General features: G+C 47.8%; 171 protein-coding genes, 2 tRNA genes, 1 rRNA gene, 4 pseudogenes and 1 other annotated feature (1 of these 179 only partly in view). Of the genes and pseudogenes, 108 read left to right on the plus strand and 70 right to left on the minus strand.

What is annotated here, in order from left to right:
* The first annotated feature begins 42 nt into the window (after window positions 1-42).
* Window positions 43-290, plus strand: a sequence feature (23S ribosomal RNA rRNA prediction is too short).
* 120 nt (window positions 291-410) lie between these two features.
* From rrf to porN, 21 genes are all read left to right on the plus strand, one after another.
* Window positions 411-522: ribosomal RNA gene (gene rrf, locus GCWU000325_RS09080) — 5S ribosomal RNA — on the plus strand.
* 1,082 nt (window positions 523-1,604) lie between these two features.
* Entirely contained in the window at window positions 1,605-2,513 is a 909-nt protein-coding gene (locus tag GCWU000325_RS09085; RefSeq protein WP_006256191.1) for a phosphate acyltransferase, read from the plus strand.
* Between the two features lie 7 nt (window positions 2,514-2,520).
* The gene (buk, locus tag GCWU000325_RS09090; RefSeq protein WP_006256192.1) at window positions 2,521-3,585 is read left to right on the plus strand and encodes a butyrate kinase; all 1,065 of its coding nucleotides are present in this window, start codon (window positions 2,521-2,523) and stop codon (window positions 3,583-3,585) included.
* Window positions 3,586-4,661: 1,076 nt separating this feature from the next.
* Window positions 4,662-5,489, plus strand: a complete 828-nt coding sequence (locus tag GCWU000325_RS09100; RefSeq protein ID WP_006256198.1) for an ankyrin repeat domain-containing protein — start codon at window positions 4,662-4,664, stop codon at window positions 5,487-5,489.
* A gap of 38 nt (window positions 5,490-5,527) precedes the next feature.
* The gene (locus tag GCWU000325_RS09105) at window positions 5,528-6,388 is read left to right on the plus strand and encodes an ankyrin repeat domain-containing protein (RefSeq protein ID WP_006256200.1); all 861 of its coding nucleotides are present in this window, start codon (window positions 5,528-5,530) and stop codon (window positions 6,386-6,388) included.
* Window positions 6,389-6,399: 11 nt separating this feature from the next.
* A complete protein-coding gene (locus GCWU000325_RS09110; protein ID WP_006256201.1) occupies window positions 6,400-7,251 on the plus strand; it encodes an ankyrin repeat domain-containing protein in 852 nt (283 codons plus the stop codon).
* A 70-nt stretch (window positions 7,252-7,321) separates the two neighbouring features.
* Complete coding sequence (locus GCWU000325_RS09115; RefSeq protein ID WP_006256202.1) at window positions 7,322-7,762, plus strand: hypothetical protein; 441 nt, start codon at window positions 7,322-7,324, stop codon at window positions 7,760-7,762.
* A gap of 203 nt (window positions 7,763-7,965) precedes the next feature.
* A complete protein-coding gene (locus GCWU000325_RS09120; protein ID WP_040599780.1) occupies window positions 7,966-9,087 on the plus strand; it encodes a DNA polymerase III subunit in 1,122 nt (373 codons plus the stop codon).
* A 53-nt stretch (window positions 9,088-9,140) separates the two neighbouring features.
* The gene (locus tag GCWU000325_RS09125) at window positions 9,141-10,295 is read left to right on the plus strand and encodes a PSP1 domain-containing protein (protein WP_006256206.1); all 1,155 of its coding nucleotides are present in this window, start codon (window positions 9,141-9,143) and stop codon (window positions 10,293-10,295) included.
* Window positions 10,292-10,753 carry a gliding motility lipoprotein GldH gene (locus tag GCWU000325_RS09130; protein ID WP_006256210.1) on the plus strand — a complete coding sequence of 154 codons (462 nt, stop codon included), beginning with the start codon at window positions 10,292-10,294 and terminating at the stop codon, window positions 10,751-10,753. Before GCWU000325_RS09125 ends, GCWU000325_RS09130 begins: the two co-directional genes overlap by 4 nt.
* Before the next feature lie 1,318 nt (window positions 10,754-12,071).
* Window positions 12,072-14,027, plus strand: a complete 1,956-nt coding sequence (locus tag GCWU000325_RS09135) for an LTA synthase family protein (RefSeq protein ID WP_006256215.1) — start codon at window positions 12,072-12,074, stop codon at window positions 14,025-14,027.
* A 208-nt stretch (window positions 14,028-14,235) separates the two neighbouring features.
* Window positions 14,236-14,727, plus strand: a complete 492-nt coding sequence (locus GCWU000325_RS09140) for a TlpA family protein disulfide reductase (protein ID WP_006256216.1) — start codon at window positions 14,236-14,238, stop codon at window positions 14,725-14,727.
* Window positions 14,728-14,785: 58 nt separating this feature from the next.
* Window positions 14,786-16,522, plus strand: a complete 1,737-nt coding sequence (locus tag GCWU000325_RS09145; RefSeq protein ID WP_006256217.1) for a DUF6029 family protein — start codon at window positions 14,786-14,788, stop codon at window positions 16,520-16,522.
* 3 nt (window positions 16,523-16,525) lie between these two features.
* A complete protein-coding gene (locus tag GCWU000325_RS09150; RefSeq protein ID WP_006256218.1) occupies window positions 16,526-17,311 on the plus strand; it encodes an Omp28 family outer membrane lipoprotein in 786 nt (261 codons plus the stop codon).
* A 16-nt stretch (window positions 17,312-17,327) separates the two neighbouring features.
* Window positions 17,328-17,996: a T9SS type A sorting domain-containing protein gene (locus GCWU000325_RS09155; protein ID WP_006256219.1), complete on the plus strand. Its 669-nt coding sequence runs from the start codon at window positions 17,328-17,330 to the stop codon at window positions 17,994-17,996.
* Window positions 17,997-18,475: 479 nt separating this feature from the next.
* Window positions 18,476-19,081, plus strand: coding sequence for a hypothetical protein (locus tag GCWU000325_RS09160; protein WP_006256221.1), 606 nt, complete (start codon window positions 18,476-18,478; stop codon window positions 19,079-19,081).
* Window positions 19,082-20,211: 1,130 nt separating this feature from the next.
* Entirely contained in the window at window positions 20,212-21,162 is a 951-nt protein-coding gene (locus GCWU000325_RS09165; RefSeq protein WP_006256225.1) for a PorP/SprF family type IX secretion system membrane protein, read from the plus strand.
* 29 nt (window positions 21,163-21,191) lie between these two features.
* Window positions 21,192-22,664 carry a T9SS ring complex lipoprotein PorK/GldK gene (gene porK / locus GCWU000325_RS09170; protein WP_083788014.1) on the plus strand — a complete coding sequence of 491 codons (1,473 nt, stop codon included), beginning with the start codon at window positions 21,192-21,194 and terminating at the stop codon, window positions 22,662-22,664.
* A gap of 67 nt (window positions 22,665-22,731) precedes the next feature.
* Window positions 22,732-23,706, plus strand: a complete 975-nt coding sequence (porL, locus tag GCWU000325_RS09175) for a type IX secretion system motor protein PorL/GldL (protein WP_006256228.1) — start codon at window positions 22,732-22,734, stop codon at window positions 23,704-23,706.
* 40 nt (window positions 23,707-23,746) lie between these two features.
* Window positions 23,747-25,309, plus strand: a complete 1,563-nt coding sequence (gene porM, locus GCWU000325_RS09180) for a type IX secretion system motor protein PorM/GldM (protein WP_040599600.1) — start codon at window positions 23,747-23,749, stop codon at window positions 25,307-25,309.
* A gap of 44 nt (window positions 25,310-25,353) precedes the next feature.
* On the plus strand, window positions 25,354-26,415 hold the full coding sequence (porN, locus tag GCWU000325_RS09185) for a type IX secretion system ring subunit PorN/GldN (RefSeq protein ID WP_006256231.1): 1,062 nt from the start codon (window positions 25,354-25,356) through the stop codon (window positions 26,413-26,415).
* A gap of 1,421 nt (window positions 26,416-27,836) precedes the next feature.
* On the opposite strand, the gene upp is transcribed toward porN, so the two are convergent.
* On the minus strand, window positions 27,837-28,514 hold the full coding sequence (gene upp / locus GCWU000325_RS09190) for a uracil phosphoribosyltransferase (RefSeq protein ID WP_006256238.1): 678 nt from the start codon (window positions 28,512-28,514) through the stop codon (window positions 27,837-27,839).
* 479 nt (window positions 28,515-28,993) lie between these two features.
* Between upp and pckA the strand changes: the two genes are divergently transcribed.
* Window positions 28,994-30,601: a phosphoenolpyruvate carboxykinase (ATP) gene (gene pckA, locus GCWU000325_RS09195; RefSeq protein WP_040599785.1), complete on the plus strand. Its 1,608-nt coding sequence runs from the start codon at window positions 28,994-28,996 to the stop codon at window positions 30,599-30,601.
* 266 nt (window positions 30,602-30,867) lie between these two features.
* Here pckA and GCWU000325_RS09200 read toward each other — a convergent pair whose 3' ends face one another.
* A complete protein-coding gene (locus GCWU000325_RS09200) occupies window positions 30,868-31,089 on the minus strand; it encodes a DUF2795 domain-containing protein (protein WP_006256242.1) in 222 nt (73 codons plus the stop codon).
* A gap of 730 nt (window positions 31,090-31,819) precedes the next feature.
* A complete protein-coding gene (locus GCWU000325_RS09205) occupies window positions 31,820-32,407 on the minus strand; it encodes a hypothetical protein (protein ID WP_006256247.1) in 588 nt (195 codons plus the stop codon).
* Window positions 32,408-32,916: 509 nt separating this feature from the next.
* Between GCWU000325_RS09205 and GCWU000325_RS09210 the strand changes: the two genes are divergently transcribed.
* From GCWU000325_RS09210 to GCWU000325_RS09230, 5 genes are all read left to right on the plus strand, one after another.
* Window positions 32,917-34,953 (plus strand): protein-disulfide reductase DsbD family protein, encoded by a 2,037-nt coding sequence (locus GCWU000325_RS09210; protein WP_040599786.1) that lies wholly within the window; start codon window positions 32,917-32,919, stop codon window positions 34,951-34,953.
* A gap of 978 nt (window positions 34,954-35,931) precedes the next feature.
* Window positions 35,932-37,182 (plus strand): hypothetical protein, encoded by a 1,251-nt coding sequence (locus GCWU000325_RS09215; RefSeq protein ID WP_006256252.1) that lies wholly within the window; start codon window positions 35,932-35,934, stop codon window positions 37,180-37,182.
* Between the two features lie 158 nt (window positions 37,183-37,340).
* The gene (gene priA, locus GCWU000325_RS09220) at window positions 37,341-39,836 is read left to right on the plus strand and encodes a replication restart helicase PriA (RefSeq protein ID WP_006256254.1); all 2,496 of its coding nucleotides are present in this window, start codon (window positions 37,341-37,343) and stop codon (window positions 39,834-39,836) included.
* 110 nt (window positions 39,837-39,946) lie between these two features.
* On the plus strand, window positions 39,947-40,600 hold the full coding sequence (locus GCWU000325_RS09225) for an ABC transporter ATP-binding protein (protein ID WP_006256255.1): 654 nt from the start codon (window positions 39,947-39,949) through the stop codon (window positions 40,598-40,600).
* Complete coding sequence (locus GCWU000325_RS09230) at window positions 40,593-41,432, plus strand: CvfB family protein (protein ID WP_006256256.1); 840 nt, start codon at window positions 40,593-40,595, stop codon at window positions 41,430-41,432. Before GCWU000325_RS09225 ends, GCWU000325_RS09230 begins: the two co-directional genes overlap by 8 nt.
* Before the next feature lie 2,524 nt (window positions 41,433-43,956).
* On the opposite strand, the gene GCWU000325_RS09235 is transcribed toward GCWU000325_RS09230, so the two are convergent.
* The 8 genes from GCWU000325_RS09235 to GCWU000325_RS09270 all read right to left on the minus strand — a co-directional run bounded on the left by GCWU000325_RS09235 (window position 43,957) and on the right by GCWU000325_RS09270 (window position 58,084).
* Window positions 43,957-45,192, minus strand: coding sequence for a C10 family peptidase (locus GCWU000325_RS09235; protein ID WP_006256263.1), 1,236 nt, complete (start codon window positions 45,190-45,192; stop codon window positions 43,957-43,959).
* A gap of 372 nt (window positions 45,193-45,564) precedes the next feature.
* Window positions 45,565-46,572: an NAD-dependent epimerase/dehydratase family protein gene (locus tag GCWU000325_RS09240; protein WP_006256264.1), complete on the minus strand. Its 1,008-nt coding sequence runs from the start codon at window positions 46,570-46,572 to the stop codon at window positions 45,565-45,567.
* Window positions 46,573-46,580: 8 nt separating this feature from the next.
* The gene (locus tag GCWU000325_RS09245; protein ID WP_006256265.1) at window positions 46,581-48,419 is read right to left on the minus strand and encodes an ABC transporter ATP-binding protein; all 1,839 of its coding nucleotides are present in this window, start codon (window positions 48,417-48,419) and stop codon (window positions 46,581-46,583) included.
* A gap of 131 nt (window positions 48,420-48,550) precedes the next feature.
* Complete coding sequence (locus GCWU000325_RS09250; RefSeq protein ID WP_006256266.1) at window positions 48,551-49,246, minus strand: ribonuclease H1 domain-containing protein; 696 nt, start codon at window positions 49,244-49,246, stop codon at window positions 48,551-48,553.
* Between the two features lie 18 nt (window positions 49,247-49,264).
* Entirely contained in the window at window positions 49,265-51,082 is a 1,818-nt protein-coding gene (gene argS, locus GCWU000325_RS09255) for an arginine--tRNA ligase (protein WP_040599788.1), read from the minus strand.
* Window positions 51,083-51,189: 107 nt separating this feature from the next.
* The gene (locus GCWU000325_RS09260) at window positions 51,190-52,002 is read right to left on the minus strand and encodes an acid phosphatase (RefSeq protein WP_006256268.1); all 813 of its coding nucleotides are present in this window, start codon (window positions 52,000-52,002) and stop codon (window positions 51,190-51,192) included.
* Window positions 52,003-52,275: 273 nt separating this feature from the next.
* Window positions 52,276-54,432 (minus strand): SIR2 family protein, encoded by a 2,157-nt coding sequence (locus tag GCWU000325_RS09265; protein WP_006256269.1) that lies wholly within the window; start codon window positions 54,430-54,432, stop codon window positions 52,276-52,278.
* A 961-nt stretch (window positions 54,433-55,393) separates the two neighbouring features.
* Window positions 55,394-58,084 (minus strand): DNA gyrase/topoisomerase IV subunit A, encoded by a 2,691-nt coding sequence (locus GCWU000325_RS09270; protein ID WP_006256274.1) that lies wholly within the window; start codon window positions 58,082-58,084, stop codon window positions 55,394-55,396.
* 203 nt (window positions 58,085-58,287) lie between these two features.
* On the opposite strand from GCWU000325_RS09270, the gene GCWU000325_RS09275 reads away from it, so the two are divergent.
* A tRNA-Leu gene (locus tag GCWU000325_RS09275) sits at window positions 58,288-58,369 on the plus strand.
* 240 nt (window positions 58,370-58,609) lie between these two features.
* Here the strand turns inward: GCWU000325_RS09275 and GCWU000325_RS09280 are convergent.
* The gene (locus tag GCWU000325_RS09280; protein ID WP_244832892.1) at window positions 58,610-60,328 is read right to left on the minus strand and encodes an ABC transporter ATP-binding protein; all 1,719 of its coding nucleotides are present in this window, start codon (window positions 60,326-60,328) and stop codon (window positions 58,610-58,612) included.
* A gap of 50 nt (window positions 60,329-60,378) precedes the next feature.
* Window positions 60,379-61,284, minus strand: a complete 906-nt coding sequence (locus GCWU000325_RS09285; protein ID WP_006256278.1) for an NAD kinase — start codon at window positions 61,282-61,284, stop codon at window positions 60,379-60,381.
* A gap of 80 nt (window positions 61,285-61,364) precedes the next feature.
* On the opposite strand from GCWU000325_RS09285, the gene GCWU000325_RS09290 reads away from it, so the two are divergent.
* The 4 genes and pseudogenes from GCWU000325_RS09290 to GCWU000325_RS12445 all read left to right on the plus strand — a co-directional run.
* Window positions 61,365-62,078, plus strand: a complete 714-nt coding sequence (locus GCWU000325_RS09290) for a pyridoxine 5'-phosphate synthase (protein ID WP_006256279.1) — start codon at window positions 61,365-61,367, stop codon at window positions 62,076-62,078.
* Between the two features lie 4 nt (window positions 62,079-62,082).
* Complete coding sequence (locus tag GCWU000325_RS09295) at window positions 62,083-62,646, plus strand: DJ-1 family glyoxalase III (RefSeq protein WP_006256280.1); 564 nt, start codon at window positions 62,083-62,085, stop codon at window positions 62,644-62,646.
* A gap of 134 nt (window positions 62,647-62,780) precedes the next feature.
* A complete protein-coding gene (gene recG, locus GCWU000325_RS09300; protein ID WP_006256281.1) occupies window positions 62,781-64,889 on the plus strand; it encodes an ATP-dependent DNA helicase RecG in 2,109 nt (702 codons plus the stop codon).
* A 242-nt stretch (window positions 64,890-65,131) separates the two neighbouring features.
* Window positions 65,132-65,284, plus strand: a pseudogene (locus GCWU000325_RS12445) (IS982 family transposase); the annotation flags it as partial.
* A gap of 16 nt (window positions 65,285-65,300) precedes the next feature.
* On the opposite strand, the gene GCWU000325_RS09305 reads toward GCWU000325_RS12445, so the two are convergent.
* Entirely contained in the window at window positions 65,301-66,236 is a 936-nt protein-coding gene (locus tag GCWU000325_RS09305; protein ID WP_006256284.1) for an AraC family transcriptional regulator, read from the minus strand.
* A 99-nt stretch (window positions 66,237-66,335) separates the two neighbouring features.
* On the opposite strand from GCWU000325_RS09305, the gene GCWU000325_RS09310 reads away from it, so the two are divergent.
* The 6 genes and pseudogenes from GCWU000325_RS09310 (at window position 66,336) to GCWU000325_RS09325 (ending at window position 71,371) form a co-directional block, all read left to right on the plus strand.
* Window positions 66,336-66,644, plus strand: a complete 309-nt coding sequence (locus tag GCWU000325_RS09310) for an SDR family oxidoreductase (protein ID WP_006256285.1) — start codon at window positions 66,336-66,338, stop codon at window positions 66,642-66,644.
* A gap of 208 nt (window positions 66,645-66,852) precedes the next feature.
* Window positions 66,853-68,052 (plus strand): MFS transporter, encoded by a 1,200-nt coding sequence (locus tag GCWU000325_RS09315; RefSeq protein WP_006256286.1) that lies wholly within the window; start codon window positions 66,853-66,855, stop codon window positions 68,050-68,052.
* A gap of 436 nt (window positions 68,053-68,488) precedes the next feature.
* The gene (locus tag GCWU000325_RS09320) at window positions 68,489-69,571 is read left to right on the plus strand and encodes an IS5 family transposase (protein WP_006256287.1); all 1,083 of its coding nucleotides are present in this window, start codon (window positions 68,489-68,491) and stop codon (window positions 69,569-69,571) included.
* Window positions 69,572-70,315: 744 nt separating this feature from the next.
* Window positions 70,316-70,470 (plus strand): annotated as a pseudogene (locus GCWU000325_RS12665) (transposase); the annotation flags it as partial.
* Window positions 70,462-70,647, plus strand: a pseudogene (locus GCWU000325_RS12670) (transposase); the annotation flags it as partial. The pseudogenes GCWU000325_RS12665 and GCWU000325_RS12670, both read left to right, overlap by 9 nt.
* 313 nt (window positions 70,648-70,960) lie before the next feature.
* A complete protein-coding gene (locus GCWU000325_RS09325; protein WP_006256293.1) occupies window positions 70,961-71,371 on the plus strand; it encodes an HU family DNA-binding protein in 411 nt (136 codons plus the stop codon).
* A gap of 1,106 nt (window positions 71,372-72,477) precedes the next feature.
* Here GCWU000325_RS09325 and alaS read toward each other — a convergent pair.
* Window positions 72,478-75,102 (minus strand): alanine--tRNA ligase, encoded by a 2,625-nt coding sequence (alaS, locus tag GCWU000325_RS09330; RefSeq protein WP_006256296.1) that lies wholly within the window; start codon window positions 75,100-75,102, stop codon window positions 72,478-72,480.
* Between the two features lie 835 nt (window positions 75,103-75,937).
* On the opposite strand from alaS, the gene GCWU000325_RS09335 reads away from it, so the two are divergent.
* The 4 genes from GCWU000325_RS09335 (at window position 75,938) to GCWU000325_RS09340 (ending at window position 78,284) form a co-directional block, all read left to right on the plus strand.
* Complete coding sequence (locus GCWU000325_RS09335; RefSeq protein ID WP_006256299.1) at window positions 75,938-76,348, plus strand: HU family DNA-binding protein; 411 nt, start codon at window positions 75,938-75,940, stop codon at window positions 76,346-76,348.
* Between the two features lie 151 nt (window positions 76,349-76,499).
* On the plus strand, window positions 76,500-76,811 hold the full coding sequence (locus tag GCWU000325_RS12455) for a hypothetical protein (RefSeq protein ID WP_006256300.1): 312 nt from the start codon (window positions 76,500-76,502) through the stop codon (window positions 76,809-76,811).
* A gap of 322 nt (window positions 76,812-77,133) precedes the next feature.
* Complete coding sequence (locus GCWU000325_RS12525; RefSeq protein ID WP_006256301.1) at window positions 77,134-77,259, plus strand: hypothetical protein; 126 nt, start codon at window positions 77,134-77,136, stop codon at window positions 77,257-77,259.
* A 125-nt stretch (window positions 77,260-77,384) separates the two neighbouring features.
* Complete coding sequence (locus GCWU000325_RS09340; RefSeq protein WP_040599605.1) at window positions 77,385-78,284, plus strand: LysR substrate-binding domain-containing protein; 900 nt, start codon at window positions 77,385-77,387, stop codon at window positions 78,282-78,284.
* Between the two features lie 114 nt (window positions 78,285-78,398).
* Here the strand turns inward: GCWU000325_RS09340 and GCWU000325_RS09345 are convergent, their stop codons facing one another.
* The 5 genes from GCWU000325_RS09345 to GCWU000325_RS09365 form a co-directional block, all read right to left on the minus strand.
* On the minus strand, window positions 78,399-79,403 hold the full coding sequence (locus GCWU000325_RS09345; protein WP_006256303.1) for an acyltransferase family protein: 1,005 nt from the start codon (window positions 79,401-79,403) through the stop codon (window positions 78,399-78,401).
* A 423-nt stretch (window positions 79,404-79,826) separates the two neighbouring features.
* The gene (locus tag GCWU000325_RS09350; protein WP_006256305.1) at window positions 79,827-81,350 is read right to left on the minus strand and encodes a peptide MFS transporter; all 1,524 of its coding nucleotides are present in this window, start codon (window positions 81,348-81,350) and stop codon (window positions 79,827-79,829) included.
* Window positions 81,351-81,405: 55 nt separating this feature from the next.
* On the minus strand, window positions 81,406-81,900 hold the full coding sequence (gene ybaK / locus GCWU000325_RS09355; RefSeq protein ID WP_006256307.1) for a Cys-tRNA(Pro) deacylase: 495 nt from the start codon (window positions 81,898-81,900) through the stop codon (window positions 81,406-81,408).
* Window positions 81,897-84,728 (minus strand): excinuclease ABC subunit UvrA, encoded by a 2,832-nt coding sequence (gene uvrA, locus GCWU000325_RS09360; protein WP_006256308.1) that lies wholly within the window; start codon window positions 84,726-84,728, stop codon window positions 81,897-81,899. The genes ybaK and uvrA overlap by 4 nt, the downstream gene beginning before the upstream one ends.
* Before the next feature lie 7 nt (window positions 84,729-84,735).
* Window positions 84,736-85,440, minus strand: a complete 705-nt coding sequence (locus GCWU000325_RS09365) for a gliding motility-associated C-terminal domain-containing protein (protein WP_006256309.1) — start codon at window positions 85,438-85,440, stop codon at window positions 84,736-84,738.
* Between the two features lie 838 nt (window positions 85,441-86,278).
* Between GCWU000325_RS09365 and GCWU000325_RS09370 the strand changes: the two genes are divergently transcribed.
* A complete protein-coding gene (locus GCWU000325_RS09370) occupies window positions 86,279-87,874 on the plus strand; it encodes a DUF6377 domain-containing protein (RefSeq protein WP_006256312.1) in 1,596 nt (531 codons plus the stop codon).
* A gap of 19 nt (window positions 87,875-87,893) precedes the next feature.
* On the opposite strand, the gene GCWU000325_RS09375 is transcribed toward GCWU000325_RS09370, so the two are convergent.
* From GCWU000325_RS09375 to GCWU000325_RS09410, 7 genes are all read right to left on the minus strand, one after another.
* The gene (locus GCWU000325_RS09375; protein ID WP_006256313.1) at window positions 87,894-89,246 is read right to left on the minus strand and encodes an MATE family efflux transporter; all 1,353 of its coding nucleotides are present in this window, start codon (window positions 89,244-89,246) and stop codon (window positions 87,894-87,896) included.
* 717 nt (window positions 89,247-89,963) lie between these two features.
* Window positions 89,964-92,546 (minus strand): transglutaminase domain-containing protein, encoded by a 2,583-nt coding sequence (locus GCWU000325_RS09385; protein ID WP_040599609.1) that lies wholly within the window; start codon window positions 92,544-92,546, stop codon window positions 89,964-89,966.
* A gap of 126 nt (window positions 92,547-92,672) precedes the next feature.
* A complete protein-coding gene (locus GCWU000325_RS09390) occupies window positions 92,673-93,767 on the minus strand; it encodes an ABC transporter permease (protein ID WP_006256316.1) in 1,095 nt (364 codons plus the stop codon).
* Window positions 93,768-93,789: 22 nt separating this feature from the next.
* Complete coding sequence (locus GCWU000325_RS09395) at window positions 93,790-94,893, minus strand: ABC transporter permease (RefSeq protein WP_006256317.1); 1,104 nt, start codon at window positions 94,891-94,893, stop codon at window positions 93,790-93,792.
* 15 nt (window positions 94,894-94,908) lie between these two features.
* Entirely contained in the window at window positions 94,909-96,354 is a 1,446-nt protein-coding gene (locus GCWU000325_RS09400; protein WP_006256318.1) for an ATP-binding cassette domain-containing protein, read from the minus strand.
* Window positions 96,351-97,244 (minus strand): HlyD family secretion protein, encoded by an 894-nt coding sequence (locus GCWU000325_RS09405; protein WP_006256319.1) that lies wholly within the window; start codon window positions 97,242-97,244, stop codon window positions 96,351-96,353. Before GCWU000325_RS09405 ends, GCWU000325_RS09400 begins: the two co-directional genes overlap by 4 nt.
* A gap of 57 nt (window positions 97,245-97,301) precedes the next feature.
* Entirely contained in the window at window positions 97,302-98,588 is a 1,287-nt protein-coding gene (locus tag GCWU000325_RS09410) for a TolC family protein (RefSeq protein ID WP_006256320.1), read from the minus strand.
* A gap of 159 nt (window positions 98,589-98,747) precedes the next feature.
* Between GCWU000325_RS09410 and GCWU000325_RS09415 the strand changes: the two genes are divergently transcribed.
* Window positions 98,748-99,647 carry a helix-turn-helix domain-containing protein gene (locus tag GCWU000325_RS09415; protein ID WP_040599611.1) on the plus strand — a complete coding sequence of 300 codons (900 nt, stop codon included), beginning with the start codon at window positions 98,748-98,750 and terminating at the stop codon, window positions 99,645-99,647.
* 664 nt (window positions 99,648-100,311) lie between these two features.
* Here GCWU000325_RS09415 and GCWU000325_RS09420 read toward each other — a convergent pair.
* The gene (locus tag GCWU000325_RS09420) at window positions 100,312-101,448 is read right to left on the minus strand and encodes an AI-2E family transporter (RefSeq protein WP_006256325.1); all 1,137 of its coding nucleotides are present in this window, start codon (window positions 101,446-101,448) and stop codon (window positions 100,312-100,314) included.
* 116 nt (window positions 101,449-101,564) lie between these two features.
* Between GCWU000325_RS09420 and rsmI the strand changes: the two genes are divergently transcribed.
* The 5 genes from rsmI (at window position 101,565) to GCWU000325_RS09445 (ending at window position 105,771) form a co-directional block, all read left to right on the plus strand.
* Window positions 101,565-102,272, plus strand: a complete 708-nt coding sequence (gene rsmI, locus GCWU000325_RS09425) for a 16S rRNA (cytidine(1402)-2'-O)-methyltransferase (protein WP_006256326.1) — start codon at window positions 101,565-101,567, stop codon at window positions 102,270-102,272.
* A 13-nt stretch (window positions 102,273-102,285) separates the two neighbouring features.
* Window positions 102,286-103,155 (plus strand): Cbp1 family collagen-binding glycoprotein adhesin, encoded by an 870-nt coding sequence (locus GCWU000325_RS09430; RefSeq protein WP_006256327.1) that lies wholly within the window; start codon window positions 102,286-102,288, stop codon window positions 103,153-103,155.
* 73 nt (window positions 103,156-103,228) lie between these two features.
* On the plus strand, window positions 103,229-103,897 hold the full coding sequence (locus GCWU000325_RS09435) for a glycine zipper domain-containing protein (RefSeq protein WP_006256328.1): 669 nt from the start codon (window positions 103,229-103,231) through the stop codon (window positions 103,895-103,897).
* 390 nt (window positions 103,898-104,287) lie between these two features.
* The gene (locus GCWU000325_RS09440; protein WP_006256330.1) at window positions 104,288-104,818 is read left to right on the plus strand and encodes an Ig-like domain-containing protein; all 531 of its coding nucleotides are present in this window, start codon (window positions 104,288-104,290) and stop codon (window positions 104,816-104,818) included.
* Between the two features lie 77 nt (window positions 104,819-104,895).
* Entirely contained in the window at window positions 104,896-105,771 is an 876-nt protein-coding gene (locus GCWU000325_RS09445) for a formylglycine-generating enzyme family protein (RefSeq protein ID WP_006256331.1), read from the plus strand.
* A 220-nt stretch (window positions 105,772-105,991) separates the two neighbouring features.
* Here the strand turns inward: GCWU000325_RS09445 and GCWU000325_RS09450 are convergent, their stop codons facing one another.
* From GCWU000325_RS09450 to rsmH, 13 genes are all read right to left on the minus strand, one after another.
* The gene (locus GCWU000325_RS09450) at window positions 105,992-106,774 is read right to left on the minus strand and encodes a DUF481 domain-containing protein (RefSeq protein WP_040599613.1); all 783 of its coding nucleotides are present in this window, start codon (window positions 106,772-106,774) and stop codon (window positions 105,992-105,994) included.
* Window positions 106,775-107,010: 236 nt separating this feature from the next.
* Complete coding sequence (locus tag GCWU000325_RS09455; RefSeq protein WP_006256333.1) at window positions 107,011-107,271, minus strand: membrane protein; 261 nt, start codon at window positions 107,269-107,271, stop codon at window positions 107,011-107,013.
* A gap of 967 nt (window positions 107,272-108,238) precedes the next feature.
* Entirely contained in the window at window positions 108,239-108,742 is a 504-nt protein-coding gene (locus tag GCWU000325_RS09460; protein WP_006256336.1) for an outer membrane beta-barrel protein, read from the minus strand.
* A 12-nt stretch (window positions 108,743-108,754) separates the two neighbouring features.
* Complete coding sequence (locus tag GCWU000325_RS09465) at window positions 108,755-110,200, minus strand: hypothetical protein (protein WP_006256337.1); 1,446 nt, start codon at window positions 110,198-110,200, stop codon at window positions 108,755-108,757.
* A 330-nt stretch (window positions 110,201-110,530) separates the two neighbouring features.
* Window positions 110,531-111,298 carry a hypothetical protein gene (locus GCWU000325_RS09470; RefSeq protein ID WP_006256338.1) on the minus strand — a complete coding sequence of 256 codons (768 nt, stop codon included), beginning with the start codon at window positions 111,296-111,298 and terminating at the stop codon, window positions 110,531-110,533.
* A 318-nt stretch (window positions 111,299-111,616) separates the two neighbouring features.
* Complete coding sequence (locus GCWU000325_RS09475) at window positions 111,617-112,330, minus strand: peptidylprolyl isomerase (protein ID WP_006256339.1); 714 nt, start codon at window positions 112,328-112,330, stop codon at window positions 111,617-111,619.
* Between the two features lie 50 nt (window positions 112,331-112,380).
* Window positions 112,381-113,682, minus strand: coding sequence for an FtsW/RodA/SpoVE family cell cycle protein (locus tag GCWU000325_RS09480; protein WP_006256340.1), 1,302 nt, complete (start codon window positions 113,680-113,682; stop codon window positions 112,381-112,383).
* 25 nt (window positions 113,683-113,707) lie between these two features.
* Window positions 113,708-115,048, minus strand: coding sequence for a UDP-N-acetylmuramoyl-L-alanine--D-glutamate ligase (gene murD, locus GCWU000325_RS09485; RefSeq protein WP_006256344.1), 1,341 nt, complete (start codon window positions 115,046-115,048; stop codon window positions 113,708-113,710).
* Between the two features lie 9 nt (window positions 115,049-115,057).
* The gene (gene mraY / locus GCWU000325_RS09490) at window positions 115,058-116,329 is read right to left on the minus strand and encodes a phospho-N-acetylmuramoyl-pentapeptide-transferase (RefSeq protein WP_006256345.1); all 1,272 of its coding nucleotides are present in this window, start codon (window positions 116,327-116,329) and stop codon (window positions 115,058-115,060) included.
* A 23-nt stretch (window positions 116,330-116,352) separates the two neighbouring features.
* Entirely contained in the window at window positions 116,353-117,813 is a 1,461-nt protein-coding gene (locus tag GCWU000325_RS09495) for a UDP-N-acetylmuramoyl-L-alanyl-D-glutamate--2,6-diaminopimelate ligase (protein WP_040599616.1), read from the minus strand.
* 52 nt (window positions 117,814-117,865) lie between these two features.
* Complete coding sequence (locus GCWU000325_RS09500; RefSeq protein WP_006256347.1) at window positions 117,866-120,487, minus strand: penicillin-binding transpeptidase domain-containing protein; 2,622 nt, start codon at window positions 120,485-120,487, stop codon at window positions 117,866-117,868.
* Window positions 120,488-120,534: 47 nt separating this feature from the next.
* Entirely contained in the window at window positions 120,535-121,059 is a 525-nt protein-coding gene (locus tag GCWU000325_RS11045; RefSeq protein ID WP_006256348.1) for an FtsL-like putative cell division protein, read from the minus strand.
* A gap of 5 nt (window positions 121,060-121,064) precedes the next feature.
* The gene (gene rsmH / locus GCWU000325_RS09510) at window positions 121,065-122,003 is read right to left on the minus strand and encodes a 16S rRNA (cytosine(1402)-N(4))-methyltransferase RsmH (protein ID WP_006256349.1); all 939 of its coding nucleotides are present in this window, start codon (window positions 122,001-122,003) and stop codon (window positions 121,065-121,067) included.
* Between the two features lie 763 nt (window positions 122,004-122,766).
* Here rsmH and GCWU000325_RS09515 point away from each other — a divergent pair.
* From GCWU000325_RS09515 to GCWU000325_RS09535, 5 genes are all read left to right on the plus strand, one after another.
* Window positions 122,767-123,603 (plus strand): sulfite exporter TauE/SafE family protein, encoded by an 837-nt coding sequence (locus GCWU000325_RS09515; RefSeq protein WP_006256353.1) that lies wholly within the window; start codon window positions 122,767-122,769, stop codon window positions 123,601-123,603.
* Window positions 123,604-123,668: 65 nt separating this feature from the next.
* Window positions 123,669-124,148, plus strand: coding sequence for a DUF1634 domain-containing protein (locus tag GCWU000325_RS09520; RefSeq protein ID WP_006256354.1), 480 nt, complete (start codon window positions 123,669-123,671; stop codon window positions 124,146-124,148).
* Between the two features lie 477 nt (window positions 124,149-124,625).
* Window positions 124,626-127,556, plus strand: coding sequence for a SusC/RagA family TonB-linked outer membrane protein (locus GCWU000325_RS09525; protein ID WP_006256357.1), 2,931 nt, complete (start codon window positions 124,626-124,628; stop codon window positions 127,554-127,556).
* 20 nt (window positions 127,557-127,576) lie between these two features.
* On the plus strand, window positions 127,577-129,106 hold the full coding sequence (locus GCWU000325_RS09530) for a RagB/SusD family nutrient uptake outer membrane protein (RefSeq protein WP_006256358.1): 1,530 nt from the start codon (window positions 127,577-127,579) through the stop codon (window positions 129,104-129,106).
* 123 nt (window positions 129,107-129,229) lie between these two features.
* Complete coding sequence (locus tag GCWU000325_RS09535) at window positions 129,230-130,408, plus strand: hypothetical protein (RefSeq protein WP_006256360.1); 1,179 nt, start codon at window positions 129,230-129,232, stop codon at window positions 130,406-130,408.
* 323 nt (window positions 130,409-130,731) lie between these two features.
* On the opposite strand, the gene GCWU000325_RS09540 is transcribed toward GCWU000325_RS09535, so the two are convergent.
* Window positions 130,732-131,766 (minus strand): hypothetical protein, encoded by a 1,035-nt coding sequence (locus GCWU000325_RS09540; protein ID WP_050756635.1) that lies wholly within the window; start codon window positions 131,764-131,766, stop codon window positions 130,732-130,734.
* A 1,138-nt stretch (window positions 131,767-132,904) separates the two neighbouring features.
* Between GCWU000325_RS09540 and GCWU000325_RS09545 the strand changes: the two genes are divergently transcribed.
* The 14 genes from GCWU000325_RS09545 to GCWU000325_RS09605 all read left to right on the plus strand — a co-directional run bounded on the left by GCWU000325_RS09545 (window position 132,905) and on the right by GCWU000325_RS09605 (window position 146,097).
* Window positions 132,905-134,215, plus strand: a complete 1,311-nt coding sequence (locus tag GCWU000325_RS09545; protein WP_006256366.1) for an N-acetylmuramoyl-L-alanine amidase — start codon at window positions 132,905-132,907, stop codon at window positions 134,213-134,215.
* Between the two features lie 109 nt (window positions 134,216-134,324).
* Window positions 134,325-135,251, plus strand: coding sequence for an MlaD family protein (locus GCWU000325_RS09550; protein ID WP_006256368.1), 927 nt, complete (start codon window positions 134,325-134,327; stop codon window positions 135,249-135,251).
* A 244-nt stretch (window positions 135,252-135,495) separates the two neighbouring features.
* Window positions 135,496-136,056, plus strand: a complete 561-nt coding sequence (locus GCWU000325_RS09555; RefSeq protein ID WP_006256369.1) for a hypothetical protein — start codon at window positions 135,496-135,498, stop codon at window positions 136,054-136,056.
* A gap of 43 nt (window positions 136,057-136,099) precedes the next feature.
* Entirely contained in the window at window positions 136,100-136,531 is a 432-nt protein-coding gene (locus GCWU000325_RS09560) for a hypothetical protein (RefSeq protein ID WP_006256370.1), read from the plus strand.
* A 504-nt stretch (window positions 136,532-137,035) separates the two neighbouring features.
* Window positions 137,036-137,563 carry a hypothetical protein gene (locus GCWU000325_RS09565; RefSeq protein ID WP_154646638.1) on the plus strand — a complete coding sequence of 176 codons (528 nt, stop codon included), beginning with the start codon at window positions 137,036-137,038 and terminating at the stop codon, window positions 137,561-137,563.
* A 357-nt stretch (window positions 137,564-137,920) separates the two neighbouring features.
* A complete protein-coding gene (locus GCWU000325_RS09570) occupies window positions 137,921-139,246 on the plus strand; it encodes a leucine-rich repeat domain-containing protein (RefSeq protein WP_006256373.1) in 1,326 nt (441 codons plus the stop codon).
* Between the two features lie 315 nt (window positions 139,247-139,561).
* On the plus strand, window positions 139,562-140,080 hold the full coding sequence (locus GCWU000325_RS09575) for a WG repeat-containing protein (protein ID WP_154646667.1): 519 nt from the start codon (window positions 139,562-139,564) through the stop codon (window positions 140,078-140,080).
* A gap of 327 nt (window positions 140,081-140,407) precedes the next feature.
* The gene (locus GCWU000325_RS12575) at window positions 140,408-140,539 is read left to right on the plus strand and encodes a hypothetical protein (protein ID WP_006256376.1); all 132 of its coding nucleotides are present in this window, start codon (window positions 140,408-140,410) and stop codon (window positions 140,537-140,539) included.
* Window positions 140,540-140,815 (plus strand): hypothetical protein, encoded by a 276-nt coding sequence (locus GCWU000325_RS12580; protein ID WP_006256377.1) that lies wholly within the window; start codon window positions 140,540-140,542, stop codon window positions 140,813-140,815.
* Window positions 140,816-141,522: 707 nt separating this feature from the next.
* Window positions 141,523-142,002 (plus strand): hypothetical protein, encoded by a 480-nt coding sequence (locus tag GCWU000325_RS09585; protein WP_006256379.1) that lies wholly within the window; start codon window positions 141,523-141,525, stop codon window positions 142,000-142,002.
* Window positions 141,989-142,387 (plus strand): hypothetical protein, encoded by a 399-nt coding sequence (locus GCWU000325_RS09590; protein ID WP_004346459.1) that lies wholly within the window; start codon window positions 141,989-141,991, stop codon window positions 142,385-142,387. The genes GCWU000325_RS09585 and GCWU000325_RS09590 overlap by 14 nt, the downstream gene beginning before the upstream one ends.
* A complete protein-coding gene (locus GCWU000325_RS09595) occupies window positions 142,384-144,444 on the plus strand; it encodes a bifunctional DNA primase/helicase (protein ID WP_006256380.1) in 2,061 nt (686 codons plus the stop codon). The genes GCWU000325_RS09590 and GCWU000325_RS09595 overlap by 4 nt, the downstream gene beginning before the upstream one ends.
* A complete protein-coding gene (locus tag GCWU000325_RS09600; RefSeq protein WP_006256381.1) occupies window positions 144,432-144,740 on the plus strand; it encodes a helix-turn-helix domain-containing protein in 309 nt (102 codons plus the stop codon). The genes GCWU000325_RS09595 and GCWU000325_RS09600 overlap by 13 nt, the downstream gene beginning before the upstream one ends.
* 403 nt (window positions 144,741-145,143) lie before the next feature.
* Window positions 145,144-146,097 (plus strand): Abi family protein, encoded by a 954-nt coding sequence (locus GCWU000325_RS09605; RefSeq protein ID WP_006256383.1) that lies wholly within the window; start codon window positions 145,144-145,146, stop codon window positions 146,095-146,097.
* A gap of 46 nt (window positions 146,098-146,143) precedes the next feature.
* Here GCWU000325_RS09605 and GCWU000325_RS09610 read toward each other — a convergent pair whose 3' ends face one another.
* The 3 genes and pseudogenes from GCWU000325_RS09610 to GCWU000325_RS09620 all read right to left on the minus strand — a co-directional run bounded on the left by GCWU000325_RS09610 (window position 146,144) and on the right by GCWU000325_RS09620 (window position 156,125).
* Window positions 146,144-152,488, minus strand: coding sequence for a helicase-related protein (locus GCWU000325_RS09610; RefSeq protein ID WP_006256384.1), 6,345 nt, complete (start codon window positions 152,486-152,488; stop codon window positions 146,144-146,146).
* A 93-nt stretch (window positions 152,489-152,581) separates the two neighbouring features.
* Complete coding sequence (locus GCWU000325_RS09615; protein WP_006256385.1) at window positions 152,582-154,699, minus strand: type IA DNA topoisomerase; 2,118 nt, start codon at window positions 154,697-154,699, stop codon at window positions 152,582-152,584.
* Window positions 154,700-154,720: 21 nt separating this feature from the next.
* A pseudogene (locus GCWU000325_RS09620) lies at window positions 154,721-156,125 on the minus strand (DUF4099 domain-containing protein).
* A 199-nt stretch (window positions 156,126-156,324) separates the two neighbouring features.
* Here GCWU000325_RS09620 and GCWU000325_RS09625 point away from each other — a divergent pair.
* The 7 genes from GCWU000325_RS09625 (at window position 156,325) to GCWU000325_RS09655 (ending at window position 166,938) form a co-directional block, all read left to right on the plus strand.
* A complete protein-coding gene (locus tag GCWU000325_RS09625; RefSeq protein ID WP_006256388.1) occupies window positions 156,325-156,936 on the plus strand; it encodes a TetR/AcrR family transcriptional regulator in 612 nt (203 codons plus the stop codon).
* Window positions 156,933-158,069 (plus strand): StlD/DarB family beta-ketosynthase, encoded by a 1,137-nt coding sequence (locus GCWU000325_RS09630; RefSeq protein WP_006256389.1) that lies wholly within the window; start codon window positions 156,933-156,935, stop codon window positions 158,067-158,069. The genes GCWU000325_RS09625 and GCWU000325_RS09630 overlap by 4 nt, the downstream gene beginning before the upstream one ends.
* Before the next feature lie 107 nt (window positions 158,070-158,176).
* Window positions 158,177-160,882, plus strand: a complete 2,706-nt coding sequence (locus GCWU000325_RS09635) for a C13 family peptidase (protein WP_006256390.1) — start codon at window positions 158,177-158,179, stop codon at window positions 160,880-160,882.
* A 75-nt stretch (window positions 160,883-160,957) separates the two neighbouring features.
* The gene (locus tag GCWU000325_RS09640) at window positions 160,958-162,415 is read left to right on the plus strand and encodes a leucine-rich repeat domain-containing protein (protein ID WP_006256391.1); all 1,458 of its coding nucleotides are present in this window, start codon (window positions 160,958-160,960) and stop codon (window positions 162,413-162,415) included.
* Between the two features lie 57 nt (window positions 162,416-162,472).
* Window positions 162,473-163,918: a leucine-rich repeat domain-containing protein gene (locus GCWU000325_RS09645; protein ID WP_006256392.1), complete on the plus strand. Its 1,446-nt coding sequence runs from the start codon at window positions 162,473-162,475 to the stop codon at window positions 163,916-163,918.
* 65 nt (window positions 163,919-163,983) lie between these two features.
* The gene (locus GCWU000325_RS09650; RefSeq protein ID WP_006256393.1) at window positions 163,984-165,444 is read left to right on the plus strand and encodes a leucine-rich repeat domain-containing protein; all 1,461 of its coding nucleotides are present in this window, start codon (window positions 163,984-163,986) and stop codon (window positions 165,442-165,444) included.
* A gap of 57 nt (window positions 165,445-165,501) precedes the next feature.
* A complete protein-coding gene (locus GCWU000325_RS09655; protein ID WP_006256394.1) occupies window positions 165,502-166,938 on the plus strand; it encodes a leucine-rich repeat domain-containing protein in 1,437 nt (478 codons plus the stop codon).
* Between the two features lie 237 nt (window positions 166,939-167,175).
* Here GCWU000325_RS09655 and mobC read toward each other — a convergent pair whose 3' ends face one another.
* From mobC to GCWU000325_RS09670, 3 genes are all read right to left on the minus strand, one after another.
* Window positions 167,176-169,179 carry a conjugal transfer protein MobC gene (mobC, locus tag GCWU000325_RS09660; RefSeq protein ID WP_006256395.1) on the minus strand — a complete coding sequence of 668 codons (2,004 nt, stop codon included), beginning with the start codon at window positions 169,177-169,179 and terminating at the stop codon, window positions 167,176-167,178.
* 84 nt (window positions 169,180-169,263) lie between these two features.
* Complete coding sequence (mobB, locus tag GCWU000325_RS09665; protein ID WP_006256396.1) at window positions 169,264-170,544, minus strand: conjugal transfer protein MobB; 1,281 nt, start codon at window positions 170,542-170,544, stop codon at window positions 169,264-169,266.
* Window positions 170,541-170,954: a plasmid mobilization protein gene (locus GCWU000325_RS09670; RefSeq protein ID WP_006256397.1), complete on the minus strand. Its 414-nt coding sequence runs from the start codon at window positions 170,952-170,954 to the stop codon at window positions 170,541-170,543. Before GCWU000325_RS09670 ends, mobB begins: the two co-directional genes overlap by 4 nt.
* 568 nt (window positions 170,955-171,522) lie before the next feature.
* On the opposite strand from GCWU000325_RS09670, the gene GCWU000325_RS09675 reads away from it, so the two are divergent.
* From GCWU000325_RS09675 to GCWU000325_RS12280, 21 genes are all read left to right on the plus strand, one after another.
* The gene (locus GCWU000325_RS09675) at window positions 171,523-172,314 is read left to right on the plus strand and encodes a ParA family protein (protein ID WP_006256398.1); all 792 of its coding nucleotides are present in this window, start codon (window positions 171,523-171,525) and stop codon (window positions 172,312-172,314) included.
* On the plus strand, window positions 172,311-172,832 hold the full coding sequence (locus GCWU000325_RS09680; RefSeq protein WP_006256399.1) for a DUF3408 domain-containing protein: 522 nt from the start codon (window positions 172,311-172,313) through the stop codon (window positions 172,830-172,832). Before GCWU000325_RS09675 ends, GCWU000325_RS09680 begins: the two co-directional genes overlap by 4 nt.
* The gene (locus tag GCWU000325_RS09685; RefSeq protein WP_006256400.1) at window positions 172,829-173,266 is read left to right on the plus strand and encodes a DUF3408 domain-containing protein; all 438 of its coding nucleotides are present in this window, start codon (window positions 172,829-172,831) and stop codon (window positions 173,264-173,266) included. The genes GCWU000325_RS09680 and GCWU000325_RS09685 overlap by 4 nt, the downstream gene beginning before the upstream one ends.
* A gap of 3 nt (window positions 173,267-173,269) precedes the next feature.
* The gene (locus GCWU000325_RS09690) at window positions 173,270-174,049 is read left to right on the plus strand and encodes a hypothetical protein (RefSeq protein ID WP_006256401.1); all 780 of its coding nucleotides are present in this window, start codon (window positions 173,270-173,272) and stop codon (window positions 174,047-174,049) included.
* A 153-nt stretch (window positions 174,050-174,202) separates the two neighbouring features.
* Entirely contained in the window at window positions 174,203-174,508 is a 306-nt protein-coding gene (locus GCWU000325_RS09695; RefSeq protein WP_006256402.1) for a DUF4134 domain-containing protein, read from the plus strand.
* Between the two features lie 4 nt (window positions 174,509-174,512).
* The gene (locus tag GCWU000325_RS09700; RefSeq protein ID WP_006256403.1) at window positions 174,513-174,848 is read left to right on the plus strand and encodes a DUF4133 domain-containing protein; all 336 of its coding nucleotides are present in this window, start codon (window positions 174,513-174,515) and stop codon (window positions 174,846-174,848) included.
* Entirely contained in the window at window positions 174,845-177,358 is a 2,514-nt protein-coding gene (locus tag GCWU000325_RS09705; protein WP_006256404.1) for a TraG family conjugative transposon ATPase, read from the plus strand. The genes GCWU000325_RS09700 and GCWU000325_RS09705 overlap by 4 nt, the downstream gene beginning before the upstream one ends.
* A gap of 222 nt (window positions 177,359-177,580) precedes the next feature.
* Window positions 177,581-178,213 (plus strand): DUF4141 domain-containing protein, encoded by a 633-nt coding sequence (locus tag GCWU000325_RS09710; protein ID WP_040599621.1) that lies wholly within the window; start codon window positions 177,581-177,583, stop codon window positions 178,211-178,213.
* A gap of 52 nt (window positions 178,214-178,265) precedes the next feature.
* The gene (traJ, locus tag GCWU000325_RS09715) at window positions 178,266-179,303 is read left to right on the plus strand and encodes a conjugative transposon protein TraJ (protein WP_006256406.1); all 1,038 of its coding nucleotides are present in this window, start codon (window positions 178,266-178,268) and stop codon (window positions 179,301-179,303) included.
* A 50-nt stretch (window positions 179,304-179,353) separates the two neighbouring features.
* Window positions 179,354-179,977, plus strand: a complete 624-nt coding sequence (traK, locus tag GCWU000325_RS09720) for a conjugative transposon protein TraK (protein ID WP_006256407.1) — start codon at window positions 179,354-179,356, stop codon at window positions 179,975-179,977.
* A gap of 4 nt (window positions 179,978-179,981) precedes the next feature.
* Window positions 179,982-180,284 (plus strand): hypothetical protein, encoded by a 303-nt coding sequence (locus GCWU000325_RS11695; protein ID WP_006256408.1) that lies wholly within the window; start codon window positions 179,982-179,984, stop codon window positions 180,282-180,284.
* Complete coding sequence (gene traM, locus GCWU000325_RS09725; RefSeq protein ID WP_006256409.1) at window positions 180,277-181,548, plus strand: conjugative transposon protein TraM; 1,272 nt, start codon at window positions 180,277-180,279, stop codon at window positions 181,546-181,548. Before GCWU000325_RS11695 ends, traM begins: the two co-directional genes overlap by 8 nt.
* A 48-nt stretch (window positions 181,549-181,596) precedes the next feature.
* Window positions 181,597-182,547 carry a conjugative transposon protein TraN gene (traN, locus tag GCWU000325_RS09730; protein ID WP_006256410.1) on the plus strand — a complete coding sequence of 317 codons (951 nt, stop codon included), beginning with the start codon at window positions 181,597-181,599 and terminating at the stop codon, window positions 182,545-182,547.
* Window positions 182,541-183,131 carry a conjugal transfer protein TraO gene (locus GCWU000325_RS09735; protein WP_006256411.1) on the plus strand — a complete coding sequence of 197 codons (591 nt, stop codon included), beginning with the start codon at window positions 182,541-182,543 and terminating at the stop codon, window positions 183,129-183,131. The genes traN and GCWU000325_RS09735 overlap by 7 nt, the downstream gene beginning before the upstream one ends.
* Before the next feature lie 12 nt (window positions 183,132-183,143).
* Entirely contained in the window at window positions 183,144-183,599 is a 456-nt protein-coding gene (locus GCWU000325_RS09740; protein WP_006256412.1) for a DUF3872 domain-containing protein, read from the plus strand.
* 11 nt (window positions 183,600-183,610) lie between these two features.
* Window positions 183,611-184,117: a glycoside hydrolase family protein gene (locus GCWU000325_RS09745; RefSeq protein WP_006256413.1), complete on the plus strand. Its 507-nt coding sequence runs from the start codon at window positions 183,611-183,613 to the stop codon at window positions 184,115-184,117.
* Window positions 184,118-184,312: 195 nt separating this feature from the next.
* Window positions 184,313-184,495: a hypothetical protein gene (locus tag GCWU000325_RS12080; RefSeq protein WP_154646640.1), complete on the plus strand. Its 183-nt coding sequence runs from the start codon at window positions 184,313-184,315 to the stop codon at window positions 184,493-184,495.
* Window positions 184,496-184,771: 276 nt separating this feature from the next.
* Entirely contained in the window at window positions 184,772-185,536 is a 765-nt protein-coding gene (locus GCWU000325_RS09755; protein WP_006256415.1) for a hypothetical protein, read from the plus strand.
* Window positions 185,533-186,195 (plus strand): hypothetical protein, encoded by a 663-nt coding sequence (locus tag GCWU000325_RS09760; protein WP_006256416.1) that lies wholly within the window; start codon window positions 185,533-185,535, stop codon window positions 186,193-186,195. Before GCWU000325_RS09755 ends, GCWU000325_RS09760 begins: the two co-directional genes overlap by 4 nt.
* Window positions 186,196-186,521: 326 nt before the next feature.
* Window positions 186,522-187,202, plus strand: a complete 681-nt coding sequence (locus GCWU000325_RS09765) for an NYN domain-containing protein (protein ID WP_040599622.1) — start codon at window positions 186,522-186,524, stop codon at window positions 187,200-187,202.
* On the plus strand, window positions 187,199-187,375 hold the full coding sequence (locus GCWU000325_RS12280; RefSeq protein ID WP_006256419.1) for a hypothetical protein: 177 nt from the start codon (window positions 187,199-187,201) through the stop codon (window positions 187,373-187,375). Before GCWU000325_RS09765 ends, GCWU000325_RS12280 begins: the two co-directional genes overlap by 4 nt.
* On the opposite strand, the gene GCWU000325_RS09770 is transcribed toward GCWU000325_RS12280, so the two are convergent.
* The 12 genes from GCWU000325_RS09770 to GCWU000325_RS09825 all read right to left on the minus strand — a co-directional run bounded on the left by GCWU000325_RS09770 (window position 187,363) and on the right by GCWU000325_RS09825 (window position 196,389).
* Window positions 187,363-187,587: a hypothetical protein gene (locus GCWU000325_RS09770; protein ID WP_004351251.1), complete on the minus strand. Its 225-nt coding sequence runs from the start codon at window positions 187,585-187,587 to the stop codon at window positions 187,363-187,365. The two genes, GCWU000325_RS12280 and GCWU000325_RS09770, sit on opposite strands and share 13 nt — an antisense overlap.
* Before the next feature lie 4 nt (window positions 187,588-187,591).
* Window positions 187,592-187,846, minus strand: a complete 255-nt coding sequence (locus GCWU000325_RS09775; protein WP_004343225.1) for a hypothetical protein — start codon at window positions 187,844-187,846, stop codon at window positions 187,592-187,594.
* A gap of 32 nt (window positions 187,847-187,878) precedes the next feature.
* A complete protein-coding gene (locus tag GCWU000325_RS09780; RefSeq protein ID WP_006256420.1) occupies window positions 187,879-189,153 on the minus strand; it encodes a PcfJ domain-containing protein in 1,275 nt (424 codons plus the stop codon).
* A 4-nt stretch (window positions 189,154-189,157) separates the two neighbouring features.
* Window positions 189,158-189,577 (minus strand): PcfK-like family protein, encoded by a 420-nt coding sequence (locus GCWU000325_RS09785; protein ID WP_006256421.1) that lies wholly within the window; start codon window positions 189,575-189,577, stop codon window positions 189,158-189,160.
* Window positions 189,578-189,582: 5 nt separating this feature from the next.
* Window positions 189,583-190,014: a hypothetical protein gene (locus tag GCWU000325_RS09790; RefSeq protein ID WP_006256422.1), complete on the minus strand. Its 432-nt coding sequence runs from the start codon at window positions 190,012-190,014 to the stop codon at window positions 189,583-189,585.
* 351 nt (window positions 190,015-190,365) lie between these two features.
* On the minus strand, window positions 190,366-190,713 hold the full coding sequence (locus GCWU000325_RS09795) for a hypothetical protein (protein WP_006256424.1): 348 nt from the start codon (window positions 190,711-190,713) through the stop codon (window positions 190,366-190,368).
* Window positions 190,714-190,852: 139 nt separating this feature from the next.
* Window positions 190,853-191,317 (minus strand): DUF1896 domain-containing protein, encoded by a 465-nt coding sequence (locus GCWU000325_RS09800; protein ID WP_006256425.1) that lies wholly within the window; start codon window positions 191,315-191,317, stop codon window positions 190,853-190,855.
* Between the two features lie 35 nt (window positions 191,318-191,352).
* Entirely contained in the window at window positions 191,353-192,576 is a 1,224-nt protein-coding gene (locus tag GCWU000325_RS09805) for a site-specific integrase (RefSeq protein ID WP_025066432.1), read from the minus strand.
* Window positions 192,577-192,946: 370 nt separating this feature from the next.
* Window positions 192,947-193,034: transfer RNA gene (locus GCWU000325_RS09810), tRNA-Ser, on the minus strand.
* A 299-nt stretch (window positions 193,035-193,333) separates the two neighbouring features.
* Window positions 193,334-195,085: a bifunctional metallophosphatase/5'-nucleotidase gene (locus tag GCWU000325_RS09815; protein WP_006256428.1), complete on the minus strand. Its 1,752-nt coding sequence runs from the start codon at window positions 195,083-195,085 to the stop codon at window positions 193,334-193,336.
* A 19-nt stretch (window positions 195,086-195,104) separates the two neighbouring features.
* Window positions 195,105-195,590 (minus strand): dihydrofolate reductase, encoded by a 486-nt coding sequence (locus tag GCWU000325_RS09820; protein ID WP_006256429.1) that lies wholly within the window; start codon window positions 195,588-195,590, stop codon window positions 195,105-195,107.
* A 4-nt stretch (window positions 195,591-195,594) separates the two neighbouring features.
* Entirely contained in the window at window positions 195,595-196,389 is a 795-nt protein-coding gene (locus GCWU000325_RS09825) for a thymidylate synthase (RefSeq protein ID WP_040599800.1), read from the minus strand.
* A 258-nt stretch (window positions 196,390-196,647) separates the two neighbouring features.
* On the opposite strand from GCWU000325_RS09825, the gene GCWU000325_RS09830 reads away from it, so the two are divergent.
* The 5 genes from GCWU000325_RS09830 (at window position 196,648) to GCWU000325_RS09855 (ending at window position 199,902) form a co-directional block, all read left to right on the plus strand.
* Window positions 196,648-197,028 carry an MmcQ/YjbR family DNA-binding protein gene (locus GCWU000325_RS09830; protein WP_006256431.1) on the plus strand — a complete coding sequence of 127 codons (381 nt, stop codon included), beginning with the start codon at window positions 196,648-196,650 and terminating at the stop codon, window positions 197,026-197,028.
* Window positions 197,029-197,545: 517 nt separating this feature from the next.
* A complete protein-coding gene (locus tag GCWU000325_RS09840; RefSeq protein WP_006256433.1) occupies window positions 197,546-198,067 on the plus strand; it encodes an RNA polymerase sigma factor in 522 nt (173 codons plus the stop codon).
* A complete protein-coding gene (locus GCWU000325_RS09845; RefSeq protein WP_006256434.1) occupies window positions 198,045-198,491 on the plus strand; it encodes a hypothetical protein in 447 nt (148 codons plus the stop codon). Before GCWU000325_RS09840 ends, GCWU000325_RS09845 begins: the two co-directional genes overlap by 23 nt.
* Window positions 198,492-198,503: 12 nt before the next feature.
* Window positions 198,504-198,947, plus strand: coding sequence for a DUF6108 family protein (locus GCWU000325_RS09850; protein ID WP_050756637.1), 444 nt, complete (start codon window positions 198,504-198,506; stop codon window positions 198,945-198,947).
* A gap of 67 nt (window positions 198,948-199,014) precedes the next feature.
* Window positions 199,015-199,902: a hypothetical protein gene (locus GCWU000325_RS09855; RefSeq protein ID WP_006256436.1), complete on the plus strand. Its 888-nt coding sequence runs from the start codon at window positions 199,015-199,017 to the stop codon at window positions 199,900-199,902.
* A 479-nt stretch (window positions 199,903-200,381) separates the two neighbouring features.
* Here GCWU000325_RS09855 and GCWU000325_RS09860 read toward each other — a convergent pair whose 3' ends face one another.
* The 3 genes from GCWU000325_RS09860 to GCWU000325_RS09870 form a co-directional block, all read right to left on the minus strand.
* Window positions 200,382-203,567, minus strand: coding sequence for a TonB-dependent receptor (locus GCWU000325_RS09860; RefSeq protein ID WP_006256438.1), 3,186 nt, complete (start codon window positions 203,565-203,567; stop codon window positions 200,382-200,384).
* A gap of 174 nt (window positions 203,568-203,741) precedes the next feature.
* Window positions 203,742-204,182 carry an Hsp20/alpha crystallin family protein gene (locus tag GCWU000325_RS09865; RefSeq protein ID WP_006256439.1) on the minus strand — a complete coding sequence of 147 codons (441 nt, stop codon included), beginning with the start codon at window positions 204,180-204,182 and terminating at the stop codon, window positions 203,742-203,744.
* A gap of 327 nt (window positions 204,183-204,509) precedes the next feature.
* The gene (locus GCWU000325_RS09870) at window positions 204,510-204,962 is read right to left on the minus strand and encodes a hypothetical protein (protein ID WP_040599628.1); all 453 of its coding nucleotides are present in this window, start codon (window positions 204,960-204,962) and stop codon (window positions 204,510-204,512) included.
* A 25-nt stretch (window positions 204,963-204,987) separates the two neighbouring features.
* Between GCWU000325_RS09870 and GCWU000325_RS09875 the strand changes: the two genes are divergently transcribed.
* On the plus strand, window positions 204,988-206,529 hold the full coding sequence (locus GCWU000325_RS09875; RefSeq protein ID WP_006256442.1) for a glycine--tRNA ligase: 1,542 nt from the start codon (window positions 204,988-204,990) through the stop codon (window positions 206,527-206,529).
* A 30-nt stretch (window positions 206,530-206,559) separates the two neighbouring features.
* Window positions 206,560-207,213 carry an FKBP-type peptidyl-prolyl cis-trans isomerase gene (locus tag GCWU000325_RS09880; protein WP_006256443.1) on the plus strand — a complete coding sequence of 218 codons (654 nt, stop codon included), beginning with the start codon at window positions 206,560-206,562 and terminating at the stop codon, window positions 207,211-207,213.
* Window positions 207,214-207,416: 203 nt separating this feature from the next.
* On the opposite strand, the gene tsaE is transcribed toward GCWU000325_RS09880, so the two are convergent.
* From tsaE to GCWU000325_RS09915, 5 genes are all read right to left on the minus strand, one after another.
* A complete protein-coding gene (gene tsaE, locus GCWU000325_RS09885) occupies window positions 207,417-207,836 on the minus strand; it encodes a tRNA (adenosine(37)-N6)-threonylcarbamoyltransferase complex ATPase subunit type 1 TsaE (RefSeq protein ID WP_006256444.1) in 420 nt (139 codons plus the stop codon).
* Window positions 207,837-208,005: 169 nt separating this feature from the next.
* Window positions 208,006-208,281, minus strand: a complete 276-nt coding sequence (rpmA, locus tag GCWU000325_RS09890) for a 50S ribosomal protein L27 (protein WP_006256445.1) — start codon at window positions 208,279-208,281, stop codon at window positions 208,006-208,008.
* Between the two features lie 20 nt (window positions 208,282-208,301).
* Complete coding sequence (rplU, locus tag GCWU000325_RS09895) at window positions 208,302-208,619, minus strand: 50S ribosomal protein L21 (RefSeq protein ID WP_006256446.1); 318 nt, start codon at window positions 208,617-208,619, stop codon at window positions 208,302-208,304.
* Window positions 208,620-209,352: 733 nt separating this feature from the next.
* Entirely contained in the window at window positions 209,353-213,888 is a 4,536-nt protein-coding gene (locus GCWU000325_RS09910; protein ID WP_006256450.1) for a choice-of-anchor J domain-containing protein, read from the minus strand.
* Between the two features lie 1,176 nt (window positions 213,889-215,064).
* Entirely contained in the window at window positions 215,065-219,603 is a 4,539-nt protein-coding gene (locus GCWU000325_RS09915; protein ID WP_154646641.1) for a choice-of-anchor J domain-containing protein, read from the minus strand.
* 870 nt (window positions 219,604-220,473) lie between these two features.
* Here GCWU000325_RS09915 and GCWU000325_RS09925 point away from each other — a divergent pair.
* Together GCWU000325_RS09925 and porT are read left to right on the plus strand one after the other, a co-directional pair.
* A complete protein-coding gene (locus GCWU000325_RS09925; RefSeq protein ID WP_006256462.1) occupies window positions 220,474-220,644 on the plus strand; it encodes a DUF362 domain-containing protein in 171 nt (56 codons plus the stop codon).
* A 195-nt stretch (window positions 220,645-220,839) separates the two neighbouring features.
* Window positions 220,840-221,553 carry a type IX secretion/gliding motility protein PorT/SprT gene (gene porT, locus GCWU000325_RS09930; RefSeq protein WP_006256463.1) on the plus strand — a complete coding sequence of 238 codons (714 nt, stop codon included), beginning with the start codon at window positions 220,840-220,842 and terminating at the stop codon, window positions 221,551-221,553.
* A 204-nt stretch (window positions 221,554-221,757) separates the two neighbouring features.
* Here porT and GCWU000325_RS09935 read toward each other — a convergent pair whose 3' ends face one another.
* Both GCWU000325_RS09935 and GCWU000325_RS09940 read right to left on the minus strand, forming a co-directional pair.
* Window positions 221,758-222,792 (minus strand): YeiH family protein, encoded by a 1,035-nt coding sequence (locus GCWU000325_RS09935; RefSeq protein ID WP_006256466.1) that lies wholly within the window; start codon window positions 222,790-222,792, stop codon window positions 221,758-221,760.
* Window positions 222,793-223,013: 221 nt separating this feature from the next.
* Window positions 223,014-224,447 carry an aspartate ammonia-lyase gene (locus GCWU000325_RS09940; RefSeq protein WP_006256468.1) on the minus strand — a complete coding sequence of 478 codons (1,434 nt, stop codon included), beginning with the start codon at window positions 224,445-224,447 and terminating at the stop codon, window positions 223,014-223,016.
* Window positions 224,448-224,697: 250 nt separating this feature from the next.
* Here GCWU000325_RS09940 and GCWU000325_RS09945 point away from each other — a divergent pair, with 250 nt between their 5' ends.
* The 3 genes from GCWU000325_RS09945 to ileS all read left to right on the plus strand — a co-directional run.
* Window positions 224,698-225,873, plus strand: a complete 1,176-nt coding sequence (locus tag GCWU000325_RS09945) for a porin (RefSeq protein ID WP_006256470.1) — start codon at window positions 224,698-224,700, stop codon at window positions 225,871-225,873.
* A 932-nt stretch (window positions 225,874-226,805) separates the two neighbouring features.
* A complete protein-coding gene (locus GCWU000325_RS09950; RefSeq protein WP_006256474.1) occupies window positions 226,806-227,621 on the plus strand; it encodes a hypothetical protein in 816 nt (271 codons plus the stop codon).
* Between the two features lie 365 nt (window positions 227,622-227,986).
* A protein-coding gene (gene ileS, locus GCWU000325_RS09955) for an isoleucine--tRNA ligase (RefSeq protein WP_006256476.1) crosses the window boundary here: on the plus strand, window positions 227,987-230,686 show its 5' portion. Its footprint extends 714 nt past the window's final position; only the first 2,700 of its 3,414 coding nucleotides appear in the window; its start codon is at window positions 227,987-227,989; the stop codon falls past the right edge of the window.

Below are 230,686 nucleotides of genomic sequence, written 5' to 3' on the forward strand. Positions count from 1 at the left end.
TTCAGAACGTCGTGAGACAGTTCGGTCTCTATCTATCGTGGGCGCAGGAAAACTGCGCGTCTCCGGCACTAGTACGAGAGGACCGTGCCGGACGGACCTCCGGTTTACCGGTTGTGGCGCCAGCCGCATCGCCGGGTATCCGCGTCCGGATCGGATAAGCGCTGAAAGCATCTAAGCGCGAAGCCTGTCGCAAGATAAGTTTTCCTTATAGGGTCGTCAAAGACTATGACGTTGATAGGGTGCAGGTGTAAAGGCGGCGACGCCAAAGCCGAGCACTACTAATTGCCCGAAACTTTTGTCCGATCGGTTGATATAGGAATATGCTTCAGTATTTCTTTGTTTTGATACCTGATCTATCCAAGTAATTAGAATTTTGTTTGTTGTCGTACGCTTGAATATGTCTGAATTATTCAGGTGGCCAAAGCGACGGTGTTCCACCTCTTCCCATCCCGAACAGAGAAGTTAAGCCCGTCTACGCCGATGGTACTGCCGATTAGGTGGGAGAGTAGGTAGCTGCCTATTTTATTAAGATCCGTTTCCAGATCGATATGACTTGGAGACGGATCTTTTTTTGTATACTTACCCGTATGCTTGTTTTATTGTCTTATCCATTCCGCCTGCGTTTGCGCTCCTTTCGGTTGTCGGCTACGCACCCTGTGCCGCAGATTAGCTTTGCTCCCTTTTTATAGTATTAGTTCTAATTGTGCTTCTTCCTTTTTGTACTATCGCCTATAGCGGCTTTGGTTAGCCTCATTCAAGTGAAGTGAATATCAACGGATGCCCATTCGGGAAGATGGTTTTCTTAAACCTTCCGCCTTTATTTTGTACGAAGTCTATTCCACTTAATCAAGCTTATGCCCTGGTTTGCGAGCCATATGAAACGGTTCTTAGCGAATGATAGTTGTATGATGAAATACCATATTGGTCTTCTCTGAATTGGCAGTCCTCATTTTAGATCTTCCGTATTGATTTTCCATTCCTTGTATATGCCACGAGGTGGCGTAAAACACGGCTTTCTTGTTACAAGATGGGACGGAAAGTCTGCAGGGCAAGCTCTTTGGGGGATTTAGGCGGGAAATGAGGGTTTCCTCTTACGATGGTAGATTTTTTCTTTTATGAGCGTTCGGATTTCCTCTCGTGAAGGTAGACGCTTTTCTCACGAGAAAAGATATGCGTGGTAGGAGTTTGTGTGTGCGGAATAGCGTCCGGTCAAGATCTTTTAGGGAAAATGCGAGCGTGTTTTCCCTATTTCCTTTTCTTTTAATGCGTTCTTGCCAGTTTGCGTTGGTCAGTTTGGTTATGTCGTATATATTTAATGTGCTTATTTTGCGTCAGTCGTGCGGATTATTCTATTTTCGTGGCTCTCAACTTGTTTTATAAGATATAAATATGCGTTGTGCTGTTTTCTGTTTGTGTACCAATTGTTAGGTAGGTTAGTTGGTAATCAGAAGAATTGACCAATATTTTTGACGGAAAGAAAAGAAGGCGAGTTGGAAAAGCATCTTTGTTGATAAAAAATAGGGAGCTACTCAATATTTTCCTAAGTGTGCAATGTGGAATCTCACATCTTTTACTTATCTTCGCCCTCAAATTCTAAAACTGTTATGGAAAGCATACATAATTTTGCGGGATTAGTATCTCGTCTCTCTCAACATGGGCAACGCAAACGCGTGGCCGTAGTCTGTGCTTCAGATGAAGCAACGTTAAGTGCCGTAGCGCGTGCGCTCAAAGAAGGCTTTGTAGAAGTAATTTTCGTGGGCTGCCGCGCAGAAGTGGAAGCTTGTGCTGATCTACAGTCGTTAAACGATCATTTCTCCATTATTGATGCGACGGATAAGCAGGACGCAGCGGAAAAGGCTGTGGCTCTGGCGCGCGAAGGTAAGGTAGACTTGCTGATGAAAGGCTTGATCAATACGGATATTTTGCTCCGCGCCGTGTTGAATAAAGAGCACGGTATTCTGCCGAAAGGCCGTGTGCTGACGCACGTGACAGCTACGGAGATTCCGGGTTATCCTAAGTTGGTTTTCTTTACCGATCCGGCTGTGATTCCTTTCCCTTCACAGGAGCAACGCCGCGAGCAGATTCGCTACGTAGTGCGTATGTGCCACGCATTAGGCATCGAGACGCCGCGCGTTTCTTTGATCCACTGCTCTGAAGAGGTGAATGCAAAATATTTCCCCTATACAGTGGCTTACGGCGATTTGATTCGCGAGGCCAAAGACGGCGAGTTTGGCGATTGCGTACTTGACGGCCCGCTCGATGTAAAGACCTCACTCGACGCTTCTTCATTGGAGACGAAAGGCATACAGTCGCCCATCGCAGGGCAGGCAGATGCTTTGATCTTCCCCGACATTGAAGCCGGCAACACGTTCTATAAGACGCTTACGCTTTTCTGCAAAGCGAAGGTGGCTACTGCACTTCAGGGAACGGATGTGCCTGTTGTGGTGACTTCGCGCAGCGACAACGAAGATACAAAATATTATAGCCTCGCTTTGGCTGCTACTACTATCTGATAATATTATGAAGAGAATCTTAGCTATCAACCCCGGGTCTACTTCAACTAAGATCGCGGTTTATAACGACGAGAAAGCGGTTCTTGTAAAGAAGATTATGCACACTCGCGAGGAGTTGGCGCCTTTCAAGGACTTTATGGAGCAGTTTGAGTTTCGCAAGCAAGTTGTATTGAAAACGCTTGAGGAAGAAAACATACCTTTCGAATTTGATGCTATCGTGGGCCGTGGTGGCTTGGGTAAGCCTATCGAAGCCGGTGTTTACGAGGTGAATCAGTTGATGCTCGATGATGTGGCTAAGGCTGTGCGCCGCCACGCGTGCAACTTAGGTTGCTCATTGGCGCTGACTATATCTAAAGAGTTTCCCGGCTGCCGTGCGTTTATCGCTGACCCGGGCGACGTAGATGAACTTGACGACATAGCGCGCATCGGTGGCTTGCCTGAGATGCCGCACGAGCCTATTTGGCACGCTTTGAACCAACGCGCAGTGGCTCGCCGCTTTGCCAAGGAGCACAATACGCGCTACGAAGATTTGGATCTCGTTTGCTGCCATATGGGTGGTGGTATTTCATTGGCCGCACACCGGCACGGACGCGCCGTAGATGCGAATAATGCGCTCGATGGCGATGGACCGTTTACGCCCGAACGTACCGGAACGCTTCCTGCAGGCGACCTTGTGCACCTTTGCTTCAGTGGCAAATATACGCAAAACGAGGTGATGAACATCATTAAGAGTCACGGCGGTTTGGCTGCTCACCTTGGTACGAATGATATGATGGAGGTGGAGCGCCGCATGACTGAAGGCGATGAGAAATTTAAGCTCTACATCGATGCTTTGGCTTACCAGATCTCTAAGGGCATCGGCGGTTTGTCGACTTTCTTCTGCGGAAAGGTGGATGCCATCATTCTTACCGGCGGTATTGCTTATTTCCGTTATTTGGTTGAAGAAATTAAGCGTCGCGTAGGATTTATTGCTCCCGTTTATGTTTATCCCGGTGAGGATGAAATGGAAGCTTTGGCCTTAAATGCCTTGGCCGTATTGACCGGTCGTCGCGAAGTAAAAGAATACGTATAAGCACCTATGGTGCAGAACTCCCTGTGCGACCAACTTATCCTGTTTGGTCAGCAGGAAGATAAGCTAAGCGCCGCGCCCGAAAGGGTGTGGCGCTTTTTTTGTGTTTACGCTTGTGCCGATTCATCTGCGCGTCAGGCGCGCATCGTTTTAAGTTTTGGCTGCCGATCAGTTTTAACAGACTTGAAATTCAGTACGTTTCATAGTTTTGCTTGCCACATTGTTTTCTTGCAACTCCTTTTTCTTGCGCTTTTTTCTATGGTATTTGGTCTCAATCTTGTTCTCTTTTGTCGCCGCGCCTAAGCTAAAGGCGTCAAGATGCTTCAAATACAGACAGAAAAGGCATTGAAGTAGGCCAAAATAACTACTGATTATCAGACATATATAGAGCTTAAAAACTTTCCTATAAGAGACGAAAAATTGTCTTATAAGACAATTTTTTCGATCATAGGAGACAATTTTTCCGATCACCTATGAAAGTTTTTCGAGTCACCTATGAAAGTTTCAGCACTTCCTTAAGCTCTTTTTTCGAGACTGCGCACAGGCGGAATAAAAGGCTGCAAACTGCTTGGCTCAAATAGCTGAAGGTTGTTCCGAAAACCTTCTATGATCGCTATTGCCTGCTTGTCGAAGGGACCTATGCGATAATGAGCCGCCCAAGAAACTTCTTCGACACGCCGCCCATAAGTGCCGTGGATGATCTATGCGCTTTTTTTGCCTCCGGCTATGCAACAGATTATAAACACACGAACACGGCGTTTCGTAACTCGGGGCGATGAGAACCCTCTATTCGCGTCCGGCAAATACTTTATGCTTATAAAAAAGAGACCTATACCCTAAACAGGCGGCAGCTTTATGTATCTTTGCAGAAAAGTGGAAGTAGACGATATGGTGATCAACCGAATTTGGAAAGATCTACAGTTGCCGGATGGCCTTTGCAGCAAAGAAAAGTCAACGATCAAAGCGCGGCGGGCTTTTGGCTCGCCCCTAAAATTCGTAAAGGTAGCGTGCACCGCATACACTTCTTTCACATCAATGATCAAAGACGGGTTTCATTACGCAGAATCACTCTATTCTATATGAAACGGATTATTACTTTTACGCTTATAGCTCTATTATTAGTAAGTTGTGACTTTATAGCTGACCGTTATAAGGTTGTTCCTGATCCTGAGGTGTATTTTCCCGATGGTCAGGAACTGAAGATGGCCACGGCCATCTATGAAGATAAACCTCGCGCCATACGAAGTTTGATTGAGGAAGGAATCGATCTGAACCATATCAGTAAAGGCGGTATGACCTATCTTTATTATGCGATGCTGAATAAGAACTACGAGGTGATGGAACTGCTGTTGAAGCACGGGGCAGATCCTAATATTCATAGTGAGTTCTATACCAATCCTGCGTATCATAAAATAGGATATGGCGATGATAACGGTGCTTGTTTGGCATATTGCGGCCGGCGGGCTTATGATATCAAATATATGAAGCTACTTGTAAAATATGGTGCAAATGTCAATGATACTACTTATATAAGTCCTTTAGCCGGTTCGATAGACGACGAATTGCAAGGGAAAGAGAAAGTAGCGTTTTTGGTACAACATGGTGCTAATATAAACTTACGTGTAGCCGGGGCAACGGTAATAAGTAGTGAGGCTAACCTGTATAATTGGGATAAGGTGCTTATCCTTTTAGACCTCGGCGCAGATCCTATGGCCGGTGATGATCCTAAGTTTAATGTGGCTACATCCGTACAACAATATTATGATGAGGGCTTTGATCCTAACAGTGAGAATGGCAAGATGGCGCAGGAGGTAAAGCGTCGGCTTGAACAGCGCGGGGTGAAGTTTCCTTATCTTCCTAAGAAGCCGGCTGCTTCGACCCCAAGCGAGGGGCAACCGAAGGAATAGTTTTGTGTAAAGAAAATAATTTTTTAATTTTGTAGAAAATGAAGAAGTTAGTTGCTTTAGCGCTTATGTCTCTATGCTTAAGTAGTTGTAATTTGATATTCAATAGATATAAGCATTCTGCTCCCAAGCCGGAGGTTTATTTTCCTGATGGGTTGGAGCTGCAGATGGCTACTGCTATTTATAATGATAAGCCTCGCGCCATACAAAAACTGATTAAGGAAGGAGTCGACTTGAACCACGTCAGTAAAGGGGGTATGACCTACCTTTATTATGCGCTGCTGAATCACAATTACGATGTGATGGAGTTGCTGTTGAAGCACGGTGCAGATCCTAATATTCATAGTAAGTTCTATACCAATCCTGAGTATCACAAAAAAGGGTATAGCGATGATCAGACAGATGCCACTTGTCTTGAGTATGCGAGCCATAAATACTTTGATATCAAATATATGAAGCTGCTCATTAAATATGGTGCAAACGTGAATGATACTACGAGTATAGGTCCTATTTGGGGCGCTCTACGAGATAAAAACCATGGCAGAGAAAAGCTGAAATATTTAGTAGAGCAGGGCTTAAACCTCGATTATAGTCAAACGGGGACGCCTGCAATATGTGGTCAAGCGCTTACTTACGAATGGGATATGGTGCTTTTCCTGATGGACCTTGGCGCTGACCCCTTGGCCGGTGATGATCCTGACTTTCAAGTTGCTGCATCTGTACAAGAATATTTCGATGAGGGCTTTGATATTAATAGTAAGTATGGCAAGATGGCGCTGGAAGTAAAGCATCGGCTTGAACAGCGTGGGGTGAAGTTTCCTTATCGCCCGAAGACAGAGAGCGATTCAATCAAAAGCGAGAAGCAGCCGAAGGAATCGTTCTATGTAAGGAGAAGAAAATAATGACGTAGAAAATGAAGAAGTTAGTTGCTTTAGCGCTTATATCTCTATGCTTAAGTAGTTGTAATTTGATATTCAATAGATATAAGCATTCTGCTCCTGAGCCGGAGGTTTATTTTCCTGATGGGGTGGAGCTGCAGATGGCTACTGCCATTTATAATGATAAGCCTCGCGCCATACGAAAATTGATTAAGGAAGGAATCAACTTGAACCACGTCAGTAAAGGCGGTATGACCTTCCTTTATTATGCGCTGCTGAATCACAATTATGATGTGATGGAGCTGCTGTTGAAGCACGGTGCAGATCCTAATGTTCATAGTGAGTTCTATACCAATCCGGAGTATCATAAAAAAGGGTATAGCGATGATCAGACTGATGCCACTTGTCTTGAGTATGCGAGCCATAAATACTTTGATATCAAATATATGAAGCTACTCATAAAATATGGTGCAAACGTCAATGATACTACGAGTACGAACCCTATTTGGGCTACTCTGCGAGACAAACGGCAGGGTAGAGAGAAAATAAAATATTTAGTAGAGCAGGGCTTAAACCTCAATAATAGTCAAACGGGGACGCCTGCAATATGTGGTCAAGCGCTAATTTACAAATGGGGTATGGTGCTTTTCCTGATGGACCTTGGCGCAGACCCCTTGGCCGGTGATGATCCTAAGTTTCACGTTGCTGCATCCGTACAAAGATATTTCGATAAGGGCTTTGATGTTAATAGTGAGCATGGCAAGATGGCGCTGGAAGTAAAGCGTCGGCTTGAACAGCGTGGGGTGAAGTTTCCTTATCGCCCGAAGACAGAGAGCGATTCAATCAAAAGCGAGAAGCAACAACCGAAGAGTAAAAGGTTTTTATGAAGCCTTGGCGCTCATTTCCTCAAGACAATATTTGTTGCATTCCATAAAAAGACAATTCACGTTCTATCAGATGAAGATTATTGTAAATCGGGGCTTTGAAAATATGCTCACAAGAGTCGTGGTATTCAAGAATGCGCGACCAATAATTATTTGCCCCATACAGAAAGATTTTTGCGAGATGGATGCTAAAGAAGGCGATCGTATAGAGATTAAATTAAAAGCTCTTGGTATGATTTCGCAGACGCTTGCCTCTTTCACGTATCAAGAAGATAAAGATACGATATATATACAGCCCACGTTATTGTGTAAACGGTGGGAGGTGGCAAGCTATCGCGTATTACCTTATTTTAGTTTGTTGTTTGTTGTTCTTCAAGCCGTGATAAAGTCTGTCGCCTACGGATGGTTCTGCGCTGGTATTCTCGTTTTGACCGCTTTGTCCTTGATGGGCCTTGAGGTGTGTAAGTCTATTCCTTCCATGCGGAGCAGATTGTTCACGTTGGCTTATTTGTAGGCCACAGCTTGTCTTTACGTGCTTTATAGATCGGCTTGCTTGCTCGCGCCGAACGCATAAGTAATTGTTTTCAGCGCAAATCCGTCTGCAATTCATTGGCATTCGTTAAATTTGCACTTTCAGAGAGGAAGTCGGCGCAAAGTCAAGATGCAGTAGATCTGCCAACGCCCCTCCTTCCTTCCAAGTGCAGGCGAGAAGAAAGCATGAAATATGACGACGTAATCGGGCAAGCAGCGATTAAAGCGCGTCTTCGGCGGCAAGTCGTCGAAGGTCGCGTGCCGCATGCGCAGTTGTTTTGCGGCCCCACAGGTGTCGGCAAGCTCCCGATGGCTTTGGCTTTAGCTTCGTCTCTGCTCTGCACGAACAGGACGCCCGAGGGCGATCCCTGCGGCTGTTGTGCGGGCTGCAAGATGGTTGCACGCTACGCCCATCCCGACTTGCATTTCATTTTCCCCACGATACGAAAAGGCAGTACAAGTTCGAGCGATACCTATCTCGAAGCGTGGCGCGAGCGCCTCTTGACTTCCCCCTACTTCGACAACCAAGATTGGTTGGCAGCGCTGCAAGTGGAGAATCAGCAACCCACTTTTTACGTAGCCGATAGCAATGCCGTCATAGAAAAGCTGAGTCTTGTGGCCAATCAGGGCGGTTATAAAGTGATGATCGTTTGGCAGGCCGATAAGATGTCGGTAGAAGTGCAAAACAAACTGCTGAAAATCCTCGAAGAACCGCCGCAACTGACGGTCTTTATCTTGCTGACCGACGCGCCCGAGCGCTTGTTGCCGACGATCGCCAGTCGCGTGCAGCGCATCGACTTCCCATTGCTGCCCGAGCGCCTCTTGCAAGAAGAGCTTAGTACGCGTAATCACATTGATCCCACCGCCGCTCGCGACATCGCCCATATCAGCAATGGCAGTTACGTACAAGCTTTGCGCCACATCGGGGTGGATGAAGAGGGCGAAATGTTGCTCGAAAATTTCAAAACCCTAATGCGACTCTGCTATATGCGCAAGGTAAAAGATTTGCGCGATTGGTCAGACGTCGCAGCCGGTTGGGGGCGCGAGCGCCAAAAGCGTTTTCTCGATTATGCGCTCAAGCTGGTGCGGGAAAACTTCATTTATAATTTCCGCCAAGCCTCGCTCAATTATGAGACCGCCGCAGAAGCCGAATTCTCCGTCAACTTTGCCCGCTTCATCAACGAACGTAACATCGAAGACATGTTAACCCTCTTCACCGAAGCCCGCAGAGACATTGCCGCCAACGTCAACGCCAGAATGGTTTTCTTTGATACCGCCTTGCGTTTGATCGTATTACTCATTCGATAGCTAAGGAGCGCGCCCACGCCCTCCCGATACAATATATATATAGACAGAAAATAATGGACGATTTTTACCCCACCGAACCCAGTCTTCGAGGTCTGAGCGCCTCCGGCTGTGGCCGTCAGGACAAGCAACTTAATACATACGACTATCTCTCAGATGTTCCCGGCAATGTTGCCACGACCGACCTCGTCGAAGTGCAATTCAAGAACACGCGAAAGGGTTATTATCATAACGACAACCATTTAGACCTCGTCAAAGGCGATCAAGTGGCCGTCGAGTCTAATCCCGGTCACGACATCGGCGTCGTTACGCTCACCGGGCAATTGGTTTTGGCCCAGTTGAAAAAGGCCGGATTGAAGGCCAACAACGAAATACGCCGCGTCTATCGCAAAGCCCGCCCGAGCGATTTGGAAAAATTTGAAGAAGCCAAAGCCCGTGAGCACCAAACGATGATCCGCTCCCGCCAGATTGCGAAAGAGTTGGAGCTGGATATGAAAATCGGCGACGTGGAGTTTCAAGGCGACGGCAACAAAGCGATTTTCTATTACATCGCCGATGCCCGCGTCGACTTCCGCAAACTAATCCGTGTCTTAGCCGATGAATTTCACGTCCGCATCGAGATGCGCCAGATCGGAGCACGTCAAGAGGCCGGACGCATCGGCGGCATTGGTCCCTGTGGTCGCGAACTCTGCTGCGCAACGTGGATGAAGAGCTTCAATTCCGTTTCAACCGCCGCCGTACGTTGCCAAGATATTTTCCCGAATCCCCAAAAGTTGGCCGGTCAGTGTGCAAAACTGAAGTGCTGTATGAACTATGAGGTCGACACCTACATAGATGCCGGCAAGAAACTCCCACCGCGCGATGTCACGCTGGAGACGGCCGACGCCACGTTCTATTATTATAAAGCCGATATCTTGACGGGGATGATCACGTATAGTACCGATAAGCGCTTGGCGGCCAATCTCGTCGTCATTTCTGCCGAACGCGCGCTCGAAGTGATTAGAATCAACAAAGAAGGCGGTAAGCCCGAGCGCTTAGATAGCGAAGCCGTTGTTGTAGAGACGCGCCCCGCCGACCTTTTGGAGCAAGATAGCCTGACGCGCTTTGATAAAAAACGCAAGAAAGACCATCGCCGCCACAACGGCAACCGCTCCGGCAATCGCCAGCGTCGGTCCGGCAAGGACGAAGCTCGCAAGAAGCCCGAAGCATGAGACCCTTTGCTTTCGCCCTGCTCCTTTCGCTGCTTCTCGTAGCCTGCAATCGCCACCACGTAGCCAAATTTTCTTATCGCTCTACGCCCGTCGACGGGTGGGAGAGTGCCGATACCCTCATCTTCCCCATTGATTCGCTGCCGGCCGATGGCCGATATGCCTTGACCATCGGCGTGCGCACCTCGTCGGCCTACCCGTATCCGTTTCGCACACTGGCCCTGAGCATCGAGGCGCGCTTTCTTTCGCAGGCGCGCTACGCAGATACGATCTACTGCTCACTGACCGATCACGAAGGAGATGTGAGTGGCAAGGGCGTAAGTGTCTACCAATATTCCTTCCCCGTCGATACCTTTCAGCTTCATCGCGGTGCGCGAGGCACGATTACGATTCACCACATCATGCGGCGCAACCTGCTGCCCGGCGTCTCCGATGTCGGCATCCGTTTAGAGCGTCTTTAAGGCGCTCTGTATCGCTTTGGGACGCCGCATTTTGGGTTTTACGCATTTTTGTAGGCAGTTGTGCTTGCGGCCCTTCCCGATTTCTTTTCTTTTCTCGCACTCATCATCGCCGCGGCACCCGTGAAGAGCCTCGGCGGCTTGTTTTTTATTCCTAAGGCCCATTTTGGGGCAACGAATCAGCCTTTGTGTGATTGATAAGAGGTCGCTCCGCCCTCTTTTCGGCTTCATTTTTTTGTGTGATAATAAGATGTTGAAACACGATTGTTTCAATCTCTTTTTATTTGCTCCGTATTTTATTTTTCAAGGGGTGTTTTGTCGCCCTTTTGCATTTACATAAAAGTGGCGAAGTTTCAGGCATATTGTTTTTTATCACGACAATAAAGGTTTGCGCTCGTGATAAAAAAGGTTTGTGCTCGTGATGAAAAAGGTTTACGCTCGTGAGCGCAAACTTCCTGCGTGGGAAATCGTCGGTTCAACTATTTGTGTTTTAGGATGTAATAAGGCGATTCGCAGTCGTCAATTTTGGGGCCTTCCTCGTTGCGTATTCATTTGCGATTGTTTTTGAAAGACCAACCCTAAGGGGTTGTCAGAGGTGAGATGCGTTAGGCAGGATTAAAGCGCTTCGCCCTTTAACCCTGCCCTGCCAAAAGGCTAACCCCGATGGGGTTATTTGCGGCGGGAATCGTTGGCGGGTCAGCTTGTGTGGGATGTTGGGCGTGTTTGATGGGGTTGTTTGGGGACGTGCGGGTGCGGAAATAGGATGGAGGGCTTGATGTTTTAATCTTTGATGTTGTAAGTATGAGGTTTGATAGGGTTATTTTAGGCGGGAAGCGTTCAGAAATCGATTAGTATGGAATATGGTGCAAGTTTGATGGGTGGAGTAGAGGCGGGCGGCATTGATGGTTGGGCTTGTAGGAAAGAGGTCATACGTTTTGACGGGTACATTGATGGATGTTGTGCAATATATTGAGTTCGTCATTATGTAAAAATGAGTCGAGTCGGTCGCCGGTCGGTGAGGGGTTAAATTCGTCCTTTTTGTCCCCTGAAATGAGGAGGCACGTATGAGATAAAAATTGATGATAGTGTCCTTCAAACCCCGATATCAGAATGCGAAAATTTTTTGTAGACTTTTTTATTTCACATATTCTCGCTTCAAATTTTCTTCTTTGCTTGCTAATTGTCAGTTATCCGGGGCTGATTGCTGACAGGACTTCACACATAGGTGGTTAAAGTGTAAAGTCGACAATACAAAGTTTAACATACTTGTGTGCGTGTCATTCAAAATTCTTGCTACTTTTGCCTCCCGAAAGACACATCAATGAAGAAGCACCTGACCTTGTTAACCTACTTAGCGACAGCCCACCTCGGTGGGCTTGTCTGCTTGATGATTTTCCGCCTCTGTTTTTATCTTTCTCTGCAATCGGCTTTGGCTGCTGAGACGACGCCGGCTTGGCCCGCTTTCTTGCGCGGCCTTTGGATGGACAACGTTGTCGGTTCTTACCTCATGCTCCTGCCCTTGTCGGTAGCGCTGGTCGCCCGGCTTTGCGGTTTTTCCGGCAAAGGTCTGCTGCGCTTCCTGAATATCTGGCTGGGCAGTCTCTACGCTTTGGCCTTTGCGGCTGCAGCGGCCAACATTCCCTTTTATAATTACTTTAATCAGTCTCTCAACTCCACGATTTGGCAGTGGGCCGCCTATCCTTCGCAGACGATAGGTATGCTCTTCGGGGAAGCATCTTGGTGGAAATATATCGCTTTATGGGCCGTCGTGACGGCTGCTTACGCTTATGGCCTTTACCGGCTGCGCAGGTATTTCCTGCATTATTTGTCTGCTTTGCCAAAAACTTGGCGGGCGCGCGGCCTTTGTTTGCTGCTGTGGCTGCCTGTCTGCGGACTTTGCGTGCTGGGCGCGCGAGGGCGTTTAGGTTATAACCCGGTTAAGAGTAGCGTAGTCTATTATTGTGATAATGCAGATTTGAACAATTTGGGGCTGAATGCGACTTTTAGTCTGATCAGCAGCACGCTTGACGATGCTCGTAAAGAGAATCGGCCCGTGCAACTGATGGATGAAAACGCTGCGCTCGCTTTTGTGCGCCGGGATTTGGGGCGCAGCGGACTGCCCGGCATCTCTCCGCTGGCACAAGTCGTACGTCCTGAGGGCGAGCCCCGCTATGATAACGTCGTAGTCGTCTTTATGGAGTCGATGAGTACGAAGTTTATGGGCACATTTGGCAACCCTTCGCATCTTACACCAACCCTTGACAGCCTCTTTGCCCAAGGTTTGAGTTTTGAAAATTGCTATTCGGCCGGCAATCATACGAACCAAGGCGTCTATGCTACGCTCTACGGCTTTCCGGCCCAACTCAAACGCAACATGATGCGCGGCTCCGTCGTGCCTCGCTACGCCGGACTGCCCACCGTATTGCGAGAAAAGGGCTACCAAACGCTGTTCTTTATTCCTCATGAGGGACAGTATGATAACATGAACGCCTTCTTGCGGACCAATGGCTTTGCCGAAGTTTATGCGCAAGAAGACTATCCGCGCGATAAGGTTGTCAATCATTTTGGTGTTTCAGATGATTACCTCTTTTCTTATGCGCTACCCATCATCAATCAGCGTGCACGCAGCGGAAAGCCTTTCTTTGCGACGATTTTGACCGTTTCGAATCATCCGCCTTACATCATTCCGCCCGATTTTCACCCCAAAAGTAAGCAGATAGAAGACCAAATCGTAGAATATGCCGATTGGAGCATCGGCAAGTTTATGGCCGAGGCTCGCAAACAACCTTGGTTTGCACATACGTTGTTTGTCTTTGTCGGCGATCACGGCAAACGCATCGAGCATCTGCCTACTGACGGCCTGATTCTGCCGGAAAGTTGCAACCACGTGCCCCTTATTATATATGGTGCGGGATTGCCGCGCGAGCAACGCAAAGATTTTGCGGGGCAAGTGGACATTGCGCCGACCATATTGGGCCTGCTACGCCTGCCTTACGTGCAAAACAACTTTGGCGTGGACTTGACAACGCGCCGCCGCGAAGCTATTTTCTATTCGGCCGATAATGTGGTGGCCGCACGCAATGCCGAGTATCTGTATCTTTATAGTCCGGACGCTGAACGGGCGTATACTTACGCTGTAGATCAAGGAAAGTATCGCCCGATTGCGGAGAACGAGGCCACGCGCAAGTTGCGTATGCTCGTCTTTGCCAACTTGCAGACGGCCGCTAAACTCGTACGTGAAAAGCAGACGATTGATCGGAAAGCGGCGCGGCATTAAGGTGGCAACCGTGTGCGTCCTCAGATCTGTTGCGACCGACTTTCGCTTTCTCGATCACAGCTTGATGCTTTTATAGATACATTGCGCTGCAGCGCCGCTCATACTGCGTAGAACTATAATAAATGAATAAAAAAAGGGGATAAAAGGTTGTTGTTTCCAACTAAATATATACTTTTGCTGTCGTAACCAAAGAAATAAAAATTGAGCTATGAAAAGATTCTTATTAGCCGCTCTCTTGTTCGCAGGCTTTGCTTGCGCAAGCTTTGCACAACTTCCCGCCATTCAGTTGAAAGACATAAATGGCAAAGCAGTCCGCACGGATACGCTTTCGAATGGAGGAAAACCTATCGTGATCAGCTTCTTCGCAACTTGGTGCAAACCTTGTAACCGCGAATTGAAGGCCATCCAAGAGGTATATGAGGACTGGCAACAAGAGACCGGTGTTCGCATTATTGCGATTTCAATTGATGAGGGTCAGAATATTCAGAAAGTGAAGCCGCTCGTAGATGGTTATGGGTGGGAATATCAGATCTTGCTGGATCCTAACTCTGACTTCCGCCGCGCAATGGGCGTGAATCTCATTCCGCACTCCTTCATTATCGATGGCAATGGCAAAGTAGCTTACAGCCACAGTGGATATACGGAGGGCGCAGAGGCAGAACTCTACGAGAAAGTCAAAGAAATAGCCGGCGTAAAATAACTTTAATGAGCGCTTGTCGTAGGGTGAAAACGCTGCGACAAGTGCCTTGTTGTTTATTATGAATAGATTTTACATAAGCCTATTGGCATTGGCTACTGCACTTCCTGCTTTGGCGCAGGAAAATGGCGACGAGGGCGGTAAGTTGAAACTCGTCGGTAGCGTGCAGAGCGATATTCTGATTCCGCAAGAGGATAAAAAGATTGGTACGGGCTCTTATAAAGAATGGGCGCGCACCAATACTTTCGCCGAATTACACTTGATGAGCAAGTATGTAGAGGCCGGCACGCGTTTCGAGTTTACAAAGCATCCGCTGCCGGGCTTTGAGAAAGATTACGGCGGTTGGGGTATTCCTTACTTCTACGTAAAAGGTCATTATAAATGGGCTGAATTGACGCTTGGCGACAACTACGATCAATTTGGTTCGGGCTTTATCTTCCGTACTTACGAAGAACGTAGCCTCGGCATCGACAATTCGCTGCGCGGCGCACGTCTTGTGTTGCGCCCCTTCAAAGGCGTTACGCTGAAAGCCCTCACGGGTAAGCAGCGCCGCTATTGGAATCACAACAAGAGTTGGATTACCGGCGCCGATGTAGAGTTGAATTTAGACCAATGGGTGAAGTCGTTGCGCGAGCACAATACTTATCTTACGCTCGGCTTGTCGGCTGTGACGAAACACGAAGGCGACGAGGATATTCTTGCGCTCCGCCCCACGGGCCAAAAGGATGCGTTTGGTAATGATATAATGGGAAACTACAAGCTTAACCTGCCGAAAAACGTAGGCGGCTTCGACGTGCGCGCCAACTTGCAGAAGGGCGGCTTCAACGTGTTGGCCGAATACGCGCAGAAGAGCCAAGATCCCAGTTTCGACAATGGCTATATTTATCGTCAAGGTCGTGCGGCGATGCTGTCGGCTTCTTATTCGATGAAAGGCATCAGCGCTTTGCTGCAAATCAAACGCAGCGAAGATATGAGTTGGCGCAGTCGTCGCACGATGACGGGTACGTCTTCATTCATCAATCACCTGCCCGCGTTCTCTATGCAGCAAACTTACGCGCTTGCGGCGCTCTATCCGTATGCTACGCAAAACGTACCGGGCGAGTGGGCTTTCCAAGGCGAATTCGGTTACCAATTTAAGCGTCACACGGCGCTGGGTGGCAAATACGGTATGCACGTAAAGGTAAACGCTTCCCACATTCGCGGTATTGAGACGCAGCCGCTCGTTGATGCAGCGGGCAAACCCATCACCGAGCTCAAAGGTACGGACGGCTATACCTCAAAATTCTTTGGTATGGGTAAGCAAACCTATTTCCAAGACATCAATGTCCAGGTTGAGAAGAAGCTTTCGAAGAAGTTTAAGTTGAACTTGATGTACTTGAACCAACGCTACAACAAGACAGTCGTAGAAGGCGAGGGTGGCACCATAAAATCCAACGTCTTTATCGCAGAAGGCAAGTACCAATTCAATCGTAAGTTTACCTTGCGTGGAGAAGCGCAATACCTACATACGAAACAGGATCAAAAAGATTGGGTTTTCGGCTTGTTAGAACTTTCTTTCATGCCCAACTGGATGTTTACAATTTCCGACCAATACAATGCGCACGTTCCTGATGCCTCAAATCCCGGACATGAGAACGCCGTACATTTCTATATGGCCTCCGTTTGCTACACGAACGGCCCGCACCGTTTGCAAGTGAGCTATGGTAAGACCCGTGCAGGCTTCAATTGTTCCGGCGGTGTCTGCCGTTGGGTTCCCGCGCAAAAGGGCGTGCAGATTTCCTACAACTTTGGTTTTTAAGATATGAAGATAAAGAATTTTTTGCTCCTGAGTTTGGCAGCCGTTGCCTTTGCAGCGTGCGACAATATTAGTGAGTCTGAGCGCTACGGTAAAGATCCCGTTGATGTGCAAAAAGCTAAGAACGTCTTGATCGAAGATTTTACCGGACAGAAATGTATTAACTGTCCGAAAGCTACGGATGTTATTCACGAGTTGCAAGGCCTTTACGGCGAAGATCACGTTATCGCCGTTGCCATTCACGGTGGTGCCTTGTCGCTCCCCGAAACGAATCCGAAGGGTTTGGCTACGGAGCAAGGAAAAGCCTATCACGAACATTGGAACGTGACGACGTGGCCGAAAGGAAAGATTGATCGCGGCGAGAACTTGGAGTTCACTTCTTGGAGTGCTGAAGTTGTGAAGCGCTTACAGATGAAGCCGGCCGTAGACTTAGATTTGTCCGGCACGACTTACGACGCAGCATCACGCAAGTTAAACGTTGCCGTGAAGATGACCGGCAATGAAGCCGTCGAAGGCAAGTTGCAGATCTGGCTCATCGAAGATAATATCGTCTTACCTCAACAGATGCCTGACGGAAGTCTGAATAAGAACTACGTGCACAACCACGTGTTCCGCGCCAGCGTCAACGAGCCTTACGGAACGCCCGTTACGGTAGCCAAGGCAGCCAGCGAAACGAAGCAGTTCGACTACACTCTGGCTGATAAATACAAGCCGGAGAATGTGAGTGTCGTAGCTTTCGTCTACAACGATGCCGGTGGCGTCCTGCAAGTCATCAAAAAGAAAATCCAATAATAAATTTGAGTGTAATATGAAAAAGATTCTATCCATTTTAGCCCTGTTTGCTTGCGGCGTATTCGCAGCACAGGCACAAGTCGACAAGACTTTGCAGTTCGTAGATAAGGAAGGCAAGGTCGTTGAAAACGGCGCAGAGCTGACTTTAACTGAAGTTGAGGCGCCTTGGGGCGATGATCAGATCGTTTTGCCCTTGTCAGTGAAGAACACGAAGAATGCAAAGGCGGGCGTGCGTCTTATCTTCAATATTATGCAGATTGATAACGGCGCCATCCAAGTTTGTTTCCCTTCAGAATGTACTTCTAACAGCGAAGCAAAAGAGTATATTACAAAACCTGGTACGATGGATGCCGGCGAAGTGAAGGAGATGGCTACTGAATGGTTGCCCACAGCAAAAGGCAAGTGCGTTGCGACGTTCCAATTGCAATATTACGAGCCGACAGCGGGGGGCGAGCCGACTTATATGAACGGCCCGAAAATTAAAGTAACGTTTGATTATAACCCGACGAGTGTAACCAACGTGAAGGTTGGCAACGTTCTGATGGACGTATACGACACGGCGGGCAAGATGGTCTTGACCAATGCGAAGAAGAGCGATGTAATCGGTCTGACGCGCGGCGTTTACATCTGCAAGACGAAGGTAAACGGCAAGCCCGGTAAGGTTGAAAAGATCTTAGTGCGCTAAATTTAATCATTCCGTCGGCGCTTTTTTCAAGTCATATTGGAGAGTGATTCTGAAAAGCGAAGATTTAGGCGGATGATCGCTTTATAACGGACGCGAAGCAGCATCTTTGGTGCTGTCCGCGCCCGTTTCTTTTTTGGCTGTTCTCCTTATGCAAGGCGCCAATGGCCGTTAGGCCTTAGTAGCGTTGGCCTTGATGAGGCGAAAAGTTGCGATGTGGTAAAGCATCGCGCCCTTTTCCTTTCGGCCTTCCCGTTTTCGTCAGCCTTTCGCAGTAGCCGGGCGGCGTATGCTCCTTGCGTCAGCCGCTTAATTTGATGCCTTGTCCGCTGAAGGCCGCTTTTGACCAAGCCCATCCTACTTTTTACCTGCCCGTAGTCGCCGTCGGAACGCTTCTCGTTGTGGGCGCTCCATATTTATATAGAGGAGCGACGAAAAAGTTTGATTAAAGCCTTATTATTGCACAAAATAACACGATTTAAATGAAGATTACGCCCCGTCCATTCCTTTGCTTTCTCTTCCTCCTTCCCTTATTGTCACTCCGCGCACAAGTTGTGGCGGTCCAAGTTGCCGAAATGAAGCGAACCGACTTCTATGGTAACATACTCAGTTGCCAAGATTCTACGTTTACCTTTGTTACTGACGAGCGAGATACCCTCCGCTTCGCCATTCCCGCCGAACCCGACTATAACCATCGCCGCGTTGGCGCGTTGCGCGCCGGAGATCGCTACTGCCTCCTTGTGCGTACGGGCGACTATCCTTTAGGTGTAAATGCCTACGTCAACCTATCGCAACTCTTGGGTAGGTGGTATGACGACGATGCCTACAAATTTTTGGTCTTCCGCACAGATGGTAGCTTGAATGGTAGTCGGCATTTCGTTGGGCGCAATTATTTTTATTTCGAACGTTTTTCTATGGCGCAATTGGGTTGGTTTTTACGCGCCAAAGTCAGCGCTTTCGAGCCGGTAGATGGCGGCGCTCGAGAAGTAGAAACCGGTCTGTTCGGACTCATCATTGAAGAACTGACCGACACCACGCTTCGTTTTCGTCTGTCGCCCTCTTCCGACGCCACTATCTTCGGCCGCTGAGATTGGAAGCACACCTTTCGTCGCCAGACGCGTGCAGAGCGGCGCGACGAGTTGCGCCGCGATTTTGGCGTGGAATGAATAACGGGCCGCGCAGTCTTGTTTGCCGGTCTACTTGTCGCCTTTTCAACTCCCACTTCCTCCCTTTTTCTTTCTTCCTTGCCCATCAGATTATTGTTTGCTCGGGCCAAACGATGGTTTGCTGCCACCAAACGATAGTATGCTCCCACCAAACTATGGTTTGCTCGGGCCAAACGAAAAGAGCGTCAAGCATCGGGCGACAATAGGCTGCTCGCTCTCTTCGCCTTTTACATCATTTTAAAAGGCTGGCGGCCTGCTTTGCCGACGGCGGCCGTATGCCGTAGGCCTGCTTCCCGCGTGTCGGGATAATTTGTCGACTTGTAGCCTTATAAAAGAAAATATGCTGCCGCACACCCCCGATTAAGCGATGCGCCGTAACCTTGTACGGAAAAAGAAAAGATTCATTTCAGAAGCGTCTCCAAGGATTGGTTGGCCTCGTCAAACTTACGTTTAGACATAAAAAAAGGGATACCTCTGTATCCCAACCTTGTTAACCCTAAATCTAATACTATGAAAAACACGATGCAAAGATACGGTCTCGAAGTCCGTTTTTTTGCGTTTTCCATCAAGAATTGATCGTTTAATCTGCTTTTTTATCAATTCGTAACGCTTATTGAAAAGTCAAATTTTCAATATTGCGCCTTTCTTTATGCCATTCGCCTCGCTGCTTGCCTTGATTTTCGTTTGAAAAACCAAGATTTCCTACACAGCTATCCCTCCTTTGGCTCGGTTTTACCAACTAAATCCTAAAAATATACAAAGTGCATCAGTGCGAAAAGCTCCATAGTTGCTCCGGCATCGCCTTTAGTAGCTCCTTGCAGCGGCGGCGGCCGGCATACGGCGGTTTCCCTTGCCTTTCGAACCGCTGCCCTCGGTCGAGAGGGAAAGAAAGTTTATGCCCCTTCCATACAAGCTATTGCGTGGTTTTTTCTAATTTTGCCGATTGGTGTTGCCGGTCGCTCGCAAGTAGGCACGTCGACAAACAATAAAAGACGCGCCGAAACGTTAGATAGAGATGACGGCGGCAAAAAGCTTCGCCCTATAAAATAGCAATGAGAAACTTGTTGAGATACATACGCTTGGTGGCAGCAGTCCTTTTGGTCGGCCTGCCTTTTCAGGCTTTGGCCCAACAAGATCCCGCTTTCGCCCATTATTGGGAACTCGAACCGCAGTTTAATCCCGCCACGGCCGGACGCTCTGACCAACTTTCGCTCAACATGGCTTATCAAACGCACGCCACAGGCTATACCAACAGCGGCGGAACGATGTATGCCGGAGCTGATATTGCGTTCATGCTCGGCCCAACTCGCCACGGCGTGGGCGCTATTTTTCAGAATGATCAGATCGGACTCTTCTCTCATCAGCGCTTTTCCGTGCAATACGCTTATTATTTCCCGCTCTTTGGTGGCGTAATGAGTTTGGGTGGCGAGGCAGATATGCTCCAAGAAACGTTAGACGGCTCTAAGGCCGATCTGGGCGAAACGAACGACCCCGCTTTTCCGCGGACAAAGCTTACCGGATCGTCGTTTGATGCCTCCGCCGGCGTCTATTATCACCACAAACGTTGGTATGCCGGCTTCGGATTCTTGCATCTCACCTCTCCCGTCGTGCGCTTGGGCGAAACCAATCAGTATCACGTGAAGCCACAGTATAATTTTACGGCCGGATACAATATTAAATTCCGCAATCCGTTAGTTGTTATAGTGCCGTCAGTGTTATTGCGCTACAGCAATGCCGATTTTCGGGCTGATTTGACGGGGCGGATCGTTTATCAACGGGAGAAAAAACGGCTCTATGCCGGCGCTTCTTATGCACCGCAGCACTCCGTGACGCTCTTTGTGGGAGGCACTTTCCACGGAGTCGACTTGAGTTACTCCTATGAAGCCAACACGTCCGGCTTAGGCTTGCAGGCGGGACAACACGAATTGACCGTCTCCTATCGCCTCCCGCTCAATTTGCAAAAACGCAAGCGCAATCTTCACAAGAGTGTGCGCTTCCTATAAAAAATACGACTATTTTGTGCATGAAATATATGAGTTGTAATAAGTATCTTGTCATTGGTTGTTTGTTTTCGCTTTGTCTGATGCTCTCTTCCTGCTTCGGCGGGCGCAGCACGATGCGTAGCGGCGGTGAAGTGACCGGCGTGAAGGGCGCAGCCTATGCTGAGCCGACGCCCTACGGCATGCTTGAAGTAAAAAGAGGCTATCTGAAGACGGGCGTAGAACAAAACGACTCGCTTTGGGGCGCTGACATCCCCTCGCGCGACATCTCAGTCGACGGCTTCTGGATGGATCAGACGGAAGTCACCAACTCGATGTATAAACAGTTTGTCAATTGGGTGCGCGATTCCATTATCCGCGAGCGCTTGGCCGATCCCTCTTACGGCGGCGACGAAACGTATAAGATCACACAGGACCGCAACGGCGACCCTGTGCGTCCGCACCTCAATTGGACCAAACCCATTCCGTGGCGAAAGCCCAGCGAAGACCAAGAAAGAGCGCTCAACAGCGTCTATAAAACGGACCCCATCGAGGGAACGCGTATGCTCGATGCGCACCAGATGAATTATCGCTACGAAATCTACGACTACGAGAAGGCTGCGCTGCGCAAATATCGCTTGAATCCGGCGGAGCGCGACTTGAATACGGACCACGTGGTGGATCCGGACGAGGTGGTGATGATTTCTAAAGATACGGCTTATATAGATGACAACGGAAACATCGTCAGACAAACGATCGAGCGCCCCTTAACTGGTCCTTGGGACTTCCTAAATACATATATAGTAAATGTATATCCGGACACGACGTGCTGGATCAATGACTTTCCCAATGCAAACAACGAACTCTATTCGCGCCTTTACTTTGCTTCGCACGTCTATGACGATTATCCTGTCGTGGGCGTCAGTTGGGAGCAAGCCAATGCCTTTTGCGCTTGGCGCACGGAGTATCTTATGAAAGGTTTAGGGGGACAAGCGCGTTTCATTCAGCGCTATCGCCTCCCGACAGAGATAGAGTGGGAATATGCTGCGCGTGGAAAGGAGGGCAATCCCTTCCCTTGGGAGACCGATCAAGAACAAGACGTGAAGAAAAACGGAAAGGGATGCTTCTATGCCAACTTCAAGCCCGACGAAGGAGACTACACGCAAGACGGCAACTTGATTACGAGCCGCGTGGGTACGTACGGCGCGAACTCTAACGGACTCTTCGATATGGCCGGTAACGTTGCAGAGTGGACAGGTACGGTTTACACGGAAGCAGGCGTGGCTGCGATGGCTGATATTAACCCGCAGCTTAAGTATAATGCGGCCAAGGAAGATCCTTATCTGCTCAAGCGTAAAAGCGTACGTGGCGGCTCGTGGAAAGATCCGCTTTCTTACATCCGTTCAGCGTGGCGTACGTGGGAATATCAGAATCAACCGCGATCATTTATTGGCTTCCGTTGCGTGCGTTCCAAAGCCGGAACGGCAACAGGCAAAGCGAAAGTGAGCGTAAAAAAGAAAAAATAAATAGCAAGAGCGAGGGCGGCATCAGCGCTGCAATCGCTCTGCGCAAGACTAAATAACAGCAGCGTTTATGTCAAGCAAGATAAATCTCATCACGCGCCTACAACACTGGATGGACAGCGTTCCCGGGCAAACATTCCTTAATTATGCCTACAGCTGGGGCGCTTCTATCGTTATTTTGGGCGCTCTCTTTAAGTTGACGCACCTTCCGGGCGGTAATTTAATGCTCTTTGCCGGTATGGGAACGGAGGTTTTCGTTTTCTTCCTTTCCGCTTTCGACCGTCCGTTTGACAAAACGGAGATTGGCAAGGAACTTCCCCACGATTATCAGACTGACGAAGAAATAGCGGCAACCCTCGCCGCACAAGAAAAGGGTTATACGCCGGAAACAGAAGAGAGGGAAACGCCCGATGCAATTCCCTCGACTGCGCAGGCGGTTGTGTTTACAGCGCCGTCCGGCGTAAGCGCTCCTGCTTACGTCGCTCCTGCACCGCAAGCAGCCGCGCCGCAGCCGCAAGCCGCTCCGACAGAGACGGCGCAAACGCCTGCTCCATCGGCGCAAACGCCTGCTCCATCGGCGCAACCTTCCGCGCCGGCCGCACAAGGTTCGCTCGAAATTCCGCGCGACGCCGACGCAGAACAATTGGCTGCCATTATTCGTGCGGCCAACGACGAATTGCTCCATCGCGCTCAGGCCGTGCTTTCACCCGAAATGGAAACGGCGACGAAGACTTATATCGAAAAACTACAAACGCTGACGGATACCTTCCAGAAGGTCGACGAGCAAAGTGCCCGCTTGACGCGCGACAGTGAAGAGATGGAGAATCTCAATCGCACGCTTACCGGCATCAATAAAGTATATGAGCTTCACTTGAAGAGCATCAGTTTGCAAGTAGGTACGATCGACGATATCAACAATCAGACCCACAAACTCGCAGGGCAGATTCAGCGTCTCAACAGCGTATATGCAAGAATGATCGACGCTTTGACCGTGAATATGGTCAACCAGTCGGCAGCTGCACCACGCGAACAAAGCGAATCTTAAAGCGCGCCCTCACTTCTTTCTACGATTTCAGAATAAGCAAATGCCTTCTACAATAAAGAAAAGACCCGTTTCTCCTCGCCAGAAGATGATCAACTTGATGTATATCTTGTTGATGGCGATGTTGGCGCTTAATGTCTCCAACGACGTCTTGAAAGGCTTTCACCTTATTGGCGATAGCTTGGAGCGTACGACGACAAATGCCGCCAAGGAGAACCGCGCTCTCTACGACGATTTTTCCGTCTTGATGAAGAAGAACCCGACGAAGGTGCGCGAGTGGTACGCCAAAGCCAACCAATTGCGCCTCGCGTCCGACTCGCTTTATAATTTTGCCGAACAACTCAAGTGGGCCATCGCTCGCGAAGCAGATGGGAGCAAAGGAAATCCCGATCGGCTCAACAACGAAGAAAACTTAGATGCTGCGGGCCACATAATGCTCGCCCCAATCAGCGGGAAAGGAAAGTTGCTCTTCAATGCCATCAATAGCTATCGCGCCCACGTCCTCCGCTACATCACCGACCCGCGTCAGCGCGCCATTATTGCGTCTGATTTGAGCACAGCCGTGCCGAAGAACGACAACTCCTTGCTCGGAAAGAACTGGCAAGAATATATGTTTGAAGATATGCCGGCTATCGCTGCTATTACGATGCTTTCCAAACTTCAAAGTGACATCCGAAAAGCTGAGAATCAAGTCCTGCATACCTTGCGCGCCAATGTCGATTTGAAGGACATTCGCGTCAACGAACTCAACGCTTACGTACTGCCTGAAGCCACGACGTTGATGCCCGGAGAGGTCTTCCGCTCCAAAATCTTTATGGCAGCAGTCGACACAACGCAACGCCCGCAGATCTTTGTCAATGGGCGGCCGATTAGCGGCTCAGGTGAGTACAACTTTACTGTTGGTGGGCCCGGCGAATATAGTTTTTCAGGCTACATTCTCACGCAAAACGCAGCCGGAGAGGTGCTTCGCCGCAATTTTGTTCAGAAATACAACGTCATAGCGCCGCCAACCGGCGCCACTGTGGCTGCTGATTTGATGAACGTGCTCTATGCCGGCTTCAACAACCCTATCAGCGTGAGCGCTTCGGGCATAGCTCCCGATAAGGTTCATCTATCAATGACCGGCGGATCACTGACCTCGCAGGGCAAGGGCCACTATACGGCGCGCCCCGCCTCCGTTGGTAACAACGTCACCTTCACCGTCACCGGAGAAGTCAACGGAAAGACGCAAAAAATGGGCACTTACACCTTCAAAGTACGCAAATTGCCCGACCCAACGGCCTATATCGCACTGGGCAATGATCGCTTTAAGGGCGGCCGCCTCGCCAAAGGCTCTGTCTTAGGCGCAGCCGGTATCGGCGCCGCCATCGACGACGGCCTGCTCGACATACCTTTCCGCGTCTTGAGTTTCGAATCCGTCTTCTTTGATCGAATGGGCAATGCCCGTCCCGAGAATTCCGACGGTGCCAACTTCACCGAGAACCAACGCAATTTGATGCGCTCGCTCCGACGTGGCCAGCGCTTCTACGTCTCACGCGTTGTCGTGGTGGGACCCGACGGTTTGCGTCGCACGCTGCCGCAACCGGTAGAAATCATCGTCAACTAAGGGCGACAGATCATTTTAGTCTTGAAAATATAAGTCCACACTATATGAAACGATACATTTTGCTGCTCATAGCAACCTTTACGATAGCGACGCTCTCGGCCCAACCGCCGAAACGCCGGGCTGAAGATGCCACGCGCTCTGCCGCAACGCGCAACGCCCCGACGGGAGTTTCTTATCGCGATTTCCCCACGGCCCAGGCCATGCCTCAAGATGTGGCTTGGCGAAGAGACTTATATCGCGTCTTAAATCTGAAAAAGGACGCCAATGCCGTGTTATATTATCCGACGACCCCGCAAGATGGACGCGTCAATCTCTTTACTTACCTCTTCCATCTTCTGCTTCGCCGCCAGATAAAGGCTTACGATTATAAGCTTGATGGCAACGAAGACTTTTCTGCGGCCAATGAAGTGACGGCGCGCACGCTTATGGATCGCTATCATATCTATTATGAGGCGAAGGACGGCCGCTTGCGTGTCAACGATGCCGACCTGCCTTCCGAGGATGTCAAACTTTATTACTTGAAAGAGAGCACGTATTATGATCAGTATACGGCTACTTTCCGCACAAAGGTCGTTGCGATCTGCCCCGTGATTGTGCGCGGCGATAGCGAGTTTGGCGGAACAGATCAAAACTACCCGATGTTTTGGGTACGCTTTGACGAAGTAGCCCCGAAGTTGGGCAAACTCATGCTCATGGAGAGCAATTATAACAATGCGGCCACGCTTTCAGCCGACGACTATTTTACGCTGGGTCGCTATGAAGGAGATATTTATAAGGCCGTCAATCTGCAAGACCGCCTCTTGAGCAATTACTGCCCCTCCGATTCAGATATGCACCGTGAACAGGCGCGTATTGAGAAGCAACTCAAAGATGTGCGCAAGGGTGTTTGGGGAGAAGAGCCCGTCGTGAAGAAGCCTGAAGCCGTCGTGACCGATACCGCCGCAGTAGCTACCGAAGCCGCCGCTCCGAAGCGCCGCATCACGGCTCGTCGTCGTACAACGACGCGTACAAAATCTCCGAAAGTATCTACGCCGAGCACGAAAGAGCCCAAGAGCAGCAAGACGACCAAAGCTGCCGGCTTTAGCGTGCGCCGCCAGCGTCATTAAATTAGTGCAATAAGATTGCATTTAAGGTAAATAAGTAGGTGTGCTGCAAACTGATCTTTCGGTTTGCGGCACACCTTTTTTGCGCGTTTCACCCCATTCCCGCAATTCACCTGTTAAGGCTAAGTCCTTTTTTAGTTAAGGTTGATAAGGTGCACACCATCACTATAATACCACATACTCAATACACATTGATTTGTCTTAAGCGTCATTTTTTTCCTTTCAGGCCGAAAATAACCTCATTATATTCGCCCCGGATTTCACGTAAGCTGAACTAATAACGCTTCCCACTGCAAATAATCCCATTAAATCTGCCTCACACCCCACGTAATACGTATTTTTTAATGTTTCCCGCCTCAAATAACCCCATCGGGGTTAGTCTTTTGGCAGGGCAGGGTTAAGATGCGAAGCGGCTTAACCCTGTCTAACGCACCGCCGCATTGGCAACCCCTTAGGGTTGGTCTTTCAAAAATATCCGCAAGTCGAATCGCAACGGAAACATACCCAATTATAATTCGCACGAGCAACGACTCACGTCGTTAGTGTCCGGGTTGCCGCTCCGCTCCTCAACCCTGCCACGGTGAAAGACCAACCCCTGATGGGGTTGCACTCACTTCCATCCGTTTATCCGGGGTTAAGCCGCTTCGCACCTTAACCCCGGCCTGCCAAAAGACCAACCCTAAGGGGTTGTCGTCGCTTTTTATCGAATCGATGTCAGGTCTCGTGTGCAATCTTTTTCAAAATAGACTCGCCACAACTTGACCTATGATTCCTTCCAATCAATTTCTTAACGCGGCCTTTCTGCAAACGATCTATTGAAACCAACATGCTCTTCGCTTGCAACTTAAACACAACCCCCACCTACCCATTTTTCGCAAACTTCATCCACAAATAACCTCACCTTAACCTAATACTGCATCTACTCGCGCCTAAACACAACCCCCACCAACTTATCTCCGCAACCGCACCGCCGCAAATAACCCCATCGGGGTTAGTCTTTTGGCAGGGCAGGGTTAAAGTGTGCAACGCTTTAACTCTGCATAACGCATCATACCTTTGAGCAACCCCTTAGGGTTGGTCTTTCAAACGACCACGAGTCGGTATGTTGCGAGGGACGATCAAAATAGCACGTTACAAATTGCCATTTTCCACCATACAACTTCGTGGATTAACTGACGACTTCCTACGCCGGAGGTTTACGCTCACGAGCGTAGACCTTTTTTATCACGAACGTAGACCTTTTTCATCACGATGGCAAACCTTTTTTATCGTGATACAAAACGGCTTGGACAAAATGTTTGCACTGAAAAATGCGGAAGGCGTGCGCGGAAAAATGCGTCATCAGATAAAAAGAAAGCGAGGAGCACTCCGTAGAATGCTCCCCGCTTTGTGGGTGTATGGAAATAAAAAATAAGCGTCAGACGTTAGCGAAGAATATGTTTGCGCGCCGCCAGCTTTGGTCCAAACGAGAGGTCGCCGGCATCGCCCAAGCCCGGTACGATATAGGCCTCCTCGTTCAAGTGCGGGTCGATTGCTGCCACCCATAAAGTGACATCGTTAGTAGGGAAGAGTTTCTGCAAATAATTGATACCCTCCTCCGAAGCAATCACGACGCAAATGTGTAGTTTTTTAGGTCGCCCGTTGCGTTGAAAAGCCTCCCACGCCGTCTCTAAGCTGCCTCCCGTGGCCAACATCGGATCAACCATAAGGAAAGTGCAGCCATCGAGGTCCGGCGAAGCCAGATAGTCGAGGTGAATTTTAATGTCCTCGCGTTTGCCCTCTTCGCGGTAGGCCGCTACAAAGGCACTGTCGGCTTGGTCAAAGACGTCGAGAAAGCCTTGGTGAAACGAGAGGCCGGCGCGTAAGACCGTCCCCACCACGATGCGGTCCGTGTAGATGCTTACGTCCTTCTTGCCGAGCGGCGTCTGCACCTCGCGAACATCGTATTGCAAACGGCGACTCAGTTCGTAGGCCATCGCGTGCGCTATGCGCTCCAGATTGTTGCGAAAAAGCGTGCGGTTGCGCTGAATATCAACGTCGCGAAGCTGCATCATATAGCTGTTGATGACGGAGTTGGCCGCCCCTAAATTTATTACCTCCATGGGTCGAGAAAAAGCTGTTATTTGTTACAAATCGGCCAAAAGTACGGCTTTTTTTTCAAACGACCAAGAAAACGCTTTGCGCTTGCCGTCGCGTCAAGCAGCACAGGGATGGGCGAAAAGCGCCGATGAATAGCGCAAAATATCGTTGTAATACATTAAATCATAATGTTTTTCGCTTACCTGCCTTATCGAGTGCGACTACCGCCCAAATGCTTGCCCGCGCATTTCGAAGGTCCGCGTCAGGATCGGCGTGCGGGAAAGTTGGATTTTGTAGTTTTGCAAACTCAATTTTGCAATTTAGCAAGCTTTTTTGGCGATACCTAAAATTTAGGCTAAGAATTAGGGGAAGAAAGCTACAAAAAGGACCATTCCTTGATGTGTCCGGAAAATTTCCGTAATTTTGCTGCTGCTACAAAGGGTAAAATTTGCCGCTTGGAGCCCAACGAAAAGAGATTAATTATCTACAAAAGAATATCACTATGGCAACATTAGATTTGACGAAGTACGGCATCACGGGCACTACCGAAATCGTGCACAATCCGTCTTACGAACAACTCTTCGAAGAGGAAACGAAAGCCGGCCTTGAAGGCTTTGAAGTAGGCTACGTTTCAGAACTCGGCGCTGTAGACGTTTTCACCGGCGTTTATACGGGCCGCTCCCCTAAAGATAAGTTTATTGTAATGGACGACACCAGCAGAGATACTGTATGGTGGAACACGCCCGAATATCCTAATGATAACAAACCGGCGACGCAGGAAACGTGGAGCGTGCTGAAAGATCTGGCAAAGAAAGAGCTTTCCAATAAGCGCCTCTTCGTAGTCGATGGCTATTGCGGTGCAAACCCCGCCACTCGTCTTCGCGTTCGCTTCATTATGGAAGTAGCTTGGCAGGCGCATTTCGTAACGAATATGTTCATTCGCCCGACAAAAGAAGAACTCGAGACGTTTGAGCCTGATTTCACCGTTTATAATGCGTCAAAGGCGAAGGTAGAAAACTACAAAGAACTTGGTCTTAACTCTGAGACGGCTGTTGTCTTTAACTTGACGAGCAGAGAACAAGTGATCATCAACACTTGGTACGGCGGCGAGATGAAGAAGGGTATGTTCTCTATGATGAACTACTTTAATCCGCTCCGCGGCATCGCATCTATGCACTGCTCTGCCAATACGAGCCTTGACGGAAAAAGCACTGCGATTTTCTTCGGCCTTTCCGGTACGGGCAAAACGACGCTTTCAACTGACCCGAAGCGTAGATTGATCGGTGACGATGAGCACGGATGGGACGATGAGGGCGTCTTCAACTATGAAGGTGGCTGCTACGCGAAAGTAATCCGTCTCGATAAGGAAAGCGAACCCGATATTTATGGTGCAATTAAGCGTGATGCGTTGCTCGAAAACGTAACTGTCGACAGCAAAACGGGTAAGCTCGACTTCGACGATAAGAGCGTGACGGAAAATACGCGCGTTTCTTACCCGATTTATCATATTAATAACATCGTTAAGCCCGTTTCCAAGGGTCCGCACGCACAACAAGTGATCTTCTTGTCGGCAGATGCGTTCGGCGTATTGCCTCCTGTTTCTATTTTGAATTCAGAGCAGGCGAAGTATTACTTCCTTTCCGGCTTCACGGCTAAACTTGCCGGTACAGAACGCGGCATTACGGAACCGACGCCGACCTTCTCTGCTTGCTTCGGCCAAGCTTTCTTGTCGCTCCACCCGACGAAATATGCTGAAGAGCTGGTTAAGAAGATGGAACGTGTAGGTGCAAAGGCTTATTTGGTTAACACCGGCTGGAATGGTACAGGCAAGCGTATTTCTATTCGCGATACGCGCGGCATTATCGACGATATCCTGAACGGCGAAATCGACAAAGCGCCTACGAAGACTATTCCTTTCTTTAACTTCGTCGTACCTACGCAATTGCCGGGCGTAGATCCTACAATTCTTGACCCGCGCGACACGTATGCTGACGCAGCTGAGTGGGAGAAGAAGGCGAAAGACCTCGCCGCACGCTTTATCAAGAACTTCGATAAGTTCTCCGGCAACGAAGCCGGCAAGGCGCTCATCGCAGCAGGTCCGAAACTCTAAGCAGAAGTTTGTGTCTTTCGCGACGCAAGTTTGATATAAAAGTCAGCGGCTCGCTTCCTTTGTGGAGGCGGGCCGCTTATGGTTTTGTCTAAATCTTGTGCGCAGTCTTTTTCGTCCTTATATCGGTTTTGCCTTTTAAGCTTTGATGGGCGCACGCTCTAAAGAGGACGCCCCACAATACATATATATATACTAACGACAAGGCGACAAACGATAACGTTTGTCGCCTTGTCGCTTTAAGTTGCTCGTCGGATGTCTACATCAGCTTAATATTCATCCTCATTAAAGAGAAAGTCCTCCTTAGTTGGATAGTCGGGCCAGACATCCTCGATTGTCTCATACAATTCCCCTTCATCCTCCAATTCCTGTAAGTTCTCGACTACTTCCATAGGTGCGCCGGAGCGCATAGCATAGTCAATCAACTCATCCTTACTTGCCGGCCAGGGAGCATCCTCTAATTTTGAGGCCAATTCCAAAGTCCAATACATAACTATATTCGCTTTTTTATTTCTAATTTTCTGTGAGAATCTTTTTCATGCTTCGCACCTTCGTGTCAAGATAAAGCCTCAAGGCGTTTGTGAGCCGCAAAAATAGTGCTTTCCTCCAAACTTTCGCTCTCTAATAGCTATTTTCTTTGCTTCATTTCCTATTTTATTGTTAATTTTTGAGGAGAAGCTGACATCAATTCACTATCTACTTCCTTTAATTTCAATTGTCGGCATACTCCTTTGGGGCCTTTTTGAAACAGTCTTAAGGTAGAAACAGACAAGGCTTATCCTGATACATACCAAAGGCGTAAAAGCTCGGACCGAGCTTAGCTTTCCGAACACAGTCAGGCGGATATTCAGTGTCTCAACGGGTAGAGACGATCGCATCGACGGGTAGAGACGCTGGTCTCAACGAGTAGAGACAGTGGTATCTACACGTAGAGACACCATTTGATAACTTTGAAAATGAATGAGCATTACTGAGATTTCTTATGCTGAAAGGTGAAAAAAACAAATGCAGCGTTTTACGCTTGCGATTCCTTATGGTCGGATAAACGATAACAGTCAGTAAATTTGCTGACAAGTTTCATGAGGATAGTTTTTCCTTAACTTGATTGATTATCAACCATAAATTCATGAAAGATAATCCTCTTTGGGGATTTTGTTGAAACTGTTTTAAGGTGAAAACAGGCGTTGTTTATTCTGAATTGGGGTTTTTAGCGATGGCAGGCTAAAAACAGATGATATAATCTTGCTTGTGCAAATCTTGGCGAAAGCAAGCGACTCCATAATCATAGAGATCGAAACTCACTCGGACGACTTCCTGCTTCGTCAGTCGCTGCCATGCTTTCAGCATACGTGCATTGCGGTGAATACCTCTTACTATGATACAACCTTTATCTCTCATCTTTGCCAGCGCTTTGGTAGCCCATTGCTCCCAATCAGGCATATCGAGATACAACATATCGAGTCCTTCCGCCTCGTCCAAACTTTCGAGCGGCCAAAATCTGCACGATGGTTTTCCCGCGCGAAGGTAGTGCGTCGTGAGTTGCGTTCGCTCGCCTCCGATGAAGCAATCAGCCGGTTGAAACGCATTGATGATCCGCAGCATCAAGCGGTCGCCTCGCTCCGTTGTGTCGTGTGCTATTTGGCGGCGCATCTTACGCAAAGGTGCATAGGCATAGAAAGTCCCTCGCTCGTAAAAAACTTTCGTAACAAGCCCAAAGGCAAACGGCGAATGAATCCCGTAGCCTCGGCGGTGCCGGAAGCGGCACAGCCAAACGTAACAACGCATAAGTGCATACGAAAGCTTATTCATAAAGCGCCCTTTTAGGATAGGTTTACTCCTTTATTTTATATATGTGTAACCGGAGATGAGCTTTTTCTCCATTTGTCGGCAACGAGTACTCCTCAAGCCTCCATTCCATACCTTTAGGAGAGGGATAGACCTCTCTCTATCGAGGAAACATTGCGTAGTAATACGCTTTTAACTTACAAAGTTGCACATTTTGTTCGAATAATCTCAGCTCTTACAGTGCGTAATTTCTCTTTCTTTTATCAATAAACGGTTTGACAATGGTGCTTTTAAAGTTGTTTCTCATAACTAAGCGAAAAAAGGTACAATAAGGCCAATTTTAGGGAGTCTGAATCAACTAAAATATCGCCACAAAGAGAGAATTGCAGCCCTTTGAGCGGCTTTTCAGGTGGGTAAGGCCCATAAATTTGCGAATTTCATCATACGAAAAGAGCTTTTAGGGCTTTGTCGCTCAGAAAAAAAACGTATATTTGCGCCCATATTGTCAACTTAAAAACATGATACAAGCTGCCATGAAGAAGTTCTTCACCCTTCTGACGCTGGTGCTTTTAGTCGCTACGGCGGCGAAGGCGCAAGTTAATTTTTCCGTATCCTACAAGCGGGTCAACCCGACTGAAGTGGATGTCATCTTTAAAGCCACCATTGCAAAGGGTTGGCACGTTTACTCGACGAATATCGGCGAAGGCGGTCCCACGCGCGCCAGTTTCGGCGTCGATAAGGCCGACGGCGCAGAGCCGATAGGCAAATTGAAGCCCGGACCGGGCGTTAAAAACGTACAAGATGAGATCTTCGACATGCCGGTCTCTTATTTTGAGAACACTTGTACGTTTACACAGCGTGTTAAACTCACGAAACAGGATTACCAACTTAAGGCTTACTTGAAGTATGGTGCCTGCAATGATCAAAACTGCCTCCCGCCAATGACTGTTGAGTGCAAGGTAGCGGGTAAGGACGGCCCGACCGGTGCTGCCGCAGACGCAGCACAAGCCGTGGCCGACAAGGAAGGCCAGCCTAAAGATACGGCGGCTGCCGCTCCGGCCGCAACGGAGGAGAACGCTGAAGGTGCTCCGGCCGCTGCTGTCGATGTTCCGCAGGCGGATAGCGCTACCGTGGCGAAATGGTACACGCCCGTCATCGACCAACTTCAGAAGTATGGCAACGCTTCCTCTACGGCAGGTCGCAGTCTCTTTTATATCTTCTTGATGGGTATATTGGGCGGTATTGTTACGCTGTTTACGCCCTGCGTTTGGCCGATTATCCCGATGACTGTATCCTTCTTCCTGCATCGCAGCGACGATCGTCGCAAAGCCGTGCGCGAAGCTATTATATATGGTATCAGCATTGTCGTGATCTATGTCACGTTGGGACTCGTCATATCCGGACTTTTCGGAGCAAGTGCGCTGAATAGTTTGTCGACAAATGCCGTCTTCAACATCATTTTCTGCCTGATGCTTCTCATCTTCGGTGCAAGTTTCTTGGGCGGCTTCGAGATTACCCTCCCCTCCAAGTGGAACAACGCCGTTGATTCTAAGGCTTCCAGCACCGCAGGCCTTTTAGGCATCTTCCTGATGGCCTTCACGCTCACGCTGGTCTCTTTCTCTTGCACCGCACCGATCGTAGGTTTCCTCCTCGTTGAAGCATCTACCTCTACCGGTAGCGCAATGGCGCCGGCCGTAGGTATGGTAGGTTTCGCCTTGGCTTTAGCATTGCCGTTTACGCTCTTTGCTCTCTTCCCCACGATGATGAAGAAAGCGCCGAAGAGCGGAAGCTGGATGAACATGATCAAGGTAGTCTTAGGTTTTGTCGAGATTGCTTTCGCCTTGAAGTTCCTTTCCGTGGCCGATTTGGCTTACGGCTGGCATATTCTGGACCGCGAAGTATTCCTCAGCTTGTGGATCATCCTCTTCGCAGCGCTGGGTTGCTACCTCTTCGGTTGGTTGCGTTTCCCCCACGACGATGTTGAGGACCATACGGGCGTGACGCGCTTCTTTATGGGTGTCATTTCGTTTGCTTTTGCCGTGTATATGGTGCCCGGCCTTTGGGGTGCGCCGTGTAAGGCCGTGAGTGCATTCTCTCCGCCCATATCTACGCAAGATTTCAACCTTGATCCGGTTAAGGTCGAAGCAAAATTCCGCGATTATGATGCCGGTATGGCTTACGCGAAGTCGGTTAACAAACCCGTACTGTTAGACTTCACCGGCCACGGTTGCGTCAACTGCCGTAAGATGGAGCTTGCCGTATGGCACGATCCTAAAGTGCGCGACCTTTTGATGAAAGATTACGTCCTCATCTCTCTCTATGTCGACGAGAAAGCACCGCTTCCGGAGAACGTAGAGGTGCAAGAAGACGGCAAGACTACAACGCTGCGCACCGTTGGCGATAAGTGGAGCTACTTGCAACGACACAAATTCGGTTCCAACCAGCAGCCGCTCTACGTCCCCGTAGATAATGAAGGTAACCCCTTGAATCACACCTTCAGTTATAAGGAAGATATTGACGGCTACGTGAAATTCCTCAAAGAAGGTATAGATCGTTACAAAGCAAAATAAAGTATAGGTGCCGCGAAGCTCAGGTTTCGCGGCACTTTGTTTTGACGTTGATGCCGGCGGGCGCTGAGGCGTTCGTTCCGCTCCTATTGATTGTTCAGCCTCGCTGAAAGGGCTACGACATAAACTTATACCTAACTCAACTGACAGAGATCTTTCATCGATCACAACTTAACTTTCTAAAAACCTAATCTTCCCTTGTTGGCGCCTGCCTCTTGTGCAGCGTCAAGCAAGGGATATTTTTTTGTCTATCTCTTGTTTGCCGCTGCTGCGGGCAGGGTTTCGCCCAAATCAAGGTGGCGTTTGGCGTCAAAATCGGTTGAGCATTTTCGGCTTGCGTTGCTAATCTGTCGCGCAAGGTCTGTCAGTTGGTCATCAACGGCTTATAATCTGCTTATTCTTATTGGTTTATGGTGCGACAGATGTTGATGTTCGGCCGTCCTCATCTGTTTCTCTCATTGTTTGGCGGGGCCAAACGATAGTTTGCCGGTATCAAACGATGGTTTGCCGGTACCAAACAATAGTTTGCTCGGGCCAAACAATAACGACCTTGACTTACGGTATTTGAGAATGGGACTATAAGCTCCCAAATTTCCACCCTTTTCTCTCTAAGTCTTATGTCTGTAATGCATAAGGGTAGAATAATTGCCCACGTTTTATCATTTTTCTACGTTTTAGATTTGAATGTATCATTACTTGTTAGTAGATTTGCCCACAAATAACGTAATATTGTAAGCGTCGAATATGCTGTGGGCGAGAGAACCCTTGACAGACTGATCTTGATGCTTGTTCTTATAGGTTATTATGCAGGCGTTGCGAGATTTGGAAACGTATCTGAGGAGTATAAATACAGCGTCAGCTTTTTAGAAATCAGCGATACGGCATAGCAGGGAGAAACAGGAGGACACATAATCCTGAAGTCTTGCCGCCTTTTCCGTAAAAAGAACAATTAGATTATAAACTCACAAAAACAAACAAAGCATGAAAAAGATTTTACTTGCAGCGACTGTTGCATTTTGCAGCGCCACGGTATCGTTAGCCCAAAACAGCTGGACGATGAAAGTGCTCATGAAATCGGGAGAATTGAAAGAAATTCCCTGTAATGACATTCAAGACGTCACTTTCGCCAACGGCGAGAGCGCTTCTTACTATGCCGATGTAAAAGTGACGCACACTTACAACTTATATTATGGTGCGGTGACGACTCAAGCCGGACTATACACACTTCACCTTTGCGACGGCGAACTCACAACCGGCGGATTGCCTACGCAAATCAATAAGCACGACGTCAGATTAACGGTGATTGCTACGCCTTCGCAGGATGCTGACCACGCGAAATTGCCGGCCGGTACGTATCCTTTGGTAGAATCGGCTAACCAAAGTGGCGTCTGGAAAGCGCAGAGTATATATATCGAAACCAATAGAGTGAACGATGCCGGTCAGGTTGATGGCTTCTTGGATTCGTTGAGCACGTGCGTCTTGAATGTTGAAGAGAAAGGCGATGGCAATTACCACCTTGTGCTCGAAGGAACGCTGAAAACGCACGGCAAAGTGCGCTTTGTGTATGACGGAGCACTCACGTTTGTGAATAAAGATAAGAATGCGGGCTACAAATATGTGACGGAAGATGTCAACTTCGTGCCCGTGAAGTTTAACGGTAAGTATGTTAAGGCTACAAGTAAATATTGCGACTATACGATTGCATTCCTCAACTGCGAAGTAGACGACCAAGGATTTGTGGTGGGCGATGGCGAACTGCTCAACCTTGTACTCTTGACGAAATATCAAGTGCCTATGGATATAAATACTATCGCCGGCACTTACGATGTAGTGATGCCTGTGGCCGGAGCTGAGTATAAAGAAGGTAAGTTTATTGGCGGTACGATGCGCAAGGCCAGTGGCACTTACTACCCCATAGGTTCGTTCTATGAAACCTTGAGCGATGGCTATGCAGATGCTTACGGCTTGCTTAGCGGTGGCACAATCACGGTCAGTGTAGCCAACAATAAGATTACGTTTAAGGGCAACTGGACTACACCGGAAGGGAAGGCTATTAAAATGGACTTCACGGGCGATGCTAGTGCAATTATCGACACGTCAGAATCAGAAAATGGCGCTCCGGCGCAAGGCGATTTTGACCGTCAGAGCATCTATAATTCTAATTTGAACCAGCGCGTTAACCTGCAAAGCGCAGGTATTGGCGGCGGACAAGTCTATATGATGAAGCGATAAAGCCCGAATCTTCAGCAGGGCAGCGGTGAGCATTCAGGAGCAATGGCGAGTTGGTCCTGAATGCTCGCTTTTTATGCCCGGTTTTGATGGTTATCCAGCGCAAGGGAGAGGCCGTCGGCGCTTCTCCATAGCAGAAAAACGTTTAACTTTGCAGGCGGATGAAATATGCTGATGTTATTTTACCCCGAAAGCTGACTGATCCGCTGACTTATCAGATTCCGGAAGCCCTCTCCGCGACCATCGCGCCGGGGAGTAGGGTTGTCGTGCCGCTACAAACGAAGTTGTACACGGGTATCGTGTTGCAAGTGCACGAGCGTCGGCCCGAATTCAAATTAAAGGAGGTGGTCGGCGTGGCCGATAGCGCTCCGGTGGTGACGCAAGGCCAACTCCGACTCTGGCAGTGGATGGCCGGCTATTATATATGTACGCTTGGCGAGGTGATGACCGCCGCACTACCTGCGGGTTTGAAGTTGCAGAGTGAAACGCTTGTATGCCGTGCTGACGGAGGGGATGATACGATGCCCCCGACAGGCGAAAAGGACGCGCAAAGTACACCTTTAGAGAAAAAAATATTAGCGGCGCTTTCGGAAACGAAGCCCATGATGATCAAGCAATTGCAACAAGCGGTGGGCTGCGGGGAGATCCTCATCCACGTGCGCCGTTTGGTCGAACGCGGTTGTGTTGTCGTCGAAGAGCAGTTGGGCCGCCGCTTCGCGCCAAAGACAGAAGTGCGCCTCCGTTTGGCCTCGACTTTCTTCGATGAAGGTCGGCTTAACGAAGCGCTCGACAGCCTGAAGCGAGCGCCCAAACAGCAGCGGGCTCTCTTGGCTTATCTCGATGCGGCGGGCGCTCCGGCAGCGCTCAATTTGCGCAATGCCGCCCTGTTGATGGATGTGAGTCGGGCCGAACTCCGTAAGCGGACGGCTGATGATGGTGCGGCTTTGACTGCTTTGTGTAAAAAGGGAATTTTGGAGCAATATGACGTGGCCATAGGCCGATTGAAAAGTTTCAAAGCCTTGCCCGAACGTTTACAACCTCAGTTGTCCTCGCTTCAAAAACAAGCCCTTACGGAGATCAAAATTGTCTTTTCGCAACGCGATACTTGCTTGCTCCACGGCGTAACCTCAAGCGGAAAGACGGCCGTCTATATCGAATTGATTAAAAATGTGCTCGCCGAGGGTAAACAAGTGCTCTACCTCTTGCCGGAAATAGCCCTGACGACGCAATTGATGCAGCGGCTTGGGCGCGTCTTTGGAGATAAAATGGGCGTGTACCATTCTAAGTTTCCCGACAACGAACGCGTAGAAACGTGGCTGCGTCAGCTTTCTTCAGAACCCTTTCCGTTGATTCTGGGCGTGCGCTCTGCGTTGTTGTTGCCTTTTCAAAATCTTGGACTAATCATCGTTGATGAGGAGCACGAGGCTTCTTACAAACAGCAAGACCCGGCTCCGCGCTACCATGCGAGAGATACGGCGCTCGTCTTGGCACAACGCTGCGGTGCCAAGGTGTTGCTGGGCACGGCGACGCCGGCGGTGGAGACTTATTATAATGTGCAGAAAGGGAAGTTTGGACTTGTCGAGCTGCATCAGCGCTTCGGCGATTTGCAAATGCCGCAGATTCTTGTTGAAGATGTGGGCGAACTGCGCAGAAAGAAGTTGATGAAGACGCCGTTTGCGCCGCGACTGATCGAGGAAATGGCGCGGGCTATCGAAAGGCGGGAGCAGGTCATTCTCTTTCAAAATCGCCGCGGCTATGCGCCGGTGCTGGTCTGCGACACTTGCGGCTGGACGCCGCGCTGCACTTGTTGTGATGTCGCGCTGACTTATCATCAGCGGCAGCAACGGCTTGTTTGTCATTATTGTGGCAAGACTTATGATGTGCCGACGCAGTGCCCCAATTGCGGCAGTAAGAAGTTGCTCGATTTAGGTTTGGGCACGGAGAAGGTTGAAGCGGCCGTAAAGGCTATTTTGCCGGAGGCGCGCACGGCGCGTTTGGACTTGGACACGACGAGTACGCGTTCGGCTTATGAGCGAATCATAGCCGATTTTGCCGCAGGCGGGAAGGATGTACTCATAGGTACGCAGATGGTGACGAAAGGTTTGGACTTCGATCGCGTGCACGTGGTGGGCATTATCAATGCGGACCAACTGCTCAGCACGCCGGACTTCCGAGCGCACGAAAGGGCGTACCAACTGATGACGCAGGTGGCCGGAAGGGCCGGCCGGCGCGAAGAAAGGGGCTTGGTAATCCTACAAACGCGGCAGCCGGAGCTTTCTTTGATGCACCAAGTGGTTACGCACGACTACAAAGCAATGTATCGGGAGCAGTTGGCCGAGCGGGAGGCCTTTGATTATCCGCCCTTCGCGCGCTTGATAATTGTCTGCTTCAAACATCGCCAAGAGGCGGTGGTGGCACATGCGGCCGAGGCGTTTACAAATTCGCTCCGCGCGGCCTTTGGCGAGCATTTGTTGGGGCCGGATCGGCCGCCGGTGGGCCGCGTGCAGTTGCAGTTTATTCGGCGTTTGATGATTAAGGTGCCCGTTTCGTATCCGATCAGCGGTGTACGCCGTACGCTGCTCGCTGCTCGCGATCTGCTGCTTTCGCAAGCCGCTTTTCGGGGTGTGAATGTGTATTTTGATGTCGACCCGTTGTGATTTTATTTTCTGAAAAAACGTTTTCGCCTTCCAAGATGCACAACTACAAGCGCTGCAAGCGGGGCAGCTAACGGAAAAATAAGTAACTTCGCCGCAGAATCTTTTTGTTTATGATCGAATTACAAGGAATCCGCAAATCATTTGGCGATTTGGAGGTGCTGAAAGGCATTGATTTAAGCGTCAATAAGCGAGAAGTAATCAGCATTGTGGGGCCCAGTGGTGCCGGAAAGACAACCCTTTTGCAGGTCTTGGGCACGCTTTATCGCCCCGATGCGGGTTCGATTCTTTTTAATGGAACCGATTTGTCCGCACTTGGCAAAAAGGCGCTGGCGCGTTTTCGCAACGAACATATAGGTTTCATCTTCCAATTTCACCAATTGCTTCCGGAGTTCACGGCTTTGGAGAACGTGTTCATTCCGGCACTCATTGCGCGCAAGTCAGAAAAGAAAGCGCGCGAGCGGGCAGCCGAACTGCTCAACTTTCTTGGTCTTTCCGAGCGCTCACACCATAAGCCGTCGGAGCTTTCGGGCGGTGAGCAACAACGCGTGGCGGTGGCGCGGGCTTTGATGAATGAGCCTGATGTTATTTTAGCCGACGAGCCGTCCGGAAGTTTGGATAGCCGAAACAAGGCGGAGTTGCACAAACTCTTTTTCAACTTGCGCGACCAGTTGGGCCAGACATTTATTATTGTGACGCACGACGAAGAACTTGCCGCAACGACCGATAGAACGATTCATTTAAAAGATGGAAAGATAGATGATTAAGTTAGGAGATTACAATACGCTGCGCATCATACGCTTTACCGACCACGGAGCTTATTTGGACGGCGGAGAAGTTGGGGAGATTCTTCTGCCGAAGACTTATGTGGAGCGAGAAATGCGGCCCAACGATGAAGTGACGGCTTTTATCTGCTTAGATCAGCAAGAGCGTTTGGTTGCCACCTTAGAAACGCCGCTTGCTCGCGTTGGCGATTTTGCCTTTTTGCGTGTAGCTTGGACCAACGAGCACGGCGCTTTTTTAGATTGGGGCTTGATGAAAGACCTCTTTGTGCCTTTCCGCGAGCAACGAATGCGCATGGAGCGCGGGCGTTCCTACATAGTTTATGTACGCATCGATGAGGAAACGCAACGCCTAATTGCCACGGCGAAGGTTGAACGTCACCTAAAGTCGGCCACACCGGAAGACTTTCATCGCGGTCAGGAGGTAGAATTACTCATCTGGCGCAAGACGCCCATTGGCTACAAGGTGATTGTCGACAACAAAGTCGATGGTATGATCTACGACAATCAGATTTTTGAGCCGATCCACATTGGCGACCGATGCAGCGGGACCGTTGTAACGGTGCGCGAAGACGGCAAACTCGATGTTTCGTTGCAACGTATTGGTGCGAATCGCTTTCGAGATTTTTCTGAAACCTTGCTCGAAGAGCTCAAGGCTGCGGGTGGAGAATTGCCCTTTTCAGATCGGAGTTCGGCTGAAGCGATTGCGGAGCGCTTTGGCGTGAGTAAAAAGACTTTTAAGCGCGCTTTGGGCACACTTTATCGTCAAAGATTGATTCGTCTGTCTGACGAAAAAATTGTTCTGATTTATCAATAATTTTTTCTTCTTCGGCAATCTTTTTTTTGAAAAAGTTTGTAACTCTCGAAATCTCGTTTTATCTTTGCAAGCAGAAGGGGCGAAGTCCCTACTTACGAAATAATAGTTTTTTCATCTCTATATAAGTTCTGTGAGACCTCAACTCGTCGAGAGACGGGTTGAGGTCGTTTTTATTTCCAATTTCATCCGAACGCTGCGGAGCGGGCTTTCAAGGGTAAAAGTTTGTCCCCTCTCCCTCACAATCCCTTATGGTGCGGCGAAGTGTCAGATGCTTGGCGTCAGCAGAGGCGTTTGCGCGCAGCGAGCCCCGAAAGCGTCGTAAGCGGGGTGGAAAAACCGTCGGGCTGCCCTTGTGGCGTGCGCCTTGACGTGCGAATTGCGCCGCGAAAAAGGCGGCGGCGATCGCTTAGGGTAAAAACCGGTAAAAGTAGTTCCTTTTCTTTACAGAAACTGTTTACCTTGCGCTGCACGATGATGAATAATCTTTCAAATACAATTGATTTACTGCACTTTCAGTTGGCTTCGCGCGTTTGCCGGAAAAGGAAATTTTGTGCGAAAAATAGGCGTAAAAAATGCTTTGTTTGGTTTTGTTAGCGCGTCGTATCCGTCAATTTTATTCCTCATTTGTTTGGTGAAAACATAGGTGGAAATGCCCGGTGCTTGACGGCAAAAGAAACGAAGTGCAAGCCGGTTAAAACTTGCACATTCGTCGTTTTATATCTTTTGATTTTGTGTTTGGAATGCTTATTGCCTGATAATCAATAGGCACATTAAAAGAAGGAGCAGCTCGCGTCGATTTGTCTGCGCGTGCAGCGGAAATTTCGACGATCGGCCTGCGAGTACAATGGAAAGAGGCGCGTGTCCAATCCGCCCGAGGATGGCGACGGCACTTGCGGGTAGTGCACGTGAAGTCCTGTGTGAGTTCGCCAAAGAACTCGGGGCGGATGGTCACGCCTTTTCCTTTGTGACATAGTTGCGAAGTCGCACCTACGCACTAACCGGTTCATAGATCTGCAAATGAAGCCCCGACAGCTATCTGACGCAAAAAAGTTTTCCCTCACTCACGTTTGGGTAAGGACTTCAAAAGGGAATTAACTTTTTCCTGCATCCGATGGCCGTTTGTCACCGGTTATATGTTCAATAAATCAAGCTTCTTATTAGAAGGCCGCGCGGCCATTGTCGAGCAGCAAAGTCAAGCGGGGGAGAGCCCAATGAGGCCCTGTGGTCTCAAAAGAGCGCAACGATATACTCCTTTATCTTGTGCGCAGCAATGACGCACATCATTTCGCCACAATTCGACTATTTTTCCTTATCATAGTGCTCAAAACAAAAGCCTCAGACCCACATGGCTTCACGTGTTTTTCCTACATAGTTCAAAGAAAAGTCCGGAGCTTCTACGAGTCGGTCTCGATCTCACATTGCTTTCTCCTTTTCGGCCGTGATCAGATTCAGCGCACACATTTCCAAAATCCGTTCGGGCAGAAATCAAGCGAAAAGAGCGTCACAACAACATGCTCCACATACGTAGCGTATCATTCTCTATATCGTCTGTCTCCCTTTCGGAAGAGGGGCTTGCCTGCAAGAGGCGTGCTCCACTTCTGTTTGCACCGGCAAAATTAATAGAAAGAAGAATGAACTACCAAATTTAATATCGGAAAATCTGACCAATCTGCGCAAAATAAGTATTTTTTTGCAACTAAGCAGAAAAGAATTGACAATAGCGTCCTAAAAGAGCGCTTTCCTTGACTTAATACGGCTCATCAAGTTACTAATTGGAAATATTTCGAGCCTTTATGGCGCGCTTTGGCTCGTTCGCTTCGTGCTAAAACATCTATTTTTGGGCGGTTTTGTCAAACAAATTGCCGAAGATAGGGCCAACTTTGTCAACTCAAGATAGGCGCAGTTTTGACCAAGAAAAACGCATTGGATAGTCCGACTTACAGGCGCTTTATCCATTTTAATATATGGCGAAAGCGGGTTGGCCTGTAAGACCGAAAAATGGGTTTTGGATATAGTAGCTACGCAATAATTCGGACCAAGTGCGGTTGCTCATCCACGGACATTCCATAAGCGACCACTGCGCGCCTTGATTCGTAGTTGTTCATATGTAATGTTAGACGCCCAACGATTGGACGATCTCGTTTCCGCTCGTGAGCGTACACCTTTTTTATCGTGAGGTGAAGCTCTTTTTCTCACGAGCGTAGACCTTTTTTATCGTGAGGATAATTCGAGTAAATGAGATTTCAGGACGATGGTCGTTGTCTCAAATTATTAAAAATCAAGATATAAGCTGAATGATACCAGATGCTGTCTTGCCTTTTTCTGAGTATGTTTTTTCATCAATGATAGCAAGACGGCTGATGGTGAGGCCGGACGGCGCATAAGTGGAGTATTTTTTTCTGTGAATGAGAAAAACGGAAAGAGAATGTAGCGTCGAGCCCCGCAACATGCCGAAAGTCCTGCCAAACATGTGTTCGGCGGGACTTCCGGCTTTATTTCGGCGATGCACGCCGCGGCGCAGACATCAAAATTCATCGTAGTCTGTAGTCGTGTACAGGTTGTAGACCTTCATATTCAGGCTATAGGGGCTGCGGGCCACTTCCTGCCAGATTTTATCGTCGTATAAGTAGTAGCCGTTGGCTTTTTCGCCGCAGCCCGAGTTGACATAGAAGAGCGTAGCCCCGTTTTTCTGTTCAAAGCCATCTAACAGGAGGCAAATTTCTGAAGACTTTGGCCGCTCGATTCCCAGTCTCTTCCAAAGCGCATCATTGTTCTGCTCACCGACAGATAAGAGGGTGATGCCGTGGCTGTTGGCCTTCATGTTTCGGCTTACATTGTTCCAGTTCTGATCATAACCTAAGGAGCGTCCGAGATAGTCAGAGAGGAAGTCTAAACCTCGGCGTAGCGTTGCTGTTGCAGATCCGTCTTTGTTATAAACCTGCCCAATGCTTATACCGATGTAGTTTACGATGACTGCTATGTCGTTTTGCTCGTCGCCGGCTGTGAAAGAGGTGTTTGATGTACGGTTTCTCAGCTTCGCCCACGAAGTTTTGAGGTTGTAACCATAGAACACGGAAAAATCTTTCTTGAATACCGTCAGTGTTTGTGCGAGCGCGACTGGCACGCTACCGGCTGCGGCTTTTCCGCGATCCGCATAAGGTCCTTCGGAAGATGGAGAGAGGAGATTCAAAGGATAACCTTGCCCCCAGACAACCGGGCACTTGGTCATTTGCCATCCGGCCATGTTTCTCCCTTTCTCCGTCTGTAGTAAAGCCCAGCGCGGATTAGGGGTCGTTGTAGTCTCTACTGCGCAGAGGGCAGAAGCAGCTGCTGCGCCAATCATAAGGCGGCAGGGGGCTTGGAGTTGGTCTTGTGCAAGCAGTTTTCCCTTGCCAAACTTCAGGTCTGCATCAGGGAGGATTCCGTAAATAGGTTCGGCTCGCTTATCTGCGCCCACCATAACCGTAGGCCCTTTGACCAACTTGACAAAATACAAGAGCGTTTTCCGATAATGCGTCTTTTCTGTGCTTTGTGCCGGACGGTAATCGGCCTGTATTGAATCTATGGCGTCGATTACCGGGACGTCGAAGTTTGGCATTCCGTTGATGGGATTGTCTAATGCGTCGCGGACAGCCTTTTGTATGTCTTGCATACTTACCTTAAAGATCGGATTTTCCTGAATCTCAGGCGCATCGGGCTTGTCGTTGTTACAGGCGGAGAGCAAAAACAAGCAGGCTGAAAACAAAATGAACTTTTTCATATCAGATTATTTGAGTTTGGTTGCAATAAATGGTAATCGACCGAGTTTTTAAGCCGCCAAGAGACGGAAAACAGACAAGGCATCGTGCTCTGCCTCAACTATGTATTCGCAAATATAGGGCTAACCGCTCTATATTCACCGGATTTTCAATGAATATTTTGATTTTGACAGCATTTTCTCCCCTTCGTTAAGTTTTTTTCGTAATATTGCTGCATCGATAAAACAGAAAGTCCGTCAAAATTCGCAGTTTACTGTGTAACGGTTCAATAGGAACTACGGCTTTGCGCATTGGGTGGGTGCAAAGTCGGGTATTGGTTACACAATAATATAATATCGGAGAACTATTTCCACAGGCGGAGAGTCGGCAGTACGTCAGAGCCAGCCGTTTTCCAAGTACCAGCTGACCGTTTCCTTGACCCCCTGCGCCAAAGTATATTGCGGGCGGTAATGGAGTTCGTCCTGCGCGGGTCGAATGTCGCAGCGCCAATTGCGTTGCCGCAAGATGCGATATTTATCGCCGTTGAGCGTGGCCGCCTTTCCTGAAAATCCTGCTACCGTTTCGCTGACGAAGCACGCCGCCTTCAGCACCCAGAGCGGCGCTTTCAGATGGAGGACGCTCTTTGCCCCGATCTCCTTTTGCAGCAGCTCGGAATAGTCGCGACTATTGTAGTCGCAGCCGTCGGAAAGGTTGTAGGCTGCGCCCGTCTGCCCATATTCCAAAGCGGCCAAGGCAGCCGCGGCGAGATCTTTCACGTAGATGAAGGTGATGGTCTGCGGCTTGAAGCCCACGGCGAAGTCGATCCCCATCGCAATGCTTTTCGCCATCTTGTAATAGTCGTGCTCGCGCGGCCCGTAAACGCCCGTTGGGCGCAGGATAATGTAGTCTAAGCCGGCAATAGTGGGCAATAAGGCTTCGGCGTCCAACTTGCTGCGGCCGTAAGCCGTATTGGGGTGCGGCGTATCTTGCGCGGTGTAGGGGCGATTATCGTCTTCGTGGATCGGGCCGAAGACGCTCAGCGAACTAACGTAGACAAAGCGCCCGCGGAGCAGGCCCGTTTCGACCAAAAGGCGCGCGAGGCGCTCCGTATATTCTGTGTTGATGCGTTTGAAATCGGTTAAATGGCGGCATTTCGTGGCCCCGGCGCAATGGATAACGCCATCGAGCGGTCCTTCCGTGCGCAGCAGATCAGAAAAGATTTGCCGCATGCCTTCCTCATTCGCATAATCGAGGTAGAGTAGGTGGATGCGCTCATCCGTAAGGTAGCGCAAGTCAGCGCCACGGCGAACGGCGGCCCAGACTTCATAGCCGTCGGCAAGCGCCTGTTCGACTGCAAAACTGCCGACAAAGCCGTTGGCACCTGTAATGATAATCTTCTTCATAGCCCGATCTATAATTGTTGCATATCATTGAGCCGTTTGTACTGGCCGTTGAGCGCGAGGAGTTCTTCGTGCGAGCCCTGCTCGACGACGCGCCCTTCGTGGAGCACGTAAATTTCATCGGCGTTGCGGATGGTCGAGAGTCGGTGCGCGATAGCGATGGTCGTGCGCGTCTTCATCAAGTGCTCCAAAGCCTCTTGTACGAGTCGCTCGCTCTCCGTGTCGAGGGCAGAGGTCGCTTCGTCAAGGATGAGGATGTCAGGGTTTTTCAAAATGGCCCGCGCAATGGATATGCGCTGCCGCTGACCGCCCGAAAGTCGGCAGCCGCGGTCGCCTACGGGCGTGTCGTAGCCTTGTTCGCTCTCCATAATAAAGTCGTGGGCGTTGGCAATCTTGGCGGCGGCCATCACTTCTTCGCGCGTGGCGTTGGTTACACCAAAGGCAATGTTGTTGAAAAAAGAGTCGTTGAAGAGAATTGCCTCTTGATTGACGTTGCCAATCAAGCCCCGCAGGTCGGCAATCTTGAGGTCGCGAACGTCTTTTCCATCGATCGTGACGCTGCCTGCGCTCACGTCGTGGAAGCGCGGGAGTAAATCGACCAAAGTAGACTTGCCCGAGCCGCTCTGCCCGACGATGGCGATGGTGCGCCCGCGCTTGACGGTCATATTGATATGGTGGAGGACGGTGGCGTGGTCGTTGTAGCCGAAAGATACGTCGTTGAAGCGTATTTCGTCGGTGAGATGCTCAATTGACGCAGGATTTGGGCGCTCGGTAATATGGTCTTCCGCATGCAGTATCTTGTTGACGCGGACGACACTGGCCATTCCCTTGGGGATGTTGTAAGCCGCCTTCGATAAATCTTTGAGGGGCTGAATGATGGAGTAGAGAATGACCATATAAAAGATAAACGTCGGCGCGTCGATGGGCGGATTATTGCCATCCAAAATCAAAGTGCCGCCATACCAAAGTACGGTAACGATGAGTACCGTTCCTAAGAACTCGCTTACCGGATGGGCGGACGATTGGCGAATGTTGACCTTGTTGGACGCCCGCCGAAATTCGTTGGTGCTGCGATCAAAGCGTTCGCACATCTTTTTCTCAGCTGTGAAAGCCTTAATAATACGCATGCCGCCCAAAGTCTCTTCGAGTTGGGCCATCGTATCGCTCCACTTGTTCTGTGCATCGAGCGATTTGTGTTTAAGTTTGCGCCCGATCTTGCCCATTACCCACCCCATAATCGGCAGGACGATGAGCGTAAAAAGCGTGAGCTCCCAACTCGTATAAATCAGGACGCCGAAATAGCAGAAGAGGAGAATGGGGTTCTTGATCAACATATCCAGCGAACCCGTTATAGAGTTTTCGATCTCGTTAACGTCGCCGCTCATGCGCGCCATAATATCTCCTTTGCGCTCATCAGAGAAGAAGGAGAGCGGCAGACTGACAATCTTGTGGTAAACGCTGCTGCGGATGTCGCGAACAATGCCCGTGCGCATCGGAACCATTATGCCGACGGAGGCGAAATAGCAACTCGTCTTTAGCAGCGTGGCCGTGATGAGAAAGAGGCCGATGAAGAGGAGGGCGGTAGAGGCGCCGTAGACGTGAATCAGGTCGGTCGTGTAGTAATATAAGTTGTTGAGAAGAATATCTTTGAAGCTCGTGTCCGGCGTGTCCCACGGTATGAAAGTGTACCGGGTTGTGTCTAATCGAAACAAGATCTTCAGCATCGGCATCAGCGACAAGAAGGAGAAGACATTGAGTACGGCCGAAAGCAAATTAAAAAGCAGCGAGCCGAAAAGATAGCGTTTGTAAGGCGCTACGTAGTGAAGCAGGAGGCGAAAGAAATCTTTCATATCGTGAGTTTGAGCAACGAGAGACGATATTAGCCGCCTTTTGTCCGCCAAACTTCCGCTTGGCGGCGGAGTGTGGGTTGGGGGAGCGGCTTAATGTGTCCTATTATATATAATGTATGGAAGAGGCGGCTTTATTTTCGACCGAAGTCGGCCGGAATCTCGCCCCACTCATCCGTTTTCCATTTCCGAATTTTGTTTGTAAAGGAGTGTGTTTGCAGCCAACGCTCGGCGCGTTCAATATACGTGTAGACGGCCTCTGTTTTTGCGTTGCGCGCTAATTTAGTCTTGCACCGGCGCTGTCGAATCCACAACTGCGCATTGCGACTATCCGAGTAAATGGTCAATGTTTCGCCCCGCTGCTCGAGCAAAGCCAAGGCGTGGACGATGGCCAAGAACTCTCCGATGTTGTTTGTGCCGAAGATCGGGCCGAAATGGAAGACTTCCGCGCCCGTTCGCAAGTCGACGCCGCGATATTCCATCTTCCCGGGATTGCCGGAGCAGGCTGCGTCTACGGCCCACACATTAGCTTCCACCTCCGGCGGGAGGGGAAGAACCGTATCGTGGCGATAGTCGGGCGGATTGAGTGGCTCGTTGGCTTTTCCGCGCATGCCGGGTTTCGTTGTCTTCACACCGTCGCCGGCTTTGGGGCGGCGCGGCGCAATATAAGCCTCCGGACCGGCCGCAAAAGCCGTCTCCGCCTCTTGACGCGTGGCGAAAGCTTTGTAGCGCGCAGCGCCGAAACCGCTTACCTGCGCCTGGCAGTCGGCCCAATTGGTATAAATGCCCGGCACTTTGCCTTGCCAAACGACGTAAAACTTACTCTTCATCCGTTGCGGCGCAGCGAATTACATTCTTTCCGGCACTTCGATGCCGAGCAGCGACATACCGGTGCGAATTACCTTGGCTACGTTAGCGGAAAGCACGAGGCGGAAGCGCTTTTTCTCTTCGTCGGCCTCGCGCAGGATGCTGAAGTCGTGGTAAAACTGATTGTACTCTTTCACCAAATCGTAGCAATAATTGGCTATCGCGTTCGGTGCATATTCTGCGCCGGCTTGGCGAACGATAGCGGGGAACTCCGCCAAGCGCTGCACGATGCTTTCTTCTTTATCCGAAAGTTTCGCGCCCGCAGCGAGCGTTGCGGGGATGCTGATGCCGCCCTCCTCTGCCTTGCGAATGACAGAGCGGATGCGGGCATAGGTATATTGAATAAAGGGTCCGGTGTTGCCGTTAAAGTCAATGCTCTCTTCGGGGTTGAAGACCATATTCTTGCGCGCGTCTACTTTGAGCAAGAAGTATTTGAGGGCGCCGAGTCCTACGATGCGCGCCACTTCTTGCTTCTCTTCCGCGGGACGGTCTTCAAACTTTCCGGCCGCTTCGATGGTTTCTGCGGCTTCGTCCTGCATCGCGGCGATTAAGTCGTCCGCATCTACGACGGTTCCCTCGCGACTCTTCATCTTTCCGTTAGGCAATTCAACCATACCGTAAGAGAAATGCACGAGTTCCTTGCCCCACTTGAAGCCCAGTTTGTCCAATAAAAGACTCAAAACCTTAAAGTGATAATCCTGCTCGTTGCCCACGACGTAGATCATCTTATCAATGTCGTAGTCGTTGAAGCGTTGCGTAGCCGTGCCGATGTCTTGCGTCATATAGACACTCGTCCCATCAGCGCGCAGGAGAAGTTTTTGATCCAAGCCGTCGGCCGCAAGGTCGATCCATACAGAACCGTCGTCCTTGCGGAAGAAGAGTCCTTGCGCCAAGCCTTCCAGTACCTTTGCTTTGCCGTCCAGATAGGTTTTGCTCTCGTAATAAATCTTGTCGAAGCCTACGCCGAGTGCGCGATACGTTTGATCGAAGCCGGCATACACCCAATTATTCATCTTTTCCCAAAGGCCGCGCACCTCAGGGTCGTTTTGCTCCCATTTTACGAGCATTTCGCGCGCCTCTTTCATTAAGGGCGCTTCGCGTTCGGCCTGCTCTTTTGCGGCGTCGGCGGTGAGTCCTTCCTTTTCTAAGCGCGCCTTGAGTTCATTTACCTGTTCGCGATAGTGCTTGTCAAAGGCTACGTAATAATCGCCGATAAGGTGGTCGCCTTTCTTGCCCGAACTCTCGGGCGTCTCGCCGTGGCCATACTTCAGCCAAGCCAGCATAGACTTGCAGATGTGTATGCCGCGATCGTTCACGATGTTCGTCTTTACAACCCGATTGCCGTTTGCTTCCAGAATCTTTGCGAGCGACCAGCCGAGCAGGTTGTTGCGCACGTGGCCGAGGTGGAGCGGTTTGTTCGTGTTGGGCGAAGAAAATTCGATCATTACGAGCGGCGCATCTGCAGTGACGGGTTGCAAACCGTAATTTTCTGCCGTATGTATATCATTGAGCGTATCGATCCACGCGGCCGAGTCAATACATAGATTCAAGAAACCCTTGACTACGTTGAAGTCGGCTACGACATTGCTGTGTTCTTTCAGATATGCGCCAATCTCTTGCGCCGTCTCTTCGGGCTTTTTGCGAGAAATGCGCAAGAAAGGGAAGACGACGAGCGTCAGATGTCCCTCAAATTCGCGTTTCGTCTTTTGTAACTGTATACTTGTCGGCGCTATCGTCTCGCCATACAGCGCTTGGAGCGCTTCGACGACGTCAATCGCCATTTTTTCTTCTATCTTCATCTTAATCTTCGCTTTATTCTGTAAGAATGACGGCGCAAAGTTACGATTTTCCGCGCAATCGGTGCCTTTCGCCGCGGTGCGAAATCGGCCGGAGGCCGCGTCTTCGCTCACCTGTTTATGGGCATTGTCGGCTCGTCGTTATCTGTTTGCTTTTGTGTGCTGCGCGGCGCGGGCGTTTGATGACGTTTGATACGGGCAAACTCACGCTTGGCTTTGGCCAATTGCTTTTGAAATCCTTCGTCTGCGTGCAGGCGTGCTATGGCGGCACTGCCGGCTAAGCGGGCAATGTCTACGTCACTCTGATAATGATAACCGGCAATGACGCGACTTTGTCCTATTTCGTAACCACGCAGCAAGATGGCTTCTTGCCGGTCGGGGTTGATTTCAGCCAGTACGAGCGCTACGCCCCAACCGGTGGCGGAATGGCCGGAAGGGTAAGAGCCTGTGGGGCGATATTTCGCTTCAGAAGCCGGAATGGCCGTCGTTTCGTTAAACTGCACGTAAGGGCGTTTGCGCAAATATTTCTTTTTAACCGTGTACGTCGCATTACCGCAATCGCTGTCTAAGAGTTCAACGAGGCGAAACAGTTCGGGCGTTGCTTCTTTTGTAATAGTTTGTCCGAAAGCCTCAGAGAATTGTGAGGCCAAGGCCGCGGGCGACTGGTCGGCATCGCTTGCAGCTTGCCGGCCGCGGGCCGTAGCGCGGAGCGACTTGCCCCATTGGTGGCGCTCGATGTCATAAAAGAAAGCCATACTTGTCGTATCGGGCGGCGCAGGCAAGTATAGCAGACCGTCGGGCAATTGACTGCGCTGCAAGAACGAAGGGTACACTTTCGCCTGCGCACTACCGATCTGCGCGTAAGCGCTTGTGGCGAAGAGGTTCAAACTGCAGGCGAGCAAAAGGGTAAATAAAGGTCTCATTGGTTGGAAATGGATTTAGTCAGCGGGCAACCTGCGTTGCCTTGTGCTTGAATGTGTGTGACTTGTGCAACAAAGGTACGCAATAAATAGACACGATCCGCTCCCCGCACCGCTTTAATCTGCTTGCGGGTGGGAGATAGACCGTAGCGCCGCGCACTTTTATGCGGGCAAACGAGCGCAGGCCTCGGTCGCTTCTATGCGTAGATGCTCAAAACGTGTTGCTTCATAAACGTTACCGAAAGCGCTATAAAGCCTCTCGATGGCTTCTCATTATTACTTTTTATAGCGAGAGAGCAAATCTTGAAAGTCGGGGTCATTACGAAGATTCTTCCAATCCTCATCTTGCTCCACAAAGTCTACAGTGATTTCATTTCTTGCGAGCGCAAAATCTAAATACTTTAGCGCCTCTGCTTTTTGATTCCTTATGGCGCAGAGGCAAGCTAAATAATAGGCGTCCCCTCCGTGCTTAATCGCTAGTTTAAATTTTTCAACGGCTTCGTTGTATAGTGTTTCCGCTTCGCTGCCTGATTTTGTCTTTGCTAGCTCAACTAAAGCAAGCCCCCAATTGTTATATGCTTGATGTTTGTCCTTCTTATACGTTGTTGCCAGTTTATATTTTTCAAATGCTTCTTTGTATAGTTCTTCCGCTTCGTTGTCTGATTTTGTTTTTGCCAGCTGACACAAGGCATTTCCCCAATTTAAATATGCCTTATGGTCGTTTTGCTTGTGTTGTGTTGCCAGTTTATACTTTTCAAATGCTTCTTTGTATAGCTCTTCCGCTTCGCTGTCAAATTTTACCTGTGCAAGATTTTTTAAAGCATTTCCCCAATTGTTATAAGCCTCATTGTCGTCTGGTTTATATTGTGTTGCCTTTTTAAATTTTTCAAATGCTTCTTTGTATAGTACTTCCGCTTCTTTGCCGGATTTTGTTTTTGCTAGCTTCATTAAAACATTTCCCCAATTGTAATATGCATCATGATCATTTTGCTTATACGTTATTGCCCGATTATACTTTTCAAATGCTTCTTTGTATAGCTTTTCCGCTTCGCTTCCTGATTTTGTCACTGCTAGATCATCTAAAGCACATCCCCAATTGTTATAAACCTCAGGGGAGTCCTTTTTATACGTTGTTGCCAGTTTATATTTTTCAAATGCTTCTGTGTATAGTTCTTCCGCTTTGTTGCCGGACTTTGTCTTTGCTAGATCACCTAAGACATTTCCCCAATTGTTATATGCTTGATATAAGTCCTTCTTATACGTTGTTGCCAGTTTATATTTTTCAAATGCTTCTTTGTATAGTTCTTCCGCTTCGTTGTCTGATTTTGTTTTTGCTAGATCATCTAAAGCATTTCCCCAATTGTAATATGCGTCAGAATATTTAGGTTTTAATTCCGTTGCGGCCTTATACTCTTCTATAGCTTCTAAGTACTCTTTAGCTATATGATGCTTTAGCCCTGTACGGAAACGGTTGTTGGCCTCTCTTTCTAAGAAGAGTGCTTGGCTTTTATTCTTGTCCTTTTCTTTATTGAGTTCTTTTTCAAGAGCTTCTTTTTCTATTTCAGATGCTTCAAGCTGTTCTAAAAGTAGCTTCTTTTCAGAACTTTTCTTGGCGTCTGCATCTTTCTTAATATCTAAAAGTTGATCAATGACGCCAGGGATTTCTTTTTTATCATTGATTTTGATGGGCGTCAGGAAGTTTAGTGATTCTTTTAAAGGTTCGAAAGTAATGATAAAGTGCTCTTGATTGTAGATTCCTTGAGTTCTTTTGATCTCTTCAAAAAAAGAGGTTATTTGAGGGTCGCCCATTCCCGTTCCAATGAAGAGAAAAGTTTTATTGAAGATGAGATTTCTCAAAGCATATAAGGCATGCTCTGCCTCTCGACCTGTGCTTTTATAAAGTTTATCATAGTCCGAAGGAAACAAGACCATAGAATCGATGTGTTCTATACAGCCATGTAATTTGAATAAGAAAATAGGTTCTTTCTTTAGTTTGTTTAGTTCGTAATCTTTAGTCTTATATGCTTTTATCTCTTGGAGTTCTGGAAAAGCTATTTCAAAAGCTCTATCATAGTTGGTAGTAATGATTTTTGTAGATAGACTGTATAGTTTTTCCTGAAGAGAAAAATTGTTTTCCTTTCCCAATTTAAAATAGCCTTTGACAAAGTGTCCTATTACTCTTTTATCTATTTTATTGTTCTCTAATCTCTGAAGCGCTTTTATCGGCCCTAACTCTTCGCAAGATTGTTGCTCTTCAGCTGTGATATATCCCTTATCCTTCAGAAAAACAAGTATAGATGAGACCATTTCTTTCCATCCTCCAAGGGGGTTGCCCTCCGTATTCTTCAAATTCCAAGATAGGCCGGCGCCGATGAATAGTACCAACTCATCTTTTTCGATGGCCTTTTTTAATCCCCGAGGTATATCTCCCATAGCGTTACATTTACATGAAAGGATGATTGTTATATTGAAAAATGTGTGGTGTAAGCTCCAAAGGATAAGGGGGCTTAGATGAACAAATTTTCACAAGTGCAAAGGTATGAAAAAGGTTGTTGTTCGACAATAGTTTTCTATGAATTGTCAGACGGCGCTTGCTTTCTATTTTTTGAGGGCAGGTGGGCGAGAGATTTGGGCCGTATGATTTGCCTTTTTCTTATAGAAAGAAGGTAAAAAAGCCTTGTGTGCGCTAAGCGTGAAAGGCAGAAAGGCGGTTTTGAGCAGTATATCGGCTGGCGTAGATGCCGGAGATTTTTTATAGTGTGCTTATGTTTTTCTTTTTAGTCTGTGATAGCGAAAATTCCAAGCTATGGGAATTAAATTTCCAACCTAAGGGAACAAAAATTCCAACCAGTGGGAATTAAATTTTCAACCTTTGGAAAAAATCTTAATAGGCCATGTGTTGGAATTTGTTGCCTTGTATTGGCTGCCATGTACTAGAATGGACTGCTTTGTACGGATGCTATGTACCGGAATGAGTTGACAACTTTGGCTCTTAACTTCATTCTTCTTTGACACATTTGTGTGTTAAGTTCAGTTAGGCTTGTCGTGGTCTTTTCTTAAGTACGTAGTTAGTTGGCAGTATCGTTTCATGTTTTTGGTTGACTATATTTAGTCCTACTTTGAAACTTGCTTGACGGGGCAAAAACTTCTTTTGATCATCGTTGATCGTATGTCGTTTGTGCTTTGGTGCGGCTGAGGTGAAGAGGATGTGTCGTTGTAGGGCGCGGCGAACCTTTGTCTTTTTGCGCTTGGCTATCCGATGCGGGCGTAGGTGCTTGGTGCGGGGATACAAGAAGGGCCTGCATTTCAGCGAAATGCAGGCCCATAATTTCGTGCTTATGTCGGGTGGCGAAGCAGCAGGAGCGAGTTGGTCGTTTGCCCTTTCCGCCGCGCGTTAATCCGCCTGATTGAAAAGATCTTGCGCTTCTTGTTCGGCCTCGTTCGAGTGCTGGTCGTCAGCGGGGGCCGTTTCAGTTTCCGATGCAGCGGCTTCCGCCTTGTCCGCCTCGGGAACGCGCAGCGGTTCTAACTCCTTGATGCTTTCGACGGCATTGGTCGTCAGTCGTTTGCCCTTGGCCTTAAAGCCCTTGACCGTTACAAATTCATCCGCATCGATGATCATCGGGTCGCGATAAGCATCCGCCCCGCCAAAGACGAGTTCGAAGCGCGGGTAAGCCGTATCCGTCAGCAGCAGTAAGCGGGTGGCCGGATTTTCGTTTAAGAAACAATTGCGGCGCGCTCCGCTTGTGCGCTCCAAGAGGAAGCGCTTCAAATAGGGGAAGCCCTGCTGGTCGCCATCGAAGAGTGCGGCCGTCCAAACCTTTTCCGGATCATACTTTTCGATTCGTAGGATCTCGCCCTCGTAGTGGTTATTGGGGTCGTAAGTCGTCGTATAATAATCGCCGTTGGGATGAATGACGAGTACCGCCTCATCGCCGTGAAACTCGCCGAGGTAAGTGCCGCGCTCATCGTAGTTGAGGCGTTGCACATCGGCATCGAACCAAACCTTTCGCCCGCCAAGGGTGGAAACGCCGTGGGCCTTAAACACAACGCGCTGCACATCGAGCTTCGTCAGCATATTGCCCCGACTCTGACGCCCCTTGACGAGTATTTCGGAGAAGTCGCGATCTAAGAAAGGCTTGCGCAACTTCGGGTTGGGCTTCAAGAGCACCTTGATCGTTTCGGCCTCGCCGTTGGGATTGGCCGTAAAGTATATGATGCGACTGCCCGGCGTCCCTTGCGTGGCGTCATATTCGCGGTCGTGCGTGATGCCGGTTATATTGAAGCGTTTGATGAAGCAAAGGCCGTCTTTGCCGTCGCGATAGACAATATTATATATAGTGCGGCGGTCGTTCTTTTTGAAAACCGCAATGTGGATCAACTCAGGCTTGCGGTGCTCCTTCTCGCTTTTCTCCGTGCGCCCGATGAAGACTTTGTCGGCCACACGCACGACCTTGTAAGTGCCGTCGCGATAGAAAAGGATCACGTCGTCGATGTCGGAACAGTTGTCTACAAATTCGTCTTTCTTGAGCGAAGTGCCCATAAAGCCGTCGGCGCGGTTGACGTAGAGTTTTTGATTGGCCTCAACCACCTTCGATGCGACAATCGTATCGAAAGAACGCAGTTCGGTGCGGCGCGGATGCTCGGCCGCGTATTTGTCGAAAAGCAACTGAAACCAATTGATCGTCACGCCGGTCATATTGTTCAGATCCTTGTTGATGCGCGCTACATCGGCCGTCATACGGGCAATGAGTTCGTCGGCCTTTTCTTTATTGAATTTCAGGATGCGCGCCATTTTGATTTCGAGCAGGCGCAGAATGTCTTCCTTGGTGACCTCGCGATAAAACTGCGGGTAATAAGGCGTCAGGCGCTCATCAATATGGATGCAGGCAGCATCAGTAGAGATGGCCTGCTCAAAGGCCTTATCTTTGTAGATGCGCTCTTCGATGAAGATGCGCTCCAATGAAGCGTAGTGGAGACTTTCGAGTAATTCGTGGCGACGTATTTCCAATTCGCTACGCAAAAGGCTCATCGTGCGATCCACAGACTGCTGCAAGACTTCGTTGACCGAGAGGAAGCGCGGCTTCTTGTCGGTAATGACGACACAGTTGGGCGAGATGGAAACTTCACAATCGGTAAAGGCATAAAGTGCATCGATCGCTTTGTCGGAACTCGTGCCGGGGGCTAAGTGAACGAGAATCTCTACTTCTGCGGCGGTGTTGTCATCGACCTTGCGCACTTTAATCTTGCCTTTTTCATTGGCGCGCAGGATGGAGTCGATGATGCTCTGCGTCGTCGTGCCAAAGGGAATTTCGGTGATGACGAGCGTCTTGTTGTTGTCTAATTTGGAAATCTTCGCCCTTACTTTGACCGAGCCGCCGCGGCGTCCTTCTTTATAATTGGAGACGTCTATGCTGCCGCCCGTTTGAAAGTCGGGGTAGATGGTAAATGCTTCTCCGCGGAGGTATTGAATGGCCGCTTGACACAATTCGCCAAAGTTGTGGGGCAGGATTTTAGCCGATAGTCCGACGGCGATGCCCTCAGCGCCTTGCGCCAAGAGGAGTGGAAACTTCACGGGCAGCGCGATGGGCTCTTTGTTGCGGCCGTCGTAAGAGAGTTTCCACGCCGTTGTTTTCGGATTGAAGACTACGTCCAGCGCAAACTTTGAGAGGCGTGCCTCGATGTAACGCGGGGCCGCCGCGTCGTCGCCCGTTAAGATGTTGCCCCAGTTGCCCTGCGTATCGATCAGCAGATTCTTCTGCCCGAGTTGGACAAGTGCATCGCCGATCGACGCATCGCCGTGGGGGTGAAACTGCATTGTATGCCCCACGACATTGGCTACCTTATTGTAGCGCCCATCATCGAGGCGCTTCATCGCGTGGAGGATGCGGCGCTGCACGGGCTTCAAGCCGTCGTCGGAGTGAGGAACGGCTCTTTCGAGAATCACATAAGAGGCATAATCGAGAAACCAGTTGCGATACATCCCCGTCAGTGGGTGGCGGCCGGTTTCGCTGCTTGCATCTGCGGGTTTATAAGTAGAGTGGGCTTCCGTTAATGTTGCGTCGTTTTCAATCTGCTCTGCCATATTTGTACGTTTACCGTGAAGAGACGCACGCTGCTCTGCTGCGGTGCGAGTCGTTCGGGTTGAAGGTCGGTTTATTCCGACTTTAGGTGGAGAGGTAAGCGCTCAAGCAAGCGCAGTAGGCCTCCTTTTCGGGCAAAATTACGAAAAAAGCCTTTCTTTTCTGCGTAAATTGTAAGAAAATGCCTAACTTTGCGCCCACGAATGCGCCTGTGGCGAAATTGGTAGACGCGCCAGACTTAGGATCTGGTGATTTCGGTCGTGTAGGTTCGAGTCCTATCAGGCGCACACTTATTTAGCAGACAAGACCCCTTATCGGTGGTCTTGTTTATTTTTATACCTACACGCAACTTTATATAGCAAGCGGTGCGATGGCTGTAGCCTTTGTATGTTTGTAAGTGTACCGCAGCTTGCGGTTGTGCTCCTAAATCGGCTTTACTAAAGTTGAGGTGAAAGAGGGTGGCCTCAGAGCTTCTTCAAACACTATTGAGCCTATAAAAAACGGAGCTAAGTAGCTCCGTTGCGTGGTTAATGGTGCTCTAAATCGAGCACTTGTGTGCAATATTGCAGGACTTCCGGACGATGCGTAACGACAATGACCGTGCGCCCTTCGAAAGTGCTAACGATGTTTTGCAAGACGCGGCGCTCTGTCTCTGTGTCGAGAGCCGACGTGGCCTCATCGAGTAAGAGGAAAGGCGCACGCCGGAGCAAGGCTCTGGCAATGGCGATGCGCTGCGCTTGTCCTTCGGAGAGTCCCGTGCCTCCTTCGCCGCAAATGCTCTCGATGCCGTCGGGCAATTCGCTGATGAAGTCGGCCGCGGCCAAGCGCAAAGCCTCGTGGAGTTCTTCGTCGGTAGCATCAGGCCGCCCGAGCAAGAGATTTTCCTTGATCGTGCCGCTCAGCAGCGTGTTGCCTTGCGGAACATAAGCAAAGTTACAGCGCGTATCGGGCGATGCTTCTAAGCGCAAACCTTGCGCGTCGTAAAGATAAAGCGAACCGGCCTGCGCACGAATCAGATTGAGTAGCAGACGGACGAGCGTCGTCTTCCCGCTACCCGTTTCGCCCAAGATTGCCGTAATACTTTGCGGCGGGAAGTCGTAGGAGAAATTGTCGAAAATCTTTTTACTTCCTTTTTCATAAGCAAAGGTGAGGTGCTCCAAGCGCAGTCCGACGCGGCCGGAGAGCAGCCGATCGCCTTTGGTCGCTTCGTGGTGTATGTTCTCAAGTTCCATCAATCGCTCCGTAGCCGTAAAAGCACTGATGAAGAGCGGGACGTAGCGCGCCAATTGGCGGGCCGGCCCTTGAATTTGCCCTACGAGTTGGATAAAAGCAATGAGTGCGCCGTAGGTAATCAAGCCCCGCTGCAGACTGACCGTACCCCACGTGAAGGTAAGCATATAACCGGCGATGAAACCGGCATTGATGACCGTAGAAGAAACCGTGCTGTATTTTGTTTTGCGGAGCGTTTCGCGGTAGAGTAGATTTTGCAGTGAAGACAGACGGTCGAGCATCGTTCGTTGTCGACCGAGCGTTTTAATCACAACGACGTGCTGAAGACTTTCTTGAAGCAACGACTGAATCTTGCTATCGTTGTCGCGGATAACGTGCGTCAGTCGGCGCAGTTTGCGCATATACAGTTTGCTGCAAATAACAAAGAAGGGTACGATAATGACAACGATTAAAGCCAGCGTCTTGTCCATCCAAAAAAGGAAGAGGAAGGCACCCAAGAACTTTACGATGGTCGTGAAGAAAGAGGGGAAATTCTCCGTTAGCAGTGTGATGACGGTATAGACATCTGTCTCTAAGCGGTTCAAGAGGTTGCCCGTATGGTAAGCACGCAACTCCCGCCAGCCGCTGCTTAAGAGTCGGGCGTAGAGGTCGTGCTGTATCTTATTTTGTGCGCGCACACCGAGTACGGCGCTAACCCAGCGCGAGCAGATGCCCAAGCCGACTTGCCCGCAGGCAAAGCATACTAAGAGGAAGATGGCCCATTTCAGGCTAAACTGCGTGTCGACGCCCGTCGCAATGTCTATGGCCAGCTTCGTGGCCCATACGAAGAGCAGATCCAAGGCTACGACCCCAAGACCAATGACTACATTCATCAGGGCTTGCGTGCGATAGCCTTGCCACATTTTCCATAACCATTTCAGAAGAGAAGGATATGAAGAGAGGTGGATGGCGCTATCGCCGGCCGAAGAGGCTGACGAGCGACGGAAGAGACTCATTAAGCGGTTCAAGCTGATCATTGTCTGTGGCTTATTGATAAGGATGAAAGCGCAGGGCGTCGGCGCTCTGCTTAATGGCGGTGATCAGCGCCCCAAAGCATTTTATCGCGCAAGGTGTCGAAAAACTTTAAGTGCTCCACTTTGACGACGCCGACTGTGTGGCGTGCGCGGCGCAGATGTATTTCGATCGTCTCAGACAGGCTTTCGCTGCGACCGTCTATGGAAAGCAGATAGCGATGCGAGCGACTCTTGACTGTTAGGCGAATATCAACATCGTCCTTTACAACGAAGGGGCGCACATTCAGACTGTGCGGCGCAACGGGCGCAATACAGAAAGCGTCGGAGTCGGGCGCAATGATCGGGCCGCCTACGCTCAGAGCATAAGCTGTAGAGCCGGTTGGCGTACTGACAATAAGGCCGTCGGCAATATAGTCGGCCAGCAAATCGCCGTTGATCTCTGTGCGTATGTTGATTAGCGAGGAGTTGTCATGCTTTAGTAAGGCTACCTCATTAAGGGCATAAGGAAAGGTGCGCAGGGGGTGATCGCTGTTGCAATTTACGGCGATTACCGAGTGAGATTCTACGACATTCTGACCATTATTATAGATGGCTTCGAGCGCTTCCGGGATGCGCTCGGGAGAGACATCGGCCAAGAAACCCAGATGTCCCGTATTGATACCAAGAATCGGGATGCCGCGATCGCCAATGGCAGCAGCCGTGCGCAGAAACGTGCCATCTCCCCCCATCGATACGGCTAAGTCGGCCGTAAAAGGACTGTTGCGGTGCAATAGTTCGTAGACGCAAGAGTCGATCAAGCCTCTGCGCCGAAGAAAGCCGGCAAAGTTTTCTTCAATCATTATCCGCGCTCCGCGCGCCTCAAAGCCTGCGAGCACAGCTGCAATGCAGCTGCTCTTCTCGTCTTGATGCTTATTGCCGAAGAGAGCTATGCGGCGCGTTTTTTCTGTTGTAAAATTCAAAGTTCCCGATCTCACGTCTCGTCAAATATGCTTAACTTTGCAAAAGTAAGGATTAATAGACGAAAAAGACTGCATAACGCATGACAAAGTTAAGTGTGAACATCAATAAAATAGCGACACTGCGCAACGCTCGCGGAGGCAATAATCCCGACGTCTTGGCTGTGGCGCTTGATTGTGTACGCTTCGGCGCACAAGGTATAACCGTGCATCCGCGGCCGGACGAGCGCCATATTCGCCGTAGCGATGTGCACTTGCTGCGGCCCGCATTGGACGTGGAATTTAATATTGAAGGTTATCCTTCTGACGACTTTATTGATTTGGTCTGCGAAGTCGGGCCGGCGCAAGTGACGCTGGTGCCTGATAAGCCGGGCCAGTTGACGTCGAACCACGGCTGGGATACGCGGGCAAACCTTTCACAACTGACAGACATCGTTGGGCGCTTTAAGGAGAAAGGCATCCGCACGAGTATCTTTATTTCGGCTGAGAATGAAATGGCAGAATATGCTAAGCGGGCGGGGGCTGATCGTGTAGAGCTTTATACAGAGCCTTACGCGGCCAATTATGCTACCGACAGAGAAGCTGCTATACGCCCCTTTGTGGAGACGGCTGATTATGTACGCCAAATAGGGCTTGGTTTAAATGCGGGCCACGACTTGAGTTTGCAGAATCTTTCGTTCTTTCATCAACAAATACCTTGGGCAGACGAAGTGAGTATCGGGCACGCCCTGATTTCGGATGCGCTTTACCTTGGACTGCACAATACTATTCAACAATATCTTAACTGCTTAAAGTAATCATATGATGGTATATATCTTCTTGGCTGATGGGTTTGAGGAGTCGGAGGCTTTATTGCCGGCTGATATTTTGAAAAGGGCAGGTCTTGATGTGTGCTTAGTAAGCATTACGGCGGACAAACTCGTCGCTTCGAGTCACGGCTTCAAGATTATGGCAGATGCCGTCTTTACTGAGATTGATTTGACGCAGGCCGCGGCGCTTATTATGCCGGGCGGGATGCCGGGCGCTCAAAACTTGTGCGACTTTGCTCCCTTGCGCGAGGCGATCATAAAGCAAAATGAGCGCGGCGGTTTGTTGTGCGCTATCTGTGCCGCACCAATGACGCTTGGCGCTGCCGGCGTCTTGAAAGATAAGCGGGCTACGTGCTATCCGGGCTTTGAAAAATATTTGGATTGTAAAGTCTATACGGAACGACTCGTAGAAGAAGATGGCCATATCATTACCGGGCGCGGCCCCGGCGCAGCGGCCGAATTTGGCTTTACCATTGCCGAGCGCCTTACGTCGGCTGATTGTGTGGCGCAATTGCGTCAAGGTATGATTTATGCGCCGACCACTTATCTGCCATAAGTTCTTCCGCTCTCGTTCGTCTACATATATAATAATGTGTGCCTGCTGCTGATAGGCTTGTTGGGCTTAAGACGCCTTATAATAATGTGTACGCGCCGTCAGTTGATTAGGTTTTTATTCAATAGCATTCTCTTTTGACTTCCACTCCGCTCCTCTCACAAGCTATCAAATATCTGAAAGGTGTAGGCCCGCGCAGGGCTGAACTGCTCAGTAAGGAATTGCATATTGATTCGCTGGGCGACTTGCTTTATACCTTTCCCTTTCGCTACATTGATCGCAGCGAAGTGCACGAGATACAAGCTTTGCAGGAAGGAATGCCTTACGTGCAAATTCGCGGCCGCTTTATTTCTTTTAGTGAGGAAGGAGAAGGGCGTAAGAAGCGTATTTCGGCTGTATTTACAGATGGGACAGGCTATGTGGACGTCGTTTGGTTCGCAGGTTTGAAATATGTGAAGGAAACTTTGCGTTACGATGAAACTTATTTATTGCTCGGAACGCCGAAGCTTTTTGCCCGACGCATTTCATTTGCGCATCCCGAACTGGAAAAGATTGCGCCCGACGCGCCTTTGCAGAATTTAGGTTTGCAGCCGGTTTATCATACGACAGAGCGGATGAAGAAGATGGGCTTTACTTCAAAGTCTATGTCAAAGCTGATGCAAGCAGCTTTTGCCTTGATTGAAAGTACGCCGCTGCCCGAGACTTTGCCGGCGTGGTTTGTGCAAAAGCATCAGTTGATGGAGCTGACAAAGGCTTTGCTTACGGCTCACTTCCCGCCCTCTTCTGCGGCACTCCCTGAAGCTTTGCGCCGCCTAAAGTTTGAAGAACTTTTTTATTTGCAGCTGGATATTCTGCGCTATATGAAGCATCGCCAACTTTCGGTGCAAGGTTTTTGTTTCCCTAAAGTTGGCAACCTCTTTCTACGTTTCTTTCATGAGCGCCTGCCTTTTGAATTAACGGGGGCGCAAAAGCGAGTGATTCGCGAAATACGCAATGACGTCGGTAGCGGGCGGCAAATGAATCGCTTATTGCAAGGCGATGTCGGCAGCGGAAAGACAATGGTAGCTTTGATGGCTTGCTTATTAGCGCTCGACAATGGCTTTCAGGCCTGCATTATGGCGCCGACAGAGATTCTCGCCGAGCAGCATTTGGCAACTATCACGGCGTTTCTTGGCGATTTGCCCTTGCGTGTCGCCCTTCTGACGGGTATTGTGAAAGGTAAGGCGCGCCAAGAAATCTTGGATGGCGTAGCTGATGGCTCCGTTCAATTGCTGATCGGCACGCACACGTTAATAGAGCCGACCGTCCGCTTTCTCAACTTAGGCTTAGCCGTTATCGATGAGCAACACCGATTCGGCGTGAAGCAGCGCTCCCAGCTATGGACGAAAAACATTCGCCCGCCCCATATTTTAGTAATGACTGCGACGCCGATCCCGCGTACCTTGGCTATGACCGTTTACGGCGATTTAGATGTCTCTATTATTGACGAACTCCCACCCGGCAGAAAGCCGATTAAGACCGTACATTATTATCAAGATAACAGTAGCCAACTGTATGATGGCCTGCGCTATCAGCTCAGTTTGGGGCGGCAGGCCTACGTCGTTTATCCCCTGATTAAAGAAAATGCCCAAATGGATCTGAAAGCTTTGGAGCAAGGTTTCGAATCTTTGCGCGAAGTCTTCTCTGATATGGATATTGGCGTGGTGCATGGGCAAATGCGACCGATTGAGAAGGAATCAGAGATGGCCAGGTTTGTTCGGGGAGAAACGAAGATCCTCGTTTCGACAACGGTTATCGAGGTTGGCGTCAACGTTCCCAATGCCAGTGTGATGGTGATAGAAAATGCCGAGCGTTTTGGCTTGGCCCAACTTCATCAATTGCGCGGACGTGTAGGGCGAGGAGCAACTCAAAGCTACTGCATTTTAGTAACCAAACGCGAGTTGAGTAAAGATAGTCGGGCGCGTATCGGTATTATGGTTGATACGAACGATGGCTTTGAAATAGCCGAAGCCGACTTGAAGCTCCGTGGCCCCGGCGACTTGGAAGGAACAGCCCAAAGCGGACTTCCTTTTGATCTAAAGATTGCCAATATTGTGCGCGACGGCAATCTGCTGCAAACGGCTCGCGAAGCTGCCGAAGCTATTATAGAGGCAGATCCGCTTTTCGAGCAGTCGAAAAATGCACTTTTCCGCCAGCGTCTTGATCAGTTGAGGCGTGAGAAAATAAACTTTTCAGAGATCTCTTGAGGGTAAAAGAAATCGGCAGGCACTCCGCTTATCCCACCTAATCTAAGGTGAACTCGATAAGAAAGGTTCAAGGCGAGTAGAACTGATAAAAACAGATTTAAACTTGTCAAGAGCCGCGTTTTCAACCGATGAAAGCGCGGCTGTTTTCGTATGCCTTCAAAACTCCGCCAACTGTTCGTGAAATTAGGCTTAGGATGTTGAGCAAACTTTCTCCTATGATCGAAAAAAGTCGCTTATAAGACAAGAACATTGCACAGGTGGAACACTCCGGACATAGATGCTTTGACAATTTCATCGTCAACTTATTAGGGGTAATTGCTGCCTATTGCCTGTTTCCTAAGAAGCCGTGCATCAATGTACAAAGGATCATTGACACACAGCTTGCATTGTTCTGAATTCGTCTAACTCACGTTATTTACTATGTATTGAGTCTTGCGGCGAACCAATTGTTATATTCATATGGTTGCTGATTTTCTCAGCGTTAATGTGTTGTCTGTATTCATTTGGGGTTAGATGTATCTCTCTTAAGAATTGTTCGTAAAACAGTGTTGGTGTATTGTATCCCGAGTTAAAAGCCACTTCATTGACCGTAAGGTTCGAATGAGTTAGTAATTTACAAGCATATTCAATGCGTATATTGGCAAGTACTTGGAATATACTCTTGTTGGTACATTTCTTAAAATATCGGCAAAGTGACGTCGGATTCTGACTAACAAAGTCAGCAAGTTCCGTGAGAACAATCTTCTTCTGGAAGTTATTATATAAATAGGTGAATACCTTGTCAATGGCAGTATCGGTATTAGGAGCTTTGTAATGGCTGAATGCTATTGGTGATAATAGCTTTGTTTGTGAACAGTTATATAATCTTTCGAGAATCTCATACAAAGCAATCAGACGCCTTGTATAGGACTGTGAATCGAACAATGATAACCTTGAGAGGAGGTCCTCATATAATCCTTCATCATAGAAACGTATGCCATACTGGCTTTTCGATAGCAAATCAGCAATATGTTCATAGTCTGGTAGGTTAAGAATATCGGGTGGAAACATGTCTGGACAGAACTGTATTGTTTCACTTGTACTATGTTCCATAGCTTCTGTCTCTTGGCTATTTCCCATTCTACTTTTGCATAAATGCAGATGGGGAATATTACTTCCGATAAGTGCAACGTCGCCCTTTTTGTAGTCAGCAACCCCCTCTCCAACGAATTCAGTCCCACTTCCGCTGGTAAACAGGATGAGTTCATATTCGGAATGTCTATGAAATGGTAGATTAAACTCAGTGTATGTAATGTGACTGCACCTGGTTTGCACATTATGTACTATCTTTCTATCAAGTATTACCATCTTTTTCTGCAAATGTAAATATACTCTATAACAACGCAAAGATAGTGAATATTCTTGTTAAAAACAAGTTGTACCTTTGCAATATCAAGATAACTATAAATGACAGCTTATAATGCTTCTAAAGCAGCTACTGTTAATATGACACGTTCTATGGCGTTGAGCTATGGTAAGTATGGTATACGTGTGAATTGTGTAGCACTTGGTCCAACAAATACCAGTATGTTCCCGCAAGAACTTAAGAAAGTTTTCTCAAAGAACAGCCCTCTTGAGCGTATTGTTGAACCAGATGAGATTGCTAAAGCAGTGTTCTTTATGGCTACAGACGCATCGAGTGCAATAACTGGAGAGACGATTCCTGTTACAGCAGGCTTTGAAATATCTACAGGGCAGCCTAAGATGATAGATTAAAAGGCGGTCATACATTACCTATTCTACGGCCAATCATGACTTATTATAGGGTGTATACTGTTGCCACCAATTATATATCAAGGTTTATTCAGTCTGTTTTATGCCATCATAAAAGGGACAATGGAAACATAACTTGATAATAAGTGAATCAGAGTTAGCTCATTTTTTTAAACACAACAATTATCTCTTAACTAAAAAAAGTTTATATATGAAAGATAAAAACAACTTCATTATACCAATGCTTTTCCTTGCTTTCATGTTCTTTACTTGTGGCTTTGCATTGGGAATCAATTCCTTATTAGTACCAGTATTGAAGGTTTCGCTAAGCGTTTCGTCCACAGAAGCATATATGCTTATAGGTGCTACGTTCTTACCATTCCTTATCTTTGGTTATCCAGCAGGCTTATTGATAAGTAAAATTGGATATAAGCGTACGATGGCTGCAGCTTTTGCCATGTTTGCTATAGCCTTCGGAGTGTTTATTCTCTCTGCAGCTGAAAGGAGTTTCATTATCTTTTTATTGGCATCTTTCCTTTGTGGAACAGCTAATACGTTCCTACAATCTGCTATAAATCCTTATGTAACAATCCTTGGACCAACGGAGAGTGCAGCAAAAAGAATCTCTATTATGGGCATGATAAACAAGTTAGCATGGCCTGTATCACCTTTGTTTATTGCTCTTTTTGCAAGTAATAGTGGAGGTGTTGGCTTGGAAGATCTTGACAAACCGTTCTTGGTTATAATCTGCTTATTTGTAATCTTAGGTGTCGTAGCACTTATATCACCATTGCCAGAGGTGAAAGCTGCTGGAGAAGATGACGCCGATGCAGATTCAGCAGTATCCGACTACGCAAACAGTAAGCATTCTGTCTTCCAGTTCCCACATCTTGTTCTTGGAGCAATTGCCATATTCTTTTATGTTGGTTCAGAGACCATCGTCTTGGGTACACTTATAGATTATGCAAGTGAATTAGGTCTTCCTCATCCTCATACGTACTCATGGATTACCCCAATCAGCATCAGTATAGGATATATCGCAGGTATTATTCTTATTCCTAAGTATCTTTCACAGACGAAAGCCTTACAGATCTGTTCCTTCGTTGCACTGTTTGGAACGCTACTTGTATTGTTACTCCCGGGTGTTTATAGTATTTATGCTGTAGGTATCATGGCATTAGGCTGCTCATTGATGTGGCCAGCATTCTGGCCTTTGGCTCTTATGGACTTGGGTAAATATACCAAGGAAGGCTCATCACTAATGACAATGGGACTTATCGGTGGTGCTGTTATCACTGTGTTGTTCGGACTTATTAAGGATGTTAGCAACATTCAATATGCGTATGGGATCTGTTTTGTCAGCTTCTCTTATATCCTTTTCTATGCATTCAAGGGCTATAAGTTGAGATAAAAACTTCTTCTATAGCATAAGCATATCGGTAATCTATTTGAGAAGTGATATAAGTTGAATTGAAAACTTCTCCTTCTACAGCTCGTGAAGCTCTTTGTCCTTTTTAAAGGAGGACATAGAGCGTGCGAGCTGAATCTATTAAGTAGTCTCTCAGCTTACAGTATATCCATAATGGTCCATATTATTGGTCATGGTTCTGTCGCTGAAACACAATTAATTCTTTGTAAACTGTCGTTGGAACGTTAAAAAATCACCGACTGAAAGACACATTTTTGATTGCCAATCCCGCCGTTTCTTTCGTCTTCTTCACGTCCGTTTCTCAGTCTGTTCACCCACCTTGAGACCTTTGCACAATAGATCAGTCTATTTTACCACTTGTCCTATTGTTTATTAGCGTTTTATTTCGTATATTAGCACTATAAGATGACACAAAATTATGGCAAGACAAGGAAAATCCACCAACGACGAAGTCTCATTTGCAGACGTCATGTTAGAGAAGAGATGCAGGAAAGCTCAGAATGTATTTTTGAATCAAGTCGACAGGCTTATCGATTGGCGTCCTATTCGCACGCTGATCAACAAGAAGTACACCAAGCGGCAAAATGCGGCAGGAGCTCCGGCCTATGATGTCATCCTGCTTTTCAAAATGCTTCTTTTGCAGACCTGGTATGGATTGAGTGACTGTGCCTTGGAAGAGCGTGTCAACGACTCGGTGACGTTTTCTCGATTTCTAGGGCTGAGTATGGAAGCCGTCTCTCCGGATCACAGTACGATCAGCCGTTTCAGGACTGCCCTGACAGAGTCTGGACTCATGGACAAGTTACTGAAAGCCTTCAATAAACAATTGAGCGCCCATCATATCTCTATCAAGGAAGGAGTTCTGATCGATGCGAGCATTGTCGACAGCCCTCACCGCCCTAATGGGACATTGCGCATCACTGTGGCTGATGATCGTGAAGATACACGCAGTGATGACGAAAAGGATGAAGAGGAGGCTTACCATAAGTTCCTTTTGCAGGAACGCAAGGGGACAGACGGTGAAGCCCGGTGGGTAAAGAAGAAAGTCTATCGATATGGTTATAAGAAACATGTGTTGACAAACAGGGAAGGAATCATTCGGCAAGTCATCACCACCCCGGCCAATCGTAACGATCTGAAGGAGTTGATACCATTGTTGAGAGAAGAGGATCTCCCTGCCGATACACCTGTCTATGCGGATAAGGGCTATGCAACGGAGGAGAACCGAGCCTTTTTAGCCAGGCATCACTTACGGGATTGTATCATGCACAGGGCATATCGCAACCGGCCCTTGAGCCAAGCACAACATCTCTTTAACCGCTCCATAAGTCCTATTCGCAGTGTCATAGAACGTACCTTTGGCAGCATCCGTCGGTGGTTTGATGGTGGACGTTGCCGATATCGAGGCCTTGCTAAGACGCATACACAGAACATCCTCGAAAGCATAGCCTTTAATCTATATCGAACACCAGGGCTTATTATATCCAAATGTGTCAAGTAAGTAAAGATTTCCCCGGTCGGGCCCGAGTTTGAGGCCCAACCGGGGGAAAGGGGGACCTTATCATCCTCGATAGTTACCCTTCTTCAAGCAAAAATGATCCTGAAAAGGAAGATAATTATTGTCCGCCCCATTTTTCAAAGGTCTCACCTTTTGAATCGGTAAAGCCGCTACCCTGATGACAAAGCACACTGACCTTACTTTGAAAAACACAACGGAACGAACAGAAACAAAAATCCTTACACTTCTCACTTCGCTATCTTTCACTTTCCCTACCATATCCCTTCTTTATCACCTTTGTAACATTCAAGATATCAACAGGTTACAAACGGGCTTGTAAAAGGTACCCTTTTACATTGCAAAACATGCCCTTTTACACATCAAAAGATCGTAGATTAAAAAGCAGATGAGAATAATCTTTACATCTGAACAGTCCTTCCCTCCCTCCGTTCTGCTCAAATGCGAGGAGAGAAAGCGCAGAGATTCCCTAAAAAACAGCTGTTATGAGCGTGTAAATCTTTATATTAAGATTAATGTTCTCACTACTGATGGTATCCGCGTAAAGCCTCTTATAGATCGCAGTCTCTCTTGTTTTTGCTTTTATGTTACCGTGATCTCGACGAATTATAAGTGTCTATGGATTTGGTGATTAGTGAAAATCGTTGTAGCATTAAGGAGTTAATATACAAACAGTTATAAATAAAAACCGTAATAATCACCTATGGAGGAGTTACTGAAATATTTTGTATGGTAGTTGATTCCTGCAAGTTTTTTGATGCAATGATAGCAAAATATACGCTAAAACCTACAGGAAAAGGAAATATCATCGAAATTCTACAATGTCAAAGGCAGAAGTTATGCTGGTAATGATTCCTTTCCACGGTTCTGGTTATCGCTGCTTTATTGAAACGGTGAATGATGAACTAAAGAACATTGCGCAGGTGGAACACTCCAGACATAGATGCTTTGACCGCTTCATCATCAACTTATTATAGGCAATTACCACCTATTTCCTATTTCCAAAGAAGCCGTCCATCAATGCACAAAGCATCATTTACACTCCCCTTACATCGTTCTGAATTCGTCGAACTCACGTTAAATAACGAACGCAATGTTATTATAACCTCAACCAACAAAGCCCACACCCGCACCGCAAGCCCTTAGGCTTGGTCTTTTGGCAGGGCAGGCGTTGGAGCGAAGCGACAACCCTGCCATAATCCGTCGCGAAAGTGCAACCCCATAGGGCTGGTCTTTCAAATCGTTCGTATATCAGCTTATAGTCAAGCGATTATCGTGCGTTTTGGCCGGCTCGAAGGATTTGCTTACCTTTGCATACGCAAGGGCGAGGAGCGTCCTTGGTTATATTATTCACCAATTAAATCTATACCCACAATGATTAAATTCGTCATTAGAGCGAAGAAAAATCCGCTCAAGAGAGATCAAGTGAAATTTTATCCGCAGATGGCGCCGGGCGTGCCCGTGATGTTGCGCACGATTGTCGGGCGCATCGAGAAGCGTTCGGGCGTATCTTCTGCCTCCGTCAAGGCGGTATTGGACGCCCTGCAATATGAGATTATCCAAACACTCTCCGATGGTAATTCGGTTCGCTTAGGAGACCTTGGTTCTTTTCGTCTGACAATGCACGGCGAGGGCGTAACGACGGCGAAAGAGGCAAAGGAAAAAGGAGCAAATCTCATTAAGCGCGTGAGCGTGCGGTTCACGAAAAGCAATACGATGCGGATGGTTCTTGACAAGCACAACATAATCTTCGGTGCACAGGACGATATCCGGAATGCGAAGTAGGCGAAGAATCGGCACAGCTTAGTGCCGGCAAAAAATTACATTTAACAAAGGCCGCGTTTTCAACTGATGAAAGCGCGGCTTTTTCGTACTTTGTCGAAAATAAGCCGTTTTTCGGTGGTGCAGGGATAAGGATTGTTGAAACTTTCACCTGTGATCGGAAAAAGTTTCTTAGGTAAAAGTTTGAACTTTCTTATAGGCAAATTAAAATTGTCTTATAGGAGAATTTTTCGATCATAGGTGAAAGTTTGGCGGAGGTGAGCAGTGGGTTGTGGCGGGGTGGTTTATTCGGCATTTTTATAGCCGAATATGCGATGAAACCGCCGTTTTTTTGAATAATTTTATTTTTGTGTTGATGCATTTTCGCGTGTTTTTGAAAGACCAACCCTATGGGGTTGTCATTTTTTTCGGGGCTTCGAGGCAGGGTTGACGCAATGCGTCAACCCTGCCCTACCAAGAGACTAACCCCGATGGGGTTATTGGCGGAATAAATTGGGCGAAAGTTGCGTAAAATTGGACGAGCTATTGACATTTTTATAGTAGAGAGCGTAGAATGGGGGTTATTGGTGGGCAAAGTGAGGTTTTTTGTGAGTGAGAGTGCGCGGGAATTATGCCATTTTTAAGCACTCTCTTCATTTAAGAGACAGGACGCTCCTTACGCCTTTGAAACCTTATAAAAAGCAACTAAGCGAAGCTCACGCCCCGCTTAGTCTGCCTGATCTAATACAATAGATGCTTACCCGAACGCTATCGGATAATTAAGTCTATAGGATGAGGCGACAATACTCTGCCGCAGAGTCCCATTTAATTTGATCATAACCAGTATTCTTTCTTGCGAAAAACGATTTAACTCTTCTATAGACGATGCAAAGTTAACGCTTATTTTAATTCGCTGCTTGTAATCAGCACAATTATTTTGAGTTTTTTTAGTGATATGACCTCGATTTTGCTTATTTCCCCCGTTTTTCTCGGATTTAGATGCGCCGTAAACGCCTTTTCTACCCTTTTATTAAACGACTTCGGCGCCTTTGTAAAAAGAGCGCCGAAGTCGTTAATGATTACAAATCCGATTTTGTGCGGACTATTTTATATAAGATGTGTATGCAGTATTAAATGCCGGCCAACTCTACCACTTTATCTACAGCCGCAGTAAGCCCGTTGAGATCTTTACCGCCGGCCGTGGCGAAGTGAGGCGCTCCGCCGCCACCACCTTTAATCAGTTTTGCAGCTTCGCGCACCAATTGGCCCGCGTTAAGTTGCTTGCTTTCTACTAATTGCTTGCTAATCATAACTGTCAGCAAGGGCTTCCCACCTTGGTGGCTACCGATGACGCAGAACAAGTTCTCCGGCAATTGTGCGGACAACTGGAAGGCCAGATCCTTTATCAGATCGGGCGCCCACTCATCTTTGACTACATATTTCAAGAGCTTAATGTCGCCGCGATTCTCCGCTATCTTCATCAACTCTTTGCCGAGTTCTTTTACGCGTAGCTGCATAAACTTCTCCACCTCTTTCTTCAACTCGTCATTTTCTTCGATGGCATTATGCACAGCAACGGAGATATCTTTCACATTATTGAAGAGCGCGCGCAGATCGTTGAGCGTATCGTGTTGCCGGTAGCACATTTCTTCAGCTGCCTCTGCCGTTACGGCTTCGATACGGCGGATACCTGCTGCAACACTGCTTTCGCTCACAATGCGGAACAAGCCAATGCGGCCCGTGCTGCGGACGTGGCAACCGCCGCAAAACTCTACGCTTTTGTCAAATTGAACTACGCGCACGCGGTCGCCGTACTTTTCACCAAAAAGCGCAATAGCGCCCATCCTCTTTGCCTCTTCTATGGGCACATCACGGTGATCTTGCAGCGGAATATCTTCGCGTATGCGGCGGTTAATGATGCGCTCTACTTGGCGCAACTCTTCCGGTGTGACTTTTTGGTAGTGAGAAAGGTCGAAGCGCAAATAAGTGGGCGTTACGAGCGATCCCTTCTGCTCTACGTGCGCACCCAACACTTCGCGCAGGGCTTGGTCGAGCAAGTGGGTTGCCGAGTGGTTGGCTTCGCACGAGCGGCGAGCCGCCTCGTCTACTTCTGCCATAAACTCTGCCGCAGGATTCTCCGGCAGGCGCTTAGTTAGGTGAATCGACAGATTATTTTCCTGCTTCGTATCGAAGATTTCCACTGTTTCGTTCGCACTGCGCAATACGCCGCTATCACCGACTTGTCCACCCATTTCAGCATAAAACGGTGTCGTGTCGATGACTAATTCATAATACGTTTGTTTCTTTTGCTGCACTTTGCGATAGCGGAGAATGTGACACGCTTGGCGAAGTGTATCCCAACCTACGAAGTGCGATTCGCCTTCGCTCAAGATGACCCAATCGCCCGTTTCTACGCTTGCGGCACTGCGTGCGCGCTCTTTCTGTCGCTGCATTTCTACGTTAAATCCGTCTTCATCTACTTTCAGTCCGTTTTCGGCGCAGATCAGTTCGGTCAAATCGAGCGGGAAACCGTAAGTGTCGAAGAGCGTAAAAGCTTTTTCGCCTTTTACAACACTGCTGCCGCCGTCTTTCGTCTCTTTCATCACGCCTTCAAGCAGCGAGATACCCGTGGCGAGTGTGCGCAGGAAACTGTCTTCCTCTTCTTTCATCACGCGCGTAATCAAATCGCGCTGCGCAGCGAGTTCCGGATAAGCCTCGCCCATCTCCTCTACGAGCGTCGGTACAAGCCGATACATAAAGGCCTCTTTCTGATCTAAGAAGGTATAAGCATAGCGCACGGCACGGCGCAAGATGCGACGAATCACGTAGCCGGCTTTCGCATTGGAGGGCAACTGCCCATCGGCAATGCTGAACGAGATGGCACGCAAGTGGTCGGCGATGACGCGCATTGCGATGTCCGTCTCCGTTGATTCGCCATAGCGGCGGCCCGAGAGTTCTGCAATTTTATTCAGAATAGGGCGGAAGACGTCGGTATCATAATTCGACTGCTTTCCCTGCATCACCATACAGAGACGCTCAAAGCCCATACCCGTATCAATTACGCGCTGCGGCAGAGCATCCAGTGTACCGTCGGCTTTGCGGTTATATTGCATAAAGACGAGATTCCAAATCTCAATCACCTGCGGATGATCTTTATTGATCAATTCGCGTCCTGCTACGGCCGCCTTTTCTTCGGCCGAGCGTATGTCTATATGGATTTCCGAGCAAGGTCCGCAAGGGCCCGTCTCACCCATTTCCCAGAAGTTGTCGTGCTTATTGCCATTGATGATGTGGTCTTCGGGGAAATGACGGCCCCAGATGGCTGCCGCCTCATCATCTCTCGAAAGGCCCTCATCGGGTGAACCTTCAAAGACAGTCACATAAAGGTTGGCGGGGTCTATTTTCAAGACGCCGACTAAATATTCATAAGCAAACTCGATGGCTTCTTCCTTAAAGTAGTCGCCAAAACTCCAGTTGCCCAGCATCTCAAACATCGTATGATGATACGTATCGCGGCCCACCTCTTCGAGGTCGTTGTGCTTGCCGCTAACGCGCAGACACTTTTGCGAGTCCGTCTGTCGGCGACTTTTAGGTTCACGATGGCCGAGGATGATGTCTTTAAACTGATTCATTCCGGCATTGGTAAACATCAGTGTGGGATCATCTTTGATCACCATAGGGGCAGAGGGTACGATCAAATGCCCTTTGCTCTCAAAGAATCTTTTGAAAGATTCGCGTATCTCGTTAGCTGTCATATTCTTTTGTTTTATGGCTCACCCGTCAATGGTCAGCCATTTATTGTGCGCATAAAAGTGCTGTCTATCTTTTGCAAAATTAGTAGAAATATGCTTGAAGCACAAACATTGAGCCGCCTTTTGTAAAATATGTTGCACAAGAAGTCTTTCACTGCCTTTTAGGCTGAGTCCTTCACGGTCTCCGCCGGCGGGCATTCGCTTGTTTTGAAAGACCAACCCTAAGGGGTTGTCAATTTACTTATGCTTTGAGGCAGGGTTGACGTGCAACGTCAACCCTGCCCTACCAAAAGACTAACCCCGATGGGGTTATTGATGGACGAAACTATGCGGAAACGATATAATTTCAAGCGGAAAATCTGACACGCATACGTGTTATTGATCCAAAGCAATTATAAACTCGAATGTAAACGCGCAAAACATCCCCAGCAAGCCCTTAGGCTTGGTCTTTTGGCAGGGCAGGCGTTGGAGCGAAGCGACAACCCTGCCATAGTTCGCCGCAAAAGGGCAACCCCTTAGGGTTGGTCTCTCAAAACCGTCCACATATAGGCGTGTAAATACACAGATAAACCCAAACTACCAAAGCTCACTCCCGTACCACAAGCCCTTAGGCTTGGTCTTTTGGCAGGGCAGGCGTTGGAGCGAAGCGACAACCCTGCCATAGTCCGTCGCAAAAATGCAACCCCTTAGGGTTGGTCTTTATATACGTTCGCAGACTGTCTCACTACCAAGCGATTATGGCGTATTTTGCAGGCTCGCCGGAAATGCTTACCTTTGCATTTGCAAGGGCGGGGAGCGCTCTTGGTTCAATTATTCTTCAATTAAATCTATACCAACAATGATTAAATTTGTTATTAGAGCGAAGAAAAATCCGCTCAAGAGAGATCAAGTGAAATTTTATCCGCAGATGGCGCCGGGCGTGCCCGTAATGCTACCTACGATTGTCGGGCGCATCGAGAAGCGTTCGGGCGTATCTTCTGCCTCCGTTAAGGCGGTATTGGATGCCCTGCAATATGAGATTCTCCAAACACTTGCGGACGGTAATTCGGTTCGCTTAGGTGATCTCGGTTCTTTTCGCCTGACGATGCACGGCGAGGGCGCGTCGACGGCGAAAGAGGCAAAGGAAAAAGGCGCAAATCTCATTAAGCGCGTGAGCGTGAGGTTTACGAAAAGCAGTACGATGCGTATGGCACTCGACAAGCGCAACTTAATCTTCGGGGCGCAGGATGATATCCGGAATGCGAAGTAGTTGAAGATTAAGGCACAGCTTAGTGCCGGAAGAAAATTACATTTAACAAAGGCCGCGTTTTCAACCGATGAAAGCGCGGTTTTTTCGTGCTTTGTCGAAAAAGGACCGTTTTTCGGTGGCGTAGGGATAAGGATTGGTTAAACTTTCACCTATGATCGGAAAAATTGTCTTAGGTGAAAGTTTGAAGAGAGTTATAGGAGAATTAAAATTGTCTTATAGGAGAATTTCAACGATCATAGGTGAAAGTTTGGCGGCGATGCGCAGCGGGTTGCGACGGGGTGGTTGGGATTGGATTTTTATAGCCGAATATGCGATAAAATCACGGTTTTTTGCGCTTTTTTCGTTTTGCATCCATACAAAAACACGCCATTCTTCGCTATGGGGAACTAAAAATAGCTACCCTTTGGGCTTTTTTTCTTACAGAGTATGTCGTGGTTGCGTTGCTACTCTGCGTAAAAGCTGACCGAATATAGAGCATTTTGTGGGTTGCGGGGGTGTGTTTTTCTGCCTGTCGCCGTGAATAATCACCGCACGCCGGCGTAAAAAATGCGTATGAGCGTCAGGCGATAAATGATCAAAGATGTAAATTAAAAATGAAAGTTTAGCGACTGATTTTTAACTATTTCTCAGCTATTTTGCGTGTAAATTTTGGGTTATGGAAGGCTGTATATGTAACTTTGTATTGATTTTTGCGATAGCCACTATCGAAACAATCCGTTGTCAATCCTTGTGGAGCGTTGGGCGTAAGGCTACTTTTGCAGCGTTAACTCAAAACAAATAGAATTATGACTAATCAAACAATTGGAATGATCATTGCGGCAGTCGTCGTACTATTTATTATCTTTGACGCCGTTTATTGCTTCAAATCCGACCAACTTGCAAAAAATGAGGATTACGAAGACGAAGATTGACTATAAACTCAACTCAGACGCATAGGGGCGGGTAGCGTACTCGTTGATGGCTGGCTGTAAGTGTGGCCGGCGGAACGATGCTTAAGTGGCACGCTGTTGCTCCAGCGCTCAGTATAACAGAACGCATGGAACTACGCCAACTTCACTACTTTATAGCTGTAGCCGAACAACTTAATTTTTCGACGGCTGCCAAGTCGCTTTGCATTACACAAAGTACCTTATCACAGCAAATAAAACAACTGGAGGAGGAGTTGGGCGTAAGACTCTTAGAACGCAATAGTCACGAGGTTGTGCTCACAGAACCGGGTGAAGCATTTCTGCCCAATGCGCGGCGTACTATTGATGATGCAGAAACGAGTAAACTGTATATTCGAGATCTACAACATCTTAAGACCGGCGTGCTGAATGTGGGAGTCACGTATTCGTTTCACCCGATTATGACGGAGACGGTGCTGACCTTTATGCGGCGCTTTCCGGCAATTCGCCTGAATATCTTTTATAAGCGTATGGAAGATTTGCTGGAGGATTTGCAAAAACGACAAGTCGACTTTGTGCTTTCTTACAAGCCCTTGCATGCGCTTCCGTCCATTAAAAGTAGGGAACTCTTTCGTACACAACTTGCGGCTATTACGGCTGTGGACCATCCGCTTGCCGAACAGAAAAGCGTCACGTTAAAGGAGTTGGCACAATATGATTTGGCGTTGCCGACGAACGGCTTGCAAGCGCGCAACTTCTTTAATCGTTTTGCCGAAAAATCGGATTTGCATTTTAATGTGCGCTTTCAGCTCAATGTGGTCCATATGCTCCTTGATTTAGTGGGGCGCAGTCGGTTGGTTTCTGTGCTATCGGCCTCGACGGTAAAGGGGCATCAAGAGGTGGTGGCTATTCCGATTGATCTGCCTGAAAATGAAATGATCGGTTGTATACATACACTCGAGGGTGCTTATGAGAAGAATGCGGCCAAAGAGTTTTTGCAACTGCTGCGGCAGCAGAACGACCTGCAAGAAATGGTAAATAGTATGTAGGCCCATTGCCCACGTCGGGCTGTTTATTAGCCCACCCAAAAAGTAAACGATGCGCATTTCCCGCGAGAAATGCGCATCGTTTGTATTCTCAAAAGTGTAGTGATATTTGAAGTTTTAGAAAATAGAAGGAAAAAAGCGTTTGAGTATTTTTGATGCGACTTCTCCAAAAATAAATACCACGATTACCGCACCAATTCCAAATAAGATATTAATGAGGATGCTTGTTCCCTTGTATCCGGCAAATGAAGTGGCAGAATTGACAAAATGGAGTACAAACATTTGCAGAGAAAAGATGGTCAAAGTATGTTTTCCCCTTTTTGCAAGGAAGCTTCCTATTTTTGACGCTTCTAAAAGTTTACCTATCCATACTAAAAAAAGAGTCCCCGTAACGCCTGTTAAGAAACTTAGTAAGATGGAATGCCCGTATATTCGAATGGATAAATTGATGGGTCCGTTTATCTGACAACCTGCAATTAACAATATAAGTATAATGAGGATCTTTAATCCAAGTGCGTCCTTAAATATATTATATCTGAGGCACAATTGTCCTGTATACATAAACAGCGCAAAGAATGGTACCGTATCCAAACTCCAAGGAAGGAGGAATGGAATTTGATTAAGTAAAAGACTGGCTGATAACAAGCAAACGACAATTATGGCATGCACCCTTATGTTGCTGTTTATTAAATCCACCATTTTTGCTAATTTAATAAATAGCGTATCTGCTAAAAACATGGCAGTAAAGAACCATAGAGGTCCATTTAAACTTCGTAGCATTACCGGCAAGGAACTTCCTTCTAAGCCTAGTCTATAACGTGAATATACTACTCCTAACAAATCATAGACCGTAAAATTCCTACAGAGCAAAATAAAAACCACATTAAACAAAAGATATGGTATTAATAATCGCTTTGCGCGTTTGATGAGATGTTGTTTCCAAGGTACATTGTATTTTGACGTGTATCCGGATAAAAGAAAAAAAGCAGCTATAAAGAAACTTCCTAAGTATGTTTGCCCATAGCAATTTGTAGTATGGCTATAAACTATAAGCATTAAAGCAATAGTTTTGGCTATATCAATATATGCTAGACGCTGGGTTGGTTTTTTTGCAAGTTTCATCTTTTTAGTGCATTTCGTTAAATTTGCTTGCAAAGATATGGACTCTAATGCACATATCAAAGTGGAATAATCGGGATATATGCTTACACGAATGTGTGATTACCGATCGTGTTCCTCTTTCAAATAAAACACAACACAACAGAAAGTAACGAAATAGATGAGAACGACAACAGAAGATGATATTAGATTCGTTCTCTTCTCGGTTTCTTGATGCTTTCTTAAAGAAGACTTGGAGAAGCTACTTTCAGGTACATTTTAAAAGTTCAAAATACATCCGGACGGATGTGGCTTTCTCTATCCTTATCAGGCAGCCTTTATTCCGACCACAAGTAAACGATGCGCATTTCCCGCGAGAAATGCGCATCGTTTGTATTCTCAAAAGCGAAAGGCGAAGCCTTGCGCTTTTGAGGTTAAAATGCCTGATTAGCTTACGCGCTCCAAGCGCTTCATGATTGTAAACATGAAGAGGGCAGAGAGGAGACACAAGCCGATGAAGACGGCCCAAACAGACCAGAGCGGCAGGTTGCCCCAGAGGTAACCACCGACGCTGACGAGGAGGTTACCGATAGCCGTAGCTACAAACCAACCACCCATCATCAAACCTTTATATTTAGGCGGCGCTACCTTGCTGACAAAGCTGATACCCATCGGAGAGAGTAGGAGTTCGCCGAAGGTGAGGACGAGGTAAGTACCGATGAGCCAGTTGGGCGATGTATAGGTAGCATTAGCGCCGGCTACTGCCTGCTGAGCAGGCGTATTCAAACCTTGTGAAGCCAAAACCATGAGGATGTAGGCTGCACCTGCCACGAGCATACCGTAAGCAATCTTGCGGGGCGCGCTGGGTTCCTTGCCGGTGCGGCCGAGGTAAGCGAAGATCGCCATACTTACGGGCGTGAGGGCTACGACATAGAAGGGGTTGAACTGCTGGAAGATCGGGGCGCTGACTTCTACCGCGCCTTCGAGGTTCATATACTTATAGCCGATCACAGCTAAAGCGGCGATGATAGCGAGTCCGGAGATGAGTTTGGATTTGCCCGTCTTACCCTGCACGAGAGAGAATGCGGCGTAGACAATGATAATAATCATAAAGAGGTTGATCACGTCGAAGGCCATGCTCTGTACGCCGGTAGCTGTCTTTTGTACGAACTCATTTGCAAAATATGTGAGCGTCAAACCGTTTTGGTGGAAAGCCATCCAGAAGAAGATCACTACGGCAAAGACGAGACAAAGGGCGATGATGCGATCCTTCGTCTCCTTAGCTGAAATCTCCTGCACGGGTGCTTCGGCCTTATCTTCGGCTGACTTCTTTGTGCCTGTCGAACCTTCTACGTGGCGGAAAGAGGAGCGGAAACCGTAGTAGATAGCCATTGAAAGAATCAAAGAGGCGCAAGCTACGGCAAAGGAGAAGTGGTAAGCGTCGTTTTCGTGATAACCGATCGACTCTGCCCACTCTTTAATGCGCACAGCGGCTGTCGGAGCGAAGAGGGCGCCGATGTTGATCGCCATATAGAAGATGGAAAAGGCAGAATCGCGCTTGCCGGCATATTCCGGACTGTCGTAAAGATTGCCGACCATTACCTGCAAGTTGCCTTTGAAGAGACCCGTACCAAGACTGATGAAGATCAGGGCTGCGAGCATAGCAATCATTGCTACGGTGCCGCTACCTAAGGGTACGGAAAGCAGGAGGTAACCACCAAACATGATGAGAATACCGATCGTAACCATCTTGCCGTAGCCGAATTTGTCGGCCATATAGCCGCCGATCAAGGGCAGAAAATAGACTAAGCCTAAGAAACTGCTGTAGATCATGCCGGCCGTGCCGGGTTCAAAACCAAAATTCGCTCGCAAGAAAAGCGCAAATACGGCTATCATCGTGTAGTAGCCGAAGCGTTCGCCGGTGTTGGCAAGCGCAAGGGCGTAAAGCCCTTTGGGTTGTCCTTCGAACATAATTGTGTAATTAAGGAGTTATTAGTAATTGAATTTATGTATATAATTTGCTTGTTTATGAATCGTGCTCATCGGGTGTTAATGGGGCGTAGACGGCAGCGCAGCAGCGCAACAAATCGGCCGGTGCTACTTTGAGTTGCAAGCCGCGCACGCCGGCACTGACATAAATGAAAGGTTGCTCCTCAGCCGACGCATCAAAATAAGTCGGGAAGTGCTTCTTCATACCGATCGGGGAACAACCGCCGCGAATGTAGCCCGTGAGGGGGAGCAATTCTTTGAGTGGAAGGGGGTCGACTTTCTTATTGCCGCTCGCCTTGGCCGCTCGCTTTAGATCTACTTCGCTGTCGCCGGGCACTACGCAAACGAGGCAGCCTTGCTTATCGCCGCGCAAGACGATGGTCTTAAAGACGCTCTTGACGTCTTCGCCTAAAGAGGCGGCTACGTGGGCGGCACTTAGGTCGTGCTCATCGACGAGGTAGGGAATCAGTTCGTAGCTGACGCCTTCGCGGTCGAGCAAGCGGGCAGCGTTGGTTTTCTTCTCTTTGCTCATCGGTGCAATTCTTCTTTTAGGTATCGGGCCGTATAGCCTAAACCCTTGCTTACGACTTGTTCGGGCGTGCCTGCAGCTACTACTTTGCCGCCGCCTCGGCCGCCTTCAGGGCCCATATCGATGAGGTAGTCGGCAGATTTGATCACGTCTAAATTGTGCTCAATGACAATAACGGTATTGCCCTTTTCGACCAGCCGGTTTAAGACGCCGAGCAGGATGCGTATATCCTCGAAGTGCAGGCCCGTAGTCGGCTCATCTAATATATATATTGTGTTGCCCGTATCTCGCTTTGCCAGTTCGGTAGCCAGTTTTACGCGCTGACTCTCACCGCCTGAAAGCGTCGTGCTGCTTTGTCCTAATTTGAGATAGCCCAAGCCCACGTCTTGCAATACTTTGATCTTATGCAGAATAGTGGGGACGTTCTCGAAAAACTCAACGGCGTTGTTGACCGTCATATTAAGTACGTCGGCGATGCTCTTACCCTTAAAGCGCACCTCTAAGGTCTCTCGATTATAACGCTTGCCGTGGCAGGCTTCGCAGGGGACGTAGACGTCGGGCAGGAAGTTCATCTCGATGGTCTTGTAGCCGTTTCCCTTGCATACTTCGCAGCGGCCGCCCTTGACATTGAAAGAAAAGCGTCCGGGCTTATAACCGCGCATCTTGGCTTCGGGCAATTCGACAAAGAGATTGCGGATGTCTGAAAAGACGCCCGTATAGGTGGCCGGATTGGAACGCGGCGTGCGCCCCAAAGGACTTTGATCGACGGCTACGACCTTGTCGACCTGTTCGATTCCTTCGAGTTTGCCGTAAGACAAAGGCGCACGAAGGGAACGATAAAAGTGTTGCGAAAGAATGGGGAGTAGGGTGTCGTTGATCAACGTAGACTTGCCGCTGCCTGAAACGCCCGTCACGCAGACGAATGTGCCGAGTGGGATCGTCACATTTGCGCTTTTAAGGTTATTGCCCTTAGCCCCGATAAGGCGGAGCTTATGCCCGTTGCCTTTGCGGCGTGTCTGAGGAATGGCAATCTCTCGCTCGCCGTTCAGATAGTCGGCCGTCAGTGTACGACAAGAGAGCATCGTGGTCGGCTTTCCTTGAAAAACAACTTCGCCGCCCAAGCGCCCGGCGCGCGGACCCATATCTATAATATAGTCGGCCGCCAGCATCATATCTTTGTCGTGCTCTACGACGATGACCGTGTTGCCTATATCGCGCAAATTCTTGAGCGACTGAATCAGACGGACATTATCGCGCTGGTGCAGGCCTATGCTTGGCTCGTCTAATATATATAGTACGTTGACCAACTGTGAGCCGATTTGCGTGGCCAAGCGTATGCGCTGACTTTCGCCGCCCGAAAGACTCATCGTGGCGCGCGAAAGGGAGAGATAATCCAAACCTACGTCTAACAAAAACTTGAGACGGGTGCGCAATTCTTTCAAAATTTCGTGGGCAATGGCGGCGCGCTGCTTATCGAGTCGCGCTTCAAGATCGGAGAGACAAGCGTAGAGTTCGCTAATGTCCATCTCCGCGAAGTCGGCGATAGAGCGGCCGTCTAAGCGGTAAGAGAGCGCTTCGCGATTTAAGCGTTTGCCGTGACATTCAGGGCAAACCGCCGTGCGTGAGAATTGTTCAGCCCATTTCTGCGAAGCTGCTGTCATCTCGCTATCCGCCATCTGGTTGATATATTTCGCAAGGCCGTCGTAGCTTACGATGAAGTCCTCCGTCGTATGCATTGCTGCGGCGGGAATGTGTAAGCGTTCGGTTGTGCCGTTGAAGATCATATCAACGGCTTCTTCCGGAATATCTTTAAAAGGCGTCTTAAGATCGCAGCCGAATGGGACTAAAATAGCCTCAATCTCCGCAAAGATAAGCGTGCTGCGATAAGCGCCTAAAGGCGCCAGAGCGCCCTTGCGGATGGAAAGCGTGGGGTCAGGAATAACTTTTTCGCGGTCTATCACGCTGACATAGCCCAAGCCCTTGCATTTGGGGCAAGCGCCTTCCGTAGAATTAAAAGAAAAGTTGTTGGGTGCCGGCTCTCTGTACGACAAACCGCCGACAGGGTCCATCAAACGCTTGCTGTAATAACGTGTTTGATCAGCCGCAACATCAAAGAGCATCATCAAGCCGTGGCCTTGCTCTAAGGTCTTGTGCACGCCGTGTGCCAAGCGCTTTTCGTCTTTAGCTTGAACGACTAATTTGTCTACGACTACTTCTATGTCGTGTGTACGATAGCGATCGAGTTTCATTCCGCTCACGGCCTCGCGCAGTTCGCCATCGACGCGAACCGTCAAAAAGCCCTTTCGACGTACATTTTCAAAGAGTTCTTTGTAATGTCCTTTACGCTGCCGTACAAGCGGCGCGAGCAAAAGCACCTTTTTGCCTTCATATTGCTCTAAAATAAGCGAAGTAATCTTCTCTTCGGAATACTTCACCATCAGTTCGCCCGACAAATACGAGTAGGCATCGGCAGCGCGAGCATACAAAAGGCGGAGAAAATCGTAGATTTCCGTCACGGTACCTACGGTTGAGCGCGGATTTTTGTTGGTTGTCTTTTGCTCAATGCTGATCACTGGACTGAGGCCCGTTATCTTGTCGACGTCGGGGCGCTCAAGATTGTCCAAGAAGCCGCGAGCGTAGGCTGAAAACGTCTCGATATAGCGCCGCTGACCTTCGGCATAAAGCGTATCAAAGGCCAATGAACTCTTTCCGCTTCCACTCAAACCGGTAATCACCGTCAGACTGTGGCGCGGCAAGCGTACGTCCACATTCTTCAAGTTGTGTACGCGCGCTCCAAGCACATCGATATATTGTTCAGCGTCTGTAGACATGTTTGGTTTATGGTGCTACCGAAGAACCCTCTTCAAAGCCGCGCAGCAGATTGATCGTTTTCTTTATGTTATAATTGCGTCCGTCTGCTCCTTTGGCTTGCAAATTGAGATAATACGCCCCATCGGGAGCATCGCTACCTCCGGCGCGGCCGTCCCAACCTCCCTTGAGGTCCGTCCATTCATAGAGCTTTTTACCCCAGCGATCAAAGATGACGGCCCGAAAGGAGACGATGCTTTGATAACCGTCCTTTACTTTGAATACGTCGTTAATGCCATCGCCATTGGGCGTAAAGGCATTGGGCACTTCCAGTCGAGATTCGGAGATGGTAATCTTAAACGGCTCATCCATACTATATTCTATGGTGTCCGTGCCTTGCACAAAACTAATCAAAAGACTGACGGTAAACGAACCGCTCTCTCGAAAAACGTAAGTCGTATTCTCTTCGTGGCGCAAGAGGAAAGGCTTTGACTCGCCCACCTTCGTAAAGCGCCATTCATAAAGCGGCGTATAGTCGCCGATTGTCTGCGGATTGGCCGTAAATTCAGCCGTCATCGGCGCATTGCCTATGTATTCTGAAACTTCTTCGCCGATTGTCTCGCCATACGTCACACGCATTTTCGGCATAGCCGAAGGATTGGCGTCATCAGCTTGAGCCGACAGCGCAAAGAGGGCGAAAAAGCAGCCCAAAAGGGCCGACAACAAACGTCTCATATCAGAAGATTTTGCGCGAAGATAGTGAAAACTCATATACAGACAAAAACGAAATACAACAAAATATATTGTCTGTGAGCTTATAGTGAGATGAAAGTGAGCAAGGAGAAAGCAAAAAAAGAAAAAGCGCCGACACTTTGTGCGGCGCTCTCTATCTCAAACTATTCGGACGTTGTATTATAATCTCTTTCTGTGAACCTCCTCGAATGGAGGTGTAAGATCTTCTAAGTCTAGTTTAAACGGTTGTTTTTTGTGTTGATTAATGGTTAATGCACGTCCCTAATCTGTCTGAGAATACTACAAAAGTATAGATTTCCTTGCTTTTGCGCAAATTGAGCGCCTCTTTTTGTCGATTTTAATGTCGAAAATCAACGCTTTTTAGAGCGATTAACAATTACCCTTATGCTTTTGCTTTATCAGCTAAACAAAACTTGCGGTTAATTCGTTCTTTTCGGAAACGCTCTACTTTACGCTTTGTAGCTCTTCGTGTGGAATTTTTTTGTCGTTTTCTTTCGCCTTTTCAGGCGATAGTAGGAAGCTGATGTGTCGCGAGTCTGTTTTTAAATAAACGAGTTGATTGATTTCACCCCTTTTTGCGCTGCGGTGTCGCTGTTTTGTCTAAAAATTTGCCAATGTATAACGAAGGCGTTTTGCCCCGATTTTCCGTTTTTGGCATCTGTTGTAAGGTGGGTGGTGTCCGTCTCATCTTAAATATGCCTCGGCGCAAGTAGCACTACGGGAGGTAATGAGGTGTTTTTTAAGTGTAGATGTTTGGAGAAGAGAGGCAGGCTACTTATTTTTGTAGGCGCAAACTATCGTCCAATCAACACATTACTCCATGATGAAAAGACTGCTCCTGTTCTCCGCGCTCTTTTGCTTGGCTTTCTCTGCCGTAGCCGGCGATGACTTCAGCACGAAAACGCAAACGCTTTTGCAGGAATTAGATAAGGTGGTCGAGCGAAAAGACTACTATTTGCAACAGCGAGAGCAGCGAGCATCGAAGTTGAAGCAAGTATTACGTAAAGTGCCCGACGCGCAACGGGCGCCGATCTACCGCCGGCTTTTCGAAATCTACCTACATACGCAAGCCGATTCGGCCAATTTGTATTTGCAGCGGCTCGAGCAGACGCCGCAGGCACATACCGACCCATCGCTCCGAGCCTATGTCTTGTTGGGGCGTGCCGAACTTTTGGCTTTGATGGGCTTATATCCGGCGGCGCTGGAGACGGCCGATAAAGCTGCAGCCCTGCATCTGACGGGCGACGACCTGCTCCATTATTATCGCATCAAACGAACGGTTTACGGCTGGATGAAAGACTTTGCGGCCGAAACGGCATCCGGCGGATCACCTGCCAAGTTGACGGCCGCTTACAGAGACTCCATCCTTTCGCTTGAGTCGGACGGACACGGGCGCAACATTGTCTTGATCGACAAGCTCCTTAGTGAAGGAAAAGTGAAGGAAGCCTCGCAATTGGCGAAGGCTGAATACCAGCGGAGGAAGGGTAAACTCGATGTTTTCACGGTTTTTAATTTGGCAGAATGTTATCGACTTTCTGACGATTACGACCAAGCGGCTTATTATTTGGCTGAGACGGCTTTGATGGACTTGAAGGCGGGCGTGAAAGAATATGAGGCCCTCCCCTTATTGGCTGAGTTGCTCTTTCAGCGCGGCGACTTGACGCGGGCCTACAATTATTTGATCTGCACCATTCAGGATGCCAGCTATTGCAAGGCGCGCTTGCGCTCTGTCGAAGCCAGCAAAATCTTCCCGCTGATTGATCGTGCTTATAAAGAAAAATCGCAGGAATGGATACGCATCGAGCGCATCTTCTTTGCCGGCGTTTCCTTGTTGGCCTTGCTGCTTTTTATCGCCGTCTTCTACCTGCGGCGGCAGATGAAAAAACTCTCGCAGACGAGAATGGCTTTGGCCAAGACGAATAAGCAACTCTTAGAGACCAATGCGCACCTGCAAATGACCGATAAGATGAAGGAAGCCTACATCGTCCGCTATCTAGATCGCTGTCGTGATTACATAGAAGCCATCGGAGGTTATCGGCGTTCGCTTTTGAAGTTGGCCAAGGCGGGTAATATGCAAGAGGTGGCCAATCGTCTTCGCTCGGATATTTGGGAAGAGAGCGAGCAAGAGCGCTTTTATGCCGATTTTGATGAAGCTTTCTTGAATCTGTTTCCCAATTTTATAGAAGATTTCAACGCTTTACTCTTGCCCGAAGCGCAGATTTATCCGAAAAATGATGAATTGCTCAATACGGAGTTGCGCGTATTTGCACTGATACGTTTAGGTGTCAAAGAGAGCAAACGGATTGCGCATTTCCTCAACTATTCACTGGCTACGATCTACAATTATAGGAGTAAATACAGAAACAAATCCGTCCTCTCGAAGACCGATTTCGAGCAACGCGTGCAGCAACTCTGATTCGTTCCTCCGATTATGCTCAGCTTAAAGACGTTTGCAGGTTACGCTTCATGGCTCTTCTAAAATAATAGAAGAAAAGTCCGGCAGCCGTAAACAAGCCTGCGGGCAGACCGAGGAAGAGTCCGTTAAGCTTCCAATCGAAAACAAATCCCAGCAGATAACCCACGGGGATGCCGATGCAAAGATACGACACCAAAGCTATGGGCGCCATCGGCTTAACGAAGGCCGTCCCGCGCAAAGCGTTGGCGTAGCAGATCTGCATCGCGTCGGCATACTGATAAAAGATCAGTCCCGGAATAAGCATTACGGCCATCTGAATCACGGCGGCGTCTTTCGTGAAGAAGCCGATCAGCGAAGGGCCGAAGAAGTAAAACACGAAACTGGCTACGACCGCAACGGCCAGCAGGATGTCGCGACCGGCGCGCGACGAGCGCTCCAGTTGGGTCCAATCCTGCATACCTTGAAACGTTGCCACTCGAATTGACATAGCCGAGGCCAAGCTATAATAGAACATAAAGCCCAATGTGCTCACCGTCATGATCACTTGGAAGGCCGCCAACTCTACTTTTCCAATCCATCCGGCCATCACGCCGCAGCACGTAAACGCAGCTGTCTCTGCCCCCATCTGGATAGAGACGGGCAAAGATTGCGCATTGATGTGGCGCAGTGCAGACCAATCGTAGCGGACGTTAAAGAAACCTTTGAGGTAAGGCTTGTAGCAGCGCTCTAAGAGTAGGGCTGCTGAGATCCATACTACGATAAAAATACGCGAAAGCAGCGTCGACAAGCCCGCACCTAAAAGTCCCAACTCGGGAAAGGGGCCCACGCCGTAGATCAGCAACCAGTTGCCTAATATGTTGAGCGCATTGCCGGCCCAAAGTGCCCACATGGCGGTCTTCGTATGCATAGTTCCGTCGGATAATTGTCGCAATACGTTGAAGAGCATCACGAAAGGCATCGACGCCAGTATGACTAAATAATAAGGACGTATCAAAGGCAGCAAACTCTCCGGCTGTCCCATCTGATCAACGAAGAAATAACCGACGCCCATAATCAGTATGAGCAGGGCGGCAAACAGACTATTAGCGCGCAGCGCTTGACGCACGGCGGCGCCCACTGACGCCGTCTCACCTTGGCCAAACAAGGCACCCACTTGGGGCGTTAAGCCGAAAGAGTAACCTATAAGGAGAAAAATGACGAGGTTAAAAACACTGTTCACAAACGAAGCAGCAGCCAACGAGGGTGTATCGTAGCGTCCGACCATCATCGTATCGGCAAACGAAAGTACGATTGTACCAATCTGCCCGATGGAGATCGGAATGCCCAACTTTAATGTCTGTTGATAATGAGAGAATAATGTCTTAGAAATCATAAGTTCCCGTTTATTTAGCGTGCTAAAAAGAGGGAGGCGAACGCTGTTTCGTTCGTGTCCCCGCTTATTGGCGAAGGCGCGCGGCCTTCATTGGTGAAAGAAAATCGGGCGCAAAGATACTAAAAAACTACCGGATGGCCAACATGCGTCCCGCAGATACTGCCGCGAGCAAGACTAAACAAGCCTTCGCTCTACGTTTCCCGATTGCGGTCCGGACGTGTGTGCCCTACGTTCCGTTTTTGCCGCTCCGCAACGCGCATTTCGCGTCGCGCGGCCTGCTTTCTTGCTGCTTCGCTTGCCCTTTGTGGGCTTACGCTCACGAGCGTAGACCTTTTTTCTCACGAGCGCAAACCCTTTTCATCGTGAGCGCAAACCTTTTTTCTCGTGATGAAAAACCTCTGCCGCCCAACGTTGTCGCTGCAAAGGGCTATGCTGCGCAACTTTTGGCCGGCGCTTGTCGGCTTTCTTTTGCGAGGGCCTCGATTGGCTGGGCCGCCGTCGTAGTGCTATAAAAAACCTGCTCGAAACGCGGCCGCGCGGGCCGCGTTTCGAGCAGGTTGATTCGTGGTTGACTATCTGCCGTTGGTGAGACTGATAGGCTTTTGGGCGCCTTATTGATGGAGATGGGCCGCAAAAAGAGGAACTCGGTGAAGCTATAAGCCGCTCATCGTGAGTAAATGCTCTTAAACCGGCGAAGAGAAGGGCCGCTTAGGCTGATTAAATCTTGCCAATGACGCGCTTCAGTTGGTCGCCGATACCGATCGTATAGCCTTGACTGAAGAAAACTACGCGGTTGAAGGTGTCGGCAATGATAATGATTGGTAATTCCTGCGTCTTCGTCAGTTGACTATTGAATATGTCTGTACGGCTTTCGCCTTGCGTGTCGACGCCGAAGCGCAGGTTGCGCGGCAGATTGGGAAATTCGCCGCGGCGTTTCATAAATACGTCGTATTCTTCCTGCGTCGGGAAGAGCATAATCAGTTCGCGCCCCCAAGCTTCGAGCGTTTCGCGTTGCGCTTCAATGTCGTGGAGGATGTGGGTGCTGGGCTCGTTGTTGGCTTTTAGCAATCCTAAGATGTAATAGCCGCGGCCGGTCGTTGCAATCAAGCCTTTTTCGGCCTTTTCCTGCGTATCGTAATAGTGGTTTTCGGCATTAAAGTTGCCGATAACGCTCACTTCTTCCGGATCTTCGCGGAGCGAGAGGACGACGGCCGTATCGTGGGTAAGCGAAAAGGCTGATAAGCGCGCCAAAACACTACCGCTGGCCAAGCGTGTGCCGCTCACGAGGAGGTAATCTCCGTTGTCGATGCGCGTTCCCTTTTCAAAGTCGTTTTTCCACGTAGCTTCTTCGTCATAATTCATCAGTACGGGCGCTCCATCTTCGAGTTTGCTAATCGTAAACTGCGAATAATAGCCCGGATTTTCGCGAAATTGCTGCGGAACGTAGTCGATGCTTAAACGCGATTGCGGCTTGTTTGTCTGCTGTTCGGTGCGGCAGAAGGGCGTATCGCGCCAATCGTGGTCAAAATATTGGAACTTCATCGTCACTTCATCGAGGCGTGCGGGTATTCCTAAACTTCGCGCTGCGGCCACGAAGAGCAGACCGCGATTGAAGTCGTTGGCCAGTCGGTAAGCAAAAGCCGTTTCGGGCCGCTGCGTGCTACGTTGCGGATAGTCGGTCTTATCTTCACGAATGTTTTTTCGGATATAGTCGACCAGCAAGGCTGGTTGGCGCCGGAAATCAGCCTGCTGCTTCGGCGTGAAAGCCTTGCGCAGATAAGCGCGCCAAGGGGAGAGTTGCTCGTTCCACACGCGAGGACGGATGATCATCGGATCATAATCTTTTGTGTCCGCAAGCGCTTGAATGTGGGCCAAGATAACGGAGCTGTCAAAGTCGCGCAGATCTTTTTCTGTCAGTGTTTCCAAGACGCGCAAGGTGAGTTCGCGATCGATATTCGGTGTGCGCAGCAGACTGAAGAGTACCTGCCAATTGCCCTTGCTTTTCTCGATGAGCGGGCGCAGGCGCTTAAAGTCGTAATTGTTGGTCCGGCAGAATTCGGCTGACGCTGCAGAGTCGGGGAAAGTATGAACATAGGCCATACGAATACTGTCTTCGCGAGCCAAGCGCTCGTTGCAAAGACGCTGCGCCGCGATGCTCACGGCTGGAAGCGTATCCGTGCCTGCGGGCGGTATAATGTTGAGATCCACAGCATAGCGGTCGCCGGCTTTACGATCCAACTTTATCGTCGCCTTTTCGCCGGCGTGGACTTTGGCAAAGCCATAGCGGCCGTTGTAAGTGGCCCATACGATCAGGTCGCCCAAACCGGAGAGGAGCGAAGCCTTGCCGTCGGCGGCTGTTTGCATAGCTTTGAGGACGTAAAATTCAGCGTAATTGTAAAGTCGGAACTGCACGCTTGCGCCCTTGACGGGGCGTCCTTGCTCGTCGACGATAGTAACGTTTGTTGTAGCCGTAGGTGCGTAATTTTCCGTCACGTTAATGGTTGTCCGATTGGGATGGCGCTCTAAAACTTCTTCAGGCCCGTCGTATTTTCCGAGCACCGTCGTGTTCATAAGTATGCCGCGCGAAGCCGGACGGTTGAACCAGGCTACGTTAAGTCGGGCGGCCGGCTCGCAAGCGCCGAGGAAGTACCACCGGCCATCGGCCCAAGCTTCAACCCACGCGTGGTTGTCGTCCGTATGCGCCCATCGCGGCGTATAAACTTGGCGCGCCGGAATGCCGACTGCGCGCAAAGCGGCTACCGTAAACGTCGACTCCTCGCCGCAACGCCCCGTTGCCGTTCGCATAGAAGCCAGGGGCGAACTGGTGCGGCCGTCGGAGGGCTTGTAGGTGACATATTCGTGGCACCAATGGTTGACGGCTAAGATGGCATCGTACATTGATAAACCGGCAACGCGTGCTTTCAGGGCTTCATAGCAAGTCGTGCGGAAACTATCCAAGGCTTCGTTGTTCACGCGTACGGGCAGGACGAAATGTTGCCACTCGCGCTGCGGTACGCGTTGGCCCCAAGGCATTTCGCGCCGAGCACGCAAAGCGGCTTCCGTTTGCCGGACGAAGAAACTTGGCTCGTAGTCGACCACGTCGGGCCAATACATATAAGTATATAGGAACTTGAGGGCTTGGCGTGCCTCTTCGCTCTTAGCTTGCTGCAAGGCTTGTGCGGGCAATGCACACGGCGTGGCTTTATAGCGCGCTTTGAAGTCTTTATTGATTTGTTCCGTAGTTTGCGCCCCTGCTCCTAAAGTGCATAGGAGCAAGAGAGCTGCGAGAATATTTCTCATAGTGTTTCGATAGAGTTTGTTTAGGTGCGCGAAGGTAAACATTAAGATTTATTTGAGGAAGTATAAGTTCTCTTATTCTTTGTTTTGCTTTCGTATTGCTGCTAACAAACGCTTAAACTGTGCGACTCATTCGTTCTTCTTATAGCTTTTCACGGCCAATGAGGCCAAGATGATGCCCATAGCTGCAAGGATAGAAAATTGAAGAACAACGCCTGAGAAAGCCGAGCCGCGGATAAAGATTGTGCGCGCTGCGTCCATATAGTGGCGAACGGGATTGGCGTAGGTGAGGATCTGTGCCCAATCAGGCATACTGCGCACCGGCGTAAAGAGTCCGCTGAGGAGCATCATACAAACCAGCGCAAACCACATCACAAGCATAGCCTGCTGGAGCGAATCACTGTAATTAGAGATGATCAATCCAATGCTACTAAAGACGATAGCCAACGCGATGGCGAAGACGAACAGCAGCGCGATGCTGCCGACCGGTGTGATGCCATAAAGAAGCCAAGAGAGTAGCAGGCAAATGCTGAAGTCGATGAGTGCAATCACCCAGTAAGGAATGAGTTTGGCAAGGATAAAAAGCCACTTACGGACGGGCGTGACATTGATTTGCTCAATTGTTCCGGCTTCTTTCTCACCTACGATGTTGAGCGCCGGTAGAAAACCGCAAATCATAATCATTATCATTGCCATAAGGGCAGGAATCATATTGACTTTATAACTCTCGTGGCGGTTGTAAAGGCGTTGCACGAAGAGAGGCTTTAGTGTAGGCGTGGGTGATGGGCGTCCGGAGAGGCCGGTTGCAGCGATGATGTTGGAGAGATAAGCGGCGCCGATGCCGCCTTTAGTGCCATTGACCGCATTGGCTGCAATGAGTACGCGGGTGGGCTTGCCGAGCGTGAGGTCATGAGCGTAATGGCGCGGGACAACTATAATAATGTCGGTCTTTCCTTGTTCTAAGGCTTGCAGGGCGTGATTGTAGGAGGGTGCCGTACCGCAAAAATTGAAATAAGTAGAGGCTTCTACGCGCTGAATCAATTGCCGAGAAAGGCTTGACTGGTCGTGATCAACTATAGATACACCGATGTTGCGCACTTCCATACTGGTAATCCACGGAGCAATGCCCATAATCATTATGGGAAACAAGATGATGAGTCGCAGGACGAAGGTATTGCGACGTATTTGTATCCATTCTTTCTGAAGGAGGTAGCGGAACATCATTTGGGAGAAGGTAAAAAGAGAGTTATTCCAGTCGGGTCTTAAACTTTTTCAGTGCAATGCCAAGAATTAACAGACTCATAGCCGTAAGGATTAGGAGTTCGCGCCCCACCATTTGCAAGCCGACACCCATAACCATCAGTTTGCGAATGGCGGCAATGAACCAGCGCGCCGGAATAATGGCCGAGAACCATTGCAAGGGGAGGGGCATACTTTCGATAGGGTAGATCATGCCCGAAAGTAGCAAGTTGGGCATCAGCATCAGCATACCGGAGATAAGCAAAGCTTGTAGCTGAGTCTTTGCCACGACACTGATGAGCAAGCCAAGGCAGAGGGCAAGAAAAATATAAAGCAGGCAGAGCGTGAGGATGGCGAGAAGATTGCCGGCAACGGGAACTTTCAGCACAAAGTTGGAGATACCGAGAATGAAAAGCAAGATGATGATAGATAATAAGAAGTAGGGCACGGCTTTGGCGATAAGGATCAGCAGCGGGCGGATGGGCGAGACGAGCAAAACCTCCATCGTGCCGCGCTCTTTCTCACGAACAATGCTTACAGAAGTCATCATCGCGCAGATGAGCAGCAGCAATAAGCCCATAATACCGGGCACAAAGTTGTAGGCGCTTTTCATTTGCGGGTTGTAAAGTAATCGTGTGATGATTTCTGTGGATTGTGGGACGTGGGCCGCTGACGTTGCTTCCGCCATACCCGCTTGAAGGATCTGCGTAGCGTATGCCCCTTGCATAGACGCTTGATTCGGGTCAGCCCCATCAAGGATTAGTTGTACTTGGCCCTGACCTTTGGGCAAACGATCTGCAAAGCGCGGCGAGAAGACGATGGCTATGTCAGCCTGTCCGTTGCGAATGAGTTGCTCCGCTTCAGCGGTTGTCTGCGCCGTATGCGTCAGGATAAAGTATTCTGAAGCATCGAGTCGAGCGAGCATACGTTGCGTGAGGTGATCGGCAGGCGTTGTCACAGCGACCAAGCGCACGTCTTTTACGTCGGTAGAAATGGCAAAGCCAAAGAGCAGCATCATAATGAGCGGCATACCGAAGAGGATAAGCATCGTGCGTCGATCGCGCAAGATGTGCCGAATCTCTTTTCCCACAAAGGCTATAAACATTTTCATTCTTATTCCTCCGCCTTATGTTTCTTTTCTTTCTGCGCGGCGCGCAAGGAGCGTAAAAACCTCCCCCAGCGTCTCTTTTTCAAATCTGCTTTTCAGTTCGTCGGGCGTGCCCAATGCGCGTATCTTTCCATCTACCATAATCGAAATGCGGTCGCAATATTCCGCCTCGTCCATATAGTGGGTGGTGACAAAGATTGTGATGCCTTTTGCCGCCGCTTGGTAAATGAGTTGCCAAAACTGCCGCCGCGTAGTTCCGTCAACGCCGCCCGTAGGTTCGTCTAAGAAGACCACTTCAGGCGAGTGGAAAATGCTGACGGAGAAAGCCAGTTTCTGCTTAAAGCCTAAGGGCAGCGAGGCCACTAATCGGTCAGCATATTGCGCGATGTCGAGTTTGTCGAGCAATTCATCAGTTTTGCGGCGAATAGCTTGGTCGCGCATACCATAGATGCCGCCGAAGAGACGAATGTTCTCGCGCACGGTCATATCTTCGTAAAGCGAAAACTTCTGACTCATATAACCAATGTGGCGTTTAATCTCTTCATATTGTGTGCGCACATCATAGCCGCCGACGATAGCCGTGCCGGACGTGGGCCGACTCAGCCCTGAAAGAATGCGCATGGCCGTAGTTTTACCGGCTCCGTTAGCGCCCAGGAAACCGAAGATCTCACCGCGTCGGACCGTAAATGAAATGTCGTCGACGGCGCGGAAAGAGCCGAAAGCTTTCACGAGATGATTGACGGAGATTACATTGACGTCCGTCGCCTCTTTTGTTGCAGCCTCTGTTTCCTGTTCCTTTATATAGGTAGAAGTAGTTGTAATAAAGTCGGGCGCAGGTGTTGTTGTGGGGCGCGTTAAGATAATTTCATCGCACTTCTTTATTTCATCTTCGTAGGGCGTTGATACTAACATTGTAATGCCTCGGCGCTTTAAGGTGGCCAGCGTATCCCAAAAGTCGATACGCGAGACGGGGTCAACGCCCGTTGTAGGCTCATCTAATAATAATACGCTTGGGCGATGAATCAGTGCGCAACTTAAAGCCAGTTTCTGCTTCATACCTCCCGACAGCGCGCCTGCACGGCGATCTTTGAAGCGCTCTATCTGTCCGTAAATGTCTTTAATATCGTCGTAACCTTCTTCGATGGTCGTTCCGAAAAGCGTAGCGAAAAAGCGCAGATTTTCTTCTACGGTGAGGTCTTGGTAGAGGCTGAAGCGCCCCGGCATATAACCTAAATGCCGGCGGATGGTTTGCATATCGTTTACCGTATCGTAGCCGTCGATGGTTGCTGTGCCGGAATCGGGTAAAAGTAAGGTGGCCAAGATGCGAAACATCGTGGTTTTTCCCGTTCCGTCAGGACCGATAAGTCCGTAAAGCGCACCTTTTGGTACGTTGAAAGAGCAATCGTCCAAGGCCACAGTTGCTCCGTAGCGTTTCGATATGTGCTTTACCTCAATCGCATTCATAGTTTTACCTCTCCATACATACCCATCTTAAGATAGCCGTCGTTGATCACGGCAATCTTCACGGCATAGACAATGTCTGCCCGCTCATCGTCAGTGAGAATCGACTTGGGCGTAAACTCAGCGTTGGGCGAGATCCACGTCACCGTGCCGGAATAACTGCGGCGCGTGTCGCTGCCATAGTTGCTGAATACTTTTACGCGTTGTCCTAACTTTACTTGCGCCAGTTGACGTGACGTGATGTAGGCTCTTATAAACATATGGCGCGTGTCGGCTACTTTGAAAAGAGGCTTTCCTATCGTGGCAAACTCGCCTTGCTCGGCGTACTTTTCTAATACAGTGCCCGCAATCGGGGATGTGATGTGACACTTCTTTAATTGATCAAGTACTTGGAGTCGTTGTATTTCAGCGCCACTTACCTGACTGTTTAGGCTGCGCGTACTATTTGAAAGTGCTGAGATTTGTGCGTTCAGTTGGCTTTGTAGAACCCGCACGGCATTGCTTGCATCGTCTGTTTGTTTTCGTGTTGCCGCTCCGTCTGCAAAGAGAGCCGCCGTGCGCTTCTGCTCCAATTCTGCTTTTGACAACTGTTGGCGCGTAGCGGCAATTTGTGCGCTGATGTCGGGGCGTTGTTCGGCAAAACTTTCTCGCGTGGCGCCAATCTGCCGTGCTTTAAGTTGGAGTTGAACAGTATCTATAAGCCCCACTTGTTGATGCGCCTCTACAAGTTTGCCTTCGCTTATGTCGAAAGTCATAAGTCGCCCTGTGGCTTCAGCGGAGACGGTTACTTCTGTCGCTTCAAAGATACCCGTAGCGTCAAACTCTTTTTCCTTGTTGCCGCAGGCACTTACCAGCAGGGTGAATGCGGCGATAGCTATTACAGTCTTTTTCATGTCTCGTCGTTTTAAGCGCTTTGTAGGTGCAGCGTTTTCGTTTATTTCACTCTCTTTTCAGAAAGCACCTTTGATGATTTTCAGTTCGTATATACTTTGTAGTAGTTCAAGCTCGTGCACGGCGCGCGTGATGCAAGCTTCGTTTTCTTTCGTGATTTCTTGCAAGAGTTGGTCAGCATCGATTGTGCCGTGTGTTAGTTGTGCTTCCGTGGCTCGTCTTATGGATTGGCGCAGACTGACGATTTCGTCGTCGGCTTGCATTACTTTGCGTCGCCCCGCAATGTGTGCTTGCTGCTGAGCCTCCTCCATTTGATTGTTAAGGAGGAAAAGTTCACGCGCATTTTCCGCCTCTTCGCGCTGCACGCCCAATTGGTGCAAATCGTTGCGGCGCGTGTATAAACTGCTTAGGCTCCACGAGAGGCGCGCACCGGCAAGCGCATTAAACGAGAGTCGGCGGCGCTGCATATCTTCAAAGAGATTGTAGCCGGGGCGCCCGTAATAGCCTTGGGCAAATATGCTCAAGACGGGCAGCAGGCGGCTTTTGAGAAACTGCTGCTGCGCATCTGCTAAACGCAAGCGGCAGTCGATGAGTTGCAATTCGGGCCGCTCGTTGGTCTTAGGATCGGTATCGATTTCCGAAGAGGGCTTCACCAAACTATCGGCCTGCTCTACGCCGCAGAACAGCGCGAGCATACGACTTACGGCGTGCCGCGCTGCAGTGAGTTCGTCGCCTGCTTGTATAGCGCGGAGTCGTTCGGCGCGGAGTCGGTCTACGTCACTTTGCATAGCTACGCCGCGTTGCAGCATTGCTCGGAGTTTTTCTTCGTTGCTTTGCAGCATTGCCTGCAGTTGCGCGTTGAGGCGTATGCGTTCGTCAAGCAGCAGTTGCGAGAAGAATAAGTCGCTCACACGGCGGCGTAAGGCATAGAGATTTATATCAGTTTGCGCCTCTTCCACTTCTGCCTTGCGCTTTTCCACTTCTGCTTGTCGACTGATTCGCCCGCCGTCCCAAAGCGTCTGGCTGATTTCCACTTGCAGGCGATATTGCTCCTTGCCTATCCCCTCGTAAGTTTGACCGCTTTGTGCCAGTATCGATGAGAGTTTGTCGGGAAGTTGCGTCGTTCGGTTCTGCACTGTTGCTTGCGCCGAAGCCTGCACTTGTGGCAACCAAGCTTTCTTTATGTTGCTCACATTATAGGCCGCCGATCGGCGTATCAAATCATAGCGCTTTATCAAAGGATAGTTTTGCTTGGCCATCTGCTGACACGCTTCCAGCGTAAGTTGCGCGCAGCAACTCATCGCCCGGCCCGTTAGCATCATCGCCATCAATAAGAGAGTTTTCATCGTTCGCTCGTTTTTTCTGTTGCAAAGGTAAGGCAGATGTAAGTAGGCCGCATTATCTTTTATGGCTATAAAATGGTCTTACGCTACACAAATGTGGGGAAAAAGCGCGCAAATAGCCTTCTCTTCATTTATCTTTGTGGTCGAAATAATACCCACGCGATGAACGATAAGAAGCCTGAGACGCTTACCATCGAGCAGATAAGAGATCGCCTGAGCGAAACCGTAGACAATAGACAGTTGCCCATCTTGGCCGATGGCGTTGCCTTGTTGAGCCGAGGGCGCAACCTTTTTGGCAAGGCCGTTGAGGTGCAGATTCCTTATCGCCTGCCCGGCGTCCGACTGGGGGTGCTGATGGCTGGGGAGGCCGATGTGATGATCAATTTGATGAGTTACCACGTAGAGGCTCCCGCTGCCGTATTCATCGGCGATAACTCTATTTTTCAACTTCAAAGCATTGCGCCGGATAGCGAAGTGCAGGGCGTCTTTGTCGATCCTGCCTTGTTCAACGAAATCTTTTCCGCTTGTCCGCCGGCAACTTTCAATGGACAGGTGCGCGATTTCATTACCCCCATAAATCAGGCTGCCGGAGAAAAGATAAATGCACTTATTCAAACGCTTACGCTCACGTTTGCTGAGGGGGAATATAACCGCAGCGTGGTGCATCACCTTATAGCGGCATTGGCCCACGTTTTCAGTGAGATCTATGAAAAGCAGGTTGGTAAGCAACAGAGTCGCCGTTCACACACGCGTCAACTCTTTGATCGTTTTATTTTGCTTGTCAATAAGTATGGCAGTTATCAGCACAACCTCGCCTTCTATGCCGCTCAATTGTGCATCACGCAACCTTATCTCAGTCGTGTAGTGCAGCAAGAAAGCGGCGTCTATGCCAAAGAATGGATAGATCGTGCTGTTATAACTGAGGCGAAAGTAATGCTCAAGCACAGTAATCTGCCCATTGCGCACATCGCTGAAAAGCTTAATTTTTCTAACCCGAGTTTTTTCAATAAGTATTTTAAGCGCTTGGCGGGCGTCACACCCAGTGCATTTAGAAACAGTTAAGAGACGGCGGAGGGGCGCCGCGGCCGTCTTCTTCGTTACATATGACCCTTGTCGCACACAGGCCGCACAAAGCAACGACAAGCGTATTTGAACTTAGCAAATAAACTTGTCAAAGAAGAATGAAATTAAGAACCAAAGTTGTCAACTAATTCTAGGACATTACAAGTAGATGCTGCCGCGCGAGCTTGTCTTAAGCCTATTTTGCGCGCGCTGCGTAGCCTTTTGATTGCCCCACTTGTTGAGACAAAATTTCCTACATATAGGAACTTTATTTCCCCTATTCGGAATTTTTTTCCTCCTTATTGGAATTCTTTTCTCCCCTTGTTGGGGCAATAAAACATAAGCACTCCCGCGGCCGACAGAGCTAAAGGGCGGCGCGATACTTAGGGGTGAGTGGTAAAAAGGAAGTAGTTGGGTCTGTTTGGTCTTAACGAAGGGTCAAAATATAAGGACATAACTACAAATGAGAGCTATGGCAAATTAAGGAAGAGGGGAGAACTTGCGCCTCGCTTGCCCGGATCGTGTGGTAGCGTGTGTTAAGACCTGTCGAAGTGCTTTTGGAAAAATGAGGTGTCGAAGTTGTACTACGTAAGATATAAACAAGCACACACGGGAAACCGTTAAAATCAGTTTGCCCCGTGTGTGCTTGTATTTGTCACTCTATTTAAGCCGGATCTTGCACTTCCTCTTCGATCGGCGCTTCGGGTTCATCTTCGACGGCCTCTTCCTCCGGACCGATAACATAGCGGCGGTAGTAGGAGATCATCAATGTCGTGACAGGCAAAGCAATGATCAGGCCGACGATGCCTAAGATGTAGCCCCAGACAGAGAGGGAAAGGAGAATCACGGCCGGAGATAGTCCCATAATCTTGCCCATAACGTGCGGCGTGACAATGGTGTCTTGCAACACTTGCACGACGATGTAAACCAAGCATACCCCTCCGAAGAGCAGCCAAAAACTTTGTCCCGTATCGGCCGCGCGCAGGAGGGCTAAGAACAAAGCGGGAATGAAACCGACGACTTGCAAATAAGGTACAAAACTGATGAGCCCGATAAAGCAGCCTAAGCCGACCGGGATAGGAAAGTCTATAATCCAAAAGCCGACGGAAAACATAATGCAATTGCTCAAAGCAACGAGTGCTTGGCCGCGGAAGTAGCCATCCATTCCTTGTTTAATGTCGCCTACTAACTGTCGGGCTATCTCGCGCCGACTGTGCGGAACGAAGTTGATCCAGCCATAAGCATAGCGTTCATAGTCTTTTAAGAGGAAGAAGAGATAGAGTAGACCGATCAGTGAGGCTAAGATGTTGAGAATAACGCCCGCCGTAGACCAAATGACGTCCCAAGCTTTAGGCAGTATTTTCTGGGCGGCCTCTTGCACGTCCTTTGAGGAAAGCAGCTGCTCTATGCGTGCCGCGCTGATTCGCTCTTGAATGAAATGAAGCACATGAGGGGGGATGACTTTCTCTTGCATCTTCGGATCTTTCAAGAAATTGATGGCAACTTCTTTGATATGGCTGAACTCATCTAAGAAAGGCGGTACGATAATATAAGCTAAGGCTGTCAGTGTGCCCAAGAGTAGTGCGAGGGCAACAAAGATGCTTAGTATTCTATTCTTTAATTTGCATTTATACTGCAAGAAACGCACGATTGGAAACAGCAGATAAGCCACGGCACACGCTACGAAGAAAGGCAGCAAGACGGTGCTTAGATACGAGATGATATAGCCCGCAAGAATCAGTCCGCCTACGACTAAAGCGCCGCGGATAAAGCGGTCGAAAGTAATTTCCTTTTTCATCATAAACTTGTATTGTTTGCTTTTTAGAGCCCTCAAATGTATGAAGAATTTTCAAAAATGTCTAATCGGACGGTTTATTGTTTGCTTTCACCCCGATATTTCTATAAATTTGCCTCCAAATGGGCTGTTTGTATTTAGTGCCTACTCCCGTAGGCAATTTAGAAGACATCACGATGCGCGCGCTACGCGTGTTGAAAGAGGTGGATTTAATCCTGGCCGAGGACACTCGCACGACGGGCATCTTGCTTCAGCATTACGAGATACGCAATTCGCTCTGCGCACATCATAAATTCAATGAACATCAAACGGCTGAAGCTTTTGCCAAGCGAATGGCTGCAGGTGAGGAGATGGCGCTCGTGACAGACGCCGGCACGCCGGGTATCTCTGATCCGGGTTTTATGCTCGTGCGGGCTTGCGCTGCCGAAGGTGTAACCGTGATTTGCTTGCCGGGTGCTACGGCTTTCGTGCCGGCTTTGGTCGATAGCGGATTGCCTTGTGAGCGTTTTACCTTTGAGGGTTTCCTGCCGCAGAAGAAAGGTCGACAGACGCGCATTCACCAACTCTGCGAAGAACCGCGCACGATGATCTTTTACGAATCGCCTTATCGCGTCGTGAAGACTTTAGACGAATTAGCAGAGGCCTTTGGCGGCGATCGACGTGCGTCAGTGTCGAGAGAAATCTCCAAACTGCACGAAGAAACGCTTCGAGGGACGCTTGAAGAGCTTGCGGCGCACTTTAAGACGACAGCTCCCCGCGGCGAATTTGTCATTATCGTTGAGGGATTAAATAGAAAGAAATCAAAGGAGGTGGAGGCTTCCACACATTAAAAAGAATAAGATTATGAAAAAAGCGTTGTTAGTCGTTGCAGCTGCTGCTTTGCTCTTCAGTTGCAATACGAAAAAGCAGAAAGAAGAAGCCGTGGAAGCTACGGCTCAGCAGATTGATTCGCTCAAAAACGCTTTGAAAGAGGCGCAAAACGAATCGAACGATTTAATGGGAACCGTCGAACAGATTCAAGAAGGCTTCCGTCAGATCAATGAGGCAGAAAACATTGTTACGATGCAGGCGCAACACGGAGAAAACTCTAATAGGCAGGCCATAGCAGACAATATGCACCTCATTCAGGACAAGATGAAGTTGAACCGAGCGTTAATAGCCAATTTGCAGGATCAGCTTCGCTCATCTACGGGGGCTAATTCGCGATTGAAGTCTACGCTTTCGCAAATGGTGAAGAAGTTTCAAGCGCAGTTGGAAGAGAAGACGAAGGAGATTGATAAGCTTCGGGCGCAACTGGCTGAAAAGGACATCAAGATAGCCGAGCAAGATGAGCAGATCACTTCCTTGAATAATAGCGTCAACTCGCTTTCAAGCAGCAATGAGCAGAAAGCGCAGACCATTGCCGCGCAGGATCAGCAGCTCTACACGGCTTATTACGTGTTCGGCACGAAGAAAGAACTTCGCGAGCAACGCATTCTGGCGCACGGCGATGTCTTGAAATCGAAAGACTTTAACCGCGACTATTTTACGCGCATAGACTATCGCGTGACGAAGACGATTCGCCTCTATTCCAAGAGTGCACAGCTGAACACTTCGCACCCTGCAGATTCTTATTCGCTCGAGCGCGATGCGCAAGGGCAATATGTCTTGCGTATTACGAATCCGGATCGCTTCTGGAGTGTGAGTAAGTATTTGGTGATTACCGTAAAATAATGAAAGCGTCGCACGCCCTCAGGTAAAAAACCTGTGGCGCGCGATGTTTGTATATATATAGGAGTATATAATTATGAAGCGTGGATTGCCCATTTTCCTTTCTGCCGCCCTACTGTTAAGCGCTTGCTCGGACAGAGGAAGTGCCATGGCCGGCGGTAGTTTGCTGGGTAGCGTGCTTGGCTCTGCAGTCGGCGAAGTTATAGGTGGGCCGCGCGGTTCCGACTTAGGGTCAATTATCGGGGGCATAACGGGCGCCGCTGTCGGTGCATCTACTGTGCAGAAAAAATCACGTGATGGCAATTGCGCCTCAGCAGACCAAGAGGAAGACGGCTATACTTACGACCGCGCAAAAGTAGGCCGTGCCGGTCGTAGTTCCTCTTCGAGACAGGCATATGCCTATTCCGAGTGGACTGCATTAGATGTGAAGAATGTGCAAATAGCCGATTCGACAACGGAAGTAGCGCTCTCACCCGAGCATCCCTTGCCTTTGACGATGGACATATATAATAATGGGAGCGATACGCTGCAAAATGTACTTCCCATCCTTGTCTGCGACAATCCGCAAGTGCGCATTTCCCCTGCGGTTCATATCTCTTCGCTCGCTCCCGGTCAAGGCGTACGCTATAAAGTAATACTCACAACAAAGCACTCGTTGCGGCAGAAGAGAGCCAACTTTGTGGTCTATTTTGGCAAAGGCAATAAGCGCATCAAAGCCCTTTCTTTTACCCGCCGCTTCGATTGAGCAAGCCTCAGTTTGCTTTTACTTATTAGCCATAAGGGCGCACGTGAAGTAGCCCTAAGCCTTGCTGACAACAAGTCCTGCTGCCATGCGGAAGACTTGTTGTTTGTTGTTTCCAAGCCTGCCGACTACTGAAGAAGATGTGCCTCAGCCGCACTCGACCGATGGTGACCAACGATGAGGCAAACAATGAGAAGCGCGCGACTGAAGCTGCGAAAAGCGGCGCAGATCGGTGCTAGCGAGCCTCAATAGGCACTTGTTGAGGCTTGATGACGATAAAATCAATCCGTTTGCTTGTTTCCGTAGCAATTTATATATATATTTGCAAGGCTGCAAATGATTTTGCCGTTTCTCGAAATGAGATTTTTTAAACCATTATAATTCATTCATTACATGAAAGCCAAAAGAAAACTCCTATTTATCTTGGCTGCCGGCCTCTTGAGTGGTGCGTCGAGCGTAGCCAGTGCATCAAGCCTCAAAAATCCTATGCAGGCTGACGCAGACAAGCAGCCTTGCCTCGTTGTTAAAATGCAAGCGGGCGGCGAAAACGTATTCTTCTTAGAGGGAAGTCCTAAGTTGATGTATTTTGCAGATAGCTTAGCGGTCGTTTATGACAAGCAGCAACTCAATTTCTCGCTGAAAGACCTTAAAGACTATCATTTTGAAGAGCGCGACGTAACGGGCATTGGTAAAGTTGTAGATCAAAACAAGTCGCAAGGAGAAACCAACTTCGTGCAAGGTTTAGCCATCTTCACGCAGTATCCTGCCGGCACGAAGATTACCGTCTTCACGAGCAATGGCCGCAAAGTGGCAAAGGTCATCACAGATAAGGAAGGACGTGCACAGCTTGATTTGCGTGACCAGCCGGCCGGCGTTTACGTCATCACCGCAGGGCAGCGCTCCTTTAAGTGGCTGAAGAAATAAAAATCAGACCGCACTGCTCAACCGCCTAAACCCTTGGGCAGCGCAACTGACTTTATATCCTTGTAAATTTCGAATTTATGAAAAAGAGACTTTTACTCTGTGCTACGGTTGCTTTAGTAGCAGCCGCAAATGTTTGCGCACAAAATTGGAAGATGGTCGTGAAGCGTGCAGATGGCACGAAGGACACGATCGCCACAGAAAAGGTGCAGGACATTAAGTTCTTCAAATCCGGTGCCGGCACGGTAGACCCGAAAGATATTGGTATTGAGTTTGTGAAAATTCAGGCCGGCTCTTTCGTAATGGGAAGCCCTACGACCGAGCCGCAGCGAGAAGCGGGCGAAATACAACATAAGGTCACGCTGACGAAGGACTTTTATATGAGCAAATATCCCGTTACATTCGAGCAATTTGATAAGTTTTGCGAAGCAACGGGCCGCCAAAAGCCTGATGATTACGGTTGGGGCCGCGAAAATCGCCCGGTTATCGACGTAAGTTGGGAAGATGCCGTTGCCTTCTGCGAATGGACCGGTTGCCGCTTGCCTACTGAAGCCGAGTGGGAGTATGCTTGCCGTGCCGGCAGCACTACACCGTTCAATACCGGCGACAACTTGACGACGGATGATGCTAATTACGACGGCACTTATCCTTATAACAACCACGAGCAGGGGCTTTATCGCCAGCAAACCGTACCCGTTGGGTCGGTAGGTCAACCTAATGCTTGGGGCTTGTATGATATGCACGGCAATGTGCAGGAATGGTGTGCCGATTGGTACGAAGAATATTCGAAAGCCGAGCAGACCGATCCGAAAGGGCCTGCAAACGGAACGTATCGCATCTTGCGCGGTGGTAGCTGGACAAAGCGTGCTTTGCAATGTCGCAGCGCTTATCGCGGCGGTAGCGAATACAACAGTCGCTTTGACGATGCCGGTTTCCGCGTCGTAAAACTTAATTAAAACATACGTTTAGCGCATAGCAAAAGCGAGAACTTTCATTGTCTCCGGGCTATGCGTTAAAAGCAAAACCAAAAGATGAGAAATCATCAGCAGCTACGAGGCGCTCGTTATCCGTCAGCCTCGTAGCTGTTTTTATGGTATAACATTGAAAAGCGGCAACCTTACATACAGGCCATTATCAAGTTGTATTTTAAGGTTGCCTTCTTTTTTTGATATTTGCTTAAAATGAAATATCAAGACCGACATCAACGGAATCAAAATCTTTCCGTACGGGTACAATCGGAGATGTGTCGTAAATGATACGATAGGCTCCGCGTAAGCCTATTGTCGGTGTGATGTTGTATTTCAGGTCGAGAGCCCCGCCAAAACGAGCTTTTTTCAAATAACTATCCGGTTTTCCTTGGTGAATAGCCGTCGTCGTAATTTCCCAATGATCCCCCAACTGATGCCTGAAACTAAGAGAAAGGTGACTTTTTAGGCTACGGCTGTAAGCATACATCCCTGTTGATGGACCGGGATTAGGATTCTCCCACTTTTCGAATTCGAAAAAGAAGCCTACAGCGGCAAACATCAAGCAATGATCTGTATTGATCAACCGATAACGCGATTGCAAACCCGTAGAAACCTTATATTTCAGACCTTTACTACCGGCCCATTGCGACTCGGCATAAGGATAAACCTCAAAAGCCTTATCCAACAAGTAGCGATATTCGGAGTGTACATATCCTCCGCTTACCGTCACTTTCTTGCCATAGGTAGAAAACTCAAGCTTGTTTATGAAATTGATTACCCGTTTGCGCTTTATCAGCAGGTTCAGGTTAGCCGTATTTTTGAAAGTAAGTATATTCTTCTTTTCGGTTTTGAAATCCAGCACGGGCAATAATGTCCCTTGTATACTTTTGGTGCTGTCTATATTCATGGTAAGATTTTCGGAGAAGAGCATTTGTGAATATGTCGGAAGCGAAGCCGAAAAGATCAATAGGAGATAAAGTATTCGTTTCATTGTTAAGCTTATTTTTGGATTAAAGCAAAAGGACCTTATAAGGTAACTAAACACACGGAAGAGAAAGATGCTGCATTTTGCGAGCAGCCACGCAACCGCTCATTACCTTGCTGATACATAAAAAAGGCCTCAGGAGATGTTTTGCCTTCTCCTGAGGCCTTTTTAGATAACTTATCCTGTCAGGATATTTGTCTATTTGCTTAGTAGTTCGTTCGTTATCAAGCCGATGATGCGCCTTATAAAGCCGTGAAAGAGGCCATGAAGCCACACACCACGCCGGGGAAGTTAGCTATAACGATCGGCCAATCCTTTTTCTTACGAAAGAAACCATACCCCACCCACAGCACGCAGTTGATGCCTGCCACCATAGGTTGGAGCCAATCGCCTTTATGTCCGGAGAGATTAGAGCCAATCTGCGGAATATAAGAAATATACATAGCCATGGCTGTTGCCGTAGCGACCCAGCCGAGAATCGATAAAAATTTTTCTTGCGTCATTTTATACTAAGTTTAGTTGTAACACGCTGCAAAGATACTGCTTGTCGATCATTTATGGTTGATCTTTGGCAAAAAAACAGCTTGAAACATTACTCTTAATTTGATTTGGCCAAGGCCTTACTTCCGTTTCACGAATGTGCACATACCTCTTCTTATGTCATCATATAGGCTGCAAAGGCTTCTTTATTAAGCGGCGTATATCAAAACCGAGCCTCTAATACGCAATTTTTATCAAGCTTTTAGTTTTTGTTTATGGGTCATTACCAATATGCGGAAGAAAGCTAAGCAGCTTAGGCTCTTTATTAAAAGGCTTTTCAGATATAGCCCGAAAAGGCTTATTGCAGTCCGCCCGCAAAAGTAGAAACTTAAGCAAGAATTTAGCCCTTCAAGCAGAGATCGGTAGTTTGTCTTATTTAAAATAAGACAATCATAGTTTCGTCTCTTTGAAAAGTAGGAGATTATGGCATCAGCATGCAGGATTAGGACGGCAATGCGCCTTGTCCGGCAAGCCTCATAGCGCATCATTTTTCGCCTGCACGTAGCCTCGAAAAATGAGCTTAGGAGCGTGCTTAAACTTTCATAGGAGATCGCAAAAATTCTCTTAGGTGATCGGAAAAACTTTCTCCTATGATCGAAAAAATTGTCTTATAAGACAATTTTTCTTCTCTTATAGGAAAGTTTTAGGCTTCCTTAATGGTTTGAAAATCAGGCGCGTTTTGCGCTGTTTCGGCCCTGTTTTTTGCCTGCCGATGCTTCACCTTGACTTTTGGCTTTGGATGTGTCGGTATGTGAAATCAAGAATACGCCTTACGCTTACGCAGCATTGCTTCAAGAAAACTGAAAAAGTCTGCCCCTTTTAAGTAAGGAACAGACTTTTCTTATGATTTATATTCACTAAATGAGCCTTTTGCGTGTGCAGTTTACTTAGGAAAATACACGCCGCAAAGATCAAGTGTGAAGCAAGCGTTTAGAATGTATAGCCAATGCCCACCATTAAGCGGTCGAAGTCGGGGTGCGTAATATAATAGCGGAACGTTACATCCAAGTGCTTGAAGAATTGAATGCCGACTTTCGGCACTAATACCGGATGAACGCGCATCGTGGGGCCAAAAAGACCATTTCCAACACTATCAAAAGAAATTCCGGTACCAAGCCCGACGTAGGGTAGCACTTTTTTCGTCTTCAAAGGAAAAAGATAGTTTGCACCGGGTACGACGGCCAAAGAGTAAGTATCTAAATACCAGACGTCGTGATTCGTCGTATAGTTTTCACTATGCACGCCAAAATCTATGTTAAAACGATCCGTCAGTCGATAACTCGCATTAAGATAAATGCTAACGTGATTATATTCGTTGCCTCCTTTCTCAATAGGAATGGGATAATTTAAGCCTAAGCCAAAGCGAAATTTGTGTTGAGCTTGCGCAGACACAATACAGAGTATGAACAGTAGAAAAAAGATTATTCTTTTCATATTCTTTTATTTCTAATTAGTTTCTTTCTTGATAAACATGCCTCCCCATTTATTATTTAATTTCCCTGCTAATAAGACTTCGCCACCAATAAGTTTCTTTACAGGCATGTTTCTATACCCTCTTATCGTTTCGAGGAAATTTTTCCAGGTACCACCATTAGAAATAGATATATAGAGTAAAACTCCAGAATCAAAGACTTTTCTCATTTTTTCTTTGTTTGTTACAATGTATGTATCATTGGGAATAACAACATAAACGCTTTCAGGAGTTATAATTCTGATTGCAGTACCTCCTTCAGTTTTATCCAAAGCAGATGGGTCTTTTAACCACGAACGTAAAATGTTAAATATTTCCTGAGTTCCTTGCCCTATTAACTTATATAAGTCTTTCTCCTTAACCTCAAGTCCACAAATATCAATAGTTTTATTAAATGTATGGTCAAGGCCATGTACTTTAAAATAGGAATAAGATGTAAATACTTGCTGGAAGTTGTTCTTTGGTAGATTTTGTGTGGGTACCTTTACATTCATTTCAAGAACAAGGCCCTTATACTGCATAAATAATTCTTCTGCTGGTATATCCTTCCACCCGTTGATAAATTTGAATAAACCACCACGCTTTTTACTCATAGAGACAAAACAACCCGTCTCGTGATATACTAAGTAATTATAAGAATAAAGAGAACCATTAACTCGACGCTTTTTCATAAATTCATCATGTTTTACAGATCTATCGCCTAATACCTTTCCGATTATTTTTCCGACGAAAGTCTTGCTTTCTGCAGAGTAATGTTTAAACCTCTCTGTTGGTAGATTCTCTGCAGTTGTTTTAGACTTTGGTGAAGAGTCTTGGGTATAATTATCGTATGGAGTAAATACGACGCCGGGAGCAAGAGAGAATTTAGGTGTTGAATTATCCGTTGATAGAGAGTAGGCTTTGAGAGAAGAATAGGCGTCATCAAGTTTAAGTCTATCCTTCGCGCTTGTTGTCAAAGTTCCAAATTCCGTAATTTTATATATAGAGTCATTTAATTGTATTTCTCTATTAGAATTAAGGAGTCGAGCAAAGTTTAAACTAGGTAAATATTCTTCACAGCCATACATATCATAATAGGTCATACCTTCTTCAAGAATAATCCTTTTTTCTTCTTCTGAGACTTCATTGAGAACCGGGTCATTAGGGAGCACTTTATCTGTTAAAGATATAAAGTGTGAAGATTCAATAGCATTTCCTGTTGCTGCATTCGTTGCTCGTGTTCGTATGGAACTAATATTCGTAGATTTAACTGCTTGCAAAATGGCATCCTTGCTTGGAAAAGCAAGGATAGCTTCACCCTTGTCATTTTCTAATTCATTGTTGCTCTTGTTAATAGCTGACTCATCGTTAGAGCAAGAAAACAAGAATAAAGCACTTAAGCCTAAATAAAAGGCTCCTTTTTTGATTTTTACGTGTTTCATAACATTATTATGTAATTAAGATTCATGCTACATAAAAGAGGACCCGCAACATCAAGACTGACGCTTTCCTTCTTTTAATAGAAATCCCCTTTTTGCGGTGCAAAAGTAACAAGGAAATCGATATAAGCAAAAGTTTTATTTCATAAATAGGAAAAATAAATCTTCCTCATAGCCTTAATAAAGCCCCTCTCTATGTGAAAATGAGAAGTTGTATTCCCGCTGCGTTAGCCCTTGGTAGAGGGCAAAGAACTGTACAAAATAATAGGGGCAGCTTCTTTATATGGAGCTGCCCCTATTCTATATTTTAATTTGCTGTTGTTTTCTCGCTAATTACTTACCGATGTACTTTATGGTCTTCGTTGTGCCGTCAGCAAACTTAATGCTCTTGATAACTATGCCCTTGCCAGCCTCAGAAAGCTTGCGGCCGGAGAGGTCGAAGTATGTTTCACCTACAATTTGCTTGTTGTCAGCTTTTTCAATATTTTCGATACCTGCCGGATCTGTTGAGCATAATGTTTCAACATCGCCGCAGAAGAAGCCATTGTTGTCGCTCCAATAACCACCTAAAATCTTCAATTTTATGTTGTCTTGAGAACTTTCCATATAGGTGCCATCAAGCTTAGCAGTATTGCCTTCAAGCGTGAAAGTTATAGGCTCATTTGAAACCTCAAATTTGTCGTTCTTGTACTCCATATAGCCTACGCGGGCGCCATATTCACCGTCCTCGTATTTGCCATACATAATGTATTGACCTGCAGGAATAGTGATTTTGTTTCCTTCCTTAGTACCTTTCACCCAGCCGCCTGCTTGGTCGTCCTTGATAAATGAGGGGTAAGTAAGCACATACTTCAAATAAACAGTCTTGCCATCATCAGCAGTAACGACTTTCAAATCGCCGGGTTTACCACCGCCCTGTATTAATTTTCCAAGATCAGCCATCTTGATCTCCTTATCTTTAACAAAAAACATTTTACCGCTAACACGTTTGTAAACCGTTTCAGTGCCGGCCGGTTGTTCGGTAATAACTTCAGGCTTGCCTTGTGCCTGTGCATTAATGCCGATGAATGCTACGAGAGCAAGGAGTAGTAATTTTTTCATAATGATAAATGTTTAAAGTGTTACAATTTTTTATGGGTTAACCCCACTGTGATAATCTGTCTAAATAGAGAGAGCTTACACGGCAACTGCGTGTTCGCTTTCTTTTTCAGCTCCAAAAGTAGACAATATTTTCATAGAAACAAACTCTTGCGCTGTTATTTTTTATAATTAACGTCAGATCGCGAGAAAAGTGCTCCAAAAAGGGGGGCGGTCAATGAATTTGTACTAAGAATCGAGGGCTATGCATTTGTTGCATAGCCCTCTTATGTAATGATGCTCTATCAGAGTGCATTTAGCCCTTTTACCGCCCGTCTGTTATCAATGTAGGCCGAGGCGCCTTAAGGCTTTGGGGTTGAGAATATACGTGCGCCGCACTACGACATCGGTGAGGGGACGGTCGTTTTTGTCTGTGGCGACTTGTTGTATTTTCTCAATGACGTCCAAGCCTTTTATAACTTGTCCGAAGACCGTGTAATTGCCGTCTAACCAGGGGGTTCCGCCCAGTTTTTCGTAAGTCATCATCATCTCGGGCGTCATCGGCATTGGTTTGGCGGGGTTACGCAAAGAAGCATTGAATATTTCCATCAGTTTTTCATTGGAGTAGGTCTTGCCCCATACGATATAAAACTGTGAGCCGCTTCCTTCGTGCAGTGGGTTTACGTCGTCGCCTTCGCGAGCGGCAGCCAGTGCACCGCGTTTGTGGAAGTAGCGCGGCAAACAAATCTCTGCGGGTATGGTATAACTTGGCCCTCCTTCGCCCAAGCGTTGGCCGGGCGCAGCATTGCGCGAATCAGGGTCGCCGCCTTGGATCATAAAGTCGCGAATCACACGATGGAAAAGCGTTTGTTTGAAATAGCCATTGCGCACTAAGGAGATAAAGTTGTCGCGGTTCTTCGGCGTTTCGTTATACAGTTCTACTGTAAATTTACCGAGAGAAGTTTCGAAGCGCACGCGTACCCGTGGGTCTTCCTTTGCCAAGAGTTGTAAGGGGCAAAGCAGACAAACGAGGAGTAGCTTTTGGAAGAGATGCATAGTTTTTATAAGTTTATGGCAGCCCCAAAGGACGTCCGAGATTATGAATGTCAGTTTTCTGTTGCGATTTGCATTTCCTCATCGGCTACAATCGCTTCCTCCTCATTGGTAGTTGCATCTTTAGGATCAGCAGCCCTTTCGGTAGCAGTCTTAACCTTAGTACGGCGCACGACCAATCGGCTAATGCTGAGAATGATCCCGATATAGAAACAGTTGATTAAGGTTGATGTGCCGCCTCGACTGATGAGTGGGAGCGGCTGCCCGGTGACGGGGGCAATGCCTACGGCCACGAGCATATTAAATAAGGCTTGGAGTACCAACATCAAGGCTGCGCCCATTACTGTTAAGGCATAAAAGTAGCGTGAATGGGTTGGCGTGCGCTGCATATCTCGACAACGCGACGCTATTCGCCCGGCTCGGAAGAGTAGCCAAATATATAGAATAACAACAATAGCGCCTCCCCAGATGCCTAGCTCTTCTATGATGATGGCATATATAAAGTCGGAATATGCCTGACTGAGGAAGTCGCGCTGAATAGAGTTGCCGGGCAATTTACCTACGACATTGGAGGAGGCGATGGCGATATTGGCGTGGGCCACTTGGGCGTCCTTATCAATATCAAAGTCTTCAGGTGCGAGCTGCTTATCATCACCAAAGTGCTTCGTGATGCGTGCTTTCCACGTGGAGAAGCGGTGGAGCACACCTGAATCATCCGGTGAGGTAGATGAGGGCGAGAGGGCCACGACTAAGAGTATGAGCGCTATAATAATGGCAAAGACGCCGAGCAATGAACCCAGTTGCCGAAAGGGTACGCGCCCAATGTACATCATTAAGAATATGACGGCAAAAAGCAAGGCTGCGGTCGAGAGGTTCTCTGTAAAAATAAAGAGTTCGATGAAGCCCGTGAGTAGCAAAATATATTTGATAGCCTTTGGGTCGGCTCCATCGTCGCGCTGAAGGCGAGATAGAATGAGGGCTGTGGTCAGAACCATCACACATTTAGCCAACTCGGAGGGTTGGAATTGGATGAAACCGACGTCGACCCAGCGCTGGGCATCATTGGTCGAGGCACCGAGGAAAAAGGAAAAGATGAGTAAGATCAACGTTATAGGTAAGCCAATGACGGGTATGACTTGAAAGAAACGCGGCTGGATCATCTGAAAAGCTATGACGATGGCCGTGCCTAAACCTAAGAAAAGGGCTTGCTTGAACATAGGCATCCAAAAGCTGCCGCTTTTGTAAGTCAGCGTGCTGGCTGCGCTAAAGACCTCGACAAGCGAGATAGCGCAAAGGAAGAAGAAGATGGCCCAGATAACGCGGTCGCCCTTGAAGATATTGCTTACTTTTGCCATTGACTTTTATTATTGTTACTCAAGCTTATTCGGTGGTTTGCATTGCGCGAACGAGTGCCTTAAATTGATCGCCGCGATCGCCCATATTTCGGAAGAGATCGAAGCTGGCACAACACGGACTCAACAAAACCGTATCGCCGGGTAGGGCTGCTGCGGCGCAAGCTGCTACGCAATCTTTCATACTATGCGTATCGCTAATCGGGAGATTAAAGTTGGCAAAGAAGTCTTGTAGTTTGCTGTTGTCAGCCCCAAGGAAAACGAGGGCGCGGCATTTCTCTCGCACGAGTGGTGCTATTTCGTTATAGTCGTTGCCCTTGTCCGTACCACCCAAAATGAGTACGACGGGCGTCTGCATACTTTCAAGCGCACAATAGCAAGCGTCGACGTTGGTCGCTTTCGAGTCGTTAACATAATGTACGCCGGCCACATCTGCTACCTTCTCAAGGCGATGAGGCACACCGGGGAAGTCGGCCAAGCCGGCGCGGATCGTTGCCTCATCTACGCCCGCTGATTGGGCTGCTAAGGCTGCGGCCATACTGTTGCGTAGATTGTGGCGGCCGGGCAGTGAGAGTTCGCTCAGAGCCATCGTGAAGGGTGTGGGCTGATCAATCGTCAACAAACCATTTTCCGCATAGGCAGCTGCACCTGCTTCAGGAGCGTCGGCAAAAGCCAATAGGCGGCTTGCGGGAGCAAGTTGTTGGAGTTGGGTCGGGATGTGTTCGTCGCCGGCCCAATATATAAATGTATCTTGCGGGCGCTGGTTTTGCAGGATGCGCATCTTTGATGCCACGTAGTTCTCCATCTTAAAGTCATAGCGATCGAGGTGGTCGGGCGTAATGTTCAGCAGAACGGCAATGTCGGCACGGAAGCGGAACATATCGTCCAGTTGAAAAGAAGAGAGTTCGATCACGTACCAATCTACATCGCCTTCAGCTACTTGCAGCGCGAAACTACGTCCGATGTTGCCGGCGAGGCCTACGTTATAGCCCGCCTTTTGCAGGATATGATAAATGAGTGACGTCGTCGTCGTCTTGCCATTGCTACCCGTGATGCAAATGGTGCGTGCTTGGGTATAGCGACCGGCAAATTCGATTTCGCTGATTACGGGAATGCCCTTTTCGCGCAGTGCACGCACCATCGGTGCGGTTTCCGGAATGCCGGGACTCTTGATGACTTCATCCGCATCGAGTATCGCTTCGGGCGTATGCTTGCCTTCCTCCCAACGCAAGTTGTGGGCTGAGAGTTGGGCCTTGTATTTATCTTGGATGTGTCCCATATCGGACACAAATACTTCATAACCTTTCTGCTGCGCGAGAATGGCGGCGCCTACGCCGCTTTCGCCTGCGCCTAAAATGACTATTTTCATTGTATTTCCTTATCTGATCTTCAATGTGATGATGGCTGCTGCGGCCAGCAAGATGGTTGTAATCCAAAAGCGGACGGTAATTTTCGACTCGTGCCACGTGCCGCGCGGCCAATTTTTTAGCAAATAACGGCACTCCGGATCAAGTTGCTTGCCCAAGACCCTGAAGTTGTCGTGAATCGGTGTGCGCTTAAAGATTCTACGCTTCAAGCCTTTGCGCTTGAAGAATTTGAAATATTCTACTTGTAAGATCACACTCAGACTTTCTACAAAGAAGATGAAGCAGAGTAGCGGGAGAAGGAGTTCTTTGTGGGTAATGATGGCCAATACGCCAATCAGACCGCCAATGGTAAGTGAGCCGGTATCGCCCATAAATATTTGGGCGGGGTAGGCGTTGTACCACAAAAAACCGATGAGCGCTCCAATCATCGCAAAGATAAAGATGACTAGTTCCTCTGACCCTGGAATGTACATAATGTTTAGGTATCCGGCCCATTGGACGTGTCCGGATACGTAGGCAAAGATGGCCAGCGCTATGCAGATAATGGCCGAATTGCCGGCGGCCATACCATCCATTCCGTCGTTGAGGTTCGCGCCGTTGGAGACGGCAGTGATCACGAAGATGGTCATCAGTACGAAGAGAATCCAGCCTACTGCTTGCTTGTGTTCGCCTACAAATGAAACGATTTCGGCATAGTCGAGGTTGTGGTTCTTTACAAATGGGATGGTCGTCTGCGTAGCCTTGACGGGCTGACTCTTATGCTTGACGACCGTCACGTGGTTGACGTTGACAGTTTCTACATTCTCGTGTATCACGGCATCCGGACTTAGATAAAGCGTCAAGCCTATGCCTAAGCCCAAGACTACTTGTCCTAGGATTTTGTAGCGTCCGGGCAAGCCGTCTTTCTTCTTCTTAAAGATCTTGATATAGTCGTCTAAGAAGCCGATGATGCCCAACCAAACCGTAGAAATGATCATCAATATAAGGTAGATATTGCGAAGACGACCGAGTAAAAGTACGGGTACGAGAATAGCTATAATAATGATGATGCCGCCCATTGAGGGCACATTCAACTTCTGCGTACCAAAGGGGTCGATGGTTGCATCGCGCTGTGTCTCACTAATGTTCTTGCGCTTCATGAGTTTGATGAAATACTCGCCAAACCACGTGGATATGATCAGCGCAAGCATCAATGCAAGCAGGGCGCGGAAGGAGGTGTAGCTCCATAGGCCGGAACCGGGTACGCCAATGCTTTCTAATGCGCGGAAGAGATAGTATAACATATCTGAAAGTCTTTGGTGGGCGCTTATGCTTCTAATCCGAAAGCCTTGCGCACCTCTTCGTGATCATCAAAATGGTGTTTAACGCCTTTGATTTCTTGATAAGGCTCGTGTCCTTTACCCGCTATGAGGATTACATCGCCGGCTTGTGCCATTGCCGCTGCGGCGCGGATGGCTTCGCGGCGGTCTACGATGGCGATGGTTTTAGCACGTTGCGTTTCATCCAAGCCCGCGAGCATATCATCTACAATAGCTTGCGGCTCTTCAAAGCGCGGGTTGTCGCTCGTGATGATAACGCGATCGCTACGATTGGCCGCTTCTTGGGCCATCAAGGGGCGCTTACCTTTATCTCGATTGCCGCCGGCGCCGCAAACCGTAATCACCTGCGCTTTGCCGTGTACGATTTCATCAATAGACGAGAGCACGTTGGCCAAGGCGTCCGGCGTGTGGGCATAGTCAATGATCGCACTCACGCCTTTTGGGGAGCGAATGGCTTCAAAGCGTCCGTTGACGGGGTGGAGCGAAGAGAGTACGCGCAAAGTTTCATCGGGAGATACCCCAAGCTCGATGGCTGCTCCATACACGGCGAGCAGATTAGAGACATTAAAGCGTCCGACAAACCGCACGCTAACTTCGCGACCATTTATTTCGAGCAGCATACCTTCGAGCGACTCTTCAAGGATCTTTCCTTTGTAGTCGGCCGCTGCTCTCGTGGAATACGTTTTGATGCGAGCCTTTGTATTCTGCACCATAATGGGTCCATTCTTATCGTCGGCGTTGGTGATAGCAAAAGCCTGTTTGCTCAAGCCGTCAAAGAAAGCCTTCTTAGCGTCGCGATAATTCTCAAAAGTTTTATGATAATCGAGGTGGTCGCGCGTCAGGTTGGTGAAGAGTGCCCCGGCGAAGTCTAAACCGCCGATTCGCTTTTGATGAATGGCGTGCGAACTACATTCCATAAAAGCATATTCGCAGCCTTCGTCGGCCATTTCCCCAAGGAGCTTATTTAAGGTTACGGGGTCCGGCGTCGTGTGTTCCGTCGGCACAGCGTGCGTTCCGATATAGTTGCATACCGTAGAGCAAAGGCCACACTTAAAGCCGAGTTCCGTAAACAGATGATACAATACAGTGGCAATTGTCGTTTTTCCGTTTGTGCCCGTCACACCAACAAGTTTCAAGCGTTGCGTAGGATCTCCATAAAATGTAGTAGCCACTTTCCCGATCGCATCTTCCGTGTCCGCCACACGCACAAAGGTGACGTCGGTCGGCGTTTCAGCCGGAATGGGTTCACTAACCAAGATCGCCGAAGCGCCTTTTTCAATCGCGCCGGCAATAAAAGCGTGCCCATCAGTCTGCGTGCCTTTGACAGCCACAAAGAGATTGCCCTTTTCAACTAAGCGCGAATCCATGTTCACGCCGTTAATATCAATAGTGAGGCTCCCTCGCGTTTCGAGGGGACTGATTTTCTGCAAGAGGTCCGACAATTTCATCATGTATATATATTGTATGCGTTGAATGATTTACTGACACTGAAGGCGGGCATTATTTCTTTTTGCCCTTGTTCGGTGTAGTATTCGTTGTTGTTGATTCTTTTTTCTTTCCGCTCGTTCCGGATGCCGACGAAGCGGGTTTAGGTTTCGATTTTCCGGCGGCTTCCGCCGTGGTTTTCGCATTTGCCTTCGGCTTGTCTTTGGGCTTATCTTTGGTAGCCGTCTTGGGCTTGTCCTTTGCCTTGTTCTCCTCCGTTCGGCGCTGCGGCGTAGCTTCGCGTGTCCCAGTTCGTGCCGGTTCTTTTGGCTTATCCTTCGGCTTCTCCGTATTGGTCACTTTCGGTTTTTCTGGTTTGATGCCCTCTTTAGCTGGTTTAGCTTGCGGCTTTTCGGGCTTGGGTGTGGGCGCCGGCGTGTTAGTTGTTGCCGGTGTCGCGTTCTCCGGAGCAGCTTGTTGCGCAGGTTCAGTAGCTGCTTCTTCTTCGGTCGCCGCCATCTCCTGCACTTCTGCGCCTTCTCCCAAAATGAGGTTGACGTGTTCTCCGCGCTTGATCTTCGCACCCGGCGGAATACTTTGCGCCGTCACGCGTCCGATGCCTGCGCAGTTTACCAACAAGCCTGCTTGCTCGAGACGGAATACCGCATCACGCAAACCATAGCCGCGCACATCGGGCATTTCGTCTTTCGGCGTCAACTTATTTGCCAGCGAAACGCTGCCGGAGCGCGTAGCACACGTTCCCCAGATCACGCCGTCCGCATTGCCGCCCACGTTCGTTGAGTGCGGGATGCCAAAGACGTCCAAAAGATAATTTGCAGCCAGAATGTTACCCGGGTTAACGATGGGTAGCGGAATATTTACCGAGTCTCGTGCAACCGTATAATCCGTTAAGCGATCCTGTGCCATCACCGTTTCCGCGATGCGTTTGAACACCGGCCCGCAATCCAGCGCGCCGCCCGCACTGCCGGCCTTTTCGATGCAGACAATGCAAGAATAGCGCGGCGCTTCTGAGGGGAAATAGCCGGCGAAGGAAACGAGATATTCAGCCGAGCGGCCGTGAGCCGTCCAAACCTGTGCCGTTCCGGTTTTGCCTGAGATGTGGAAAAGTTTGGAGTTGATCTTTCGTCCGACGCCGTCAGTCACCACGGCGCGCAGACAAGCCTGCACATCCTTGATAGCCTCCGGTTTCGCCATCTGTTCGCGAACAACGATAGGCGGCTTTTCCTCGATGACCTCTCCGTTGCGCAAGATTGCTTTGATGAAGCGTGGGCGCATCATCTTACCATCGTTGGCAATGCCGTTGTAAAAAGTCAGCGTACTAATAGGTGGTATCTGCGTTACGTAGCCAATACTCATCCACGGCAAGTCCGTCTTTGCCCAGCGGTCGCCTAAGTCGCGCGGACGGCGAATGCGAGGCTTGGCATAGCCCGGAATGGGGATGCGCAAATCTTCGCCGACGCCGGTCGCGTAGATCCCGTCAACGAATTTATCAGGGTTGTTGCCGTAGAAACGATCGATAAACTTGCTGACGCCGACGTTCGACGAGTTAGCAATACACATTCGTGCCGTCAAGCGCCCGTAGCCACCATTGCGCCAGTTGTGGTCTTTCATTTTTCGGCCGTGCATTTCTATAATGCCATAGCCGGTGTCTACTTGGTCGTTGAGGTGAAGAAAGCCATCGTTGAAGGCCACCAAGAACGACATCGGTTTGAATACCGATCCCGGTTCCATCAAGTTGCTTACCGCCTTGTTGGAGATTTCATGAAACGAGCCATCGCCCACGCGCGACAGACTTGAGATCGCTTTGACGTCGCCCGTCTTGACATCCATCACAATAGCCACGCCAAAGTTTACCTGCCCACGCCCTTCTCCCTGAATTTCGCGCAAGCGGTCGCCCAGCGCCTTTTGTGTAATGTCCTGCATCGCAATGTTGAGCGTCGTTTGCACGTCGCAGCCGTCTTCTGCCGGAAGGTCTACGATGCTTAAGTATTGATTGAGCACTTTTTGCCGGTGGTAGCGCCCGGGCTTGCCGCGCAAGATCGCGTCGTAAGTCTTTTCGATGCCGCTTCGCGCCTCATCTTTCCCGCGATAGAGGTCGCCGACGGTGCGCGGCGCCAAAGCGCCGAAGGGATTAACGCGAGTTCTGAACGTTTCGACGTGGAAGCCGCCGCGATAGGGGGCTAAGCGCAGCAAGGGCAGCTGCTTCACGCGGCGATATTGTATATAACTGACGCGCTTGGGATAGACTGGCCAGTTTTTACTCTTTTTACGGCGCCCTTCGCGCAAGTGTTCGGCCAACTTAGCCGGATCTATGTCAGGAAAAATGCGGTGCATCCCCTGACAGATGCTATCCATCTTGACCGTCAGGAGCGAATCGCGGATCAGTTGTTCTTTATGTTTACGGACCGAGTCATCCATTTCGACCATAAAGTCCATATACATTTTATATTCAGGCAAAGATGCCGCCAAGACCTCCCCATCGTCGGCCAAAATATTGCCACGCATTGGCGTGAGCGACACATTTCGCCGCTGGAAGCGATCGTTTACCGCCATCCAATAGTCCTTTTTGACGGTCATAATGTAGAGCGATTTACCCACAATGACCAGTCCGACAAGCGCCAGGAGTATTGCGATGACCGAAAAGCGCGAACTGAATTTGTCTAAATATACTTTCATGTTTTAAAGCCTGTAACTTTTCCTAAAACTGTCCGGGCAACAAGCCATTAAGGCTGTTTGCTACTCGAGGAAGTCTCAGCCTCTACAGGCAAGTTATAATTGGGCGTCGTCGACGTATGGAGCGTCGTGTCAGCCAGATGCTCTTCTACGCTGCTGCGGCGTGTCATTTCTTTCAATTGTCCGGAGAGCGTCAGCGCCTTGTAGCGTCTGTCGAGCAGCGTGTCGGCCAAATGCGTCCCTTCGATCATTTGCTGCTGGCACGCATAGCGATTGCCAACGTAAAGGAGACACATGACGATGATCATCACAATATACCAAAAATGCCGGCGAAACCAAGCACCCGCCAAGATGTCGCCACCGAGAATGGCGCGCAGGGATAGCGAGCGTCGGAGGTTAAACTCCTCCTCTCCCGTCAGGTTCTTGAAGGCCCGCTTCGCTTTCGTTTCGTTGTCGTCTTCAGTCTGCTTTTGGGGCGTTTCAGTGCGGCGATGGCGCTGCTTTTCAGCCGCCGACCGCTCCAAGGCTTCTATCACCTTTCGTCCGTCTGTTTTCTCGTCAGTTGTTTTTGTCATGGGTCTTACTTGCCGTCTATTCGTTCGGCGATGCACTCTCCGATGCGCAACTTCGCGCTTCGGCTGCGTGGGTTCGCATTCATTTCAGCCTCGTCGGGCCTTATTACACGTCCATTGACGGGTTTCATCGGAGCGAGTCGGTTGCCGTAGAAGTCTTGTTCGACTTTGCCCGTCGCATTACCGGCTTTGATGAAGTTTTTCACCAAGCGATCTTCAAGCGAATGGTAAGTCAGTATCGCCAGGCGTCCCCCCGGTTTCAGCAACGTCAGTGCTGCCGTCAGCATAGCTTCCAAGGCCTCCATTTCGTGGTTCACCTCGATGCGCAGGGCTTGAAACACCTTGGCCATATCCTTCTTCGCGCGGGCTGCGCCGAGATAGGGCGTAACGACGTCGACCAATTGCTCCACGCGCTCAATCGGCGCGGCGGCGCGGGCCTTGATGATGGCCGCGGCCAAGCGGCGCCCATTGTTGAGTTCGCCGTAGAGATAAAACAGGTTTGCCAATTGCTCTTCGCTGTACGTATTGACGACGCCGGCCGCTGAGGTGTGCGCGCGTTTGTTCATCCGCATATCCAGCGCCCCTTCAAAGCGAAAGGAGAACCCCCTGTCGGCCGCATCGAAGTGGTGACTGGAAACGCCCAAGTCGGCCAAAATGCCATCGACCTGCGCATAGCCGTAATAGTGCAGCCAGTTTGGCAGATAGCGAAAATTGCTTTGCACAAAGGTCAGTCGATCTTCGCCGGCCGGAATATTGCGTTGCGCGTCGGCATCTTGGTCAAAAGCCAGCAAGCGCCCGTTAGGGCCCAATCGGCGCAAGATCTCCCGACTATGACCGCCCCCGCCGAAGGTGCAATCGACGTAGCAGCCATCCGGCCGAACGTTTAATCCGTCCACTGTGGTTTGCAGCAGTACGGGAATGTGGTAATCGGGAGCAGCGTCAGTCATCTCTGAAGATTTTTCTATCGTCTAACCAAACAGCAAAAATAGAGATTATTCTGCACATTTGCCTTTTTTAAGGCAGGAAATCTTATAAAGCGGTTTCGTTTTGCGTCGCCGTGTGCGGCAGTTGGTCCGGAAGCTCATCGCGAAGGTCTGTTTTTGCTCCTGTAAGGCTCATTTTTGAGGCGCTATATATAATAATGTGTAGTCGGCGGTCAAAATTGGGTGTCGGCGGGCCTGTTGTTGAGGTTTTTTTATCGAATTTTGAGTGGCTTTATCGGTATCGACTATGCGGCCGAGGCTTTTTGCGCGTCCCTGTGCAAGACTTTATTCGCTGAAGCATAAAGGTAGCGTGGATCAAAGTAGGCCTACTACCTTTTTCATCACGACAATAAAGGTTTGCGCTCACGATAAAAAGACCTTGCGCTCGTGAGAAAAAACCTTTGCGCTCACGATGAAAAATATCGAAGCCCCAACTTCGCCGGAACGAAATGAATAGCCTCGCCTTACGTAATCGACATTTGGTGCATCGTTGTTGCGAGCGAAGTTTGCGCTGCGGCCAGTCGGGTGGAAACGGGTGGGGTGGCAGCGTTCGGCCATCGCCTATCATCGAAGGCTGTGCAGTGTGCGTGATGGTGCAAAGCAGCGTAATGCCCTAAAATGGGAAATCGCAATTTTTTTAGGTGAGAATAGGTTGGCAAAAGTCAAATATACTATATTTGCAACCCGGAATAAGCAAAAATGATCTGTACGCGGCTCGGCCGGAATTATGACAGTCGTTGTTTTTACATTGTTGATATTGCTCGCTGCTTACTGCGCAGGCTTGTTGGGTTCGCTTACCGGACTCGGCGGTGGGGTTGTGGTCATTCCTTTTCTTACGCTTGGGTTTGGCATCGACTTCCATTATGCCGTCGGAGCGGCACTGGTTAGCACGATAGCCACAAGTTCCGGCTCCGGAAGTGCGTATGTCAAGGAAGGTATTACCAACGTGCGCCTCGGTATGTTTCTCGAAGTGGCGACCACGGTAGGCGCCGTCACGGGCGCTTTTGTCGCCGTCTGGCTCAATAGTTCTGTTATTGCCGTTATCTTTGGCTTCGTGCTCATCCTGACTGTCATTATGCAGCAGCGGCGCAAGCTGGACCACGAGGGCGTGGTCGGTTCGGATGCCGCGCGGCGCTTAAAGCTCTTCGGAGCTTGGCCGCAGCGCGACGGAACGCTGAAGCATTATGAATTGCGCAACGTTGGGGGCGGACTTGGCGTAATGTACGTTGCCGGCATCTTGTCGGGCGTGCTCGGCATTGGATCGGGCGTCTTGAAAGTCATAGCGATGGACGGCATTATGAAGGTGCCGTTTAAGGTGAGTACGACGACGAGCAATTTTATGATGGGCGTTACGGCCTGCGCTTCGGCCGTAGTCTACGTGCAGCGCGGCATCATTCTCCCGTCTGTGGCCTTCCCGACGCTGATCGGCGTCTTACTCGGTGCATTGACGGGCGCGCGACTCCTGCAAAGTATGAACGTAAAACGCCTGCGGCAGATTTTCTTCTTCGCCATTCTACTTGTGGCGCTCAATATGCTATACAACGGATTCACCGGTAGGTTCTAAGCGGTCGGTCCGTACACATTATATATGTATCACGTCTCTTGCAAGAGCAATAACCTTTCGGAACAATGAGGGAACCGACATCAACTGAAAAAGCGCACCCCGCAGCGCCCCAAGGCAAGTCCTGCACGAAGGATGCAGCGGGCGAGGCTTCCGGCGACGGCACTTCGCGCGATCTTTCGCTGCTCGTGGCGCGCACGCTTCGAATCGGCGTGGCGCTGGCCGGACTGATCGCCCTCGTGGGCGGGATTGGCTATCTGTGGCGTCACGGCTCGGAAACGCTGCCCGACCTCTCTCATTTTTCCTACAATGCCTTGCCGGAAAATGCAGAAGCCTATACGACGCTTGGCGGCATCTTCGGCAGCGTAGGGCAAATGAACCCCATCGGGTGGATACAGCTCGGCGTCTTGGTTTTGATCCTTACGCCTTTCTTGCGCGTCGTCATTTCTTTTTTCGACTTCCTCAAGCAGCGCGATTGGTTGTATGCCGGCATTACAGCCTTTGTTTTGGGCGTGATTATCCTCAACTCGTTAAACCCTCTTCATTGATTCTGACAAACAAATAAATTCTGATTATTATAGCAACAACGTTCCTCGGCTGAAGGGCAACAAAAGAAATCTGCCACGTCGTCTTGCTAAAAACGCTTTCAATCAAGTCCGCTCCGCCGTAGAAGTCGGTGCGAAAACAAGGTGCAAAAAACCGCAAAAGTGGACATTTTAGCGTTTTTTTATCCTCCTTAAACCGCGGGAGCAATTGTGGAAGTAGAAAAAAAGTGAGAAAAATAGAATGAAAAGTTTGCGTTTACTGAAAATATCCGTACATTTGCCAATAGCTACAATTCTGAACTGGCGAAAAAACCTCGCCGTAGGCCTTGGAAACCCTTCTTTTCGAGGTAAAGAATAAGCAAAAATATGGAGGGAGAAGATTGGACGGTAACATAGCAAAACCATAGTTTTCGCCACGCCTGTCTCTCTTCACGAAAAACGCACGAAGATTGAATATATGTTTAATTTAACGGTTATATTATGAACAAGAAGTTAGTGCTTTTGTCTGCGTGTCTGCTTTCTGCAGGCTCTATTTATGCGCAGCAACACGTAACCGGCCGGGTAGTCGACGAGCATGGCTCGCCCGTGAGCGGTGCTGTCGTTCGTGTGCAAGGGACTAAGCTCATGACGCAAACCGATGACAACGGTGTTTTTACGTTCTCGAGCTTGCCAGCCACGGCTAAGTACATTAACATCACCAACGTGGGTATGAACCCCGAGACGGTGAGCATCACGGGCAATATGCAAGTGACGATGAAAGAGTCTGGTGATAGCAACCTGACTGAAGCAGTCGTTGTAGGTTACGGTACGGCAAAGAAATTGGGTACAGTCGTTGGTACTGTGTCTAAGGTTTCTGCCGACAAAATTGAAAACAAACCGGTAACTACCGCCCTTGATGCTTTGCAGGGTAAAGTAGCCGGTGTGCAGATCTTGAACAACACGGGTGACGTAGGTAATGTCAACGGTACAAGTACGAAGGTCCGCGGTACGGGTTCACTCAATGGTGGTAACACGCCGCTCTACGTGATCGATGGTATGCCGGTAGGCGCTTCTGTGTTCTATATGTTGAACCCGAACGATATCGAAAGCTACACGGTGTTGCGTGATGCTTCAGCTACATCTATCTACGGTTCTCGTGCTGCCAATGGTGTAATCTTCGTAACAACGAAGAAAGGTCACCGCAATGAAAAGGCTGTTATCAAAATCGGCCAGAGCATCGGTTGGAGCCAATTGGCTCGCCGCATTGGTAACCCGATGAGCTCTAACGAATTGCTGGAGTATGAGTTGCAGAACGGTATCATTAACGGTGCGCAATATGCTGCTTACAAGGCTTCAGGCGTGAATACTGACTGGCAGAAGTACTACTTCAATGATAACGCTCCGATGTATAATACGAACTTCAGCGTTGCCGGTGGTAGCGAACGTACGACGTATTATACTTCTGCTTCTTATTTGAAGAAAAATGGTTTGACGCCTTCATCTCGCTTCAAGCGCTATACGGTTCGCTTTAACTTGGACTCTCGCGCAACGGATTGGTTCCACTATGGCGTGAACCTTGGTTTGAACTACGATGAGCGTACATCAGATAGAATGTTTGGCAAGCTCTATGTCGGTAATAATGGTGCATTATCTACGGTAACCAACAAACCTTACATCAATCCTTATGATAAAAATGGTCGTAAGTTGGATGTTATTCCTACAATGAATGCTTACAATAATGAGCTTTGGGCGAAACTTAATCCGTCATTTGCGAATGATGCCCGTCTCACGGGTACGGCTTTCATCGAATTGACGCCGGTTAAGGGCTTGACGCTTCGCTCTCAATTGGGTGCAGACGCTGCTGACACGCGCACAACGGTGATCGGATATCCTAGTGCGCCTTGGAATGATACGAAGGATGGCGGTTTTAGAAATGAGTATTTCAGCCGCATGTCAAGCTTCACGATTACCAATACGGCCGAATATAAATGGGAACTCAACCAAGATCATCAGTTGACATTCCTCCTCGGTCAAGAAGGTATCAAATCACAAGACTTTGGTTTCAACTCTCTCACGGTGGGTCAATCTGACGACCGTTTGATCGAATTGCGTCACGGTACGAAAGCAGAATTGCCTGACTTGGGAGGTCACAATACGGTTGAATATCTTTCTTTCTTCGGCCGCGTAGACTACTCATTACTGAATAAGTACTTCTTCGATGTGACTGTGCGTAACGACCGCAGCTCTCGCTTCGGCGCGAACAATCGCTCTGCAATGTTTGCTTCCGGTGGTTTTATGTGGAATATGAAGCGCGAAGATTTCTTGAAAGACATAGAATGGTTGACTGACCTCAAATTCAAGGCCAGCATGGGTTCTACGGGTAACTCTCAAGGTATCGGCTACTATGACGCATTGACGAAGACAGGTCAGGTATTATACAATGGTTCTAACGGTTGGGGCCTCGCTACACCGGAGAACAAGAACCTCGGTTGGGAAACACAAATTCAAACGACGATAGGCTTTTCAACGCGCCTCTTCGATCGCTTGAATCTTGAAGTAAACTACTACAACCGTCGCACGAAAGACATGTTGATGGATACGCCGTTGCCTTACACGACCGGTTTCAACAGCCAAACGTTGAATATTGGCTCTATGGTTAATAATGGTATAGAGATCCAATTCGACGTTGACGCTGTGCGCAACTGGAATGACCTGAATGTTAACGTATATGGTAACTTTACGTACAACGCTGATAAAATCACGAAACTCTTCTATGGTATTGACAAGTGGCCGCTTCCGAATAGGAGTCTTGTATATACTGTAGGTAAGAGCATTACTTTCCTCTTGCCGAAACGTGTAGGTATTAATCCGGCTAATGGTAACATCGTTTGGGCTAAGCCGGGCGGTGGCACGACGGAAACTTACTCTGAAGATCTTTACCAAGATACGGGCAAGCGTCTCTTCGCTCCGATCAATGGTGGTTTCGGTGTAAATGCATCTTGGAGAGGTTTGACCTTGAATGCTGACTTCGCATTCGTGTTGGGTAAATGGATGGTAGACAACGTAGAGTTCTTTACTTACAACCATAACTTTACGCAAAATAACCACGACCGCGCGCTCCGCAATGCTTGGAAGAAGCCGGGTGACATCACGGACGTTCCTCGTTTTGGCGTAGCAAACCGCTTCGATACTTCACAATTACACAACTCTTCTTTCCTCCGCCTCAAGAACTTGTCGCTCTCTTATGACCTTCCGAAGTCTTGGATGGAGGCTACTAAGGTGATTCGCAATGTTCGCCTCTCTGCAACGGCTCGTAACCTCTTGACCTTCACGAAGTGGAAGGGCGCAGATCCCGAGTACGGTGGCAACATCTCTCAAGCAACATTCCCGAATACCCGCGAATTCTTCTTGGGCATTGAAGTAACATTCTAATCGTTTAGACAAATAGAATTATGAAAAAGACTTTTTTCAAATCGCTGATGATCGCCGCACTCATCGTGCCGACTTTCACCGCGTGCGAATTAGACCAATACCCCACGACTTCTATTCCGGGCGAAAAATCTTGGGAGAAGCCGAGCGACGCTACTAACTTCGACAAAGGCCTCTACGCTACTTTGCGTAACAACCTTTCAAACGTAGGTGCTTTGTGGGGCGATATTTTGATGGACTACTTCCAACCGACCATTAGCTATGGTAACCGTGGAGGTTTACTCTACACTTGGACTTATAGTGCGAATGACGTGGGTGGTCCTTGGGCAAGTGGCTTTAGTGCCATTTCCGATTGTAACTACTTCTTGACGAACGTTGATAGGATCGACTATAGCAAGAGTAAGGATCGTGCCAACGACTCTATCTTGGTAAGACAGTACAAAGGTGAAGCACACTTCATCCGTGCATTGGCTTATTCTAACATTGTCAGCTATTATTGCCAGTCTTATGATGCAGGAACGGCAGCTACGACGCGCGGTCTTCCGCTCTTGACGAAGGTTGACGTAAGTGTAAAACCGAGAAGTGCAAACTTGAAGGCTACCTACGAGTTCATTCTCAATGATCTTAATATAGCTGACGATCTGCTCCAAGCTTCAGAACCGGGAACTGATCCTGTGCTTGGTCAGATCATCAATAAGACAATGACGAAAGCGCTCCGCGCTCGTGTATTGCTCAATATGGGCGACTATACAAATGCTTTAGCAGAAGCTGAAAGCTTGATCAATAGCGGTTACTTCGCTTTGGCTAACAGTGCTAACGCTTTGAGGGATATGTGGACCAATGACCAAGGTTCAGAGTTTATCTACGTGCCGGCCGGCACGCCTGATGAGCGCTTTGAATATGGCTCATCGGTTAATGATAACAACTTCCGTTCTTATAGCCAAGCTGCAGGTGCTTACAGCCCCGACTGGATTCCTTCTAAGTCAACCGTTGATATGTACTCTGCAACCGATTGGCGCACGGATATCTTCTTGGACAAGCAGAATGTGAAGTGCCAAGACCAGAAGGCTTCTAACATAGCTCTGTTTAACAAGTTCTTGGGTAACCCCAGCTTGTCTAAGAAGGGCGATAGCAAATTTGCACGTTACAACCTTCCGAAACTCTTCCGTATAGCAGAAACTTACTTGATTGCAGCTGAGGCAGCTTATCGCCTCAACGATGCAGCTAAGGCGCAACAATATCTCAACGCTTTACGTACGAAGCGTGGCTTGCTCGCTACGGTCGAGACGGGCGAGAGCTTGGCAAAGGAGATTCGATTGGAGTGGAAGCGTGAGTTTATGGGCGAAGGTATGTACTTCCGTGTACTCAAGCGTTGGGGTGTTGGTTTCCAACGTGACGCTGCGACGCAAACGGGTGCTGCAAACGTCGTTTATACCGGTGAAGCAGCTGCCAATATCGGTTTGAAGGTTGAACCTACATTCCACAACAATTGGACGTTTGATATTCCGACGCAGGAGAAGAGTATGAACCCGAACATTGAGTCGTTCGATTAAGACTTTGTAAGCTCTAAAAAGTTCATTCTTCGATAAGAGCGAGCAGAAGGTCGCTGCAAACTTGCAGTTGGTGGCGGCTTTCTACTTACAATTACAATACGAAAGGAAAAAAACAGAGACAAAATGAAAAAGTTTATTTTATCATTAGCTGCATTAGTGGTTACGGGTCTTGGCCTGACCTCTTGCAACAATGACTTCGAAAATACGAAAGTGAGCTATCCGGCACAAATGCCATATGGCTACTTCCAATCGCAGTATACGCCGGAAGGAAACTCTGAATACGCACTCACTTATACGACAACTTCGACTGGCCAGCCCATTCTTGTTGTAAAGATGCGTGGTAAATCTACAGGTGCCGACAGCGGCGTTTATCGTAACATTATTGCAACGACTGACGTAAAATACGATCCTGCTACCGGTATCTTGAGTGCTTCTTCTGAAGGCTCTCTTTATGACTTTCCGGTACTTGCTTTCGCTGCTTTCCAGAAAGATAACAACAAGGTTACTTTAAACGTGATCAAGGCAAGCGATAGCACGCGTCAGGTAGTTTCTACTTTGGTGAAGAGCCAACCATCTGATATTTATGGCACTTGGACTGCAAATATCAATGGTGTACAAACTACTTTGGTGTTGAACGATAAAGGTCAAAGTACATCGACCCCCGATGGTGGCGCTAAGACGGTTATCACACACCAGTTTGCTAATGGCGCAGGTACAATTACCTTTGCTGACGGCACACAAGGTTCTGTGAGCTATAATGCCAATGGTCAGCTCGTTATGACGATCAACGGACAGCAGGTTATCTTAGATCCTGCCCAGAGCAAGGCTGAACCTGAGATAATGATTCCTATCTGGGAAGGTGTTTACACGTCAGGCGTGTTCGGATCCCTTGGTTCAAGTACGCTCTACCAGAGCAATAAGGATGAGACTAAATACCTCATCAAGCCGTTTGTGCAAAACCAAGATGGTCTGTACTTCACCTATGATAAGTCTACTGGCGTGATCGTTATTAAAGAGCAAGATACTATGTATGACTTTACTCAAAACGGTAAGCCATACGGACATATCTTCATCTCAGACGCTGTAACAAAAGGTGCAGATGGCGCTGTGCCCAGCTCTTATGATGCAACCAACAAGGTATTCACCTTTAACGTGATTTACTTCGTGAAGGCTGGTGCATTCCCCGCTCAGACGGATACATACGCTTTGCAGAATGAAATTCCTCGCGATGAAGCTCCCACTATGATTCGTAAAACGCCTAAGTTCGAATTGAAGAACGTTCAATTGTTCAAGAACAAATAAGCGATATTCGATTTAGATCTATAGCTTGCAGCCTCGCTCTTTCAGAGCGGGGCTGCTTCGTATCCGTGAGCCAAGAATCCTACCCTGAGATTCTCTTCGCAGTTCTCTCGGATGTGCGACATAAGCGTTGACTCAGTTCCACCTTATCTGCACCATTGCTTACGTCGCTTGTCGTGCTCTCCCTTTCGATTCCTTGTTTTATGCTGCGCTTGCCTTGCTTTTTACCGGTAAGCCGCACAGGGTCGAATGGTAATATCCTAAGTAATTCTTTTACATTAACCTTCAACGCTTTTAAGCAGATGCTCAAGAGAGAAGGCTGTACTCTAAACCGTTTGTTCCTCTGTCATCTCCTTAATCCTGCACATTGCTTTCTCTACAGCCCTGCGCATTGATAGTCCGTCGGCCAGGTCTTGGGAAACGCGTTTCACGTTGTCGCGTATCTTCCTTATCTCCTGTCCGGTGAGGCTTTCAATGTGGTCCTCTATCTCGTCTATTCTGTCGACTGTGATACCTATACCTTCACGGTCGACTATATCTGCCAAGGCAGATCGGCTCCAAATGATCAGCGGCAAGCCTGCGCGCAAGTAAAACGACGCCTTGTGCGGCGTATTGATGCGCAGATACTCACCGAAGTCGCCCGTGCAGGCAGTGAGCGAGTCGCCGTCCCACACCAATCCGAAGTCGCCCTTTGCCGTGGCTATAAAGTTATCAGGCGTCATCGGTTCGTGAAGAATCAGATTTCGAGTTGATTTTAGTGCGGCTATATGGTTGCTTCCGTACACGTGTATCTCGCCATGTCTTATAACTCCGGACAGCTTTGTCAAGAACATATTTTTGCGTTCTTCTATTGAACCGGCATAGACAATTCTGTGTGGAGGGAATGTCGCCGGTTTATCCACGGTTTCCGAATTTGAAAGATAATCGTGTAGCCCCATACCGTGGCATGGTCGTTTAAGTCCGTGGCTCTTTAACCATTCCGCCATTGTATCGTTGGCGGCTATTATATAGTCGGCGTTTGATAGTCGGCGTATTTCCTGCTTCACGGTGACCTTCTTTCGGCGGAAAGCTCCAAGATCATGGATGAACGCCATCGAATTTGCCTCACGCCACCGTGCCAACCGGCACATAAACGAAAAATATTTCTTTGTCGGATATTGCAGGAAAACCACGTCGCCTTTCCTTACCGACAGCGCATACGTCACGATTCCGGCCAAATCTGTAAGGAAAGCCGCGATGTATTCTTTGTAATACGTGCGCCGCAGTCCGAGGTTGTGCGCCCCCATTTGTACCAATATATCCTCATAGTCGCCCTTCGCCTTGTTGCCCGCCCCTTGTCGTCCTTTATAATTTCGCGACACATAGCACAGTCTTCTTCCATTTACCATGTCGTTGAGATGTTTGCCTTTACCGAGATTGTATGTTGTTAAACAAAAGTGTACAACTGCAAATCTAATTATTTATTTTTGAATGTCTTCATTTCGTTTTCCTTTGTGACTTTCCTTGCAGATCCATCTTTGTTTTCCGATTGTTTCGGCTCCTCAAAGAAAAGCAGACAAGCCTAATTCAATATATTTCTAAGTGCTAAAGTGGCGTCTCTACTCGCTGATGCATTCGTCTCTACTCGCAGATACGTTCGTCTCTGCGGGTTGATGCGATCGTCTCTGCGAGTAGAGACACTAAGCATCCGCCTGCCTATGCCTCGAAAGTTAGGTCGGGACTAAGCTTTTCAGCCTGTCCGTGGGCATTGGGCGCCGTACATTCCTACGCAGAATATGCAAGGATTTACACTAAGCCCATATATCATGAAATATTATGCCCTTTCATCCTGAAACAGAGGTCGAGGGGGATGTGTACACTATGGGCAATCGGATGCAAAGTCTTGCTTAAATCGATTGGGAGTTAATAGTTTGTTGGATAAAACCGTCGTTTGCTGCGCTAAGTATCAATAGGCTTCCGTTGCGTTTTAATCTTCAAGTCTTGCCAAAGCGCCTATGAGATTGATTGAGTGTGAGGTGCGCGATTCGAGGTTTGTATAGGCAAGTTTTGATCACAGTCTGATTACGGACGAAGTTCTGTTGAGGTCTTTGCCGTGGAGTAGCGGAAGATTTCATTTATTGCCCATCAAAAGCGAAAGTCTATGAGGCTGTTTGTTGCGGAGTGGCTTGAGAATTTAATATTGGCCTTCAAAAGTGAAGTCTGATGCGTCTGTTTGTGGCGGCAGGGTGGTGTGGATGTCATAGCAAAGAGGCTTTAGAAGAGCCTTACGAGTCATTTCTAACATACTAATTGAGTGGACGTCGTCCAAGGTCACTGCTTATACCGACTGTATTATCCGTCTCCTTTGACAAAGAGCAGGCTTTCTTTGGTCTTCTGCCGACTTTCTCCTATCTTTGCTCCGTTCATGGGGCTGATTCTCTACGAAAAGCAAGGCTTCACCCAACGAAAAGGCAGGGCATTGGCCATATATTGGTTTTAACCGCTTGCTTTAAATAAACTATGACCAAAAGACTGGTAACGTATATACTACTTTGTTTGTGCTTGCTGTGTGAGGCTGCTTTTGCCCAGAATGGTAAGCGCTTTACGCTTGTTATCGATCCGGGCCATGGCGGTAAGGATACAGGCGCGCCAGGTGCGTACTCTGTGGAAAAGAATATCAACTTGAAAGTGGCGCTGGCTTTCGGTCAGCTCGTAGAGCGCAACTGTCCCGACGTGAAAGTCATCTATACCCGCAAGACGGATATATTTATCCCTTTGCAGACCAGGGCTGATATAGCTAACAACGCCAAAGCTGATCTCTTTGTTTCTATTCATACAAATGCTGTCGATGGCAATCGTTCGGCTTATGGTAGCGAAACGTATACGCTCGGTATGGCGCGTGCTGAAGCCAATCTTGAAGTGGCAAAGCGTGAAAACAGTGTGATTACCTACGAAAAGGATTATCGCCAACGCTATGAAGGCTTTGACCCACGCAAGAGCGAAAGTTATGTGATCTTTGAATTGATGCAAGATCGCTATATGAAGCAAAGTGTAGATTTGGCGCAGGCTATTCAGCGTCAATATGTACGCAATAACCGGCGAGATAAGGGCGTGCATCAAGCCGGATTCTTAGTCTTGCGTAAGACGTCTATGCCCGCCGTACTCACAGAGTTGGGCTTTATCACGACGCCCGACGAAGAGGCTTACCTCAATTCCGATCGTGGCGTCATCACGCTGGCCACGTGTATCTACAACGGCTTCCTCCAGTATCGCAAGATGTATGATCGCACGGCCGTAGGCTTGCCACAACCGATATTTACCGGATCCGACGAACCGACTGCTGCTGAGGGAGATAAAAATACGCCGCCCGCGGAAGTCGTCCCTATGCCGTCCTCAGTATCGCAGCCGACAAGACCGGCTGAACGTGTGATTGCCGTAGATCCTGCCTCGTCGAAAGCTGCCACGACTAAGCCGAGCACTCGAACACAAGCGACCACAACGGCTGCTCCGGCAAAATCTGCCCGACTTTCAACAAAAGAAAAGGACGGCAAGGCTGCAAAAGTAGCCGGCAGTAATAAAAACATCCAAAAGACAAGCAAGGGCTTGCACTATCGCATACAGATAGCCGTCAATTCAGACCGTCTGTCTTCCGAAGACAAACAGTTTCGCGGCTTGGACCACCTTTATATCTTTAAAGAGGGCGGGCGGTTTAAGTATGTAACGGGCATTTACGCCACAAAAGCGGAGGCGCAGGCAGCCCTCAAAGAGGTGAGAAAGTCGTTTGCTGACGCCTTTATCGTCAAGTTTAATGGAGACACCCACGTACCTTGATGGTAAGCCGATCATCAACATAGTCATTTACGTAAACACAAGCATCAACAAGTAGCCTTCCGGTCAACTTCTTGACAAACAGAGGCGCACCTATTAACACAACGGACTTATGAAAATATTTAACAGGGAGGTTAAGATCGCACTTACAGCCATCGTGGCTATTGTGCTCGTCTATTTGCTCATCAACTTTATGAAGGGCATCAATGTCTTTAAGTCGAGCAATACATATTATGTGCGCTTTGATAACATTGCGGGCTTAGCGGTCTCCAATGCCGTGTACGCCAATGGTTATCCCGTCGGCATTGTGCGGGGTATTCAGTATGATTATGGCAATCACGAGCGTGTCGTTGTGGCAATTGAATTAGATAAGGAAATGCATATGCCTCGCGGGACAAAGGCTGAATTAGTCACTTCCTTAATGGGCGGTGTGACGATGTCGTTGATGTTAGGACCTAACCCGACGGACAACTTGGCGCAGGGCGATACCATTAGCGGCGGTTTGCACGAAGGTGCGGTCGAAAAAGTGGAGGCACTGATGCCTACGATAATGGATATGCTGCCTAAGTTGGATTCGATTGTGACGAATGTGGCGCGCCTCTCAGCTGATCCGGCTTTGGCACAAACGCTACGCAATACGGCAGAGATTACGAATAACCTCCGGCGCACATCGGCCAAACTTGATGCGATGGTCGGACGCGACTTGCCGCAGATGATGCAACACTTGAATAATACGAGTCGCAACGTCGAGCGCTTGAGCAATAATCTGGCGGCGATCAACCTGCAAGAGACGATGAATGAGGTTAATGCTTCACTGGCTGAGGTTAGACAATTCTCAGCTAATATCAATGCGATGACCAACGACTTGAATAGCAAGTTGAACAGTCAGGATAATACCTTCGGCTTATTGCTGAATGATCGTAAACTTTACGATAATCTAAATCGTACGGTAAGCAGCGCCGACTCACTGCTCATCAACGTTAAAGCGCATCCGAAGCGCTACGTCCATTTCTCCATCTTTGGGAAAAAGGACAAGTAGTCCTTTCTCTTCAACGATTTAACCGCCTACTTTATCCGCGACGCTCGTGGGGATGGAGTAGGCTGTTTAGTGGATAACCGCTCAACCGGATTTTCGACCCTAACAGGCCGCCTTATAATGCGCTATCAGAAAGTAATTTATTTATACCCGCATCTTCCGAGCATACGATAGCACATGCCTTTATAACGAAGAGAAATAGGAATGAAATGCCCCTTGGAAGAAACCGAATCTCCAATAGTTTGAAATGAATGAAGCTATAGAAAACATTATTGTCGCATTGCCCCCACATAAACAACTATTGTTTGGCACCTGTTGCCTTAAAAGGATAGAGAATCATCTTTATAAGTTTCTCGAAGATAGAAGTGAGAAATCTGCTTCTATTGCAGTAAGTGCACTGACTGATGTGTTGTTTCTTGGCTGCCTATTGGATAATTTCGCCTCTATCGGGACGATGTTTACCGAAGAAGAACAGACCTTTATCGATTCTCTGATACCCGATACCGACGTCGATGGAAGCAAGGGTGCTGTGTTTGCGCAAAACGCAGCAATAGCTTTGGCTTATTGTATTCGCTTTGCAAAAGAGCATAATAGTGATTTTATCAACTATTGCGGGCTTAAACTGCTCGAAACCGTTGACGTTATGGGATTTGATACAAATGAGAAAGAACAATCAGACCGGCTCGTTTGGCAAGAAATAGCGGTGCAACAGAAAATAGTAAAGTTGGTAGATGCTATGAGCGACAACTTCGATGAAGCCGACTTAGAGGCACTGAAAGAAACCATAAGGCTGTTGGCAGTTGGCTAACATCTTGAACGAACGGAGAATAAACTTTTGTAAAGCAATTTTTATGCTGTCGGAAAAAATAAAGAACTACTTGATAGAATCGCGTTTGTACGATGACACGGCAGATGAAGCCTATCAAAAGGTAATGTCAAACTTAGGGATTGACCTTGAAACCCCTTTTGCGCAGTTTAATCTTTATACGAATGCCGTAACGTTTACGGGCAATCGTGCCGAGCTATATAATGTATGTTGGTTCGCAATAAACTCGATTTACTACGAACAAATGGCGTCTATGAGATCTGTTTTCAGACTGCCTGAGGAGTACATTCCGCTCGATAGCTTTGAAGGAGAGGGTGGATTTTTCTACAATAGGAATACGGGTGAGGTGTTAGAACTTACTCTTGGGAAGGTGTATGAGGACTTTCAGCAGGGCAGACTAAAGCCCCAATGGCCCGATTTTAACACCTTCCTTGAATGGTACTTCGACCTATCGTAACTTCATTGCGCAAGTAACGTGGGGTCTACTGTCTGTTTTATGCCAAGGAATAGGCCCTACAACATAAAATCGCCGTTCGGAAAACTTCCAAACCGCATACAAGTTCTGCCTGAAGTCCTTTAGCATAGGACTTCGGATCGGCTTTTTCAAAGTAAGCTCCCCTTAGTCGAACGGCGATGGTTTCGGCGGTGAAGGTTGAGTTCTTTCAGTCCGGCCGTCGGGTTGCGTCTGAATGATGCTGTCGATGTGACGGATTTGAGGTTCCATCTTATCACGGCTGCACGAAGTGAGCATTAGCGTCGACAAAAATAAGAGAGATAAGATCGGCTTCATCCAATATCGAATGTAATGGCGATCCTATTGTTCCGCCTTATCATAAGGTGTTCTTAGCCATCGGCTCAACTTATTCTTTTGTTGTTGTCGACAATAACAATGACAACCTCACTTGGAGCTTTGCAGACGGTGCTATGATGTATATGTCTATGCACACTTCAAAGAATGCTGATGACGGAAGCTCCTTACACATTGCCTTTCTTCGAATCCTTTGCCGGCGGGAAAGGCGCCAGATATTGGGCCTCAGACGTCAGAAGAGGAAACAGTGAAGAAGGATTTGGCTTCACGAACCTCTACTATGTTGATAATGATAAGGGCTGCGCATTATACAATAGTACTTCCCATAATGGCGAGGCTGTGCTCACCTTCGGAAAGATATCTCTCTCAGGTGACGCAATTCCTTTTCTCTATTTCTATTACTATGCGTTGCCTGGCGAGGCTATGAAGCTTAAGGTGCTCGCTTACAAAAACGGTGGTTCTGCTGATACGCTCAAGATTATCGACAACAATGCACTGTCCGGACACGACGGCTGGCTCATTCTTACAGTGCGCAGCGGCATTGATAAGGTCACAACGAACGACACGTTCGATGTATTCACTTTACAAGGTGTTTGCATCAGACGTCAAGCTACGAGCCTTGCCGGATTGAAGCTGGGCGTCTATATCGTCAATGGTAAAAAGACGACAATTGGTAAATGATTTAGTGAATAGATGGTTCATTTAGCATCGCAAGTTGCTTATAAATGAACCCAAATTGTAAGGCAGTCGACTTCTTTATTAGTTGTTGACTGCTTTTTGGGGACATTACCATTTCAGAAACTTTGTCAGTGGTAATCATCGCTGTATGTATTTTTAAAGTTAAAAAAATAATAGCGAGATTACCAACTTTTCATGGAACGTTCTTATCCCGAACTGGTGTAAGGTTTACAAAAAATGATAAGAATGCTTGATATTATGAATCCTTATTTCTATCTTTACACATCAATGTAGAGAACAAACGCTTTATTGTTGTTTGTATAAATAGTACATTAATTGTTAATCCTAAAAACCGAAGAAATGAAAAGATCATTTACACAAGTCATCAAAAATGCAAAACAGTTGATTTGCACAGTTATCCTTACTACAATATTTCTAACTATCCATGGTGTTACAATCGAGGCTTCCAACGTCATTAAGATGAAAACATTGCGCAGCCCTAAAGAACAGATTAAACTCGTAATAAATGGAAGTGGAGAGTACAAGGTAGAGGGAGCAAAGCCGGCTACAATTGGCAATGGAGAAGCGATACTCACCTTAACGTCACAAAATGTGAACATAATAGGCGACATAACAAAATTCGACTGCTCGGATAATGACCTTAATTCACTTGATGTGAGCGGATGTATCACTCTCACTGAACTACTATGCTACGAAAATTCCTTAACTGAACTTCTGCTTGACAAAAACAATAATCTTGTGAATCTATCATGCGATTATAATTCTATTGAATCACTTGATTTAAGCCATAATCCTCTACTTAAAGATCTCCTGTGCCCGTACAATCGCATTAAGCATCTTGATTTAAGAAATAATAAACAACTCACTTCTCTCTATTGCTTCAGTAATCAGATTGAGGATATACAATTGGCTGATGAGAATGCCATTGAAGAAATTCTATGTAGCGGCAACGAGTTACGCAGTTTGAATTTGCAAGGATGCAAGAATCTTCAATTGCTGGAATGTTACTACAACAATATAGAATCACTTAACCTTGCGACGAATTCAAAACTCACCAAATTATCGGCTAAGAATAATCTGTTGAAGACATTAGACTTGTCAAATAACGTGAAACTTACCGTACTATCTTGTGCCAATAATAAGCTTACATCCATCTCCCTTCCAGAAAACTCCACGTTACTGTCTGTAACCTGCTTTAATAATCAGCTAAAAGGCGACGCTATGAAAAACCTTATGAACAGTCTGCCCGATATAAATGGGAAAAGTATTACAGGTGAAGGCGGAGGAGAAATCATGATTGTCAATACATCTGTCGAGGACAAAAATGTATGCTATAAAAGTGATGTGAAAATTGCTACAGACAAGGGATGGAAAGTGATGGACTTTAATGGTGACTATACCGAACGGCAAGCGTATGTTGGTGAAGATAACCCTGTCTCGGGTGTGAATGGCGTTAAGCAAGAGCCCTTAAGGGTTTCAATTAGAAACGGAAAGGTTGCGATTATCGGCAGTTTCAAGTGTGCACAGCTTTACAATGCCAACGGGCAACTGCTTCTTACCACAACCGACCATGAATTGGACACCGGTTGTTTGACGCCCAGTGCATATATACTGCAAATTGACGGCAACAACCAAATGAAATCAATGAAGTTCCTCATCAAGTAAAACCACCTCTCAACCAAATGAAAGATGTTGTATCACACGATTGTTATGATACAGCAGTCCGTTTACTTGGACGTGTCGGACTTGCCGATGAAGAAGAGGTGTTATCAGCAATCGCAACCAGTTCATCTTGGGACCTTCGGGCAGTAGCATGAGTTTCTGTTCTATTTTCTTTGTGTTTCGATTTCACCTAAATTCTAAGTTTGCAATTCATATTGCAAACTTAGAATTTAGGTGAAATCGGAAAAGAAGTAAAAGGAAATGGATACTTCAACAGATGCGGTACAACGATATTGCATGAAATTAAAAAAGAATGAAATGAGAACCTCAATCAAGCTCTTCACAACCATTTTTACTCTTGCTCTTTTGTTTTCCTGTTATGGAAAAGAAGATGACAGACTGTTCGCAATAGAAAAAGATGAACTATATGGATACTCCAATGCTAAAGGTGATACAGTCATTGATTGCGTATTCCCATTGGTCTATACAGATACCATTACTCGAATTGGGTTTGTTTCAGACAGTATAGGACATATTAAATGTTTCAATCATAAAGGTAAATACCTCTTTGATATTTTTAAGTATGATAACGGCCCTGACTATCCCAGCGAAGGGCTTTTTAGAATTGTAGACAAAGAAGGACTTATCGGGTTTGCTGACACCATGGGGAACCTCATCATTCCTCCAAAATACAGATTTGCATACCCTTTCAAAAGCGGGGAAGCCAAGGTTACTGATAAGGGAACGCTGTTGGTAGACAGTCAAGATATAGACCGCCACGAATATTGGCAATCTGGTAAATATAAATGGTATTTTATATCTCACAAAAAGAAATGACTTACCTACAGAAATATAGGGTCCTCTGTTTATATTCACGACATATTAGAATTACAGAAAAGTTATATAGATTGAGGTAGCTCCCAAGTCTTCCATTACTCTAATGTCAAATCGGTTTATGTTCAAGAAATAAAAACAATATGAAGAGATTAGCATTATGTTAGTAGGCCTGACTTGCATGTTTTGCAATTGTACAGCGCAAACTGCACCGTTATCAGGAAAAGCCAGCAAACAACAAAATCAGAACAAACTACAGCTACCAGACGCCAAAGGACAGAAGCATACACCAGCTTACCGCATTATATCTGTTGAGAGCACCTCTACACTATGAGGATAGGTAAGGCTTTTGCCGGCGTACACAAAAAGAAGGCTAATACATGGCTTATCAGTGCCGTGATGAAAAGCTTGGATACAAAATGGCAGAATCATCCGCTTCTCATTACAACGAAAGATGTATGAGTGCTTAAAGACAGTCTGCAGAAAGATGCAATAACTATTATTGCCTTGAAATCTGCCGAGACTGGTTGGAACATCAGTACTTTGGACAAGGAATATGTTATGATAGACGAATGCAAAGCGCCCTTGTATGCATTTTTATTCTTTATAAACGGCAGTGTTTACATTATCTACATTACCCCATCATTCCAAATCTTGGATAATGAGATGCGCTCTGTTATCGATAGAAAAGATTTATACGAGAGTATATTGATGTCGCTTCTGAAATCTTTCAAATAGCGTATCGCACGTGCAGGCCAAACAAGCAATACTTACAAACTAATTTGGCGAAAATCTACGTATGAGGTGATTATAAAAAGAAATTTCCTCTCCAAAACTTATGTGTATAGAGAATCTTCTTTTTACGATTTTAGCGCCTGGAGCCTCTTCTACATGTTCACTCCGACGCTTTGCGGTCCGGCATACGGAACTATACAAAAAAAGATCGTTGTAAAATTAAGGTTTTACAACGATCTTCTGCTTTTTGAAGGCTTATTTGAAGACCCTCGTGAAGGCTTTCTGAAGCCTATCAGCGGAGAGAGAGGAAAATGAACCTTTTTCTCAACTCCTTGTATCATAGCAATTTATACTTTCCAGTTTTCTCTCTGTAACCAAATTGTAGCCACAAGAGAGTATTTTGAGAGTACCCATAGATACTGTTATGAGAAATACACACTTGTATTTATCGCGTTCAAAGGTACAAAAAATATGAACTGCCGCCAAATATTTGATTGAAAATCTTTTAGAAAGATTCCGGCTACAATTTCAGTGCACGGTGCAAGCCCTTATATATAAAGGGACTTGCACCGTGCACTGACGGCCTATGCCATTGAGGAATAATAAAAAATGCAAATGGTATCATATTGCCAACATTGGCAATCCAATATTCTTAAAAAAGGTTTATTTCTTTGAAACTTTGCACCTATAAATCAATTTGACAAATAAATATGGATAAGAAGATGATACCTCAAAAGGGAGAGGGACGCTTGTTTATCGTGCTTCCCACTCTTGAAATCATGCTGTCTTCTTGCAACAACAGCAAGATGAGAGCCCAAGTTGCCGATATGGAGTATTCCAACTTCAGAAAGCATTGCAAGATGCAGACAGATTTGAGAATTGACACCTATACCAAATGCGCCTCCGCATTCGACATGGATGTACTTCTTTTGCATCTTCCCAAAGGAATGATAGAATCTTTGGTACATACCACCGAAGATAAAGACCATCGTTTCTTCACAATTGAGAAGGAAGACCTCATCTTTTTGTTGAACAGGCTCTGTCAGGTAGATCACAAAAGAATGATTCAACATATCATACTTCTTGCCAACCGTATAGTAAAAAAGCAAGACAACCTATCTACATTTCGTAATTTAATGGCAGCTATTGAGGAACTTATCCAAAAACTGATGCGTGATGACAGAGAATAACATGCTTCCTTCCGCCCTTTTGGAAGAAATACATTCCTTGAAAGAAAATATGGAACGGATTACAGGCTTCATCCTTGAACTGAAACAGGACTATGCCGTGTTGGAAGAAAAGATTGAGCTGAATTCTTCTGACGTCCTGCGACTTCTCGGCATATCCAGAGCTTCACTTGCGCGATGGAGAGACAGCAAGGTTGTCCCTTACCGTTATGTTTCCTGCAATCACGTGGTCTATCCCTTCAAAGGACTGTACATTGCAATCAAGACGGGACGCGCTTCCTTCAAAGGCTTTCGCAGGGTGGAAGCCCTTCAAAGGCTCAATGCCTACAAAGACGGTATATTGAAAGGCTATATGGGAGACTCACAAATTTTGTTTGAGGAACTATGAACATTAAGGAAGAAATCTTGGAACATACAAACAGGGGATTGGAAGTCTTCAGTTTCTATATGCCGATTGACTTTGTTCCGAAACGGAATTTTCGAAATCCACTATATGAGGACAGACGGGCTTCCTGCAATATCTATTTTGACACGAGATCGAAGTGCTATCGGATGAAAGACTTCGGTAACGAAATGTATTCCGGCGATTGCTTTTGGTTCGCAGCCGCAATACAAGGCTTGGATATGCGGAGAGACTTTATGAGGGTATTGAAGATGATTATCAATGACCTGCAACTGAACATTCCATTACCGTACCATGATTGGAGTGAGAAAAGCAAGTCGAATGCCAATATTCCTCCCAAACCTCCCATATCCGTGAATGCCAGTAAGCAGGCAGGCTCCAAGAAATGGTTTAGGATCGCAGAACAATCTTACAAGGATAACGAACTTGGATTTTGGGCACGGTATGGTATCGGAACGAAAACCCTGCAGCGCTTTCAGGTCAAGTCCATAGCCCGTTTTGAGTCGGTTTCAAACCAAGGAAAGGCATATACCATTCATTCTTCTTCGGAAGAACCTATGTTCTGCTATTCCATGAGGAATTTTGTTAAAGTGTACCGTCCATTCAGTAAAATGCGGTTCTTGTATGGAGGAGAAAAGGCAGAAGATTATGTGTTCGGATTCGAGCAGCTGCCCAACAAGGGCGACATACTCTTCATCACGGGTGGAGAAAAAGATGTGCTTTCCCTCTCCGCCCATCATTTCAATGCCATCTGTTTCAACAGCGAGACTGCACAAATCCCGGAAAGCATAATCGAGAGCCTGCTGCTTCGTTTTCGCCACATCATTCTCTTATACGATACGGACGAGACCGGACTCAGGGAGGCTGAACGGCAAGCGGAAGTTCTGTCCACTTATAAGGTACTTACCCTGACGCTCCCCCTTCAAGGCATCAAAAGCGAGAAAGACATATCCGATTACTTTGCCTTAGGGCATAATGAAAAAGAATTGAGAGGGTTGCTGTCAGCCATGCTCTCCCAGATTTATACACAGACCATCATGATGTTACGTTCATGTGAAATAGACTATGACAATCCTCCTGACGCTTCAATGTCCGTTGTAGCTGTGAATGGAGTGCCACTTGGTACACAGGGCAACTTGTTTTGTATTACGGGCGGCGAAGGTACGGGCAAAAGCAATTATGTGGCTGCCATTCTTGCCGGGACATTAGGATCAGAACGGTTACCTTCCGAGAGAACATTGGGATTGGAAATTACGCCCAACCCTAACGGCTTGGCGGTATTACACTACGACACCGAACAGTCCGAGGCACAACTGCACAAAAATTTGGGTAAGACCTTACAACGTGCTTCATTGAAAACCGTACCAGAGTTTTACCACTCCCTATATTTGGCTTCGCTCTCCCGTAAAGACCGACTGAAACTTATCCGTGAGAGTATGGATTTGTTTCACCACAAGCATGGAGGCATCCATCTCGTGGTGATTGACGGCATTGCCGACCTGATACGATCAGCCAATGATGAGACGGAGAGCATTGCCATCGTTGACGAGCTTTATCGCTTGGCAGGGATATACAATACCTGTATCATCTGCGTGCTACACTTCGTACCGAACGGTATCAAACTTCGCGGGCATATCGGCTCGGAGCTGCAACGCAAGGCGGCAGGCATTCTCTCCATTGAGAAAGACGACAATCCCGAATACTCTGTGGTGAAAGCTCTGAAAGTCCGTGACGGAAGTCCGTTGGATGTGCCGATGATACTTTTCGGCTGGGACAAGGCAGAGGATATGCACGTCTATCATGGCGAGAAGTCCAAGGAGGACAAGGAAAAGCGCAAGACCGATGAACTCATTGCCGTTGTCAAGGAAGCCTTCCGACATTCTTTCAAACTCACTTATCAAGAACTCTGTGATGTTCTGATGCGCGAAATGGAAATCAAGGACAGAACTGCGAAAAAATACATCGCCTATATGAAAGAACAACGTATCTTGGCACAAGATACTAATGGTAACTATCAAAAAGGGGAACTATGCCGTACTTAGACCATCAGCCTGAAGACACATGGCAGAAACGCCTGTTTGATAAACTGAAGAATATGGAAGACAAGCTCGACCGTCTGCTTGTCCTACGGGAACAGGAAGTAGATATAACTGTTCATCCTCCTTTGAAACCGGAATACTTGGACATCATAGATGTCTCCAAAATCTTGAAGGTGGAACAAAAGACTGTTTACAACTGGGTTTGGGCAGGGAAAATCCCTTATCTCAAAGCCAATGGACGATTGCTTTTCCTTCGGGAAGAGATAGATGAAATGGTACGAAAACGGGAGGGATGGTAATTCCTTGCTGCCATCAAAGACTATTGGCATTTATTTTGCAAGAAAGAGAAATAATGCGTACCTGTTGTAACAGAAAGTTAGTTGCGGATTTTTCGCACTTCAACGATAACAGTACTCGTTTGGCATACCGTAAGATCTGCCGGCGAGTCTATTTTACAAACTATGCCCAATAAGGAATTGCGCCTGATACTGTTTGATGCCATTAGGACAGCCTTACGGACAAAAATGATTTATCATTTCTGCATTTGATACAGCTCTTGATGAAAAAATCATCGCTTACAATGATTTTTTTGCATTTTCCTTGCGTATTCAAAAAAAACAGTTAACTTTGCAGTCAATATGACCTCCCACGCTTCCCATTGGAACAGCGCACCCGGGGAGGTCTTCGAGTTTATATACGGTTATGAGGTACGAAAAGAAGCCGATAGACACGTCTGAGCAGGTAAAAAAACTGCACGATCGAGGACTTGATATTGGAAATGAAACACTTGCTGCCCAATATCTTCATAACATAAGTTATTATAGGTTACGAGCATATACATACCCTTTCCAAAATAATGAGGAAGGCGCTAATCACGAGTTTCTGAGAAAGGACATTTCTTTTCAAGATGTGATAGACCTTTATTGTTTTGACAGGCGTTTACGCTCTTTAATCTTCAATGCCATTGAAAAAATCGAGGTGGCATTAAGGACACGAATTGCCTTAACTTATTCCGTTGATGAGAATGATGCCTTTTGGTTTCTCAATCATAAGCTATACTTTCAGCACGATAAGTTTATCGCATTGACACGCAACGAGGTCATAGACGGTAAGCCTGTTGTGGGTGATTTGATGAAAGAGGTCAAGCGAAGTAATGAGGAATTTATAGCCCATTATTATCAAAAATACAGCGAGCCTGCTTTTCCGCCGGCATGGATGACCTTAGAGGTTGTTTCTATGGGAACATTGAGTAAGTTGTTTTTTGCCTTGGACAAGAATAATCCTTCAAGTAAAACCATATGCAGGGATTTGGGGCTTTACAATGTCGATATTCTGAAGAATTGGATGCACGGTTTATCGTCCTTGCGCAACACCTGTGCCCATCACAGTCGTGTATGGAATCGTCGCTTTACGATAGGATTGAAGTTTCCTTATAGGACGAGCCATCCTTTCCTGTCAAAGCAAGAGGTTGCAACGATAAGGGACAATAAATTGTTTGCCTACCTATCTGTAATTTTGTATTTACAACAAATAATCAGTCCTGACAGCTCATTTAGAAAGAAATTGCTCAACCTGTTGGATGAATCTCCTAAATTGGTAGTCTTGAAAGATATGGGCTTTCCTGAAAATTGGAGAGAATACACTTTGTGGAAATAATATAATATGATGTGGGTGTGTCATTTTGACACACCCACATCATCATTTATCGCAGTCTGGATTTTGCGACACATCCCTTACTTTCTTCTTGTTTGTTTCTATTATTCATAGCACTTGAATAGATTATGCCTTCCTCGCCCTTTTGAGCATTTTGGTTATTATTACTATTTTGCCTTAAATACTCGGGCTGGTCATTTTCGTTTGATTTTTCATTTTCTCCATTTGGTTCTTTCAATGTAAGGGCTATCTTTCTATCCAACTCTGCCGATTGCCCTTTGAGAGAGCGAAGATCGTCCTCTTTTTTCCAAGAACTGTTTGCAATGGTAATGTAAACCTCCTTGTTAGCTGCTACCTTTTCCATTTCCTTCTCGTGCGATTCTATCACCTTTGGGATACGCTCCAAGGCATTAATGAAGTTCTGACACGCGAGTTTCGGGTCTGTTGCCAATTTCCCGTTATTATAGGTATAGTAGATGCTCTCCTGCCCTTTCACGAAGAAGCGATTCACCGAATAGTCGAACAAATCCTTGGAAGTACTCTCTGTCTTGACCATGATGGAGAAACCATAAACTTCACCGATTTTGTTGTACTCGCCCTTGGTGCGTGCTTTTTCATCTATCTCTTGTAAACGTGCGGCAATGGCCTTGATGTCGGTGCTGTCTTCCACACCTTTGATTATCAGCTTGTTGATGGGCTGTCCATCGGCATCACGTTCTACACGCTGCTCAAAGAGAACCAGGTCAGACTGTGCCTCCTTGACTTTGTCTGTATGGAAAGACACGGAACTTTCAATCTCAGCCAACTTACCTGTTGCGGCATCACGTTCTCTAAGGAAGTTCTTACGCTCTGACTCCAAGGTGGTAATCTGCTTATCAAGTCTGGCTTTTTCCAATAGGTCGGTATTACCCGAAAGTACGGCCACGTACTCCGAGAAATTCATACCGCTGTCTTCGTCCATTGAACCCTCGTCGATGGTGCGACAGCCAAGCTGGTTACTTTTCAATTGGTTAATGAAAAGCTGCTTGTTGTGCAGCAAATTGAACTTGTAGCTGTCCAGTGACCGCTCTACGGCATAGATAATCACATCGACCTTGTTATCCGCAAATTCCTTGGCGATAAGGTTTCCCTTGCGCACGGCTCGCCCGTTGCGCTGCTCTAAGTCCGATGGTCGCCAGGGCGTGTCCAAATGATGGACCGCCACGGCACGTTGCTGTGCATTCACACCTGTTCCCAACATGGAAGTAGATCCGAAAATAATACGGATATCGCCACGGTTCATGGCATCCACCATTGCCTTCTTTGCCTTCTCATTCTTGCACTCTTGAATAAAGCGTATTTCGTAGGACGGTATATGGTAGTCCTTCACCAGTTTGCGCTTGATTTCCGAATAGACATTGAAGTCTCCACCGGGCTTATAAGTACCTAAATCAGAGAAAACAAACTGCGTACCTTTCTGAACATCGAACTTTTGGTAATAGTCATTGAGCATCTTAGCACAGTGGCTTGCCTTGTTGTCGATATGATCTGAGTAAGCATTTTCATCTATCATTCTGAGGTCAAGGCTCATCTTGCGGGCGTAATCCGTTGCGATAAGCATCTTTGCCTTTTCCTCGCTCTCGCTGAGCGGCGCACGTCCCAAGAGCGTGGCATCGCCACTCTTGGCAAACTCCATCAGCTTGCCAATAAATACCTCCTGCTCGGGTGTAGGCGGAATGTTGTGCAGTATCTCATTCTTCTCAGGGCGGTCGATGCCGATGTCCTTGGCAGTACGAAAATCGCAAATCTCCGCATAGAAGGCGGCAAGTTCGGGCACCTTGATAAACGTCCTGAACCGCTCTTTCTGAATGATGTCGTTTGTGATGGAGAACTCATAGTCGGTAGACTTCTTTGCAAAGACCGCTGCCCAAGCATCAAAACTGTTGATGCCCTGCTTTTCCAAAGCCTGCGGACGCAGATACTTGAACAGGAGATACAGCTCCGTCAGGCTATTGGAAATGGTCGTTCCCGAAAGGAATGTGGCTCCCAAGTCCTTGCCGGATCTCTCCTGTATGGTGCGTATGGCAAAGAGCATGTTTAAGGCACGCTGTGAGCCGTCAGGATTGCCCAAGCCCGACACACGGTCGTGGCGGGTGTTGAACATCAGGTTCTTGAATTGGTGGCTCTCATCCACAAACAAATGGTCAATACCCATCATCTTGAAATCCACGGCATCGTCCTTACGCTCGGCTATGCTGTCCTGTATGTTCTGTAGCTTGGCTTCAAGCGTCTGCTTGCGCTTCTCCAAGCCTTTGAGCATCCCACGTGAGATGTCTCTTCCTTGTTGCCGCAACACTTCGAGATTTTCTTCCACGGAGTCCAGTTCCTTTTGCATAATCGCTTCCTGTATCTCCAAGGCCTGCGGTATCATGCCGAACTGTTCATGCGTAAGTATGATACAGTCCCAGTCGTTGTTCTTGATGTCGTTGAAGATACGTTGGCGGTTCTGCTTGTTGAAATCGTTCTTACCCGGATAGAGTACCTTAGCATTGGGATAAGCTTTCCTAAAGGTATCGGCAATATCGAAGACGTTTGCCTTCAGTCCGATAATCATCGGCTTGTTTGCCAGTCCCAATCGCTTCATTTCATAGGCTGCCGTACACATGATGAGTGTCTTTCCCGCTCCCACCTCGTGGTCGCAGATGCCGCCACCGTTGGTCTTGAGCATCCACACGGCATCCTTCTGACTTTTGTAGAGGTCGGCAATACCCAATCGTTTGAGGTCAAGATCGGGAAATGTCTGGTGCGTTCCGTCAAAATTAGGGCGTACAAAACAGTTGAAAAGACGATTATAACGGTCAGAGAGCTGCTGTTTGAACGTATCGGGTGTACGTCCGAGCCAATCGACAAAGCCCTGCCTGATTTCCTCAATCTTGGCATTTGCCATCTGGATGGCATGTCCGTCCCTGACTTTAATGGTCTTGGTCTCTCCCGTAACCTTGTCCGTGACTTCCTTGCTCTTGTTGATGTCGGGAATGGTATTGTGCAGGGCATGCTTCAGGAGATTGATACCGTCATAACGACGGAACTCGCCCTGTACGGCATACTTGTGCCAGATATTGGCATTCTTATGGTCACATACAATGCTGTACTCGTCCATATTGGAATGATAGGACACGTCAATGTCCGTCCCGAAGAACTCCGAAGCAAACCTGCCATAGACCTTGGCAGGTATCCAGCGTTCACCGAGATTGAAGTCAAGGTCTGCAAATGGAATGGGTGTTGGCGTGGCTGCACGTAGGGCAGCAAGGCTCTGCTTTGCCTCTTCGTGGTCGGGGTGATCCAAGAGCCACGACTCGATACGCTCTGCCTTTTCTATTACATTGCCCGAAATGAACTTGTCCGCCACTTCGTAGGCATTCTCTTCGGGATTGAAATAGATGCGCCCTTCCAAGGAAGAAATGATGTCGCTTTCCTCCATATCAGGTAAAAGCGAACTCATGTAGTCAAGTTCCACCGTGCCGTACTTGTTGAGCGATGCGCCCAGTGCCTCCATCGGATCTGTGGCAACGGTCAGTTCCGTGGTAGAAAAAGCTGTAGGATGGTCAAAAATGTCCGCCTTGATGTACCTGCCGTTCTCGGAGCGTTCCAAGAAGAGCATTTCTACGCCTGTAGCATCCATCTTGATGATGTCGGTGTTCGCCTTTTGGTTAAAGTAGCCCCAGCGTGCAACATAGTCATTATAAAGGTGGTTGAGCCTGCTGCGGTCTTCCCTGTCTTCTGCATGGTTCTCTGCCTCGTAGTCATAGAGACGATGATAGCACTCCCGTATCTCAATATAGGCTTTGAGTCGGGAAAGCTGTGCATACGGCAAGTCCATCGGGTTAAAGGTTGGATGCCGCTTTAAGTCAGAAAGAAAGCCTATCTGTCCCTTCTGTACGACAATGGAGCCGTCTCTCAGGTGAGAGTCCGGCGAAGAGAGAAAAGGGCGTGGTGAAGCGTCAAACTCCTTTCTGACTTCCGCTATCGGTTTTGGCTTGCGTTCCTCGGATTCGTTCATGAAGTCGAAAAGGGATGGCTCACGTGAAGAGGAAGAAGCTGCCTTCCTGCTACTACGGGTACGCCGTTGAGGAGAGGTTACTGCCTTTTGTATCTTGGACTCCGATGATTTCTGGGGAGCAGTTTGAGTTATAGGACGGAGCGCCTGTGAAGTTCCTGAATTATCCTTGATTTCATTGTTCACACGGCTGACCTCTCTTGTCCAAAGGCTGTATTCTTCCGGGGCAAACAGTGACAGCTGCTCCGGTTGTCCGATGTCTTCCATGTTGTTGTCCACCACTGGATGATGATCGTCGTCAAAGAATATCGTCTGCCCGTTCATCTCTCTCGGGGCTTCAATATCCGTACGGATTTCTTGTGGTTCCTGCTCATATTGATGATGAAGTGTCAAGGCGGGTACGCCTTCGGGAGCAGGTTCTATAGTCATGGATGGCTGCTCTGACACAGATTGCTGTGGTGCGGACTCCGATGATGACGGTTGTAATGGATCAGCCTCTCCATTGAAAATGGAATCTTCTGTTGTCTGTGCTTTGGTAATGGTAAAATCGTCCGGCTCTATGACTTGTCCGACATTAATTCCTGTTTCAGTTTCTAATTCTTCCTTGGGCGTTTTAATTTCAGAAACACCGTTCACAGTTTCCTTAATGGTGTCTTCTGTCTTTGTTACCGCTTCTTCCTTAATTTCCTCTGCTACCACTTCTTCTTTGGTAAATTGTCCCCTGACGATTTCTTCCAATTCGGCTATCTCGTGCAATTTCTTAGGAGAGAAATACAGGTCGCGTTCAATCCCCAGTCCTCTTACCTTCACGCCTTCCATCTCATCAAGGGACATATTGCCAAGCTCCCAGCCGTAACCCATTGTCACGGCACCGAAACCAATGCGGCTCTTAGGGTCATATTCCAGAAGGTAGGCAGTATATGCTCCCATAGGGAAGAAATAGCGTGCGTAGGCAACCTTATCGCCTATGAGTTCCTTTTCCGTGCTGTAAAGTTTTGGCAGCTGTTTCCTGATACTGTCGGGCATGAGGTTATGGGCGTCAGTATCGTCTTCCTCCTTTATTTCCAGCATTTGCGGTTTTCCTTCCGCCTGCACGGTAACTCCTAATTTTTGCAGCATTTCATTAACCCTCACCTGCCATTCTTCCTTGGTCATCGGTATGCCAGTTTCATAGAGCTTGCGGTCGATACGTTGTCCCATTTCAAGGGAGAGTTGTGTTCGGAGACTTTCTGCCATTTCCTCAATCCCTCCCGTGAACCGATACTCCCATGCAGGTCTTCCATAAGGGTCTGTACCCATTATGCGCTCTGTGGCAATGGTGCGATGAGAAATGTCCTTCCAATCTCCTACAAAAAGAGAGTTATGCTTGAAGACGACAGAAGAGCCTTCTTCCTTAGCAACGGAAACGGTTTCTACGAACTGCTGCTCGATACCTTCGCTGATTTCTTTACCAGTCTGCTTCTGCAGGACGATGAGGTCACTGCCTACGTCCGTTCCTGCATTGTCTGAAAACATACCCGATGGCAGTCGGAGAGCGGAGATAAGGCGGCTGTTCTGCATGAGGTAACGGCGTATGGCCTCATTGCGGGGACTGTCCAAAACACCCTGTGAGGTGATGAATGCCAGCAAGCCGCCTTCCTTGATGCAGTTCAGACCTTTCACGAAGAAGTAATTGTGGATGGCACGTGTGGACTCACGTTTAAGAGTGTCCTTGCCTTTGCTATACTCTCGGTCATAGACCATAAAATCACCAAAGGGAATGTTACTTGTAACAAGGTCGTACTTGTCCTTGTCTTCCAGTTCTCCAATAGCTTCAAAAGGCTCGTTCTGAACGAAGATATTGCCTTCACCATACGGGTGCAGGGCTTGTGAAATACGAGCAGTAAGCAGGTCTTTTTCCATTGCATCTACAACTCCCGCTTGCCTTGCAAAGGTTTCGGCAAAGGCACCCATGCCAGCCGAAGGATCCAAACATCGGCGTATGGGTACATTTACAGAAGTGAGAGCATCGGCAATGGCGGTAACGATACGGGTATCAGTATAGAAGGAGGTCAGTACGCTTGCCTTGATGCTTTCCCAATACCGCTTGGCGGTGTTGGCATCTAAGGCTTCACGATAAATCATCTGTTTGAGCTGCTGTGTCGGCTCAAACAGATTCTGTTCAGACTTACTCCAATAGCGTATGTCATCGGGATTGTCCGTGCGGTTGAGTACACATTTCAAGCCACCGAAGCCCTGATAGTTCCGTAAGATGCTTTTCTCAGCTTCGGTGGCTTCGCGGCGTTCTTTCTCTAATCGCAAGACCACACGGATGGCTTCCGTGTTGGCTTGCAGGACTTCTTTCTTATTGTATGCCATAGTGTTTTCTTTTAATAAAGTGGAGGTAAAAAGGTCGGGAGGCAATACTTGTATCTCCCAACCTATATCTGTTCCTCTCTGTTTCTGTCGGGATTATCTCCCTCGTTGTTTTCCTTTCTTGTTCTCAAATTCAAAGGAAGTGACATGATCTTCGCCCAGAACAAGTCGGGCATTGAATTTCTTGCCTGCCTTGCTGGTCAGTCCTTTAAGGATAGGCGTACGACCGGAGCTTATCAAGTCACGGATATTATCTTCAGAGAGATGTATGCCGCAGACGTCACGAAACACGTGAAATCCACAGGTTTCATGCCTGCACTTGGCTACCTTGGCATAGATGCCGACACTCTGCTGTCCGCACTTTGGACAGCGGTAGACAGGATAGGACTTCTGCTCTGAAGAAAGCGAGAGGAGTTCCTCGCAGATTGTTCCCACGTATGAGTTGATGCCTTGTGCGAACCTTTCAGATGGCATCTTTCCTGCTTCAATAGCGGCAAGGGCAAGTTCCCAACTGCCTGTCATCTCCGCATTGGCAATTTTCTTGTCCTTGACAATCTCATAGACAGCCAGGCCTTTCTCGGTAGGTATGATGGCTTTCTTGTCCCTTCGGATATAATCACGAAGAATAAGCGTCTCGATGATGTTGGCACGGGTGGCAGGTGTTCCAATACCACACTCTGCCATTGCCTTGCGCTTATCGTCTTCCTTCACTTCCTTGCCAGCATTCTCCATAGCAGAAAGCAGTGTCGCCTCTGTGTAGAGAGGTTTAGGTTTGGTCTTATGCGCGGTTATCTCGGCAGAAACAAGTGACAAAACCTCTCCCTCCGTCAAATCAGGCAATGAAGGTAAAACTAGTTCATCGTCGTTTTCCTTTTCTTTTTTCTCTGCATCAGTAACCAGCTCTTTCTGTACGGCTTTCCATCCCAAGGAAATCTGCCTACACGCTTTCCAAGTAAAGATGTTGGTACCGTCAGTAAACCTCACCTGCATACGCTCTTCCTCGGAATCAGGAGAAAAGGCTTCTGCAAAGCGAGTTACTACCATATTATATATGTTCGCTTCGTCCGTAGATAAGCCCGTTGGCATCTCCCCCGTGGGGATGATGGCGTGGTGGTCGGTAACTTTGGCATTGTCCACCGAATGGATGTTAAGTGGATTTGATAGTGTCTTGCCTATCTTGCGCAGCAGGGCGGGTACTTCCTCGAAGACATCCTCGCTGATGTATCGGCTGCCTGTACGGGGATAGGTCGTGATTTTCTTCTCATAGAGGCTTTGGGCTATCGAGAGGGTTTTGTCTGCAGAAAAGCCGTGGCGTCTGTTGGCATCCTTCTGCAAGGCAGTAAGGTCGTACAAGAGTGGTGGCGCGGTATGCGTTACCTTTCTTGCGACCGATTCCACTGTAAGCCGACTCTGACTGCGAAGTGTAGCGAGAGCAGTCTGTGCCGATGCTTCACTCTCATAGTCTTCACTGCCAATGGCTTTCAGCGACAAGCCCTCTTTTTCTGTGTGAACGGATAATTTCCAATAGGGTACGGAAGAAAAGTCACGGTTCGCTATGTACCGACGGCAGACCATAGCCAATGTTGGGGTCTGTACCCGTCCTAAGGAATAGCCACCCTTTCGGGCTATGGACAGGGCACGGCTGGCATTGATACCCACGAGCCAGTCGGCTTCGCTTCTTGCCTTGGCAGAATAATAGAGATTGTCGTAACTGCTTCCGGGTTTGAGATTGGAAAGTCCTTCACGGATGGCCTTGTCTGTCAAAGATGAAATCCAAAGACGCTCAAAGGGTTTACAACAGTTTAGGTGCTGATAGATATAGCGGAAGATGAGTTCACCTTCACGCCCTGCATCGGTGGCAACGATGATGCGGTCTGCCTTGTCAAAGCAGGAACGTATCACCTTTAACTGCTTCAATGCTGCAGGGTCGTCGTGATACTCTTTGTCTTTGCGTACTTGTCGTACCACTAACTGAAAGGGATTGGGACGGATGGGCAAGTCCTCACGCTTATAAGCGGAAAAACCGTAGGCTTCGGGCATGGCAAGGGCTATGAGGTGTCCCATTGCCCAAGTAACGACATAGTCGCTGCCTTCCAATTGAAAATCGGCGGACGGAGTGGAAGCCAAATATCCTTCTTGCTTGTTGCTTGCCCCTACGATGCGGGCAATGTCTCTGGCTACCGAGGGTTTCTCGGCAATAATACAAGTTGTCATAGTCGATAATAGAATTAAGGGTTACATCTTACGTCCACGGGACTTCTTTTGTTTGTTTTCGTCCTGCTTTTGCTTCTGCTCGGCAGTAGGCTGTGTCTGTCCCGTCTTCAAGGGCTCTTTCACATTCTTGGTAGCTTCATTCGTCTTGCCGTGGTTGTTCACGGCTACCTGCGTTTTGTGTTCTTCGGCTACGGCAACCACCTTTTCTTTGCCGGTTTCCTGCTTCTTGTCAGGATTCCACTTGTAAAAACGTGGGCGGTTCTGCTCCTTGTTCATGCGGACATAGGCGTTGAATGATTGTCCCTGTTTGTCCACCATATTCTTTAGATATAGTGTACGACCGCTATCCAAGGCTTCACGCTGTTTATCTGACAGCTCCAAGCCCGCAGAGCTTATGTGGTACGCCTTGCTGCTGTGTCTGCTGCTGGCGTTCCTTAAATCCACGGTTATTGTCAAAGATGAACTCAATGCCTTTCTTCTCGGCATTGACCTGAAGCGTGGCGTTGAATGTCTTACCACTCTTGGCAGTCATGCCTTCCACCTTCACGGCTTTGCCTTCCACAAGTTCTTTGTACTGGGCATCAGAGAGCGTTACGCCCTTGATCTCCTTAGGGATGTTCACACGGTCGGCACGCAGGGCGATGATTTCATTCGTTTGCGGGTCAATAGAAACGTATGCAGAGAAAGGTTCGCCAGTCTTGGGCGTCACTTCGATGGTTTTACCGAGATTGCCCGTAGTGAGAAGTTGCTCCTTTTCTTCAGGAGAGAACTTGTAGCCCATATAGGGAAAGTCGAGCTGTGGTTCTTTTCTCAAAGGATGAATTGCCAAACCGATATTGCCGCTATCGTCCGTGCGAAACGCAAGGCGGGCTTCGGTGTATATGGTCGTTTCGCCAAAGGGAATGGCAATCGTCAAGAGGTTGGTCTTCTGCCAGTTAAGCATTTTTTCCAACTCTCCACTCTGTTCCAATCTCTCACGGGACAGTCCAAGGTTGTCGAGCATCTTCCAGTCCACTTTCTCGGGGTCGATGGCAGTGGTATTCTTCTTTTGCGGCAGATAATCCTCAAAGGACACTCCAATCTCTGCTAGCTGCTGTTTGCTTTCGAGCTTCTCACGGCTTTGCAGCATGGTGCGCAGGTTATCCACGCCCTGCTCCACATTGTCTGCCAATACCTTGTACAGTCCAAAATGAGTTGGGTTATTAAACTGTTTGAGGAAGTTGACCATGAAGTTCTTCAGAAGTCCGTCCTTGTTGTTGAACTTCAAGAACGCTGCCTGATTGGCAGCGGCAGCCTCTGTTGTTTTAAGGTTTCCCTTGTCGTCAATACCAGAAACTACGGAGAGTTTTCCTGCTTCCTTTTCGTTCTTTACTTCCGTGCGGTTTTCCAAGACCAGCACGTAATTGTCATTGCTGTTTGATTCCATAATTTTTGCAAATACATTATCGAACGGCAAATATATAAGTAATGATTCGACTATATAAAGCATAAGGAAATCAGGGGAAAAAGAAGGGGAGAAAAAGAAAAAATAAAAAAAGATCATCAAAAATTTGGAGATTTCATTTTTTATCCGTATATTCGCAAATAGAAAATAATTACAACCGTAATATTAGTTATTGAATCTAATGAACAAAAAAGAAGAAAGGAGAAACAATATACTCTTGGGAGCATTCAAACTCTTTATGTCCAAAGAGTATGCAAATGTTACAACTTCTGATTTGGAAGAGGTGACAGGAGTATCAAGAGGCGCTATCTATTATAAGGTGAAGAACAAAGATGGCTTATACAGAGCTGTCATTGACAAGTTTGTCTTTAATCTTATAGTGGATTCTCTGAACAGGGATATATCCGTTTCGCAAAAGACTCCGTTTTGGGACTTTATTATGAATGAATTAGAACTTATCCGGAGCAGAATGAGCCTGATCAGAAAATCGAATATAGACGCAACTGCTGCACAGTATCTCAACTTGCTGTCTTCTGCTTGCTTTCACTATGAAGGATTTAAGGATAAGAGCAAGGATTTGGAGAGGGATATTTTGAAATTATGGTTAAACTATTTTCATAAAGGAGTTAAGGCAGGAGAATTAAAAAAAGATGCCGACCCGGACTTGGCTATTTCAACATTTCGCTCCCTCTACTATGGAGATGCATTCAGTTTGTCCATCATCGGAGGTGAATTGGATATTGAAAGCCTAAAAAGGAAATACTTACTATTATATAATACCATTCGTCTATGAAGAATATTTATATCAACCAAGTCTCATCTTTCCTACCCAACAAGCCTGTCGGCAATGAGGAAATGGAGAATTATATCGGCCTGATTGGTGGAAAGCCATCAAGAGTGCGTTCAATCGTCCTCAGGCAAAACGGAATTAAAACGAGGTATTACGGGCTGGACAAGCAGCATAAAATGACCCATTCCAATGCACAGCTTGCAAAAGAAGCGGCAGAGGGTTTATTTGCCGATAAAACAATACCCGAAAACGTAACACTTCTGGCTTGTGCTACAAGTACTCCGGATCAGTTGCTCCCCTCACATGCCTCTATGGTCCATGGAGAGTTGGGGAATTTCCCGATGGAGATATTTTCATCTGCGGGAGTGTGTCTGACCTCATTGCAAGCTTTGAAGATTTGCTATAGTAATATTCTTGCGGGATTGCATAAAAAGGCAGTTTGCGTAGCTTCTGAGCTGACTTCTCCTGCGTTAGTGTCGAAATTCTATGATCCCGAATACGAAGCGACTCACGAAAATCCGGACAAAGATCCCTATATGGCTTTCGAAAAGGATTTCATGAGGTTTATGTTGTCAGATGGTGCGGGGGCTGTATTAGTACAAGACCATCCCGAAGGGAACACTCCTTTGAGAATAGAATGGATTGAAATGACCTCATATGCCAACGAACTGCCTACATGTATGTTTATGGCATCAGAACTACAAGCTGATGGACGTTTGAAGAGTTGGAAAGAATTTACTCCCGATGAAATCAAAGAACGAGGAGTACTTGTAGGGAAACAGGATATTCGCCATTTGAAAAAGTTCGCCATTAAGTATTGGGTAAATCACATAGAAACAGTACTTGCCAAACATAATGTAAAGCCAGAGGAAATAAACTGTGTGATACCCCATCTTTCCTCTATGCTCTTCTATGATAAACTGAACGATGAATTTCTTGCTCGTAAAATAGCTCTGACAAAGGAAAAATGGTTTGTCAATCTTCCTTCTGTAGGAAATGTCGGGTCGGCGGCTATTTATGTGGCTCTGGAGGAGCTCATAAGGACAAAGGAAATTAAACGTGGAAACAAGATACTTCTTCTTGTACCGGAGAGTGGCAGGTTCTCATACGGAACAGTGCTGCTTACAAGTGAATAGCTGAACTTTTGCCGGAATTCTTTGCAAGAATATCAAAATAGAATTATAGTAATATGAATAAGCGTGTATATTAGCACATTAATGTTTAATTTAATAAAAAAAGAACTATGGAAAAGAGATTCAAATTTTTATTCCTGTTGCTTTGCTGTCTGATTAGTTCTTCAGCAATTGCACAGCAGCGACTACGCAATGTCTCAAAACAAGAGGCATTTTCCCTTGTCAAGGATTATTTCTCGGGACAGGATGTTGATTATTATCTTTGCGAGGATCCCGTTCTTAAAATTGAAGGGGAAAATAATTTCCCCGATCCATCTCAGAGCGGTACTTGGACATTTTTCGTGGATGCCGAACCGATGAAGGGTTGGGAACATGACTGTTACATCGTTCGTGTTGTAAAGAGGATAGGGGAATATCAATCTCCCGCAACTCAATCGACGAAGTTCCGTCTTCCGCCTATGGGAAACTTCTCTCCGTTGGAAGTCAAGAATCGTTATGGGATAAAGGCAAATCAAAAACCTTATGTGAAAAAGGAAACTCTTTCTAATGAGGCTAAAAGTGCTGCCGGACATACCTATGCGGTAATCCTAAGCGGAGGGCATAACCCCTTTTCCAACTATGAGCGTTATTGGAATGACTGTTCTTTCGTTTACCAAACATTGGTAAATAAATACGGTGTTCCAAAAAACAACATCGCAGTAGTGATGTCCGACGGAACAAACCCTGCAGAAGACATGCATCTAACGACCGGAGGCTACAAATCATCTCCATTGGATCTGGATTATGATGGCTGGCCGGACATAAAGTATGCTGCCACACGTACCAATGTAAGACATATTCTCTCAGACCTTTCTCAAAAAATGACAAAGGATGACCATCTCTTCTTCTATGTAATAGACCATGGAGGTACAAGGGACAATAAAAACCAGTCTTATATTTGTTTGTGGAACGGGGAATCCCTGCACGATTATGAGCTTGCAGATTGGCTTCTCCCGTTCAATCAAAAATCCATTTATGTCAATGCAGTATTAGGACAGTGCTTCTCGGGCGGTTTTATAGAGGAATTGACGAAAGTGGGATGCGTTGTGGCAGCAGCTTCTGAAAGCGACAAATCTTCATACGGCTGTTATGACATTCCTTACGATGAGTTTGTTTATCATTGGACTTCTGCCATAAATGGAAAAGATGCTTATGGAAAGCTAGTGGCTTCTGATGTTGATAATAACAATAGGGTGACAATGGATGAAGCTTTTACGTATGCCAAACTGAAAGATCGTGCACCGGAGTATCCTCAATACAAATCTAATCCTATATCCGTTGGAGAGGACTTGGCCTTCAACAACTTACCAGAGGCTGTTGATCTTTATATTAAAGACAATGACGAAGACACGGGAAAAGAGCCGAATCTGACAACTAAGGAATTTTGGAAAAGTCCAGATATCTGGGTGAGAAATCAAAAAGACGGCATACAGGAACATGAAAATCCCTACTATTCAGATGATCATATTGCATGTCTTGTATATGTAAGGGTTCATAATAGGGGAAAAGAAGATTTTAATGGCGTTGGGAAATGGATACATGTTTATTGGGCACAGGCTTCTACTGGGTTAACTATCAAGGCATGGAAAGGAAGAGAATTATATGAAAATCATATCTCAGGAGATCATATAAGGGCTGTGCCAATACCTTATATACCTGCTGGAGAAGATAGAGAAGTTTCTATAACTTGGGGGATACAAGAAGATATGGTACATTACCAAAGTGATAATGGTACGGAAAAACATCATTACTGTCTGATAGCAAGAATCTTAGATTCTCCCTATGACGACAGTTATGATCCCAAGAAAATCTATTTCGACGTTCTGGGAAGTAATGATATTGCACAAAAAAATATTTCAATAGTGAGCAGACGAGAATTATCAAAAGGAATATCAGTATTTGTTCGTAATATTTATGGAAACAGTCACAAATATTCTCTTGAGATCCGAACTCCAACGGAAAAAGATAAGTTGCTGTTTACCAAGGCAAATGTAAAGATGAAGATGGCAAAACCCATCTATAAGGCTTGGGAACGTGGAGGTCTCCAAGCAACAGATATAGTTTATAATCCAACAGCTTCTCCATATAGTGTAAAATTAAATTCGTCCAGCAGTAAGTTGGAAAATATCTGTATGAATGGGGCCGAATTTGAGAAAGTAACTATGAATTTTGATTTCCACACTTCTTCAACAGACTCAAACGAGAAGTACACTTTCGACTTGATACAAAAAGATGAAACAGGCAATATAGTGGGAGGAGAAACTTTTATAGTTGAATCTCCATTACACAGTCATCAGGGTATCGAGATTACCCCCATTGATCTCGGGGATGGTAGGTATAAACTCTCAACAGATTGGCAGGAAACAGACCGAATCCTCTGGACAGATGCTGTTGGTTCAGATGTGGGGACGGGAAATAACATTACTGTAACTCCTACATTGACAAATAATAAGTTCTCAGCTATCGCTATATCTTCTCAAGGAGAAATGGCTCAGGAGACTATTACTTTGGAATCTAAAACCGGATTTAAGTCGATTAGCCCAACACCGGTCGAAGATTTTATAGACATAGAACTATGCAGTCCTGTTAAATCAGGAAACGCTGTACTTAGGGTAAACAGCTTAACACAGGCAGGTAGTATCTTGTTGAGCAAACATATTCCTTTAGATGCCAAAAAGATACAACTTAATGCAACATCTTTGCCAAGTGGTATATATGTACTTACCTATTTTGTAGATAATCAAATTGTCGACAGCAGAAAGTTCAGCAAGAAATAGTTAATTTTATTCTTGGCAACAGGAGAAAGATTTTCTCCTGTTGCTGTTTTACTTGCAATCTAAAAAATTACAATCATGAAAAGAATAATACTTTTGTTACTACCTTTTGTATTTGCCTATTCTCAAAAGGTGTGGGGGCAGGTCAATTTCTTCGATGCCAATGTGAGCAAGTGCGGAGAGTTGGAGCAAGTCTTGGGGGAGAAATGGGACAAGATAGATTCGCTGATTGTGCATGGTTCCGTCAATGAAGCTGACTTTACGACTATGTGGAAATGCAGCTTTGAGGGGAAGCTAACTGTATTGAATTTGGAGGATTCGCAGGTAGAAAACAATAAGATACCTACGCGTGCACTTTATAAGGCTGATAGGCAGGTTATTGATGACCCGAGAGCGTATCAGGGCGTGGTTTACCTCCCACTCCGCCACATCATCCTTCCTGAGGGAATTCAGGAAATTGGAGACTTTGCTTTCTCAAGGATGAAATTAGAACAAATAAACCTCCCCAAAAGTTTGAGAAAGCTTGGTCGTTTCAGTTTTTCAAGCTGCCATTGGTTAAGTACCGACCCGTTGATTATCCCGGAAGGTGTAACGTCTATTCCATCACAATGCTTTGTAAATTGCCAATGCTTCAAGAAATTGATGCTACCCTCTACTATTAAGATAATTGAAGGATTTGCTTTCTACAACACAAGAGTGGAAGAAGTAAACTTTCCAGAGGGATTAGAGCTTATTAAAATTGCAGCTTTTGATGGGTGCGACTTGATGGAAGCAATATTGCCAAGTACTCTTAAAGAACTGTCTGATTTTACCTTTTCCATGTGCCCTAAATTACAAGAAATCAAGATTCCTGAAGGGATTACCAAGATCCCCTTTGCCTTTGCTTCTTGGTGTCGATCATTGGAAAAAGTGAATATCCCCAAGAGTGTTACAGTAATAGAGGATGATGCTTTCGGAAGCGATGTAAAACTCAAATCGATAGACTTGCCCGAGGGATTAAGACATATTGGGAAAGATGCTTTTTGGGAATGTGCAGTTGATTCCATTATATTTCCAGCTTCACTAGAATATTTAGGCGCAGGGAGTTGTGCAAATTGGGAAAATGTCAAAAAGATATATTCCCTCTCTCCTAACCCTCCTTGTTGTGCAGCTGATAAGGAAGGAAAGCATAAAACATTTCATGGTATCACTCCCAATGACATTCCCGTCTACGTTCCCATCGGCTCAGGAGAAAAATATCGTCAGGCTTTCGGCTGGAACTACTTCACGAACATCATTGAAACGGACAAGTTCCCAACCGGAATAATGTCGCCTAAGATGGGCAATAACGAACTATGTAAGGTATATGGGAAAGACAACGAACTCATAATAGAAATTCCTAATTTGCTCTCATCGCCTATTCATTATTCCATTTACAGTACAAAGGGAACTATGATAGAGCAAGGCAACCTCACAAAGTCTTATACATTAAAAATGCCTTCAAAGGGTGTCTATATTGTACGTGTTGGAAATACTACACATAAAATATTCTTGTAAGTCTAGCATCATAAGAAACAGGAATTAAGTTGGTTTTCATTTAAATACATTGCAGATATGAAAAGAATAATACTTCTATTGATCACTTTTGTATTGTGCTATTCACAAAAGATGTATGGACAAGTCTCTTTCTTTGATGCTAATGTGAGCAAGTATGGAGAGCTGGAACGAGTCTTGGGTGAGAAATGGGACAAGATAGATTCGCTGGTCGTGCACGGTCCGATTAATGAAGACGATTTCAAAATCATGTGGAAATGTAGTTTTGAGGGAAAACTCACGGTGTTGAACTTGGAGGATACTCAGATCGAAGGACGAAAAATTCCAGATTGTGCACTATTTAACTATGAAAAACAGGATGCAACGATTTCTGTGCATTTGAATATTCGAAAAATTATCCTTCCTGGCAATCTTGAGGAAATCGGCAAATATGCTTTTATGAAGATGAAATTAGAAGAGATAAATTTTCCACGAAATCTTAGAAAAATAGGACGATCTGCTTTCGGCAATTGCCATTGGTTCAAGACCAATCCCGTGATACCTGAAGGGGTGACAGAACTTCCTGCTAGATGTTTTATGAATTGCCAATGTTTTGACAAAATAACATTGCCAACCTCACTGAAAATTATTTCGGACGACTGTTTCTATAATACAAGAGTAGCTGAAGTTAATTTCCCTGAAGGTTTGGACAGTATCGGTGATGGTGCATTTTATGGTTCTGATTTAAAGATAGCAGACTTACCTAATTCTATAACTAAAATAGCATCACTCACTTTCTCTATGTGTGACAGATTGCGCTATATACATATTCCAGAAAATGAATATATTGATTATATTCCAGATTATTTTGCTGCCTATGATGATTCTTTAGAGAGAGTTGATATTCCTAATACTATAAAAAAGATCGGAACAAGTTCCTTTGATGCAAATTATATGCTAAAAAACATCAAACTACCAAATGGTTTGACATACATAGGACAAGAAGCCTTTTGGTATTGTGCATTTGACTCAATTGTTTTTCCAGCCTCACTTGAGTATTTAGGTGGAGGAAGTAGTGCATATTGGAAATATATTAAAAAGATATATTCTCAATCCCCTAACCCACCATTCTGTGCAGAGGACTTGACAAACCCAGGGAAAGGACCTTTTCATGGCTTTACCCCCAACGATATACCAGTGTACGTTCCCATCGGTTCGGGAGAAAAATATCGTCAGGCTTTCGGCTGGAATTACTTCACGAATATCATCGAGACGGACAAGTTTCCAACCGGAATCGTTTCGCCTAAGATGGGCAACAACGAGCCTTGTAAGGTATATGGGAAAGACGGAAAGCTTTTCATCGAGCTTCCTAACGTGCCCGCTTCCCCTGTTCGGTATTCTGTTTACAGCATAGGAGGCACAATGATAGAACAAGGCTATCTCACAGCTTCATACACCCTGCAAATGCCATCAAGAGATACTTACATTGTACATGTCGGCAATGCTGTATACAAGATACTTATGTAGTTTTTGTATTATAAAAAAAAGATAAGTCTGTTTCAATTATATTTAAGACATAAAACATTGAGAGTATGAAAAGAATAATACTTTTGTTACTGCCTCTTTTATTTGCTTATTCTCAAAAGATGTGGGGACAAGTCAATTTCTTTGATGCCCACGTGAGCAAGTATGGAGAGTTGGAACAGGTCTTGGGGGAAAAATGGGACAAAATCGATTCATTAATCGTACATGGACCAATCAATGAAGCTGATTTCACAACGATGTGGAAATGCAGCTTTGAGGGGAAACTTACTGTGCTGAACCTGGAATATGCGCAAATAGAAAATAATAAGATACCTACGCGTGCACTTTTTAAGGTTGATAGGCAGGTTATTGATGACCCGAGAGCGTATCAAGGAGTTGTTTATCTGCCAATACGTCATCTGATCCTTCCTGAGGGTATTCAGGAAATAGGAGACTTTGCTTTCTCGCGAATGAGATTAGAACAAGTGAACCTTCCTAAGAGCCTAAGGAAGTTGGGCCGTTCATGTTTTTCAAGTTGCCATTGGCTGAGTACCGATCCTTTGATTATCCCGGATGGGATCACGTCTATTCCACCACAATGCTTTATAAATTGCCAATGCTTCAAGAAATTAGTGTTGCCCTCTACACTTAAAACCATCGAAGGCGCAGCTTTCTATAACACGAGAGTGGAAGAGGCAAACTTTCCGGAGGGATTGGAGTATATCAAAGGGTTGGCTTTTGAGGGTTCTGACTTAAAAAAAGCAATATTGCCAAGCACTCTCAAGGATCTATCTGAGTTCACTTTTTCTATGTGTCCTAAATTACAAGAAATCAAAATACCCGAGGGTGTTACCAAGATCCCCCTTGGCTTTGCTTCTTGGTGTCATTTATTGGAAGAAGTAAATATCCCCAAGAGTGTTACAGTAATAGAGGTTGATGCTTTTGGAAGCGATGTAAAACTCAAACCGATAGACTTGCCCGAGGGATTAAAACGCATAGAGCAGGATGCTCTTTGGTACTGTGCAATTGATTCCATCGTTTTCCCTGCTTCGTTGGAATATTTGGGTGGAGGAAGTTGTGCAAATTGGAAATACATAAAGAAGATATATTCTCTTGCACCAATTCCTCCTTATTGTGCAGAAGACAGAGCTAATCCCGGTAAAGGACCATTTCACGGATATACGCCGAACGGTATTCCTCTCTATGTTCCCATCGGTTCGGGAGAAAAATATCGGCAGGCTTTCGGCTGGAACTACTTCACGAACATCATTGAAACAGATAAGTTCCCAACCGGAATAATGTCGCCTAAGATGGGCAACAACGAACTATGTAAGGTATATGGGAAAGACAACGAACTCATAATAGAAATTCCTAATTTGCTCTCATCGCCTATTCATTATTCCATTTACAGTACAAAGGGAACTATGATAGAGCAAGGCAACCTTACAAAGTCTTATACATTAAAAATGCCTTCAAAGGGTGTCTATATTGTACGTGTTGGAAATACCACACATAAAATATTCTTGTAAGTCTAGCATCATAAGAAACAGGAATTAAGTTGGTTTTCATTTAAATACATTGCAGATATGAAAAGAATAATACTTTTGTTACTGCCTCTTATATTTGCCTATTCACAAAAGATATGGGGGCAGGTCAATTTCTTCGATGCTAATGTGAGCAGGTATGGAGAGTTGGAGCAGGTCTTGGGTGAGAAATGGGACAAGATAGATTCGTTGATTGTGCACGGACCAATCAATGCTGCAGACTTTAAGACAATGGTTCATTCTGCGAGAGACGGAGCATTGCGCATTATCAATCTGCAATATGCACAGGTTGAAAACAACAAGATTCCTGATTCTGGGTTTGTCGATTGGGATTGGTACACTTCCGGGCGCTATTTGGACATCCGTCGCATTATCCTTCCCGATGATATTACGGAGTTCGGATTCTGTGCATTTTTAGGATTGACATTGAGGACTATCAATATCCCTTCTTCGTTGAGAAAGTTGGGGGAAAGTTGTTTTGAGGATGATAAATGGCTCGCGGTAAATCCCTTGATAATCCCCGAGGGAATTGAGGAAATCCCTGTCCGATGTTTTCAGTGGTGCGATAATCTCAAGAAAATTGTTCTCCCCTCTTCGCTTAAAACCATTGATATGCTTGCTTTCTATTATGCGAGGGTGAAAGAGATGAATTTCCCCGAAGGCTTAGATAGTATCGGATATTCTGCCATATATGGTACGCATCTTACAGAGATAGTACTGCCAAATACTGTGAAAAGGATAGGAAATGCAGCTTTTTCTGACAACAAGAGATTAAAGAGAGTTGTCTTGCCTGAAGGACTTGCAGAAATCCCTCAAAGATTATGTGGTTTATGCTCAAAGTTAGAAAAAATAGAAATTCCAAAATCCGTGATAAAAATTAATAGCGGTGCGTTTCAATGGTGTTATGAACTTAAAACCAATCTCCCGCCGGAGATTAAATGGATCGATTGGGATGCTTTCAGCTATTGTGCCCTTGACTCCATCGTTTTTCCGACTACCATAGAATATATCGGAGGAGGAGCCTTTAACGACTTGACTTCCCTACAAAAGATTTATTCCATGTCACCAATACCGCCCATTTGTGCTGAGCATCCACTGGTTAATCCGGGAGATGGTCCCTTTGACGGATATACTCCCAATGACATTCCCGTCTACGTTCCCATCGGTTCGGGAGAAAAGTATCGGCAGGCTTTTGGCTGGAACTACTTCACGAATATCATTGAAACAGATAAGTTCCCAACCGGAATAGTTTCGCCCAAGGTGGATAATGGCGACCAATGCAAGGTGTATGGAAAAAACGGCAAGCTCGTCATCGAATTTCCTAACATGCCCGCTTCTCCTGTTCGTTATGCAATTTACAGCATGGGAGGCACAATGATAGAGCAAGGTTATCTCACAGCTTCACACACCCTGCAAATGCCATCAAGGGGTATTTACATTGTACATATCGGTAATACTGCACACAAAATATTACTGTAAGCTATCATTATAGGGCACTTGGTTCGGTATTCATTCTTGGGGAATATGGAACGGTATTGTTTACTGTTGAATAGTCAGAAAAACAACTCATTGTAGTTCTCTTGCAAATATGTGGCAAGGTCTTGTATGAAAAAGAGAGTGATGTCATGTGTTAATTCAAACTATAGGTTTTTAGAAGCTGCAATCTTCTGGAAATTTCTTATGGAAAATAGTTGGAGATATAATTTGGTAAATAGTCTACTCCTTGTTCAAATGGGCAAGAGCCGGGTCGGCCTTGATGCGTTCCTTCTCCGATTCCACAAGTAAGAGAATCTCTTGTTTGACACGTTTATAGTTGGCTTCTATGGTCTCTTTGAGATTGTCGGAGCCATCTTCGTTTGTAAAGTCTGCAATCGTAGGAATAGGTTCGTAGGTCTTTGTTTCTGCAGATACCTTGGCACTATCCACCACAATCTCAGCATGGAAAATCTTCTGCTCGATACGCTCGTCAAAGTTGTCGGACACCGCACCCACAAACATACCCTGTGTGAGATTACTGATTTTGCTTGCAGGGATAAGGCTGTCCATCTGTGTGGAGATAGAGGTGGATTTGTCGTTGCGGTTGATGGTCATGGACTGTCGTTGCTGAAGTACCTTACCAAACCGTTCGGAAAGCGTCTTAGCCGTCTCACCGACTACCTGCCCGGAAAAAACATTTCCCACCGTATTTTGAATCACCTTGCTTTCTTTGTCTCCATAGTCACGGGTTAACTGCGAAAAGTCCTGAAAGCCCAGACACACTGCTACTTTATTACTTCGGGCTGTGGCAATCAAATTATCAAGTCCACGAAAATAAATGGTAGGCAGCTCGTCTATAATAACCGAGGATTTGAGTTGTTTCTTCTTGTTGATGAGCTTCACGATACGGCTGTTGTAAAGTCCGAGTGCAGCCGAATAGATATTCTGTCGATCAGGGTTGTTGCCCACAACAAGGACTTTCGGCTCATCAGGATTGTTGATGTCAAGTGAGAAATCATCACCCGTCATCACCCAATAAAGAGCCGGCGAAATCATGCGTGATAGCGGTATCTTGGCACTGGCGATCTGTCCCTGCAACTGGTCCTGTGCTCCACCCTCCCATGCGTCCATAAAAGGAGAAAGGTAGTTGGCAAGTCCATCGTAGGAAGTAAGTATCGGGAATATCTGTGCGTAGGGACGGTTGAGAAATTCGATGGCATGGGGAAAGGTGCAATACTTCCCGTCCTCATAGATTTTCAGAAACCAGATGATGGCAGCCAGCAAGATAATCGGTGACTCCACGAAGAAGTCTCCCTGCTTCTGAATCCACGAGCGGTTGAGATTGAGCATAATCGTATAGGCACTCTCATAGGCATCCGATATATCCGTCATAAAGGCTGGATTGATGGGAGTGCAACGGTGCGACTTGCGAGGGTCGTCAAAGTTTATCACATAGAACTGTGGTTTTACCTTGTAAGCGTCCAAATGCTGGAGTAGGTGATTATAGGCTATCTCGGAAAGGTCTGGGAACTTGTAGTCGTAGATGTACATGGCAAAGCCTTTCTCTATCTGCTGCTTGATGTAGTTGTTCACGATAGCGTAGGACTTACCAGAACCCGGTGTACCGAGCACCATTGAGGCACGGAACGGATTGACTACGTTAATCCAACCATTGTTCCACTTCTTCTTATAGTAGAAGCGTGTAGGAAGATTGACAGAGTATTCATTCTCCATCAACCGAGTTTCCTGCATAAAACTCTCGTTCTCTGTATTGAAAACATCGTCCATCAGGTTGTTTTTGAGTAGTCGGCTCATCCATACGCCACCCATCAGCAGGCAGATATAGCCAACGGAAAGCGTAAAGATATAGAGCGAAGCCGCCCCCATCTTACCTATGGGCAATGCCAACAGCCACCAATTGAGAAAGAAAAAGACAAATCCGGAGAAAAGCACCGTCCAAATCTTCGGCCACGTGATTTTCTCTTCCTTTACGCCTTTTGTCCCCAAGCAGGAAAGGGCAAGGAACACCACACAAAAAAGTTTCGTCCAAAGAATGGAAGAAAACAATCCCGTCGTTCGCTGGAAATTTATCAGTATCTTATTGATGATACCAAGTGTGAAGTGCCACTGCTGAAATGCCTCGTAGCAGAACCAATAACAGTTGATAAGGAGGAATATCACCGATATGCCCCGCATAAAGTCCATAACTTTACCCAATGCTCTTAAATCATCTTCTTGTGCCATAATCGTATTGCTTTTATATTTGTTGTATTATCGTTATTTGAATTGCATTTGAATGTTGCTCAAACAAAGTTTGAAATACCTTACCTATCTTTTCCTCCGTCTGAGGTTGACTTTGCTTTGCCTGCGAAGTTTACGCTGCCAAGCCGCTTCTTTCCAATCATCGTTGCCCGTAGATACGAAAGAGTCCCCCACCATATCCTCTATGAGTTCATCGACAAGGTTATCACCCTCCTCTGCATTGGATTGTAAAGGCTGGACAGTTGCCGATTGTTCCAAACAGACAGAAGGACTGCCATACAGCGTCTTGTCCAAGAATGGGTTATGCGTTGGATTAGAGAAATAGGTGTTGAATACATTGGCGGCATATCCCTTGCCCAATCGTGAGCCATTGAGTACAACGCCCACTTTATCGTCAATGAATGTGATGCCATAGATGCGCCCGCTTTCGTTCTTTCGGATTACTGCACGCAAGCCTTGTTCTTCCAATCTTTGTTGTAGGGCCTTCTCTGTTTGAGGAGAAGAACACATCACTTCCAATATCCTGTGTCTTATTGCCGGTATCAGTGGCTTAATAGCTTGCTTTGATTTCTGTATCCTGTTCTGTACAGCAGTATAGCCCATACCACGACCAATGTCCGAGGCATGGATGGGTGTGCTTATTTTGTAGCCCTTGTCGTCAGTCGGGACATAGACAAGCCCATCGTATTTTCTTCCCCGAAACTCCGTCTTCACTTCTTCCACGGTAAGGTTGTATGCGGAAAGAACGGCATTCAGTTCGCCCAAGGAACAGAAGCGGTAATGCTTAAGCACCATGAGAAGAACGATTGCCACCTGCTCTCTGATGTTTCCTTTACCAATATCCACCTTGGGCATTTCTGCTTCCTCCTTATCATTGACCTTTGAACTCGGAATAAGGTTATATTTCCTCTCTAAGACATCGGTAATCTGCTTGCTTCGCCGTTTCTCAAACTTATCGTTTATCTTTCGTCCTTTGCTATCCACTCGAAGCGACACGATGTGGATATGCTCACGGGCGATGTCATTATGCTTGAACGCGATATAAGGCTGGTTGCCATAACCCAGTGCCTCCATATACTCCTTGGCAATCCGTGTGAGTGTTTCATCGGATAGTATCTCGTCCGGGTGAGGATTGAGGGAGCAATGGAACACCGTTTTCTTGGTACGGCATTTCTTGGGTATCAATGCTTCCATATCTGCAAACACCTCCTCCATCGTATAATATCCCTCCTTGTCCTGATACAACTCAGCGGCAAGGAGAATGCTTGCTTCCCCTTTCTCCACCTTTTTGAAGTTATAGCCGAGTGCCCCTCCAAGGTTCTCCGTTGCAGAAATCTTGGCAATCATTTCTTGCGGTAGTCTATGGTCAGACTGATAGCCTGCTCCTGTAAGGTGATAATTTGAGCCGACAAATTTTCTAATTTTTCAAGCATAATCTGTGCAGTCTTTATGCTGTGATAGCTGTTGATGGCACGCACGGCTTGGTTATACAGCACGCCAATCTTATGGATTTGCGTCGTCAGTTCTGAGAGCTTTCGGTAATATTCCACGGCAGATTTGTCCACCGTAATCACTTTGAAACTCTCTCCAAGGATACGACCACGCACAAAATCCGACTTGGTTTCCGCACCTGAACGCTGAAAGAGATCAATCGCTCGTTGCTGGTCTTTCGGGTTGGGCAACCGTACATGCCAGTTGTCCCAACGTGGCTTTTCTGCTACCTTTCGTCCTGAACTATGTTCCGTTTCCTTTTTCATATCCGTTCTGTTTTCTTAATTACGACTTTGGAGTAATTCATTTCCCCCTTCGGGGCAAGGTTTTTTGTGGTACAAACTGCGGTTTGTGTTACAAAGACACACCTTGCCAATATTAAGAGTTGATACGATTGAAGCATCCACCCTTATGGGGTGTCTGTTTCTAAGAGTATACCTCCATGTATTATTCTCGCCTGCAAAGTTACGGCGGATTTTCAAATAACTCATTATCAATGATATTCACTCTTTTTCCTTTCATTTCCCTGCATTTCCCCAAGGGTTGGAAATAACTAAATTACTGACTTATTTTGCAGTGGATTTAGGTCAAAACGTACCAATTTATCAACTCATCTACCGACCGACAAAACTCAGCTAAAGAGTTTTTCGGGAAGTTGGACAGACGGTAATAAAGTCTATAGATCAGTCAGTCAAAAAGTAATTATGACACTCAGTTAAAAATTCTGTCAGTTCAAGGCTCGATACCTATCTACCAACTCACTGTCTATCCGACTGACTGAACTCGGTCTGTAAGAAAGTAACAATAGAGTTAATCATACAATATTCAACAACGATGAAGCAGAAAGTTAAAAATCAGCCCGTCTATCTGGGCTTCGCATCACAAAAAGGAGGGGTTGGCAAGAGTAGCCTTGCCGAAATCCTCGCGTCCATTCTATATTACGAAAAAGGAATATCTCTTCTTGTCGTAGATTGTGACGGAACGCAAGAGTCGTTCTTCAAGTTGAGGCAGAGAGAACGCCGCGTGATAGAGGGAAGTGAAACCATTTCTAAACAGATGAAGGATTTCTTCACCAAGTTTGGGAAACATGCCTATCCCATTATTCGCTCGACACCGAAAAACGTCATTAAATATGTGAACGAATACATCAGGACGCATGATATAAAGGTAAACCTCGTAATTTTTGATTTTCCCGGTCATGCTTCAACCGAGGATTTGCTCCAACTCTCCATAGACATGGACTATATCATCACCCCTATAGAGGCGGATCCCCAATCTTTGGTGTCCAGCTTTGCCTATGCCAGGACCATCAGGGACTTGGGAGTCGGACTTAGCGATGCCCGTATCCGTGACCTGTTCTTACTATGGAACAAAATCAACCGTAGCGCCAGTTCCATCGTTATGGACTATTACACACAATATGCAAAGGAAGAGGACATCAGTATATTTGATGCCCGCATATACCATTCCGTGAGATTCTCCAGGGAATTGGAGTTAGGTGGCGTGAAGGGTGTCTTCCGCAGTTCTTACTTACCTCCGGCACTTACCTTACGCCTTCCTACTGGTATAGACTTGTGGGTGGAGGAAGTAATCGAAAAATGCCATCTCATTCCGGATAGCCTATGACCGCCATTAGTGAAGAACGAAAGAAAGTCCTCCGGAGCAAACTCAAGGAGATGGGCAATTACGGTGTACAGGAACGTTCTCCGGAAGAATCCCCCTTTTATGACCGGCCCACAGAGCTTGAGCGTGATTTGGAAAAACTCCAATCGGATGAACTGCAAGAAGCGAAAGAAGAAGAACCTGTTGCAAGGACTTCTGCAGCAGAACAGACAGCAGAACCTTTACGGGCTAAAAAAAATAAAGACAAAGGAAGCAGGGAAGATGCCCTGTCTGCCAAACTCTCTTTTGAGGAATATCGTGAACGCTACCTTAGCCATTCTCAATGCAGTAATGGTAAATCCGGATTCACCATTAACAGTGAGGTCTTGCAGTTGCTCAGAGATGTCCTTCGGGATGTCCGTGCAAAGACGACCCTCACTGCCTACATTGAAAATATCCTTCTTGAGCATTTGAAAGAAAACCAAGCCATGCTGAACAAGACAGCGGCACAGTATAAACGTAATCAAACACTTAATTTATGATAAAAACATTGTTATTGGATACATTTCTCCTCATGGGGATTATCTGGATGCTTATCAGCATTGTCTATTTCTGTATTCGCTTGGACAGGCTTTTGTCTTCTATGGAAAAACCTGTTGTGGAAACCATGGAGGAAACAGCAGAGGTAGTATTATCAGAAGAAGATACTTCTTCCCCTTCCGTACATTCGGACTACAATAGTTTTGAAGATTATCGCAATCGTTTTCTTCATACTTCACGCTTTCCAAGGAAAACAGCCTTTACCATGAATGTCGAAACCTTGCAGGTGCTTCGCAATATTCTACATGATTTGAATCAGCGTGTGTCTATGACTTCCTACATAGAGAATATCCTGCGTGAACATTTACGGGAACATCAGAATCTAATCAATGATGCAGCCGATAAACAGAGAAGTAAAACCACCGTAACACTGTAAGTAATGGAAACAATTCTATTAGATATTCTCCTTTTCTTGGGTGTGATATGGCTACTTTTAGGTATCGCATACCTCTGGAAAATCTGCTTACGACCAGTCCCCAAATCTGTGGATGAAACCACAGGAAAGCCTATTGTCACAAAAGAACAGGTAGAACATGCCAGGCACGTTTTGGTGGGCAGGAGTAAACCCTTTACTTCCCCGTCTGTCCCCGAAATTCCCGCTGTTTCCTCGTCTGAAAATTCAGCCGATAATCCCAGTACCTTTGCGACGCAAAATGTACGCAAGGAAGATGAAACAGAGTCAACTGTTACACCTCAATCCGCACCCGAACATACGGATGAAAAGGAAGAGGACAATGAAATGCAGGTTGACTACACGATGGACGAGTCGGACGAAGACACTATCATCCGTGAAGAACTGCAGATTGCAGACGATTCTTTACCCGAAGTCTCACCATCGGCAATTCTTACAAGGGACTTGTCCCGTATAAACGGCTGGCACAGGAATGACGATGCACTCAATGAGGAAAACGAAACGGAGGTGCAGGATATGCTGCAAAGCATACGAGGCACACAGCTCATGGACTACATTAAGGAGGCAACGCTCAAGCAGGAGAAAGACCATCAAAAGCTACTTGCTGCCATTCGCAAAGCGGAGGAAGCGGAATTAGAGGAAAGTAATATAAGCTCTTCTCCTGATTCTGAAACAGACTCAAACGTAGAGAGCAGCAACAGCGATGCTTCGGAAGATGACGAGCGTCCACTTTCATACTATCTGTAAAACTAGTGTTTTTTTCATATTGTACAGTGTTCGAGGGGTGGCTCAAAAGTAAAACAATCAAACTATATCTGTCATACGATAAAACCGAGCCACCCCTTACCACCTCTATCTAAAAGAAAACAATTCATTTAACAACATAAAATAAAAAGAACAATGAACAACAAAAAGAAAATCATGATGCTGCTGTCCCTGCTGACGGCTACCGCCGTAGGAGCATACGCACAAGGCAACGGCATGGCGGGTATCAATGAAGCCACAAAGATGGTAACAAGCTATTTTGATCCTGGCACAAAGCTTATCTATGCTATCGGAGCCGTAGTAGGTCTGATAGGAGGAATAAAAGTCTATAACAAGTTCTCAAGTGGCGACCCCGATACGAGCAAGACCGCAGCCTCTTGGTTCGGTGCGTGTATCTTCCTTATCGTGGCTGCTACAATCTTGAGAAGTTTCTTCCTGTAAAGCGATGGCAGCATTTGAAATCAACAAGGGTGTAGGCCGGACGGTGGAATTCAAGGGCTTGAAGGCGCAGTACCTCTTCCTCTTTGCAGGAGGCTTGCTGGCAGTCTTTATTCTTGTGGTCATTCTCTATCTCTGTGGAGTCAGCCAAATTACCTGTCTTGTCATAGGTGTAGTGGGTGCCAGCTTTGTGGTATGGCAAACGTTCACCATGAACAGAAAGTACGGGCAATACGGACTGATGAAGAAAGGAGCGGTAAGGATGCACCCACGCTACCTTGTGAACCGCCGTACGGTCTGCCACCTTATCCGTAACCTTCAACCAAAGAAAGCGAAGAAATGAGAAATAAAAGCAAGATAACCACCTTGGAATCTAAGTTTCCGCTGCTCTCCGTAGAGCAGGGCTGTATGGTGAGCAAGGACGCTGATATCACGGTGGCTTTCCGTGTGGAATTGCCAGAACTCTTTACCGTCACTTCTACAGAATACGAAGCAATGCACTCTGCCTGGCATAAGGCAATCAAGGTGCTACCCAATTACAGCATAGTACACAAGCAGGACTGGTTCATTAAGGAGGACTATCAAGGAAAGCTCTCCGATGGCGGACTGAGCTTCCTTGCCCGTTCCTCTGAACGGCACTTCAACGAGCGTCCTTATCTCCACCATTCCGTTTACTTGTTTTTAATCAAGACGAACAAGCAGCGTATGGCACAACAGAGCAATTTTTCCTCTCTCTGCCGTGGACATCTGCTACCAAAAGAGATTACCAACAAGGATGAAGTGATGAAGTTTATGGAAGCCGTAGACCAGTTCGAGCGTATCATCAACGATACCGAGCAGATAAGGATTGTCCGCATGACTGAAGAAGAGTTGGTTGGCACAAATGAAAAGGGCGGTCTCTTGGACCGTTATTTCTCCCTCTCGGAAGAAGGACACGCCTCGTTGGAGGACATCCGTCTGGGCGCAGACCTTGTGCGTGTGGGCGACAATCGCCTGTGCCTGCATACGCTTTCTGATACGGATGACCTGCCGACAACGGTCAGCACGGACAGCCGATATGAACGGTTATCCACCGACAGGAGCGACTGCCGTCTTTCCTTTGCCTCTCCCGTGGGTCTGATGTTGCCCTGCAACCATATCTATAACCAGTACCTCTTCATTGAGGACAGCGACGCCAACTTGGAACGCTTTGAAAAGCAGGCAAGGAACATGCACTCGCTGGCACGCTACAGCCGTAGCAACCAAATCAACGAGGAATGGATACAGGAGTATCTCAATATCGCCCACTCACAGGGACTGACCTCCATCCGTGCCCACTTCAACGTGCTGGCATGGAGCAGCGATAAGGAAGAGCTTCGCCAGATCAAGAATGACGTGGGCTCTGCACTTGCTCTTATGGAATGCCACCCACGTCACAATACCATTGATGCGGCAACGCTCTACTGGGCGGGCATACCCGGCAATGCGGCAGACTTTCCTGCAGAAGAGTCATTCTATACTTTTATCGAGCCTGCTCTCTGCTTCTTTACGGCAGAGACCAACTATAAGGACTCGCTATCACCCTTCGGTATCAAGATGGCAGACCGCCTGTCGGGAAAACCTGTTCATCTGGATATATCGGATTTGCCGATGAAAAAGGGAGTCATCACCAACCGTAACAAGTTTATCTTGGGACCTTCGGGCAGTGGTAAGTCTTTCTTTACCAACCACATGGTACGTCAGTATTACGAGCAAGGGGCGCACGTCCTCTTGGTCGATACAGGAAACTCGTATCAGGGATTGTGCGAACTCATCCACCGCAAGACCAAAGGCGAAGATGGGGTTTATTTCACCTACACAAATGAAAGCCCGATTTCCTTTAATCCCTTCTACACCGACGACTATTTCTTCGATGTGGAAAAGAGGGAGAGTATATGCACGCTGTTGCTTACGCTCTGGAAAAGTGCCGATGAGCATATCACCAAGACCGAGGCGGGCGAACTTGGCTCTGCCGTGAACTCGTACATCGAGCTGATATGTGCAGACCATAGTGTTACGCCCTGTTTTAATACTTTCTATGAATACCTGCGAGACGTCTATCGCAAGGATATGGAGAAACGGGACATCAAGGTAACACTCTCGGACTTCAATATCAACAATCTCCTGACAACCCTCAAGCAATACTATCGAGGGGGACGTTACGATTTCCTTTTGAACTCGGACAAGAACATCGACCTGCTCTCCAAACGCTTCATCGTCTTTGAAATTGACCAAGTGAAGGACAACAAAGACCTCTTTCCTGTGGTAACGATTATCATTATGGAAGCTTTCATCAACAAGATGCGCCGATTAAAGGGTATCCGCAAGATGATACTCATTGAGGAAGCGTGGAAAGCGATTGCCTCGGCAAACATGGCGGACTATATCAAGTACTTGTATAAGACGGTCAGAAAGTATTTCGGTGAAGCTATTGTCGTAACGCAGGAAGTGGACGATATCATCCAGTCGCCCATTGTCAAGGAAAGTATCATCAACAACTCCGACTGCAAGATACTGCTTGACCAGCGCAAGTACATGACCAAGTTCGACGGCATACAGGCGATGCTCGGCTTGTCTGAAAAGGAAAAGAGTCAAATTCTCTCCATCAATCAGAACAACGACCCAAACCGACTCTACAAGGAGGTGTGGATAGGGCTGGGCGGTATGCAGAGTGCCGTCTACGCCACGGAGGTGAGCATGGAGGAATACCTGACCTACACCACGGAGGAAACCGAGAAGGTGGAGGTGATGAACAGGGCAGCACAGCTCGGTGGAGACATCGAAACGGCTATTCGTCAGCTTGCACAAGAGAAACGGGCTGCACGAAATCGTTAATCGGACAAGACATGTAAAGAATGTATTGGTTTAGTCAAACGTAGACAAATAATGCTCCAAACGTGGATAAACAATTGGACAAACGTGTCCAATCAATTAGACTGTCGTGTCCAAATACTTGGACTAACTTGTCCAACTTATCCCTATAACAGCAAGCTGAATAGACATCCCTTAGTGGACATTCAGACAAACATAGTATTCACATCATAAACAAAAAGAACAATGAGAACAAGAATTTTAATGCTGCTGATGGGCTCCGTCCTTTTATTCAGCGGAAAGGCTCACGCACAGTGGGTGGTGACCGATCCCGGTAACTTCGCCGGCAACATCGTCAATTCGGTCAAGGAGATAGCCACCGCCTCCAAGACGGTGAAGAACACCTTGGACGGATTCAAGGAAGTGGAAAAACTCTACAACGACACCAAGAAGTATTATGACGCCCTCAAGAAGGTGAACAACCTCATCGGAGATGCCTACAAGGTCAAGGAGTGCATCCTGATGGTGGGCGACATCTCGGAGATTTACGTCACCTCGTATAAGAAGATGCTCTCGGACAAGAACTTCCGCCCTTCGGAACTCGCTGCGATGGCTTCGGGCTATGCCAAGCTTTTGGAGCAGAGTGGGGAGAGTCTCAAGGAACTCAAGTCCATCGTCAAGTCGGGTGTCCTCTCGATGAACGACCACGAGCGTATGCAGGCCATCGACCGTATTTATACCACGCTCAGGGAAAACCGCTCGCTCGTATCGTACTACACAAGGAAAAACATCTCCGTAAGTTACGTCCGTGCCCGTGAGAAGAATAACCTTGCCTCTGTCAAGGCTCTCTATGGTAATACGGCAAGCAGGTATTGGTAAATCCACAGACTAAAAAAGAACTTGAAAGAACTTTCATAAAACACACTTGCTTATGGATTTTGCCAGTTTACACGAGCTGCTCCACTCAACCTATGAAGAGATGATGCCGCTCTGCGCCCAGATGACAGGCATTGCCAAGGGTATTGCGGGCTTGGGCGCACTCTTTTATATAGCCCTTCGGGTATGGGCTTCCATTGCCCGTGCCGAGGCGATAGACGTCTTTCCCCTTCTCCGTCCCTTCGTGCTGGGCTTTTGCATCATGTTCTTTCCGACAGTCGTACTAGGTACGATGAATGCCGTTCTCTCGCCCGTAGTGCAGGGAACGGAGATGATGGTACACCAGCAGGAGGGGAACCTTGCCGAGCTTACTGCCAAGCGAGACAAGTTGCAAGAGGAAGCCTACCTTAGAAATCCTGAAACAGCCTACCTTGTCTCCAACGATAAGTTCGATGAGAAGATTGAGGAGATGGGCATCATCGGACCTGAAGATGCTGTGACGATAGCGGGTATGTATGCCGAGCGTGCTGCCTATCAGACCAAGCAATGGATTATGAAGATGGTACACGACCTTTTAGAACTTCTGTTCCATGCTGCAGGGCTTATCATTGACACGCTGCGCACCTTCATACTCATCGTCCTTGCCATTCTCGGTCCGATAGTCTTCGGCATTGCCGTATGGGATGGTCTTTCAGGCTCACTTACGGCATGGTTCTCACGCTATATCTCTGTCTATCTGTGGCTGCCTGTTAGCTCTATTCTTACGGCACTGCTTACAAAAATACAGGTGCTGATGGTACAGAAGGACATCGAGGCGCTCAGCGATCCCAACTACCTGCCAGACGCGGGGACGTGGTACTACATCATCTTCTTCCTCATCGGCATCGTGGGTTACTTCTGCGTTCCCACCGTTGCAGGCTGGATTATCGAAGCAGGAGGCGGTATCGGCTCTTACGGCCGCAATGTCAATCAGGCTGCACAGCGCGGTGCACAAAGTGCCTACACGGGCGGAAGATATGCCGCGGCAGGTGCCGGGTCGGTCATCGGCAATGTCGGTGGACGTATCAAGGGTGCACTGCTCAAAGGAAAGTAGAAATGGAGCAACAATGCTTAATAAATCAACAGCTATAAAAGGAAAAAGAAATGGAATTCAAATCACTTAACAATATCGAGACCTCATTCAGGCAGATAAGACTTTATGCCTTTGTCTTTGCCATTGTCTGCGTGGCGGTGAGCGGTTATGCCCTCTATACCTCGTACGGCTTCGCCAAGGAGCAACGGGAGAAAATCTATGTGCTTGACCAAGGCAAGTCGCTCATGCTTGCCCTCAGTCAGGATGCAAGCCGAAACCGTCCCGTAGAGGCACGTGAGCATGTACGTCGCTTCCACGAGCTGTTCTTCACCATCGCGCCCGACAAGGATGCCATTGAGAAGAATATGGAGCGTGCCTTCGTGCTGTGCGACAAGTCGGCTTTCAACTATTACAAGGACTTGGCAGAGAAGGGCTATTATAACCGTGCCATATCGGGCAATGTCAACCAGCGCATAGAGGTGGACTCTATTCACTGCAACTTTAATACTTACCCTTATGCGGTAACGACCTATGCACGGGAGTTTATCGTCCGTCAGAGCAACGTCACGGAGCGCAGTCTTGTCACGACCTGCACGCTGCAGAACTCTGTCCGTTCGGACAACAACCCGCAAGGCTTCCTGATGGAGAACTTCCTCGTTAAGGAGAACAGGGACATACAGACTTATAAACGATAAGGCTATGGCAAAGAAAAGAAACTTTTTACTCTCACGTCAATATCTGCGCTTTCACCTGTGGCTCCGCCATCGGTGTGAACGGCTCACGATACGGCAGAGAAAGGAAATCGTCTATGGACTGAGCTTCATCTATCTGCTCTGCTCGCTTTGGATGATAGCGCAGTTCTTCCTTCCTCCAAAGAAGGAGAAACTACCCATCCCCACGGGAAAGCTGACGGACAGTCCGATACGGACGGACAGCACTTTACATGAGTTACACGGCAATTTTTACCTACAACATCATCAAACAATCAAGGAAAATGGATAATAAACAGAAAGAACAAATGAAGAAAGGCTTGGTCTTCGGAGGACTGGGACTGCTGTTTGCCCTCTCGATGTGGTTTATCTTCGCGCCTTCGGGCAAGGATAAGACTGCAGCGGAGCAGGGACTCAATGACAGCATCCCGCAGGCAACGACGGAAAAACTGACGGAGAACAAGCTCAAAGCCTACGAATTGGGCGACAAGGCACACGAGGAGGAACAGACCCACGAGGAGATGGGCAGGCTATCGGACTATTTTGCACAGAACACCGCTCCATCAGAGACGGAACGTGCAGAGACAGCTGCTTCTACGGCAAAGATAGAAAACTCCATGCATCGCTATGAAGAGAATAATCGGCTCTTGAACTCCTTTTACGCTCCCGACCCACACGAGCAGGAACGTGAGGCTTTGCGTTCGGAGATAGACAACCTCAAAAAAGAGCTATCCCAAAAGGATAGTAGGGAGGACGACGAGGAGAAACGACAGCTTGCCTTGATGGAAAAGAGCTATCAGATGGCAGCGAAGTATCTCCCCAAAGCTTCTGCAGCTGCACGATCTTTGGGTAATGACTTTGCCGAGGGCAAAGGGCAAAAGGCTACGGACAAAGGGCTGCGCATGAGCAATAATGCAAACGAAGGTTCGGCCGACTTGCCTGCAATGGAAATCTTGGCGGAACGCAAACAGGTAGTGTCCTCACTGGGGCAGCCGATGAGCGATGCTGACTTCATCAAGGAGTATGGCACGAAAGCACGCAACTTGGGCTTTCACTCGCTCGCAAGCACGGCTGCACCCACGAAGCGCAACACACTCAAAGTGGTGGTGGACAGGACAACGACGCTCAAGGAGGGCGATAATGTCGTGCTCCGTCTGCTTGAAAGTGCCAAAGTGCAGGGCTTGCGTATTCCACGGCAAAGTCGACTCATAGCCGTCGCTAAGATTGAGGGTAACCGTATGCACCTGCTTATCAAAAGCATTGAGATGGACGGGCATATCATAGCCGTCAAGCTCTCGGCATACGACACAGATGGGCAGGAGGGTGTGTATATACCTGGTTCGGAGGACATCAATGCGCTTAAGGAAGTCGGGGCGAACATCGGCGGTTCAATGGGAACATCCTTTACCTTCGCTTCCTCTGCCAAGGACCAGATTATCTCCGAGGCTGCCCGTGGGGTGATGCAGGGTGCAAGTCAGCTGCTTCAGAAGAAACTTCGCACCATCAAGGTAACGCTCAAGGGTGGCTACCGCCTTTTCTTGGTTCAGTCCAAATGAAACAATCGAAAATGATAAGTAAAAATAACATCAAATAAAAAAGGAACAATGAAGAAAATTATTTTATCAATGGCTATGCTTGCCATGGTGGGAGCAACTGCCACAGCACAGGAAAACAATGATGGTCTGACACCGAGCCGTCCGCTTACTTCGGGCGAACTCTTTCAAGGTATGAGCCGTGCCATACCAACGGGGCGTGTCGTACTGCCGTATGGTCTTGACGTTACATTTGACAAGACCGTGCATCTTATCTTCCCTTCTGCCATCCGCTATGTAGACTTAGGTTCGCAGAACATCATCGCAGGGAAGGCGGAGGATGCAGAGAACGTACTACGTGTAAAGGCTGCCGTGAAGGACTTTGAGACGGAAACCAATATGAGCGTTATCTGTGAGGACGGTTCATTTTACGCTTTTAATGTAAAATATGCCGATGAACCGGAAAAGTTAAGTATCGAGATGAAAGACTTTCTCTCTACAACAGAAGGCAGGCTGCCGAGCAATCGCTCTGACATTTACTTTAAGGAACTTGGCAACGAGTTGCCCGTATTAGTAAAACTGATGATGCAGACTATCTATCAGAACGACAGACGCTGCATTAAACATATCGGTGCACAGCAGTTCGGTATGAAGTTCCTGCTTCGTGGATTGTATGCCCATAATGGCTTGCTGTATTTCCACACTCGTATGGAAAACGGTACAAACATGCCGTACTCTGTGGATTTTATCACCTTTAAGGTTGTAGATAAGAAGATGGCAAAGCGCACCGCCATACAAGAACATGTATTGCAGCCACTTCGCGCCTATCATCAGGTGATGCAGGTGCGTGGCATGGGTAGTGAACATACTGTGTTTGCACTCGAACAGTTTTCTCTTGCAGAAGATAAGCAGCTTGAAGTGACACTCTATGAGAGAAATGGCGGTCGTACACTGACCTTTTATGTAACGGCAGAAGACCTGCAGATAGCAAAGAAGATTGATAACCTCAAACTGAAATGGTAATGAAGAAGAGCAATATCATTCTGACAGTATGCGTTGCGGTGGCCATGACTTTCAGTCTGCCATCGCAGGCACAGCGACTGATACCCAAGCAAAGGGGCGTAGAGGTCGTAGGAAGTGTTCCGCTTATCAAAGGAGAAAAGTTCCTTGCTGCTGACAATTTCGGCATGGGAGCATCACTCACCCGCTATCTGGGTCGTGAGAACTATACCTTTGTTATGGCAGAGTATGAACAGCAGAATATGCCGTACAGAAGTTATAACGTAAAACTCAAGGATGCTCTCTTACAGGTGGGCTATATGCACCCTGTTCTTTCTGATAGAGGAAAGAACGTGTTTCTCTATGGGGGCATATCCACTTTGGCTGGCTATGAGCAGCTGAACGAGGATAAAAGGCTGCTACCCGATGGGGCAACGTTGCTCGACCGTTCCCGCTTCGTCTATGGCGGTGCCGTGCATGGCTCGGTGGAAGTGTTTCTAACAGACAGAGTTCTCTTTCTTGTAAAGGCGCAGGGACGTTTCCTCTTTGGCTCGGACGTGCATCGTTTCCGTCCGGCTGTTTCAGTAGGACTAAGGTTTAACTTTTAAGTAGAAGAAAAGATGAAGAAGATATTGAATACGATTTGGGTAATGGGGGTGCTGACCCTTGCCGTGTTTTGCCTATCTGCTTGTGATAGGGATTTGGATGTTCAGCAGTCTTATCCGTTTACGGTGGAGACAATGCCGGTTCAGAAGGACATCATAAGGGGGCAGACGGCTGAGATACGCTGCACGCTCAAACGAGGTGGTGAGTTTGCCGACACTCGCTATACGATACGTTATTTCCAGTCTGACGGCAAAGGCTTGCTAAAAAATGACAACGGCACTGTCTTTAAGCCGAATGACCGCTATCCGCTGACAAAGGAAGTGTTCCGCTTATACTACACCTCGCTCTCCACCGACCGTCAGACGATTGACGTGTATGTGGAGGATAGTTTCGGCAGGGTTCAGCAGCTAAACTTTAGTTTTAACAACAAGCGAGAAGAGGGCAAGAAGCCTGCATCTTCTCGCCACTAAGACCATAATTGATGCGAACGATAAATTCTTTCATTTTACTTTGTGTATTCTGCCTGTTCTGTCAGCCGACCCTTGCCCAGCGCAGGGTGCGGCTGGCAGACTTGCCACCTTTTGAGCGTGCAGTAGTCGTAGTAAAATACTTTGAGGGTATGCACGGCTGGAAGAATTATCCGTATGTTGGGTATGGGCATCAGTTGCAACCAGAAGAGCGTTTTACGGCGGATATGACGGAACGGCAGGCAGACTCCCTGCTCCGTGCCGACCTTTGGAAATGCTTTGAACACTTCAAGGGGTATGGTAAGGATGCGCTGCTACTCAGCCTACTTGCCTATAATGTGGGCGTGGGGAGATTGCTTGGTTATGGCAAGTACCCCAAAAGTAGGTTGCTGCGAAAAATTGAGGCAGGAAACAGAAATATCTATCGTGAGTATGTTTCGTTCTGCAGATACAAGGGAAAGGTCTTGAAAGGGCTGGAGAAACGAAGAAAGGTAGAGTTTGCCTTGTTTTATATTCCTTAATCTGCTATTCCTTTACATGTGTCCTCAAGAACAATTCTCTATGTCGGCGAGAATATAGCGGCATTGGGAGCTTTGTGTAAAGACTTCATTGAGCACAAAACAAATAGGTATTTTCTTAAAAAGAAATCTTATATTTATATTGATTTTCAAAAAGAAAATACTATCTTTGCAATAATGACAAAAATAAATAATTCTATGCCTGTAATAGCGTCTCTTTCGCTCAATGGTCGCAGCTATGATATAAGACTGTTCGACCTGCATTTTAATCCCCCTACAGGGGGTATCGGGTTCCCTCATTCATCGTTTGCTGGCAGTGAGCAACTTCTGCTGATGGATACACCTTTTACCTTTAGTGCAGGACTCCACAGAAGCCCTTGAAGATGAAAGAAGTTATAGCTGACCCTAACGTACACCTCAACGATACCTATTGAATAAATCCAAATGGAGAGAAATGTAGGGAGTTTCCTATTAGAGAAACTATAAAGCTCTATCTAGTTTCTTGGCAATTACAATGTAGGCCAAACAGTTCAATTCAGCTTTGAGGAAAAGACCGATGAGGGTATTTATACGCATCTTGTTTCGGACGAACGGACGATAATGCCAAGGGTATGGTAATCATTGAAGATTTTGAACTTAAAAAGAAAGAATGAATATATGGCACGAATTATCATAACATCGCCACAGGCTGTAGGAAGCGTGGAAATAACTACGGCAAAGGAGAACCATCAATATTATATATATAAATCGGGGGCTATTAAATATTTTAAAGGGGAAACAAAATATTATGAATACTATGTAGAAACAGGAACAAAGGAAAAGAGTACAATATTCAAGAAAATAATGGTGTTGGAAAAGAATAAATATGGAGTAGTTAAATTTCCCGAGACTGGAACAGGGTTTCGACGTTATGGTACAATAGATAAAGGCGGAAACTCAACTTTACCAAAAGAGTTCGTTGGAGAAGGTGATCATTATCTTCTACCTCAAACTGCAGCTGCTCTATTCGGAGTTACAAATGATATTGCCCAAAAAGGTTGGGAAGTTCATTTTGGAGATATGTCTTCATCAAGTGGAAGCGATCCTTGGCAACCGGGGGCTTCTCATCATGCTGGGCATGGGCACCTTGGGACAAGAAAGGGAAAAGATGTTGACTTTAGATATTTAGGCGTAAACGGAAAAAGTTTTCAAGGTCTTAATACAGCACCAAATTTTGACAAAGAAAAAAATATCACTTTTTTTGAAATAGCGTATAAATTCGGATTCAGAAAAAACTTTTGTACTGGAGCTGAGCACATATTAGGGAAAAGAGTCTTAGGTGTTAGAGATATTAAATCGCATAAAGATCATGGCCATATAGGGCTAACAAGCGAGAATATAGAAGAGATTTCCGCAAAAGACGAAAACATTATTATACAATGAAGGTATTATTGATTTTCTTTGCTCTTTGGGGCTGTGTGGTAGAAGAGAGTGTAGCTTCTTGTGTAAGAAATGGGAAGCAATATGTCATTGATGGATTTATTTTGAATTTACCAAGTATTGACGAAGAAGATTTCAAGTTTGAAAAAAGAAATGATACTTTATATATCACGTCATTGACCTACTTCACTCTTGACGGAACAACTCTTGTCATTCCAAAAGATATTCGTGTTATAAACTTGCAGGAAAGCATTATCATCGGCATAAAACAGGAAACAACAGACGACACGCCTGCTGCATGGCTGGATTTTTCTTCTGAAAGAAGTAGGTTGATAAGGAATATAAAGCAAAAGTACAATCTTTGGACTTCTCAAAAACAAGAGGATTATTTATATCGACATCATTGGCCAACCATTAAAGACTTGTCTGTACAATTCCAAAAGATATTTTACGATAAAATCATAGAAAACCAAATTGACTATAAAGAATGTTGTCCTGAATATATAGAACAGGCAAAACAATATCTTGCTATGAAAAAAGAGAATGTCATTTCTTTTGAGCAGTTGCATGCATATCCTCAAATAAAGGGTAGGACAATTACAATTTCTTATAGGAAAAAACAGAAGAGTAGGCATATAGTGATAGTAGAAACTTTTAAATAAGTGGGTTGATAAAAACGAAATCTTTAATGATAATGGGTTCTCGGCTTATTTCACTTCTTGTTAAAGCCTTTCCTCTTTTTGCAGTTGGTTATGTTACTAAAGATATGTAGATACCCATAATGGAGGATTTCTTTTCACTTCAAGAGATGCTGCAAAGTGTTTTTGATACGATATAAACTTATTTTCTCATAATCCGAGACCTCTGCAAAACCTCATATAGATAGCGAAATCATAAATATAACTCATTGATTATCAATAGTAGCTTTTGGGTGTAAAAAGACTTTTGCAGAGGTCTCAAACTATCTAAACAACAAGGACAAACAACCATTGCTATCCTCATAGATGGCGATGATGTTGCCGCCGACAAACTTAGTGACATCATGTCCTTTATTTCTTCCTATGGTAATCCCATTGTCCAGCGTATCTATGCCGATTGGACAAAGCCTGCGATGAAGCGGTGGAAAGAGGTGGCAAAAACATTTTCTTTCCGTTTAGTGGAAGCGATTTCTTATATTGAGGTGAAGAATACGACGGATATGGCACTTGTCATCGATGCGATGGATTTGCTGCATGGAAAAACCGTGCAAGGTTTTTGTATCATTTCCAGCGACAGCGATTATGCGTTGCTTGCTCAGAGAATAAGAGAGGAAGGACTATTGGTGTTGGGCTATGGCGAACAGAAAACACCGGCATCATTGCAAAATAGCAGTCATGAGTTCCGCTTTTCGGATAAGACAGAGCCCGTCCAACCGAATAATAACACGCCAGATTACTTCATAGACAGAGACCGTACCTTGTTCGACAAGGCATTCGAGACGGCACGTAAAGGGGATGATACCGTTATGCTTTCACTGATTGGTGGTGAACTTAAAAAGCTGATGCCCAAGTATAAAATCAAGCGTTACGGCTGCAAGACGCTCGGGCAACTTTATGTTAGATTGGGAAAATACGAGCTGGTCAAGGTCGGTGACAAGGCTGTTGGCAGTACCATAAGGATAAAACAATGAAAAGAACGATACCAAAACAGCATTTTCAATTGCAGTTTCGGTATCGTTGGTTATTGAAGATAGGGCATAGGCTTTCTTTGCTCCTTATCTTTCCCCGCCTGATTGCTCATGGAAAGAAAGGAGCGGGCGGCGGATGTGCCGTCCGCTTGTACGCTGTCGCTTACTCCTTTTGAATGATTATTCGCGTTGTTTTTACTTTTGGGTGGGTAGAAAATGCCCAACTCACCTCCTCGTCGGGCAAGGTACTGTGAATGTTACCACCCATTACCAACCCGCAATCTTGCAAAACTTTCTGCCGTGCATCCTCCTTGTTATCGGCAAGGACTTCAAACACGCCCTCGAAAATGTACTGCGTTCTTACTCTGTATATCTTTTTCTTCTCCATATCCCTAAAACTCTGCTATTAACAATCTGTGCTTCATCGGCTCACCATTCGATAGTCTGCGATGGGTGAGCCAAAAGTGAGTGCGTCCATACCCATAGGCAAAGAAGTTGTCAAGTTCCGTTTCTTCGGCTATCTGTTTAATGGCTGTTCTTAACACTTCCTTGTTATCGGATAGGGTTATTGCATTGATAACCCTAATGAGGATATGGGGTATTTCGTCTGCCCAGTTACATACGAAGCTTTCTATTTCTACTTTCATTGCTGTGATAATTTGGTGGTTTATATTTTTCTTTATGCTGTTGCCTTCATTCTTTGGCGTATAAGTCTGCTGTTGGCATTGACAAGGTTTACTGTCTGCTCGTGGTATTCCGTATTCTTGTTGCATACTCCACGACTTTGCACCACTTCCAAAGTTCTTAATGATACTTCAATTGTCTCTATTCGTTTGCCTCCAATGGTTGCCGAAAGGATAAGGGAGTCTTCCTTGAGGTAATATGCATTAGAAAACAGACAATGGTGCATTGATACACCTTCTTCCAAATGTTCCTGCACGCTCTCCAACACGTGGACTTGGATTATGCCGTCCGTAAAACAGATACCGAAAAACTTGGATTTGAGTTCCTTGAAGCGTTTTTCATCTTCGATTGCCTTCTGCTGCCTCTGTTCTATCTTCTCCTGTTCACGCTGCCTGAGAAGTTCCTCGTGCCTGCGGTCGTGTTCGGCTCTGAGGTTGGCAGGACAAAGATATTTCGGGCTGTGAGTGTCTTTGCCCAATCTGCGGAGTGTGTCCACATAATCACACCACAAGGAAATGTCGGTTATTTCATATCCGCTTCGATTGGCTATCTTGTAGGACTTCCAGTAACTGTCAAAGTCTCGAGGGCTATTGAGAAAATAGCGCAAATGTTCAATCCGTCCTGCTTTCATCAATGTTTCTGCACGACTGTCAGAAAGCAATGCCGAAATGAGTGTTGTCGGGGCTATATCGTGAAAATCATCCTTGAAACCATTCCTACGGAGTATGTCTGTAACCTTGAACTTCGGATATGTCTGAGAATAGGCTGCATATTGGTAGGCTTTGTTATCGTTGCGGATTGCCATAGGGCTATAATAGGAAAAGGTATCAACATAGTGTCCCAATACCCTCTGTATGGCAACCACGGCTTTTCGTCCCTGCATATTCCACCAATATTGCCCAATCTCAATTATAGAAGTTTGTGCTTTGTAACCTTTCTCCATACCCACAATAAGTAGGAACATACGCAATACTTGAAACTCTCCACAAGTGGTAAGTATGGTGAAATACTGCTTCTGCTGCAACTTGCGCTCATAGGTTTCCTTGACCTGCAACTTTGCCCTGCAATGAGGGCAAGTGCAAGTTTCTCTATGTTTGTCCATTACCCAACTATGCCCACAATCCATACAAGTAGTGCGACCTTTTGGCAAGCGGTAGGCGAAGTGGTCTATGCACTCACGGAATGCCCACTTGCTTTGTGTCTTGGTTATTGGGCAAAGATGTTTGCTTTGTTCCAAAACCGCCTTCTCAAATTTGTTTCTTGGTTTCATAGACTTAAAAATCAAATAATGATGGTTGTACTTGGGTTGCTATATTCTCGGTCTTTTTCACTCGTGCGTTACGGCTCTGTAACTTGGCAAGTTCCTCACGCTGATATTGCTTAATGGCTTCCTGCCTTGCTTCGGCTTTTTCTTCCTCTGTGAGTTCTACAATGTGATTGACGGCAACTTGGCAAGAAATAGCCTTACCCACCTCTATATCGTCCTCATCATAGTAGTGAACAGCCATAGAGAAGATTTCATCATCATCAAAGCCGTTGCAACCGCTTTTCTGCACTTCATTAAGAATGTAGGTGATGCACTCCTCGATATTCTTGTTCGGTTTCATCAAGTTAGGGGCAAACAAGGGGTCTGTCATAGCACGCTGATTGAGATACTCGGCTATTGTCCGTGTGAAATGTTCTGTTCCTTTCATATTGCTTAGTATTTTGGGATTTCTACTATTTGATTGATGCGCCCATATAGGTAGGCTCTTAGGCTTGTTCTGTCAGGTGCGTAATACTCTGTCCATTGTCCGTACTGATTGACAAGATATTTCTTCAGTACATCAAAGAAGTCAAAGCGATAGCCTTGCAGTGGAACGGCTGTTCGGAAATAGGTGTTTGAGTTCACCGCTTCACATAGCCAATTCTTTTCCTCACGGCTCATCATTTCGCCACGATAGAGTTTCATACGCAGGAGATATACTTTGCTGTTACAAAGGCTCTCCAAAGGGGGAACATCCCATTGTACAAACTTAATTGCCAACACTTGCTCACTTTTTTCAGCCGTAGGGTTAATGCGGTAATGAGAGGAGGAGCTATATCCTTTTCTGTTCATCGAAGATGTTGTATTTACTTTTTGCTTATCCATAGCGACTTTTTTTTATGCGTCCAAAGATCGGAGTATGCTGATTCCTTTTTGTAGCAAAATAGAGGTAGCGGGGCAGGCTTACACAAGGTTTTGTCGGAAAATACAACCCGTAGGTGTGGAGATTTTCCAGACAAACCAAGCGGCACAGACCTTTTGAAAGCCACATGCCCCGTACTACCTTTGCGGATAAAAAGGGAACAGCATCCGTCTTCTTGTCATCGCATATCGTGGAGCATTGGAAAAGAAGCAAAAGTGCAACGCTCGTAGTGGGAAATAGAAAAGGTGGCTATCTCAAAATGCGAGATAACCACCTGATGAAATAACATGAAAGGTTTTACAGAGCTGTGCTTCTCAAAGCACGCATAGCAGGATGGCACAGAGAATAGCCAACCAAAATAGAATGCTCAGCAGCGCAAATGTTACTTTTAGAATTACCCTGACTATAAAGCGTAGTATCAGAAAACCTGCAATGACTGACACGGCAGTTACGACTTGCGGCGTTACCATCTTCGAGATAAGCCAAATGACACCGATAACGACGGAAAGCAGGATAGTGAGTTCGATGAAGCGTGTCCAAGAGAAGCGGCGGACTTGCTTGGGAGAAGTCGGCTGCTGCTTTATATTATCGGTTTTGTTCGATGCGTCTGCCTTGATGAAGGCAGGTGTGTGGACATCTTGATTCATGATGATTATATTCATATCGGAGCTTTTAATAGTTCAAGAGCAATAACAAGATGCGCAGGCTACACAAAGACAAGTGTTAGTATAAACTCTTGGCGTGTGGAGCGGAGCGTTTATCTTGGCTCTTGACACTACAAAAGCTCCCGATGGTGTTACATCAAGTCATGTTCTCACTATCGACTGTTGGCAGACCATTAACCTCGATAAGCAGAACGATTGTCCCTGTCAGTTCGGTGTAGAGTTTCTCATACTCCGGACTTGCCCCAAAGTCGTCTGTCAGTTCATACTTGTCGAAAACGCTTTGCACAGCCTTATTCTTCAGAAGCATTGGTGCTAGTCTTTCAGGAAGAGGAGAAGGAAGTTCTTTCTCGAACTCATCCTCTAAGACAGACACAAGCGTGTCGTACTTGGAGAAATGCAGTCCTTGATACAGAACTTCGCTTGCCATTACCTCTGCCTCTGGATGAGAAAAACCTTGTGCCATTGCATCACAGTAGGTAGTAAGGGCTTCATCGGCTCTTGCCGTTATGAATGGTTTATCACCCAGCATTTCGGGGAAATGCTCACTGAGATAAGTCTCTAATTTCAATCGGAAGTAAGATAGTTCTTTCTTTGTTTCCATAATCGTCTATTATTTTAGGGTTATACATTAATATATTATATGCCCATGGCTGTATTAAACTTACTAAGTTTTCCAGCCAGTTCTTCCATATCATGCTCTATCTTCTTGTTGGTGATGCGAGCATAGATTTGTGTAGTCTTTATGTTGGTGTGCCCCAGCATCTTTGACACACTTTCCATCGGAACGCCCTTACTCAGCGACATTGTGGCAAATGTGTGGCGCGCAAGGTGGAAGGTCAGCCTCTTCTTGATACCGCAAAGGTCGGCAATTTCCTTGAGATAAGCGTTAATCTTCTGGTTTGTAAGTACCGGAAGGAGTTTACCGTCCCGATAGGTCTTATGCCCATATTTGGTGATGATACGCTTAGGAATGTCAAGAAGCAGCACATTGGTTTCCACGCTTGTCTTCTGACGTTTGGTCATAATCCATTGCTTGTCGTCAAGCGTAACGATGTTGTCCGGCGTAAGGTTGGACACGTCTATATATGCCAGACCTGTAAAGCAAGAGAAGATGAAAACATCCCTTACCAGTTCCAGGCGGTTGATACCGAAATCCTTGTTGGCAATCTTCATGATTTCCTCGTCAGTGAGGAAGCCACGGTTTACCGGTTCCAAGTGGAAATGATGATTTATGAACGGGTCGTGGTTCAACGCGCCCATCTTCCTTCCCAGTATGGTGATGGTCTTGAAAGTCTTCATCGTTTTCGTGGCCGTATTGGGATTCTGCCCAGCGGTTGTACGCAGATAAATGTCAAAGTCATGAATGACGGTGAATGTCAGTTCAGACAGGCGAATGTCACAACGCTTGTACTTTTCGTTCAAGAAGGCCGCAAAGTGTTTCTTACACACGTTGTATTTCTGCAACGTTGCCACACTCACCGAGACACCAACCTGTTCCTGTATGTCCGTATTATGCTTCTCGAAAAGCTGCATGAGTGTGCAGACATTGTCCTGCCTGCCGAGATACTCAGACTTGATGCGTTCCAAGCACAGGTCGTCCGTCATTTCCAACTTGCGATAGATGGTTTGCAGGTCGTTTTGGATGCTGTCCAACTGCAAGTTCATGCTTAGGGCTTCGGTATTGCGTCCTTTCACCCGTTCTCGCGTACTGTCCCATTGGTTCTGTTCAACGGCGATCCCGGCTGAGCCTATGCACAACCGTTCGTTGTTAAGGTAAATCCTCAACATCACAGGGGTCTTGCCCTCCTTGTTTACATAGTTGCTTCTGAGATAGAAGACTGTTCTGAAAATTGATTTCATACATTGACTGTTTTTAATTGTAGCTGGATTCATGGGAAATTGTTCCACATCGAAAGGAATTTTATCGCCTAAATGGATGGAATGAACTTCCATATATCCCACTGCAAAGTTCTACATAATCATTTGAATAACAGCAACATATAAGTACTCTAAACAATCTCTGTACGTACTCTTGGTTACAATTTTTATTCGGCTCATCTTTTTGTAACCAGATTGTAACCGTAGGAGAGTATTTTGGGCGTTTCGGCACCCTCCTTACGTACTCTGAAAAAACATGTAAGTATAAAACAAAAGTATCGTAACTTATTGAAGCTACGATACTTACTGATTTTTTGAAGTTTCTCTTACTCTTGTTTCAGAGTACTTCCAGCGGAGAGAGAGGGATTCGAACCCCCGAAACGCTTTTGACGTTTACACGCTTTCCAGGCGTGCCTCTTCAGCCACTCGAGCACCTCTCCTTGGCTTTGTGAATCCTTTGTTTGCTATGCGTTGTCGGTAAAAAGTTTGCGGCCGATTAGCATAGAGGAATCGGCCGCAAAAGTAACACTATTTTTTCATAGAACAGGCAAAAAGACGCTTTTTTTATGGCCTTCTTTTTAGTTTGTCGGGACGGCTGCGTTTCTTTACGCCTTTCGCGCGGTGAAGAAAAGCGATTGCGGCGTTTCTCTCCCAAATACAGTCAATGATGACGCACAAGTACTGATGCCGTGTTGGGCCTGCGGCGCCTTATATATAATGTATGCCTTCGCCTATCCGTTTATTTGAAGAGAATGAGCGAATCCGCGTGAGCGGCCTTCGTGGCCCAGTCCTCCGGCACAAACTTCCATTGGTTTAGCGCTTTTGGGGTGATCGTACCTTGGCGTTTAATTTCCTGCATCAGGTAGAAACGCAAGTCTTTGTCCGTACTTTTGACGATGCGCTTCGGCAATTCCTCTTTCGGAATGCCGGCCCCCTGCGTCAAGAGTCCGCCGCCGCCATTGCCGCGATAAGAATTGACCGCCACGAGATAATCTTTTTTCTCCAAATCAAAAGGTTCGCCGTTGGCCAAACTGATGATGTGCACCTTTTCACCTTTTGGACGGCGCACGTCGACCGTGTAAATCAAACCCGCCGCAGAATCGAAATTGAAATTCGGGTGCGCCAAGCGCTGCCAAGTCTCTTTCGCCTCAATCGTTTTCGGATTAAAAATCAGCAAGTGGTCCGTCGGTTGCTGCATCGTGTTAGCCCAGTTGGCATAACTGTATTCCAAGAAACCTTTGATTTCCTTTCCTGAGAGCCGCATTGTATAGAGTTGGTTCTCATACCGGTAAAGGTTAAACATATCACTCATATGAATTTCTCCGGCCGGAATTTCCGCGTCAAATGTCAAGGGTGCTGCAAACGAAAGTGATGCGCCCGAGATGCGCATTTGCAGTTGGTGAATAAAGTCTACAAAAGCCGAAGGCCCAAAGAAAGAAGGCCGCGTATCAATGGCTATTTTATTATAGCCGATCACCGCACTCGTAAACGCCTTCACCGCCTCAATCTGCGGCGAAAACTCCTTTACGAAGTCCGCATCCGGCGCTAAGTCGCGCACATCGACAATGCTTCCCGTGATCGTCTTGTGCCCCTGTGTATCGAAACTCACGTCCGCCACGGCCACAAAGCCCGCATTGGCTGCCGGGTTTAAGATCTGCACGATACCGCCCTCCTTATTCGCAATCGTGCGGCAAGCCTGTCGATGATCGTGCCCACAGAGAATAATGTCGAAGCCCGGCACCTCGCGCGCCACTTGCAGCGAAGCGTTTTCATTCAGCGTTCCCGTGGCGTCCTCGCGCCCTACGCCGCTGTGAAACAAGCCCACGACGAGGTCCGCTTGGCGGCGCATTTCCGGCATATACTTTTGCGCCGTGAGCACAAGGTCGTCGAAGCGCAAGCCGCGCCATAAGTTTTCCGGAAGCCACGTCGGGATCCCCGGCGTCAGCATACCCAGCACAGCGATGCGCACGCCGCCTTTCCGAATAATCGTATAAGGCTTCCAATAGGGTTTTCCCGTTTTTACCTCAATCGTATTCGCGCTGAGCATCGGAAATTTACACTCTCTCACCCAACGATCATAGACCGCGTGTCCCGTTTCCACATCGTGATTGCCCACTGCTGCCGCATCATAGCGCATATAGTTGAGCACCGCGGCGCAAGCGTGCGTTGCCGTCGTGTCGATATAATTATAGTAGTAAGCCGTTGGCTGTCCTTGCAGAATATCCCCGTTGTCGAGGAGCAAGACCTTGTCCGCGCCCATCTGCTTCCGCGCCCCCTTCACATAGGTTTCGATGCGCGCCAAGCTTCCTATGCCCGGCTTACGGTCCATAAAGTCGTAAGGAAAATAGTTGCCGTGCACATCCGATGTCTCAATAATTTTCAGACGCACGTTCTTAATTTTTGCCGGCACTTTCTCCGCTGCCGGCCGCGCGTGACTCGTGCTGACGGGTAGCGAAAACAGCGCCAGCAAGATAAAAGATAAGATTCTCATATCAGTCAATGTCCTCTGTTTATTTGCGTATATAGTCTACAAAAGTAAAATCTGCTTCGTTCTTTTCATCGGCTGCGTAATGCTCGCGCTGCGTTTCGCGCCACGCTGCCTTATCATAATCCGGAAAGAACGTATCCGCCTTGTCCGGTGTCGCCTCGATGAGCGTCAAGCATAGACGGTCCGCCCGCCCGATCGCCGCCTCGTAGACCGCTGCTCCGCCGATGATGAAGACCTCCTCATTCGGTGCGCAGGCCGCCAAGGCCTCGTCCAGCGAGGGGAAGACCTCCGTGTTCGGCCACGCCGTAGCCGTGCGTGAGAGTACGATATTGCGCCGATTGGGCAAAGCCCCCTTGGGGAGCGACTCAAACGTGCGTCGGCCCATCACGACCGTATGCCCCGACGTCAAGGCTTTGAAGCGCTTCAAGTCCGCCGAGAGGCGATAAAGTAAATGGTTGTCGTAGCCAATGGCGCCATTTTGCGCGATGGCACAAATAATAGAAATCATAAGATCAAACAGATACCGGTGCAGCGATGTGAGGCTGCGGATTATAGTCAATCAATTCAAAGTCTTCGTAGCGGAAGTCCTCCAAGCGTCGGCGTTCCGGGTTCAGGCGCATCGTCGGTAGCAGGCCGGGTGTGCGCGTGAGTTGCAGGCGCGCTTGCTCCAAGTGGTTCAAGTAAAGGTGCGTATCGCCCGTCGTATAGATAAAATCGCCCGGCTCCAAATCAGTGACCTGCGCTGTCATCATTAAAAGGAGCGCATAACTTGCAATGTTAAACGGCACGCCCAAGAACGTATCCGCACTGCGCTGATAGAGTTGCAAAGAGAGTCGCCCGTCGGCCACATAATACTGAAATAAAATGTGGCAAGGCGGCAATTTCATCCTTTCGATGTCCCCCACGTTCCACGCACTTACGATGATGCGCCGCGAGTCGGGCTTGTGCTTGATCAGTTCTACCGCCTGCGCCAGTTGGTCAATCTCCCCGCCGCGTCCGTCGGGCCAGTGGCGCCATTGATAGCCGTAGATTGGCCCCAAATCGCCGTTTTCGTCCGCCCATTCGTCCCAGATGCTGACGCCGGCCTCCTTGAGCGATTTTATGTTCGTCTCCCCACGTATGAACCACAGAAGTTCGTGAATAATCGATTTGACGTGGAGCTTTTTCGTCGTCAATAAAGGAAAACCATCGGCCATTTGGAAGCGCATTTGGTGTCCAAAAATGCTCTTCGTTCCCGTTCCCGTGCGGTCGTGTTTGACCGTGCCGTGCGTGTTTATTTCGTTTAAGAGGTCAAGATATTGCTTCATTGCTTTAATGAGCTTAGTAGCGCCGGCAAAGTTACCGAAAAAAAAGCTTTTCGGCTCGTTTCGCGCCGCCGAGTATGTGCGAGCCGGTGCGCCGCGACCATTTTTGCAAGATGCCGCCGGCCGAGGTCCGCCTTCGCGTTCATTTTTTTGCCCCTCGCCTTGCTCGAATCTGTTTTTTGTGTTTGCTTTGCAGTAAGTAGGCTGCCGCCCAAGCCTTGGCCATTGCAATTTTTACGACTGACGAAAAGGAAACGACTGATGGATATTGAAGAATTTCGCGACTATTGCCTATCCCTGCCCGGCACGACCGAGAAAATGCCCTTTACCGAGGTCCATCGGGCGGAGGTGCGCGGAATCTTGGTCTTCTGCGTCGCTGATCGCTGGTATTGCCTCGTAGATGTAGATGAGTTTAACCACTTTACGATCAAGTATCCGCCGGAAGAGGCCCTCCAACTCCGTAAAACTTACGAGGAAGTGCGCCCCGGTTGGCATATGAATAAGCGCCATTGGATTACCGTCTCACTGGAGGGGACGCTGGATGACGATTTCATACGCCAACTCCTGCGTCGCGCCCACGCCACGCTCGTTGCCACGCTACCCAAGCGTGAGCGGGTAAAATACGAACAGTCGGCCGAATGATTCCGGCTGAAAAGCCAAGGCTCGCATTTGATTTTTAAGTACTCTTTGCCCCTCTTCCTTACGCTCCGTTTCGACTTGCCGGCTTTGTTCTCACGATAAAAAAGGTTTGCGCTCACGATAAAAAAGGTGTACGCTCGTGAGAAAAAGGCTTTGTTCTCACGACAACAAACTAACTTTGTCGGCCGAGCGCCCTTGTTAACCCCTTGTTGGCGTTATGAAAACCAAGCCTTGGTGCGCGCTGTTGCGGCCCTTCGCGTTGCAGAAAGCCGCCTGTGCGGAGTAGCAAAGGGGCGGTGCGCGGCGCAATACGCGGGCCGAAATCGACATGAAGTCTCGCTTATTTTCAATCGGAAGCAAATTAAAAATAATTCGTTTATTCATCTCATTATAAGACTGTTAAAGAATGAAAACCGCCAATGGCTTCGAAAAAATCAACGCCCTTGACGAAAAAAAGTAAAATATTGATGTTACAAAACTCCACCTTCCGCGTTAAGCTAATGTAACGCATCAAAAAAGTATGAAGCCTTCACGTGTAACAACCACCGAAAATCCGCTGCTGACAGCCTTTAGCGGATTGCGCAGACGCTTGCGACCGACGCTAAGTAGGTGGTTGGGCGAAGATGAAGCCGACGACGCACTACAAGAAGCCTTCTGCCGACTCTGGCCCGAGCGCGAGCGCTGGGCTGATGCCGACGAAGCGGCGCGCGTGCTGAACGTCACGGCTCGACACATAGGCATCGACGAACTGCGCCGCCGACAGAAGTTGGGCGAAACGCGACTCGAGGAGGGCTGCGACCCGGCTGAGGCGACCGATGCGGAAGATGAGGCGGCCGAACGCTATCGACGCGTCAAGCAGATCATAGATCAGCGACTCACGCCCCTACAACGCGAAATTTTGGAGCGTAGGGAGACGCGCGAAGAGGCCTTTGAGGAAATTGCGGCCACACTTAACATGCAGCCGGCGGCTGTAAGAATGCAGCTCTCGCGAGCTAGAAAACTGATTAGGGAGGTATATTATGAACAAAGCGGCATTAGATGAACTGGTAAGACGCTACTGGGAAGCGGAAACTACACCCGAGGAGGAGCGGCGCTTGGCCTTTTGGCTCTTAGAACCGGAGGCGGCCGATGCGTGCTACGATGAGGTGCGCGCCGTGATGGGTCTGCTCGCTACGGGCCGACGCCTGCACCGCGCCAAGCGGAAACGCACGACTTGGCAGCGCACGGGGCGAAAATGGGCCGTGGCGGCCGTGGTGGGCGGATTGATCTTTGCCGGCACGCGTTTTATCCCCCTCGTCGAGGAGCAAGACGTCTGCGTGGCCTATGTGGGCGGCGAGCGCATCACAGACCCCACTCGCGTGATGAACGAGGCGCACAACGCGCTGCAAGCCACGCAAAGACCGGCAGATGAGGCTAACGTGGAGCACGCCTTGAATGATATGTTTGCAACCATCAATGAACCATAAAACGAAATGAGAATGAAACGAATTGAGATCTTGCTTTTGTGCTGCATGATATCAGTGGCAGGCTTTGCCCAAACGGGTTTGCACATCGCCAATCTTTTCGGTGAGCGCTTCCGCAACCGCAAGGATGCGACGGAGGTGGTGATCGGCGGCGACCGACTCAAACCTTATAAGTTGAATCTTTTTCGGAGTTTGACCATTAAACCATCGGCAGCAGAAGTGAATGAGTTTGAGGCAAGCGTAAAAGCCGACGTCGTGGGCGCTTTAGACCGCGAAGCGGGGCTGCGACAGGGTCGACTGTATTATGGCTTTTACCGCCTGCGCTCGGCAGGGACTACGAATCGATTTATCTTTTATCGCAACAATACGCTGCGGGCCGGTGCATCGCCCACACTGACGCTGATCTATATGGAAGGCAACGCGACGCTGGCGGAACTGAAACAGCGCTTTGCGAAATAAGGCTTTGGGCAATTGTGCATAGCTATGAATCAAGGAATATTCAACTCGAAGAAAATTTAATCAGTATATGAAGACTATAACTTTACTCCTGCTCTCTGCCATGGCTGGCATGACGGCAAACGCTGCGATGGTGAATGATACGGTCGTGGATTTGAAAGACGTGCATCGCGTGATTATTACGGAAAACGATAGCACAAGTAGTATGGAAATCAAAGGTATGGGGGCTGATTCGGCTTATCATTATACCTATCAGCGCCGCACGGGTAGCGAAACGCTGCTGGACGAACACGCGGATCGGTGGACGTTTTCTATCGGCGGACTCGACGTGAACACTCGTCAGAAGTGCGCGACGTCACGGAAGGGATCGGTCACCTTAAGTATGTTAGGCCTTGGTTGTGAATGGCTCTTACCGATCGACGCGCCGGAAGATTACGACATCAAGATGGGAGGCTCTGTGGCGTTGAGCTTTAAGCTTCTGGGTTTAGACTACACTTGGCAGAAGAATCGGATGTATGCTATCTATGGTTTCAGTTGGCGTAATTATAGGATGAAAGGCAATCGCCGCTTTACTTATCTGCCCGGACACATTGTGGGCTTTGAGGATTTTCCGGCCGGCTCTACGAAGCATAATTCGCGCATGAAGGCTGTTTATCACAGCATCGAGCTGGGCTATCAGCGGAAGGTAAACTGTAGTGTTTGGTTGGGCGCGAGCGTCATTACGAATTTCGCGTGGAAACATCAATCGTCATTGCTGACAAAATATAAACTGAACGGTCGAAAGATTGAGGAAGAACAGAATAATCTTCCCCTGACGCCCGTGACGGTAGACTTTAGATTTATGGTGAGATATCAGGGTATAAATTTCTACGTGCAATATAACCCCTGCAGCGTTCTGCGCAGCGGGCACGGCCCACAATTCAGTACGTTTAGCGTCGGTTTCAACGTGGGCTTTTAGTTAAGGTGTGGTAACCGCTTGATTAAACACGCGAAGCGCGCGCAAGGCTTTCGATTTTCGCTCTTGAATGGGCGGAGTAAGGTCGAAAGCTTTGCGCGGCTTTTTGTTGTCTTATCAAACGAGGCTTTGGCGTGCGGTGCACTTGCCCGCCGCGGCACGCAGCGCGTAGGGCCTCGCGGGAATCAGGATAGCCTATTTATATATTGCGGAGTGGGCGGCGCAAGGGTGGATACTTCGACGCGCAGACGGCGACACATTATATATATAGGCGATGGGCGCCTTCGGCATGTTTGGCGAGGCGGCCGGTAAAGGGGAACGCCTTGTCGGGTAAAGGGTTGTAGGTTCGCGGACGGGCGAGCTGGGCGCTGCGCCGCGGATGCCGGCCTGCTGAGGGAGGAACAAGAGCCATCATAACCCAACGCAAAAGCGGCGCAACCTGAGGAGGTCGCGCCGCTTTTAGGTTGGCGTGGTCGCAAGGCTTAGAAAGCGATGCGGAAACCCAATTGCATGTGCCAGCGACTTGCGATATCGCTCGGCGTGGGGTTAGCATTGGGGTTGTAAGTATAACTCGGCTCGGCTACGATGTTGCCGGCAGCGCCCGTCGTTACGATCTTGTTGACCATAATCGGACTCACATTGTAGGCATTTCCGTAGGTCGTGCCCCAACGCTTGTTGAGCATGTTGGTGAAGTTGATCACGTCGAGCGTAAACTCGAGGCGAACGAGATTCTTCAAGTGGATGCTCTGGCCGAAGTGGAGGTCGATGTTGTTTTCCCAATCGGTCATGCAAGAATTGCGCTCTGCGTATTGGCCGCGGTGCGTTCTTGCGTAGCTGTTGCCTTGAATCCAGTCTTCAAAGAGTTGACGTGCTTGATCGGCAGTGGTAACATTGCCCTTCTTATCCGTAGACGCGATGAAATTCATTTTGCTCAACTCGTCTTTCGTCGGGATGTAGAGGAGGTTGTTTCCGCGCCAGCCGTCGCCATTGAAGTCGTCTTTCTCATTCATCGTGAGACTGTAGCGTCCGCCGGAAGTTCCGGTGTAGACGATGCCAACTGATGTGCTCAACCAGCCTTTGCAATACTTCGGTGAGTTGTAGTTGAGGCGCACCATAACGCGATGCGGGATATCAAACTTCGAATAACCCATTTCGCCGGGGCCGTTCGTGTCGCGTGAGTAGTTGAATTTCCAGTTGGAAAAAGCCACAGAGCTGGTTCCATCGTTGACACTTCTTGAGCGACCATAGGTATAGCTTGCTGCAACATCAAGACCGAAGTCGAAATATTTCTCAAGTTGTGCGCTCAAAGCGTAACTGTAGCCCTTGCTCGTATTCTTGAGGTTGATGATATTTTCGTAGGCGCTGGAGGCATTGCTGTAGAAAGGCGCTGCACTTGCGTTTACGCCGGGTACAGCAAAGACTTCGCCGACTTTCGTCAAAGCTAAGTTTTCGAAGAATACGTTGTTCATCGTCTTGGAGTAGATACCCTCCAACTGCAACTTGACGTTGCCGGGCAAAGTCTGCTCTACGGCGAGATTAGCACGGAATACTTGCGGGTATTTGAAGCTCTTTTGAACGACTGCAATCTCGGGTTTTTTCGTTGCGCCCGCCGCGATGACGTCTTGAATGGCTTGGTGGTAATTGGCCATACCGGGGACGCTCTTTGTAATTGTTGTGCCCTTCTTTTCTACGCCGGTATTGGTGAACGCATTCGAGATCCAAACGAACGGAACGCGGCCGGTGAAGATACCCACACCACCACGAATCAGCGTGCGATGCGCTTGGTCAACGTGCCAGTTGAAACCGAGGCGCGGAGACCACATTACGCGAGCATTAGGAACGTCGCCCGTGTGAACACCGAAGTGTTTTGAGTCGGCATACGTGTTAAAGGCCGTGTTGACACTCGGACGGTTGAAGAACATAGGTATATCCACGCGCAAGCCAAGCGTGAAGTTGAATTGCGAAGTCACGTTCCACTTATCCTGTGCATAGAATCCGAACTGTCCGGCGCTCATTGCCGGTGCATAGATCAAGCTGCCGTTGACGCGGGGCGCAGTAGGATCAGTATATTGATAGAAGAACTTGTAAGGATTGTCTTTCAAGAAATCGTCAAGAGTCTGGAAATACCACGTACCGTTTGAGCCTTGGATGAACGTGTTCTGAATGTGGTAGAACTCATTGTGCGTACCGAAGGTGAGTGTGTGGTTGCCGAGATACCAAGACAGGTTGTCTTCGAGCGAGTAAATGCGCTGGTAGAGCGCGTTTGCGCCGCTGGAAAATTCCGTACCGATATTGACTTTCGTATTCGTCTTGCCGTCAGCGCCGGTTACGTTGGCGATCTCTACGGTCGGGCCTTGATAAGGCACTTCGCGGTGGTCCTTGACGATGCTTGCGCTGGCGCGGAGTTCGTTGTAGAGCGCGTCAGTGATGTGGCTGTTGAGCTCAGTTACGAACGAGTGCGATTCGTTGGCGATGCGATATGCCGAATTGTTGAAGAAGTATGTCTTCGCGTTGGCGCCATACGCGTCGCGGTAAGCCTCGTTATATTGATAGCGGAACGAGAGTTTGTTCGACTCGTCGATGTTCCAGTCCAAGCGGCCCAAGAAACTATTGCTTCGGCTATCTACATCGCGCTGGCCAAAGCTCTCGCGGATGCCGGTAAGTGCAAAGTAGCGATCAGCGATTTGCTGTGCCGTGGCAGCAGAGATGTATTTGTCTGTATAACCCGGGTAAATGCTTGAAGGGTAGCTCGATTTCTTGTGCTCAAAGCTTACGAAGTAGAAGAGCTTGTCCTTCATGAAAGCGCCGCCGAGCGTTGCGCCGAAAGTGCGTTCGTATTGCGTGGGCAGTTTATTGTAAGTGTGGTCGCGCGCAGCGCTATAGCGCCCATACATATTTTGATTATTGAAGAAGCCATAAGCCGAACCGTGCATCGTGTTCGTACCTTGCTTCGTCACGGCGTTGATACCGCCACCCGTAAATCCGCCTTGGCGCACATCATAAGGCGCAACGACAACTTGCACCTCTTGGATAGCGTCCATACTGATTGGGTTTGCACCGGATCCGCTTCCGTTTGTGCCGCCCGCCGACAAGCCGAAGACATCGTTAGCTACGACGCCGTCGATGTTGAACGAGTTGTAGCGGTTGTTAGATCCCACGAAAGAGATGCCACCCGTCTTGCTCGAAATAGCCATCGGCGAGAATTTTACCACCTCCAATATGTTGCGGTCGATGGTCGGCGTGGTTGTGATTTTCTGCAATGAGAAGTTTTGTCCGGCGCCTGCGCGGCTCTTCCCGACAGCCGTAACGACAGCCTCCGAAAGTTCGCTCTCGTTCGGCTTCAGCTGGAGATCGAAGGGCAACTGATCGCCCAATTGCAAAAAGAGTTTGTCTACCGATTTCGTACCGTAGCCTAAGTAAGTTACCTGCACGGTATAGGGGCCGCCGGGGCGCATACCCTGAATCGTAAAGCGGCCGTCGGCGTTCGTCGTAGCCGTATAGCGCGTACCGCTCGGCGTATGAATGGCGCGAATGGTCGCACCGACAGCCGGTTGGCCGCTTTCATCAGTGATGAGGCCGCCAAGCGCGGACGTCGTCACTTGAGCGTGCGCACAGACGGCAAAAGCCGGCGTCAGCGCAGCAAGGAAAAGTTTGTAATGATCTGCCATAATACAGCAAGAATTTAGTTGTATGCTACAAATTGATGCTGCAAAATTAAAGTTTTACAACGTATTTCTCCACTCCTTGCAGAAAAAACTTTCCGTACGTAAGGAAAACATACGCAATAAGCCGCAAGCGGAGGGCCTGCGGCTTACTTTCAATGGAAAAAATCCTAAAAATATTTATTTCACTTCGATCTGTTGCAGCGTTTCTTGCTTCTGCTCCGGCGTGAGCTTGGGAAGCGTAATGTGCAATACGCCGTTTTCTACGTTTGCGCCAATCTTTTGCTTGTCAACATCTTCGGGCAGGATCAGCGTCTGACTGAATTTGGTATACGAAAACTCGCGGCGCAAGTAGCGTGCCTTGGTTTTTTCGTCTCCCTCAGCCGTATTGGTTTGCTGCTTCTCCATTTCGATGACGAGGTTATTGTCAGCGTCGACGTGGATCTTGAAATCGTCCTTCGTCATGCCCGGCGCGGCAACCTCAACTTCGTATTGCTGCTCATCGACTAAGACATTGATGGCCGGCGCGGTGGCATTTGCCTTGCGCATCCATTCGTTATCAAAAAAATCGTCAAACCAATTGGGCAACCAGTTTTGATCATATTTTCTTACAGGTACCATAATTAAATCTCCTTTCTTTATTTGTTTGGTTATATTATATGCTTTATTCTCCGGCCTTTCGACCTTTGTTTACACTTTATCCTATCGCAAGTCGTGTGCCAACCGGATTTTATGGTGTTTCTCGCAGATAAACTGCAAAACAACTAACTTTTTGTCATATATGCTGCCATTTTGACAGTTTTTCTCTTATTCAGTGCCGATTATAGTGCCGTGGCGCGTGCGGAGGTTCCGGATAATGATGTGGCAGATCCCAATTTTGCGGCCAAGCGTAGGCTGCGGTGCAAGCGAATAGGGATATTTAAGGAGGACGATTTGAAAATGAGTTGACTACGTGCTTATTTCGTGCGGCACAATGTCCCGCGGTTCGTCCTCGCATCGCTTTTCTATTTCGTTTGGCGGCAGCAAACTATCGTTTGGTCGGAGCATACTATCGTTTGGTGGGAGCAAACCATTGTTTGGCGGGAGCAAACGAAGCGAGAGCTTTCGCGCCACGCCGTGCAATGCGTATTCCGGCAAGGCGTGCCCAAGTTTTGCCGTCGACTTATGAGGCGCGGCAGTATCAGCAGCCAACTTTTCGCGCAGCTCGCCCCGATTGGCTGCTCGAAAAGTGCGTAGGCAGACATTATATATATAGTATGTCCCGCGGCAATCGGGACAATGGCGAGCGGCAGTCGGCCGCTGCGCACTGCCATTTGCGGAGGAAGCCTTCACAATCGGTAGGGCGCAATTAAATGCGGGCAAGAAGATGTATGTCGGGAGAAAAATGTAATTTTGCCTCAAATATATAAAGCAGGAAATTAGAAGTATGGCGCAAGAAGATGTATTTAAGAAAATCGTAGCCCATTGCAAGGAATATGGATTTGTCTTTCCCGGCAGTGATATTTACGATGGCCTCGGAGCCGTTTACGACTACGGGCAAAACGGCGTAGAACTAAAGAACAACATCAAGCAATATTGGTGGCAGAGTATGGTGCTGCTCCACGAAAATATCGTAGGTATCGACTCCGCAGTCTTTATGCACCCGACGGTATGGAAGGCTTCGGGCCACGTCGATGCGTTCAACGATCCGCTGATCGATAACCGCGACAGTAAAAAACGCTACCGCGCCGACGTGTTGATCGAAGATCAGATTGCGAAATACGAAGAAAAAATCGAAAAAGAGGTGGCTAAGGCGCGCAAACGCTTTGGTGATGCCTTTGATGAGGCGCAATTCTGCGCCACAAATCAGCGCGTGATCGATAATCAAACGCGCCGCGACGCGCTCCACAAGCGCTACGAGGAGGCAATGAACGCCAACGACCTCAAAGCCTTGTATCAGATCATCATCGACGAAGAAATCGTGGATCCGATCAGTGGCACGCGCAACTGGACCGAGGTGCGGCAGTTCAATTTAATGTTTAAGACCGAGGTTGGCAGTACCGCCGAGGGCGCATCGGCCATCTATCTGCGTCCGGAGACGGCACAAGGCATTTTTGTCAACTATCTGAACGTGCAGAAGACGGGACGTATGAAGCTCCCCTTCGGCATCGCGCAGATTGGTAAAGCCTTTCGCAACGAAATTGTGGCCCGCCAGTTTATCTTCCGTATGCGCGAGTTTGAGCAGATGGAGATGCAATTTTTCGTAAAGCCGGGCACGGAGCACGAATGGTTTAATCGGTGGAAGGAATGGCGTATGAAGTGGCACCAAGCCTTGGGCTTCGGCGCGGAATGTTATCGTTTCCACGACCACGAAAAGCTTGCGCACTACGCCAACGCAGCTACCGACATCGAATTTAAGATGCCCTTCGGCTTCAAGGAGGTTGAGGGCATCCATTCTCGCACCGACTATGACCTGCGCCGTCACGAAGAATTTTCAGGCAAGAGCATTAAATACTTCGATCCGGAGACGAACGAAAGTTATACGCCCTATGATATTGAAACATCAATCGGTGTAGACCGTATGTTCCTATCTGTGATGTGCCACGCTTATACGGAAGAGAAATTAGACAACGGCGAGACGCGTGTAGTCTTGCGTTTGCCGGCTGCCTTGGCGCCTGTGAAGTTGGCCGTCTTGCCGCTCGTTCGCAAAGACGGCTTGCCCGAGAAGGCACGTGAGATTATGAACGAACTTAAATTCCACTTCAACTGCAAATACGAGGAGAAAGATACGATCGGAAAGCGTTATCGTCGCGCCGATGCCATAGGTACGCCTTATTGTATCACGATTGATCACGACACACTCAAAGAAAATACGGTGACGCTGCGTGATCGCGATACGATGACGCAAGAGCGCGTTCCGGTAGAGCAACTTCGCGCGCTGATAGAGGACAAGGTTTCGATCACGTCCTTACTTAAGCAACTTCAATAGCCGCTTCGGCTTTCAAAAGCTTCTTGAATTATGATGAAACGAATCTTATTCTTGCTCACAGGTCTTATTTTGCTGGTGGCTTGTCAGGAAAACGTAGAGCCAAAAGACCCGGAGTTTGATAATTGGAAGGCCCGTAACGAGGCTGCATTCAAAACGCAGCTCAACGTGGCCCGACAAAATATTGCGACAGCCAAAGCGCAATACGGCAACGCTTGGGAAGCGAATTGCGATTACAGACTGATGCGAAAGTTTTCGCTGACTGGTGAGTCGCAAGTCAAGTATCGCGATACGCTTTGTGTGCAAATCTTGGAGCGCGGTACGGGCAGCGGATCGCCATACTTTACCGACACGGTGCGAATTAACTATACGGTGCGCCTGATGCCGACTACGCAGCATCCGGAAGGCAAACTTATGGCGCATTCGGGCCAAAGTGTGAACCCGGCAGACATATTTAGTCCGACGATGTCTGCGCCGGCGAAGTTTGGCGTCAGCTATTGGCGCGCCGCAGTGGCCACCGCGTTGATGAAAATGCGCATCGGCGATCACTGGCGTCTGTATATTCCGGCTGATTTGGCTTACTTTCCGAGCAATTATGGCAAACTTCCTGCCGGCTCGATGCTGATTATGGAGATCCAACTCAAAGGTTATTACCGCATAAGTACGAAACCGGGCGACTGGAAATAGGTTTGCGAGGCTGCGGCCGCTACGATATAAAAATATGCCCCTAAGCGCTTCAGCTTAGGGGTATATTTTATGGCTGCCGGCCGAGAATTTAATGCGGCTGTTCGGTGGCGGGCTGCTGCGCTTTGGGTGGGGGCCGGCGCTGTCCGAGATGCTGTGGCGGCCGGCTGAACTTGGGGCGTGCCGCGCGCCGTTTGGCGGAGCGTTTAGTCCATTGTCAGCGTGCGAGAACCATCGGCGTTTTCCGTAAGGTTGACGCGGACGGTCTCTTCGGGTAGCAATTGCTCGATCAGTTCGGGCCATTCGAGCAGGCAGACGTCGCCGGAGTAGAGGTAATCCTCATAGCCCATATCGTAGACTTCTTCCAAGCGCTTTATGCGGTAGAAATCGAAATGGAAGATGCACCGATCGGCCGCTGCGTTGTGATATTCGTTGACGATGGCAAAGGTGGGCGAGTTGACAACGTCAACGATGCCCATTTCCTCGCAGAGGGCTTTGATGAACGTGGTTTTACCGACGCCCATCTTACCATAAAAAGCGAAGATGGTGCGGTCTTGCATCGCGGCGATGAAGCTGCGCGCGGCTTGAGGCAAGTCGGCTTCCGATTGTATCCGGATAGTAGTCATATCAGTTGTGTCGTGTGGTTGTGCGCTATGGGTTTTGCGGCGTTAGGAATGTAAAAAGGAGGTTATGCGTTGTCCGCACGACCTCCTTTTTCTGACCTTTTAGAGAATGAAAAAAGGGATAGATTTTGGCTTATGCCGCATCCATCCCGTTTTCTTTCTTTATGGATGGTTAAGCTTCAGCTTTGGGCTCAACAGAGACTACGCTGCGGTTGGGCTTTCCGAAGTGTTTACCTTTACGGAACGTTACCGTGCCTTCAACAAGGGCATAAAGCGTATGATCACTGCCCATTCCGACATTCTTGCCCGGATAGTGAGCCGTACCACGCTGACGGACGATGATATTGCCTGCTTGGCAATATTGGCCGCCCCAAATCTTAACACCTAATCGCTGCGAAGCTGATTCGCGGCCGTTCTTAGAACTACCTACACCTTTCTTATGTGCCATTTTCTTCTACGTTTTTGGAGTTAAGCAATTACATTCTTGATTGTGACCTCTGTAAACTGTTGGCGATGGCCTTTGAGTTTGCGATGTCCTTTGCGGCGCTTCTTGTGGAAGACCAATACTTTTTCGCCTTTAACCAGCGGCGTGATCACTTCGCAAACAACTTTTGCGCCGGCCACTGTCGGTGTGCCAACGTTGATTGTGCCGTCGTTGTCTACGAGTAAAACTTTCTCAAATTCAACAGTCTGATTAGCTTCTGCGGCTTGGATGTGAGCTACGAAGAGCTTCTTGCCTTCTTCTGCCTTAAACTGCTGACCGTTAATTTCTACGATTGCGTACATTGATGTTTTGTTAAATAACGGATTTCTCCGCGAGGCGGATGCCGATCGGCTTCGCTTGTTTTGCCCCAACGGACTCTAAATCGGCGCAAAAATACAAACTATTCTTTGAGTATGCAAGCAAAAAGTGCTTTTTCTGCTTTGTGAGGGCCGATGGGTTGGTGAAATTTTTCGGGCGATGTGCGGCGTGGTGTGGATGTCGCGCCTTTTTCTTTACGCTTCTTATTGTCAGACGCTTTCGCTCTGACGTGGAGAGGCGACGGCTTGAAGTGGAGGGCTTGCGCTCGTGATGAAAAGAGCTTGCGCTCGTGATAAAAAAGGTCTACGCTCGTGAGGATAAAGGTTTGCGCTCGTAATAAAAAGGGGTTTTTCTTAGGAGGGGGCGATGGGGAATTGGTGCTCGGGGCGTGGTTTTCTTGTTGCCGGCTTATAAAACGGGGCGTTATTTCTTTGTAGTTCTGCGTTGGTCGATGGCCTATGGCTTTGGGCGGGGCGTAGGTTTACCGGTATAAAGAGTTGTGGGGGCGGCAGGTTGGCGATTGGAGATGGAGAACTTTCTGAAGAGCTGCTTGCGGCGGCGTATGTGGGAGGGGGGGGGCTTGTGTGCGGGGATGTCAGCGTGGGTGCGGCGGGATGTGTGGGGGGAGTTTGGTCCCTTTCGGGCTGAAAAAAACGGCAACCTCCTGTGGTGGAGAGGTTGCCGTAAAAGTGTGTGGTCACTAATGGCGGGTAGTTGTTATTTGATTACCACCTTTTGGCCATTGATGACGTAGATACCGCGTTCGAGGCGAGGCAGACTGTTGAGCCCCTTGGCGATGAGGCGGCCGTCGATCGTGTAAATGTCGATTGGCTGACCGGATAGCGCCTCAATCAGTTGCAATGCTGTAGTCACGTTGATCAGAACGGCTTGCGACTCGCCCTTTTCGTAGACAGCAGTGATGCCATACGTGTGCGCACCTTCGGTGTCTGCACTATCGTCAAGTTTCATCGTGTTGCCATCGAGACCTATTACCAACTTGCCGTCTCTATATACGTTGTATCCCTTTGGAGCATCGTAGCCCTTTGTGAATGTTACGTCGTCGAGCATCAAGAGGCAGACATTGTCTTTGTCGGTAATGTGGTGGATTGCGAAATATTTCGCTCCCTCGGGTAGATCTACGGCGATGTTTTGGAAAGCACCTCCGCTAATGGTGTGCGTATCGCCGATCTTTTGGAAATCTTCCTTATTGCGGCCGGTAGTAGAGTAGAGTATTTCGATTTGCTCTACATAGTCCTTAGACTTAGCCTTGAAGTTGTTTATCCAAAGGTCGATCTTTTGCGCTGCTCCTGAGAGCTTCGGACTGATCAGCCAGTTGTCGGCGTCTAAGAAGTCGGTTCCATCGTCATTTGACGTGTAAACGGCAGCCAGATATTGATCACCCGAATGCGGCGCAATGCCCGGATTAGCTTCGATACAACCGGTGAAGAGGTTCTCCGGATTGAAGGCGATGAATGCAAACGGCGTGCCCTGGTGTTTGTATGGATAAGATCTCCAGAAACCACCCGTGATACCGCCGTCGGCATCGATGGTCGTCCAGTCTCCGAACGTGTCGATTGACCAAGGCATATAGAACTCAAAGTCTTCCGTGATGGTTTGCGAAGTTGAGGATGGAGCACTCCAATTTAACGATACGTTCGTGCCTCCTTTGGTTTGAGCCGTTACATTTTCCGGTTTCGGGAACTCTGAATCCTTTAATTTTACGGTTGCTTCACAAACATTGTCAGCCTTGTTTTGGTCTTCATCGCAGATGACTTCAGCCTTGAGTGCAACGCTGTTGCCTTCGATTAAGACGTTTGCCTTGTAGTCTATAGCGATTTCGCGAATTTCGCCTGATTGAATAGCTTGTTCTGAAGCAATTTCTTTCACAAGTTCATTTCCGGCCGTGAGGCGTACCTTGTAAGTGTTGATTGCTTCTACGCCATAGTTCTCTACAGAAATCGTGGTGCGTGCAGTTTCACCCTTCATCATCATTTCCGGTGCAGAGATGGAAGCTTTCAAGTCGCGTTCGTTGAGATCGCGCAAACTAATCTTATCGAACCAAAGCGGTGTATTTATTTCGCCGCCGATGATATGGATGCCGATTTGGATGTAGCGCTCCTTGGCAAATTGATTCGCGTCAAGATCGCATACCATCTTTTGCCAACCTTCTTGGCCTGTATAGGTTGCGTAGTCGAATTGTCCGACTTTTACAATCGTATTATCCGGTTTGCGCACTTCTACTTCAAGTTTGATGGGCTTGCCCGGAGTAGAATAGTGGTAGAGAGCGATTTGCGGGTGCTTCGTATCTTTCAGTGAAATCTTACCGGAATTGAGGCTTGCCTCGTCTCCTGCGGCTTTCGTATTGAAAACAAATGCGCCGCCGTCGTTATCATATGCTTTGTTGGTCGTAATGGCAAACGAAGAACTGCCTGAGCGCTCAATCCACCATAGCAGATTTAATCGTCCTCCCGGTAGAGATTCCTCGATCGGCAACGCGTAAGGCGTACCTATTACCAATCCCTTTGTTGCGGCCAACTTACTTGTTCCCGCATCGTTTGTGGCAGAGAGTGCATAAAGAATAAATTCCTGATTACCCTCTTCTGTGTTGCGAGTTACCTGATAAGTTGTCTGCTGCGTATCATCTAAAATTTCTGCGCTTGGGTTGCCTTGTTTATCATATACAATATTGTATACCTGATAGATAACATTTTCCGGAAGTACTATACCGCCGTTCTTGCCTACTCCTTCTACAGCATCCCAATCTATCTTGATGCTGCTTTGTTGGTCTGTCAAGCGGCCGTTAGTCGGTGCTTTCGGAACATCGAGTCCCACGTATACCGTCTTGTTCAGTCTGCGGCCGTCACCGTCTTTGTTGGTACAATAGATGGTGTATGTAGCGAAACCATTTTCTTCAACTTCGTCCTCAAAGGTGTATTGTTTGCCGCGAGCTGGATATTCCACCATTTTCACGACGCCCTTGCCTTTGCGTTCGACTGTATAGCGGAAGAGACCGCTCAACGGTTTGCCGGCAATGTCCAGCGTAGGTGTTGTAAACGTAATCGTTGCTTTCTTCGCAGCTTGCGGATTGGGCGTGATCGTCAAGTTCGATACCGTGTCGGGTGCGCTGAATGAGACGCCTTTTTCGATAGAAATGCTGTCAATGTAAAGGAAGAATTGATTCTTAGGGCTTAAGGCGTGGAAACCGATGCGGTATTCACCGTCAGCATCAATCTTGAGGTCTTTTTCATAAGTGATATAATCTTTCGAAGAGATATCTGTCGGAGCTAATATTTCATCGGTCATATCTTCTGCCTTGTCTCCCTTACCGAATTTCACTTCCAGGCGTTCCTTGAATTTTTCCATGCGCGATTTCGTTTTGAAAGCAACATGATAGAGGAAGCCTTTCTTCAAATGAACTGGTGGTGTCAGCATCCAGTCGTCAGCATCCGCGTTACGATTGTATGGATATATAGCTGCCTGTCCTGACGTGCCCGGATCCCAGCTTGCATACGGATTCCACTTCCACGTTTTTCCGTCGCCATTGACATCAATAATCTTAAACAGATTCATTGATTCGCTCGTTTTGAAGTTTTCCAAGTAAGGAATGCTGACCGTATCGCCGAGAATAACGCCGTTTGACATGCTTTCAACGCTCTGCTGCGTACCGTTGTGCGCTAAAACGCCGTAAGTGTAGTAAATCATTTCACCTTTCTGCAAGGTTTCTGCAAACTGGGTCGCACTTCCGTTCGTGACCACTTTAACAGAGTCCGGATAGCGCATAACGTCGTATGTCAACGGGCCAAGATAGCCGTCGTGAATCGTGCTCGTCGGCGCCTGCCACGTTAAATTAACCGCTCCGGTCGCATTATCGATTGTGAGTTTTATGTCCTCGATCGCCTTCGGTTCATCATAGCCGATCCATTTTTCGATACGTGCATACGTGCCGGGGCCGGCAGCGTTTTCCAGTTGTACTACGAAGCGCGTCAAGCCTTCTTTTGTTACCGAAACATCAGCTGAAACGTTAGCACCGGGCTGCGTTTTTCCCGTAGCTAAAATCTGCTTGCCCAGCATAACGCGATAAGTGAGTTCGCCGGTAAGCGTACTGCCGCCATAGGTTTTGGTCGGTGCCTTGAAGTTTACTTTACCGCTAAGCGAAGCTTCGTTAAATGCGACGCTGAGTTCTTCGGCTGCCGCCGGTGCTCCCGCTTCTGCCAGCGGCTTCGGGACGGTTAGTGCCAAAACGATGTCGCCATTGGGGAAGTCGGAGATTTTTGTCACCGCACCCGTAGCGAGGTCAACCGTGTACAAGACCGACTGTTGCGCGTTGTCTACGCTGGCCCAGTAGAACGTATTTGTCTTTTGGTCTATCTCGCCGCTTTGGCTGTAGTAAGAGCCATCGGCGTCCGTAATTTCTATTCCTGTTGAGCCGATCAGCGTCTCCGTGCCGTTCGTCTTGTCTATTTTATATAAGTTACCATCTGTGGCTATACCATATAGATAACCATCGGTTGAGAGTCCTAATGCGACGTAAGCCTTGTCCGTCGTACCGAAAGTTGTGCGCGTTTCGTTTTCAAAATCAACAACGCCAAACTCGCGTTTGGTCAGATCTGAATTATAAAATGCGCCGTAAATTTCTCCTGTAGTCTGATCCTGTGCCGTTTCAAGGGCAGCCAAACTCAGATCTATTTCTGTCGGCGGTGCTATTCTTTGCCAATTTTCCGGATCAAACTGCATATGGTAGGCTTTGACAATGCCCCACACGGCCAAAGACGTATCCAGATAGACGGAGTGCATAACGCCGTCGACTACGCCGCTTCCGCCGTTGGCAATCAGAGTGGGATCTTCTCCCAGCAGATTGAGTGCAGTGATCGGTGGCGCGGTAGAGAAAGAGTAGAAGCCATAATGCGTCTCCTCTTCTCCCCAAGTGTTTTGGTAGATCACATTGCCCCATAAGGTCATCGGTGCAGGGGCATCCAAGAGACTTGGGGGCGTAGCGTTTCTTGCGCTTTTCAAGGTGCGCTTCACGGTTTGGGGTACCGCGCGCAGGCGGTCGGGCCGCACGTAGCGCATTTTTGCCGGCGCCCAGGCCGGATAAGTTTTTTGTAGATCAACTTGCGCTTCCGTCTTCTCCTCAGGACCGCCGCGCGGATGCGCCGGCAGCTGCTTTAGATCGACTTGCGCCATCGTCTGTCCGGAAAAAGCCAAGCTAAGAAGCAAGGCACCCGTCACTAAGGTAGATAGTCTTTTAGTCATGATCAAGATGATTTAAATGAATAAAAAAAAGTAAGAGTCTCGTTTTCCTTGCAGATTTTGCAAATATCCGCCACTTGATTTTCATTGTCAACCTTTTCACCTTATTTATTTATAATTTAAGGGTTAAAAATTGTTTATTTAGGCCGGAAGTACTCGATATGTGTACTTTTCGGTCTGTTTCTCAATATCTTTTGTTTAGTTTTTGTGTGTTTATTTTGTTGTATGTCTCATTCCGGTCGGCCTGTCTGAAAGAGGGCGAGGGCTATTGTCGCCGATAACGGACTGTGTGGCTGACAAGTGCTTTTTCGCGTTGTCGAAATTCGCGATAGCTCTTTCGTCCGACTGATTCAGTCGCGTAAAAGGTTCTTATTCCGTTTGATCGAATCGTTGTTTTTTTGGTCGACGGGCGGCTTTTTTCTCTTTTGGCTTCCGCATATGTCGTGCTCAGCCTGCCTCCTGCTGCTTCGCTCTAAAATCGGTTCGCCTTTGTCCTGATATGAGTTTAATTTCGTCTGACAAACAGCCCGATTCGTTTTGGATTATGTGCGAGAAAAGCTTATTTCTATGGATTGTCATCGTGATAAAAAATGCTTACGCTCACGATAAAAAGAGTTTGCGCTCGTGATAAAAAAGGTTTGCGCTCACGATGAAAAACACAGAAGCTTGTGAAAAGAAATGAGGAAATGGCGATTTGAAGGATTGCTTTTTGCTGTATCCGCCTGAATAATAGCGTTTTTCGCTGTGTGTTGCTTGCGCTTCGCCGCCTATGTGTCTGTCGTGCCTGTTTGTTTTTGGTGTGGAAGGGACTTCTTTGTTGCCCGAGGCGACAAATGGTTTGTCGTTCTTCTCGGCTATGCTTGTCGGCCTTTTCGTTTGTCTGCTTTTTCGCGATACATGATGAGGGCCGGCAGACTACTTGCCGGAAACGACGGGGGGCGTTTTTTTATTTTGCTAAAAAAAGAATGGTCGTTATGAAGCGTAAATGAGGCTTGGGGCTTGATAAGGAGGGATTTTCGATGGCTGATGCAAACAGGCAGGAAGTCGGTTTGCACTGCCGCGTGGGCAATGAGCCTTTCGGCTGCTCCCGCTTCTCACGTCGTAGGTCAAAAAAACGACAACCTCCTACGGTGGGGAGGTTGTCGTTGGTTAAAGAGGATTGTTGGCAAAAAATAGTCTTTATTTGACCACTACTTTCTTACCATTGATAACGTATACGCCAGGGGCGAGTTGCGGCAAACGCTTCAGCGCTTTGCCGATCAGGCGACCATCGGCTGCATAAACGTCGTATGGTTGGCCGGACATCGCCTCAATAAGTTGGATAGCCGTAGTGACGTCAATCCAAACGGGCTTCGATTCGCCCTTATCATAGACTGCCGTGATGGCATAGCGATGCAGGCCTTCGGTTTCCGCTTTGTCGTCGATCGTCATCGTTTGTTCGTTGAGCGTTGCGACGAGTTTACCATCGCGATATACGTTGTAGCCTTTCGGCTTTGCATAGCCCTTGACGAAGGTCACGTCGTCGAGCATAAAGATGCAGACGTTGTCTTTCCCCGTAATGTGGCGGATGGCAAAATATTTGGCGCCTTGCGGCAGGTCGGCCTTGATGTTTTGGAATTTTCCGCCACTTACTCGGCGCGTTTCGCCCACTTTTTGGAAGTTTTGGGGCTGTCGGTCGGTCGTAGAATAGAGTATGTCGATCTGTTCCGTAAACTCCTGCGATTGGCTCTTATAGTTGTTGACCCAGAAGTTGATCTGCTGCGCCTCGCCTGAGAGCATGGGGCTGATCAGCCAGTTGTCGGCATCGACTGATTCGGTCTCGCCGGGCTTGGTCGAATAGATCGCCGTCAGATATTGTTCGCCGGAGTGTGGCTTCAGGATCGGGTTGCTCTCCGTGCAACCTGCGAAGAGGTTTTCGGGATTGAAGGCGATGAAAGCAAAGGGTGTGCCTTGGTGCTTGTAGGGGTGCGACTTCCAGAAGCCGCCCACGTTGCCGCCGTCGCCGTCGATGCCGGTCCAGTCGCCAAAGTTGTTGATCGTCCAGGGCGCGTAGCTTTCAAAATCTTCCGTCACTTTGCGCGTCAAAGCGGCAGGTGCTTGCCAATTGAGTTGCACGTCTTGCTCCGATTTCAGTGTGGCCGTGACGTTTTCCGGTTGCGGCAGGTCTGAATCTTTGAGCGTGGTGGTCGCTTCGCTGAAGTTGTCGTCGATGTTGGGGTCTTCCTCGCATACGACTTCGGCTTTGAGCGTGACAGCTTCGTCGTTGCTCAAAATATTCGTCTTATAGTCGATCGTAAAATCGCAGGTTTCGCCCGCCGGAAGGGCCTTTTCTGATGCGATTTCTTGTACGAGTTCGCTGCCCGCCTTGAGGCGTACCTTGTAGGCTTGAATGGGTTCTGCACCGATGTTCTTTACGCTTACGGTGGTGGGAATCGTCTCGCCCTTCGTGGCTACTTCGGGCGCGGTGATTGCGACGTTGAGGTCGTGATCAGGCGCGTCGTACACCATAATCTTGTCGACCCAAACCGGCACGCGGGCTTTGTCGGCCACGGCGCGGATGCGGAATTGCAGATAAGGCTCAGCGCCAAACTTGGTCTTGTCGATGTCGTACTCGAATTTGTTCCAGTCGGTCACGGTTTTGAGGGGGGCGTAGTCGAACTGACCCACCTTGACCAGTGTGTTGTCGGCCTTGCGAATTTCCAGTTCTAAACGGATGGGTTTTGCCGGTTCGGCGAAGTGGTAGAAGGAGATTCGTGGGTGCTTAGCGCCTTGTATGGAAATTTTTCCGGAGTTGATGCAGGCGTCGTCACCGGCTTTGTCGGCGCTAAACTTGAAGGCGCCGCCGTCTTTGTCGACCGTGCGGTCGCTGGTCGTGCCGAAGGTGGATTTGCCTGAATGTTCGTGCCACCATAGCAGACTGAGTTCGTCGCCGGCTACTGATTCCTTGATCGGTAACGCGTAGGGCGCGCCGACTACTAAGCCTTGGGTGAACGAAACGGGGCTCGCTCCGCTCGCATTCTTGGCGGATAGACCATATATAATGTATTGCTGGGGACCTTGAGCGGTGTTGCGCGATACGTTGTAAGAGGTTTGCATCGTTTCCGTCAGGAATTGGGGCGTAGGTTTCCCGCTTTGACTATCGTAAGATATGTTGTAAATGCGATAGATTACGTTTTGCGGCAATACAACGCCGCCGTGCTGGCCTACGCTACCGACTGCGTCCCACTCGATGCCGATGTTGTCGCTCCGATCTGAGAGTCGGCCGCCCTCAGGCGCTTGCGGAGCGTCGAGTCCGATGAAGACCGTCTTGGTCAGTTTGCGACCTTCCCCGTTTTTATTGAAACACGTGATGGTATAAGTGGCGATGCCGGCGTCTGTAAGCACGTCTTCGAAAGTGTATTGCTTGCCGCGAGCGGGGTATTCTACCTCTTTCACGACGCCTTTCCCTTCGCGCTCAATCGTAAAGCGGAACAGACCGCTCAAAGGCTGGCCTTTGAGGTCCTTTGTCGGTGTTTTGAAAGTAAGCGTGGCTTTCTTCTCGGCCTGCGGATTGGGCGTGATGGTCAGATCTTGAACCGAATCGGGCGCGCTAAAAGCAATGCCGTTCCCAATTGAAATACTATCGATGTAGAGGAAGAGCTGATTTTGCGGGCTCAAAGCGTGGAAGCCGATGCGATATTTTCCGTCGGCGTCAATCGAAAGATCTTTTTCGAATGTAACGTAGCCGTCCGTGGATATTTCTGTGGGCGCCAAAATTTCGTTTGACATATCCTCGATCTGATCACCCTTTCCGAACTTCACTTCCAGGCGCTCTTTGTACCTTTTTAAGCGCGACTTGGTCTTGAATGCGAAATGGTAGATATGATCTTTTTTCAACATAACCGGCGGCGTCAACATCCAATCGTCGGCGTCTTGTTCCGGATTGTAGTAATATGTGGCCGCTTGTCCCGCCGCGCCCGTTTCATATTTGCCGTAGGGGTTCCAAACCCACGTTTGCCCGTCGTTATTGACGTCAATTATTTTAAAGAGGTTCATAGATGCGGGCGTTTTGAACTCTTCCAAGTAGGGCAGGCTTACGCTATCGCCCAGCACGGCGCCGTTGGAGTAGGCTTGAGCGCTTTTCTGCGTACCGTTGTGGGCCCAGATGCCATACGAGTAGTAAGTCATTTCGCCTTTTGTCAGGGTTTCGGCAAACTCTGTTGCGCTTCCGTTTGTGACCACCATCACAGAATCCGGGTAGCGCATAACGTCATACGTCAAGGTGCCGAGATAACCTTCGTGGAGTGTGGCTGTCGGTGCTGACCACGTCAGTTTGGCCGCGCCCGTTTCGTTATTGATGTCGAGGTGTGCATTTTCGATTGCTCGCGGCTCATCATAGCCGATCCACTTTTCGACATATGTATAAGGCCCTTGCCCTGCCGCGTTTTCCAAGCGTAGCGTGAAGCGTACGAGTCCCTCTTGCGCCACCGTAACGTTGGCCGAGACCTCTTCGCCGGCTTGTGCCGTACCGGTGGCCAACGTATTTTTACCTTGCAAGATGTTATACGTCACGTTGCCGTTCAGCGTGCTGCCGCCAAAAGTCTTCGTCGGCACTTTGAAGTCGATCTTGCCCGTGAGCGAAGCCCCCGTAAAGTTGGCCGCCATTTCTTCCGCTGCGGCCGGAGCTCCCGCTGCCGCTTTCGGCTTCGGTACGATCAAGCCCACGAACATATCATTGTTCGGGAAGTCGGAAATTTTTGTTGCTGCCCCCGTCTTGAGGTCCACCGTGTATAAGGCCGCATTCTGCTGCGCATCGACACAGGTCCAGTAGAACGTATTTGTTTTCGCGTCGATCTCGCCACTTTGTCCCGAGTAACTGCCATCCTCGTCCAAGAGCGTTACGCCCGTCGAGCCGATTTGCGTTTCCTTGCCGTTCGTCTTATCTATTTTATATAAGTAACCATCGCTGGCGATGCCGTATAAGAAGCCATCCGTGGAAAGTCCGAGGGCAACATACGACTTATCCGTTTTGCCAAACGTAGTGCGCGTTTCCTTTTCAAAATCTATGACGCCAAATTCCCGCTGCTGCAGTTGCGCGTCATAAAATTCGCCATAGACCTCGCCCGTCGTTGGATCCTGCGCCGTTTCGAAGGCCGCCAGATGAAGTTGCACCTCTTTTGAGGGCGCAACCCTTTCCCACGTTTCCGGATCAAACTGCAAATGATACGCTTTGATAATGCCATAGACCGCGAGCGACGTATCTAAGAAGACGCCGTGCAAGACGCCGTTGACGATGCCGCATCCGGCGTTGAAAATCATGTCGGGATCTTTGCCCAACAAGTTGACCGAGTTGACCGGAGCCGCCGTAGAGAAGGCGTAGTAGCCATATTGAGGTTCCCCCTCGCCCCACGTGGTCTGATAGATCGCATTGCCCCACAACTCGATCGGCGCCGGTGCTCCCAAGAGGCTTGGAGGCGTAGCCCCCTTTCGGCTTTTATTAGGGCGATTCAAAGTTTGCGGTAAGTTGCGCAAATTGTTGGGTCGTATGTAGCCCATTTTCACCGACGCCAATGCCGGATACGTTTGCCTAAGGTCGATTTCCGCCTCCGGCCGTGTGTTGATGTCGCCCCGCGGATGCATGAGCGCCGGCTTTGCGCCAACTTGCGCTTGCGCCGGTCCGGAGAAGGCCAAACAAGCCGCCAAAGCTCCGGTCATTAAGATGGATAATTTTTTTCTCATTATTAAAAATGGATTTAGGTAAATAAAGGTCGACGTTTTCGTTTTCCGTATAATCGTTACAAATATGCGTATTTTTATTTTCTTCAGCAATATTTTCAGCATCTTTGTTCGTCTTTTTAAGGCAAATGTTGGCAAAGTGAGAATTTTGTTGACTTATTTTCCAATGCTTCTGCTTTGTTTTTCTGCGCGCATTGTTAAGTTGTTTGTAGTGAAATGTGTGTTACTGTCTACTTTTTCGGTAATTGATGGCGCATAAGTTGTATTATAATGAGATGACGGCTAACTATTGTTATTTCTTGACTTGAAATGCGCCTTGCGATGTCCTGTTTGTCGACGAATAGGCCTGATACAGCGTCGGTAAGTCTCATCCTATCCCCCATCAAAACTTTTATAAGAAGCGCGATTCTTTTATTTTTATTACTTTTTCGCGCAGATGTGTTGCTCTTGCTTTCACCTTCTTTTTCGGCCCTCGCACGGCAGAATCAGCAGGTCGCCAATCAGTTATCTAAAAACTTGATTTTATCCCCTTCCGAATGCACATCGTAAGCAGCAAACATCTGCGGCGCACCTTTTTTATCACGACAAAAAAGGCTTACGCTCACGATGAAAAAGGTTTGCGCTCGTGAGAAAAAAGGCTTCCGCTCGTGAGCGTACACTGCGTCGATGGGGAGAAGGGGCTGCAAGAAGTAGATTTTGTCCCTAAAAAATAAGTTTTATTCGCGCGTTTTTCCCCCATTTAGCGTAAAAAATGCGTGCAGAGCGATAAAAAATAAGCAGAAAGCGTGCAATATTAAATCGGAATGCGTATCTTTGCACCTGTTCCGGAGAGGAACTTACTACATAACAACAATTTAAATTTTTAGAATTACTATGGCTTACGTTATTAGCGACGACTGCGTTGCATGTGGAACGTGCATCGGCGAATGCCCGACAGAATCTATCTCTGAAGGCGAAAAATATTCAATCAATCCTGACTCTTGTGTTGATTGCGGTGCTTGCGCAGACGCTTGCCCGACGGGCGCAATCGCTCCCGGCGAATAATTAGTCAGACTTACGACTTACGGCGGCCCGAGGTAATTTGCTTCGGGCCGCTGCTTTTTATCCGCTTATCGATACTTTTTTGCTCGATATTGGGCCATTAGGTCGTAAAAATAGGCGCTGCGGGCAATATTCGGCGCCCTCGCACGTTTAGAACAATAAGATGAAGCGCTCAAAGTGGGCCTTCACAATACAGATATGAAGACCCGATTACTCCTTCTCGCCTGTTTGCTCCTCGCAAGCCTGCAACTGCCGCTCGCTGCCCAAGAACGGAAGTTGCAGAACAAGCCCTTTATCGATGAGCGCCGCTTCCACTACGGATTCTTCGTGGGGCTGGCGGATCAGGGATTGAAGTTGCGCAACAATGGCTTTATCCAGCCCGGCACGGGGCGGCAGTGGGTTGCCGAAAACGATAGTCAGAATTTTGGCTTTTCAGTGGGTATCTTAGGCGATCTGCGTTTGGGGCGCTACGTCTCCCTACGCACATTGCCCCAGTTGCAGTTTGGCAGTAAGCATTTGAGTTTTCGCGATTTAAGTACGGGCGAAAAGCGGTCGCAAGATATGAAGTCGACCTACATTGGCCTGCCCATCGATCTCAAAGTGGCGGCGCCGCGCTTCAACAACTATCGCCCCTACGTGATGCTCGGCATTGCGCCCTTTTATGACCTGACCACGAGCAAGCATTCGCTGCTGCGCACGAAGGCGCTCAATACCTGCTTGGAGGTAGGTATGGGCTGCGAAATTTATCTGCCGTTTTTCAAACTCGTGCCCGAGTTGAAGTTTGATTTCGGTTTGGGCAATGTGCTCGACAAGCAGCGCCCCGAACTCACCGATCCCGCTCAGCGCATCTTTACGGAAAGCATTGATGCCGCGCATCTGAATATGGTTTCGCTCGTGTTCTATTTTGAATGACGCAGAGCGCTGCCGAGGCCGACGGCGATGAAGCCTTGCGGGCTGCAGGAGAAGACAACTTAAGAGATGAAAGCCCCCCCCCGACGGCTTACTCCCCAACAAGACCGACACACAATTATATATAATGATCCCCCACCTTGGCGGTGAGGGAATGGAGATGATGGCGCTGCATACGAAAGTGTGCGGCGCTGCTCTTTTTTAGGCTTAGCTGATCATCGGCACAACATATTTGGCCAAGAAATAGCCGCCGCAGATGAGCCAGCAGAAGAGCAGGGCGGCCAAAAGGAAGGGCTTGAAACCAGCTTTCTTAAACTTGTCGAAGCTCGTTTCAGCGCCTAAGGCCGTCATAGCCATTGTCAGCAAAAATGTATCTAACTTATTGATAAATTCTACGACTTCTGCGGAGAGCAGGTGCAGCGAATTGAAGCCGATAACCAAGAGGAAAAGGATGGCAAACCAGGGGATGTCGATCTTACTCTTAGCGCCCTCAGCATTGCCCGCCATTGCGCGGCGCGCCATCGCATAACTGATAATAAACAGTACGGGGACGAGCATAATGACGCGGATCATCTTGACGATGATCGCGACGTTGGACACTTCCGGCCCCATCGCGTTGCCCGCACCTACGACGTGGGCTACTTCGTGAATGGTCGAACCGGCAAAAATGCCCATCGTCTCGGGCGGTAAAACAAAGATACCGCTGCGGTAGAGGACGGGATAGAGGAACATGGCGGTTGTTCCGAAGATGACAACCGTAGCTACGGCCACGGCCGTCTTATATGGTTGGGTGCGCACGGCGGATTCTGCGCCCAATACGGCTGCTGCGCCGCAAATGCCGCTGCCGACGGAAGTCAGCAAGGCGATGTCGCGATCCACTTTGAGGAGCTTGCCGAGCAAAATGCCGCCGAGGATGGTGACAGTTACGATTATGGCGTCGATGCAAATACCCGGCAAACCCACGGCCGTGACGTCCTGAAAAGAGAGTTTGAAACCGTAGAGGATGATACCGAAGCGCAGGATGCGCTTTGAGCAGAATTTAATGCCGGGCACCCAGGTCTCGGGCAGATTGTTGCGCAAAGAGTTGGCATACAGCATACCCAAAATAATGCCGACAATCATCGGGCTGAAAGATAGGTGCTTTACGAAGCTTAAATCGCCGATGGCGAACGAGGCGCTGGCGAAAAGGGCCATCAGCAACACGCCGTGGAGCATACTGCTGCGTTCTTCTGATAATTTCATGTGGTGGGGCTTAAAATAGCTTGGTCGGTCTTGACCGCTTTGTGACGTTGGCGGCGTTGAAAATAAGGTCGCGGCAAACGGTTTCCAAGATCGCCGGGAGACAGTTCGGCCGGTCGCTTAGCGGCCATCGGCCTGACGCGAAAAAAGGCCGCTGCTCCGATTACAAAAGAGAAATAAAAAGGCCGAGCAACTGCGCGGGCAGCGGCTCGGCCTGTATGTTTTTAGTGTTTGGGCTTGATGTCCAATTTAACCGGACTGATCAAGTTCTCCGGCCTGAAGAGCGTGTCCAAATCTTCTTTGGAGAGGATGTCGTGCTCGAGGATCAAGTCGTAGACGCTACGGCCCGTTTCGAGCGCTTCCTTAGCGATGCGGGTAGAATTCTTATAGCCGATAACGGGGTTAAGCGCCGTTACGATACCGATGCTGCGGTGTACGTGTTCGAGACAAGCTTCCTTATTGGCGATAATGCCGTCTACGCAACGTGTGCGCAAGGTGTCGAAACCGTTCATCAAGAGGTCTGCCGATTCGAAGCAGCATTGTGCCATTACCGGCTCCATTGCGTTAAGCTCCATTTGCGCAGCTTCCGAACTCATACTTACGCAAAGGTCGTTGCCAATCACTTTGTAAGCAATCTGATTCATCACCTCGGGAATAACCGGATTGATCTTGCCCGGCATAATTGAAGAGCCCGGTTGCACACCCGGGAGCGTGATCTCGCCCAAGCCGCAGCGCGGGCCGGAAGAGATGAGGCGCAAGTCGTTGCATATCTTGTTCATCTTCAAGGCAACCATACGCATTGCGCTCGAATAGCCTGCCATGCAAGAAGTGTCCGACGTAGCGCCCACGAGGTCGTCAGAAAGGCGATAAGCATAGCCCGTAATGGCTGCGATCTCCGCTGTGCTCATTTCAGCATAGTTCGGTTCGGCACAGATACCCGTTCCGATTGCCGTAGCGCCCATATTGATGACCAAGAATTCAGCTGCCGCAGCGTCGAGGTGAGGCAGTTCGTTGCGCAAGATAGAAGCAAAACCGTGGAACGTCTGGCCCAAAGTCATAGGCACAGCATCCTGAAGTTGCGTGCGGCCCATTTTGAGCACGCCGGCAAACTCTTCCGCCTTCTTTTCAAAAGCCTCGATCAGTTGCTCCAAGTGCTGACGCAAACGGAGGTGCGTTTCGTAGAGACCGATGTGGATGGCCGTCGGGTAAGCATCGTTAGTAGATTGCGAGCGGTTCACGTGGTCGTTGGGCGAGCAGCGTTTATAGTCGCCGCGTTCGCAGCCCATCAGTTCGAGTGCGCGGTTAGCGATCACCTCGTTAGCGTTCATGTTTGTCGTTGTGCCGGCGCCGCCTTGAATCATATCTACGGGGAATGCTTCAGTGTGGCGACCTTCGATGAGTTCCATGCAAGCCTGCTCGATAGCCTTCGCCATATCGTCGGGGATGAGGCCGAGCTTGTGGTTAGCGCGTACGGCGCCCAATTTCGTTACGCCGAGGCCCTTGATGAAGAGCGGGTATTGGCTTAACTTAAAGTGGCTGATGGGGAAGTTTTCCATACCACGAAGCGTTTGTACGCCATAGAGTGCCTCATACGGTACTTCGCGCGCACCGATCAAGTCGCTTTCAGTGCGGGTTTTTTTCGTGTTTTCAGTAGTCATTGAGTTTCAAGTTTTATATTGTTCATTATAATTTACGGGGCTAAGTTAGCGCTTTATTTGAGATAAACTACATTCTGAAAGAATAAATAATTGCAGGATGAGGAATTTAACTTAAAATAGAGGATTCTTCACTTACTATCCTTGGGAATGTTATCTTTTTGACTACTTTTGCCTGCCGTTGGCCCTTCTTCTCTATGGTTGTGGTCGGCAAAAGGGTAGCTTGTTGCCTTATTTTTAACAAAACAAATCTATGAAAAAGATATATGCACTCGTAGCACTGTTATTTTTATCCTTGTCGGTTCAAGCACAAGAACCTTCTTCGCGTGAGCATTATCCACAGGGCGATAAGACCTTGTGGGAGATGGTCAGTAAGCTGGAAAAGAAGCAAGATAAGATCAATGTGTTTCTGAATATGCGCGGCGAGTTTGACGCCAACTTCGAGGAAGGCAATTTCCAAGATGGATCCTTTCAAGTGCCCGTAATGCGTCTCGGCGTGCTGGGTCGGTTAAACAAACTCGTTTCCTATTCTTTGCAGCAGCGCATCGGGCATAGCAGCAACGGGCGAGTTACGGACGGTCTCTCGTCGTCCGTCGACGTGATGAGCGTAGGGATTCATCCTAACGAGAAGTTGCGCTTCGACCTCGGTCGTCAATGCGCCGTCTATGGCGGCTACGAAGCCTGGCTCAATCCGATCGACGTGTACCGATTCAGCGAAATGCTCGACCGCGTGGAGGTTTATCTGACGGGCGTCAACGCCAGTTATATGATCAAGCCTACGCAGGAACTCCAATTTCAAGTAGTCAACAGTCGGCGCACGCCGACGGCGGAAATGTACGGCCCGTCCTATGCCGACGCAAAGTTGCCGATGATTTATACGCTCAATTGGAACGGTAGTTTCTTTAACGAAAAACTGACTACGCGCTGGTCGGCCTCTTTGATCAAGCAGGCGAAGGGCAACAACGGCTACTACTTTGCCTTCGGTCACGAATGGACGCTCGGGCGCTTCAATGGGTATTTCGATTATATGCTCTCAGAAGAAAACATCGACGCCCACGGATATGTGACGGACATGCTGCATACGCTGACGCCCGATGTGAAAGATCACGTCCGCCATACGCGTTACAATTCGGTGATCCTTAAGCTCAATTATCGCTTTCTGCCGCGCTGGAATGTCTTTGCCAAGGGCTATTATGAGACGTCCGCATTGACCAAGCCGACGCTGACGGCAGAAAAAGGACTCTATCGCCGCTCTTATGCTTACATGGCCGGCGTAGAATTTTATCCGATGAAGGAGAATCTGCATTTCTTCATCAATTATTATGGCCGCTCCCACGTGCATACGCCGCGCGCCAAGGTCTTCGGCGCGAAGAATCATACGGAGGCTCGCCTCTCAGCCGGCTTCGTTTATCAGTTGCCCATCTTCTAAGGCGCGCTACACATCTTATAATATACGCGCGCGTAGAAGACCGAGCGAGGTGACGGATCAGTCTTTGATGAAAAAATATTTACGTGTGATTTTTCATCAAAGATCTTTTTATGGCTATACGCCTCAAAAAACGACTTTATAAGTAGTTGATATTCAGGATCTATATATGCCTGAAAACTTTCTTATAGGAAAGTAAAAATTGTCCTTAGGAGAATTAAAATTGTCTTAGGAGACAATTTTTCTTTTCTTAGGTGAAAGTTTTTCCGTTCTCCTAAGCAAATTTTTCGGGGGTCTTGTGTGTGGGAAAATCTTTACATATCTTGGTCGCGTCAATGCTTATGCCGGTTGTCAAACTATGCTTTGTGTGCGCTTCGATGAAGATTTTCGGATTGAGCATAAAGGTGCGTTTGCGTCGGTAGCCATTTATTTTGTATCCTCCCCCTGCTTATCTTCTTGCCCACAAATCATACGCCGCGAGGCAAACGCATTATTTTTCTGCTGTGTCCTTACCCTTTCTCTATTTTGTGCGATGTGGCAGAATTTTTTTTCGTTGACAAAATGTAGACAAACGTGAATGTCGACGACGGAGTGCCGGAAAGAAAATAATATTCCTTAAAATCATTGTCATACAAGGCCTTGTTGCTCCTTTTACCGACTGGAATCGGAGGTGTATAATGGTTCGCTTTTTTCGCAATATTGTTTACAAAATGCTTTTATAGATATCGGGGGGGGTGAAGAAACGATAAAAATAAGCGTAAGAACTTGCTTATTTGCAGTAGTCGCTGTAACTTTGTGGCAAAATCATATAATTGCGACGGTTTTCTGCCGCTAACTTAAATTTTATAACTGAAATCTTGCCTGCTTTTCCTCGGTTTTGGCGCTTTAGGAGGCAAATGGCAGATCAAATTGAGAACAATTAAATAAGATCGCTTATGAAAAACGTTTTACTTATCATCGCTTTGGCGCTCTTCGGCTTTCGCGCCGTAGCGCAGGATTATCGTCCTTTCGTGGAAGAGGGGAAGACGTGGCGGGTAGCCTCCCTCATTCCGCTAAATGATGATCCGACGTATCCCGTAGAACACGAATATTACTTTATGAAAGGAGATACTGTCGTGGATGGTAAGACTTGGAAGAAAGTGTATCACACCTCTTTCAGTAAGTTTGACTTCTTGGTGCGCGAAGAAAACAAGCGCGTCTACTACACTCCTTATCCCGGGCGCGAAGAGTTGATGTACGACTTTAATGTCGCTGTGGGCGATACGGTCGCTTATCGTGATATTCGCGAGTTCTATAATGGAGATACGGCAGAGGATTATGAAAGGCTTTGTCGTAATTGGGATTCTGTTGCTGTCGTAGCTACCAATGAAGTGATAGAGAATACCGGACACGCCTATCGTAGCTATAACTTGTATCGAGAGTGGACTTATAATTACGACGATCCGGACAATTATAATAAGGATATTCACATTGGATATGCCTGGGAAGCCTGGATTGAATGTCTGGGGAGCACGGGCAATGCCTTTCAGCACGCTATTACCACCACTTGGCTCATTGGTTCGCGCCGACACGTCTTAGAGGAATGTTCAGTTGGCGATGAAATTTTGTATCATCACGACTTGAGCGGCATTACTGCGCCAAAGCTTGATGCGACCGATAAGGCGGCGATTTACGACTTGAGCGGTCGGCGCTTGCAGACTGCCCCGCAGCGCGGCGTCTACATCGTGAATGGGAAGAAATATATACGATAAGACGTAGATCTTTTTAAGGCGGTCGGGGAGCAAGATTTCTCGACCGCCTTATATATAATGGTGTGGCAAAGGGAAGAATCCTTTGCCTTTTTGTCTATTCGGCCGTCTTCTTGAAGGGAAATGGTCGGTCGAGATCCTTTAAAGCTTATCGCGCAAAGTTGTTTGAGGAGGCTTTGAAAGATCCTTGCATCCTCAGTCGCGGGCAAGACCTTAGATGATTGACGGACTTTAGGGCTTTTTGACGCTTCCTTAAGAGGGCGTTACCCACGCCTTCCGCTTGAAAAAGAATGCGTTTTGTTTTGCAATACTCCGCCCTTACGCTATCTTTGCACACTATTATTATTAGACGAAAAATAAACAGCTGTATGAAGTTTACGGAACGCCCCAATTTAGACCTATCTAAAGTGAATGAGGAAGTTTTAGCCGATTGGTTGCAACAAGACCTTTTTCACAAAAGCATAAGCTCCCGCGAGGGAAAACCCGACTATGTCTTTTATGATGGCCCTCCCTCGGCTAACGGCCACCCGGGCATCCATCACGTGATGGCTCGTACGATCAAAGACCTTTTCTGTCGTTATAAGACGATGCAAGGCTATCGCGTGGAGCGCAAGGCCGGATGGGATACGCACGGCCTCCCCGTAGAACTTGGCGTAGAAAAGGACTTGGGCATCACGAAAGTAGACATCGGTAAGAAGATCAGCATCGGAGATTACAATGCTCACTGCCGTAAGAATGTGATGAAGTTTACCCGCGAATGGGAAGACTTGACCGACAAGATGGGCTATTGGGTAGATATGAAGCACCCTTATATCACGTATGAAACCGGCTATATCGAAAGTCTTTGGTGGCTATTGAAAGAGCTTCATAAAAAGGGCTTGCTGTATAAAGGCTATACGATCCAGCCCTATTCGCCCGCTGCCGGCACAGGCTTGTCCAGTCACGAATTGAACTTGCCCGGTTGCTACCGTGACGTGAAAGATACGACGGTCGTTGCACAGTTTGTGATTTGCGACCCCAAACCCGAGATGACGGCTTGGGGCAAGCCCTATTTTATTGCGTGGACGACTACGCCGTGGACGCTTGCCAGCAATACGGCGCTTTGCGTAGGCCCGAAGATTGATTATGTCTGCGTGCAGACTTATAATCCTTATACGGGCGAGAAGATTTCTGTTGTGATGGCGGAGGCGCGCTTAAGTGCTTACTTCAATCCTGAAGGCGCTACGGCGGATATGGAGGCTTACAAGAAAGGCGATAAGGTGCTGCCGTATCGCGTAGTAGGTCGCTGGACGGGCCGCGAACTTGAGAATATGCACTATGAGCAACTCTTCCCCTACGTTCGCCCTTATGGCGAGGGAGAGCCCTTCCGCGTCATCTTAGGCGACTATGTAAGTACGGAAGATGGTACGGGTATTGTGCATATTGCACCGACTTTTGGTGCAGACGACGCACTTGTGGCGAAGAAGGCCGGCGTCCCCGGATTGCAAATGATTACAAAGAAAGGAAAGTTTGCGCCGATGGTCGACCTGCAAGGCCGCTTCTTCCGTATAGAAGACTTGGACGAGGAGTTTGTGAAGACTCACGTTAATATAGAGGCCTATGGTCCTTACGCCGGCCGCTACGTGAAGAATGCTTACGATAGTACGCTGACCGATAAAGACGAAACGCTCGATGTGTCGATCTGTATGGATATGAAGCAAGCGGGCAAGGCATTTAATATTGCCAAGCACGCACATAGTTATCCACACTGCTGGCGCACGGATAAGCCTGTCTTGTATTATCCTTTGGATAGCTGGTTTATTCGGAGCACTGCCGCTAAGGAGCGGATGTCCGAATTGAACGAAACGATTAAGTGGAAACCGGCTTCGACAGGCTCGGGACGCTTTGGGAAATGGCTCGAAAACTTGAACGACTGGAATTTGAGTCGCAGTCGCTTCTGGGGCACGCCGCTTCCGGTTTGGCGCAACGACGATGATGAGGTAATCTGCATCGGTAGCATTGCGGAACTTTATGATGAGATCGAGAAGAGTGTGGCTGCCGGCATTATGCCCTCTAATCCGCTTAAGGAAAAAGGCTTCGTGCCCGGCGATTATAGTGAGGAGAACTACCACAAGATAGACCTGCACCGTCCGTATGTAGACGAGATTGTTTTAGTTTCGCAGACGGGTAAGCCGCTTCATCGCGAAAGCGATTTGATCGACGTTTGGTTCGATTCAGGCGCAATGCCCTTTGCACAGCAACACTATCCTTTCGAACACAAAGAGGAGGTGGAGAGCGGTCGCTGCTTCCCTGCCGACTTTATCGCTGAAGGCGTTGATCAAACGCGCGGCTGGTTCTTTACGCTCCACGCTATTGCGACGATGATCTTCGATTCCGTTTCCTTCAAGAATGTTATCTCTAACGGCCTTGTCTTGGATAAGAACGGTAATAAAATGTCGAAGCGCCTCGGCAATGCGGTAGATCCGTTTGAGACGATTGCAAAATATGGCTCTGACCCCTTGCGTTGGTATATGATTACCAATGCTTCGCCGTGGGACAATTTGAAGTTTGACGAAGAGGGCATCAAGGAAGTATCTCGCACCTTCTTTGGTAAGTTGTATCAAACTTACTCTTTCTTTGCCATGTATGCCAACGTCGACGACTTCGATGCGCACGCACCGCAAGTAGACTTTAGTAAGCGCCCTGAAATTGATCGTTGGATATTGAGCGAACTCAATACAATGGTGGCAGAAGTAACGGCAGCTTTGGACGATTATGAGCCGACGAAAGCAGGGCGCTTGATCAATACTTTCATTGCCGACAATCTCTCTAATTGGTATGTGCGCCTGAATCGTAAACGCTTTTGGGCCGGTACGATGACGGAGGATAAGTTGAGCGCTTACCAAACGCTCTACGCTTGTCTCTTGACTACCTGCAAATTGATGGCGCCCATTGCGCCTTTCTTTGCCGATCGCCTCTATCGCGACCTGACAGCACCGACCGGCAATGGCTTGGAAAGCGTTCACCTTGAAACTTTCCCCGTCTGCGACCACGCTTTAGTGGATGCCGACTTAGAGAATCGTATGGAA

Origin of the sequence: Alloprevotella tannerae ATCC 51259 (assembly GCF_000159995.1) — a bacterium.
In the GTDB taxonomy this organism is placed as follows: Bacteria; Bacteroidota; Bacteroidia; order Bacteroidales; family Bacteroidaceae; genus Alloprevotella; species Alloprevotella tannerae.

Excerpts from the sequence above, each read along its gene's own strand:
- GCWU000325_RS09085 (WP_006256191.1), top strand. The coding sequence starts at position 1,605 with ATGGAAAGCATACATAATTTTGCGGGATTAGTATCTCGTCTCTCTCAA.
- buk (WP_006256192.1), top strand. The coding sequence starts at position 2,521 with ATGAAGAGAATCTTAGCTATCAACCCCGGGTCTACTTCAACTAAGATC.
- GCWU000325_RS09100 (WP_006256198.1), top strand. The coding sequence starts at position 4,662 with ATGAAACGGATTATTACTTTTACGCTTATAGCTCTATTATTAGTAAGT.
- GCWU000325_RS09105 (WP_006256200.1), top strand. The coding sequence starts at position 5,528 with ATGAAGAAGTTAGTTGCTTTAGCGCTTATGTCTCTATGCTTAAGTAGT.
- GCWU000325_RS09110 (WP_006256201.1), top strand. The coding sequence starts at position 6,400 with ATGAAGAAGTTAGTTGCTTTAGCGCTTATATCTCTATGCTTAAGTAGT.
- GCWU000325_RS09115 (WP_006256202.1), top strand. The coding sequence starts at position 7,322 with ATGAAGATTATTGTAAATCGGGGCTTTGAAAATATGCTCACAAGAGTC.
- GCWU000325_RS09120 (WP_040599780.1), top strand. The coding sequence starts at position 7,966 with ATGAAATATGACGACGTAATCGGGCAAGCAGCGATTAAAGCGCGTCTT.
- GCWU000325_RS09125 (WP_006256206.1), top strand. The coding sequence starts at position 9,141 with ATGGACGATTTTTACCCCACCGAACCCAGTCTTCGAGGTCTGAGCGCC.
- GCWU000325_RS09130 (WP_006256210.1), top strand. The coding sequence starts at position 10,292 with ATGAGACCCTTTGCTTTCGCCCTGCTCCTTTCGCTGCTTCTCGTAGCC.
- GCWU000325_RS09135 (WP_006256215.1), top strand. The coding sequence starts at position 12,072 with ATGAAGAAGCACCTGACCTTGTTAACCTACTTAGCGACAGCCCACCTC.
- GCWU000325_RS09140 (WP_006256216.1), top strand. The coding sequence starts at position 14,236 with ATGAAAAGATTCTTATTAGCCGCTCTCTTGTTCGCAGGCTTTGCTTGC.
- GCWU000325_RS09145 (WP_006256217.1), top strand. The coding sequence starts at position 14,786 with ATGAATAGATTTTACATAAGCCTATTGGCATTGGCTACTGCACTTCCT.
- GCWU000325_RS09150 (WP_006256218.1), top strand. The coding sequence starts at position 16,526 with ATGAAGATAAAGAATTTTTTGCTCCTGAGTTTGGCAGCCGTTGCCTTT.
- GCWU000325_RS09155 (WP_006256219.1), top strand. The coding sequence starts at position 17,328 with ATGAAAAAGATTCTATCCATTTTAGCCCTGTTTGCTTGCGGCGTATTC.
- GCWU000325_RS09160 (WP_006256221.1), top strand. The coding sequence starts at position 18,476 with ATGAAGATTACGCCCCGTCCATTCCTTTGCTTTCTCTTCCTCCTTCCC.
- GCWU000325_RS09165 (WP_006256225.1), top strand. The coding sequence starts at position 20,212 with ATGAGAAACTTGTTGAGATACATACGCTTGGTGGCAGCAGTCCTTTTG.
- porK (WP_083788014.1), top strand. The coding sequence starts at position 21,192 with ATGAGTTGTAATAAGTATCTTGTCATTGGTTGTTTGTTTTCGCTTTGT.
- porL (WP_006256228.1), top strand. The coding sequence starts at position 22,732 with ATGTCAAGCAAGATAAATCTCATCACGCGCCTACAACACTGGATGGAC.
- porM (WP_040599600.1), top strand. The coding sequence starts at position 23,747 with ATGCCTTCTACAATAAAGAAAAGACCCGTTTCTCCTCGCCAGAAGATG.
- porN (WP_006256231.1), top strand. The coding sequence starts at position 25,354 with ATGAAACGATACATTTTGCTGCTCATAGCAACCTTTACGATAGCGACG.
- upp (WP_006256238.1), bottom strand. The coding sequence starts at position 28,514 with ATGGAGGTAATAAATTTAGGGGCGGCCAACTCCGTCATCAACAGCTAT.
- pckA (WP_040599785.1), top strand. The coding sequence starts at position 28,994 with ATGGCAACATTAGATTTGACGAAGTACGGCATCACGGGCACTACCGAA.
- GCWU000325_RS09200 (WP_006256242.1), bottom strand. The coding sequence starts at position 31,089 with ATGTATTGGACTTTGGAATTGGCCTCAAAATTAGAGGATGCTCCCTGG.
- GCWU000325_RS09205 (WP_006256247.1), bottom strand. The coding sequence starts at position 32,407 with ATGAATAAGCTTTCGTATGCACTTATGCGTTGTTACGTTTGGCTGTGC.
- GCWU000325_RS09210 (WP_040599786.1), top strand. The coding sequence starts at position 32,917 with ATGAAGAAGTTCTTCACCCTTCTGACGCTGGTGCTTTTAGTCGCTACG.
- GCWU000325_RS09215 (WP_006256252.1), top strand. The coding sequence starts at position 35,932 with ATGAAAAAGATTTTACTTGCAGCGACTGTTGCATTTTGCAGCGCCACG.
- priA (WP_006256254.1), top strand. The coding sequence starts at position 37,341 with ATGAAATATGCTGATGTTATTTTACCCCGAAAGCTGACTGATCCGCTG.
- GCWU000325_RS09225 (WP_006256255.1), top strand. The coding sequence starts at position 39,947 with ATGATCGAATTACAAGGAATCCGCAAATCATTTGGCGATTTGGAGGTG.
- GCWU000325_RS09230 (WP_006256256.1), top strand. The coding sequence starts at position 40,593 with ATGATTAAGTTAGGAGATTACAATACGCTGCGCATCATACGCTTTACC.
- GCWU000325_RS09235 (WP_006256263.1), bottom strand. The coding sequence starts at position 45,192 with ATGAAAAAGTTCATTTTGTTTTCAGCCTGCTTGTTTTTGCTCTCCGCC.
- GCWU000325_RS09240 (WP_006256264.1), bottom strand. The coding sequence starts at position 46,572 with ATGAAGAAGATTATCATTACAGGTGCCAACGGCTTTGTCGGCAGTTTT.
- GCWU000325_RS09245 (WP_006256265.1), bottom strand. The coding sequence starts at position 48,419 with ATGAAAGATTTCTTTCGCCTCCTGCTTCACTACGTAGCGCCTTACAAA.
- GCWU000325_RS09250 (WP_006256266.1), bottom strand. The coding sequence starts at position 49,246 with ATGAAGAGTAAGTTTTACGTCGTTTGGCAAGGCAAAGTGCCGGGCATT.
- argS (WP_040599788.1), bottom strand. The coding sequence starts at position 51,082 with ATGAAGATAGAAGAAAAAATGGCGATTGACGTCGTCGAAGCGCTCCAA.
- GCWU000325_RS09260 (WP_006256268.1), bottom strand. The coding sequence starts at position 52,002 with ATGAGACCTTTATTTACCCTTTTGCTCGCCTGCAGTTTGAACCTCTTC.
- GCWU000325_RS09265 (WP_006256269.1), bottom strand. The coding sequence starts at position 54,432 with ATGGGAGATATACCTCGGGGATTAAAAAAGGCCATCGAAAAAGATGAG.
- GCWU000325_RS09270 (WP_006256274.1), bottom strand. The coding sequence starts at position 58,084 with ATGGCAGAGCAGATTGAAAACGACGCAACATTAACGGAAGCCCACTCT.
- GCWU000325_RS09280 (WP_244832892.1), bottom strand. The coding sequence starts at position 60,328 with ATGATCAGCTTGAACCGCTTAATGAGTCTCTTCCGTCGCTCGTCAGCC.
- GCWU000325_RS09290 (WP_006256279.1), top strand. The coding sequence starts at position 61,365 with ATGACAAAGTTAAGTGTGAACATCAATAAAATAGCGACACTGCGCAAC.
- GCWU000325_RS09295 (WP_006256280.1), top strand. The coding sequence starts at position 62,083 with ATGATGGTATATATCTTCTTGGCTGATGGGTTTGAGGAGTCGGAGGCT.
- GCWU000325_RS09305 (WP_006256284.1), bottom strand. The coding sequence starts at position 66,236 with ATGGTAATACTTGATAGAAAGATAGTACATAATGTGCAAACCAGGTGC.
- GCWU000325_RS09310 (WP_006256285.1), top strand. The coding sequence starts at position 66,336 with ATGACAGCTTATAATGCTTCTAAAGCAGCTACTGTTAATATGACACGT.
- GCWU000325_RS09315 (WP_006256286.1), top strand. The coding sequence starts at position 66,853 with ATGAAAGATAAAAACAACTTCATTATACCAATGCTTTTCCTTGCTTTC.
- GCWU000325_RS09320 (WP_006256287.1), top strand. The coding sequence starts at position 68,489 with ATGGCAAGACAAGGAAAATCCACCAACGACGAAGTCTCATTTGCAGAC.
- GCWU000325_RS09325 (WP_006256293.1), top strand. The coding sequence starts at position 70,961 with ATGATTAAATTCGTCATTAGAGCGAAGAAAAATCCGCTCAAGAGAGAT.
- alaS (WP_006256296.1), bottom strand. The coding sequence starts at position 75,102 with ATGACAGCTAACGAGATACGCGAATCTTTCAAAAGATTCTTTGAGAGC.
- GCWU000325_RS09335 (WP_006256299.1), top strand. The coding sequence starts at position 75,938 with ATGATTAAATTTGTTATTAGAGCGAAGAAAAATCCGCTCAAGAGAGAT.
- GCWU000325_RS12455 (WP_006256300.1), top strand. The coding sequence starts at position 76,500 with ATGATCGGAAAAATTGTCTTAGGTGAAAGTTTGAAGAGAGTTATAGGA.
- GCWU000325_RS12525 (WP_006256301.1), top strand. The coding sequence starts at position 77,134 with ATGACTAATCAAACAATTGGAATGATCATTGCGGCAGTCGTCGTACTA.
- GCWU000325_RS09340 (WP_040599605.1), top strand. The coding sequence starts at position 77,385 with ATGGAACTACGCCAACTTCACTACTTTATAGCTGTAGCCGAACAACTT.
- GCWU000325_RS09345 (WP_006256303.1), bottom strand. The coding sequence starts at position 79,403 with ATGAAACTTGCAAAAAAACCAACCCAGCGTCTAGCATATATTGATATA.
- GCWU000325_RS09350 (WP_006256305.1), bottom strand. The coding sequence starts at position 81,350 with ATGTTCGAAGGACAACCCAAAGGGCTTTACGCCCTTGCGCTTGCCAAC.
- ybaK (WP_006256307.1), bottom strand. The coding sequence starts at position 81,900 with ATGAGCAAAGAGAAGAAAACCAACGCTGCCCGCTTGCTCGACCGCGAA.
- uvrA (WP_006256308.1), bottom strand. The coding sequence starts at position 84,728 with ATGTCTACAGACGCTGAACAATATATCGATGTGCTTGGAGCGCGCGTA.
- GCWU000325_RS09365 (WP_006256309.1), bottom strand. The coding sequence starts at position 85,440 with ATGAGACGTTTGTTGTCGGCCCTTTTGGGCTGCTTTTTCGCCCTCTTT.
- GCWU000325_RS09370 (WP_006256312.1), top strand. The coding sequence starts at position 86,279 with ATGATGAAAAGACTGCTCCTGTTCTCCGCGCTCTTTTGCTTGGCTTTC.
- GCWU000325_RS09375 (WP_006256313.1), bottom strand. The coding sequence starts at position 89,246 with ATGATTTCTAAGACATTATTCTCTCATTATCAACAGACATTAAAGTTG.
- GCWU000325_RS09385 (WP_040599609.1), bottom strand. The coding sequence starts at position 92,546 with ATGAGAAATATTCTCGCAGCTCTCTTGCTCCTATGCACTTTAGGAGCA.
- GCWU000325_RS09390 (WP_006256316.1), bottom strand. The coding sequence starts at position 93,767 with ATGATGTTCCGCTACCTCCTTCAGAAAGAATGGATACAAATACGTCGC.
- GCWU000325_RS09395 (WP_006256317.1), bottom strand. The coding sequence starts at position 94,893 with ATGAAAATGTTTATAGCCTTTGTGGGAAAAGAGATTCGGCACATCTTG.
- GCWU000325_RS09400 (WP_006256318.1), bottom strand. The coding sequence starts at position 96,354 with ATGAATGCGATTGAGGTAAAGCACATATCGAAACGCTACGGAGCAACT.
- GCWU000325_RS09405 (WP_006256319.1), bottom strand. The coding sequence starts at position 97,244 with ATGAAAAAGACTGTAATAGCTATCGCCGCATTCACCCTGCTGGTAAGT.
- GCWU000325_RS09410 (WP_006256320.1), bottom strand. The coding sequence starts at position 98,588 with ATGAAAACTCTCTTATTGATGGCGATGATGCTAACGGGCCGGGCGATG.
- GCWU000325_RS09415 (WP_040599611.1), top strand. The coding sequence starts at position 98,748 with ATGAACGATAAGAAGCCTGAGACGCTTACCATCGAGCAGATAAGAGAT.
- GCWU000325_RS09420 (WP_006256325.1), bottom strand. The coding sequence starts at position 101,448 with ATGATGAAAAAGGAAATTACTTTCGACCGCTTTATCCGCGGCGCTTTA.
- rsmI (WP_006256326.1), top strand. The coding sequence starts at position 101,565 with ATGGGCTGTTTGTATTTAGTGCCTACTCCCGTAGGCAATTTAGAAGAC.
- GCWU000325_RS09430 (WP_006256327.1), top strand. The coding sequence starts at position 102,286 with ATGAAAAAAGCGTTGTTAGTCGTTGCAGCTGCTGCTTTGCTCTTCAGT.
- GCWU000325_RS09435 (WP_006256328.1), top strand. The coding sequence starts at position 103,229 with ATGAAGCGTGGATTGCCCATTTTCCTTTCTGCCGCCCTACTGTTAAGC.
- GCWU000325_RS09440 (WP_006256330.1), top strand. The coding sequence starts at position 104,288 with ATGAAAGCCAAAAGAAAACTCCTATTTATCTTGGCTGCCGGCCTCTTG.
- GCWU000325_RS09445 (WP_006256331.1), top strand. The coding sequence starts at position 104,896 with ATGAAAAAGAGACTTTTACTCTGTGCTACGGTTGCTTTAGTAGCAGCC.
- GCWU000325_RS09450 (WP_040599613.1), bottom strand. The coding sequence starts at position 106,774 with ATGAAACGAATACTTTATCTCCTATTGATCTTTTCGGCTTCGCTTCCG.
- GCWU000325_RS09455 (WP_006256333.1), bottom strand. The coding sequence starts at position 107,271 with ATGACGCAAGAAAAATTTTTATCGATTCTCGGCTGGGTCGCTACGGCA.
- GCWU000325_RS09460 (WP_006256336.1), bottom strand. The coding sequence starts at position 108,742 with ATGAAAAGAATAATCTTTTTTCTACTGTTCATACTCTGTATTGTGTCT.
- GCWU000325_RS09465 (WP_006256337.1), bottom strand. The coding sequence starts at position 110,200 with ATGAAACACGTAAAAATCAAAAAAGGAGCCTTTTATTTAGGCTTAAGT.
- GCWU000325_RS09470 (WP_006256338.1), bottom strand. The coding sequence starts at position 111,298 with ATGAAAAAATTACTACTCCTTGCTCTCGTAGCATTCATCGGCATTAAT.
- GCWU000325_RS09475 (WP_006256339.1), bottom strand. The coding sequence starts at position 112,330 with ATGCATCTCTTCCAAAAGCTACTCCTCGTTTGTCTGCTTTGCCCCTTA.
- GCWU000325_RS09480 (WP_006256340.1), bottom strand. The coding sequence starts at position 113,682 with ATGGCAAAAGTAAGCAATATCTTCAAGGGCGACCGCGTTATCTGGGCC.
- murD (WP_006256344.1), bottom strand. The coding sequence starts at position 115,048 with ATGAAAATAGTCATTTTAGGCGCAGGCGAAAGCGGCGTAGGCGCCGCC.
- mraY (WP_006256345.1), bottom strand. The coding sequence starts at position 116,329 with ATGTTATACTATCTCTTCCGCGCATTAGAAAGCATTGGCGTACCCGGT.
- GCWU000325_RS09495 (WP_040599616.1), bottom strand. The coding sequence starts at position 117,813 with ATGAAATTGTCGGACCTCTTGCAGAAAATCAGTCCCCTCGAAACGCGA.
- GCWU000325_RS09500 (WP_006256347.1), bottom strand. The coding sequence starts at position 120,487 with ATGAAAGTATATTTAGACAAATTCAGTTCGCGCTTTTCGGTCATCGCA.
- GCWU000325_RS11045 (WP_006256348.1), bottom strand. The coding sequence starts at position 121,059 with ATGACAAAAACAACTGACGAGAAAACAGACGGACGAAAGGTGATAGAA.
- rsmH (WP_006256349.1), bottom strand. The coding sequence starts at position 122,003 with ATGACTGACGCTGCTCCCGATTACCACATTCCCGTACTGCTGCAAACC.
- GCWU000325_RS09515 (WP_006256353.1), top strand. The coding sequence starts at position 122,767 with ATGACAGTCGTTGTTTTTACATTGTTGATATTGCTCGCTGCTTACTGC.
- GCWU000325_RS09520 (WP_006256354.1), top strand. The coding sequence starts at position 123,669 with ATGAGGGAACCGACATCAACTGAAAAAGCGCACCCCGCAGCGCCCCAA.
- GCWU000325_RS09525 (WP_006256357.1), top strand. The coding sequence starts at position 124,626 with ATGAACAAGAAGTTAGTGCTTTTGTCTGCGTGTCTGCTTTCTGCAGGC.
- GCWU000325_RS09530 (WP_006256358.1), top strand. The coding sequence starts at position 127,577 with ATGAAAAAGACTTTTTTCAAATCGCTGATGATCGCCGCACTCATCGTG.
- GCWU000325_RS09535 (WP_006256360.1), top strand. The coding sequence starts at position 129,230 with ATGAAAAAGTTTATTTTATCATTAGCTGCATTAGTGGTTACGGGTCTT.
- GCWU000325_RS09545 (WP_006256366.1), top strand. The coding sequence starts at position 132,905 with ATGACCAAAAGACTGGTAACGTATATACTACTTTGTTTGTGCTTGCTG.
- GCWU000325_RS09550 (WP_006256368.1), top strand. The coding sequence starts at position 134,325 with ATGAAAATATTTAACAGGGAGGTTAAGATCGCACTTACAGCCATCGTG.
- GCWU000325_RS09555 (WP_006256369.1), top strand. The coding sequence starts at position 135,496 with ATGAATGAAGCTATAGAAAACATTATTGTCGCATTGCCCCCACATAAA.
- GCWU000325_RS09560 (WP_006256370.1), top strand. The coding sequence starts at position 136,100 with ATGCTGTCGGAAAAAATAAAGAACTACTTGATAGAATCGCGTTTGTAC.
- GCWU000325_RS09565 (WP_154646638.1), top strand. The coding sequence starts at position 137,036 with ATGACGGAAGCTCCTTACACATTGCCTTTCTTCGAATCCTTTGCCGGC.
- GCWU000325_RS09570 (WP_006256373.1), top strand. The coding sequence starts at position 137,921 with ATGAAAAGATCATTTACACAAGTCATCAAAAATGCAAAACAGTTGATT.
- GCWU000325_RS09575 (WP_154646667.1), top strand. The coding sequence starts at position 139,562 with ATGAGAACCTCAATCAAGCTCTTCACAACCATTTTTACTCTTGCTCTT.
- GCWU000325_RS12575 (WP_006256376.1), top strand. The coding sequence starts at position 140,408 with ATGAGGATAGGTAAGGCTTTTGCCGGCGTACACAAAAAGAAGGCTAAT.
- GCWU000325_RS09585 (WP_006256379.1), top strand. The coding sequence starts at position 141,523 with ATGGATAAGAAGATGATACCTCAAAAGGGAGAGGGACGCTTGTTTATC.
- GCWU000325_RS09590 (WP_004346459.1), top strand. The coding sequence starts at position 141,989 with ATGACAGAGAATAACATGCTTCCTTCCGCCCTTTTGGAAGAAATACAT.
- GCWU000325_RS09595 (WP_006256380.1), top strand. The coding sequence starts at position 142,384 with ATGAACATTAAGGAAGAAATCTTGGAACATACAAACAGGGGATTGGAA.
- GCWU000325_RS09600 (WP_006256381.1), top strand. The coding sequence starts at position 144,432 with ATGCCGTACTTAGACCATCAGCCTGAAGACACATGGCAGAAACGCCTG.
- GCWU000325_RS09605 (WP_006256383.1), top strand. The coding sequence starts at position 145,144 with ATGAGGTACGAAAAGAAGCCGATAGACACGTCTGAGCAGGTAAAAAAA.
- GCWU000325_RS09610 (WP_006256384.1), bottom strand. The coding sequence starts at position 152,488 with ATGGCATACAATAAGAAAGAAGTCCTGCAAGCCAACACGGAAGCCATC.
- GCWU000325_RS09615 (WP_006256385.1), bottom strand. The coding sequence starts at position 154,699 with ATGACAACTTGTATTATTGCCGAGAAACCCTCGGTAGCCAGAGACATT.
- GCWU000325_RS09625 (WP_006256388.1), top strand. The coding sequence starts at position 156,325 with ATGAACAAAAAAGAAGAAAGGAGAAACAATATACTCTTGGGAGCATTC.
- GCWU000325_RS09630 (WP_006256389.1), top strand. The coding sequence starts at position 156,933 with ATGAAGAATATTTATATCAACCAAGTCTCATCTTTCCTACCCAACAAG.
- GCWU000325_RS09635 (WP_006256390.1), top strand. The coding sequence starts at position 158,177 with ATGGAAAAGAGATTCAAATTTTTATTCCTGTTGCTTTGCTGTCTGATT.
- GCWU000325_RS09640 (WP_006256391.1), top strand. The coding sequence starts at position 160,958 with ATGAAAAGAATAATACTTTTGTTACTACCTTTTGTATTTGCCTATTCT.
- GCWU000325_RS09645 (WP_006256392.1), top strand. The coding sequence starts at position 162,473 with ATGAAAAGAATAATACTTCTATTGATCACTTTTGTATTGTGCTATTCA.
- GCWU000325_RS09650 (WP_006256393.1), top strand. The coding sequence starts at position 163,984 with ATGAAAAGAATAATACTTTTGTTACTGCCTCTTTTATTTGCTTATTCT.
- GCWU000325_RS09655 (WP_006256394.1), top strand. The coding sequence starts at position 165,502 with ATGAAAAGAATAATACTTTTGTTACTGCCTCTTATATTTGCCTATTCA.
- mobC (WP_006256395.1), bottom strand. The coding sequence starts at position 169,179 with ATGGCACAAGAAGATGATTTAAGAGCATTGGGTAAAGTTATGGACTTT.
- mobB (WP_006256396.1), bottom strand. The coding sequence starts at position 170,544 with ATGATTGCCAAGATTTCTGCAACGGAGAACCTTGGAGGGGCACTCGGC.
- GCWU000325_RS09670 (WP_006256397.1), bottom strand. The coding sequence starts at position 170,954 with ATGAAAAAGGAAACGGAACATAGTTCAGGACGAAAGGTAGCAGAAAAG.
- GCWU000325_RS09675 (WP_006256398.1), top strand. The coding sequence starts at position 171,523 with ATGAAGCAGAAAGTTAAAAATCAGCCCGTCTATCTGGGCTTCGCATCA.
- GCWU000325_RS09680 (WP_006256399.1), top strand. The coding sequence starts at position 172,311 with ATGACCGCCATTAGTGAAGAACGAAAGAAAGTCCTCCGGAGCAAACTC.
- GCWU000325_RS09685 (WP_006256400.1), top strand. The coding sequence starts at position 172,829 with ATGATAAAAACATTGTTATTGGATACATTTCTCCTCATGGGGATTATC.
- GCWU000325_RS09690 (WP_006256401.1), top strand. The coding sequence starts at position 173,270 with ATGGAAACAATTCTATTAGATATTCTCCTTTTCTTGGGTGTGATATGG.
- GCWU000325_RS09695 (WP_006256402.1), top strand. The coding sequence starts at position 174,203 with ATGAACAACAAAAAGAAAATCATGATGCTGCTGTCCCTGCTGACGGCT.
- GCWU000325_RS09700 (WP_006256403.1), top strand. The coding sequence starts at position 174,513 with ATGGCAGCATTTGAAATCAACAAGGGTGTAGGCCGGACGGTGGAATTC.
- GCWU000325_RS09705 (WP_006256404.1), top strand. The coding sequence starts at position 174,845 with ATGAGAAATAAAAGCAAGATAACCACCTTGGAATCTAAGTTTCCGCTG.
- GCWU000325_RS09710 (WP_040599621.1), top strand. The coding sequence starts at position 177,581 with ATGAGAACAAGAATTTTAATGCTGCTGATGGGCTCCGTCCTTTTATTC.
- traJ (WP_006256406.1), top strand. The coding sequence starts at position 178,266 with ATGGATTTTGCCAGTTTACACGAGCTGCTCCACTCAACCTATGAAGAG.
- traK (WP_006256407.1), top strand. The coding sequence starts at position 179,354 with ATGGAATTCAAATCACTTAACAATATCGAGACCTCATTCAGGCAGATA.
- GCWU000325_RS11695 (WP_006256408.1), top strand. The coding sequence starts at position 179,982 with ATGGCAAAGAAAAGAAACTTTTTACTCTCACGTCAATATCTGCGCTTT.
- traM (WP_006256409.1), top strand. The coding sequence starts at position 180,277 with ATGGATAATAAACAGAAAGAACAAATGAAGAAAGGCTTGGTCTTCGGA.
- traN (WP_006256410.1), top strand. The coding sequence starts at position 181,597 with ATGAAGAAAATTATTTTATCAATGGCTATGCTTGCCATGGTGGGAGCA.
- GCWU000325_RS09735 (WP_006256411.1), top strand. The coding sequence starts at position 182,541 with ATGGTAATGAAGAAGAGCAATATCATTCTGACAGTATGCGTTGCGGTG.
- GCWU000325_RS09740 (WP_006256412.1), top strand. The coding sequence starts at position 183,144 with ATGAAGAAGATATTGAATACGATTTGGGTAATGGGGGTGCTGACCCTT.
- GCWU000325_RS09745 (WP_006256413.1), top strand. The coding sequence starts at position 183,611 with ATGCGAACGATAAATTCTTTCATTTTACTTTGTGTATTCTGCCTGTTC.
- GCWU000325_RS12080 (WP_154646640.1), top strand. The coding sequence starts at position 184,313 with ATGCCTGTAATAGCGTCTCTTTCGCTCAATGGTCGCAGCTATGATATA.
- GCWU000325_RS09755 (WP_006256415.1), top strand. The coding sequence starts at position 184,772 with ATGGCACGAATTATCATAACATCGCCACAGGCTGTAGGAAGCGTGGAA.
- GCWU000325_RS09760 (WP_006256416.1), top strand. The coding sequence starts at position 185,533 with ATGAAGGTATTATTGATTTTCTTTGCTCTTTGGGGCTGTGTGGTAGAA.
- GCWU000325_RS12280 (WP_006256419.1), top strand. The coding sequence starts at position 187,199 with ATGAAAAGAACGATACCAAAACAGCATTTTCAATTGCAGTTTCGGTAT.
- GCWU000325_RS09770 (WP_004351251.1), bottom strand. The coding sequence starts at position 187,587 with ATGGAGAAGAAAAAGATATACAGAGTAAGAACGCAGTACATTTTCGAG.
- GCWU000325_RS09775 (WP_004343225.1), bottom strand. The coding sequence starts at position 187,846 with ATGAAAGTAGAAATAGAAAGCTTCGTATGTAACTGGGCAGACGAAATA.
- GCWU000325_RS09780 (WP_006256420.1), bottom strand. The coding sequence starts at position 189,153 with ATGAAACCAAGAAACAAATTTGAGAAGGCGGTTTTGGAACAAAGCAAA.
- GCWU000325_RS09785 (WP_006256421.1), bottom strand. The coding sequence starts at position 189,577 with ATGAAAGGAACAGAACATTTCACACGGACAATAGCCGAGTATCTCAAT.
- GCWU000325_RS09790 (WP_006256422.1), bottom strand. The coding sequence starts at position 190,014 with ATGGATAAGCAAAAAGTAAATACAACATCTTCGATGAACAGAAAAGGA.
- GCWU000325_RS09795 (WP_006256424.1), bottom strand. The coding sequence starts at position 190,713 with ATGAATATAATCATCATGAATCAAGATGTCCACACACCTGCCTTCATC.
- GCWU000325_RS09800 (WP_006256425.1), bottom strand. The coding sequence starts at position 191,317 with ATGGAAACAAAGAAAGAACTATCTTACTTCCGATTGAAATTAGAGACT.
- GCWU000325_RS09805 (WP_025066432.1), bottom strand. The coding sequence starts at position 192,576 with ATGAAATCAATTTTCAGAACAGTCTTCTATCTCAGAAGCAACTATGTA.
- GCWU000325_RS09815 (WP_006256428.1), bottom strand. The coding sequence starts at position 195,085 with ATGAGAATCTTATCTTTTATCTTGCTGGCGCTGTTTTCGCTACCCGTC.
- GCWU000325_RS09820 (WP_006256429.1), bottom strand. The coding sequence starts at position 195,590 with ATGATTTCTATTATTTGTGCCATCGCGCAAAATGGCGCCATTGGCTAC.
- GCWU000325_RS09825 (WP_040599800.1), bottom strand. The coding sequence starts at position 196,389 with ATGAAGCAATATCTTGACCTCTTAAACGAAATAAACACGCACGGCACG.
- GCWU000325_RS09830 (WP_006256431.1), top strand. The coding sequence starts at position 196,648 with ATGGATATTGAAGAATTTCGCGACTATTGCCTATCCCTGCCCGGCACG.
- GCWU000325_RS09840 (WP_006256433.1), top strand. The coding sequence starts at position 197,546 with ATGAAGCCTTCACGTGTAACAACCACCGAAAATCCGCTGCTGACAGCC.
- GCWU000325_RS09845 (WP_006256434.1), top strand. The coding sequence starts at position 198,045 with ATGAACAAAGCGGCATTAGATGAACTGGTAAGACGCTACTGGGAAGCG.
- GCWU000325_RS09850 (WP_050756637.1), top strand. The coding sequence starts at position 198,504 with ATGAAACGAATTGAGATCTTGCTTTTGTGCTGCATGATATCAGTGGCA.
- GCWU000325_RS09855 (WP_006256436.1), top strand. The coding sequence starts at position 199,015 with ATGAAGACTATAACTTTACTCCTGCTCTCTGCCATGGCTGGCATGACG.
- GCWU000325_RS09860 (WP_006256438.1), bottom strand. The coding sequence starts at position 203,567 with ATGGCAGATCATTACAAACTTTTCCTTGCTGCGCTGACGCCGGCTTTT.
- GCWU000325_RS09865 (WP_006256439.1), bottom strand. The coding sequence starts at position 204,182 with ATGGTACCTGTAAGAAAATATGATCAAAACTGGTTGCCCAATTGGTTT.
- GCWU000325_RS09875 (WP_006256442.1), top strand. The coding sequence starts at position 204,988 with ATGGCGCAAGAAGATGTATTTAAGAAAATCGTAGCCCATTGCAAGGAA.
- GCWU000325_RS09880 (WP_006256443.1), top strand. The coding sequence starts at position 206,560 with ATGATGAAACGAATCTTATTCTTGCTCACAGGTCTTATTTTGCTGGTG.
- tsaE (WP_006256444.1), bottom strand. The coding sequence starts at position 207,836 with ATGACTACTATCCGGATACAATCGGAAGCCGACTTGCCTCAAGCCGCG.
- rpmA (WP_006256445.1), bottom strand. The coding sequence starts at position 208,281 with ATGGCACATAAGAAAGGTGTAGGTAGTTCTAAGAACGGCCGCGAATCA.
- rplU (WP_006256446.1), bottom strand. The coding sequence starts at position 208,619 with ATGTACGCAATCGTAGAAATTAACGGTCAGCAGTTTAAGGCAGAAGAA.
- GCWU000325_RS09910 (WP_006256450.1), bottom strand. The coding sequence starts at position 213,888 with ATGACTAAAAGACTATCTACCTTAGTGACGGGTGCCTTGCTTCTTAGC.
- GCWU000325_RS09915 (WP_154646641.1), bottom strand. The coding sequence starts at position 219,603 with ATGAGAAAAAAATTATCCATCTTAATGACCGGAGCTTTGGCGGCTTGT.
- GCWU000325_RS09925 (WP_006256462.1), top strand. The coding sequence starts at position 220,474 with ATGGCTTACGTTATTAGCGACGACTGCGTTGCATGTGGAACGTGCATC.
- porT (WP_006256463.1), top strand. The coding sequence starts at position 220,840 with ATGAAGACCCGATTACTCCTTCTCGCCTGTTTGCTCCTCGCAAGCCTG.
- GCWU000325_RS09935 (WP_006256466.1), bottom strand. The coding sequence starts at position 222,792 with ATGAAATTATCAGAAGAACGCAGCAGTATGCTCCACGGCGTGTTGCTG.
- GCWU000325_RS09940 (WP_006256468.1), bottom strand. The coding sequence starts at position 224,447 with ATGACTACTGAAAACACGAAAAAAACCCGCACTGAAAGCGACTTGATC.
- GCWU000325_RS09945 (WP_006256470.1), top strand. The coding sequence starts at position 224,698 with ATGAAAAAGATATATGCACTCGTAGCACTGTTATTTTTATCCTTGTCG.
- GCWU000325_RS09950 (WP_006256474.1), top strand. The coding sequence starts at position 226,806 with ATGAAAAACGTTTTACTTATCATCGCTTTGGCGCTCTTCGGCTTTCGC.